General features: G+C 72.8%; 194 protein-coding genes, 1 tRNA gene and 5 pseudogenes (1 of these 200 cut by a window edge). 97 read left to right on the top strand and 103 right to left on the bottom strand.

From position 1 onward, the window contains the following. From JAO84_RS32765 to aroA, 8 genes are all read right to left on the bottom strand, one after another. Positions 1-144: the 5' end (the start) of a GNAT family N-acetyltransferase gene (locus tag JAO84_RS32765; RefSeq protein WP_370416092.1), read on the bottom strand. It extends 984 nt beyond the left edge of the window; 144 of the gene's 1,128 nt are visible here — the first part of the coding sequence; it begins with the start codon at positions 142-144; the stop codon falls past the left edge of the window. A gap of 10 nt (positions 145-154) precedes the next feature. Further along, on the bottom strand, positions 155-1,429 hold the full coding sequence (locus JAO84_RS32760) for an acetyl-CoA carboxylase biotin carboxylase subunit family protein (RefSeq protein ID WP_370416091.1): 1,275 nt from the start codon (positions 1,427-1,429) through the stop codon (positions 155-157). A gap of 60 nt (positions 1,430-1,489) precedes the next feature. Then, positions 1,490-1,840: a carboxymuconolactone decarboxylase family protein gene (locus JAO84_RS32755; protein ID WP_265864256.1), complete on the bottom strand. Its 351-nt coding sequence runs from the start codon at positions 1,838-1,840 to the stop codon at positions 1,490-1,492. A gap of 51 nt (positions 1,841-1,891) precedes the next feature. Next, on the bottom strand, positions 1,892-3,118 hold the full coding sequence (locus JAO84_RS32750) for a M28 family metallopeptidase (RefSeq protein ID WP_265864257.1): 1,227 nt from the start codon (positions 3,116-3,118) through the stop codon (positions 1,892-1,894). Between the two features lie 14 nt (positions 3,119-3,132). Further along, the gene (locus JAO84_RS32745) at positions 3,133-3,312 is read right to left on the bottom strand and encodes a hypothetical protein (RefSeq protein WP_265864258.1); all 180 of its coding nucleotides are present in this window, start codon (positions 3,310-3,312) and stop codon (positions 3,133-3,135) included. Positions 3,313-3,387: 75 nt separating this feature from the next. After that, positions 3,388-4,080, bottom strand: coding sequence for a hypothetical protein (locus JAO84_RS32740; RefSeq protein ID WP_265864259.1), 693 nt, complete (start codon positions 4,078-4,080; stop codon positions 3,388-3,390). Positions 4,081-4,150: 70 nt separating this feature from the next. Then, positions 4,151-5,671: a 2,3-bisphosphoglycerate-independent phosphoglycerate mutase gene (gene gpmI, locus JAO84_RS32735; RefSeq protein ID WP_265864260.1), complete on the bottom strand. Its 1,521-nt coding sequence runs from the start codon at positions 5,669-5,671 to the stop codon at positions 4,151-4,153. Further along, positions 5,668-6,969 (bottom strand): 3-phosphoshikimate 1-carboxyvinyltransferase, encoded by a 1,302-nt coding sequence (aroA, locus tag JAO84_RS32730; protein ID WP_265864453.1) that lies wholly within the window; start codon positions 6,967-6,969, stop codon positions 5,668-5,670. The genes gpmI and aroA overlap by 4 nt, the downstream gene beginning before the upstream one ends. Positions 6,970-7,219: 250 nt before the next feature. On the opposite strand from aroA, the gene JAO84_RS32725 reads away from it, so the two are divergent. Further along, positions 7,220-8,299 (top strand): LuxR family transcriptional regulator, encoded by a 1,080-nt coding sequence (locus JAO84_RS32725; protein ID WP_265864261.1) that lies wholly within the window; start codon positions 7,220-7,222, stop codon positions 8,297-8,299. Between the two features lie 3 nt (positions 8,300-8,302). On the opposite strand, the gene JAO84_RS32720 is transcribed toward JAO84_RS32725, so the two are convergent. Both JAO84_RS32720 and JAO84_RS32715 read right to left on the bottom strand, forming a co-directional pair. Beyond that, positions 8,303-8,677: a helix-turn-helix transcriptional regulator gene (locus JAO84_RS32720; protein WP_265864262.1), complete on the bottom strand. Its 375-nt coding sequence runs from the start codon at positions 8,675-8,677 to the stop codon at positions 8,303-8,305. Between the two features lie 194 nt (positions 8,678-8,871). Continuing rightward, positions 8,872-11,388: a molybdopterin-dependent oxidoreductase gene (locus tag JAO84_RS32715; protein WP_370416090.1), complete on the bottom strand. Its 2,517-nt coding sequence runs from the start codon at positions 11,386-11,388 to the stop codon at positions 8,872-8,874. A 203-nt stretch (positions 11,389-11,591) separates the two neighbouring features. On the opposite strand from JAO84_RS32715, the gene JAO84_RS32710 reads away from it, so the two are divergent. The 3 genes from JAO84_RS32710 (at position 11,592) to JAO84_RS32700 (ending at position 14,758) form a co-directional block, all read left to right on the top strand. After that, positions 11,592-12,236, top strand: coding sequence for a hypothetical protein (locus JAO84_RS32710; protein ID WP_370416089.1), 645 nt, complete (start codon positions 11,592-11,594; stop codon positions 12,234-12,236). Between the two features lie 83 nt (positions 12,237-12,319). After that, positions 12,320-13,063, top strand: a complete 744-nt coding sequence (locus JAO84_RS32705) for a YcnI family protein (RefSeq protein ID WP_370416088.1) — start codon at positions 12,320-12,322, stop codon at positions 13,061-13,063. A 15-nt stretch (positions 13,064-13,078) separates the two neighbouring features. Continuing rightward, complete coding sequence (locus tag JAO84_RS32700; protein WP_370416087.1) at positions 13,079-14,758, top strand: copper resistance CopC/CopD family protein; 1,680 nt, start codon at positions 13,079-13,081, stop codon at positions 14,756-14,758. On the opposite strand, the gene JAO84_RS32695 is transcribed toward JAO84_RS32700, so the two are convergent. Further along, positions 14,727-15,200 carry an arsenate reductase ArsC gene (locus JAO84_RS32695; RefSeq protein WP_370416086.1) on the bottom strand — a complete coding sequence of 158 codons (474 nt, stop codon included), beginning with the start codon at positions 15,198-15,200 and terminating at the stop codon, positions 14,727-14,729. The two genes, JAO84_RS32700 and JAO84_RS32695, sit on opposite strands and share 32 nt — an antisense overlap. Before the next feature lie 124 nt (positions 15,201-15,324). On the opposite strand from JAO84_RS32695, the gene JAO84_RS32690 reads away from it, so the two are divergent. Further along, entirely contained in the window at positions 15,325-15,636 is a 312-nt protein-coding gene (locus JAO84_RS32690; RefSeq protein ID WP_370416085.1) for an ArsR/SmtB family transcription factor, read from the top strand. Positions 15,637-15,777: 141 nt separating this feature from the next. Continuing rightward, positions 15,778-16,854: an ACR3 family arsenite efflux transporter gene (gene arsB / locus JAO84_RS32685; RefSeq protein ID WP_370416084.1), complete on the top strand. Its 1,077-nt coding sequence runs from the start codon at positions 15,778-15,780 to the stop codon at positions 16,852-16,854. An 80-nt stretch (positions 16,855-16,934) separates the two neighbouring features. Here arsB and JAO84_RS32680 read toward each other — a convergent pair whose 3' ends face one another. From JAO84_RS32680 to JAO84_RS32665, 4 genes are all read right to left on the bottom strand, one after another. Beyond that, entirely contained in the window at positions 16,935-17,624 is a 690-nt protein-coding gene (locus JAO84_RS32680; protein ID WP_370416083.1) for an ATP-binding cassette domain-containing protein, read from the bottom strand. Next, positions 17,612-19,423 (bottom strand): phosphate ABC transporter permease subunit PstC, encoded by a 1,812-nt coding sequence (gene pstC, locus JAO84_RS32675; protein ID WP_370416082.1) that lies wholly within the window; start codon positions 19,421-19,423, stop codon positions 17,612-17,614. The genes JAO84_RS32680 and pstC overlap by 13 nt, the downstream gene beginning before the upstream one ends. 3 nt (positions 19,424-19,426) lie before the next feature. Continuing rightward, positions 19,427-20,329: a phosphate ABC transporter substrate-binding protein gene (locus JAO84_RS32670; RefSeq protein ID WP_370416081.1), complete on the bottom strand. Its 903-nt coding sequence runs from the start codon at positions 20,327-20,329 to the stop codon at positions 19,427-19,429. Positions 20,330-20,577: 248 nt separating this feature from the next. Then, positions 20,578-21,045, bottom strand: a complete 468-nt coding sequence (locus JAO84_RS32665) for a MarR family winged helix-turn-helix transcriptional regulator (protein WP_370416080.1) — start codon at positions 21,043-21,045, stop codon at positions 20,578-20,580. A gap of 220 nt (positions 21,046-21,265) precedes the next feature. On the opposite strand from JAO84_RS32665, the gene JAO84_RS32660 reads away from it, so the two are divergent. Together JAO84_RS32660 and JAO84_RS32655 are read left to right on the top strand one after the other, a co-directional pair. After that, entirely contained in the window at positions 21,266-23,242 is a 1,977-nt protein-coding gene (locus JAO84_RS32660) for an aconitate hydratase (protein ID WP_370416079.1), read from the top strand. Positions 23,243-23,247: 5 nt separating this feature from the next. Next, complete coding sequence (locus tag JAO84_RS32655) at positions 23,248-24,378, top strand: site-2 protease family protein (RefSeq protein WP_370416078.1); 1,131 nt, start codon at positions 23,248-23,250, stop codon at positions 24,376-24,378. 4 nt (positions 24,379-24,382) lie between these two features. Here JAO84_RS32655 and JAO84_RS32650 read toward each other — a convergent pair whose 3' ends face one another. The 10 genes from JAO84_RS32650 to JAO84_RS32605 all read right to left on the bottom strand — a co-directional run bounded on the left by JAO84_RS32650 (position 24,383) and on the right by JAO84_RS32605 (position 42,133). Continuing rightward, positions 24,383-25,168 (bottom strand): hypothetical protein, encoded by a 786-nt coding sequence (locus tag JAO84_RS32650; RefSeq protein WP_370416077.1) that lies wholly within the window; start codon positions 25,166-25,168, stop codon positions 24,383-24,385. Then, positions 25,165-29,955, bottom strand: coding sequence for a putative T7SS-secreted protein (locus JAO84_RS32645; RefSeq protein ID WP_370416076.1), 4,791 nt, complete (start codon positions 29,953-29,955; stop codon positions 25,165-25,167). The genes JAO84_RS32650 and JAO84_RS32645 overlap by 4 nt, the downstream gene beginning before the upstream one ends. 50 nt (positions 29,956-30,005) lie before the next feature. Beyond that, complete coding sequence (locus JAO84_RS32640; protein WP_370416075.1) at positions 30,006-30,644, bottom strand: hypothetical protein; 639 nt, start codon at positions 30,642-30,644, stop codon at positions 30,006-30,008. Continuing rightward, entirely contained in the window at positions 30,631-31,059 is a 429-nt protein-coding gene (locus JAO84_RS32635) for an SseB family protein (protein ID WP_370416074.1), read from the bottom strand. Before JAO84_RS32635 ends, JAO84_RS32640 begins: the two co-directional genes overlap by 14 nt. A 145-nt stretch (positions 31,060-31,204) precedes the next feature. After that, positions 31,205-36,061 (bottom strand): NaeI family type II restriction endonuclease, encoded by a 4,857-nt coding sequence (locus tag JAO84_RS32630; protein WP_370416073.1) that lies wholly within the window; start codon positions 36,059-36,061, stop codon positions 31,205-31,207. Beyond that, the gene (locus JAO84_RS32625) at positions 36,054-37,025 is read right to left on the bottom strand and encodes an AAA family ATPase (protein WP_370416072.1); all 972 of its coding nucleotides are present in this window, start codon (positions 37,023-37,025) and stop codon (positions 36,054-36,056) included. Before JAO84_RS32625 ends, JAO84_RS32630 begins: the two co-directional genes overlap by 8 nt. Then, entirely contained in the window at positions 37,022-39,271 is a 2,250-nt protein-coding gene (locus JAO84_RS32620) for a hypothetical protein (protein ID WP_370416071.1), read from the bottom strand. Before JAO84_RS32620 ends, JAO84_RS32625 begins: the two co-directional genes overlap by 4 nt. Then, positions 39,268-40,287: an alpha/beta hydrolase gene (locus JAO84_RS32615; RefSeq protein ID WP_370416070.1), complete on the bottom strand. Its 1,020-nt coding sequence runs from the start codon at positions 40,285-40,287 to the stop codon at positions 39,268-39,270. The genes JAO84_RS32620 and JAO84_RS32615 overlap by 4 nt, the downstream gene beginning before the upstream one ends. Positions 40,288-40,424: 137 nt before the next feature. Beyond that, the gene (locus JAO84_RS32610; RefSeq protein ID WP_370416069.1) at positions 40,425-41,750 is read right to left on the bottom strand and encodes a glycosyltransferase; all 1,326 of its coding nucleotides are present in this window, start codon (positions 41,748-41,750) and stop codon (positions 40,425-40,427) included. A 227-nt stretch (positions 41,751-41,977) separates the two neighbouring features. Continuing rightward, complete coding sequence (locus JAO84_RS32605) at positions 41,978-42,133, bottom strand: hypothetical protein (RefSeq protein ID WP_370416068.1); 156 nt, start codon at positions 42,131-42,133, stop codon at positions 41,978-41,980. Between the two features lie 60 nt (positions 42,134-42,193). On the opposite strand from JAO84_RS32605, the gene JAO84_RS32600 reads away from it, so the two are divergent. Further along, a complete protein-coding gene (locus JAO84_RS32600; RefSeq protein WP_370416067.1) occupies positions 42,194-43,327 on the top strand; it encodes a winged helix DNA-binding domain-containing protein in 1,134 nt (377 codons plus the stop codon). A 174-nt stretch (positions 43,328-43,501) separates the two neighbouring features. On the opposite strand, the gene JAO84_RS32595 is transcribed toward JAO84_RS32600, so the two are convergent. Then, positions 43,502-44,719 carry a cytochrome P450 gene (locus JAO84_RS32595; protein ID WP_370416066.1) on the bottom strand — a complete coding sequence of 406 codons (1,218 nt, stop codon included), beginning with the start codon at positions 44,717-44,719 and terminating at the stop codon, positions 43,502-43,504. A gap of 204 nt (positions 44,720-44,923) precedes the next feature. On the opposite strand from JAO84_RS32595, the gene JAO84_RS32590 reads away from it, so the two are divergent. After that, positions 44,924-46,180 (top strand): cytochrome P450, encoded by a 1,257-nt coding sequence (locus JAO84_RS32590; RefSeq protein WP_370416065.1) that lies wholly within the window; start codon positions 44,924-44,926, stop codon positions 46,178-46,180. After that, complete coding sequence (locus JAO84_RS32585; protein ID WP_370416064.1) at positions 46,177-46,968, top strand: class I SAM-dependent methyltransferase; 792 nt, start codon at positions 46,177-46,179, stop codon at positions 46,966-46,968. Before JAO84_RS32590 ends, JAO84_RS32585 begins: the two co-directional genes overlap by 4 nt. 24 nt (positions 46,969-46,992) lie before the next feature. Here the strand turns inward: JAO84_RS32585 and opcA are convergent, their stop codons facing one another. The 3 genes from opcA to JAO84_RS32570 form a co-directional block, all read right to left on the bottom strand. Next, positions 46,993-47,904 carry a glucose-6-phosphate dehydrogenase assembly protein OpcA gene (gene opcA / locus JAO84_RS32580; protein ID WP_370416063.1) on the bottom strand — a complete coding sequence of 304 codons (912 nt, stop codon included), beginning with the start codon at positions 47,902-47,904 and terminating at the stop codon, positions 46,993-46,995. Between the two features lie 127 nt (positions 47,905-48,031). Beyond that, positions 48,032-48,952 carry an NADP-dependent oxidoreductase gene (locus JAO84_RS32575; protein ID WP_370416062.1) on the bottom strand — a complete coding sequence of 307 codons (921 nt, stop codon included), beginning with the start codon at positions 48,950-48,952 and terminating at the stop codon, positions 48,032-48,034. 3 nt (positions 48,953-48,955) lie between these two features. Next, entirely contained in the window at positions 48,956-49,573 is a 618-nt protein-coding gene (locus JAO84_RS32570) for a DoxX family protein (RefSeq protein ID WP_370416061.1), read from the bottom strand. Positions 49,574-49,782: 209 nt separating this feature from the next. On the opposite strand from JAO84_RS32570, the gene JAO84_RS32565 reads away from it, so the two are divergent. From JAO84_RS32565 to JAO84_RS32555, 3 genes are all read left to right on the top strand, one after another. Then, the gene (locus JAO84_RS32565) at positions 49,783-51,168 is read left to right on the top strand and encodes a dipeptidase (RefSeq protein WP_370416060.1); all 1,386 of its coding nucleotides are present in this window, start codon (positions 49,783-49,785) and stop codon (positions 51,166-51,168) included. Between the two features lie 64 nt (positions 51,169-51,232). Next, positions 51,233-51,850, top strand: coding sequence for an HdeD family acid-resistance protein (locus JAO84_RS32560; RefSeq protein ID WP_370416059.1), 618 nt, complete (start codon positions 51,233-51,235; stop codon positions 51,848-51,850). Positions 51,851-51,994: 144 nt separating this feature from the next. Beyond that, the gene (locus tag JAO84_RS32555; protein ID WP_365758368.1) at positions 51,995-52,417 is read left to right on the top strand and encodes a DUF350 domain-containing protein; all 423 of its coding nucleotides are present in this window, start codon (positions 51,995-51,997) and stop codon (positions 52,415-52,417) included. Between the two features lie 23 nt (positions 52,418-52,440). Here the strand turns inward: JAO84_RS32555 and JAO84_RS32550 are convergent, their stop codons facing one another. After that, positions 52,441-52,914 (bottom strand): hypothetical protein, encoded by a 474-nt coding sequence (locus tag JAO84_RS32550; RefSeq protein WP_370416058.1) that lies wholly within the window; start codon positions 52,912-52,914, stop codon positions 52,441-52,443. Then, positions 52,911-54,347, bottom strand: coding sequence for a WGR domain-containing protein (locus JAO84_RS32545; protein ID WP_370416057.1), 1,437 nt, complete (start codon positions 54,345-54,347; stop codon positions 52,911-52,913). Before JAO84_RS32545 ends, JAO84_RS32550 begins: the two co-directional genes overlap by 4 nt. Positions 54,348-54,456: 109 nt before the next feature. Between JAO84_RS32545 and JAO84_RS32540 the strand changes: the two are divergent. Then, positions 54,457-54,747 (top strand): annotated as a pseudogene (locus JAO84_RS32540) (M23 family metallopeptidase); the annotation flags it as partial. A gap of 18 nt (positions 54,748-54,765) precedes the next feature. On the opposite strand, the gene JAO84_RS32535 reads toward JAO84_RS32540, so the two are convergent. The 9 genes from JAO84_RS32535 to JAO84_RS32495 all read right to left on the bottom strand — a co-directional run bounded on the left by JAO84_RS32535 (position 54,766) and on the right by JAO84_RS32495 (position 66,874). Further along, positions 54,766-55,461, bottom strand: a complete 696-nt coding sequence (locus JAO84_RS32535; RefSeq protein ID WP_370416056.1) for an ABC transporter ATP-binding protein — start codon at positions 55,459-55,461, stop codon at positions 54,766-54,768. A 57-nt stretch (positions 55,462-55,518) separates the two neighbouring features. Beyond that, positions 55,519-57,009 (bottom strand): ABC transporter permease, encoded by a 1,491-nt coding sequence (locus tag JAO84_RS32530; protein ID WP_370416055.1) that lies wholly within the window; start codon positions 57,007-57,009, stop codon positions 55,519-55,521. A gap of 94 nt (positions 57,010-57,103) precedes the next feature. After that, positions 57,104-58,315 carry an ROK family protein gene (locus JAO84_RS32525; RefSeq protein WP_370416054.1) on the bottom strand — a complete coding sequence of 404 codons (1,212 nt, stop codon included), beginning with the start codon at positions 58,313-58,315 and terminating at the stop codon, positions 57,104-57,106. A 192-nt stretch (positions 58,316-58,507) separates the two neighbouring features. Beyond that, complete coding sequence (locus JAO84_RS32520) at positions 58,508-59,302, bottom strand: maleylpyruvate isomerase family mycothiol-dependent enzyme (protein WP_370416053.1); 795 nt, start codon at positions 59,300-59,302, stop codon at positions 58,508-58,510. Positions 59,303-59,398: 96 nt separating this feature from the next. Further along, complete coding sequence (locus JAO84_RS32515; RefSeq protein WP_370416052.1) at positions 59,399-62,446, bottom strand: alpha-mannosidase; 3,048 nt, start codon at positions 62,444-62,446, stop codon at positions 59,399-59,401. A gap of 61 nt (positions 62,447-62,507) precedes the next feature. Then, a complete protein-coding gene (locus JAO84_RS32510; protein ID WP_370416051.1) occupies positions 62,508-63,779 on the bottom strand; it encodes a glycosyl hydrolase in 1,272 nt (423 codons plus the stop codon). Between the two features lie 54 nt (positions 63,780-63,833). Continuing rightward, positions 63,834-64,676, bottom strand: a complete 843-nt coding sequence (locus JAO84_RS32505; RefSeq protein WP_370416050.1) for a carbohydrate ABC transporter permease — start codon at positions 64,674-64,676, stop codon at positions 63,834-63,836. Positions 64,677-64,680: 4 nt separating this feature from the next. Beyond that, the gene (locus JAO84_RS32500) at positions 64,681-65,553 is read right to left on the bottom strand and encodes a carbohydrate ABC transporter permease (protein WP_265862895.1); all 873 of its coding nucleotides are present in this window, start codon (positions 65,551-65,553) and stop codon (positions 64,681-64,683) included. Between the two features lie 13 nt (positions 65,554-65,566). Continuing rightward, positions 65,567-66,874, bottom strand: coding sequence for a sugar ABC transporter substrate-binding protein (locus tag JAO84_RS32495; RefSeq protein WP_370416049.1), 1,308 nt, complete (start codon positions 66,872-66,874; stop codon positions 65,567-65,569). Between the two features lie 234 nt (positions 66,875-67,108). Between JAO84_RS32495 and JAO84_RS32490 the strand changes: the two genes are divergently transcribed. Then, on the top strand, positions 67,109-68,137 hold the full coding sequence (locus JAO84_RS32490; protein WP_370416048.1) for a LacI family DNA-binding transcriptional regulator: 1,029 nt from the start codon (positions 67,109-67,111) through the stop codon (positions 68,135-68,137). Positions 68,138-68,279: 142 nt separating this feature from the next. Continuing rightward, positions 68,280-70,727, top strand: coding sequence for a discoidin domain-containing protein (locus tag JAO84_RS32485; RefSeq protein ID WP_370416047.1), 2,448 nt, complete (start codon positions 68,280-68,282; stop codon positions 70,725-70,727). An 11-nt stretch (positions 70,728-70,738) separates the two neighbouring features. Here JAO84_RS32485 and JAO84_RS32480 read toward each other — a convergent pair whose 3' ends face one another. Next, a complete protein-coding gene (locus tag JAO84_RS32480; RefSeq protein WP_370416046.1) occupies positions 70,739-71,362 on the bottom strand; it encodes a LysE family translocator in 624 nt (207 codons plus the stop codon). An 80-nt stretch (positions 71,363-71,442) separates the two neighbouring features. Here JAO84_RS32480 and JAO84_RS32475 point away from each other — a divergent pair, with 80 nt between their 5' ends. Beyond that, entirely contained in the window at positions 71,443-72,795 is a 1,353-nt protein-coding gene (locus tag JAO84_RS32475) for a hypothetical protein (protein ID WP_370416045.1), read from the top strand. Positions 72,796-72,826: 31 nt separating this feature from the next. On the opposite strand, the gene JAO84_RS32470 is transcribed toward JAO84_RS32475, so the two are convergent. Continuing rightward, complete coding sequence (locus JAO84_RS32470) at positions 72,827-73,333, bottom strand: MarR family winged helix-turn-helix transcriptional regulator (protein WP_370416044.1); 507 nt, start codon at positions 73,331-73,333, stop codon at positions 72,827-72,829. 144 nt (positions 73,334-73,477) lie between these two features. Here JAO84_RS32470 and JAO84_RS32465 point away from each other — a divergent pair, with 144 nt between their 5' ends. The 5 genes from JAO84_RS32465 to JAO84_RS32445 all read left to right on the top strand — a co-directional run bounded on the left by JAO84_RS32465 (position 73,478) and on the right by JAO84_RS32445 (position 77,997). After that, complete coding sequence (locus JAO84_RS32465) at positions 73,478-74,422, top strand: SDR family NAD(P)-dependent oxidoreductase (RefSeq protein WP_370416043.1); 945 nt, start codon at positions 73,478-73,480, stop codon at positions 74,420-74,422. A gap of 26 nt (positions 74,423-74,448) precedes the next feature. Further along, positions 74,449-75,327, top strand: a complete 879-nt coding sequence (locus JAO84_RS32460; RefSeq protein ID WP_370416930.1) for an amidohydrolase family protein — start codon at positions 74,449-74,451, stop codon at positions 75,325-75,327. Between the two features lie 11 nt (positions 75,328-75,338). After that, positions 75,339-76,847 carry a long-chain fatty acid--CoA ligase gene (locus tag JAO84_RS32455; RefSeq protein WP_370416042.1) on the top strand — a complete coding sequence of 503 codons (1,509 nt, stop codon included), beginning with the start codon at positions 75,339-75,341 and terminating at the stop codon, positions 76,845-76,847. Between the two features lie 26 nt (positions 76,848-76,873). After that, positions 76,874-77,332, top strand: a complete 459-nt coding sequence (locus JAO84_RS32450; RefSeq protein ID WP_265862904.1) for a MaoC family dehydratase — start codon at positions 76,874-76,876, stop codon at positions 77,330-77,332. 137 nt (positions 77,333-77,469) lie between these two features. Continuing rightward, positions 77,470-77,997 (top strand): hypothetical protein, encoded by a 528-nt coding sequence (locus JAO84_RS32445; protein WP_370416041.1) that lies wholly within the window; start codon positions 77,470-77,472, stop codon positions 77,995-77,997. A 28-nt stretch (positions 77,998-78,025) separates the two neighbouring features. Here the strand turns inward: JAO84_RS32445 and JAO84_RS32440 are convergent, their stop codons facing one another. After that, on the bottom strand, positions 78,026-79,198 hold the full coding sequence (locus JAO84_RS32440; protein WP_370416040.1) for an aminotransferase class V-fold PLP-dependent enzyme: 1,173 nt from the start codon (positions 79,196-79,198) through the stop codon (positions 78,026-78,028). A gap of 114 nt (positions 79,199-79,312) precedes the next feature. Then, positions 79,313-81,175 carry an ABC transporter ATP-binding protein gene (locus JAO84_RS32435; protein WP_370416039.1) on the bottom strand — a complete coding sequence of 621 codons (1,863 nt, stop codon included), beginning with the start codon at positions 81,173-81,175 and terminating at the stop codon, positions 79,313-79,315. 158 nt (positions 81,176-81,333) lie between these two features. On the opposite strand from JAO84_RS32435, the gene JAO84_RS32430 reads away from it, so the two are divergent. Continuing rightward, complete coding sequence (locus JAO84_RS32430) at positions 81,334-82,062, top strand: DUF2470 domain-containing protein (RefSeq protein ID WP_370416038.1); 729 nt, start codon at positions 81,334-81,336, stop codon at positions 82,060-82,062. A gap of 46 nt (positions 82,063-82,108) precedes the next feature. On the opposite strand, the gene JAO84_RS32425 is transcribed toward JAO84_RS32430, so the two are convergent. Beyond that, complete coding sequence (locus tag JAO84_RS32425) at positions 82,109-82,549, bottom strand: ribonuclease domain-containing protein (protein WP_370416037.1); 441 nt, start codon at positions 82,547-82,549, stop codon at positions 82,109-82,111. A gap of 234 nt (positions 82,550-82,783) precedes the next feature. On the opposite strand from JAO84_RS32425, the gene JAO84_RS32420 reads away from it, so the two are divergent. Further along, positions 82,784-83,599, top strand: coding sequence for a thioesterase family protein (locus JAO84_RS32420; RefSeq protein WP_370416036.1), 816 nt, complete (start codon positions 82,784-82,786; stop codon positions 83,597-83,599). A gap of 22 nt (positions 83,600-83,621) precedes the next feature. Here JAO84_RS32420 and JAO84_RS32415 read toward each other — a convergent pair whose 3' ends face one another. The 3 genes from JAO84_RS32415 to ctaD are packed head-to-tail and all read right to left on the bottom strand — an operon-like array spanning position 83,622 to position 86,824. Further along, complete coding sequence (locus JAO84_RS32415; protein WP_370416035.1) at positions 83,622-84,647, bottom strand: RNA-binding protein; 1,026 nt, start codon at positions 84,645-84,647, stop codon at positions 83,622-83,624. A gap of 54 nt (positions 84,648-84,701) precedes the next feature. Beyond that, positions 84,702-85,136 (bottom strand): hypothetical protein, encoded by a 435-nt coding sequence (locus JAO84_RS32410; protein WP_370416034.1) that lies wholly within the window; start codon positions 85,134-85,136, stop codon positions 84,702-84,704. Further along, entirely contained in the window at positions 85,133-86,824 is a 1,692-nt protein-coding gene (ctaD, locus tag JAO84_RS32405; RefSeq protein ID WP_370416033.1) for a cytochrome c oxidase subunit I, read from the bottom strand. Before ctaD ends, JAO84_RS32410 begins: the two co-directional genes overlap by 4 nt. Positions 86,825-87,236: 412 nt before the next feature. Here ctaD and JAO84_RS32400 point away from each other — a divergent pair, with 412 nt between their 5' ends. Beyond that, positions 87,237-88,871 carry a GAF domain-containing protein gene (locus JAO84_RS32400; RefSeq protein WP_370416929.1) on the top strand — a complete coding sequence of 545 codons (1,635 nt, stop codon included), beginning with the start codon at positions 87,237-87,239 and terminating at the stop codon, positions 88,869-88,871. A 29-nt stretch (positions 88,872-88,900) separates the two neighbouring features. Here JAO84_RS32400 and JAO84_RS32395 read toward each other — a convergent pair whose 3' ends face one another. Continuing rightward, positions 88,901-89,635: a response regulator transcription factor gene (locus JAO84_RS32395; RefSeq protein ID WP_265862914.1), complete on the bottom strand. Its 735-nt coding sequence runs from the start codon at positions 89,633-89,635 to the stop codon at positions 88,901-88,903. 268 nt (positions 89,636-89,903) lie between these two features. Between JAO84_RS32395 and JAO84_RS32390 the strand changes: the two genes are divergently transcribed. From JAO84_RS32390 to JAO84_RS32375, 4 genes are all read left to right on the top strand, one after another. Next, positions 89,904-90,404, top strand: a complete 501-nt coding sequence (locus tag JAO84_RS32390; RefSeq protein WP_370416032.1) for a pyridoxamine 5'-phosphate oxidase family protein — start codon at positions 89,904-89,906, stop codon at positions 90,402-90,404. A 609-nt stretch (positions 90,405-91,013) separates the two neighbouring features. Then, the gene (locus JAO84_RS32385; RefSeq protein WP_370416031.1) at positions 91,014-92,102 is read left to right on the top strand and encodes a PucR family transcriptional regulator; all 1,089 of its coding nucleotides are present in this window, start codon (positions 91,014-91,016) and stop codon (positions 92,100-92,102) included. A gap of 159 nt (positions 92,103-92,261) precedes the next feature. Beyond that, positions 92,262-92,774 carry a hypothetical protein gene (locus JAO84_RS32380; RefSeq protein ID WP_370416030.1) on the top strand — a complete coding sequence of 171 codons (513 nt, stop codon included), beginning with the start codon at positions 92,262-92,264 and terminating at the stop codon, positions 92,772-92,774. A gap of 95 nt (positions 92,775-92,869) precedes the next feature. After that, positions 92,870-94,459, top strand: coding sequence for an SPFH domain-containing protein (locus JAO84_RS32375; protein ID WP_370416029.1), 1,590 nt, complete (start codon positions 92,870-92,872; stop codon positions 94,457-94,459). Between the two features lie 17 nt (positions 94,460-94,476). On the opposite strand, the gene JAO84_RS32370 is transcribed toward JAO84_RS32375, so the two are convergent. Then, positions 94,477-95,712 carry a cation:proton antiporter gene (locus tag JAO84_RS32370; RefSeq protein ID WP_370416028.1) on the bottom strand — a complete coding sequence of 412 codons (1,236 nt, stop codon included), beginning with the start codon at positions 95,710-95,712 and terminating at the stop codon, positions 94,477-94,479. A 253-nt stretch (positions 95,713-95,965) separates the two neighbouring features. Here JAO84_RS32370 and JAO84_RS32365 point away from each other — a divergent pair, with 253 nt between their 5' ends. From JAO84_RS32365 to JAO84_RS32350, 4 genes are all read left to right on the top strand, one after another. Next, positions 95,966-96,511 (top strand): hypothetical protein, encoded by a 546-nt coding sequence (locus tag JAO84_RS32365; protein WP_370416027.1) that lies wholly within the window; start codon positions 95,966-95,968, stop codon positions 96,509-96,511. 96 nt (positions 96,512-96,607) lie between these two features. Further along, positions 96,608-97,444 (top strand): DUF4097 domain-containing protein, encoded by an 837-nt coding sequence (locus tag JAO84_RS32360; protein ID WP_370416026.1) that lies wholly within the window; start codon positions 96,608-96,610, stop codon positions 97,442-97,444. A 210-nt stretch (positions 97,445-97,654) separates the two neighbouring features. Further along, positions 97,655-98,638: an ATP-binding cassette domain-containing protein gene (locus JAO84_RS32355; protein ID WP_370416025.1), complete on the top strand. Its 984-nt coding sequence runs from the start codon at positions 97,655-97,657 to the stop codon at positions 98,636-98,638. After that, positions 98,635-99,426, top strand: coding sequence for an ABC transporter permease (locus JAO84_RS32350; RefSeq protein ID WP_370416024.1), 792 nt, complete (start codon positions 98,635-98,637; stop codon positions 99,424-99,426). The genes JAO84_RS32355 and JAO84_RS32350 overlap by 4 nt, the downstream gene beginning before the upstream one ends. Positions 99,427-99,457: 31 nt before the next feature. Here JAO84_RS32350 and JAO84_RS32345 read toward each other — a convergent pair whose 3' ends face one another. Beyond that, positions 99,458-99,931: a pyridoxamine 5'-phosphate oxidase family protein gene (locus JAO84_RS32345; protein WP_370416023.1), complete on the bottom strand. Its 474-nt coding sequence runs from the start codon at positions 99,929-99,931 to the stop codon at positions 99,458-99,460. Between the two features lie 110 nt (positions 99,932-100,041). Here JAO84_RS32345 and JAO84_RS32340 point away from each other — a divergent pair, with 110 nt between their 5' ends. After that, a complete protein-coding gene (locus tag JAO84_RS32340; protein WP_370416022.1) occupies positions 100,042-102,876 on the top strand; it encodes a LuxR C-terminal-related transcriptional regulator in 2,835 nt (944 codons plus the stop codon). Here the strand turns inward: JAO84_RS32340 and JAO84_RS32335 are convergent. The 3 genes from JAO84_RS32335 to JAO84_RS32325 all read right to left on the bottom strand — a co-directional run bounded on the left by JAO84_RS32335 (position 102,798) and on the right by JAO84_RS32325 (position 106,375). Continuing rightward, complete coding sequence (locus JAO84_RS32335) at positions 102,798-103,274, bottom strand: iron chaperone (RefSeq protein ID WP_370416021.1); 477 nt, start codon at positions 103,272-103,274, stop codon at positions 102,798-102,800. The two genes, JAO84_RS32340 and JAO84_RS32335, sit on opposite strands and share 79 nt — an antisense overlap. 133 nt (positions 103,275-103,407) lie before the next feature. After that, on the bottom strand, positions 103,408-104,826 hold the full coding sequence (pntB, locus tag JAO84_RS32330; protein ID WP_370416020.1) for a Re/Si-specific NAD(P)(+) transhydrogenase subunit beta: 1,419 nt from the start codon (positions 104,824-104,826) through the stop codon (positions 103,408-103,410). Between the two features lies 1 nt (position 104,827). Continuing rightward, positions 104,828-106,375 carry a Re/Si-specific NAD(P)(+) transhydrogenase subunit alpha gene (locus tag JAO84_RS32325; protein WP_370416019.1) on the bottom strand — a complete coding sequence of 516 codons (1,548 nt, stop codon included), beginning with the start codon at positions 106,373-106,375 and terminating at the stop codon, positions 104,828-104,830. Between the two features lie 283 nt (positions 106,376-106,658). Here JAO84_RS32325 and JAO84_RS32320 point away from each other — a divergent pair, with 283 nt between their 5' ends. After that, the gene (locus tag JAO84_RS32320) at positions 106,659-108,077 is read left to right on the top strand and encodes a cytosine permease (RefSeq protein ID WP_370416018.1); all 1,419 of its coding nucleotides are present in this window, start codon (positions 106,659-106,661) and stop codon (positions 108,075-108,077) included. Between the two features lie 53 nt (positions 108,078-108,130). Here the strand turns inward: JAO84_RS32320 and pntB (JAO84_RS32315) are convergent, their stop codons facing one another. The 4 genes and pseudogenes from pntB (JAO84_RS32315) to JAO84_RS32300 all read right to left on the bottom strand — a co-directional run. Continuing rightward, positions 108,131-109,549: a Re/Si-specific NAD(P)(+) transhydrogenase subunit beta gene (gene pntB, locus JAO84_RS32315; RefSeq protein ID WP_370416017.1), complete on the bottom strand. Its 1,419-nt coding sequence runs from the start codon at positions 109,547-109,549 to the stop codon at positions 108,131-108,133. 5 nt (positions 109,550-109,554) lie between these two features. Beyond that, a complete protein-coding gene (locus JAO84_RS32310) occupies positions 109,555-111,081 on the bottom strand; it encodes a Re/Si-specific NAD(P)(+) transhydrogenase subunit alpha (RefSeq protein WP_370416016.1) in 1,527 nt (508 codons plus the stop codon). A gap of 189 nt (positions 111,082-111,270) precedes the next feature. After that, positions 111,271-111,720: pseudogene (locus JAO84_RS32305) on the bottom strand (FAD-dependent oxidoreductase); the annotation flags it as partial. Next, positions 111,718-111,900, bottom strand: a pseudogene (locus tag JAO84_RS32300) (N-acetyltransferase family protein); the annotation flags it as partial. The pseudogenes JAO84_RS32305 and JAO84_RS32300, both read right to left, overlap by 3 nt. A 15-nt stretch (positions 111,901-111,915) precedes the next feature. Between JAO84_RS32300 and JAO84_RS32295 the strand changes: the two are divergent. Next, positions 111,916-112,182: pseudogene (locus JAO84_RS32295) on the top strand (glyoxalase/bleomycin resistance/dioxygenase family protein); the annotation flags it as partial. Positions 112,183-112,264: 82 nt separating this feature from the next. Here JAO84_RS32295 and JAO84_RS32290 read toward each other — a convergent pair. Further along, on the bottom strand, positions 112,265-113,029 hold the full coding sequence (locus JAO84_RS32290) for a FadR/GntR family transcriptional regulator (protein ID WP_265862956.1): 765 nt from the start codon (positions 113,027-113,029) through the stop codon (positions 112,265-112,267). A gap of 150 nt (positions 113,030-113,179) precedes the next feature. Between JAO84_RS32290 and JAO84_RS32285 the strand changes: the two genes are divergently transcribed. Then, positions 113,180-114,421, top strand: coding sequence for an NAD(P)/FAD-dependent oxidoreductase (locus tag JAO84_RS32285; RefSeq protein ID WP_370416015.1), 1,242 nt, complete (start codon positions 113,180-113,182; stop codon positions 114,419-114,421). Positions 114,422-114,491: 70 nt separating this feature from the next. On the opposite strand, the gene JAO84_RS32280 is transcribed toward JAO84_RS32285, so the two are convergent. Genes JAO84_RS32280 through JAO84_RS32265 form a run of 4 tightly spaced genes read right to left on the bottom strand, consistent with a single transcriptional unit; the run spans position 114,492 to position 118,333 of the window. Beyond that, positions 114,492-115,496 (bottom strand): ABC transporter substrate-binding protein, encoded by a 1,005-nt coding sequence (locus JAO84_RS32280; RefSeq protein ID WP_370416014.1) that lies wholly within the window; start codon positions 115,494-115,496, stop codon positions 114,492-114,494. Positions 115,497-115,498: 2 nt separating this feature from the next. Further along, a complete protein-coding gene (locus tag JAO84_RS32275; RefSeq protein WP_370416013.1) occupies positions 115,499-116,524 on the bottom strand; it encodes an amidohydrolase family protein in 1,026 nt (341 codons plus the stop codon). Beyond that, on the bottom strand, positions 116,514-117,221 hold the full coding sequence (locus tag JAO84_RS32270; RefSeq protein ID WP_370416012.1) for a 4-carboxy-4-hydroxy-2-oxoadipate aldolase/oxaloacetate decarboxylase: 708 nt from the start codon (positions 117,219-117,221) through the stop codon (positions 116,514-116,516). The genes JAO84_RS32275 and JAO84_RS32270 overlap by 11 nt, the downstream gene beginning before the upstream one ends. Then, positions 117,218-118,333, bottom strand: a complete 1,116-nt coding sequence (locus JAO84_RS32265) for a zinc-binding dehydrogenase (protein WP_370416011.1) — start codon at positions 118,331-118,333, stop codon at positions 117,218-117,220. Before JAO84_RS32265 ends, JAO84_RS32270 begins: the two co-directional genes overlap by 4 nt. A gap of 75 nt (positions 118,334-118,408) precedes the next feature. Here JAO84_RS32265 and JAO84_RS32260 point away from each other — a divergent pair, with 75 nt between their 5' ends. Continuing rightward, positions 118,409-119,350, top strand: a complete 942-nt coding sequence (locus JAO84_RS32260) for an ABC transporter substrate-binding protein (protein ID WP_370416010.1) — start codon at positions 118,409-118,411, stop codon at positions 119,348-119,350. 3 nt (positions 119,351-119,353) lie between these two features. Then, positions 119,354-119,797, top strand: a complete 444-nt coding sequence (locus JAO84_RS32255) for an RpiB/LacA/LacB family sugar-phosphate isomerase (RefSeq protein ID WP_370416009.1) — start codon at positions 119,354-119,356, stop codon at positions 119,795-119,797. 67 nt (positions 119,798-119,864) lie between these two features. Here JAO84_RS32255 and JAO84_RS32250 read toward each other — a convergent pair whose 3' ends face one another. From JAO84_RS32250 to JAO84_RS32230, 5 genes are all read right to left on the bottom strand, one after another. Next, positions 119,865-120,722, bottom strand: coding sequence for an alpha/beta fold hydrolase (locus JAO84_RS32250; RefSeq protein ID WP_370416008.1), 858 nt, complete (start codon positions 120,720-120,722; stop codon positions 119,865-119,867). 3 nt (positions 120,723-120,725) lie between these two features. Beyond that, positions 120,726-121,658, bottom strand: a complete 933-nt coding sequence (locus JAO84_RS32245; RefSeq protein WP_370416007.1) for a 3-methyl-2-oxobutanoate hydroxymethyltransferase — start codon at positions 121,656-121,658, stop codon at positions 120,726-120,728. A 38-nt stretch (positions 121,659-121,696) separates the two neighbouring features. Then, on the bottom strand, positions 121,697-122,176 hold the full coding sequence (locus JAO84_RS32240) for a 3-methyl-2-oxobutanoate hydroxymethyltransferase (protein ID WP_370416006.1): 480 nt from the start codon (positions 122,174-122,176) through the stop codon (positions 121,697-121,699). A 3-nt stretch (positions 122,177-122,179) separates the two neighbouring features. Then, positions 122,180-123,466, bottom strand: a complete 1,287-nt coding sequence (locus JAO84_RS32235; RefSeq protein WP_370416005.1) for a Rieske 2Fe-2S domain-containing protein — start codon at positions 123,464-123,466, stop codon at positions 122,180-122,182. A gap of 65 nt (positions 123,467-123,531) precedes the next feature. After that, complete coding sequence (locus JAO84_RS32230) at positions 123,532-123,855, bottom strand: 2Fe-2S iron-sulfur cluster-binding protein (RefSeq protein ID WP_370416004.1); 324 nt, start codon at positions 123,853-123,855, stop codon at positions 123,532-123,534. A 134-nt stretch (positions 123,856-123,989) separates the two neighbouring features. Here JAO84_RS32230 and JAO84_RS32225 point away from each other — a divergent pair, with 134 nt between their 5' ends. The 10 genes from JAO84_RS32225 to JAO84_RS32180 all read left to right on the top strand — a co-directional run bounded on the left by JAO84_RS32225 (position 123,990) and on the right by JAO84_RS32180 (position 136,320). Further along, on the top strand, positions 123,990-124,766 hold the full coding sequence (locus tag JAO84_RS32225) for a 2,3-diphosphoglycerate-dependent phosphoglycerate mutase (RefSeq protein ID WP_370416003.1): 777 nt from the start codon (positions 123,990-123,992) through the stop codon (positions 124,764-124,766). A gap of 118 nt (positions 124,767-124,884) precedes the next feature. Next, entirely contained in the window at positions 124,885-126,012 is a 1,128-nt protein-coding gene (locus JAO84_RS32220; protein ID WP_370416002.1) for an ethanolamine ammonia lyase-activating protein, read from the top strand. An 8-nt stretch (positions 126,013-126,020) separates the two neighbouring features. Beyond that, entirely contained in the window at positions 126,021-127,667 is a 1,647-nt protein-coding gene (locus tag JAO84_RS32215; RefSeq protein ID WP_370416001.1) for an ethanolamine ammonia-lyase reactivating factor EutA, read from the top strand. 113 nt (positions 127,668-127,780) lie between these two features. Further along, entirely contained in the window at positions 127,781-128,893 is a 1,113-nt protein-coding gene (locus tag JAO84_RS32210) for an ABC transporter substrate-binding protein (protein ID WP_370416000.1), read from the top strand. Between the two features lie 31 nt (positions 128,894-128,924). After that, positions 128,925-130,040, top strand: a complete 1,116-nt coding sequence (locus tag JAO84_RS32205; protein WP_370415999.1) for an ABC transporter substrate-binding protein — start codon at positions 128,925-128,927, stop codon at positions 130,038-130,040. Positions 130,041-130,050: 10 nt separating this feature from the next. Beyond that, positions 130,051-131,820 (top strand): ABC transporter permease, encoded by a 1,770-nt coding sequence (locus JAO84_RS32200; RefSeq protein WP_370415998.1) that lies wholly within the window; start codon positions 130,051-130,053, stop codon positions 131,818-131,820. A 29-nt stretch (positions 131,821-131,849) separates the two neighbouring features. After that, on the top strand, positions 131,850-132,986 hold the full coding sequence (locus JAO84_RS32195) for an ABC transporter ATP-binding protein (RefSeq protein WP_370415997.1): 1,137 nt from the start codon (positions 131,850-131,852) through the stop codon (positions 132,984-132,986). 40 nt (positions 132,987-133,026) lie between these two features. Next, a complete protein-coding gene (locus JAO84_RS32190) occupies positions 133,027-134,253 on the top strand; it encodes an MFS transporter (RefSeq protein ID WP_370415996.1) in 1,227 nt (408 codons plus the stop codon). A 70-nt stretch (positions 134,254-134,323) separates the two neighbouring features. Next, positions 134,324-135,391 carry a cupin domain-containing protein gene (locus JAO84_RS32185; RefSeq protein WP_370415995.1) on the top strand — a complete coding sequence of 356 codons (1,068 nt, stop codon included), beginning with the start codon at positions 134,324-134,326 and terminating at the stop codon, positions 135,389-135,391. Positions 135,392-135,426: 35 nt separating this feature from the next. Continuing rightward, a complete protein-coding gene (locus JAO84_RS32180) occupies positions 135,427-136,320 on the top strand; it encodes an AAA family ATPase (RefSeq protein ID WP_370415994.1) in 894 nt (297 codons plus the stop codon). Positions 136,321-136,391: 71 nt separating this feature from the next. On the opposite strand, the gene JAO84_RS32175 is transcribed toward JAO84_RS32180, so the two are convergent. Continuing rightward, entirely contained in the window at positions 136,392-137,390 is a 999-nt protein-coding gene (locus tag JAO84_RS32175; RefSeq protein WP_370415993.1) for a cupin domain-containing protein, read from the bottom strand. Between the two features lie 151 nt (positions 137,391-137,541). On the opposite strand from JAO84_RS32175, the gene JAO84_RS32170 reads away from it, so the two are divergent. Genes JAO84_RS32170 through JAO84_RS32160 form a run of 3 tightly spaced genes read left to right on the top strand, consistent with a single transcriptional unit; the run spans position 137,542 to position 140,721 of the window. Further along, positions 137,542-138,279: a class II aldolase/adducin family protein gene (locus JAO84_RS32170; protein ID WP_370415992.1), complete on the top strand. Its 738-nt coding sequence runs from the start codon at positions 137,542-137,544 to the stop codon at positions 138,277-138,279. After that, positions 138,273-139,496 (top strand): MFS transporter, encoded by a 1,224-nt coding sequence (locus JAO84_RS32165; RefSeq protein WP_370415991.1) that lies wholly within the window; start codon positions 138,273-138,275, stop codon positions 139,494-139,496. The genes JAO84_RS32170 and JAO84_RS32165 overlap by 7 nt, the downstream gene beginning before the upstream one ends. Then, complete coding sequence (locus tag JAO84_RS32160) at positions 139,489-140,721, top strand: MFS transporter (protein WP_370415990.1); 1,233 nt, start codon at positions 139,489-139,491, stop codon at positions 140,719-140,721. Before JAO84_RS32165 ends, JAO84_RS32160 begins: the two co-directional genes overlap by 8 nt. 28 nt (positions 140,722-140,749) lie before the next feature. Here JAO84_RS32160 and JAO84_RS32155 read toward each other — a convergent pair whose 3' ends face one another. The 3 genes from JAO84_RS32155 to JAO84_RS32145 form a co-directional block, all read right to left on the bottom strand. Further along, positions 140,750-142,015, bottom strand: a complete 1,266-nt coding sequence (locus JAO84_RS32155; RefSeq protein WP_370415989.1) for an acyltransferase — start codon at positions 142,013-142,015, stop codon at positions 140,750-140,752. A 2-nt stretch (positions 142,016-142,017) separates the two neighbouring features. Beyond that, positions 142,018-144,168, bottom strand: a complete 2,151-nt coding sequence (locus JAO84_RS32150) for a bifunctional polysaccharide deacetylase/glycosyltransferase family 2 protein (protein WP_370415988.1) — start codon at positions 144,166-144,168, stop codon at positions 142,018-142,020. A 158-nt stretch (positions 144,169-144,326) separates the two neighbouring features. Next, the gene (locus tag JAO84_RS32145; protein ID WP_370415987.1) at positions 144,327-144,563 is read right to left on the bottom strand and encodes a hypothetical protein; all 237 of its coding nucleotides are present in this window, start codon (positions 144,561-144,563) and stop codon (positions 144,327-144,329) included. A gap of 361 nt (positions 144,564-144,924) precedes the next feature. On the opposite strand from JAO84_RS32145, the gene JAO84_RS32140 reads away from it, so the two are divergent. Beyond that, complete coding sequence (locus JAO84_RS32140) at positions 144,925-145,878, top strand: glycoside hydrolase family 16 protein (RefSeq protein ID WP_370415986.1); 954 nt, start codon at positions 144,925-144,927, stop codon at positions 145,876-145,878. 115 nt (positions 145,879-145,993) lie between these two features. Here the strand turns inward: JAO84_RS32140 and JAO84_RS32135 are convergent. Beyond that, positions 145,994-146,067 (bottom strand) — tRNA-Pro (locus JAO84_RS32135). A gap of 117 nt (positions 146,068-146,184) precedes the next feature. Here JAO84_RS32135 and JAO84_RS32130 point away from each other — a divergent pair. Then, positions 146,185-146,712 (top strand): DUF309 domain-containing protein, encoded by a 528-nt coding sequence (locus JAO84_RS32130; RefSeq protein WP_370415985.1) that lies wholly within the window; start codon positions 146,185-146,187, stop codon positions 146,710-146,712. 84 nt (positions 146,713-146,796) lie between these two features. On the opposite strand, the gene JAO84_RS32125 is transcribed toward JAO84_RS32130, so the two are convergent. Both JAO84_RS32125 and JAO84_RS32120 read right to left on the bottom strand, forming a co-directional pair. Next, positions 146,797-147,186 (bottom strand): DUF488 domain-containing protein, encoded by a 390-nt coding sequence (locus tag JAO84_RS32125; RefSeq protein WP_370415984.1) that lies wholly within the window; start codon positions 147,184-147,186, stop codon positions 146,797-146,799. 29 nt (positions 147,187-147,215) lie between these two features. Beyond that, a complete protein-coding gene (locus tag JAO84_RS32120; RefSeq protein WP_370415983.1) occupies positions 147,216-147,860 on the bottom strand; it encodes a TetR/AcrR family transcriptional regulator C-terminal ligand-binding domain-containing protein in 645 nt (214 codons plus the stop codon). A 167-nt stretch (positions 147,861-148,027) separates the two neighbouring features. On the opposite strand from JAO84_RS32120, the gene JAO84_RS32115 reads away from it, so the two are divergent. The 7 genes from JAO84_RS32115 (at position 148,028) to JAO84_RS32085 (ending at position 158,509) form a co-directional block, all read left to right on the top strand. Next, positions 148,028-148,864: a phosphatase PAP2 family protein gene (locus tag JAO84_RS32115; protein ID WP_370415982.1), complete on the top strand. Its 837-nt coding sequence runs from the start codon at positions 148,028-148,030 to the stop codon at positions 148,862-148,864. Then, positions 148,861-149,937, top strand: a complete 1,077-nt coding sequence (locus JAO84_RS32110; RefSeq protein ID WP_370415981.1) for a DMT family transporter — start codon at positions 148,861-148,863, stop codon at positions 149,935-149,937. The genes JAO84_RS32115 and JAO84_RS32110 overlap by 4 nt, the downstream gene beginning before the upstream one ends. A gap of 53 nt (positions 149,938-149,990) precedes the next feature. Continuing rightward, positions 149,991-151,028, top strand: a complete 1,038-nt coding sequence (locus tag JAO84_RS32105) for an SPFH domain-containing protein (protein WP_370415980.1) — start codon at positions 149,991-149,993, stop codon at positions 151,026-151,028. Next, positions 151,025-151,927, top strand: a complete 903-nt coding sequence (locus tag JAO84_RS32100; RefSeq protein WP_370415979.1) for a hypothetical protein — start codon at positions 151,025-151,027, stop codon at positions 151,925-151,927. Before JAO84_RS32105 ends, JAO84_RS32100 begins: the two co-directional genes overlap by 4 nt. Before the next feature lie 141 nt (positions 151,928-152,068). Then, positions 152,069-152,917: a GNAT family N-acetyltransferase gene (locus JAO84_RS32095; protein WP_370415978.1), complete on the top strand. Its 849-nt coding sequence runs from the start codon at positions 152,069-152,071 to the stop codon at positions 152,915-152,917. Between the two features lie 568 nt (positions 152,918-153,485). Continuing rightward, positions 153,486-155,183, top strand: a complete 1,698-nt coding sequence (locus JAO84_RS32090; protein WP_370416928.1) for a S8 family serine peptidase — start codon at positions 153,486-153,488, stop codon at positions 155,181-155,183. A gap of 239 nt (positions 155,184-155,422) precedes the next feature. Then, positions 155,423-158,509, top strand: a complete 3,087-nt coding sequence (locus JAO84_RS32085; RefSeq protein WP_370415977.1) for a LuxR C-terminal-related transcriptional regulator — start codon at positions 155,423-155,425, stop codon at positions 158,507-158,509. 14 nt (positions 158,510-158,523) lie between these two features. Here JAO84_RS32085 and JAO84_RS32080 read toward each other — a convergent pair whose 3' ends face one another. Next, positions 158,524-159,333 (bottom strand): caspase domain-containing protein, encoded by an 810-nt coding sequence (locus JAO84_RS32080; protein ID WP_370415976.1) that lies wholly within the window; start codon positions 159,331-159,333, stop codon positions 158,524-158,526. A 106-nt stretch (positions 159,334-159,439) separates the two neighbouring features. On the opposite strand from JAO84_RS32080, the gene JAO84_RS32075 reads away from it, so the two are divergent. The 3 genes from JAO84_RS32075 (at position 159,440) to JAO84_RS32065 (ending at position 166,822) form a co-directional block, all read left to right on the top strand. After that, positions 159,440-160,297, top strand: a complete 858-nt coding sequence (locus JAO84_RS32075; protein WP_370415975.1) for a DNA/RNA non-specific endonuclease — start codon at positions 159,440-159,442, stop codon at positions 160,295-160,297. 127 nt (positions 160,298-160,424) lie between these two features. Beyond that, entirely contained in the window at positions 160,425-165,665 is a 5,241-nt protein-coding gene (locus JAO84_RS32070) for a trypsin-like peptidase domain-containing protein (protein WP_370415974.1), read from the top strand. Positions 165,666-165,718: 53 nt separating this feature from the next. After that, complete coding sequence (locus JAO84_RS32065; RefSeq protein ID WP_370415973.1) at positions 165,719-166,822, top strand: serine protease; 1,104 nt, start codon at positions 165,719-165,721, stop codon at positions 166,820-166,822. A gap of 18 nt (positions 166,823-166,840) precedes the next feature. Here JAO84_RS32065 and JAO84_RS32060 read toward each other — a convergent pair whose 3' ends face one another. Continuing rightward, entirely contained in the window at positions 166,841-167,527 is a 687-nt protein-coding gene (locus JAO84_RS32060; protein ID WP_370416927.1) for an HAD family hydrolase, read from the bottom strand. A 132-nt stretch (positions 167,528-167,659) separates the two neighbouring features. Here JAO84_RS32060 and JAO84_RS32055 point away from each other — a divergent pair, with 132 nt between their 5' ends. Continuing rightward, positions 167,660-168,124, top strand: a complete 465-nt coding sequence (locus JAO84_RS32055) for a GreA/GreB family elongation factor (RefSeq protein WP_370415972.1) — start codon at positions 167,660-167,662, stop codon at positions 168,122-168,124. Between the two features lie 37 nt (positions 168,125-168,161). On the opposite strand, the gene JAO84_RS32050 is transcribed toward JAO84_RS32055, so the two are convergent. Both JAO84_RS32050 and JAO84_RS32045 read right to left on the bottom strand, forming a co-directional pair. After that, positions 168,162-168,986: a family 1 encapsulin nanocompartment shell protein gene (locus JAO84_RS32050; protein ID WP_370415971.1), complete on the bottom strand. Its 825-nt coding sequence runs from the start codon at positions 168,984-168,986 to the stop codon at positions 168,162-168,164. A gap of 5 nt (positions 168,987-168,991) precedes the next feature. Continuing rightward, the gene (locus tag JAO84_RS32045) at positions 168,992-169,996 is read right to left on the bottom strand and encodes a Dyp-type peroxidase (protein WP_370415970.1); all 1,005 of its coding nucleotides are present in this window, start codon (positions 169,994-169,996) and stop codon (positions 168,992-168,994) included. A gap of 262 nt (positions 169,997-170,258) precedes the next feature. On the opposite strand from JAO84_RS32045, the gene JAO84_RS32040 reads away from it, so the two are divergent. From JAO84_RS32040 to JAO84_RS32025, 4 genes are all read left to right on the top strand, one after another. Beyond that, positions 170,259-172,781 carry an ATP-dependent Clp protease ATP-binding subunit gene (locus JAO84_RS32040; RefSeq protein WP_370415969.1) on the top strand — a complete coding sequence of 841 codons (2,523 nt, stop codon included), beginning with the start codon at positions 170,259-170,261 and terminating at the stop codon, positions 172,779-172,781. 64 nt (positions 172,782-172,845) lie between these two features. Further along, positions 172,846-173,481, top strand: coding sequence for a DNA polymerase ligase N-terminal domain-containing protein (locus JAO84_RS32035; RefSeq protein ID WP_370415968.1), 636 nt, complete (start codon positions 172,846-172,848; stop codon positions 173,479-173,481). Next, a complete protein-coding gene (gene ligD, locus JAO84_RS32030; protein ID WP_370415967.1) occupies positions 173,478-174,377 on the top strand; it encodes a non-homologous end-joining DNA ligase in 900 nt (299 codons plus the stop codon). The genes JAO84_RS32035 and ligD overlap by 4 nt, the downstream gene beginning before the upstream one ends. 7 nt (positions 174,378-174,384) lie before the next feature. Continuing rightward, positions 174,385-174,939 carry a hypothetical protein gene (locus JAO84_RS32025; protein ID WP_370415966.1) on the top strand — a complete coding sequence of 185 codons (555 nt, stop codon included), beginning with the start codon at positions 174,385-174,387 and terminating at the stop codon, positions 174,937-174,939. Between the two features lie 27 nt (positions 174,940-174,966). Here JAO84_RS32025 and JAO84_RS32020 read toward each other — a convergent pair whose 3' ends face one another. From JAO84_RS32020 to JAO84_RS32005, 4 genes are all read right to left on the bottom strand, one after another. Then, a complete protein-coding gene (locus JAO84_RS32020) occupies positions 174,967-175,911 on the bottom strand; it encodes a Ku protein (protein ID WP_370415965.1) in 945 nt (314 codons plus the stop codon). A 131-nt stretch (positions 175,912-176,042) separates the two neighbouring features. Further along, positions 176,043-176,921: a geranyl diphosphate 2-C-methyltransferase gene (locus JAO84_RS32015; protein ID WP_370415964.1), complete on the bottom strand. Its 879-nt coding sequence runs from the start codon at positions 176,919-176,921 to the stop codon at positions 176,043-176,045. 40 nt (positions 176,922-176,961) lie between these two features. Further along, entirely contained in the window at positions 176,962-178,284 is a 1,323-nt protein-coding gene (locus JAO84_RS32010; RefSeq protein ID WP_370415963.1) for a family 2 encapsulin nanocompartment cargo protein terpene cyclase, read from the bottom strand. An 84-nt stretch (positions 178,285-178,368) separates the two neighbouring features. Next, on the bottom strand, positions 178,369-179,784 hold the full coding sequence (locus JAO84_RS32005; protein ID WP_370415962.1) for a family 2B encapsulin nanocompartment shell protein: 1,416 nt from the start codon (positions 179,782-179,784) through the stop codon (positions 178,369-178,371). A 525-nt stretch (positions 179,785-180,309) separates the two neighbouring features. Here JAO84_RS32005 and JAO84_RS32000 point away from each other — a divergent pair. The 3 genes from JAO84_RS32000 to JAO84_RS31990 all read left to right on the top strand — a co-directional run bounded on the left by JAO84_RS32000 (position 180,310) and on the right by JAO84_RS31990 (position 185,217). Continuing rightward, positions 180,310-180,945 (top strand): class I SAM-dependent methyltransferase, encoded by a 636-nt coding sequence (locus tag JAO84_RS32000; protein ID WP_370415961.1) that lies wholly within the window; start codon positions 180,310-180,312, stop codon positions 180,943-180,945. A 103-nt stretch (positions 180,946-181,048) separates the two neighbouring features. After that, complete coding sequence (locus JAO84_RS31995; RefSeq protein ID WP_370415960.1) at positions 181,049-184,024, top strand: ABC transporter substrate-binding protein; 2,976 nt, start codon at positions 181,049-181,051, stop codon at positions 184,022-184,024. A 71-nt stretch (positions 184,025-184,095) separates the two neighbouring features. Next, positions 184,096-185,217, top strand: a complete 1,122-nt coding sequence (locus tag JAO84_RS31990; protein WP_370415959.1) for a PP2C family protein-serine/threonine phosphatase — start codon at positions 184,096-184,098, stop codon at positions 185,215-185,217. Positions 185,218-185,387: 170 nt separating this feature from the next. On the opposite strand, the gene JAO84_RS31985 is transcribed toward JAO84_RS31990, so the two are convergent. Together JAO84_RS31985 and JAO84_RS31980 are read right to left on the bottom strand one after the other, a co-directional pair. Then, a complete protein-coding gene (locus JAO84_RS31985) occupies positions 185,388-186,029 on the bottom strand; it encodes a vitamin K epoxide reductase family protein (RefSeq protein WP_370415958.1) in 642 nt (213 codons plus the stop codon). A 281-nt stretch (positions 186,030-186,310) separates the two neighbouring features. Further along, positions 186,311-186,814 (bottom strand): hypothetical protein, encoded by a 504-nt coding sequence (locus tag JAO84_RS31980; protein WP_370415957.1) that lies wholly within the window; start codon positions 186,812-186,814, stop codon positions 186,311-186,313. A 194-nt stretch (positions 186,815-187,008) separates the two neighbouring features. Here JAO84_RS31980 and JAO84_RS31975 point away from each other — a divergent pair, with 194 nt between their 5' ends. The 12 genes from JAO84_RS31975 (at position 187,009) to JAO84_RS31920 (ending at position 198,506) form a co-directional block, all read left to right on the top strand. Continuing rightward, positions 187,009-187,467, top strand: coding sequence for a pyridoxamine 5'-phosphate oxidase family protein (locus JAO84_RS31975; RefSeq protein WP_370415956.1), 459 nt, complete (start codon positions 187,009-187,011; stop codon positions 187,465-187,467). Positions 187,468-187,653: 186 nt separating this feature from the next. Next, positions 187,654-187,995 (top strand): ArsR/SmtB family transcription factor, encoded by a 342-nt coding sequence (locus JAO84_RS31970; RefSeq protein WP_370415955.1) that lies wholly within the window; start codon positions 187,654-187,656, stop codon positions 187,993-187,995. Beyond that, entirely contained in the window at positions 187,992-189,743 is a 1,752-nt protein-coding gene (locus tag JAO84_RS31965; protein WP_370415954.1) for a SulP family inorganic anion transporter, read from the top strand. Before JAO84_RS31970 ends, JAO84_RS31965 begins: the two co-directional genes overlap by 4 nt. After that, complete coding sequence (locus tag JAO84_RS31960; RefSeq protein ID WP_370415953.1) at positions 189,740-190,153, top strand: pyridoxamine 5'-phosphate oxidase family protein; 414 nt, start codon at positions 189,740-189,742, stop codon at positions 190,151-190,153. Before JAO84_RS31965 ends, JAO84_RS31960 begins: the two co-directional genes overlap by 4 nt. Beyond that, entirely contained in the window at positions 190,150-190,590 is a 441-nt protein-coding gene (locus JAO84_RS31955) for an ATP-binding protein (protein ID WP_370415952.1), read from the top strand. Before JAO84_RS31960 ends, JAO84_RS31955 begins: the two co-directional genes overlap by 4 nt. Continuing rightward, positions 190,587-191,003: an STAS domain-containing protein gene (locus JAO84_RS31950; protein WP_370415951.1), complete on the top strand. Its 417-nt coding sequence runs from the start codon at positions 190,587-190,589 to the stop codon at positions 191,001-191,003. The genes JAO84_RS31955 and JAO84_RS31950 overlap by 4 nt, the downstream gene beginning before the upstream one ends. 258 nt (positions 191,004-191,261) lie before the next feature. After that, entirely contained in the window at positions 191,262-191,744 is a 483-nt protein-coding gene (locus JAO84_RS31945) for an NADH-quinone oxidoreductase subunit B family protein (RefSeq protein WP_265863063.1), read from the top strand. Next, complete coding sequence (locus JAO84_RS31940) at positions 191,741-193,762, top strand: proton-conducting transporter membrane subunit (RefSeq protein WP_370415950.1); 2,022 nt, start codon at positions 191,741-191,743, stop codon at positions 193,760-193,762. Before JAO84_RS31945 ends, JAO84_RS31940 begins: the two co-directional genes overlap by 4 nt. Further along, on the top strand, positions 193,759-194,712 hold the full coding sequence (locus tag JAO84_RS31935) for a respiratory chain complex I subunit 1 family protein (RefSeq protein WP_370415949.1): 954 nt from the start codon (positions 193,759-193,761) through the stop codon (positions 194,710-194,712). Before JAO84_RS31940 ends, JAO84_RS31935 begins: the two co-directional genes overlap by 4 nt. 7 nt (positions 194,713-194,719) lie before the next feature. Then, positions 194,720-195,412, top strand: coding sequence for a hypothetical protein (locus JAO84_RS31930; protein WP_370415948.1), 693 nt, complete (start codon positions 194,720-194,722; stop codon positions 195,410-195,412). Beyond that, positions 195,412-197,010, top strand: coding sequence for a proton-conducting transporter membrane subunit (locus JAO84_RS31925; protein ID WP_370415947.1), 1,599 nt, complete (start codon positions 195,412-195,414; stop codon positions 197,008-197,010). The genes JAO84_RS31930 and JAO84_RS31925 overlap by 1 nt, the downstream gene beginning before the upstream one ends. A 2-nt stretch (positions 197,011-197,012) precedes the next feature. Then, the gene (locus JAO84_RS31920) at positions 197,013-198,506 is read left to right on the top strand and encodes an NADH-quinone oxidoreductase subunit C (RefSeq protein WP_370415946.1); all 1,494 of its coding nucleotides are present in this window, start codon (positions 197,013-197,015) and stop codon (positions 198,504-198,506) included. A gap of 7 nt (positions 198,507-198,513) precedes the next feature. Here JAO84_RS31920 and JAO84_RS31915 read toward each other — a convergent pair whose 3' ends face one another. From JAO84_RS31915 to JAO84_RS31895, 5 genes are all read right to left on the bottom strand, one after another. Continuing rightward, entirely contained in the window at positions 198,514-198,633 is a 120-nt protein-coding gene (locus JAO84_RS31915; RefSeq protein ID WP_265863297.1) for a DUF6126 family protein, read from the bottom strand. Between the two features lie 57 nt (positions 198,634-198,690). Continuing rightward, positions 198,691-199,188: an ATP-binding protein gene (locus tag JAO84_RS31910; RefSeq protein ID WP_370415945.1), complete on the bottom strand. Its 498-nt coding sequence runs from the start codon at positions 199,186-199,188 to the stop codon at positions 198,691-198,693. 5 nt (positions 199,189-199,193) lie between these two features. Further along, a complete protein-coding gene (locus JAO84_RS31905; protein WP_370415944.1) occupies positions 199,194-199,556 on the bottom strand; it encodes an ArsR/SmtB family transcription factor in 363 nt (120 codons plus the stop codon). Beyond that, entirely contained in the window at positions 199,553-199,756 is a 204-nt protein-coding gene (locus JAO84_RS31900) for a hypothetical protein (RefSeq protein WP_370415943.1), read from the bottom strand. The genes JAO84_RS31905 and JAO84_RS31900 overlap by 4 nt, the downstream gene beginning before the upstream one ends. A gap of 113 nt (positions 199,757-199,869) precedes the next feature. Then, positions 199,870-200,682, bottom strand: coding sequence for a DUF2182 domain-containing protein (locus JAO84_RS31895; protein WP_370415942.1), 813 nt, complete (start codon positions 200,680-200,682; stop codon positions 199,870-199,872). 140 nt (positions 200,683-200,822) lie between these two features. Between JAO84_RS31895 and JAO84_RS31890 the strand changes: the two genes are divergently transcribed. Further along, a complete protein-coding gene (locus JAO84_RS31890; RefSeq protein ID WP_370415941.1) occupies positions 200,823-201,476 on the top strand; it encodes a DUF1326 domain-containing protein in 654 nt (217 codons plus the stop codon). A gap of 47 nt (positions 201,477-201,523) precedes the next feature. Here JAO84_RS31890 and JAO84_RS31885 read toward each other — a convergent pair whose 3' ends face one another. Both JAO84_RS31885 and JAO84_RS31880 read right to left on the bottom strand, forming a co-directional pair. Continuing rightward, positions 201,524-202,906, bottom strand: a complete 1,383-nt coding sequence (locus JAO84_RS31885; protein WP_370415940.1) for an FAD-binding oxidoreductase — start codon at positions 202,904-202,906, stop codon at positions 201,524-201,526. Positions 202,907-203,103: 197 nt separating this feature from the next. Continuing rightward, a complete protein-coding gene (locus JAO84_RS31880; protein ID WP_370415939.1) occupies positions 203,104-205,641 on the bottom strand; it encodes a discoidin domain-containing protein in 2,538 nt (845 codons plus the stop codon). Positions 205,642-206,419: 778 nt separating this feature from the next. On the opposite strand from JAO84_RS31880, the gene JAO84_RS31875 reads away from it, so the two are divergent. Then, positions 206,420-207,394, top strand: a complete 975-nt coding sequence (locus JAO84_RS31875; protein ID WP_370415938.1) for a hypothetical protein — start codon at positions 206,420-206,422, stop codon at positions 207,392-207,394. On the opposite strand, the gene JAO84_RS31870 is transcribed toward JAO84_RS31875, so the two are convergent. Together JAO84_RS31870 and JAO84_RS31865 are read right to left on the bottom strand one after the other, a co-directional pair. Beyond that, positions 207,389-207,748: a transposase gene (locus JAO84_RS31870; protein WP_370416926.1), complete on the bottom strand. Its 360-nt coding sequence runs from the start codon at positions 207,746-207,748 to the stop codon at positions 207,389-207,391. The genes JAO84_RS31875 and JAO84_RS31870 overlap by 6 nt on opposite strands. Before the next feature lie 143 nt (positions 207,749-207,891). Then, positions 207,892-208,080, bottom strand: coding sequence for a hypothetical protein (locus tag JAO84_RS31865; protein WP_370415937.1), 189 nt, complete (start codon positions 208,078-208,080; stop codon positions 207,892-207,894). Between the two features lie 732 nt (positions 208,081-208,812). Between JAO84_RS31865 and JAO84_RS31860 the strand changes: the two genes are divergently transcribed. The 4 genes from JAO84_RS31860 to JAO84_RS31845 all read left to right on the top strand — a co-directional run bounded on the left by JAO84_RS31860 (position 208,813) and on the right by JAO84_RS31845 (position 211,688). Next, positions 208,813-209,457: a hypothetical protein gene (locus JAO84_RS31860; RefSeq protein WP_370415936.1), complete on the top strand. Its 645-nt coding sequence runs from the start codon at positions 208,813-208,815 to the stop codon at positions 209,455-209,457. Between the two features lie 14 nt (positions 209,458-209,471). Beyond that, complete coding sequence (locus JAO84_RS31855; protein WP_370415935.1) at positions 209,472-210,017, top strand: flavodoxin family protein; 546 nt, start codon at positions 209,472-209,474, stop codon at positions 210,015-210,017. 289 nt (positions 210,018-210,306) lie between these two features. Continuing rightward, entirely contained in the window at positions 210,307-210,933 is a 627-nt protein-coding gene (locus JAO84_RS31850; protein ID WP_370415934.1) for a CBS domain-containing protein, read from the top strand. A gap of 65 nt (positions 210,934-210,998) precedes the next feature. Continuing rightward, positions 210,999-211,688 carry a response regulator gene (locus JAO84_RS31845; protein ID WP_370415933.1) on the top strand — a complete coding sequence of 230 codons (690 nt, stop codon included), beginning with the start codon at positions 210,999-211,001 and terminating at the stop codon, positions 211,686-211,688. 1 nt (position 211,689) lies between these two features. On the opposite strand, the gene JAO84_RS31840 is transcribed toward JAO84_RS31845, so the two are convergent. From JAO84_RS31840 to JAO84_RS31825, 4 genes are read right to left on the bottom strand one after another with little or no spacing between them, the layout of a single operon-like run. After that, on the bottom strand, positions 211,690-213,426 hold the full coding sequence (locus tag JAO84_RS31840) for a GAF domain-containing sensor histidine kinase (protein ID WP_370416925.1): 1,737 nt from the start codon (positions 213,424-213,426) through the stop codon (positions 211,690-211,692). A gap of 51 nt (positions 213,427-213,477) precedes the next feature. Further along, positions 213,478-216,063, bottom strand: coding sequence for a cation-translocating P-type ATPase (locus JAO84_RS31835; RefSeq protein ID WP_370415932.1), 2,586 nt, complete (start codon positions 216,061-216,063; stop codon positions 213,478-213,480). A 43-nt stretch (positions 216,064-216,106) separates the two neighbouring features. Next, positions 216,107-216,967 carry a universal stress protein gene (locus tag JAO84_RS31830; RefSeq protein ID WP_370415931.1) on the bottom strand — a complete coding sequence of 287 codons (861 nt, stop codon included), beginning with the start codon at positions 216,965-216,967 and terminating at the stop codon, positions 216,107-216,109. Continuing rightward, positions 216,964-217,470 (bottom strand): universal stress protein, encoded by a 507-nt coding sequence (locus JAO84_RS31825; protein WP_370415930.1) that lies wholly within the window; start codon positions 217,468-217,470, stop codon positions 216,964-216,966. Before JAO84_RS31825 ends, JAO84_RS31830 begins: the two co-directional genes overlap by 4 nt. A gap of 247 nt (positions 217,471-217,717) precedes the next feature. On the opposite strand from JAO84_RS31825, the gene JAO84_RS31820 reads away from it, so the two are divergent. Continuing rightward, positions 217,718-218,341 carry a CBS domain-containing protein gene (locus JAO84_RS31820; protein ID WP_370415929.1) on the top strand — a complete coding sequence of 208 codons (624 nt, stop codon included), beginning with the start codon at positions 217,718-217,720 and terminating at the stop codon, positions 218,339-218,341. Positions 218,342-218,363: 22 nt separating this feature from the next. Continuing rightward, entirely contained in the window at positions 218,364-218,981 is a 618-nt protein-coding gene (locus JAO84_RS31815; protein ID WP_370415928.1) for a hypothetical protein, read from the top strand. Positions 218,982-219,044: 63 nt separating this feature from the next. Here JAO84_RS31815 and JAO84_RS31810 read toward each other — a convergent pair. Continuing rightward, a pseudogene (locus JAO84_RS31810) lies at positions 219,045-219,879 on the bottom strand (alcohol dehydrogenase catalytic domain-containing protein); the annotation flags it as partial. 135 nt (positions 219,880-220,014) lie between these two features. Between JAO84_RS31810 and JAO84_RS31805 the strand changes: the two are divergent. The 4 genes from JAO84_RS31805 (at position 220,015) to JAO84_RS31790 (ending at position 222,166) form a co-directional block, all read left to right on the top strand. Beyond that, the gene (locus JAO84_RS31805) at positions 220,015-220,485 is read left to right on the top strand and encodes a cyclic nucleotide-binding domain-containing protein (RefSeq protein WP_370415927.1); all 471 of its coding nucleotides are present in this window, start codon (positions 220,015-220,017) and stop codon (positions 220,483-220,485) included. Positions 220,486-220,497: 12 nt separating this feature from the next. Further along, positions 220,498-221,154: a CBS domain-containing protein gene (locus tag JAO84_RS31800; protein WP_370415926.1), complete on the top strand. Its 657-nt coding sequence runs from the start codon at positions 220,498-220,500 to the stop codon at positions 221,152-221,154. Continuing rightward, positions 221,151-221,765: a CBS domain-containing protein gene (locus tag JAO84_RS31795; RefSeq protein WP_370415925.1), complete on the top strand. Its 615-nt coding sequence runs from the start codon at positions 221,151-221,153 to the stop codon at positions 221,763-221,765. The genes JAO84_RS31800 and JAO84_RS31795 overlap by 4 nt, the downstream gene beginning before the upstream one ends. A gap of 110 nt (positions 221,766-221,875) precedes the next feature. Continuing rightward, positions 221,876-222,166 (top strand): DUF4389 domain-containing protein, encoded by a 291-nt coding sequence (locus JAO84_RS31790; RefSeq protein WP_370415924.1) that lies wholly within the window; start codon positions 221,876-221,878, stop codon positions 222,164-222,166. On the opposite strand, the gene JAO84_RS31785 is transcribed toward JAO84_RS31790, so the two are convergent. Genes JAO84_RS31785 through JAO84_RS31770 form a run of 4 tightly spaced genes read right to left on the bottom strand, consistent with a single transcriptional unit; the run spans position 222,136 to position 226,446 of the window. Continuing rightward, a complete protein-coding gene (locus tag JAO84_RS31785; protein ID WP_370415923.1) occupies positions 222,136-224,856 on the bottom strand; it encodes a cation-translocating P-type ATPase in 2,721 nt (906 codons plus the stop codon). The two genes, JAO84_RS31790 and JAO84_RS31785, sit on opposite strands and share 31 nt — an antisense overlap. Further along, positions 224,849-225,442, bottom strand: a complete 594-nt coding sequence (locus tag JAO84_RS31780; protein WP_370415922.1) for a hypothetical protein — start codon at positions 225,440-225,442, stop codon at positions 224,849-224,851. The genes JAO84_RS31785 and JAO84_RS31780 overlap by 8 nt, the downstream gene beginning before the upstream one ends. Positions 225,443-225,490: 48 nt before the next feature. Continuing rightward, entirely contained in the window at positions 225,491-225,994 is a 504-nt protein-coding gene (locus JAO84_RS31775; protein ID WP_370415921.1) for a flavodoxin domain-containing protein, read from the bottom strand. Next, positions 225,991-226,446, bottom strand: a complete 456-nt coding sequence (locus JAO84_RS31770; RefSeq protein ID WP_370415920.1) for an Hsp20/alpha crystallin family protein — start codon at positions 226,444-226,446, stop codon at positions 225,991-225,993. Before JAO84_RS31770 ends, JAO84_RS31775 begins: the two co-directional genes overlap by 4 nt. Positions 226,447-226,470: the final 24 nt, after the last annotated feature.

Raw genomic sequence — 226,470 nt, 5'->3', positions numbered from 1 at the left:
GAGCCACTCCCAGGTGTGGAAGACGGTCCCGCCGGCCCGGGCGACGACGCGGTTCCACTCCTCGGCGTCGACCGCCTGTATGGAGGTCCGCACCTCGATCCGGTGCAACCCCGTGGTCTTCGGGGCGGGTTCGGTGAGGGTCATCCGCGCCACCTCAGCAGCACGACTTGAACTCGCGGCTGTCGGTCTCCGCCGGACCGAGGCCGTCTCCGAACACCACCTGCAGGCTGAGGGCCTTGCGGACCTCCTGCTCCGCCCGGTCGAGCTCCTCGGGCGTCTCGCCGTAGACCACGATGCGGCCGTAGACACCGCCGTTCGGATGCTCCTTGGGCCGGACGGTCTCGCCGGGCTCGACCTCGACCTCGACGATGGGTGCGAACGGGCCGGTCTCCGCGTCGACTTCGTCGTACAGGAGCGTGCCCGCCGTGTCGAAGACGATGCTCACGTAGCGCGCGTACGGCACGGTGGTCTTCGCTTCGGGCTGCGGGAGCCCGAGGGCCTGCCGCGTGACGGCCTCCGTCATGTCGACGCCGCTGACGGCGGTGGTCATCTCGACGAGCCGGCCGCCGGGGCGCCGCGCGTTGACCTCGATGACGCGGAATCCGTCCGGGCCGCGCCGGATCTGGGTGTGGCTGATCCAGTCGTGCACGCCCAGGGCGGCGAGGACGTCCCGCATCAGTCCGTCCAGCTCGTCGCGCTCGTCCGCCGACAGACCGCTCGGGTGCTCGTAGCCCAGCTCGACGAAGACCGGCGGCGGAGTCATGCGCTGCCGGAAGACGCTCAGGACGCTGGTCTTCGAGTCCTGGGTGAGGGTCTGGACGGCGTACTCGGGCCCGTCGACGTACTCCTCGATCAGAGCTCCGGTCAGGGAGCCGGCCGGAGCGGCGAACAGGGCACCGACGGCCGCACGCAGCTCGCGCTCGTCCTGGCAGCACCGCACCCCGAACGCGCCCGCGCCGTCACGGGGTTTGACGACCGCGGGATAGCCGATGTCCTCGGCCGCCGCGATCGCCTCCTCCACGGTGCCGGCGAGCGCGAAGCGGGGCACGGGCAGACCCGCCTCGCTCAGCACGGTCCGGGTGCGCCACTTGTCACGGCAGTTCGTCGCGGCGGTCTCGTCGAGGCCCCGAGGGGCGTCGACGAGGAGCCGGCCGAGGCGGGCCATCAGGGGCAGTCGCGGTTCCGTGTGGGTGAGCACGGCCACAGGGGACTCGTCGCCGAGCTCGGCGCGTATCGCGTCGGCCACCGCGTCCCAGTCGTCGAGGACGACGTCCAGGTGGGTGTCGACCCAGGGCATGCAGTGCCAGGGCACCTGCTCGTCCACGAGCACCACGCGGTACCCGAGATCCCGCACGACGGCGAATTCGCGTTCGCTGCGGCCTCCGAGCACGACGACGGAGCCGGCGCCGCTGTTGGTTGGATCAGTCACGTGCTGCGGTCCTTCGAAGTGAGGTATCGGATGAGAACCCGGCAACGAGCAATGACCGGTTCAGCAGCAGGTGTTGGCCTTCTTGGCCGCGGCGGCGACGGCCTGGACGGCCGGGCGCTGCAGGGCGTCGAGCTTCATCGCCTCGACGATGCCGGCGATCTGGCCTATCTCCTCATTCTTCAGCCCGAGCTTCTTGGCGGCGGCGAGGAAGGACCGCACGGTCTCCTCGCGGTCCTGCAGGAGCGCGGCGCAGAGGGCGACGGCGGCGCGGGTCTTGGGCTCCAGGGCGTCGTGGTCGAAGACGGCGCCGAAGAACTCCTGGTAGCTCTTGGAAAAGGCGGCGTGGTGCTCGCCGACCGTGGGGGCGAGCTGGATGAGCTGGGTGGAGACGGACTGCTGGGCCGCGGCCATGGCGATACTCCTGAATCGGAAGATGACGGTGAAACGGATGGTGAAAGAGATCTAGTTCTGGGTGGCGAGGTGGTGGATCGTCTCCAGGACGAGCCTCCCCGCCTTGCCGAGCGCGTCGGGGTCGATTCGCTCGGGGCTGTCGAGCGGCGAGTGGTAGTGCGCCGCCCCGACGCCGATGCCCGCGGCGGGGAAGCCGGCGGACGCGTAACGCCGGTTGTCGGACGACACCATTCCCGCGTACAGCTGGATGCCGAGGCGTCGGCCGGCGCTGTCGAGTGCGGCGATGACGTGCCGGGGGGCCGGGTCGGCCGGTCCGAGCTCGATCGCGATCTTCCCGTTGAACTTGCCGGCCATGTCGAGGTTGAGCGCGTCGGGTTCGACGCCTGCCTCGCGCAAGGTGCGTGCGTGGTGCCCGGAGCCGAGCGTGCCGATCTCCTCGGCGTCGACCAGGGCGAGGACGACCGGCCGGGGCAGTGGCGCGGACGAGGTCAGCACACGGGCGACCTCGCACATCACCGCGGTTCCACTGGCGTTGTCGCCCGCGCACGGGAAGTGCCGCTCGGGGTCCGATCCGACACCGTCGTAGTGCGCGGTGAGGAGGATGGGCTTCGCCTCCGGGTCGCTGCCCGGCAGGGTGGCGACGATGTTCGTGCCGGTGGCGGGCACGCGGACCAGCGGGACATGGGCGGTGACCACGCTGCCGACCGCGTCGGCGAGCAGATCCGGCCGTACGGCCACGACCGGGAGCCCGACCGGCGCGGGGCCCTGGACCCGCTTGGTGAGGAATCCGGAGGCGTCCGCGTTCTGCGCCGTGAGGATGCCCACCGCGCCGCGCGCCGTCAGGGTGTCGGCGAGCTCCGCGAAGGCGTTCCCCTGAGGGACGGTGGGCAGCGCTGCCCACTCCCCCGGCCCCGCGTCCTCGGAGACCGTTCCGGTGACGGGCCCGGGCATCGGCCCCGAGCGCGGGTGTTCGGCGAACTCGGCACGGTGGACGAGCTCGCGGCCGAGCCGTCCGCCCTCCGCCCGGAGGGTGGGCCGGCCCGCCAGTCGCATGACTTCGCGGATGGCGAAGCTGTCGAGCACGGGCGTGAGGCCGTACGACGTCAGCTCCGCGACAAGAAGCCGCCTGGCCAGGTCGTGCCCTGGCGTGCCGGGTGCACGCCCCTGCATGTCGGGGGTGCACAGGGCCCGGAGCGTCGTCAGGGCACGGTCCGCGTCGAACGCGTCCGCCGCAGAGCGCACCGCGACGCGCTCCTGGCCCTGGGCTGTGTCCTTCATCTGAGGCGTCTTCCTCAGCAGCCGCCGCCGGGCTCACCACAGCAGCCGCCGCCCTGACCACCGGCGACCGAGCCGGTGGCGTCGGCCGGCTCGCCGCAGCAGCCGCCCTGCGAGGCGCCCGCCGTGGCGGTCGGGTCCGTGACGAAGCCGCCGACGGGCTCCTGCTCGGCCGCCTCGGTCGAGTTCGTGGCCATGACCCACTTCCTTCCCGTTCATCTGATTCGAATTCCCTTTACTTAAACAAGTATCGAATCAGAGAGATCGCCGTGTCAATGGTCGCGACGCGCACGCTCGCCGACCGCGTCCAGGAACGCCCTGATGAGCGGGTGGAGTCGGGCCGCCGTCGACGACAGCTCGGGCTGGAACAGGCTGCCGACGAAGAAGGGATGGTCGGGGAGTTCCACCGCACGCGGCGCCTTCTCCGCGTCCCAGCCGCTGATCCGCAGCGCTCCGGCGAGGATCTTGTCCTCGTAGTCCGGGTTGAGGCCGTACTTGCAGTGATACGTCTCCACCGTCTCCTCCAGACCCGGGTAGGCGGAGGCGAGCCGGCTGCCCGGCGCGAAGTAGAGCGGCGCCGTCTCGCCGACGAGCGAGCAGCAGAGCGGGACGATGAGCGGGGTGGAAGCCTCCGCGTCGTACTGCACATCCTCCGCGTCCTGCAGCCCCAGGACGTTGCGCGCGTACTCGATGAGCGCGTGCTGGAAGCCGCCGCAGGTGCCGAGGTAGGGGATGCCGAGGGTGCGGGCGGTACGGATGGCGAGGAGCACGTTCGCCTGGCTCGCGTACGGCGACCCGGGGACCACCCAGATCCCGTCGTAGTCGGCGATGGACTCGGTCACGGTGCTGCTGGGGAGCCAGTCGACGTCGACACCGAAGGCGGGCACGATCTCGTCGAACCGGGCGTGGGCGGGAACACGGTCACTGCGGTCGCCGACAAGGGCGAGACGGGGACGCGAGGTCATCGGGATGTCTCCAGTCCTGCGGAGGTGAAAGGGGACGCGTGGTCGGTCTGGTGCCGGTGCGTTCCGGCGCTCACCACAAGGGCCGCCCGGTCATGCGGGGCTCGGGGGCGAGCCCGAGCAGCGCGAGGACGCTGGGCGCGATGTCGGCGAGGGTGGCCGGGCCGGCAGGCGTTGCCGCCTTCTGCCCGGCAGCCGGAACGAGCACGGCGGGAACCGGGTTGGTGGTGTGCCCGCCGTAGGGCCAGCCGTCGCCGTCCGTGGCGTCGGTGAGCATCTTCTCGGCGTTGCCGTGGTCCCCGACGAGCAACACCCAGCGGCCGGTCGCCTGCGCCGCGCCGCAGATGGCCTCCACGGCACGGTCGGTGTGCTCGGCTGCCTGCCGGGTCGCGTCGAAGTGGCCGGTGTGGCCGACGACGTCGATGTTGGCCAGGTTGGCGACCACCAGGGGAACGTCGTCGCGGCGGGCGGCGGAGATGACGGCTTCGGTGACCCGGTCGATGTTCATCGCGGGTCTCACCGTGTAGTCGGGAGCCCTGTCACCGGTGATCCTGACATGCTCCTCGACGGGGACGACGTTCGAGTCGCGGCCATTGAGGTAGTACGTGACGTGCTCGAACTTCTCGGCTTCGGCGATGCGTACGGAGCGCACGCCCTGCGCACCGAGTACGGTGGCGAGGCCGCCGCCCGCGTCCGACCGGTGCACCAGGGCCGGGATGGACGCCTTGGTGTCGTACTGGGCGAGGCTCAGGAAGGTGACCCGCCGGCCGGCGAGCCAGGTGTGGAGGTCGTCCGCGAGCTGCTGGATGCGGTCGCTGCGGAAGTTGGTGAACAGGATGGCGTCGCCGTCCTGGACGGCCCCGAGCGGCCGGCCGTCGGCGCTCGTCACGACGCAGGGCGGCACCCATTCGTCTCCGCGCTGGGTCAGCTCCAGGGCCTCCTGCGGCTCACTGATCGCTTCGCCCTTGCCGTCGACGATGGCGAGGGAGACCTTTTCGGTCAGTTCGAGGTTGCCGCTCTTGTCGAGTGCGTACCCGCGTCCGACGACCGTCGCCACCTCTCCGATGCCCGCCTCGGCGAAGAACGTGTCGACGAGGCCCAAGTAGGCGGCGGCCGTGTGGTCGGCGACGTCCCGCCCATCCGTGATGGCATGGACGCGGACCCGCGGCACGGCGAACTGCGCGGCGATACGGAGCAGTTCCTGCAGGTGCTGCACGTTGGCATGGATCATGCCGTCGGAGCAGAGCCCGATGAGGTGCAGGGCGCCGCCGCTCGCGGCGAGGCCCTTCAGCACCTCGGTCAGGGCCTCGTTCGAGCGCATGCGTCCGCTGGAGATCTCCTCCTGGACGAGCACGCTGTCGTACGGGATGGGGCGGCCGGCGCCGATGACCATGTGGCCGATCTCCGAGTTGCCCACCGTCCCGGGGAGCAGTCCGACGGCGGTGCCGGAGGCGTCGGCGAGGACGGTCGGGCAGGTGGCGAGCAGTCCGTCGAGGTACGGCGTGGCGGCCGCGGTCAGGGCGTTGGCCTCACCGGCCGCCGCGTGTCCCCAACCGTCGAGGACCAGCAGGATGCCCGGGGTTCCGGCGCTCACAGGGTGCTCGCGATGTCGTCGTCGTGGAGGCTGTCGAGCGTCTTCCAGAAGGTCGGGAAGGACTTCGCGACGCAGCCGGGGTCCTTGATGACGACGCCCTCGGTGCGCAGGCCGGCGATGGCGAAGCACATGGCGATGCGGTGGTCGTCGTAGGTGTCGATGACCGTGCCCTGCGGGGTTCCTCCGGTGATGGTCATGGCGTCGGGGAACTCCTCGACGGTGATGCCCATCTTGCGCAGCTCGGTGGTGACGGCCGCGATGCGGTCGCACTCCTTGATCCGGAGGCTGGCGATGTTGCTGATGTGCGTGGTGCCCTGGGCGAAGGCGGCGACGACCGCGAGGGTCGGGACCACATCGGGCATGGTCTCCATGTCGATGTCGATGCCGTGGAGTTCCCCGCCGGTCAGCGTGATGGAGTCGTCGGTTACCTCGGCGGTGCAGCCCATGCGGACCAGGGCCTCGACGAGTCCGACGTCGCCCTGCTTGGACGACTTGCCGATGCCCGGGATGGTGACCGTGCCGCCGAGCACCGCGGCGGCGGCGAGGAAGTACGACATGCCGGAGGCGTCGGGCTCGACGCTGACCGTGCCGCCGCGCAGCTTCTGGCCGGCGGCGACCTTGAAGCGGGTGTAGCCGTCGCGCTCGACGACGACGCCCATCTCGGCGAGGGCCGCGATCGTCATCTCGACGTAGGGCTTAGAGATCAGGTCGTCGATGACGTGGACCTCGGTGTCCTGCTCGGCGCGCGTGGCGTTGACCAGGAGGCTGGAGGTGAACTGGGAGCTGACCGCGCCGCTGATCCGCGTGGAGCCGCCGCGGAAGCTCGGGCCGGTGACCTTGATCGGCGGGCTGCCGTTGCCGCGGACGGCCTCGGCCGTCACGCCGAGGCCGGGGAGGGCTTCGAGGAGGGAGCCCATGGGGCGCTCCTGCATACGCTTGGTGCCGGTGAGCACGGTCGTCCCCTCGGCGTGGCCGGCCATGGAGATCAGGAACCGGATCGGGGTGCCCGCCGCTCCGACGTACACCTCCTCGGCCGGGGCCGTCATCGGCCGGCCGGTGGGCGTGACCGTGATCCGCTCGGCCGCGGCGTCGATGTCCACGTCGACATGGCCGAAGGCGCGCAGCGCACCCGCGAGGAACTGCGTGTCGTCGCAGACCAGGGCGCCCTCGATCGTGGTGGACTCACCGGACAGGGCGGCGAGCGCCAGGTAGCGGTTGGAGTAGCTCTTGGAGCCGAGGACCTTCACCCGCTTGTCGAAGGTCTGCAGGGGTCGGATCGTGACGCTCTCGGCCTTCATCCGCAGATCTGTCTCGAACGAGCTCAAAGCCTCTCCCGATGGTCGTGGCGCCGTGACGTCACGACGCCGCCGGTGACGTGATCGAGACTGCGGGTGCTCCGGTGTGGCTGAGAAGTTCCTTCCGGGGGCAGCAAGTTGCCGGGCAACATGCTGCCTCCCATGATCGGATCCGCTCACTCGGCACCGATCAGATGATCAAGCACCGTGCTATCTTGAAGAAATTCAATTCAGCAGCAGGCCTGGGGGGCGGATGTTGCAGTCACTGGGATTGGACGAACTGGCGCACACGATCTACCGCTTCGCACTCGACCGGCCGGGGTGCCACCTGGACGACCTTCCGCTCGGCGTCGACGCACCGGAGGCCGCCGTACGCCAGAGCGTGAACCGTCTCGTCGAGCTCTCGTTGCTGCGCCAGATGTCCGGCACCCTCGTACCGACCCGGCCACCACTCGCGCTGCGCACGATGCTGGAGCGGCAGCAGTCCGAACTCCTCCGTCGCCAGCAGGAGTTCGTCCACATCAAGGCGGCCGTGGACCGGCTCTCCGAGGAGTACGACGACGCCCAGGCGCGAGGCACCCACGCGGGCTGGGAGCGCCTCGAGTCCCAGGCCGCGATCCACGCGCGCATGGAGCGCCTGGCCGGCCGGACCACCACCGAGTGCGTCTCCCTGCTCCCCGCCGACGCCAACAGCGCCGAGGCGATGCACGCCCGTCGCCCGGTCGACCAGCACATGCTGGACCGCGGGGTCCTGGTGTGGAACGTCTACCTGGAGAGCGTCTACAACGACCGGGCCGGCCTCGCCTACGCGCGCTGGATCGCCCGCAACGGCGGCAAGGTCGGCACCGCGCCGACCCTCCCCCTCTGGCTCGTCGTCTACGACCGGACCACGGCCCTGCTGCCCGCCGACCCGGCCGACCCGTGCGCCGGGGCGGTGCAGGTGTCGGGTGCCGGGTACATCACCGGGCTGATCGCGTTGTTCGAGCGCCTCTGCGAGAGCATGACGCCGCTGGACGCCCCAGGAACCTGCGAGGGCGACCAGCCGACTCCGCTCGAAAAGGAGATGCTCCGTCTGATGGGTCAGGGACTCACCGACGAGGCGGTGTGCAAGAAGCTCGGCCTGGGCCTGCGCACCGCGCGCCGCACCATCGCCGACATGATGGAGCGGCTGGGCGCCCGCAGCAGGTTCGAGGCCGGGGCCAAGGCGGTCGAGCGTGGCTGGCTGCGGCCCTGCGCGTGCGGCGGCGATCAGCCCGTGCGGGCAAAGGATCCGAAGAGTGCAGCCCTCTCCGCCACGATCTCCGAAGGGCTGGACCTCGGCGTGCTGGTGTGAACGTCAGGCCTCGGCGACCGCCAGCTCCCCCATGCTCGGAACGGCGAGCAGACCGGAGAGCAGGCTCAGATTGTCCCGCCGGAGGCGGTAGTAGACCCAGGTGCCACGGCGCTCGGAGGTGACCAGATTCGCTTCGCGGAGGATCTTGAGGTGATACGAGATCGTCGGCGCCGACAGGTCGAAGGGGCCGGTCAGATCACAGACGCACAGTTCGCCGTCACCCGTTGCGGACGCGATCATCGAGAGCAGGCGGAGCCGGATCGGGTCGCCCAGGGCCTTGAACATCTTGGCCGTGCCCGCGGCCCGCTCCTCGTCGAGGGGCGCGGCTATGACGGGGGTGCAGCATGTTACGGGGTCGATCACCTCAAGCTGTGCCATCTGTCTAGTTTTACAGTTGTCGAATCTTTGCGCAACTGACCTGAGACGTGACGAGAGGCACCCCATTCGCCTCTCTGGCAGGGGAAATGGCCCTGCCTCCGCGCGGTGGGGACGCGCGAGGGAGGCAGGGCCGGGGTGCCCGACAGGGGGTGTCATGCGGAGGAGGTCTGTCGGGCGGACTGCGGGGAATCGGTTCAGGCCGGCGCCTTGGTGACGCGGCAGGCGAAGCACTTGTAGGCCTGCTGGCCGGAGAGGTTGTCGTAGTAGCGGTCGTCGACGAGGGCGTTCGCCGCCTCGTAGTGATCGGCGCCCAGCTCCTCCGCGAGCTTCTGTGCGGGGCCGAACGTGTTGGGCAGGAAGACGGTGTCCTCCCGGATGCCCTCCCAGTACAGGGCCGTGGCCGTGACCTTGCCCCGTGGGCTCTCCACGACCACGTCGTCGCGGTCCTCGATGCCGAGCCTGCGCGCCGTGTCGGGGTGGATCTGAAGAAGCCTGATCCCGTTGAGCCGGGCGCCGGTGGGCGTCCAGTGGGTGACGGAGGCGAAGTGGACCACGCTCGGCCGGCCCGTCATGCCCATGAGCGGGTAGTCGCGGTGGACGGAGCCGTCGCCCCGCACACCGAGCCGCACCGGATGCGTGACGGCCTGCGGGTTGATCGGGCTGGTGATGAAGCGCTTCTCGTAGGTGAGCGTGGGGTGGGCGCCGGTCACCTCGGGGTGGGTGTAGAAGCCGGGCAGTGCCGCGTGTCCGGCCGTGGCGAGTTGCCGGTCCAGCTCCTCGGTGTAGATCTCGATCTTGCCGCTGGGAGTGAGGAAGCGCTGCCCCTTCTTGGCGCCGAGCGACTCGGCGGCCTCGTACCAGGAGGGATGGTCCTGGTAGAGCGCGCTGACGCCCGGATGGTCGGGCGTCGGGCAGGGCCAGCGCAGCGGCTCCGTGCGCTTCTGCATCCGCTCCTGCGTCATTCCGCCCACGCCCGGGGTGTGCTTGACGAACTCGGCCCAGAGGGTCGAGTAGTCCTTCCAGGCCAGGGGGAAGGAATCGGCCCAGTACGCGTGACCCTTCCGGCGGTCCTGGCGGGCGAAGGCGTGGGCGAGGTCGATCCAGATCTCGTAGTCGGTCTTCGACTCACCGCAGCGCGGAACCGCGGCCTCCTGCCAGCGGATCGCCCGGTCGTCGCGCCGCATGTACACGCCTTCGTACTCCAGCGGCGAGCTCACCGGGAGGACGACATCGGCGTAGTACGCCGCCTCCTCCATGAACAGGCCGGTGTAGACGTAGAAGTCGAGCTTGCGGAACGCCTCCTTGACCTTCTCCGTGTTGGCGGAGGAGATCAGCGGGTTGCCCTGGGTGATGATCGCCTTGAGGGGGTACGGCTTGCCGGTGAGGATGGCCTCGGCGAAGTAGTCGGGCCCCACGGGCAGCGCGGTGCCCACGTCGGGCGTACGGACGGTGAGCGCGGGCAGGTGCAGGTCGCCGGGCCAGGTGTTGTGCATGAAGTTGCACCCGGTGCCGAGCCGGCCGATGTTGCCCGTGACCGCGGCGAGGAACGTGAGCACGCGGTACGTGTCGAAGGCGCCGAGCTGGTGCGAGATGCCGGCGTTGCAGAAGATGGCCGCCTTGTCGGCGCGGGCGTACTCGCGCGCGATACGGCGGATGGTGTCGGCCGGGACGCCCGTCACGTCGGCGGCCCACTCCGGGGTGTATCCCGACGCCGCCATATGGGCCTGAAGCTCCTTGAAGCCGAGGACCCAGCGGTCGACGAACTCCCGGTCGTACAGGCGCTTGTCGAGGATGTGCTGCAGCATGCCCAGGGCCAGAGCCAGGTCGGTGTGCGGCTTGGGGGAGATCCACTCGTCGGCGAGCGCACCCGTGGGAGTCTCCCGGGGGTCGACGACCACGAGCTTGGCACCCGTACGGGCCTTCCCGCGGAGCAGGTAGTCGAAGGTGACGGGATGGGTCTCGGCCTGGTTGGTGCCGAGGAAGAGGAAGTAGTCGGCGGAGCCCAGGTCGTCCTGGCCGGTGGCGCCGTCCGTGCCGTACCCGTTGGTGAAGTTGCCGAGGCCGAAGGTGGCCTTGAGGGCGTTGCCGCCGGCGTCGTTGCAGACCGGACCGACGTCGGTGTTGTTGGGGCTGCCGAGGAGCGTGAACAGGCGCGCCACCAGGGACCCGGTGCCCCGGGGGAGACGGCCGGTGGTCCGGTTGGCGATCGCGGCGACCTGACCGCTGTCGCGCAGCGCGAGGAGACGGCGGGCGATCAGATCGAGCGCCTCGTCCCACGTGGCCTCGCGGAATGCGGGTTCCTTGGAGCCCTTCCGGCCGCCGGTACGGATCAGGGGCTTGGTCAGGCGCAGGGGGTTGTGGGTGATCTCGGCCATCATCGGGGCCTTGACGCAGATGTTGCCCTGCTGCACCGGGTCGCCGGACGCGCCCTGGACGCTGATGACACGGTCGGCACGGACGCCGACGGAGATCGCGCAGTTCGAGTTGCAGAACTGGCAGGCGCTCTTGACCGTCCGGTCGGGGTGGAGGGCAGCCGAGCCCTCGGTGAAGTTCAACAGGCCGCCCTCGCCGACGGTGGTGGGTGGTGCGACATTCACGGGGTTGCCTCCGGCCGCGGATGCGGTCGGGACGTTGACCATCAGGGCCGCGCTGGTGAGTACGGCGCCCTGGACGACGTTCCTTCTGGAGACAGGCTTGTTGTTGTGGGACACGTCCGACTCCCCCTGTGGTGTGGCAGGCGTCGTGAGCCTAGGGTGATCACCACCTCCTGTCTAGAGATTCATCGAATCAACGGGTTAGAGTGAGGCGCGCGCCGTCCCGCTGCTCGGACTGGCCTGTCTTCGCGCTGTTTTGACGTTCTGTCAGCTTCCTTTCACACCAGGCATGTCGACGTGTAGCCCGCAGGGGGGTGGGGATGAATCCGGGTGTGCGCTCGCTGCCGGGAGCCGGCCTCGTCCGCGCCCTGCTCCTCACCTGGCTGAGCGTGGTGATGTCCGCCTGCGGCCACAGTGTGGCCACGGGAGCGTCGCCCTCCTGGAGCGCGATCTCGGAGGGCTCAGCGGCCGTCACCCTCGTGGTGGCACCCCTTGCCCGCCGTCGTCTGACCATGCCGATGAGCTCGGGTGTTCTCGCCGTTTCGCAGATCGGGCTGCACGCCTTCTTCTCGGCCACGATGCCGGTGAGCCCGATGCCGCATTCCATGGGGGCGATGGACCAGGGCATGACTCCCCTGCCCTGGACGGCCGTTCTTCCCACGCTCCCGATGCTCTGCGGTCACCTCGTGGCGGCGGCCGGCGTCGCATGGCTGCTCCGCAGCGGCGACGCGGCAGCGGCCCAGGTCCGCGAACTCGCCTGCCTGTACGGCTCCGACGTCGTCGCGTACGTACGGCGCATCCTCAACGTCCTGGTGCGACAGTGGCGTTGGTGTCCGGCTGCACCCGTATCCGGTCTTCCGCGTGCTCTGTCCTGGCGGGCGGCGGCACCCCTCGGCCCTCAGCTCCTCCTCTCACATGAGGTGACTCGACGCGGACCTCCGCGGTGGATGGCCGTCCTCGGCTGACGTCGTCATCCATCCTTCCCGCCCCGGTACGCGTGTGCCCTGCGAGGCACCGCTCGGGGCCCTGCACCAACGGAGTCACACTCATGCGCACTTCCGCACGCCTCGGCATCCTCGCCGCGACCACGGTCGCCGGCCTCGCACTCGCCTCCTCCCCCGCCTTCGCCCATGTGTCCGTCCAGCCGGAGGGCACCGCCGCCAAGGGCGGCTACGCCACCGTGAACGTCAAGGTCCCCAACGAGCGGCCGAACGCCTCGACCACCAAGGTCGAGGTGTCGTTCCCGGCCGATCACCCACTGGCCTCGGTCATGCCGCAGGCGGTGCCCGGGTGGACCATCGAGGTGACCAGGACGAAGCTCGCCAAGCCGCTGACGCTGCACGGCAAGAGCATCACCGAGGCCGTCAGCAAGGTCACCTGGACCGCCACCGACAAGGGCATCCAGCCGGGCTACTTCCAGAAGTTCCCGCTGTCGCTCGGCCAACTGCCCGAGGACGCGGACGAACTCGTCCTCAAGGCGCTGCAGACGTACGACAACAAGGAGGTCGTGCGCTGGATCGAGCCGCCCGTGGCGGGCCAGGAGGAGCCGGAGCACCCGGCCGCCGTACTGAAGCTCTCCGCGGCGACCGACGACCACCACGGCGGGGCACCGGCTTCGAACGCGCCCGCCGCGAAGCCTTCCGGCGGCGATGACCACGGCGCCGACAAGGCGCAGGCGCACGACGACAGCGAGCACGGCACCGAGCGGTGGCTCGGCATCGCCGGGATCGTCCTGGGCGCGGCCGGACTCGGCACAGCCCTGGTCACCAGCCGTCGCCGCAGCAACGCCTGATCCGGAAAGGCTGCCATGACGGTCACCGTCTCCCGCGCGCGCCGCTGGGTCGTCGCCCTGCTGGCCGGTCTGGGCCTGCTCGTCGCCGGAGCCCCTCCGGCCGACGCGCACGCCGTGCTCACCGGCAGTACGCCCGCGCGCGGGGCGGTGGTCGCCGAAGCCCCGTCCCGGGTGATGCTGACCTTCACCGAGGAGATCGCACTCAGCGCCGACGCCGTTCGCGTGCTTGATCCCGCCGGCCGGCGGGTGGACGACGCGCGGCCTGTCGAGGAAGGCGGCGGCTCGTACGCGGTGGGTCTGCGGGGGCAGTTGCCCCAGGGGACGTACACAGTGGCGTACCAGGTGGTGTCCGCCGACAGCCACCCGGTGGCGGGCGCGTTCACGTTCTCCGTGGGCGCCCCGTCGGCGACGGCCGCCGGCACAGTGCCGAGCGTGCGCGATCCGGACGCCGGCCCCGTCGGGTGGGCCTACGCGGCAGCGCGCTTCGGCGCGTACGCCGGGATGCTCCTCCTGACGGGTGCGGTCTGCTTCCTGCTGGTGTGCCGGCCGCAGGGACGGGAGCACCGCCTGACGCGCCGTGCGGTGGTGGTGGGGTGGTCGGTGCTGCTCGCGTGCACGCTCGCCCTGCTCGCACTCCGGGGCGCGTACACCGGCTCCGGGGAGCTCGGGGATGTCGCCGATGTCGCGCGACTCGGCGAGGCCTGGGGAACCAAGGCAGGGGTGCTCTTCGGTGTGCGCCTCGGGCTGCTGGCGGCGGGCGCCGTGGTATGGATCCGGTGGCGGAAGGCACCCGCGGAGGCTTCGAGCCGTGCCGCGGTCGTCACCGCACTGCTCCTGGGAGCCGCGCTCGCCTGTACCTGGGCCGGCGCCGAGCATGCCTCGGCGGGGTTGCAGACCGCTGTCGCCGTACCTGTCGATGTGGTGCATCTGATGGCGGCCGGCACATGGATCGGCGGGTTGTGCGTCCTGACCCTCGCGTTGACACGAGTCGACGCTCTGCCCGCGGAGGTGGTGGCCCGGTTCTCGCGGGTCGCGCTCGTCAGCGTGGGTGTGCTCGTGGTCACCGGGCTCTATCAGTCGTGGCGCCAGGTGGGTACGCTGCCCGGCCTGACCGAGACCCGCTTCGGGCTCCTGCTGCTCGCCAAGGCGGGCGGGGTGGCGCTGCTGCTGTGCCTCGGCTACGTCTCGCGCCGCTGGACCGCCCGTCTGGAGGACGGTCCCACCCCGCGGCGGACTCTCCGGCGCTGGGTGGCGACGGAGGCCGTCCTCGGGGTGGCCGTTCTGGCGATCACCACGGTTCTGACCACCACGGAACCCGCGCGTTCGGAACAATCGGCGACGGAGGCGGGGGCCGTTGCCGTCGTCTCCCTTGAGGCGCCGTTCGACACTGGCAGCCCCCAGGGGAAGGGGAAGGCCGACATCGTCGTGGATCCCGGACGGGCCGGCGCCAACGCGTTCCATGTGACCGTGACCGACCCGGCCGGCGGGCTCCTCGACGTGCCCGAGGTACGGGCCACTCTGACGTCGCCCGAAGGCATCGGTCCCCTACCGGTCCCGGTGCGGCGGGCATCCGAAGGCCACTGGACCGTCTCCGGCTTCCAGGTGCCGACGCCGGGCGCCTGGGAGCTGGCGCTGACCGTACGGACCTCCGACGTCGATCAGATCACGCTGCGTCGTCCGCTCGATGTCCGCTGACGTCCGCGTCGTGCCCGTCGTAGGCGTCGGACGCCGTCCCGTCGATCTCGGCGACGAGGTCCGCGACGCGCTCCTTGATCTCGTCGCGTATCCGGCGCACGACGTCGAGGCCCTGGCCCGCCGGGTCCTGCAGCGCCCAGTCGCGGTACTGCTTGCCCGGGAAGACGGGGCAGGTGTCGCCGCAGCCCATGGTGATCACGTAGTCGCTGCTCTTCACCATCTCCGGGGTCAGCACGCGCGGGGTGAGACCGACCAGGTCGATGTCCACCTCGGCCATGGCGGCGACGGCCTGGGGATTGATCTGGTCGGCGGGCAGGGTGCCGGCGGAGCGGACCTCGACGCGTCCCCGGGACAGGTGCTGGAGCCAGGCGGCGGCCATCTGCGAGCGGCCGGCGTTGTGGACGCAGACGAAAAGGACAGAAGCGCGGGGGACGGTGGCCATGTCGATCCTCGGGTGGTGCGGATGGTGCCTGGTGGGTGAGGAGGGGTGGCATGCCGACCGGAACCCTGCAGGAGAATGGGGAATGCGGTGCCCGCGACACCCCCGGACATGAGAGTATCAGTATATGCTGACATCAGTCGACAGTGACGTATTGAAGGCGCTGGCCGACCCCTTGCGCCTTCAGATCGTGACGCTGCTGGCGCGCGAGTCCCTCTGCACGACCCACCTGGTCGAGGAGACGGGGGCTCGACAGACCAACCTGTCCAACCACCTGAAGGTGCTGCGCGAGGCGGGCCTCGTCGACACCGAGCCCTGCGGGCGGTGGACGTACTACCACCTCAAGCCCGAGGCGTTGTCCGCACTCGCGGGCGAACTGACCCGCCTCGCGGCCGTCGCGCAGGAGACGACCGAGAGCGGCCGCAAGCGGAGCTGCTGACATCAACAGGAAGACATCAACAGGAACTGACATCATCGAAGACTGGTGTCAGTTCTCAGTGATGTGAGAGCATCCCCTCATGCTCACCTCAGTCGAGGCTGATGCGATCACGGACACCGGCTCCTTCCCGAGGCGGCGCCCGTGACGCTCACCGACCCGGACACCACCTCCACGGCAGCGCTCACCCGGCGTCTGTCGACCCTCGACCGCTACCTGGCGGTCTGGATCCTTCTCGCGATGGCCGCCGGTCTCGTCCTGGGACGGCTGATCCCCGGGCTGAGTGGTGCTCTCGCCGCGGTGGAGGTCGGCGGCATCTCGCTGCCCATCGCCGTCGGACTGCTCGTGATGATGTACCCGGTGCTCGCGAAGGTGCGTTACGACCGCCTCGACACCGTCACGGGCGACCGCCGGCTGATGGTCTCCTCGCTGGTCGTCAACTGGATCGTCGGCCCGGCGGTCATGTTCGCCCTCGCCTGGGTCTTCCTGCCCGAACTCCCGGAGTACCGCACCGGGTTGATCGTCGTGGGCCTCGCCCGCTGTATCGCGATGGTGATCATCTGGAACGACCTCGCCTGCGGCGACCGGGAGGCCGCCGCCGTCCTCGTCGTCCTCAACTCCTTCTTCCAGGTGGTGGCGTTCGGCCTTCTGGGCTGGTTCTACCTCGACCTGCTGCCGCGGTGGCTGGGGCTCGGTGACGGCCAGGGCCTGGACGTCTCACCGTGGCAGATCGCGCTCAACGTCCTCGTCTTCCTCGGCGTGCCCCTGCTGGCCGGCTTCCTCACCCGCCGGATCGGCGAGCGGAGACTGGGCACGGACGGGTACGAGCAGAAGTTCCTGCCCCGCGTCGGCCCCTGGGCGCTCTACGGCCTGCTGTTCACGATCGTCGTGCTGTTCGCCCTCCAGGGGAGGACGGTGACGTCGCAGCCGCTCGACGTGGCGCGCATCGCCCTTCCGCTCCTGGTCTACTTCGCGGTGATGTTCTTCGGCTCCTTCGCGCTCGGCAAGGCCGCGGGGCTGCCGTACGACCGCACCGCGACCCTCGCCTTCACCGCGGCAGGCAACAACTTCGAGCTCGCCATCGCCGTCGCGATCGGCACGTTCGGCCTCGCCTCGGGACAGGCGCTGTCCGGAGTCGTCGGCCCGCTGATCGAAGTGCCGGTGCTCATCGGCCTGGTCCATGTCTCGCTCGCCCTGCGGAGGCGCTTCGAGCAGACGTGATCTCCTGCGCGGAAACGACTGGTGGGCGGTCGGCGCAACGCGCCGACCGCCCACCGGGAGAGCTGCCGCCCTCCGAACGATCAGCCCACCGGAGCAGGGCTCGGCACCGCCACGGGCGGGTCCAACTGCACCGTCCTGTCGCAGAGCCGCGCGACCTGCGCGGGGTCGTGCGACACCAGCAGGACGGTCCGGCGACCCCGCAGCGCGGCCACGGACTCCTCGACCGTGTTCCGGCTGCGCTCGTCCAGGGCGCTCGTCGGCTCGTCGAGGAGCAGAGCCGCCGGCTCCAGGGCCAGGGCGCGCGCGAGACACAGTCGCTGGCGCTGACCGACCGACAGGTTCTGGGCCGGCGAGTCGAGCCGGTCGCAGACCTCCTTCCACAAGCCTGCCTCGTTCAGGGCCTCTTCGGCCCGGTCACGCAGGGTCTCGCGAGAGGCCCGCATGACGTGCCGGATCCCGAAGAGGGCGTTGTCGAGGATGCTGCCGCCGAACACCACCGGCGCCTGAGGCACGAGCACAACCTTGGTCCTCAGGTCGGCGTCACCCTTCCGGGGTGCGATCGGGCGTCCGAGGACTTCGAGGTGCCCGTCCCGGGTGAGCCCGGCGGGAAGGAGGTCGACGAGCGCGCGCAGCACCGTCGACTTGCCGGCGCCCGACGGCCCGCAGAGGCCGGTGGTCGACCCCTGCTCCAGGCCGAAGGAGACGGGTCCGACGAGGGTCTTCTCCCGGTCCCGCACCCGGAGTTCTCGTACAGCGATTACGTGGTCCATCGCTCCCCCTCGAAGCGGTTGCGCAGCGCGACCGCCACGCAGAGCAGTACAGCCGTGATGAGTACCAGGACCAGCGCGCTGCCCCACGCCTGCGAGACCGCCAGCGGGTCGCCCGAGTCCTGGGACAGGTTGAAGATGTGCGTGGGCAGGGCCTGCACGGGAGCGTTCACGATCCCGCTGGGCAGCGCCGGCGCGCCGAAGACCACCGTGGCGGTGAACAACAGCGGTGCGGTCTCCCCCGCGGCACGGGCGAGGCCGAGCAGGAGCCCGGTGAGCGTGGCCGGCCAGGCGTACGGAACGACGACGGACCGGATGTACTGAGCGCGCGAAAGGCCGAGCGCGAGCGCGCTCTCGGTCATCTCCGCAGGCATGCCGCTGACCCGTCCTGCCGTGGTGAGCGCGACCACGGGTACGACCACCGGCACGAGCACGATGGCACCCGCCAGCCACGACCGGCCCCAGCCCATGGTGCTGCAGATGATCACGAACCCGGCGAGGCCGAGGAGGATGGTCGGCGTCCCGCCCACCACCACGGTCACCGTCTGCAGGACGCGTGCAGCGCGGGCGGAGGCGTTGACACCGAGCAAGATGCCCGCCCCGAATCCCAGGGGCAGTGACATGAGCCCCGTGGTCACGACGAGAAGGAGTGTGCCGAGGATCTGGTCACTCACCCCGCCGCCGGACGAACCGACCGCGGACGTGAACCAGAACGACGGAGCGAAGGCCGCGCTCCCCCGTGTCACAAGGACGGCGAGCATGGCCACGAGCAGCGCGCCGGGCAGAAGGAGCGCCCCCACGCGCAGCAGCCCCACGGCCTTGTCGAGCTCCCCGCGCATCCGCGACGACTGCCGCTTCCGGCTGCCCCGCATCGCGGAACCGGGGCCCGACGTGCGGCGGATGCCCCACACGGTAGCGGCGGCGACCAGAGCGAGGAGGATCAGGCCCAGCCCGCAGATCGCAGCGAAGTAAGGGCCGGAGGTTCCTGCCAGAACCGGCTCCGGTCCAGCCAGCTTGGTGGTGAGCGTCTGCCCGGGATGGACGAGCGAGTCGAGCAACTCGTCGAACGACGTGGGCAGCCTTCCGTCAGCCCTTCCCACGACCAGGAAGACTGCGATCGCCTCGCCGAGCGCCCGGGCGAGACCCAGGAGCACACCGGCTCTCATCCCCTGGCGGGCCTGTGGCAGGACCGCCGACCGGACGACTTCCCGCCGCGTGAGTCCCAGGGAGTAGGCGGCTTCGCGGTACCGGTCCGGGACGGCGGACAGGGCGTCCACGCTCACGGCCACGATGGTCGGCATGATCATCACGGCCAGGACGATCCCGGCCGCCAGGAGGCTGTCGCCGCCCGGCACATCACCCATCCACGCGATGAAGGGGCGCACCGCCATGATGCCGATGAGTCCGTACACGATGGAGGGGACGGCCGCGAGGAGCTCCACGCTCATGCGCAGGGGCCGGGCGAGCCGGGGCGGAAGGTACTCGGAGAGCGCGATGGCCCCCGCCCAGCCGACCGGCACGGCGAGCACCAGCGAGATGAGGCACACGACGGCCGAGCCGTAGATCATGGCCAGTCCGCCGAAGACGGAGTCGGTCGGACTCCACATCGGTTCCGCCAGGAGGCCGATCCAGTCGACCGTGCCGCTGAGCACGCCGGCGCCGAGGTAGCCGAGGAGCACCAGCATGACGCCGGCGACGGAGACCGTGCCGGCGCCCACCCAGGCCCACACCCACCGGGAGGGGTGCGGGCGAAGTGACGCTTCCGGTGCGGCGGGCTGCCGCACCAGTGTCTTCGCTGTCACCTGCTACTTCCCGATTTGCTTGAGAGTGAGGTAGCCGTGCTTGGTCAGAAGCGGCTGCCCCTTGTCGGAGAGGATGTAGTCGATGAACTTCTTCGCGTCGCCCTTCGGCTGCCCGTTGGTGAGCATGTAGAGCGGGCGGCTCATCGGGTACTTGCCGGTGGCGACATTCTCCGACGACGGGGCGATTCCGTCCAGGGTGACGACGGCGAGCTTGTCGCGCCCCTCGACGAAGCCGGTCGACAGCGGAGCGACAGCGCCCGGCGTCGATTCGAGCTTGTTGCGGGTCTCCAGGTTGCCGCCCACGATCGCGTAGTTGCCGGAGCTCGGCGGCGGCGGGGGCTTCTCCCCGTGGTACAGGTACTTGTCGAGCACCTCGCGGGTACCCCGCCCGGGCTCCTTGTCGTACACGAAGACCGCCAGGTCGGGGCCACCGACCTGCTTCCAGTTCGTGATCTTCCCCTCGAAGAGGCCCTTCACCTGGTCGACGGTCAGGTTCTTGACCCCGGCGTCCGCGACCTGCTTGCTGATGATGACGCCCACGGCGTCGGAGCCGATCTGCGTGGTGACGTAGTCGGTCTTGGGGCTGGCCGCCTTGTCCTCGTCGGACACCGGCTTCGAGCTCAGCGCGATGTCGATCTGCCCGGCCCCGAGCTGTGAGATCCCACCGGCCGAACCGCCCTGCGTGGCAACGGTGATGTTCAGCCCCTGCGCCTTGAGCGCCTCGGCGGCGTCCGCGGCGACGGGCGCCACCGTGGTGGACCCGCTCGCCTGCAACGCCTTCCCCGCGCCGCTGCTGGCGTCGGCGTTCGCACAGGCCGTCGTGAGCGACGCGATCAGGACCGCTCCCGAAGCGAGACAGGCGAACCGCCGCCGGCTGACCAGACCTGCGGACCGAGCCCTCCCCATCGTCAAGTCCTGTGCCTGCGACGGAGATTCCATGGTGCGGGACATGCAGGGTCCTCCCCCAGTCGGTCTCTGATTCGAACGGAATCTAAGCAGCCGGGCGGACGGCTGAAAACCCTCTACCAACTACCAGTTGTACGACTGCCGTTCACATTGCCCCCACTTCTGATACATCTTCCGTTTGCTTGATCGTTCCTTTACGTGGCCCGGGCAAGCCGGACCGAGCGCTCGGGGGACGGCCTGACTGCGGATTACGTAGTCCCCTCCGCCGATCGGTCTACTTGCGGCGGGGCCTCGCCTGTCAGGTGCCGGATCCAGTCCTCCAGCTGCCGGCGCCGGTCCGGGCCGAGGTCGGCGAAGAAGTGGGCGTCGTTGCGGTCGGCGATCTCGGCGAGGCGCGGGGCCAGGTCACGGCCGGTCTCGGTGAGCGCGAGGCGCAGCGTGCGGCGGGAGGCGGGGTCCGGCTCGCGGGTCATCAGGCCCTTGGCGGCCAGCCGGTCGACCAGGCGGGAGACCGCCCCGGCGTCGATGCCCAGGTACCGGGCCACCTCCCGGGTGGTGGTGGCGTCGCCGCGGTGGACGGTGATCAGGACCCCCCACTGGGAGACGGTCACGCCGTGCTCGGCGAGCTCCCGCTCGAACCGGCCGTGGACCTCGTCGGAAAGCCGCCGGAGCCAGTAGCCGAGATGATCGCGCAGACCGCTGGTGGAAGCTGCCACTCCTCAAGCGTTGACGACCAGGCAACTGTTGTCAAGACAACACTGCGCCCGCGGCGGGCCCTCGCCCAGGCGGCGGTGAGTGGGGCCGCGAGGGCGGTACGTACACGCTGACCCCGGAGTGAGCGGTTCGACCGGGCGGCGGCGGGTATCCGCGAGGACGGATGGGTGAGCGCGGGGCCGGTGGCCCTCGGGCGAATGTGCCCATCGGAGGGTGAGGACCATGACCGAGCCGCTCACCGTGTCGCACCAGCTCATCGCGGCGCACCTGGTCGACGGCCGGATGGCGCCGGGAGAGGAGATCGGGCTGCGCGTCGACCAGGCCCTCTGCCAGGACGCCACCGGAACGCTCGTGATGCAGGAACTGGAGGCGCTCGGCCTGGACCGGGTGCGCACCGCGCCGAGCGTGCAGTACGTGGACCACAACATCCTGCAGGCCGACGAGCGCAACGCCGAGGACCACCTCTTCCTGCGCTCCGCCGCCCAGCGCTTCGGCCTCTGGTACTCCAAGCCCGGCAACGGCGTCTCCCACCCCACCCACATGCAGCGTTTCGGCGTCCCCGGCGCCTCCCTGGCCGGCTCCGACTCCCACACCTGCGCCGCCGGCGCGCTCGGCATGCTCGCCGTCGGCACCGGCGGGCTCGACGTGGCCCTGGCGATGGCCGGTGAGCCGCTGTACCTGCGGATGCCGCGCATCTGGGGGATCCGTCTGGAGGGCGAACTGCCCGACTGGGTCAGCGCGAAGGACGTCATCCTCGAACTGCTGCGCCGCCACGGCGTCAAGGGCGGCCTGGGCCGGATCCTCGAGTACCACGGCCCCGGGCTTGCCACGCTGACCGCCATGGACCGGCATGTCATCGCCAACATGGGCGCGGAGCTGGGCGCCACCACGAGCGTGTTCCCCGCCGACGAGGCGGTACGGCGGTTCCTGCGTGCGGAAGGCCGCGAACAGGACTTCCGCCCTCTCACCGCCGAACCCGGTGCCCCGTACGACCTCACGGACGTCGTCGACCTGTCCGCCCTCGAACCGCTGATCGCCGCCCCCACCTCCCCCGGCAACGTCGTCCCGGTCCGGGAGGCGGCCGGCACCCCGATCAGCCAGGTGGTGATCGGGTCCTCCGCCAATCCCGGACTGCGGGACTTCGCCGTCGCCGCCGCCATGGCGAAGGGCCGCCAGACCCACGGCGGGGTCAGCTTCGACGTCAACCCCAGTTCGCGCGAGACCCTCCAGGACCTGACCCTGACCGGCGCCGTCTTCGACCTGATCGCCGCCGGGGCCCGGATCCACCAGGCCGGCTGTCTCGGCTGCATCGGCATGGGCCAGGCCCCCGCCGCCGGCCGCCACTCCCTCCGTACCTTCCCCCGTAACTTCCCCGGCCGTTCCGGGACTTCGGACGACTCCGTATGGCTCTGCTCGCCGGAGACCGCCACCGCCTCGGCCCTCACCGGAGAGATCACCGACCCCCGGGCCTGGGCCCTGCGTGAGGGCGTCCCGCCGCCGCACCTCGACCTGCCCGAACACGCCTCGGTCAACCGCGCGATGCTGGAGCCCCCGCCGCCGGCCGAGACCTCCGCCGCCGTGGAACTCGTGCGCGGCCCGAACATCTCCGCGCTGCCCGACCTCGACCCCCTGCCGGACACACTCGACGGACCGGTGCTGCTCAAGACCGGCGACAACGTCTCCACCGACGAGATCTCACCGGCCGGAGCCAAGGCCCTGCCCTACCGCTCCAACCTCCCCAGGCTCGCCGACTTCACCTTCACCCGCGTCGATCCCGACTACCCCGAGCGCGCCCGGCGCACCGGGGCCCACCTCGTCGTCGCGGGCGACAACTACGGCCAGGGCTCCTCCCGGGAGCACGCGGCGATCACGCCCCGCCTGCTCGGCCTGCGCGCCGTACTCGCCCGCTCGTACGCCCGCATCCACTGGCAGAACCTCGCCAACTACGGCGTCCTCCCCCTCGAATTCACCGACCCGGCGGACTACGACCGGATCAGCCAGGGCGACGAACTGCGCCTCACCGGTCTGCGCAGCCGACTCGGCGACGCCCAGGACGCTCCTCTGCTGGTGCACAACACCACCAAGGACGAGGACTACCGCGTCACCCACCACCTCACCGCACGCCGGCGGACCGCCGTCCTCGCGGGCGGCGTCATCCCGGCCGTGGCGGCGCGCCGGTCGGCACCCACGACCGGCTGACGGCGATGAACGGCTCGGTGCGGATCGGACACGTGCTCGGCGTACCGCTGCGCATCCACTGGTCGGTGCCCCTGCTCGTCGGCCTCTTCGGCTACAGCCTGGGGGCGCAGACGCTGCCCGCCTGGCTGCCGGGCCGGTCCAGCGCCGTGTACACGCTCGCCGGGCTTGTCGGGGCCCTGCTGCTCGTCGGGAGCCTGCTCGCCCATGAGGCCGCGCACGCCGTCCTCGCCCGGCGGAGGGACATCCCCGTCCAGGACGTCACCCTGTGGGCGCTGGGCGGGGTGACCCAGATGGGGAAGCCGCGTACGGCCGGCGCGGCCTTCGTGGTGGCCGCCGGCGGGCCGCTGACGAGTCTGGTCATCGGCGGAGCGGCGCTGGGCGTGGGCATCGGGCTGGACGCGCTGTTCGGCTGGGCGGTGCCCGCGGCGGTCCTGGTGTGGCTGGCGTGGGTGAACTTCCTGCTCGGAGTGTTCAATCTGCTGCCCGCCGCGCCCCTTGACGGCGGGCGTGTGGTGCAGTCCGTGATCTGGTGGCGCACCGGAGACCGGGACCGGGCCGAACGGGCGGCCGCACGCAGCGGCCAGGTGCTGGGCTTCCTGCTGATCGCCGGGGGCTGGGTGCTCGTGCTGCGCGGCGCGCCGGGCGGCCTCTGGTCGATGCTCATCGGTTTCTTCGTCCTTGTCGTCGCCAACATGGAGCGCCGCCAGGCGGGAATGGCGGCGGCCCTGCACGGCGTACGGGCCTCCGAGGCCATGTCGAGCCCCGTGGAGACCTGTCCCGACTGGCTCACCGTGGAGCGCTGTGTCGACGACGTGGCGATGCGGGCCCGCCATTCCGCCCTGCCCCTGCTCGACCTGGAAGGCCGCCCCAGCGGCCTGGTCGACCTGTCGCAGTTCGCCAGGATCCCCGCGGAGCAGCGCGGGACCTCGCGGGTACGGGACGTCGCGACCCCGCTCGCTCAGTGCACCACCTGTGCGCCCGACGCCTTCCTGGACGACGTCCTCGACAAGGCGCGCCCGAGCAGAGGCGGCCTGCGGATCCTCGTCGTCGAGGCCGGACTTCTGGTGGGCATCATCACCGCACGTGACATCACCCGGCTCGTCCAGCGCCACGCACTGCGCGGTCCGGAGACGTGATGCGTCACGGTGACTCGGCGTGCCAGTCGCCGTAGTCCTCCACCGTGTTCGAGATCAGCTCCAGGAGGGCGTCGGCCCGGGCGCGGTCCTCGGTCTGGGCGCGCAGGGCCTCGTCGGCGGCCCGGAGGCGGGCGAGGGCGGCCGGGTCGCCGTCGGTGATGTCGTCGAAGAGGGGCTGGGTGACCAGGTCGACGCAGTCGCTGAAGAGGCGACGGGTGGCGGCGGCGGGCGGGGCCGGGTCGGGGGCGGCGTAGCCGGTGGTCAGGTGGCGGGCGGGGTCGGTCAGGGTCCAGCCGACGACGGTGCCCTGCTGAAGGAGGAGGGTCAGGTCGGGGGCGATGCCGATCCGTGCGTCCAGCGGGGTGTCGAGGACGTCGAGGTCCCGCAGGCAGATCAGCTCGGCGTCTCCGGGGGTACGGCACAGGGCCGTGCACATCTCCAGGTGGCAGTCCTTGGCCTCGTCCGCGCGCAGTCCGCCGGGGCGGATCTCGGGCAGGACGGGGAGCCGCGTGGTGGTCTCCGCGTACGCCGAGGTGTAGGGGAGTTGGAGCTCCACCGCGACCAGGTCCCGGCTCTCCTTGTCGAAGCGGAGGATGTCGGGGGTGTCCCAGAGGAAGTGCATGCTGCCGAACGTGGCCGAGAAGAAGAACCGCTCGCGCTCCTCCCGGTCCGTGTAGGGGCCGACGACCACGGAGCCGGTCCCCAGGCGGGGGGTGGGAGACAGCGGGGTGTCCGTCACCGTCGCGGTCCAGCCGTCGTTCAGGGTCACGTGCATCTGGTGCCTCGTCATTTGATCTGTACCGCCGGGGGCATGTTGCCGTTCTTGCCGGGAATCCTGCCCTCCACGATGTCCTCGTGGGTGATGGGCCGGCCGATGTCGGTGGCCTTGGCGCCGTTGCCGACCGCCGTCGCGCCGGATTCGCCGAGGACGCCGGAGGGTCCGTAGGCCGTGATGGCCTGGCCGGCCTGCGAACCGACGCCCTTGGTGACGACGACGTCCTCGCCCTGCCGGAAGATCAGGTTTCCGGAGCCGCCCGTCGACTGGTACACGGCGTCCGGCTTCTTGAGGATCTCCAGGACCCGTTCGTCGGTGAAGCCGTGCATGGTGTCGCCGTGGTAGTCGGGGTGCTTGCGGAGCTTGCCGTCCTCGGCCCGTTCGATGACACCGTCGGCGGCCTTGATCGCCCGCTTCTTGGCCTTCTCCTCCTTGCAGTCGGGCGCCAGGCCCAGCGGGTCGCAGCCCGCGTACGGGTTGTCGACGTAGCCGACGGGGTTGGGGGCCGGGGCGAGGCCGAGGGGGTCCGGGGAGGCGTAGCGGGCGGTCTCGGGGTCGTAGTGGCGGAAGAGGTTGTAGTGGAGGCCGGTCTCGGGGTCGTAGTACTGGCCGGGGAAGCGCAGCGGGGTGTAGGCGCTGCTGTCGCGGGACCAGGCGGTGGTGCCCCAGAGGGTGCTGCGGGTGTGCCAGGCGACGGTGCCGGTCTCGTCGACGAGTTCGGTGGGGGTGCCCACGAGGTCGGTGGCGATGGCGAAGAAGCGGCGGTCGATCTCGTCCTGCCGCTCGTCGGCGGTGAGGATGCGTTCGGTCTGGGCGAGCGGGACGACGTCGCGGTGGTCCCAGGTCAGCGCGACGGTGTGGGGGCTGTCGGGCCGGTGGGTGGTCTGTTCGCAGAGGGTGAGGCCGTCCCAGGTGAAGCGGACCTCCTCGACGACCGTGTCGGTATCGGTGTCGGTGTCGCCGGCAGCGGCGGCGAGGCGCTGCTTGGCGGTGCGGCGCCCCAGCGGGTCGTAGCGGTAGCGCCAGCGGGTGCCGTCGGGAGTGGTGACGGCGGTGAGGCGGTTCTCGGTGTCCCAGGTGTAGCGCCACGTGTCGGGCTTGCGGGAGAGGCGGGTCTTCTGGCGCAGGGTGATCCGGCCGAGGGCGTCGTGCTCGAAGCGGACGCCGCCGGCGCGGATGACCGAGGTGCCGGAATAGGCGCGCGGGCCGGTCGCCTCGTGGCCGGGGTGGGTTTCCGGCCAGTCGGCGGCCGTCTGGTTGCCTGCCTCGTCGTACGCGTACCGCTCGGTCCAGCCGGCGGCGTGCACGGCGGTGATCCGGCCGAGCGGGTCGAGGTCGAAGCGGCGGTTGCCCGACAGGCCGTCGGTGATGCCCGCCAGGCGTCCGTCGGCGCGGTAGGCGTAGGCCCGGCTGTTGACGGCGCGGGGGCCGGCGGTGATGTGCTGGGCGGCGAGGCGGCCGTGCTCGTCCCAGGCGGAGGCCAGGGTGAGGCTGCCGTCGAAGACCCGGGCCAGTTCCCGTCCGTCGGCGTCGTGGGCGAAGGCGACCGACCGGCCGCCGGTGGTGAGGCGCTGCGGGAGTCCGTCATCGTCGAAGGCGTACGAGGTGATGTGGCCGGTCGGGGTGGTGCGGCGGATCCGGCGGCCCAGGTCGTCGTAGGCGTAGACGATGGGGCGGCCGTCGACGAGTTCGGTCTTGACCCGGCCGGCGCGGTCGTACTGGTAGCGCAGTTCGGTGTCCGGGCCGGCCGCTTCGAGGAGGCGTCCGGCCCGGTCGTACGCGTAGGTGGTCGTCCGGCCGTCGACGTTCTTGCGCACCACCTGGCCGAGCGGGTCGCGGGTGAAGGCGATGGTGCCGCCGAGCGCGTCGACGCGTTCGGCGAGGCGGCCGGCGGCGTCGGTCCGGTAGGTGAGGGTGCGGCCGTCGAAGTCGGTCTCGGACCGCACGTTGCCGACCGCGTCGTAGGCGTAACTCCAGGTCAGCCCCTGGGGGTTGGTGACCCGGGTGAGCCGCATGTCGCGGTCGTGCTCGAAGGTGTGGCGGGTGCCGTCCGGGCGGGTGGTGGCGACCGGGAGGTCCATGGGGCCGTACTCGTAGCGGGTGACGGCGCCCAACGGGTCGGTCTCGGTGAGGCAGTTGCCCTCGCCGTCGTAGGTCCAGGTCCGCGTGGCGCCGCCGGGGTCGGTGCGCCGGGCGAGCTGTCCGTCGGCGGTCCACTCCAGCTCGGTGACACCGCCCGCCGGGTCGGTGACGCGCAACTGGCGTCCGAGGGAGTCCCGTTCGGTGCGGGTGGTCGCGCCGGTCGGTTCGGTCACGGCCACGACCCGGCCGGCCGCGTCGCAGACCACGCGGGTGGTGCGGCCGAGGGCGTCGGTGACGGAGGTGAGCCGCCCGGCCTCGTCGTAGGCGGAGTGGGTGGTGTTGCCGGTGGGGTCGGTGACGGCAGTACGGTTGCCGCGCTCGTCGTACGCGTAGGTCGTCCGGGCCCCGTCGGCGGCGACGACCTCGGTGGGCAGCCCGAACGGGCCGCGTACGAAGCGCAGTTCGGCCCCGTCGGCGCGCACCGCGGAGACGAGCCGGCCCTCGTCGTCGTAGCCGAAGGTGGTGGTGGCGCCCAGCGGATCGGTCCGGGAGAGGACGTTGCCGTCGGGGTCGTGGCGGTAGCGGGTGGTGTGGCCGAGGGCGTCGACGGTGGCGAGGATCTCGCAGCCGGGGCCGACGAGGTGCCGGGTGACGGCGCCGCCGGCGGTGGTCAAGGTGGTGGTGCGGTGGCCGGTGGCGGCGTCGGGCTCGGTGTACGCGAGGGTGAGCTGGACGTGTCCGGCGGCGCCGCCCTCGGCGACGACGCGGTCCCGGTCGTCGTAGGCGTAGTCGTAGCGGTGCCCGTTGGAGTCGGTCCAGGCGATGACCCGTCGGCGTTCGTCGTACTGGAAGGCGGTGGCGGCGCCGGACGGGCGGGTGACGGTGGTCAGTTCGCCGTCCTCGTAGCCGTACGCCATGAGGGGCAGGTCCGTGCCGCCCGGGCCCGCACCGGCGAGCGCGAGCGCGGTGATCCGGCCGTCGTCGGTGGTGAGGGTCAGGCGGTGGCCGGCGGAGTGGGCGAGGGCCAGGGGCAGGCCGTCGTCGGCGCGGTCGACGGTGACGGTGTGGCCGTTGCGCTCGGTGAGGCCTGACAGCCAGGCGGTGCCGTCGCCGCCGGGTTCGGCGCCCGCCGGGGCGGCGAAGCGGCGCACGAGGCCGGTGTCGGGGTCGGCGAGCGTGTAGTCGCCGTCGGCCTCGCGGGCGAGGACGCGGCGGATCCGGCCCCGGCCGGGGTGGGTCGGGACGCCCGGGACGGGGTGCGGATACGAGACGAGGAGGCCGTCGGCGGTGACGTGGAGGACGCCAACAGCGTCGATCTCCAGGCGTTCGTCGACCGTGGACGACCAGGCGGCGCCGAGGAAGCGGCCGGTCGCCGTGCCGGACTCGGTGCGCCGGGAGAACACCAGCGGCAGGATGCCGGGGATCTCCACATCGGTCTGCGGCAGGAACATGCGGCCGGTGGCGAGGTCGACCGGGTCGGTGCCGTCGGTGCAGCGATCGTCGTCGGGGCGCTTGTGGGTGCCGTCGGGGGCGTCGTCGACGAGCCTGCGCAGACGGGCGGCGTCGGCGGCGTCCTCGGCGATCCGGATGCCCTTCACGGCCGCGCCGCCGCCTCCGGTGGCGGCGGTCAGCGCCAGGTCGGGGATCAGCCGGCCGAAGCCCTCGGCCGGGTCCTTCATGAAGTCCTTGACCATCTGCGTGCCGGTGCCGACCGGGTCGTTCGCGGCGACGACGAGACCGGCGGCGAGGCTGTTCAGGGACATCGCGTACTCGGCGGGATGGGTGAGGTTGTACGGGTCCATCGGGTTGACCGAGCGGACGAAGTTCACGATGCCCGCGGTGCCCTTGATGATGCCGCCGCCGACATGGTCGCCCATGATCTGCAGCTCTTCGGCCCCGTCGCGCAGCTGCTCGGAGTACGAGGGCTTCTCCGGCGCCATGTCACGCGCCGCCCGTACCGCCGAACGCGCGGTCTCAGCGGCCGAGTTCCGCTGCTTGCGGGCCTCGGCGAGGATGTCCTGCGCCTCCTTCATCAGCTTCTTGCCCGGGTCGTCGAAGGTCTCGCCGGGCCTGGGCGGGATGGTCGACCGGTCCTGCTTGTCGGCGGGCTGGCTGTTGAACCGCTCGACGGCGTTGTTGTAGTCCTCGACCTTCTTCTTGTGCGCGTCGGCCGCGTCCTCCGACGCCTTGGTGCCCTCCTTCCACTTGTCGATCGCGGTCTGGGCCTGGCCCTGCGCCCAGGTCACGGTGTCCGCGAACGACTCCACCGCGCCGGCGGCCTTCTCGCACGCGTCGGAGGCGGTGAACCACTTCGGCGGCTGGGTGCCGACGGCGGTGCGCAGCGCGTCGGCCGTCGCACCCTTCATCTCCCCCGCGTCCAGGCCCTTCAGGCCGCCGCCGGCGTCGTCGAAGGCCTTCTGGAAGGCCCGCAGCCTGGTCGCCGTCGCGTTGATCTTGTCGGCGCTGCCGTAGATCAGTTTCGTCTTGTCGTCGGTCTGCCCGAGGTCCATCTCGTCGACCTCGGCGCCCAGCCGGTTGGCGACCGAGCGGGACTGCTCGCGCACCCAGTCCGCGCCGGACTCCCAGCCCACGTCCTCGAGCCGGTCGGCGGTCCAGTTGCCCGCGTCCTCGACCCGGTTGCCGACCCACTCGACGCCGTCCTCGACCGCGTCCTCGACCACGTCCGGGGTGATGTCGCTGATGAAGTCCCCGATGCCCACCGTCAATTACCCCCGAAGACGTCCTACCGGTCCCACTTGCCCTACTGCTCCTACTGGTCCTGCTGCTGCGCGCGTTCCTCCGGCGAGGGGCCGAAGGTGTCGTCGAGCGCCTGGTTCCACTCGTTCTCGTCCACGCCGAGCAGCTCGTTGAGGATGCGCGAGCGCTGCCCGCCCTGGCCCTCGGTGAGCACCGTGCGCCCGGTGTCCTTCCAGGTCTGCGCCATCTCGTCGCCGGCCTTCTGGAAGGACTCGGCGCTGTAGTCCGGGTTCAGATAGTCCGGGGTGAAGATGTCGCCCCAGCCCTGCTGGGCGATCTCCTCCTCGCTCGCGTGCGGATTGCCGCCCATGAGCGAGTTGGCGCCCACCTTGAGCGTGCCCGCGATGTACTGGTCGTGCTCCCACTGCGTGCCCGCCGCGAGGCCCAGCCGGTTCGCCAGCTGGCTCGCGTCGCGCACCAGGGCACGCACGCCCCACTCCCAGCGCTCGCAGAAGTCCTCGAAGTCCACGGCCAGGCCGTGGTGACCGGCCTCCATGCCGGTCATCGACAGCTCGGAGAAGCCCTTGCCCATGACCGAGCCGGTCGCGCCGCCCAGGTCGCCGAGCTCGTCGATCGTCGTGCCCACGCCCTTGGTGAACTTGGCGACCGACGCCTTGTCGAGGTGGAGGTCCGCTCCGTCACCGCCGCTCATCGCCGCGCTCCTCCCCTGTCGTCGCACCCGTGTCGACTGCGGCCTCGTCCGGGACGATGCCGGTGACCGGCGGGAAGAACATCGACCCGTCCTCGGTCGCGATGTCCACGGCCAGTCCGGCCGGCTCACCCAGGGACGGCACGATCTCGTCCACGATGCGCGCGCCGAGCAGTGCCGCGTAGTCCATCGGCTCGTCGCCGCGCCCGTGGTGGAGGGCGAACCGGGCGAGCGCCGCCTCGTCGGTGAATCCGCAAATCCACCGCACACCGCCCGCCCGCACCGACCAGAGTCCGCCGTCGGCCACCGGCACGAGCAGCACCGAGCGGCGCATCTCGCCGACCAGCGCGCGGGGGTCGTCGCCGCCCCTTCTGCGCTCCGCGATGCGCTCCGCGAGCGCGGCCCCAGTCCGCTCCACGGTCCCTCCCTGGTCCTCCGATGACCCTGCGATGGCCTGATTGCACCGTAGAGCAGGACGCGCGGCAAGGGCGCGCGGTTCTGGTGAAGATTTGCCCGAGGAACGTTTGCGCAGGTGAGGTGACTCACGCGGGGCGGTGCCGAGGTCAGCGCAGCCGGAGGCCGGGGAAGCCCGGTGGCAGGGAAGCGAGAGTGTCCCCGTCCTGGGCGACGACCCATGACACGCCGTCGACGACGACCGCGGGCCGGCCCTCGTGGGCGGGGAGGCGGCGGGTGAGGGGTGCGCTGAGGTAGCTGCCGGGCGGCGGTAGGGGGAGCTTCAGGGCCTCGGCCATGGCCCGGCCGCGCGGGTTTCCGGCAAGCAGCAGCACGCCCTCGTCGCGCAGCGCCCGCCCGGCCAGGCGCACGACACGCTCCATGGAGCGCTCCCGGTCTCTGTCCCGGTCTCTGTCCCGGTCGCGCTCCTGGTCGGCGACGAGGGGGCGGAGCGCGGTACCGGGGACGGTACGGAGACGGACCCGGCCGAAGAGCTCGGCGACCCGGCCCACGTCGTCGGACGGCCGGAGGATCGCCTCGCGGATCCGCTCGGGCAGGGAGAGCAGCACGTTCTCGGGGAAGGACGCGTCGCGGTGCAGCCAGAGGGTGGTACCCGGGTTCAGCCGCCCGTAGCGGCCCCGGACGAGCCCGGCCGACCAGCGGGCGCGCGCGTCTTCGGCGTACACGAGGAGGTACGGCGTGCCGTCCTCGCTCAGGACCGGCAGCGCCTCGGCGATGCGCGGCGGCGCGTACGCCCGCACCCGCACGCCGAGCCGTACCGTTCCCTGGGGCCGCTCCCACAGCAGCCCGCCCGGCCCGCCGGCCCGGAACGGGAACACCCCCCGGTCGAGAGCCCGCGCCAGTTCTCCCGCCACCCGCTCGCGTTCGGCATCCGTCAGCAGCTCCGGGTCGAAGCGGCCCGTGGTGCGCGGATCGAGCACGGTGTCGAGGGCGTCCCTGACGAGCCCGGCCAGGGTCGAGCCGTCCGGGTCGAGCTCGTTGAACACCCGGGCCAGTTCCATGAGTTGGGCGTCGTACGCCGAGAGGTCGACGCGCGGGATCAGGATCACGCACACCACGTCGCCGGACGAGCTGCGCACCTCGCGCGGGCTATAGGTGCCCGCCAGCGAGCCGTCACCGGCCGCCTCCTCGCCGGACAGCGTCTCGTACGCCTCGGGTGAGACGCACAGCACCACGTCGTCCGGGTAGTTGGCGCGCACCCGTCCGAACTCGGCCGAGCGCAGCATCGTACGGGTGTACTCGACGCCCACGTCGTCCTCCGGGTCGCCCAGCACCGGCCCCTTGTGGACCGCGAGGCGCACGGCGGCGCGGTCGAGCCGGAGCGGCAGGCGCTCCACGAGGGCGAGGAGGAGGCGGGCGAGGGGGGTGGCGCCGTCGACGAGCAGGACGAGGTCGTCGTCGAGGGTGTGGGCCTGGGCGCCGAGCGGACCGAGGAAGGAGAGGTCGGCGAGCAGGGCGCGGACGGTGGGGGCGAGCAGCCGGGTGGGGGCGGCGGCGCGCAGCGCGATCACGATGGGCTCGCGCGGCGGGGCGCCCGCCTCGCGGCGCAGGCGCAGGGCGGCCTCGCGGGTGGCCGCGTCGTCGGGCCCGTCGGCGCCGTCGAGCAGGGCGAGGGCGCGCTCGGCCGCCGCCTCCACTTCGGCCCGCCGCCCGAGGCGCAACTGTGTGCCGGCCATCCGGACGAGTGCCCGTGCCTCCTCGGCGTGGCGTCGCCACGATCGGAGGTGGGCGATCACCTTCTCCTGAACCAGGAGTAGTTGGTCATCCTCGTCGGTGACGGCGGCCAGGGCTTCGAGGCACAGAAGGGCGTCGACGTACTCCGAGGAGGTGCGGTTCAGGCGAGCCACCGCGACTCTGGCCCAGACCGCCGCGTCACGTGCACGGTCCGGTCGGACGGCCACGGCCAGTTGGGCGCGAAGCAACGAGGAATGGCCGTAGGTCGCGCTGTCGGCCTCCAGGACGGTGGAGCTGACATGGTGCAGGGCCTCCCACGCCTCCTCGTGCCGTCCGACCCGGTAGAGGGAGCTCGCGAGGGCGAGCACGGCACGGGCGGCGCCAGGGCCATTGCCGGTGCCGGTGCCGGACGAGGAGATGTGGCGGAGCGCGGCGTAGGCGAAGCGAACACGGTAGAGGGGCGTGGAGCCCACGTCCTGGAGCAGGAGCAGGGTGTCGGCGTCGACCGCCGGGGACGCGAGGGCGTTGGGCACCCAGACCTCGGGGTGGGGTACGGCGAGGGGCACGATGCCGAGAAGTTCCGGGAGGAGGCTGTCGGGGTGGCGGGCGCGGTGGAAGCCGGCGGCGGCGCGGCGGTGGAACTCCGCGATACGGGCCCGGGACAGCTCGCGCCGCTCGTCGTAGCCGGGTCGGCGCGCGATCTCCTCGTACACGACGGTGGGGAAGGCGTGGCGCCCCCGCCACGCGGGTTCGAGCATCCGCTCGTTCACGAGACCTTCGAGGTGCTCGGACACTCGGTCGGGGGCGACGTCCAGGACGGCGGAGGCTTCCGCCGACGTGAACTCTCCGGTCGTGGCCTCCACCAGCCGGACGAGGACGCCGACGAGCCCGAAGACCGAGTGATCGAGTACGTGACGGACGGCGGTCTCGGGCCCGATGACCGCCCCGCTGTCCCTGGCCTCGCCGAGAAGGTGACGCGTTCGCGGCTCGGCGAGGGGGGAGCGCAGCGCGGCACCCAGAATGCGCAGGCTGAGCGGCCACCACTTCCCTCCCCCCACTTTCTGCAGGCCCGCCGCCAGCAGCCGGTTCGCGTCTTCACCTGCCAGAGGCGGGAGCTCCACCACGAACTGGTTGGACCATCCGGCGGTCGGCAGCCCTCGCGAGGTCACGAGGATCGCGCAGCCCTCCGGCAGTTCGGCCGCGAGCATGCCGACGAAGTGGTCGTCGCCGACGTCGTCCAGGAGCAGGAGGACACGACGGCCGCGCAGCAGGTCGAGGACGGCATCCGCACACTCCCTGACGGTCTCGGACGAGCCCTCTCCCGTCTTGCCGCCCATGTCGGCGAGCAGCCCGAGCAGCGCCGCCAGCGGATCCACGGGGCGGCGGCCGGAGGCCCGTAGCGGCACGAAGTGCACACCGTCGGGAAAGTCCGCGGCCACGCGATGGCCCACGGCGAGGGCCAGCGCGGTGCGTCCGGCGCCGGGGACCCCCTCCTGCGCGGTGATCCACACGATCCGGCGGCGGCCGTCGGTGAAGACATCATGGGCCAGCCGCTCCAGGAGCTCGCCGTGCCCCACGTACGGCTCCGGCGCCGGCGGCAGGTCCACGACGGGCCCCGGATCGGCCGCAGGATCAGCACCCGGCTCCGGCTCCGCCAACCCCAGCAGCTCCAGCGTCCGCCGCGACGCCCGGGCGAACGCGGCCCGTTCCGCCGCGAGCGACCGCGCGCCCTCGCCGTCGCCCCGGGCGACGGAGGGCAGCCGGGTGCGGCCGGTCCCGCGGTTGGCGAGGTGCTGGTCGAGGGCCTGGTGGAGGGCCCAGACCTCGTGGGTCGGGAGGTGTTCGCGAAGGACGGCCTGGGCGTCGGGTGGGAGGACGAGTTCGACGAGGTCGCCGCCCTCGTCGACGACGTCGAAGACGCCGCTGGTGACGACCTCGGCCACGTCCGCGAGCGCCGCGTCCGGCACCAGTTGGGCCCGCACGAGGTGCAGCAGGCGCAGGCTGAACCGGTCGAACGCGGAACAGAGAACGGCGAGTCGGGCGGCTCGTGGGGAGGCGGTGCGGAGGAAGCGGCGGGTGCGTTCGGCGGGCGGGAGCGGGGTCGCCGGGGGCCGAGCGGGGCCGAGCGGGGTGGGGCGGCCGGTCGGGGGGACCAGGACGGCGGTGCAGCCGTCCGGGTCGGCGCGCATGAGGGTGTGCGACCAGCGGCCGAGGGAGTGCGGGGTGAGGGAGAGGACGGGGACGGGCAGCCACTCGCCCTCGACCCCGCCCGCGCCCGCGCCCTCGCCGTCGTCGGCGCTGCCGGGCGCGAGGGCGAGGGCCGGGGGTTCGACGGGGACGCGGCTGCGGTGGCTGCCGGGGGCGGCGGGGGTGAAGCGGCTGGTGGGGAGGTTGAGGCCGCCGCGCCGCCAGAGTTTGGTGGGGAGCGGGTTGAGCAGGGCGGTGGGGTGAGCGCCGGCCCAGTCGCGCAGGAGGTGCCAGACCTCGGGGCGGCGCCAGGCCTCGGCCATGCAGTCGGAGACGACCATGACCACGCGCCGCCCGTCGGCGGCGCGCAGCGGGCCGGGGGCGCGGGGCGCGCCGCGCTCGTCGAAGGTGAGGTCGGTGACCTGGAGGGTGCGGAAGGCGCCGAGGCGGTCGAGGACGGCGGTGAACTCGGCGACGGTCTCGGTCCACACCCGCATGCCGGGCGAGCGGTCGACGACGAGGACGAGGTCGAACCAGCGCTCGGGCGCGGCTGTCAGGACCGGGATCAGCTCGCCGCTGCGGGCGTAGCCGTCGACGGTGGCGTCGATGTCGAGGGCGCTGCCGCGGCCTTCGGGCCAGCGCCGCTTCCAGGGGCGCAGGGCGCGGGTGAGTTCCAGGGCGCGGGGCAGGCCGCCGGAGTGGGGTGCGGCGACGGCCTGGCCGTGGACGGCGGTGGCGCTGCCGGGGAGCCGCTCGTGCAGGGGGCGGGCGGTGGTCCCGTCGGGGCGTGCGTCGTCGGGGGCGGTGCGGGACGGCGGGGTGGTGCCGCCGGGGCGGCCGGGGGTGCGGTCGGGGTCGGTGGCGGGCGGTACGGGGCGCTGCCGCCCGGCCCGGCCCGTACTCCTGTCGCCGTCGCCGTCTTCGGCGTCGGTGGAGGGATCGCGTACGGGCCGGGGGCCGGCGCCCGCGTCCTCGGCGGCGGCCCGCTGGGCGGCCAGCCACAGCGCTTCCGCCAGCGCGGTGCCGTCCAGTTCGGGGGCGGCGGTGCGCAGGGCGGCGAGCAGCCGTGGCAGGGGTTCAGGCATGGGAGAGCTCGCGCAGGATGAGGTCCTCGACGGCCTGGCGGCGGGCCTCGTCGGGGGCATCGGTGCCGGCGAGGAGGTGGACGGCGTTGAGGAGCTGGTCGACGGCGAGGCTCTCGCCGGCGCCGAGCCGTTCCAGGAAGGCGCTGACGAGCCGGCCGGCCTCGGCGGTGCCGGCCTGCTCGGTGCCCATGTGGGCCTCGACGATGCGCAGCAGGGTCTCGGGGGTGGGCAGGGGCATGGTGTAGCGGACGCAGCGGCGCAGGAAGGCGGCGGGGAAGTCGCGTTCGCCGTTGCTGGTCATGACGATGAAGGGGAACTCGGTGCACTGGACCCGGCCGCGCCGGACCTCGTGATGGGTGTCGCCCTGCCACTCGCGTACGGCGACGACGTCGGTGCCGTAGCGGGCGAGTTCGGGGATCTCGAACTCGCCGCGTTCCAGGACGTCGAGGAGGTCGCTGGGCAGGTCGAGGTCGCTCTTGTCGATCTCGTCGATGAGGAGGGCGCGGGGGCGTTCAGCGGGGAGCAGGGCGGTGCCGAGGGGGCCCATGCGCAGGAAGGGGGCGATGTCGTCGCCGCCGGGGGCTGCGCCGCCGGTCGCCGTGCCGTCGGGGGCCTGGAGGCGCTGGGCGTGGATGCGGCCGAGGGCGTCGTAGCGGTAGAGGGCGTCGGTGAGGGCGCTGCGGGAGGTGATGTGCCAGCGCAGCACGGTGCCGAGGTCGAGTTCGGCGGCGACCTGTTCGATGACGGTGGACTTGCCGGAGCCGGCGGGTCCGGTGACGAGCAGCGGGCGGCGCAGCGCGAGCGCGGCGTTGACGGCCTCGACGAGGCCGGCCGGCGGCACGAACTGCCGGTGCAGGGAGCGGCGCGGGAACTCGCGCCAGGGCGGGGCGGGCGGCAGGGCGACCCGGTCCTCGGCGCGCGCGGGCGGGGTGCCGTGGCCCGCGTAGAAGGGCTGCCAGGTCATGCGTGTTCCTCCCGGTCCGTCGGGTGCCGCGGCCCCGGCGGGACCGCCGCGGTCCGACCCCAGTCGCGATCGTCGTGCGGGTCACTGCGGTAGGCGTACTGCTCGAACCAGTCGCAGAAGTCGAGCCATTCGGTGCCGTCCCAGACGGTGCGCAGGCCGGCGAGGTGGTGCAGGGCGGCGACGGGGCCGTCGGGTGCGGGCGGCGGGACTTCCGTCCCGTTCGTGCGGGCGCTCCACTTCGCGCGGTAGGCGTGGCTGAAGGCGCCGGGCAGCTGGTGCCAGTGGGCGTCGACGGAGCGGCGTACGGCAGGGGGTGCCGGCGGGGCCTCGGGGTCCTCGTCGGGCCACAGGAGGATCGGCGAGGAGGCCAGCAGGGTCTCCATCAGGCCGCTGAGCTGGGCGGGGCGGTGGGCGAGGGCGACGGCGCGGGTGGGCGGCGCGTCCATGAGGCGGGCGCGCAGGTCGGCGGCGCGGCGGGTGTCGCCCTCGCCGAGCCAGTCGACACGGCGCCCGTCGGGGCTCTCGTCGAGGGTCTTGAGGATGCCGCGGGCGTGGTCGTTGATCCAGAACAGGTGGTCGGGCGGCTGGATCCGGTCGCTCCAGCGCAGGACGACGTCGTAGAGGGTGCCGAGGCGGCGGCCGATCTCGGCCTCCTCGGGGCGCCAGGTGGCGAGCAGCGGGGCGGGGGCGGCGATCTCGACGCGGCGCAGCGGCGCTTCGAGGAGTTTGGCCTGCCGGGTGGCCCAGCGCAGGGCGACGAAGAGGGCGCGTTCGGTGCCGGTGCGGTCCTGGGCGGCGCAGGGGAACTCCTCGCGGTGGCGGACGGTTCCGCCGTCGAGGAGCCAGGTCTCCAGGGTCTCCGGCCATTCGTCGCCGATCGCGGAGTGGAGGCTGACGACGAGCCGGAGGCGCAGTTCGGCGGTGGTGTCGGCGAGCCGGGCGAAGGCGTCGTTGAGGTCGATGACGGCGCCGGTGTCCTTGGCCGAGGCGCGCAGGGCCGGGTCCTGCGGGTCGACGCCGGTGTCGCGGGCGAGCCGGGCGAGGAACGCGGCGAGGGGTGCGGTGCGGCTCCGGCCCGCGCGCGGGGCGCGCAGCAGCAGGTACTCGACGGTGTCGCGGAGGAGTTCGGTGCCGGTGGAGTCCGGCAGGGGCTCGGCGGGCGCGGGCCCGGCGCCGTCGCCGAGGCCGGTCCTGACGGCGGCGAGGGTACGGCGCAGGAGCGCGGTGGTGAGGTCGCTGCCGGGCCAGGCCTCCAGGAGGGCGAGGGTGCGGACGGCGTCCCGCAGGGCGTCGAGGACGCCGGTGGCCCACTGGCGTGCGGGCCCGGGGAGTTCCGGGAGCCGGTCCCGCAGGGCCACGAGGTCGCGCGGGTGGCGCACCGCGTCGACCAGGTCGACGGGAGCGTCGCACCCCTCCCCCGCATCGCCGCCGACGTCCGGCCTCAACGGCCCCAGGGCCCGGGCGAGTTCGGCGCGGGCGAGCGGGCCGAGCAGGGAGCCGCCGTGGCCGGCGTGACGGGCGTGGACGGGATGGCGGGCGTTGCGGGCGAGCCACAGCCGGGTGGTGACGAGCTCCGCGCCGTCGTAGCCGGTCCACTGAGCCCGCTGGCCGAGCGCGCCGCCGTCCTTGCGGACGGCGAGCACGACGTCCTCGGCGGTCAGGATCTCCCCGGCCTCGGCGATCCCCTCCCTCAGCACCTTGACGACGGTGCTGCTGAAGCGCAGCCCGTACGCCTCCTCGTCGGCGCCGGCGGCCATGAGGAGGGAGAGGCGGGTGTCGCCGCGGCGGATGCCGCCGGCGAGGGAGTCCAGGTCGGGCACGGCGTTGCCGGCGTGGCAGGTGTCGACGAGGGCGACGAGTCCGTCGAGTCCGGTGGTGTCGAGGAGGTCGCCGAGCAGCGAGCCGACGTCGACGGCGCTCAGCGGGTCCTCGTCGCGCGAGTCCTCGGCCATGTAGTGGAGCCGGGTGCCGGCGGCCATGCCGTGGCCGAGGAGGGCGAGCACGAGGACGGCGCCCGCGTCGGCGGCGGCGCGGCCCGCCCGCCGTACCTCCTTCTCGACGGTCTCGCGGGTGAGCCCGGGGCCGTACAGCAGGGTCGTCCCGTGCTCCGGGGTCTCGGCGCAGGCGCCCGCCCATGGGCTGACGAGGGTGTCGTGCAGGGAGCGGGCGGCCGTCTCGAGGCCGTCGAGCAGGCCGAGGCCGGGGCACTGGGCCCCGATCACCAGCACATGGCGGGGTCCGGTCATCGCTCCGCGAGCGTCGTGAGCGCTTCGACGAGGGGGCCGGCGACGGCGGGCTGTGCCAGGTACTTGGCGGCGGGGTGCACCCAGGCGCCGTCGGAGTCGACCCGGTGGCTGGTGGGGGCGACGGCGGCGGCGTTCGGCTTGACGAAGTCCTCCAGGCGGGGGCGGGCGGCGACGAGGTCGTCGCGGTCCCAGAAGTTGAGCCAGCGGCCGACGTTGTCGGGGGTGCCGAGGTGCGGGCGGACCCGCGGGCCGACGGCGGTGCGGATACCGAGGGGCGAGCCGAGGGTGAGGAACAGCGGTACGTCCACGGGGTGTTCGGCGCCCGGGGCACCCGCGGTGGCGGCCTGTTCGTGCAGGGTCTCCAGGGCGACGACGGTGCCGAGGGAGTGGGCGACGACGACGTTGGGGCCGTGCGGGTCGAGGCAGTCGGCGACGCGGGCGCGGATCCGCTGGTCGAGGGTGGTGGTGCCGTCGGACTCGGCGCGGTTGAGGTAGCGGGCGACCTGGCCGAGCATGCCCGCGGTGGTGCGAGCGCTGAGCCAGCCGCCGAGGGCGCGCAGCCCGGGGACGGCGAGCAGGCTGGTGACGGCGTTGACGACGCGCCGGGCGGGCGCGCCGGCGCCCTGGGCTCCGGCGGGCGGGGCGAGCCGGGTGCGGGCGGCGCGCAGCGCGGCGGTCTCGGCGGGGGCGAGCGCGGTCGGTTCGGCGAGGCGTTCGTCGACGGCTTCGAGAAGCAGGGCGGCGAGCAGCTCGTCGTCCGGGGAGTCCGCCGGGCCGGCCGCCTTTACGGAGGAGGGTGCCGGGGCACCGCCGCCCTGTGCTCCGGCGGTACGGAACAGGTCGCCGTAGTACGCGAAGCGGGCGTCCGCCGCCCAGCCGCCGGTGAGGCCCGAGACCTGCGCGGAGTGGCCGGCGGCACGGGCGCCCGCGGCGACCGCGCGCAGCCATTCGTCCAGCTCGGCGGCGGCGTCGCGGGGCCCGCCGATGCCGTGGACGAAGACCAGGCGAGGCTTCATTGCTCCCCCGTTCGACATGGTGTTCCGGGTGATCCTGTCCGGTGCGGCGGGCGGGGGCAAGCCGCCTGGGGGCCGACCGTACGATCTCGGCCAACTCCCCCGGGCAGCTTGGCCGGAAGGGTCCGGCCGCGGGGTCCTCAGCTCCGGTCGGGGGCGCTGACCAGCTCGTCGATGAGGGCGAGGGCGTCGTGGGCCGCGTACTCCTTGGCGAGGGCGGTGGCCCGCTCCCGGTAGGTCGGCGTGTCGAGGACGGTGTCGACGGCCTCGCGCAGGACGGGGTCGGAGGGGTCGGCGGTGCGCAGGTTGACGCCGGTGCCGGTCCATTCGACGCGGGCGGCGACCTCCGGCTTGTCCTCGGTGTCGCCGGCGACGACGAGCGGGACGCCGTGGGCGAGGGCGGCCTGGGTGCCGCCGTAGCCGCCGTTGGTGACCAACAGGTCGGCGAGCGGGAGGAGTTCGGCGAAGGGGACGAAGCCGGCGACGATCGCGTTGCCGGGCACGGGTGCGGGCGCGAGGGCGGCGGCGCACTGCTCGGCGGCGTCGGGGCGGCCGGTGGCGGCCACGACGAGGACGTCCGGGCGGTCGGCGAGGGCGCGCACGGTGGGGACGACGAGCCGGTTCAACTCGGTGTTGGCGAGGGTGCCCTGGGTGGTGACGACGATCCGCCTGCCCGCCGCGCGGGCCCGTTCGAGCTCGGGCCACCAGGCGGGCCGGCGCTGCCCGTCGGCGGCGGGGATCGGGATCGCGCCGACGAAGCGGACGCCGGCGGGCTGGTCGCCGCGCGGATACTCGAAGCCGGGCACGGTCAGCTGCAGGAAGACGTCGGCCGAGTCGGTCAGCGTCCGCCCGAGCGGCCCCTCGGGCAGCGGCGCCCCGGCCGCGTCGAAGCAGGCCCGCAGATGGGTGAGGAGCGGGGCGCGCTGCTCGGCCATGCGGGCGGCGATCGCCGCGTACTCGGCCCGCTGGGCGTCGTCGACGGGCGGCAGCAGTCCGAGCACATGGGGCGCGGTGTCCCGGCTCTCCACGCCGAGCGGGGAGATGCCGACGCTGTACGTGGTGGGGCGGCGGTCCGGCGCGTCTGCCAGGGAGAGCGCGACGCCGCCGAAGAAGAGGTTGTCGTAGAGGACGGCGGTGGCCGGGAAGTCGGCCAGGATCTCCCGCAGGGCGCGGTGCTGATGGGGTGTCGGGTCGCCGAAGACGTGCATGACGTCCCACATGGTCTGCGCCGGTCCGGCGGGCACGTGGGCCCGCTCGGGGAACCGGGCGGAGAAGTCCCGGTCGTCGTAGTCGGCTTCCTCCGGCAGGGCGCGGAACTCCGGTCCGGCGGCCCGTACTTCCTCGGCGAAGCGGGCGCCGCCGAGGAAGACGACCTCGTGTCCGGCGGCGGCGAGGTGGCTCGCGATGCGGAGCAGCGGGCCGTGGTGCCCGGAGACGGGCGTGGCGGCGACGAGAACCTTGGTCATGGCGGCGGATCCCCCTGGGTGCGGTGCGCGCGACGGGATGACGCGCGTAGCGAGCGTACGAACTGCGGAAACGTGGTGGCGAAGGGTTGGCGGGACGCGGCGCGTCGGCCGGGTCAGGTGCGGCTACGGGGACAAGTCGGGGACTTCCAGCGCCGGCCCCTGGAAGCGGCGCGTTCCTCGAGCAGCCGGCGGTAGTGCGCGGCGCGTTCTCCGTCGATGCCGAGGCGCTAGAAGACCTCGGCGACGGTTTCGGCGACGGGCGGGCGCCCGGTGAGCCCGATCCGTACGAGCGGCCAGAGCCCTTCGGTGACGGCGGTCCGGACCTGTTCGGTGATCTCCGCCGGGGCGAATTCGGCCGTGGCGACTCTCCACAAGGTATACACGAGCCGTCCCTCGCGAGCGCCGACGGCCGGCCGGGCCCCGCACCGGGGAGAATGGGCGTCGTGAAGATCACCGCGCGGGAACTCAACCGGTCCACCCTGCACCGTCAACTGCTCCTGGAGCGCGCCCCGCTGGATGTCGCCGAAGGGGTGCGGCGGGTGGTGGCGCTGCAGGCGCAGCTGCCGGGGTCGCCGTATGTGGCCTTGTGGAACCGGATCGTGGGGTTCGATCCGGCGGAGCTCGACGCGGCGTTCGCGGAGCGGGCGGTGGTGAAGGCGACCCTGATGCGGATCACGCTGCACGCGGTGCACGCCGAGGACTATCCGGTCTTCCGGGAGGCGCTGCAGCCGACGCTGTACGCCGCCAAGCTGGGCAGCCGGACGGGGCTGCCGCCGGCGGAGGTGCGGGCGCTGGTGCCGGGGCTTGTCGAGTTCGCGAGCGTGCCGCGGGGCAGCGCGGAGATGAAGGCCTGGGTGGAGGAGCGGGTGGGGGCCGCGGCGCGGGACGGGGCGTGGTGGGGGCTGAAGGGGTACGCGCCGCTGCATCACCATCCGACCGGCGGCCCTTGGTCGTTCAGCGACCGGCCGTCGTACGTGGCGGCAGGGAGCGGTCCGCTGCCGGAGGGTCCGGAGGGGGCGCCGGAGGCGCTGCGCCGGCTGGTCGTGCGCTGTCTGGAGGGCTTCGGTCCGGCGTCGGTGGCGGACGTGGCGCAGTTCGGCATGGTCAAGCGGGCGCCGGTGCGGTGGGCGCTCGGCGAGCTGGACGGTGCGGTGGAGCGGCTCGAAGGTCCCGCCGGGGAGGAGTTGTTCGACCTGGTGGGGGCGGTGCGGCCGGACGGGGCGACGCCCGCGCCGGCGCGGCTGCTCGGGATGTGGGACAGCGTACTCCTGGCGTACGCGGACCGAAGCCGGCTGGTGCCGCCGGAGCTGCGGCGGACGGTGATCCGGGTGAACGGCGACGTACTGCCGACGCTGCTGGTCGACGGGCGGGTGGCAGGGGTGTGGCGGCCGGCCGAGGGCGGGATCGAGGCGACGGCCTTCGAGGAGCTGCCCGCGCGGGCGTGGGAGGAGCTGGCCGAGGAGGCGCGCTCGCTGTGCGCGCTGCTCGCCGGGCGCGATCCGGAGCTGTACGGGCGGCGGTACGGCCACTGGTGGGCGAAGCTGCCGGCCGGGCGGGTGCGGCTGCTCCCGGGGTAGCCGCCGCGAGGGCGACGGGCCGCGGCCCCCGCGCCACGGGGGCGTGGGGGCCGTGGGTCATACGGTGCTCAGGTGCGTCAGTGCCAGTACTTCATGTCCGTACCTCCTCCTGCTGCGGTGAAGGGCGTGCGGGCATTCACCAGGGCGTGCGGGGCGCGACTCAGTGCCAGTACTTCATGACCTGACCTCCTCCCCCGTGGCGGGGCGCAGCGTCACCTCGAAGCGGTCGAGTCCGCGCAGGGTGAGGTTGCGCCGGTGGTGTGGTTCCGCGACCGCCCGTGCGCCGGGGTGGTCCGTGGCGAGGGTCCCGAGGACCGATCCGGCGAGCCGGATCGCCATGGACGCGCCCAGGCAGGCATGGGCCCCGCGGCCGAACCCGAGGTGCGGGTTGGGGGCGCGGTCGAGTCGCAGCTCGGTGGGGTGGGCGAAGCGCAGCGGGTCGTGGTTGGCCGCGCCGAGGAGCAGGGTGACCGGGTCGCCGGCCTTGATGGTGACGCCGCCGAGTTCGGTGTCGGCGACGCAGACGCGGGCGTCGGCCTGGACGGGGGCGTCGAAGCGGATCAGTTCGTCGACGGCGGTCCCGGTGCCGCCGGGGCCGGGGCCGGTCGCGCGGAAGGCGGCGAGGGCACCGGGGGTGGTGAGCAGGGCCGCGGCGGCGTTGCCGAGGAGCCGGGAGGCGGATTCGTACCCCGCGTGGAGGACGGCGCGCAGGCTGTTGCGCAGCACGGCCGGGTCGACGCCGCTGGTGTCGGCGTGCGCGGCGACGTACGCGATGAGGCCGTCGGCCGGCGGGTCGGCGAGCCAGCCGCCGGCGTACGCGGCGAGTTCGGCGCGCGCGGCGACGGCGGGTTCGTGCTTCTCGGGCCACAGTCCGGCGTCCATGCCGTCGACGACGGTGCGGGACATCGGCACGAACCAGTCGAGTTCGGGGGCGGGCACGCCGAGGAAGGCGGTGACGAAGCGGAGCCCGAGGGGTTCGGCGAGGTCGCCGACGAGGTCGAAGGAGGGGCGGTCGGCGAGCTCGGCGAGGAGCTCCTTGACCTCGCGGTCGAGTCCTTCGTGGAGGGCGTGCCGGTCCTGGGCGCGGAAGCCGTCGAGCAGGAGGTGCCGGATGGCGGTGTGCTCGGGCGGGTCGAGGGTCTGGACGCTGAGCAGCGGCGCGGGGATGTCCTCGCCGGCGCGGCGCCAGTCGGAGGCGAAGCGGGTGCTGTCGGTGAGGACGGCGAGGCAGTCGGCGTGGCGGGTGAGGACCCAGGAGCCGAGGAGCTCGTGCCAGAGGACAGGGGCGGTTTCGCGCAACTCGGCATATGCCGGGTAGGGGTTCGGGAGCAGGTCCGGGTCGGCCAGCCGAAGGATCGGATCGGCTGCCGCGGTGTTCTCGACCGGTGTCACGAAATGCCTCCCCCTGCGCAGTAGGGCCTGTTCGAGGCCGCAAATGCTGTCGGTCGAGCTGTGCGGAACAAACGTTTCGCCGGTGGGCATCCCGGTTCCGCGGGCAATTCTCCGTGCTGATCGTCGGTGACGCTACCACGCAACTTCCGTGGCTGGTATGACTACTTGCCCCAGATCTTTCTCACGCTTCACGGGGAGTGGCGGATGTCGGATCAGAGCCGGACGATCGTGCACGACGTACCCCTGAACGTCGCCCAACAGCCGGATCCGTACCCACTGTTCGAGCGGATCCGGGAGCACGGGGTGGTACAGCGGGTACGGCTGAATCCCACCCTTGAAGTCTGGATGGTGACGGGCTACGACGAGGCGGTGGCGGCGCTCACCGATCCGCGCCTGAGCAGCAGCCCGGCCGGGGTGAACGGGCTCGCCGAGGAGATGGCCCACCAGGAGCGCACCAACGTCCTGATGGCCAGCATGCTGGTGGCGGACGGCGCCGACCACACGCGGCTGCGCAATCTGGTGTCGCGGGCGTTCACGGCGCGCCGGATCGAGGAGCTGGTGCCGCGCATCCAGGCGCACACCGATGCCTTCCTGGACGTCTTCGCCGGGCGCGGATCGGCCGATCTGGTGGCGGAGTTCGCGCTGCCGCTGCCGATGGCGGTGCTGAGCGAGCTGATCGGCATCCCCGCCGAGGGGCAGCCGGACTTCGCGCGGCTCGCGGTGGGTCTGATCATGCCGCCGAACACTCCGGAGCGGCTGGCCAAGGGGGCCCGGGCCCGGGCCGAACTCACCGAGTTCTACGAGCCGTTGATCGCCGCGCGCCGCAAGGAGCCGCGTGACGACCTGCTGAGCGCGCTGTGCGCGGCGCAGGCAGAGGAGCGGATCAGCGACCGCGAACTGACCGCGATGGCCATCCTGTTGACGCTCGCCGGGCACGAGACGACGGCGAGCCTGATCGCCAACGGGGTGCACGCGCTGCTTCGCCATCCCGGGCAGTTCGCGGCGCTGCGCGACGACCCGGGGCTGCTGCCGGGGGCGATCGAGGAGCTGCTGCGCTACGAGGGGCCGGTGAGCCGTGGGGTCGCGCGGTTCACGGTGGATCCGTACGAGATCGGCGGCGTCACCATCCCCGCCGGCGAGATGATCATCATCGGCCTGGCCGCGGCCAACCGCGACCCGGCGCGCTTCGACCGGCCCGACCTCCTGGACGTGGCGCGCACGGAGATGCCGCAGCAGCTCGCTTTCGGCCACGGCATGCACTTCTGCCTGGGCGCGCCGCTGGCCCGCGCGGAGGCGCGGATCGCGCTGGGCACGCTGCTGCGCCGCTTCCCCGATCTGCGGCTCACCGACCCGGACGAGGACCTGACGCGGCGCGAGGGGATCCTGCGCGGGATGGCGACGCTCCCGGTCAGTTTCACGCCGGTGCCGGTGCCTGCGGCGGCGACGGGTGGGCGGGCGTGAACGGGGCGGCACCGGCCGGGGCTCCGGCCGGGAGCGGGACCGCCGCCTTCGACGCCATCGCGCCGACGTACGACGCCTCGCGGGGCGGGACCGCCCGGGCGGCGGGCTTCGCCGGACAGCTGGCCCCGCTGCTCGACCCGGCCGAGCCGGTGCTCGACATCGGGGTGGGCACGGGGATCGTGGCGGCGGAACTGGCCGCGCGCGGCCACCGGGTGTACGGCGTCGACCTCTCCCCCGGCATGCTGGCGCACGCCCGCGGCCGGCTCGGCGCCCGGGTCGCCGTCGGGGACGCGGGCCGGCTGCCGGTCCGTACGGGATCGGTCGCCCAGGCGGTGTCCACCTGGCTGCTCCACGCGGGCCCCGACCCGCGGGCGGTGTTCGCCGAGGTGGCGCGGGTGCTGCGGCCCGGTGGCCGCTATCTGGTGATCCCGGCGCGCGGCATGCGCCCGACCGACGACATCGGCCGCATCGTGGGCGCCCTGGAGGACCGCCTCGACCCGCACGGCACCCGCCAGGACTCCCCCGGCCTGCTCGCCCCGATCGCCGCCGCGCACGGCCTCCGCTACGAGGGCCCGGCGAGCGAGCGCCCCGCCGTCTTCCACGTCTCCCCCGAGGGCATGGCCCGCGCCATCGCCGACGGCCGCCTCTTCACCGGCGCCTGGCAGATCGACCCCGCCGACCTCCCCCTGGTCACCGACGCCTGCACCCGCCTCCGGGCCCTCCCGGAACCCTGGCGCCCCAGGGTGCGGGAGATGGCCGATTTCGTGATGGTCTTCCGCAAGGTGTGACGCCAAAGGGGCCGGGCCCGGCCGTCACTCGCCGTGGCGGAGGGCAGAGGCGTAGGCCTCGTCGGGGTCCAGGCGGCGGAGTTCTTCGGCGATGAGTTCGGCGGTGGTGCGGACCTTGAGGGCCATGACGCGGTCGGGCTGGCCGGGGATGGCGAGGTGGGCGACCGGGCCGTCGGGGCGGTCGATGACGATCTCGCCGTCGGGGGTGCCCAGGCGGACGGCGGTGACGACGGGGCCGTCGGTGACGACGCGCTCGACCGGGACGTTCAGCCGGTCGCCGAACCAGCGGGCCAGGAGTTCGGCGCTGGGGTTCTCCGCCTCGCTCTCGACGGCGGCCGAGGTCACCGTCGTACGGGCCTGGTCGAGGGCGGCGGCGAGGAGGGAGCGCCAGGGGGTGAGCCGGGTCCAGGCGAGGTCGGTGTCGCCCGGGGCGTAGGAGGCGGCGCGGGCGGCGAGCGCGGCCAGCGGGTCCTCGACGGCGTAGGTGTCGGTGATGCGGCGCTGCGCAAGGATGCCGAGCGGGTCGCGGGAGGGGACCTCGGGGGCGTCGACCGGCCACCAGACGACGACCGGCGCGTCCGGCAGGAGCAGGGGCAGGACGACGGAGTCGGCGCGCCGGGTCACCTCGCCGTGCATCCGGAGGAGCACGGTCTCGCCGGCCCCCGCGTCGGTGCCGACGCGGATCTCGGCGTCGAGCCGGGGCTCGCCCAGGGCTCGCGGGCCGCGGGTGCGCCGCTTGATGACGGCCAGGGTGCGCGAAGGGTGTTCGCGGGAGGCCTCGTTGGCGGCCTTCACGGAGTCGTAGGCGTGTTCCTCGTCGGTGACGATGACGAGGGTGAGGACCACGCCGACGGCCGGGGTGCCGACGGCGCGCCGGGCCTCCAGGATCGCCTTGTTGATGCTGCTGGCGTTGGTGTCCGTGAGATCGATCTTCATGACCGCCACCGGTCCCTTCCGTCACGTGCCCGCATGCGCGGCTCTCCCCCTGCTCTCTCCCCGTAGCACCGGACCGGCTCCGGATCTTCCCGGGAGACGGGCCTCGGAGTCCATGTCCATGGCGTCCTCAGACCGTCAGGACCAGCTTGCCCCGGGTGTGGCCATCGCTGCTGAGCCGCCAGGCCTCCGCGGCCTCGCGCAGCGGCAGTTCCTTCTCCACGAAGACGGTGAGCCGGCCCTCGTCGGCGAGGTCGGCCAGGGTGGCGAGTCCGGCGCCGTCGGGCCGTACCCAGACGTAATGCCCGCCGAGTTCGGCGGCCCGGTGGTCGGTGATGGAGGCGAGCCGGGTGGGGTCGCGCAGGAGCGCGGCGGAGACGTCGACGGACTCGCCGCCGACGAAGTCGAGGGCGGCGTCGACGCCGTCGGGGGCCGCCTCGCGGACCCGCTCGGCGAGTCCGGGGCCGTACGCGACGGGTTCGGCGCCCAGGTCGAGCAGGAAGCGGTGGTTGGCGGGGCTCGCGGTGCCGATGACGCGGGCGCCGCGGGCGGTCAGGATCTGCACGGCCAGCGAGCCCACTCCGCCGGCGGCGGCGTGTACGAGGACGGTGTCACCGGCCGCGCAGCCGACCCGGTCGGCGGCCTGGAGGGCGGTGAGGCCGGCGAGCGGCAGGCCGCCGGCCTGGGCCCAGCTCAGGGCGCGGGGCTTGCGGGCGAGCATGCGGACGGGGACGGCGACCTGTTCGGCGTAGGCGCCGTGCTCGGCGCTGTCCTTGCGGATGTAGCCGACGACCTCGTCGCCGGGGGCGAACTCGGTCGCGTCGAGGCCGTTGCGCGCGACGACTCCGGCGACGTCCCAGCCGGGGATCATCGGGAAGTGGCCGACCATGATCGGGTCGAGGCCGCCGGCGGCGAGTTTCCAGTCGACCGGGTTGACGCCGGCGGCGCGGACCTGGACCAGGACCTCGCCGGGGGCGACCTTGGGGTCGGGCAGTTCCATCAGGGTGAGCGCGTCGGCGCCGCCGTACTCCGGCATGGCCATGGCCTTCATGGGTCAGTTCTCCGTCTCGCGGGCGGTGCCGTGCTCGGGTTCGGGTTCCTCGGCCGCCGGGCCGGCGGCGGCGGCCGGAGCGGCCTCACCGGGCGCGGCCTCGTCCGGCACGGGGGCGGCGAGGGCGTCGGCCCGGCGGTTGACGACGGCCGCGGCGGCGATCGCGGTGCCGAGGAAGGCGGTGGCGACCACCCACGGGCGGTCCAGGACGTGGCCGGTGGCGTGGTCGAGGGAGAGCCGGCCGGCGCCGGTGACGCCGAGGGCGGCCGCGGTGAAGCCGAGGAAGGCGGGGTACTCGTAGCCGCCGCCCATGGCGAAGAAGCCGGCCGGGTAGTGCACGGCGACGGCACCGGCCATGGCGCCCGCCGCGGCGGCGCCGGCCGCCGGGGTGGCGAGGCCGAGAGCGAGCATCAGGCCGCCGCCGGCCTCGCCGAGCCCGGCGGCGACGGCGCTCTCCCGGCCGGGATGGAAGCCCATGGCCTCCATGGCCTTGGTGGTGCCCTCGATCCCGCCGCCGCCGAACCAGCCGAGCAGCTTCTGGGTGCCGTGCGCGGCGAGGACGGCACCGGTGCCGACCCGCAGCACGAGCAGCCCGAGGTCGCGTCGGTTGAAAGCGGTCATGTCGTCTCCCGGTGGGACACGGGTGCGGCGGGTGCGCGCGCCCTGCACTCTCGCCCTCCACTGTGCGCCGATCCGCTCCGTACCGCCGGTGGGCTGGACGCCCGACTCCTCCATACAGGTCATCTTTTGCCGTGTTCGTCCTCCGGTGCTTGAGTGAGAGCGCTGTGACGGCCCGCAGCGGGCCGGCCCGACGAGAGTGGGGACGACGCATGAGCTCCGATGCCGCCGAGACCGAGGCGCTGCGCGCCAGGGTGCGGGCGCTGATGCCGCGGGCGAAGGAGGACCTGACGCGCCTGGTCGCGCTGCGTTCGGTCGCCGACCCCCGGCAGTTCCCGCCCGAGGAGTGCGCCGCGACGGCGGACTACCTGGTGCGGGCGTTCACGGAGGCCGGGCTGCGCGACATGCGCCGGGTGACCACCCCGGACGGCACGGACGCGGTGGTCGGGCACGCGCCCGGCCCGGAGGGCGCGCCGACGGTGCTGCTCTACTGCCACTACGACGTACAGCCGCCGCTCGACGACGCCGCGTGGCGCACCCCGCCGTTCGAGCTCACTGAGCGGGACGGGCGCTGGTACGGGCGGGGCACCGCGGACTGCAAGGGCAACATCGCCATGCATCTGACGGCGCTGCGGGCGCTCAGTGGCGAGGACGGCAAGAACGGCAAGGGCTTCCCGGTCAACCTCAAGTTCGTGGCCGAGGGTTCGGAGGAGCAGGGCACGGGCGGCCTCGAACAGCTGGTGCCGCGACAACCCGAACTCTTCGAAGCGGACTGCCTGCTGGTGTGCGACACGGGCAACTTCGCGCTGGGTCTGCCGACGGCCACGACCTCGCTGCGCGGTCTCGCCAACGTGGTCGTGACGGTCACCACGCTCAAGGGCGAGATGCACTCGGGCATGTTCGGCGGCCCGGCCCCGGACGCGCTGGCCGCGCTCGTACGGATCCTCGACAGCCTGCGCGACGAGGCCGGCAACACCACGATCAAGGGCCTGCCGGCGGACGGGTCCTGGGACGGCGTCGCCTATCCGGCCGACCAGTTCCGGGCCGATGTGGGCGCCCTCGACGGGGTGTCGCTGCTCGGTTCGGGATCGGTGGCCGACGAGCTGTGGGCGCGGCCCGCGGTGACGGTGCTCGGCATCGACTGCCCGCCGGTGGTGGGTTCCTCGGCGGCCGTGCAGGCGAAGGTACGGGCCCGGGTCAGCCTGCGCGTACCGCCGGGCATGGACGCCGAACAGGCGCGGGCGGCGCTCACCGACCATCTGCTTGCCGCGGCGCCGTGGGGGGCGCGGGTGGAGGTGGAGCCGGAGAGCGCCGGGCAGCCGTTCCGGGCGCGCACCGACGGGCCCGCCTACCGGGCGCTGGCCACCGCCTTCCGCGAGGCGTACGGGAAGGAGATGGTCCAGTCGGGGCAGGGCGGTTCGATCCCGCTGTGCAACGTCCTGGCCTCGCAGTTCCCGGCGGCGGAGATCGCCCTGATCGGGGTGGAGGAGCCCGGCTGCCTCATCCACGCGCCCAACGAGAGCGTGGATCCGGGCGAGATCGAGCACATGGCGCTCACGGAGGCGCTGTTCCTGAACTCGTACGCGCGGCCGCGCTGAGCGGGCGCGAGACCAAGCGCGAGGAAGCACGAAGAAGCGGGCGGGAAGGAAAGGGAGTTCCGCCATGACACAGACTCACGAAGAATCGCCGTACGGACGGTCGTCGCCGGAGGACGTGCCGCCCGGGCCGCTCGGTCTGCTGGCCGGCATGGCCTGGCAGGCGCTGCTGGTCTCCGGCCTCATCGCCCTCGTCGTCGGCGTGCTCGTCCTGGTGTGGCCGGGGCAGTCGCTGCGCGTCGCCGGTGTGCTGTTCGGTCTGTATCTGCTGATCAGCGGTGTGCTGCACCTGGTCGCCGCGTTCGGCACCCATCTGCGGACGGCGCTGCGGGTGATGGCCTTCATCAGCGGCGCGCTGTCGATCCTGCTCGGTCTGTTCTGCTTCCGGGGAGCGATGCAGTCGGTGCTGCTGCTCGCCCTGTGGATCGGGATCGGCTGGCTGTTCCACGGCATCACGCAGACCGTGGCGGCGGCCTCCGATCCGACGATGCCGGCCCGCGGCTGGCAGATCTTCCTGGGTGTCATCAGCGCGCTGGCCGGTGTGGTGCTGATCGTCTCGCCGCTGGACTCGGCGGAGGTCCTGATCCTGCTCGCCGGCATCTGGCTGGTCGCGGTCGGCGTGGTCGAGATCGTGACGGCCTTCATGGTGCGGTCGCGGGCCAAGCTCCTTCCGCCGGGCCTCTAGAGACCTTCCGCAGGGGCAGCCGCCGCCCCCGGAATCCGTGAGGGAACAGGCCCACCCGGCCCCCGCCGGGTGGGCCTGCGCTACATTTTGCCGGTCCTTGACCGCGATCGTTCACGATCACTTCCCTCCGGAGCCCGGCTTTCCATGAGCGACATCGTCAACGGCCTCGGCCGGACCACCGCCTACGGCGCCCTCGGCGTCGTGCTGCTGATCCTCGGCATCGTCCTGGTCGACATCCTGACCCCCGGCAAGCTCGGCCGGCAGATCTGGGAGGACCGCAACCGCAACGCGTCGATCCTGCTCAGCTCCGCGCTGCTCGGCATAGGCGGCATCGTCTTCACGGCCATCTGGACCACCTACGACGACTTCGCCAAGGGCCTGGTCTCCACGGCCGTGTTCGGTCTGCTCGGGCTCGTCCTGATGGGCGTCGCCTTCCTCGTCGTCGACCTGGTCACCCCCGGCAAGCTCGGCGCGACCCTGGTCGACCCGGAGCCGCACCCGGCGGTCTGGGTGACGGCGTCCTGCAACCTCGCCGTGGCCGCGATCGTCTCGGCCTCGATCGCCTGACGCGGCACTCGACGCACCACTCCCTACGATCCCGGGCGCCGGTCCGCCGGCTCCACCTCCAGGTGGCGGTGGCGGCGCGGGCCCCGGTAGAGGAGGGCGTCCCAGCCGAGGCGCTCGAGGGCGGCCGCGCAGGCGGTCAGGGCCGCCTCCTCCCCCTGGGCCGCACCGGATCCCGGCGGGCCCAGCCACTCCACGACAGCGGTGCCGGGGCGCTCGCCCGGCGTGACCCGGTAGCCGGTCGCCACGCGGGCGCCCGTCGCGTCGACCGCCGACGGCGGCTGCCTCGCCGCCTCCAGGGCCAGCGCCACCGCCCGTACGGGCTGGTGCAGCTCCCAGGCGGCGGGCCGGGCGGCCGGGTCGCCGCCCCGGCGGTCGGTCATCCGCCGGATCTGCAGCAGCCCTTCGAACGCGGCCCGCACCTCGCGGGAGCGCTGCTCCGCGTCGGACTCCGGCAGCGGCGGCCCGTCCCCCGTGGCGTGGGCGAAGGCGCCGCTCACAGCAGCCGCCGGATGTCGCCGCGCACCCGGTAGAAACCACCGGACGCGGAGTGCAGCGCGTCGACCACGTAGCGGGCGCCGGGCTCGCGGATGGCGCGCGGGAACTGCACGTTCCACCCCCGGTCGTAGCCCTCGGTCAGCACCCGGACCCGGGTCCGGCCGCCCTCCTGGACGCACTCCACGACGATCGAGCCGGCCGGGGCGCTGCTCACCGCGTCGACGGCGGCGACCGTGGTGGCCGGTGCGTAGGTGGGCAGGGCGGCGGCGAGCTTCACGTCCTGGGCGACCGGGACGTCGCCGTCCTGGGCGGCGGCGATGGCCGCCTCGCTCGCGTCCACGCAGAGCAGCGAGCCGTCCGTGGTCACCAGGTACAGCCGCTCGTCGCGGTACTGCATCGAGAGCGCCGAGCCGCCGCCGGTGCCCAGCTTCCACAGCCGGGTGCCGTCCTCCGCGAAGCAGTAGACCGACGAGGCGCTGTCACCGGCGAAGACGAACCGCCCGCCGGGCGACGTGGCGCACGAATACACCACGCTGTCGCAGCTGTAGACCGCCTCCGTCCGGCCGTCCCGCTTCGCCAGGCGGTGCACCTTGCGGCGGCCGGTGCCCGCGTACACCGAGGTGTCCTCCTGCCAGCCGAAGAGGACCCCGCCCTCCAGGGGCGTGTGCCAGAGCTCCCGCCCGCCCTCGGGGGCGTGGGCCGCGACGCCGCGGCTGTCGCCGTAGTAGACCGCGTCACCGTCGGCGCGCACCATCCAGGCGTGCTCGCCGCGCCCGCCCTGCGCCCACTGGTACTCGTCCTCGTGGTCGATGACGGTCAGCCGGCCCGAGCGGTCGGCCACGTTGAGCACGCCCTCGTGGATGTCCAGCCAGAAGATGTCGACGTCGGCGGCGATGTCGTAGGCGGCGAAGGGCAGTTTGGACGACAGGTCGTAGACCCGGCCGTCGTCGCAGCCCGCGTAGATCCAGAAGTCGTCGGCGACCAGGCACTTCACGCCGTCGGGCAGGCTGTAGCGGGCCAGGACCTCGCCGGTGTGGCCGAGGGTGAAGACCTCGCCCGCCTGGTTGCCCACCCACAGGCGCTCGTCGTCGACATGGATGCCGAAGGCCGCGGAGCCGGTGCGGAAGCGCCACAGGACGGGCGCGACCGCGCGGGCCGTGGACGGCGCGGAGGACACGGCGCGGCGGGTCACCGAGCGCGGGGCGCGCTGCCCCTGCACGGCCGGTGCATACCCCTTGCGCACCTTCTCCCCTATCTTCTTCGCCGCGGCGGCCTGCGCCTTCTGGGGCGTGGCGAAGGTCGAGGTCTGCGTCTGGCCGGCCGCGCCGATCCGTCCGTAACGGACCGACACCACGGTGCCGTCGACCGTCACTTCATAGAACTTGTGCGCGCCGCCGCCGTCCTGCGACAGCTCCAGATAGGTCTTCGTCGTCATGCCCAGAACGCTACGGGCTGCCACTGACAACGCCCTGGACGGGCGGGACGACCGGGACGACCGGGACCGTGGGCGCGGGCACGGTGAGAACCTCCGGTCGGTGGGCAGGGCGGTGGGCGCGGTCGGTCCCGGCCGGGTGGTGCGCGCGGGCTACGGCCGGAGCTACGGCTACGAGGTGGTGATCCGGCACGCCGACGGCCGCTACACGCAGTACGCCCATCTCTCCCGTATCGAGGTGTCGGTGGGCGACAGCGTGTCGGCGGGGCGGCGGATCGCCCGCTCCGGCGCCACCGGCCGGGTGACCGGTCCGCACCTCCACTTCGAGGTGCGGACCGGCGCGTCCTTCGGCTCGGACGTCGACCCGCTGACGTATCTCCGCGCCCACGGCGTACGCGTCTGAGACCCATGCGGTCCGGGCTCAGACCGCCTCCGCCGCCCGGTGGTTCTCCTTGAGGGTGATCCGGCCCTTGCGGAGGGTCGCCAGGCGCGGGGCGCGGCGGGCGACGGCGCTGTCGTGGGTGACCATCACGAAGGTCAGCCCGTGTTCCTTCCAGAGCCCTTCGAGCAGGTCGACGATCTCGTCGCGCATCGACTCGTCGAGGTTGCCGGTCGGTTCGTCGGCGAGCAGCACCTTCGGCTGCTTCACCAGGGCCCGGGCGATGGCCACACGCTGCTGCTGGCCGCCGGAGAGTTCGGAGGGCAGGTGCCCGGCGCGCTCGCCGAGGCCGACCGAGTCCAGGGCCTCGGCGGCGCGCCGGCGGCGTTCGGCGGTGCGGACACCGAGCGGGACGAGTGCGGTCTCCACGTTCTCCTGCGCGGTGAGGGTGGGGATCAGGTTGAAGCTCTGGAAGACGAAGCCGATGAGCCGGCTGCGCAGGTCGGTGAGCCGGCGCTCGGAGACCGTCGCCAGGTCGGTGCCGTCGAGCAGGACGCTGCCCGCGGTGGGCCGGTCGAGGCCGCCGAGCATCTGGAGGAGAGTCGACTTGCCGCCGCCGGTGGGGCCCTGGATGACGAGTCGGTCGCCCTCCCGGACGGTCAGATCGACGCCGGCGAGGGCGTCCACTCGCTCCTGGCCGCGCCGATACTGCTTGGTGACGCCGGTGAGTTCGTACATGGTGTTCTCCTGTGCGCGGTGCGCGTGCGATACGGGGATGGGGGCGCGGGGCGCGGTCTACTCGACGCGGCGCAGCGCGTCCGCCGGGCGGAGGCGGGCGGCGCGCCAGGCGCCGAAGCCGCCCGCGACGAGGCCGCCGCCGAGGGCGAGCAGCACGGCGAGGCCGACGGTGGTGAGGCTGACCGGGGCGGTCAGGGCGATGTCGAGGGACCGTCCGGCGCCACCGGCCGCGGCGCCGGGTCCGCCGCCCATGAGCATCCGGCCGCCGCCGGGTCCGCCGAGGCCGCCGCCGCCCGTGCCGCCGCCGAGCTGGGCGGTGAGGGTGGGGCTGACGGTCGTGACGAGCCAGGCGCCGCCGAGGCCGACGGCGATGCCGAGGGCGCCGCCGATGAGGCCGTTGACCAGGGCCTCGCCGACGACCTGCCGGGTGACCCGGCCGCTCTTCCAGCCGAGCGCCTTGAGGGTGCCGAACTCGCGGACCCGGCGGCTGACGGCGGCGGAGGTGAGCAGTCCGGCGACCAGGACGGCGGCGATGAGGACGGCGTACGAGAGCCAGCGGCCGACGGTGGTGGCGAGGCCGGCGGCGGTGTCGAGGGAGCCGGAGACGGTCTGCGCGAGGTCGGCGGAGGTGGTGACGGTGGTGCCGGTGACGTTCTTCTGGATGGCGGTCTTGACCGCGTCGATCTCCTTGGAGTCGGTGGCCTTGACGTAGACGGTGGTGATCTTGCCCTTGGCGTCGGCGAGGGTCTGGGCGCGCTGGAGCGGCAGATAGACCTGGGCGGCGGCCTGGCCGCTGTCGGCGGTGGCGATGCCGATGACGGTGAGCTTCACGCCCTTCACCGTGAGGGTCTTGCCGACGGCGAGGCCCTCCTGCTGGGCGTAGGCGCTGTCGAGGACGGCGACGGCGGCGTCGGTCTCGGTGGTCTTGAAGCCGCGGCCGGAGGTGATGGTGGAGGTGGTGAGGGGGCCGAGGTCGGGGGTGGTGACGTCGGTGCCGTAGAGGGTGAAGGAGTTGACGTCGAAGGCGGCGCCGCCGCCGACCACGGTGTCGCCGGGGCCGGAACCGCCCGCACCGCCGGGGCCGACGCCCTCGGTCTTCTGACCGCCCTGGCCGCCCTGGCCGCGCTGGATGGCGCCGCGCTTGAACTCGCCGTTGATCTTCAGGTTGACCAGGCTGAGGCCGCCGACCGCCTCGGCCACGCCGTCCTGCTTCGCGACGGTGCCGACCGTGGTGTCCGGCAGCGTCTGGAACCCCTGCACCATCAGCCGGTCACTGCTCTGCTCCTCCCCCTCCTCCCGCCCCTGGAACTCGAACCGCGGCCGCTGCGCCTGCCCGCCCGCTTTGGGCTGCTCCTGCGCCTTGGTGACCGTGAGGTCAGTGCCGAGGCCGTAGAGCGATTCCAGGACCTTGCCCTGGGCCTGCTTCATGCCGGAGGACACCGAGTTGACGACGATGACCAGCGCGATGCCCAGCGCGAGCCCGGAGGCGACGACGAGCGCCGCCTTTCTGCGGCGGCGCAGTTCGCGCCGGAGGTAGGTGAAGAACATGGGCGCGAACGTAGGGGCGCCTGGTGATGGCCGGATAAGGCCCGCGTGAGAGCGGGATGAGAGTCTGCGGCGGGACGGCCGAGGGAGGCAGCGGTCAGCCGTCGTACGCCAGGGGATCGGCCAGGATGTCCTGGATGACCAGGGCGGCGGCGCCGCGGGCGGCGTCGGCGGTGGTGGTGGCGGCGCGGAGGCGGCCCTTGGCGGGGGTCCAGAGGCCGGAGACGACGCGCCGGGCGAGTTCGGCCTCGGCGGCGGGGGCCAGCCAGGGCATCAGGCGCGGGTAGATGCCGCCGAGGACGACGGCCTGCGGGTCGAGGAGGTTGACGGCGCCGGAGACGGCGACGCCGAGCATCCGGCCGGCCTCCTCCAGGGCGGCGAGGGCGCGGGGTTCGGCGTCCTCGGCGCGGCGTACCAGGGTGTCGACGCCGCGGACCCCGGCGGCGCGCAGCAGGGCCGCCTGGCCGGCGTACCGCTCCAGGCAGCCGTGCGAGCCGCAGCGGCAGCGCGGGCCGTCGGGCAGCACGGTGAGGTGGCCGATCTCGCCGGCGAAGCCGTGGGCGCCGCGCAGCAGTTCGCCGTCGAGGACGATCGCGCCGCCGACCCCGATCTCGCCGGTGACGTGCAGGAAGGTGCGTACGGCTCCGAGGTCGCCGAACCACAGCTCGGCGAGGGCCGCGACATTGGCCTCGTTGTCGGAGGCGACCGGCAGGGCGGGGGCGCCGGGCGGGCGGGCGGCGACGAGGGCGCGGGCGAACAGGGCGTCCGCGTCGACCCGGTTCCAGCCGAGGTTGGGGGCCTGCTGGACGGTGCCGCCGGAGACCAGGCCGGGCAGGGCGAGCCGGACGCCGGTGGGCCGCAGGTCCCGGGCGGCGGCCTCGGCGAGCACGTCGGCGGCGACGCCGGCGGCCCGGCGCAGCACCTCGACGGGGGCGAGGGCCCGGTTGTCGAGCGGGACGGTGCGGCGGACCCGGCCGGTGCCGCCGAGGTCGGCGACGCAGACGCTGACGTAGTCGACGTTGAGCTCGACGCCGAGCCCGGCGGGCCCGGTGGCGGCCGGTTTGAGGACGGTGCCGGGGCGGCCGGCCTGGCCGCTGAAGGTCTTGCCGGACTCGACGAGCAGGCCGCGCTCCAGGAGCTGTTCGACGAGCGAGGACACCGCGGCGCGGGTGAGGCCGACCCGGGCGGCGACGGCCGCGCGCGTGGTCTCGCCGCTCTCGTGCACGGTGCGCAGCACGAGGCTGAGGTTGTGCCGGCGTACGCCCGCCTTGTCGGCCTTGGGCTCCGGGATGTCCTTGCTCCTGTTCATCGTGCGCAGAGCCTAACCGGCGGGCGGTGGAACGGCCCGGCCCGCGCACGACGGTTCGGTGACCGAACTCTTTGGGCTAGGGTGTGAGCATGACACTTCCGCGTGACTATCGCGGGCAGCCCTCGCTCTACCGGGACCTGGCGCGACGCTGAACCTGCGGGTGCACCAGGCGCGCGTGGAGAAGGCGTCGTCCTAGGGGGCCACGAAGAGGCTCGGGAAGCGGGGGCCTAGCCAGGGCTTGCGGCCCCAGGCGAGGGCGCGGCCGGTGGCCATCACGGGGCGGGGGTCGATGCGGCCGAGGGCCATCAGGAGGAAGGCGACCGGCTCGGTGAGGACCGTGCAGTCGGGGCGGGCGGCGGTGTCGGGGCCGGTGGTCACCCGGCCGTCGGCGACGGTCACGCCGAACCGGGCGCCGCCCCAGAGGCGTACCCGGTAGCGGGCAGTGAGTCCGGCGACGGCGTCGGGGGCGGTGACCCGGGGCATCGCGGCGAGCATGAAGGGGAGGGTCAGCTCGACCCGGGTGCGGTCCACCATGTGCGGGCGGCCGAGGGCGCGGGCCAGGTCGTAGCCGTGGCCGAGCATGTGGGTGAGCAGATAGGAGCCGAGGGTCGGGCGGTCCAGCGGGCCGAGCGGGGTGTCGAGGAGTTCGGCGGGGTCGCCCTGTTCGACGGCGTCGAGGAAGGCGAGCGCCTGGTCGTGGACGAGGTCGGCGAGCGGCCCGGCGGCGCGCTCCGGGAAGGCGGCGAGGGCCGCCTCGTTGGCGGCGGCGAGGCTCTGCGGGGTGCCGTCGCCGTACGGGCGGGGGCGGCCGGCGGCGAGGTCGGCCATCAGCTCGTTGGCCTGGCCGAGGTGGGCGGCGGCCTCGCCGAAGGTCCAGGTGGAGCGGGGCACGGGTGCGGAGGTGTCGGGGGCGGCCCGTATCACCTCGGCGATGTCCCGCGCGGTGTCGCGTATCGCCTCCGCGAGCCCGTCCGGCAGCACGGTCATCTCCCGCCCCCTTGCCTTACTGATGAGTAGGGCAAGAGTAGGGGCGCCCTCGGCCGTTGCCCAGGGCCGGGGGCGCCCCGCTCGGTCACGATCGGCTCACGCCCGGGCGAGCCGGAGGGTGAGCAGCTGGAACGGGCGCAGGCTGATCAGGACGTCGTCGCCGTCGGTCTCCGCCTCGCCCTCCCCGCCGGGCCAGGGGCGTTCGAGCAGGTCGCAGACCCGGGCGCCGGCGAGCGGGAATCCGGTGGTGAGGCGAGTGCGGGCGCGGCCGCCGCGCGACTCGTAGACGCGGACCACGACATCGCCGCTGCCGTCGTCGGCGAGCTTCAGGGCGCTGACGACCACGGCCTCGTCGGCCGCACTCACCAGCGGCGCCACCTCGGCCGCCGCGCCGCCCCGCACCTGCCGCTCGGGCTGGTTGATCCGGTGGCCTTCGCGGACGGCGTCGCCGATCCGCGCCCCGGGCACGAGGGCGTGCCGGAAGCGGTGCACGCCCTGGTCGGTGTGGGGGTCGGGGAAGCGGGGGGCGCGTAGCAGGGAGGCGCGGACGGTGGTGGTCGTGCCGTGGCCCTCGGGGCGGACGGTGCGGGTGACGTCGTGTCCGTAGGTGGAGGCGGTGACGAGGGCGACGCCCCAGCCGGGCTCCTCGAAGTGCACGAAGCGGTGGTTGCAGGCCTCGAACTTGGCCGCCTCCCAGCTGGTGTTGGTGTGGGTGGGCCGGTGCAGGTGCCCGAACTGGGTCTCGGCGGCGTAGCGGTCGGTGTGCACGTCGAGCGGGAAGGCAGCCTTGAGGAACTTCTCCGTCTCGTGCCAGTCGACCTCGGTGTCGAGGTCGAGACGCTTCTCTCCCGCCCGGAGGGTGAGGGTCTGGACGGCGGTGGAGGAGCCGAAGGAGCGGGTGACGCGGACCGCCACGGCGCCCGACGCGTCCTCGGCCAGGGCCAGTTCGTCGACGCCCGTCAGATCGGTGACGGTGTTGCGGTAGAAGCGGTCGACGTCCCAGGCGTCCCACATGTTGGGGAAGTCGGGGTGGAGTTGGAGCAGATTGGCGGCGGCGCCGGGGGCGACGGTCTCGCGTCCGGTGTCGAGGTCGACGAGCGAGACGACGAGACCACGGGCGTCGACGGTGACGCGGAGCAGCCCGTTGTCGAGGACGAAGCCGCCGTCGGCGTGCGGTGCGGCGGTGCAGCGGCCGGGTGCGGCGGACAGGGCGGAGAGGGGCCGGGCGCCGCCCGCCGGGATGCCGCCGCGGGGGTGCGGGGCGGAGTTGAAGACGACCTCCGCGTCCCCCTCCCCCGCCAGGGCGCGCTGGGCGCGGTCGACGATCACGGTGAGCTCCTCGGCGACGGCGGCGTACGTGGCCTCCGCCTCGCGGTGCACCCAGGCGATGGAGGAGCCGGGCAGGATGTCGTGGAACTGGTGGAGCAGCACCGTCTTCCAGATCCGGTCCAACTCCGCGTACGGATACGGGAATCCGGACCGTACGGCGGCGGTGGCGGCCCACAGCTCGGCCTCGCGCAGCAGGTTCTCGCTCGCCCGGTTGCCCTGCTTGGTGCGGGCCTGACTGGTGAGGGTGGCGCGATGCAGTTCGAGGTACAACTCGCCCACCCACACCGGGGGTTCGGGGTACTCGGCCTGGGCCTTGGCGAAGAACTCGGCGGGTCGCTCCCAGCGTACGGTCGCGGAGCCCTCCAGATCGCGCATCCGGGCCGCCTTGGCGATCATCTCGCGGGTCGTGCCGCCGCCTCCGTCGCCCCAGCCGGTGGGGGCGAGGGAGTGCCGGGCGCGGCCCTTGTCCTTGAAGTTGCGGACGGCATGGGCGATCTCCTTGCCCTGCATGGAGCAGTTGTAGGTGTCGATGGGCGGGAAGTGGGTGAAGATCCGGGTGCCGTCGATGCCCTCCCACCAGAAGGTGTGGTGCGGGAAGGAGTTGACCTGGCTCCAGGAGATCTTCTGGGTGAGCAGCCACTTCGAGCCGGCCTGCCGGATGATCTGCGGGAGTCCGCCTGCGAAGCCGAAGGTGTCGGGGAGCCAGGCCTCGTGGTTCTCGACGCCGAACTCGTCGAGGAAGAAGCGTTTGCCGTGCACGAACTGACGGGCCATCGCCTCCGAGGAGGGCATGTTGGTGTCGGACTCGACCCACATGCCGCCGGCCGGGACGAAGCGGCCCTCGGCGACGGCCTTCTTCACCCGGGCGTACACCTCGGGCCGGTGCTCCTTGATCCAGGCGTACTGCTGGGCCTGGGACATGGTGTAGACGAAGTCGGGCTGGTCCTCCAGGAGCGCGGTCATGTTGGCGGTGGTGCGGGCCACCTTCCGGACCGTCTCGCGCAGCGGCCAGAGCCAGGCGGAGTCGATGTGGGCGTGCCCGACGGCGCTGATGCGGTGGGCGGAGGGCTCGGCGGGCGAGGCGAGGACGCCGGCCAGTTCGGCGCGGGCCGCGGCGGCGGTGCCGCCCACGTCCTGGAGGTCGAGGGCGTCGAGGGCGCGCTCGACGGCGCGCAGGATGTCCCAGCGGCGGGCGCCCTCGACGGGCAGCTCGGCCATCAGCTCGCCGAGCACCTCCAGGTCGATGACGAGTTCCCAGACGGTCTCGTCGAAGACGGCGAGATCGAGCCGGGCGAGCCGGTACTGGGGCCGGTCGCCGGCCGTCTCCTTCTCGCCGAGCTCGGTGGGCAGGAAGGGGTGGTAGTCGAGGATCACCGGGTTGGCGGCGGCCTCGACATGCAGCAGCACCTCCTCGCCGCCGGCCGCCGGGGCGGCGATCCGCACCCACTGGTTGCGCGGGTGGAGGCCCTTCACCGGGCTGCCGTCCGGGCGGTAGACCAGGCCCTCGCACTGGAAGCCGGGCATGTTGGCGTCGAAGCCGAGGTCGATCAGCGCCTCCACGGTCCGGCCGGCCCACTCCTCGGGCACGGTGCCGGTGACGGTGAGCCAGCTGGTGGACCAGGGCGCGCCCCACACCTCGCCGGCGGCGATGGGGGTACGGGGCGCGGCAAGGCCCTCGGCGACCGGGACGGGTTCGCCGGGGGCGGTCCAGATGCCCGCGGTGAGGGGCACGGAGACGGGGTGGACGGCGGGGCGGATGCGTTCTTCGAGGACCCGCTTGAGCCGGGACTCGACGAGGCTGCGGTCGTCATGCATGCGGAGCACTCCCAGTGACAGGGGCGAGGGTACGGAGCCGGGTCGGGGTTACGGGGCGGGGTCAGCCGCTCAGGCTCGCGCGGAGGTCTTCGGGCCTGACCAGCTCGGTGATGCCGCGGGCGGCCAGGTGCGCGGGGTCGGCGGCGCGGGCCGCGAGGACGACGGCCGGGCGGGCCCCGTCCGCGGCGAGCCGCATGAACGCCTCGTAGTGCGCGCCGCCGGGGCCGCAGGACGAGCGCGCGGTGACCTCCTCCGGGAGGTCGACGACGAGCGCGGTGCTCCTCGGCGCGGGCCGGACCCATGTCGTACGGGCTGCGGCGACGACGTCCGCGAGGGCCCGGCCGGCCGGCTTGGGCTTCCGGTCGTTGGTCAACAGGCCCAGGCTGTATTCCAGTTCGGGGAAGTCGGCGAGCGCGCGGTCGACGTCGTGGGAGCACCACCACGTGATACCCCACAGATCGGGGCAGTCGAGCGCGGCGGCGACGGTCGTCCGGGTGAATTCGGCCGCCCGGTCGGCGGGGATGTGCGGGGCGGGCGCGCCGACCTCCTGGAGCCAGACCGGGCGGTGCGGGTCGTCGGCCCAGGCCTTGGAGAGTTCGACGAGGTAGGCGGCGTGCCGGCCGACGGCGACGGAGTCGGTGCCGTAGCGCTGGGCGGTGCCGTTGAACACCCAGGAGTGGACGGCGGTGGCCGCGCCGATGCGGGCGGCGTGGCCGGGGGTGAAGGGGTGGTCGTCGAGGTACCAGGCGGCGTCGTAGGCGGCGTGCAGATGGAACCGGCCGGGCGCGCCGTCCTCGCAGGCGGCGAGCATGCGGCGCAGCCAGTGCGCGGCCTGGTCGGGGGTGATCCGGTCGGGGTCGGGGTGGGGGTCGCCGGAGAACTGGTCGATCTCGTTGCCGAGGGTCATGCCGAGGAAGTTCGGCCGATCGTCGAGGGCTGCGGCGAGGGTGCGCAGATAGGCGGCCTGGCCGTCGAGCACGTCCGGGTCGGTGAAGAGGTTGCGCCGGTGCCAGGTCTGGGTCCAGGCGGGCAGGAAGTCGAAGCTGGACAGATGGCCCTGGAGGCCGTCGACGGCGACGTCGAGGCCACGTTCGGCGGCGGCGTCGACGAGCGCGGCGAGCTGCTCGACGGCGCGCGGCCGGATCAGGGTGCGGTTGGGCTGGAAGAGCGGCCACAGCGGGAAGACCCGGACGTGGTCGAGGCCGAGGGCGGCGATCGAGTCCAGGTCGGCGCGTACGGCGTCGAGGTCGAAGTCGAGCCAGTGATGGAACCAGCCCTCGCTGGGCGTGTAGTTGACGCCGAAACGCGGGGCGGCGGAAGGAGAGTGCGTCATGTGCGGTGCGGTGTCCTTCGTGAGACGGGCAGCGGTCAGGTCGGTCAGCCCCGGTCAGCCCTTGAGCGCGCCCTCCTCGACCCCCTTGAAGAAGAAGCGCTGGAGCGCCGCGAACACGGCCACGATCGGCAGGAAGGCGATCATGGTGCCGGCGGCGATCAGCCGGGGGTTGGCGGTGAAGGTGCCGTCGAGGTACTGCAGGCCGACCGTGAGGGTGTAGCGGCCGGGGTCGTTGAGCACGATGAGCGGCCACAGGAAGTCGTCCCAGGCGCCGATGAAGGTGAAGATCACCACGACGCTCAGCATGCCCCGTACGTTCGGCAGACTCACGTGCACCAGGCGCTGCCAGGCGTTGGCGCCGTCCACGAGCGCGGCGGAGTCGAGCTCGGGCGGCACGGACCGGAAGGCCGTGTACATGAGGAGCACGTTGAGCATCGCGATGGCGCCGGGCAGGGCGACGCCGAGGAGGGTGTCGGTGAGGCCGAGGCTGCGCACGGTCACGTACTGGGAGACGATGGTGACCTCGCCGGGCAGCACGAGGGTGGCGAGGAAGAGGCCCAGCGCGAGGCGGGCGCCGCGGAAGCGGAGGCGAGCGAGGGCGTAACCGGCCAGGGTGGCGCCGACGACGTTCCCGAGGACCATGATGGCCGCCACGACCAGGGAGTTGGCGGCGTAGGTCCACACCGGGATGGTGTCGGCGACCTTGGCGTAGTTGGCGAGGGTCGGGGCGTCGGGCAGGAAGCCCGGGGTGCGGGAGTAGACGTCCTCGGCGGGTCCCTTCAGCGAGGTGGACAGCTGCCACAGGAAGGGCCCGATGGTGAGCAGCAGAACGCCGAGCAGGAGCAGATAGCGGACCGCCTTCTCGGCGGTGGACGGGGCGCGGCCCGGGGCTGCCATGCCGTCAGGCCCCCTTCCGGTCGAGCCGGGCGAGCACGAGCATCGGCCCGACGGTGAGGACGAAGAGCAGGATGCTGAGGGCGGAGGCGTAGCCGATGTGGCCGGTGAAGCCCCGGCTGTACATCTGGATGAGCATGACCACGGACATGTCGCGCCCGCCGGGTCCGCCGGTGCCGTGGGAGAGCACGTACAGCTCGGAGAAGATCCGCAGGGCAGAGACCGAGATGAGCACGGAGACGAGGAGCATCGCGGGGCGGACGCCGGGCAGGGTGACGTGCCAGAAGCGGCGGACGGCGGAGGCCCCGTCCACGGCGGCGGCCTCGTGGAGCTCGCGCCCGACGTTCCCGAGCGCGGACAGATAGATGACCATGTAGTAGCCGAGGCCCTTCCACACGGTGAGCGCGATGGCGCTGAACAGCAGCAGCCAGCGGTCGGTGAGGAAGGAGACGGGCCGGTCGGCCAGGCCCAGCTGGTGGAGCATGCCGTTGAGCAGGCCACGGTCGTCGAGCACCCAGCCCCAGATGATGCCGACGACGACGGCGGAGGCGACGACGGGGCTGTAGAAGGCGGTGCGGAAGAAGGTGATGCCGGGCAGCTTCTTCTCGACGAGGAGGGCGAGCAGCAGCGGAAGGAGGGTGAGCAGGGGCAGACACACCAGGAGGTAGACGACGCTGTTCACCAGGGCGTCGGTCAGCTGGGCGTCGTCCAGGGCCCGCCGGTAGTTCGCCAGGCCGGTGAAGTGTCCTCCGCCGAGCGGTTTGGCGTTGGTGAAGGACAGGATCACGGTGTTGACGGCGGGCCACAGGTTGAAGACGGCGAGCCAGAGCAGCGCGGGGCCGGCGAGCAGCCAGGGGGTGAACCAGCGTCGGTGGGTCATGTCGGGCGCCGCCTCAGTCCTTGATGAGCTGGTCGGCGCGGGCGACCGCCGTGTCGAGGGCTTCCTTCGATCCGGCCTGGCCGCTGATGGCGAGCGCGATCTGCTGGTTGATCAGGGTCTTGACGGCGTCGTTGGCCTGGACGGGTTCGAGGACCTTGGCGGCGGCGAGGGAACGGAAGGCGGTGACCTTGGCGTCGCCGGCGTTGCTGCCGTCGCTCTTGGCGAAGTACGGGTCGGCGGCCGAGGCGGTGGTGGAGGGGAAGATGCTGGTCTCGTGGGCGAAGGCGGCCTGGTTCTCGGCGTTGGTCACCCAGCGGGCGAGGGCGAGGGCGGCGGCCGGGTTCTTGGTGTTCTTCGGGATGGACACGCCCTGCACGTAGAGCGGCGGGGTGCCCATGGCCGGCGAGGAGACGACCTTGGGGGCGAGGGTCGGGTTGTCGGTGGCGAGGCTGGTGATGTAGTTGGCGCCGGCGGTGGTCCAGGCGGCGGTGCCGGAGGCGAAGAGCTTGGTGTTGCCCGCGTAGGTCTCGGTGAGCACGTCCTTCGGCAGCAGGCCCTCCTGGTAGGCGGCCCGGTAGGTGTCGAGGACCGCGGCGGCCTCGGGGGTGTTGAAGGTGAAGCGGGTGCCCTCGGCGTTCATGATCGGCACACCGGCGTTGGCGAGGTCGATGAGGTTGGGCTTGCGGCTCATCAGATAGGTCTGGCCGCCGGACTTCTCCTTGACCGTACGGGCGGCCTTGACGAGCTCGTCGAGCGAGGCCGGCGGCTTCTTCGGGTCGAGGCCGTACTTCGTGAACAACTCGCCGTTCCAGTAGTTGACGTCGGTGTTGAGGTACCAGGGGTAGCCGTAGGTGCCGTCGTGGCCGGGGAAGCGGTAGGCGTCGAGGCCGCCCTTGACGTAGTCCTTCGCGGAGGCGGCGTCGGCCTTGCCGATGTCGAGCAGCAGGTTCTGCCTGACGAGGGGGAGGGCGAAGTCCGGGGGGAGGTTGACGACGTCGGGCAGGGTGCCGCCGGCGGACTGGCTGAGCACCTTCTCCGAGTAGCCCTCGCCGGGCTGGTCGAGCCACTCGACCGTGGTGCCCGGGTACTTCTTCTCGAAGCCGTCGATCACCTTCTCCATGTAGGCGGTGAACTTCGGCTTGAGGGCCCAGGTCTGGAGGGAGATCTTGCCCTTGACCTCGCCGCCGGTGCCGACCGGGCCGGGGGCCCCGGAATCCTCGGTGCCGCCGAGGCCGCAGCCGGCGAGGGTCACGGCCGCGAGGGCGGCGGCGGTGGCCGTGGCGGTCCAGCGGGCCAGGGGGCTTCTCCGGATGTGTCGCACGAGGGTGTCTCCTTGCTCGGACGTCGCGGGGGTGTGCGCGGACCTTGCTCGGTGCTTCTGACGCTCGGCTTGCTCGGTCTGTTCGGCTTGCTCGGTGCTCAGCTGCTCGACGAGATCTACTAAACCGGTCTAGCGATGCGGGACTATGCTCGCGGCTAGACTCCGGTGTCAAGGGACCGTGCAGGGACCGAGCGGAATCGGCCGTATCCGCAACGGCCGGGAAGGGGGCGTCCGTTGGCCAGACCGACCATCGCCGACATCGCCAGGGAGGCCGGTGTCTCCAAGGGCGCCGTCTCCTTCGCGCTCAACGGGCGCCCGGGCGTCAGCGAGGCCACCCGGGACCGCATCCTGCGGGTCGCCGAGCGGATGAACTGGCGCCCGCACAGCGCCGCCCGCGCGCTCGGCGGGGCGCGCGCCGGGGCGGTCGGCCTGGTGCTGGCCCGGCCCGCCCGCACCATCGGGCTCGAGCCGTTCTTCGGCCAGCTGCTCTCCGGTCTCCAGGCCGCGCTCTCCATCCGCGGCACCGCACTCCAGCTGCTCGTCGTCGAGGACACCGCCGCCGAGATCGAGGTCTACCGGCGCTGGACCTCCGAGCACCGGGTGGACGGCTTCGTGCTCGTCGACCTCCAGGTGCGCGACCCTCGCATCCCCGTCCTGGAGGAGCTCGGGGTGCCGACCGTGGTGCTCGGCGGGCCGGGCCGGCACGGCGGGCTGCCCGCCGTCTGGGCCGACGACCGCGAGGCGATGACCTCGATCGTCGAGTACCTGGCGGCGCTCGGCCACCGCCGGATCGCGCATCTCGCCGGGCTGCCCGCCTTCCAGCACACCCGGCGCCGGATCCGGGCGGTACGGGACGCGGCGCGCCGCCTCGGACTCGCCGACGCCGTCTCCGTACCGACGGACTTCAGCGACGCCGAGGGCGCCGCCGCCACCCGCGCGCTGCTCGCCCGGCCGGCCGGGCAGCGGCCGACGGCGATCGTGTACGACAGCGACGTGATGGCGGTCGCCGGGCTCGGGGTCGCCGCCGAGATGGGCGTACGGGTGCCGGGCGAACTGTCCCTGGTGTCCTTCGACGACTCCGCGCTCGCCCGGATCGTGCACCCCTCGCTGACCGCGCTGTCCCGCGACACCTTCGCGCTCGGCGAGCAGGTCGCGACCGCCCTGCTCGCCGTGGTCGACGACCCGGCGGCGGGCCGCGACGTCAGGAACCCGACACCGCGGCTCACGGTCCGCGAGAGCACGGCGGCACCGGCCGCCGGATGACGACCGGCCCTCTTGACCCCTCTGCTAAAGGGGTTTAGCCTCCCGGACCGGGCGACGGAGTGCCGCCCCGTTCGCTCTCCGCACCATCGCGCCACCGGCACCACCAGCCTTCCTTCCCCCCTCCTGCTGGACCGGAGCATCGATGAGACGACTTCCCCGCCTGCTGGCCGCCGCCCTGTCGGCGGCCCTTCTCGGCCTCGCCGTCACACCCGCCGCCTCGGCGTCGGGGTCCGCGGCGGCACCGGCGCCCGACAACGTTGTCGCCGCTGCCGCCGGCGACCAGCCCTACGCCTCCTACTGGTACCCGAATTCGATCCTGAACTGGGACCCGGCCACCGACCCCGACGCCCGCTTCAACCGCTCGCGCGTGCCGCTCACGCCACGGGTCTCCGACCCCGCCCTGAAGGCGAACGCCAACGCCCGGGCGGGTGAGGGCAAGGTCGTGTCCCTGGTGTCCTTCGCCCCGACCTCGAACAATCCCTCCCAGGGCTCGCTCGATCCGCGCTACTACGCCTTCGGGCACTGGCAGTACGTCGACAAGCTGGTCTTCTGGGGCGGTTCGGCGGGCGAGGGGCTGATCCTCGCGCCGAACCCCACCGTGATCGACGCCGCCCACCGCAACGGCGTGAAGGTCTACGGCACGGTCTTCTTCCCGCCCACCGCCTACGGCGGGCAGATCCAGTGGGTGCGGGACTTCGTTCAGAAGTCCGGCAGCCGCTACCCGGTCGCCGACAAACTCGCCCAGGCCGCCCAGTACTACGGCTTCGACGGCTGGTTCATCAACCAGGAGACGGCCGGCGGCGACAGCACCCTCGCCACCGAGATGCGCAACACCCTGCGCTACGCGCGCTCGCTCGGCCCGGTCGAGTTCATGTGGTACGACGCGATGACCGAGTCCGGCGCGGTCAGCTGGCAAGACGCGCTCACCAGCGCCAACGACGCCTTCCTGCAGGAGGGTTCGCAGCGCACCAGCGACTCGATGTTCCTCGACTTCGGCTGGGGCGCTTCCGCCCTCGACTCCTCCCGCACCCTCGCCCGTTCCCTCGGGCGCAGTGAGTACGAGCTGTTCGCGGGCGTCGACACCGAGGCCAACGGCTACAACTCGAGCGCGCCGTGGAGCGCCGTCTTCCCGGACGGCAGGCCGCACACCACCTCGCTCGGCCTCTACCGCCCCGAGTGGACCCACAACTCCTCGACGGACCGGGCCGATTCGTACGCGCGCGAGGCCCGCTACTGGGACGGCGCCAACGGCGACCCGTCCAACACCAGCACGACATCGAGCTGGAAGGGCCTGGCGCACTACATCGCCGAGTCGTCGCCGGTCACCGCCAAGCCCTTCGTGACCTCCTTCGACGCCGGCCAGGGCGACTTCTACCACTCCGGCGGCGCCCGGGTCTCGGCCGCCGGCTGGAACAACCTCTCCCTCCAGGACGTGCCGCCCACCTACCGCTGGCTGGTGCAGTCCACGGGGACGAAGCTCAAGGCCTCCTACGACTTCACCGACGCCTACGAGGGCGGCTCCGCGCTGCGCCTGACCGGCCCGCTGGACGCCGTGAACACCGTACGGCTCTACCAGACCCGCCTCCCGGTCGCCGCCGACACCAGGCTGTCGGTGGTCCTGAAGACCCCGGCGGCCGGACCGACGCGCCTGAAGGCCGCCGTCTCCTTCACCGACTCCCCCACCACCTTCACCACCCTCGACCTCGGCTCCACCACGACGGCCGGCTGGGAGCGCAGGACGCTCGACCTCTCCCCGTACGCCGGACGCACCATCGCCCAGCTCGGCCTCCAGACGACCGGGACGGCCGCCTCGTACGACGTCAAGGTCGGCCAACTCGGCGTGTACGACGGGCAGGTGGACGCGACGGCGGCGCCCGGCGCGCCGACCGTGCTCGGCAGCACCGACACCGGCACGGGCAGCAAGTCGCTGCGGCTCGCGTGGACCGCGCCGGCCGGCGGGCAGGTGCACCACTACGAGGTGTACCGGCGCGACGCGGGCGGCGGCCGCACCTTCCTCGGGGCCACGCCGAACGACAGCTACTTCGTGCCGAGGCTCGACCGGGCCGGTACGGAGACCGCGACGACGCTCGACGTCGAGGCGGTGTCGACGGAGTGGGGCCGCTCCCCCGCCGCGAGCGCCACGGTCGGCTGGTCGGCGGCGACCGAGGCGAACGTCGCAGTGAATCGTCCGGCGACCGGCTCCGGCCAGTGCAACTCCTCGGAGACCCCGGCGAAGGCCGTCAACGGCAGCGTGTCCGGCGGCACCACCGACAAGTGGTGCACCCTGACGACCGACAAGTGGCTTGAGGTGGACCTCGGTTCACCGCGCGAGCTGAACCGCTTCGTGGTGAAGCACGCGGCGGCGGGCGGCGAGAGCGCCACCTGGAACACCCGGGACTTCCGGATCGAGGTCCGCGACAGCGCCTCCGCCGCCTGGACCACGGCGGTGACGGTCACCGGCAACACGGCGGCGACCACGACCCATCCGGTGACCGTGACCGCCCGCTATGTGCGTCTGGTGGTCACCCGGCCGACGCAGACGACGGATCCGGCGGCCCGGATCTACGAGTTCGAGGCCTGGGGCTCGTAACTCCTGGACGGTCAAGCCTGAGCCGTGGCGACCTTGACTCCGAAGCCGATCAGGACGACACCGGTGATCCGCTCCATGCCACGGCGCACGGAGGCCCGGGCGAAGAACGCCCGGGCCTTCGCGAGCAGCAGCACATAGCCGCCCAGCCAGAGCACGGTAAGGGCCGCGTGGACGAGCACCAGGAGCGCCATTCCGGTGTGCGGGGACAGTCCGTGCGGCGCGAGGGTGGGCAGCAGACCCGTGTAGAAGACGGCGATCTTCGGGTTGAGCACATTGCTCACCAGGCCGGTGCGCCACGGGTTCCCGGACGGCGCCGGCAGGGACGCGGGGGCCGCGTCCGCGTGCCCGCCGCGGCGGGCGGCGCGCAGGGCCTGGACGCCGAGGACGACCAGATAGGCGGCGCCGGCCAGTTTCACGACGGTGTACGCGGTGGCGGACGCGGCCAGGACGGCGGCGAGCCCGGCGACCGAGAGCACACCCCAGACGAGGAGACCGGTGGTGATCCCGGCGACGGTCAGCAGTCCGTCGCGCCAGCCCGCGGCGACCGCACGCCGGGTCACGACCGCCATGTCGGGTCCGGGCACCATCGTGAGGAGGGCGAGCACACCCGCCGCGGCGAGGAATTCGTACACCATGGGGCGAGTGTGCCATCCCCGCCGACCTGGCCGGTACGGGCCTCTGTTCCGTCGGCGCCGGGCGTGTTCGACTGGGCCGCATGACGCTGCTGAGCCGCACGTACGCCGACCTCTGCCGACAGGGGAACGAGGAGCTGCAACACGAGGAGCTGCGGGACGCGGTGGCGCGCGCCGCGCTACCGCCGGCCTTCGACACCGCGTGGCGGCGCCATCTGCTGCCGCAGCCCTGGTTCGTACAGGAAGTGGAGGTGCGCTCCTTCGCGCAGGACCTGGACGGGCTGTTCGACCTCCTGGTCTCCCTCCCCGAGCGGCTCTTCGACGGCGACGCCGAGCGGTACGCGAAGGAGCTCGGGCTCGACCCCCGGCACGCCGCGCTGCTGCGGCGCTCGGCCGAGGGCCGCCCGGCGCGGCTCGGGCGGGCCGACGCGTACCACGACGGCACCGGCTACCGGCTCCTGGAGTTCAACCTCGGCAGCGAGGTCGGGGGCATGGACATGGCCGTGTGCAACACGGCGCTCCTGGGCGTGGCCGCCTTCGCGGACTTCGCCGCCGCGCACTCCCTGGCGTACGAGGACACGGCGGCGCTGCTCGCCGCCGATCTGCGGGAGCGGGCGCGGCCCGCGCTCGCGGGCGGTGCGGCGGAGCCGGTGATCGGCCTGATCGAGGGCAACGGCGGGATCGGCCCGTACGGGACGCTGATGCGGGCCTTCCAGGAGGCGATGGCGGCGCAGGGTCTGGAGCTGCGGATCGGCGAGGTGGGGCAGCTGCGCACCCGGCCGGACGGGAAGCTGTCCCTGGACGGGGCCGCGCTCGATCTGGTGCTGCGGAACTTCGGGGCGAGTCAGCTGCTCGACGACCCGGCGGGGATGGCGGCGGCCGAGCAGCTGTTCCGGGCGCACGACGCGGGCCGGACGGTGCTGTTCACCTCGCTGGAGAGCGGTCTGTACGCGCACAAGAACGCGCTGGGTCTGCTGTCCGACCCGCGGTGGGCGGGTGCCTTCACCGCGGCCGAGCGGGCGCTCGTGGCCCGGGTGCTTCCGTGGAGCCGGCCGCTGGGCGGCGGGGCTCCGGCGGCGCTGCTCGACGCCTGCCGGGAGCGGCGGGAGCGGCTGATCCTCAAGCCGGGCGCCGGGCACGGCGGTCTGGACACCTTCGTGGGCTGGGAGTGCACGGACGCCGAGTGGCGGGCGGCGCTCGCGGTGGCGGGCGAGCGCGGCTATCTGGCGCAGGAGCGGGTGGTGCCGCGCCCCGAACCGGTGCTCGATCCGGCGACCGGCCGCGCGGAGGAGTGGATCGCGGCGCTCGGCTTCTTCCTCACCTCGCGGGGTTACGCGGGCGCGCACGCCCGGGCGAACCGGGCGGACGGCGGGGCGATCGTCGGCATGAGCAGCAACCCGGACACCCGGATGGCGTGCGTGTTCACCCACCCGTGAGGCCCCGCGCGCTCCACGCGGGCCGCGCGGCTCAGTCGGTGGCGGGCTCGACCGCCGGCTCGGCGACCCGGCGCAACAGGGCGTGCAGCACGGCGCGTTCCTCCTCGGACAGCGGGGCGAGCAGGCCGTCGGTGACGCGGCGGCTGCTGCGGTCGGTGTCCTTGAGGTAGCCGCGGCCGGCGGCGGTGAGGACGACGATGCGGCTGCGCCGGTCGCCGGGGGCCGGGCGGCGTTCCACCAGGGCGAGGCGTTCGAGGTCGTCCACGAGACCGACGATGGCGCTGGGGTCGTAGCCGAGGCGGGTGCTCAACTCGCGCTGGAGGGCGCCCTCGACGGTGGCGAGGTAGCGGAGCACCGCGTAGTGGCGCAGCCGCAGTCCGGATTCCTGGAGGGCGGCGTTGAAGAGCTGACCGGAGCGCTGGCCGAGCCGGTAGAGCAGATATCCGGTGTCGGAGTGCAGGCCGAGCATCCAGGGGTCGTCCGCGCGGTCCTCGGTGTCTCCGGCGCCTCTGGTGTCTCTGGCGTCTCTGTCGTTCATGGCACCAGCATGCCGCAGAACCAATGTCGATCACAACCATTGACGTCAACAACTATTGGTCCTAGCTTCCTTCCCAGCGGATCGAAGCCGATCGAGCCTCGCTCTCCCGTCCGCCCCTCCCCCATGCCTGAAGGGACTCTTCTCATGCCACTCGCACCCACACCCGGCCCCGCTCCCACCGTCGATCTCACCGGCAAGGTCGCGATCGTCACCGGCTCCGGCCGGGGTCTCGGCCTCGCCTACGCCACCGCGCTGGCCGCCGCCGGAGCCGCCGTGGTCGTCAACGACCTGGACGCCGAGGTCGCCGAGAAGGCCGCGGCCGGCATCGTCGCGGCGGGCGGCCGGGCCGTCGCCGAAGCCGTCGCCGTCGGCACCGCCGAGGCGGCGGACCGGCTGGTCGAGCGGGCCGTGAGCGCCTTCGGGCGGCTCGACGTCCTGGTCACCAACGCGGGCATCCTGCGCGACCGCGTGCTGTGGAAGATGACCGACGAGGACTTCGACGCCGTCGTCGACACCCACCTCCGGGGCACCTTCACCTGCGCCCGCGCCGCCGCCGTACGGATGCGCGAGCAAGGCGATGGCGGCCGGCTGATCCTGGTCGGCTCCCCCGCCGGGCAGCGCGGCAACTTCGGCCAGACCAACTACGCCGCCGCCAAGGCCGGTGTCGCCGCCATGGCCCGTACCTGGTCGATGGAGCTGGCGAAGGCCGGGATCACCGTCAACACGGTGGTGCCGGTGGCCGCGACCGCCATGACCGAGACGATCCCGGCCTTCGCCCCGTACGTGGCGGCGATGCGGGACGGCGCGCCGCTCCCGGACTTCCTGCGCAAGGGCGAGGGCTTCGGCACGGTCGAGGACTGCGCGGCGCTCGTGCCCTTCCTCGCCTCCGACGCCGCCGCCGACGTCACCGGCCAGTGCGTGGGCATCGGCGGCGACCGGCTCGCCCTGTGGTCGCACCCCGAGGAGATCGCCACCGCCTACGCGGACGGCGGCTGGACTCCGGAGACCCTCGCCGCCGCCTGGCACACCTCGGTCGGCCGCGTCCCGCAGACGGTCGGCATCCCCGCGCCGCGCCTCCCGGAGGCGTGATGAGCGGGATGAGCGCAACACGAGGAATGGCCGTGGACGAGCTGGTCGCCATCGACGTCCACACCCACTGCGAGGTGTCCGCGAGCGGCCGTTCCTCGCTCTCCGACGAGCTGCACTCCGCCTCCGGCGCGTACTTCAAGGTCGCGGGCGACCGGAAGCCGACGCTTGAGGAGATGGCCGCGTACTACCGGGAGCGGCGGATGGCCGCCGTGGTCTTCACGGTGGACGCCGAGCACGCCACCGGCACCGAGCCGATCCCCAACGCGGAGATCGCCGAGACCGCCGCCGCGCATCCCGACGTGCTCATCCCCTTCGCCTCGATCGACCCCTTCCGGGGCCGGGCCGGGGTGCGGGCGGCCCGCCGCCTCGTCGAGGAGTACGGGGTCAGGGGCTTCAAGTTCCACCCCAGCATCCAGGGCTTCTTCCCCGACGACCGGCTCGCCTACGGCCTGTACGAGGTCATCGAGGAGACCGGCACCGTCGCGCTCTTCCACAGCGGGCAGACCGGAATCGGCGCCGGCGTGCCCGGCGGGGGCGGCATCCGCCTGAAGTACTCCGACCCGATGCGGGTGGACGACGTCGCCGCCGACTTCCCGCACATGAAGATCGTCCTCGCGCATCCGTCCTTCCCCTGGCAGGACGAGGCGCTGGCCGTGGCCACCCACAAGCCGGGGGTGCACATCGACCTGTCGGGCTGGTCGCCGAAGTACTTCCCGCCGCAGCTGGTGCGCTACGCCAACACCCTGCTCAAGGACAAGGTCCTCTTCGGCTCCGACTACCCGGTGCTGAGCCCGGACCGCTGGCTGGCCGACTTCGCCGAGCTGCCGATCAAGGACGAGGTCCGCCCCGCGATCCTCAAGCACAACGCCGCCCGGCTGCTCGGCCTCACCGAATCCCCCGCCTGAAAGGGCCGTCGATGCGCAACGAGGGACTGGGGTCATGGCCCGCCCGCCGGGCCCGCAAGACCCCGCACCGCACCGCCCTGATCCACCAGGCGGACGCCTTCACCTACGCCGAACTGCACGAGCGCACCACCCGCCTGGCCCACGCGCTGCGCGCCGCGGGCGTCCGGCGCGGCGACCGCGTCGCGTACCTCGGCCGGAACCATCCGGCGTTCCTGGAGACGCTGTTCGCCGCCGGACTGCTCGGCGCGGTGTTCGTGCCGCTCAACACCCGGCTCACGGCGCCCGAGATCGCCTACCAGCTCACCGACTCGGGCAGTCGCGCGCTGCTCCACTCCCCCGAACTCGCCGCCGTCGCCGCCGTGGCAGCGGAGTCGGGCGGGGCGCGGACCGTCGTCGAGGTGGGCGGGGCGGCGTACGAGGAGCTGCTCGCCGGCGCCGCCACCGCGCCGATCGACGAGCCGGTCTCGCCCGACGACCTCTGCATCATCATGTACACCTCGGGGACGACGGGCCGCCCCAAGGGCGCCATGCTCACCCACGGCAACATCGTCTGGAACGCCGTCAACGTGCTCGTCGACCACGACCTGGTCGCGGACGAGACCGCGCTGGTGTCCGCCCCGCTGTTCCACACCGGCGCGCTGAACATGCTGACCCTGCCGGTGCTGCTCAAGGGCGGCGCGTGCGTGCTCGTCGAGTCCTTCGACCCCGGCGGCACGCTCGACCTGATCGAACGGCACGGCGTCACCTTCATGTTCGGGGTGCCGACGATGTTCGACCAGGTGGCCCGGCACCCGCGCTGGGCGACGGCCGACCTGTCGAGCCTGCGCCTGCTCAACTGCGGCGGCGCGCCCGTACCGACCCCGCTGATCGCCACGTACCAGGAACGCGGTCTGACCTTCCTCCAGGGGTACGGGATGACGGAGGCGTCGCCCGGGGCGCTGTTCCTGGACGCGGAGCACGCGGTCGCGAAGGCCGGCTCGGCCGGGGTGCCGCACTTCTTCACCGACGTACGGGTGGTGCGGCCCGATCTGGCGCAGGCGGAGGTCGGCGAGACCGGCGAGGTGCTGGTCCGCGGCCCGCATGTGATGAGCGGCTACTGGGGGCTGCCGGCGGAGAGCGAAGCGGCCTTCGTGGACGGCTGGTTCCGCACCGGCGACGCGGCCCGGGTCGACGCGGACGGCTATGTCACCATCGTCGACCGCTTCAAGGACATGATCATCTCGGGCGGCGAGAACGTCTATCCGGCCGAGGTCGAGGACGCGCTGCTCGCGCACCCCGATGTCGCCGAGTGCGCGGTGATCGGCGTGCCGGACGCGAGGTGGGGCGAGACGGCCCGCGCGATCGTCGTCGCGCGGGCGGGGAGCACGCCCGATCCCGCCTCGATCCTGGCGTCCCTGGACGGGCGGCTGGCCCGCTACAAGATCCCGAAATCCCTGGTCCTGGCCGAGGCGCTGCCGCGCACGGCCACCGGAAAGCTCCTCAAGCACGAACTCCGCTCCCGCTACGGGACGGGCCAATAGACATGCACAACGTGAAGGGAACCCCCATGAGCATCACCGTCGACGGCATCGCCGAGCTGAAGGGCCTGGCCGGCTCCGAACTGGGCACCAGCGACTGGATCGACGTCACCCAGACCCGGATCAACGGCTTCGCGGACGCGACCGGCGACCACCAGTGGATCCACGTGGACGTGGAGCGGGCGAAGGAGGGGCCGTTCGGCGCGCCCATCGCGCACGGCTATCTGACGCTCGCCCTGTTCATCCCGCTGTTCACCGAGCTCCTCGACGTCCGCGGGGTGACGACGAAGGTCAACTACGGCCTGGACAAGGTCCGTTTCCCGGCCCCGGTCCCGGCGGGCTCCCGGCTCCGGCTCTCCGCCCGCCTCGCCGAGGTCACGGACGTGCCGGGCGGCGGTGTGCAGATCGCGGTCGACGGCACGATCGAGATCGAGAACGCGCCGAAGCCGGCCTGCGTGCTGCGCAGCCTCTCCCGCTTCTACGCCTGACGCCACCTGACGCCACCTCACGTGTTTCCAGGCGTGGACCTGGGAACTTTCCCCGGGGGTCGCACGTTGCGCGGGCGACCTGATCGATCGATGTGTGACACGACGGCTCCGCCGTCGTCGGGGAGATGTGAGCGACCATGGCCATGGTGGGCCTGTTCTGGATCACCGAGGGTGACGTGTACGTGGGGGCGAAGCCGACGGGGCACGGGCCCGGGGTGCGGCTGACGCCCGAGGGCGTGGTGGGTCTCGGTGACGGGCAGTCCCAGCTGTATCCGTGGGAGGACGTCAGTGCCCTGACGGTGACGGACATCCCCGAGAAGACGTTGATGCGTCAGGTCGGGGTGGTCGGGGACGCGGCCCTGAACGTGGTGGGCGAGCTGGTGCTTCCGGTGTTCGGGCCGAGGGCGGGCGATGCGCCGCCGCGGCTGACGGTGGAGCTGGAGACGTCGAGCGGCACCCGCTCGCTCTCGGCGTACGTCGCCGCGGCGGCCGGCTATCCGCAGAGCGAGGTCGACCTCTCGCTCTCGCTGCTGTCCCGCCTGACCGAGGGTGCGGCGACGATGGCGATGACGCTGGCCGCGATGGCGGAGTGGGGCCGCGGCCGGGAGGGCGGCACGCCCCGTCGCGCGGAGCGCGAGGAGCTGCTGCGAGAGTGGATCGACTGAACTCCCGGGCGGGTGGCGGGCCCCGGGCTCAGCGGCCGTCGAGCAGGGGCTTCAGGCCCGCCGCGAGGCGCTCGTACTCCTCCGCCCGGTTGTAGATCTGGGCGCTGAGCCGGATGCCGCCGCCCGTGGGCCAGGCCCAGACGAGCACCCGGCAGCCGAGGCGGGCCGCGATCTCCTCGCGGAGGGCGACGGCCTCGGCCTGGGTGCGGGCCAGCCGGCGCGGCAGCCGCAGCGAGCGCATGGCCAGCTCGGGGCCGTACGGGAGGGGCGTGATGCCCGGGAGGGCGGACAGGAGCTCCGTACCGTACGCGACGAGTTCGGCGTTGTGGCGGCGGACCGCCGGCGCGCCGAGCGAGGCGAGCAGGTCGAGGCCCTCGGGTGCGGCGAGGAGGCCGGTGTAGTCGGCGGTGGCGCGGTATTCGACGGCGCGCGGGAAGCCCTGGGCGTGTTCCCAGGAGGGTACGGGCGCGGGGACCCCGGCTCGGTAGGGCGCGGCGACCGCGAGGACGGCGCTGCCGGCCGGCGCGTAGGCCCATTTGTGCAGGTTGCCGAACCAGAGGTCGGGCTCTCCGGCGAGCGGCCGGGCGAGCATGCCGGGCGCGTGCGCGCCGTCGACGACCGTGCGCACCCCGCGCTCGCGGAGTGCGGCGACCAGTCCCGGTCCGGCGACGCTCCGGGCGGTGGGCGAGCTGATCTGGTCGAGGACGGCCACCGTGGTACGGGGCGTGAGCGCGCCGAGCACCGCCTCGGCGACCGCTTCCTCGTCCGGGAGTTCCGGGTCGAGGGCGACGGTGGTGACCCGGGCCCGGCGGGCGGCGGCGTCGGTGACGGTGCCGTAGCCGTGGTCGGTGACCAGGACCTCGTCCTCGGGGCGGAGGCCGAGCGCGTCGAGGGCGAGGTTGGCGGCCTCGGTGGCGTTGTGGACGAGCGCGATGCCCTCGGGGTCGGCGTCCAGGTGCGCGGCGATCCGGCGCCGGGCGGCGGCGAGCCGTTCGGGTACGGAGAGGAAGAAGGCGTCGGGGTCGGCGTCCGCCTCCTCGATCAGGCCCCGGCGGGCCGCGGAGACGGGGAGCGGGACGGCGCCGAAGGAGCCGTGGTTGAGGTGCGCCACATCGGGCCCGAGCCGGAACAGCGCGGCGCCGCCGGGGAACGCGGCGGGCCCGTCCGTACCCCTGCCGTCGGCCGTCCGGTGTGTCGTCATGGCCCCGCTCCCCCTGTTCCCCGGTGGTCTTGGTCTCGCAGTATGCCCGAGGGTGACGGGGCCGGGGCCGGGACCCCGGATCGGGTCCCGGCCGCGGCACGGCCACGGCACGGCTCAGCCGGACACGTCGGCCCCGGCGACCGGCGCGTCGTCGAGGAAGCCGCCCGACTGGTGCTGCCAGAGCTTGGCGTACGGGCCCTCGGCGTCGAGGAGTTGCTGATGCGTGCCCTGTTCGACGACCCGGCCCCGGTCGAGCACGACCAGCCGGTCCATGCCGGCGACCGTACTGAGCCGGTGGGCGACGACCAGGGCGGTGCGGCCCTCCATCAGCCGCCACAGGGCGTCCTGGACGAGGATCTCGCTCTCCGAGTCGAGGGCGCTGGTGGCCTCGTCGAGGAGCAGGATCGGCGCGTCGCGGAGGATGGCCCGGGCGAGGGCGACCCGCTGGCGCTGGCCGCCGGAGAGCTTCACGCCGCGCTCGCCGACCATGGTGTCGAAGCCGTCGGGCAGCGCGTCGGCGAACTCGGTGACGTGCGCCGCCTCCGCCGCACGGCGAATCTCGGCCTCGGTGGCCTCCGGACGGGCGAAGGCGATGTTCTCGCGCAACGTGCGGTGGAACATGGCGGGTTCCTGCGGCACGTACGCGATGAGGCCGCGGAGGTCGGACTGGCTCATCCGGCTGATGTCCTGGCCGGCGACGAGGATCCGGCCCGCGTCGACGTCCGTCATGCGGAGCAGCAGCCTGGTGAGGGTGGTCTTGCCGCCGCCGGAGCGCCCGACCAGACCGATCTTCGTGCCCGCGGGCACGTCGAGGTCGAGGTCCTCGAAGAGCGGTTTGGCGTCGCCGCGGCCGCCGCCGTGGGTGAAGGTGACCCGCTCGAACCGTACGTCGCCACTGCGGGAGCGCAGCGGCTCGGGGCGCTCCGGGTCCACGACGGTCGGCGGGGCGAGCAGCAGTTCGGTGAACTGCGCCGCCTCGGTCATGGAGCTTTCGAGCCGCCGGTAGATCTGGTTGAACTCGAACATGATGCGGGTCGCGTTGGAGTAGTACGTGAAGGCGACGATGACCGCCTCGACGCCGTGCTGCCCGGCGCCGAGCAGCAGCGCCACGACGAGCCCGAGGACGTTGGTGAGCACCGACATGGGTGCGACCACGGTGTCGATGCGGAGGTTGCCGTAGTCCCAGGAGCGGAGCGTGAGGCGGCGCGACTCGGCGACGCGGGTGCGGTGTTCGGCCGCCTCGCGGTCCTCGGCGGCGAAGGCCCGTACGGTGTCCATGTTCGTCAGGCTGTCGGCGACATGGCCGGAGACCCGGGCGATGGCCTCCTCGCGCTGGGCGACGAGCTTCTGCCGGCGCCGGACGAGCGGCACCACGCAGCAGGCGGTGAGCGCGATCATCAGGAGCAGTCCGGCCACGAGCAGCGGCTCGTACTGCCACAGCACGACGGACGCGAACAGCAGCGGCACGAAGCTGCCCATGACGTTGAAGGTGAGGGTGTCGACGAACTCCTCGAAGCGGGAGGCGAAGCTCAGCACCCGCTTGGTGAGGGATCCGGCGAAGTTGTCGTGGAAGAACGCCGCGTCCTTGGCGAAGAGTTCGTCCATGCCGATGACGTAGAGGCGCTCGATGCCGAGGGCGTCGAGCCGGTTGAGGCAGTGCAGTCCGAGCCGCCAGAGCCCCTCCGAGAGGAGGAGGACGGCGCCGAAGCCGATGACGTACGGCAGCATGCCGTCGAGGTGGGTGATGTTGTCGCCCTCGCCGTGTCCGTCTCCGTTTCCGTTTCCGGCGATCCGGCCGACGAGCTTGGCGACGATGAGCGGCGCGAGGTAGGCGATGCCGATGTTTCCCAGTGCCGGGAGCAGCATCGCGGGGACGGTGACCCGGCGGAGCCGGGCGAGCTCCTTTCCGTAGTAGCGGAGTGCGAGGAGCACCGGGCCTCGGCCCGGCGAACCTTTGTGTGATTCAGGCGAATCCATACCAACCCTGCTTTGTCGGACCCCCATGGAGTTGGCAGTGTCCCGTGCACGGGTCGGCGTCGTCCAAGCGTTTTTCGGCACCTTGGGCGCCCCGGGTTCCGTCGGCGGCACTTCGAAGGGTAGGTTAGGTTAGGCAAACCTAAGTTGGGAGATCACGCATGCAGCCCCACACCGCCTCCGAGCCCACCCCCGCCGAGCGGCTGCGGTCGATCATCGCGGCCGCGCACTCCATGACCGTGGTGACCGACGGCCGACCCGAGGAGGTCCACGGCCTCGACGGCGACGACCCGTTGGGCCGCATCCACCTGCACGATCCGGCCGAGCCCGACGCCCACGCCGCCCACGCCGCCCACGTCGCCCAGGGAGACTGGCACACCCCGCGGATCCCGATCCGCCTGGAGCTCACGGACGTCTCCCCCGCGCCGGTACGGGAGCGGGTGCGCGCCCGGGTCACGCTCTCGGGCCTGGTGGCCGCCCCGTACCGCGCGGACGCCGGCGAGAGCATGTGCATGGAACTGGGGCAGGCGGTGCTCCAGGACGCGCGCGGGCGCACGTATGTGACACCGGCGCAGCTCCAGGAGGCGGCGGCCGACCCGCTGGCGACGTGCGAGGCCCCCATGCTGCACCACCTGGTCGCCGACCATCCCGAGCTCGTCCCGCTGCTGCTGCGGCTCGTCGCGCCGGAGGCCAAGCGGGGTCTGGTGCGGGCGCTGCCGCTCGCCATGGACCGCTACGGGCTCACCCTGCGGCTGGAACGGCGCATTGGGCACGAGGACGTCCGGCTGCCCTTCCCGACCCCGATGACCGAGGTCGACCAGGCCGGGCTGCAGATCCACGCCCTGCTGACCGCGGCGCGACGCTGCTCGCACCACCGGCTGCCGGCCTGAGCGGCCGGCAGCCGGTTGCGACGTCGCGTTTTTCGGCGGTCCCGCGTCAGCAGGCGTAGTCGATCAGGTCGAACGTGGCGTAGTGGTCGGCGGTGTAGTAGTCCTCCTGCGAGGCCTGGCCGGTCACGATGCGGCGGGCACCACGGGTGGGGACGCCCGGCGTCTTGACCGTGTACTCGTGGTAGTAGCCGGCGGAGTGGGCCGGCAGGACACCCTCGCGGTTCTGGAAGACGACACCGTCCTGCGCGTACGGGAAGGGGCCGCCCGCGTCGATCAGGCGCAGGGTCGTGTAGGCCTGGGACGGGAGGGCGGAGTAGCAGATGTCGCCGACGCTCGCGGCGGATGCGACCGACGCGACCGACGTGACCGACGCGGTGGAGGTCGCGACGGGGGCGGGCGCGGCGGAGGCGGGGGCGCCGAGGAGGAGGGAGGAGACCAGGGCTGCGGTGATTCCGGCGGTGAGGCCGATTCGTGGGGGGATGCGCATGGCGGTGATGCTGACGCGCGTAGACCCGGGCTGGGAAGCCCAACTGGCTTCAATTCCCCGGACGTTCACCACAGGTCCACGCCGGCCACGGAACGTCCGCGCATGCCACCCGGACGTCACCTGACGCGGATGTGCGGTGGATCACTCGGGGCGGGCCGTTGTCCGCGCCTACGATGCCTGGGGGATACACGTATCGCGTGTCCCGTGCCCCGCCGCACCCGAGGAGACGGATCCGTGAGCACCGCCCATGTCGCGCACGAGAGCGACCGCGAGAGTTACTTCGAGCGGACCGGCGAGCACCGCTACAAACCGACGGCGCACGCGGGCGGCGCGTGGAGCGCCGACGAGATGCACTTCAGCCCGCTGGCCGGGCTCGTGGTCCACGCGCTCGACGGACATCTCGCGGGGCGGCCGGGCGGCGCGGCGCTCGCGCGGATCAGTTACGACATCCTGGGCCGGATCGCGCTCGACGAGTGCGAGGTCACGGTGGAGACCGTACGGCCCGGGCGCACGATCGAACTCCTGGAGGCGACCGTGGTGATCGGCGGGCGCCCGGTGGTGCGGGCCCGCGCGTGGCTGCTCGCCTCGCAGGACACCTCGGCCGTGGCCGACAGCCCGTACGAGCCGCTGCCCGGCCCCGAGGAGCTGGACCCGTGGCGGATGGCGGAGGCCTGGAACGGCGGCTACATCGCGTCGATCGACGTCCGCCGCACCCCCGCCGTGCGCAAGGGCCGCTCCTCGGCCTGGATCTCCTCCCGCGTCGACCTGGTCGCGGGCGAACCGAGCAGCGCCCTCGCCTCGTACATCGCCCTCGTGGACACGGCGAACGGCATCGCCGTCCAGCAGGACCCGGCCGAGTGGATGTTCCCCAACCTCGACCTGACGATCCATCTCCACCGCCAACCGCACGGCCCCTGGACCGGCCTCGACACCACGGCCACCTTCGGCCCCACCGGCCAGGGCCTCACCAGCACCGTCCTCCACGACCTCACCGGCCCGGTCGGCCACGCCACCCAGATCCTCACGGTCCGCCCGCAGGCCGGGGCCTGAGCCCGGGGGCCTCGGGCCTCTGTCACGCCGGTCGGGGCTCCCGGGCGGCGTCGTCGACGGAGCGCGGGGCCTGCCAGCGGGCGCGGAGGACTCCGTCGGCGTCGGGCATGACGGCGGAGAACAACGGGACGCGCTCGTCGGCGTACAGGGAGAGGGCCGTCGCGGCCTCGGCGCCGGCCATCAGGCCGGGCAGCTCCGAGAAGTCCTCCTCGTCGGCGACGGCGCTGTGGATCCGGCCCCGCCCGTCCTGCCAGACGACCTCGACGAGGCCCTCGGCGGGGAGGGCGGCAAGCACGGCGCCGACGTCGGAGGACAGGTCCGGCCACACGGCCAGGCGCGCGCGGGGCGCGAGGCCGGCCCTGACCGCGTCGAGGGTGTCGCGGGCGGCGAGGGTGTCGTGGCCGGAGCCGGTGAGGCGATGAAAGTGCGAGGCCCCGTCGACATACATCTCCTCAAGGAGCCCGGCGCGACCGCCCACGACCGCCCTGTGCAGGCCGGCCCAGAAGGAGTCGTCCGCGGGGCGCAGGACGCCGTCCTCCTCGGGTTCGAAAGCATAGGGGGAGGCGTCCAGGCGTTCCGGGAACAGCCCTAGCTCACGGGTGCGGGCCAGAGCCGCGGGGCAGGGCCGACTGCTGCCGATGTAGAGGTACTGGTCCCAGCCGACGTGCACCGCGAAGGCCCCCTCCACCTCCAGCCGGCACCAGGCTCCGGCGTCCCGCAGCATCAGCCGCACCAGCTCCAGGCCGATGTCCAGCGGCACTTCCGCGCCGTCGTGGAAATCGGCGAGGCCGTTCGGCAGGAGCCCGTCCAGGCCGAAGCCCTCCAGGGGCGGTTCGAGGCCGAAGTGGACGAGCGACACGACCCCCGGCTCCCGGACGGACAGGCGCTCGACGCCGGTGTCCGCGGCGAACGCCTTGATCGCCCGGAGGTAGGCCGCCTCGACCGGGCCGTGGTCGCTGGCGGTGTCCTCGGCGCCGGTGTAGGTGCCGTGTTCGTCGCGGTCGGCGGGGTCGTACTTGGTGACGCGATGGACGTATGGGAGCTGCACGGCGCCATCCTCCGGCAGAGCCACGGGCCTCGGCCACGCGATTTCGGGGCGAGGTCAGCCCGTACGGACGGAGACCAGGGCCGCCGTCAGGGCCAGGCACGTGGCCAGGCCGGTTGCCAGGGTGGTGGTGAAGACGGTGCGGAGGTGGGCGGGGCCGGAGGGGGGTGGGGTTGAGGTGAGGGCGGGCCAGTAGGTGGCGGCCTCGCGTTGTTCGGCGCGGTGGTGGAGGGCTGCCCGGAGGCGGAGGGTGAGGGCCGTGGCGGCGCCGGCCGTCGTGAGGGCGGCCAGCGGGTGGGCGGGGAGGCCGCCGAGCAGGAGGAGGGCGGCGGCCGCCGCGGTGGCCCAGGCGGTGACGCAGGCAGCCGCGGCGAGGCGCCGGGAGACCGGCCGGTCGGCGCCCGCCCGCAGGTCGGCGAGGGCGGGCACGTACCAGACACAGCCGGAGGCGGTCACGGCCCCGATGCCGAGGGCGAGGACGGCGCCGCTCATGCGCCGCTGCCCGCGGTCTCGTGCGGACGGTTCCGCAGCCTGTCGAGTTCGGCGATCTCGGGGTGGTGCAGGTCGAAGGCCGGGGACTCGGAGCGGATGCGGGGCAGGACGAGGAAGTTGTGCCGGGGCGGCGGGCAGGAGGTGGCCCACTCCAGCGAACGCCCGTACCCCCAGGGGTCGTCGGTGTCGACCTTGACGCCCTCGCGGCCGGTCTTCCAGACGTTGTAGAAGAACGGCAGGAAGGAGAGGCCGAGGAGGAAGGACCCGATGGTGGAGATGGTGTTGAGGGCCGTGAAGCCGTCGGCGTCCAGATAGTCGGCGTAACGCCGCGGCATGCCTTCCGCGCCCAGCCAGTGCTGGACCAGGAAGGTGGAGTGGAAGCCCACCGTCAGGGTCCAGAAGGTGATCTTGCCGAGGCGTTCGTCCAGCATCCTGCCGGTGAACTTCGGCCACCAGAAGTGGAAGCCGGCGAACATCGCGTACACCACCGTGCCGAACAGCGTGTAGTGGAAGTGGGCCACGACGAAGTACGAGTCGGAGACGTGGAAGTCCATCGGCGGCGAGGCCAGGATGACGCCGGTCAGTCCGCCGAAGGTGAAGGTCATGAGGAAGCCGGTGGCCCAGAGCATCGGTGTCTCGAAGGAGAGCGAGCCCTTCCACATGGTGCCGATCCAGTTGAAGAACTTGACCCCGGTGGGTACGGCGATGAGGAAGGTCATGAAGGAGAAGAAGGGCAGCAGCACACCGCCGGTGACGTACATGTGGTGGGCCCACACGGTCACCGACAGACCGGCGATCGCGATGGTCGCCGCCACCAGCCCTATGTAGCCGAACATCGGCTTGCGGCTGAAGACCGGGATGACCTCGGAGATGATGCCGAAGAACGGCAGGGCCAGGATGTACACCTCCGGATGCCCGAAGAACCAGAACAGGTGCTGCCACAGCAGCGCCCCGCCGTTGGCCGCGTCGAAGACGTGCGAGCCGAACTTGCGGTCGCACTCCAGGGCCAGCAGCGCGGCGGCGAGCACCGGGAACACCAGGAGCACGAGCAGCGAGGTGAGCAGCACGTTCCAGGTGAAGATCGGCATCCGGAACATCGTCATACCGGGCGCGCGCATGCAGATGATGGTGGTGATGAAGTTGACCGCGCCGGCGATCGACCCGAAGCCCGACAGGGCGACGCCCATGATCCACAGGTCGGCGCCGAGGCCCGGCGAGTGGACGGCGTCGGAGAGCGGCGCATAGAGGAACCAGCCGAAGTCCGCTGCCCCGCCCGGGGTGAGGAAGCCACCGGCGGCGATCAGCGAGCCGAAGAGATAGAGCCAGTACGCCAGCATGTTGAGCCGCGGGAAGGCGACGTCCGGCGCGCCGATCTGCAGCGGCATGATCCAGTTGGCGAAGCCGGTGAACAGCGGCATGGCGAACAGCAGCAGCATGATCGAGCCGTGCATCGTGAACGCCTGGTTGAACTGCTCGTTCGACATGATCTGGGTGCCCGGGCGGGCCAGTTCGGCCCGCATCACCAGGGCCATGACACCCCCGATGACGAAGAAGAAGAGCGCCGAGCAGAGATAGAGCGTCCCGATCTGCTTGTGATCGGTGGTGGTGAGCCAGGAGACCCACGAGGGGCGACGCCGGGGCGCCTCCTCGCCGGTGGCCGGGTGGTGGCCCGGGAGCGGCGGCTCCACGGTCCTCACCTGAATGCTGCGTGCCTCGTCCACTGGACGGCGACCTTCCTTCCGTGCTGCTGGGGGCGGCCGGAGGGTGGGCCCCACACGGGGGATGGGCGCGGCCCTCCTCCGGCCGCCCCACATGCTCGTCCGCGCGTCGCGGCCGGTGCAGGGCCGAACAGTCCCCGCCGCGCCCGCGCAAGGAGGGCCGAACGGCCCCTGCCGGCAGGCCCGGTCCACTCACGTACGCTGCCGAATCGGAACGACGCCACCGAGGCCGCCCACCCCGCCCGGCACGAGGACGAGAGCCAGCAGCACCATGACCGACACCGCCCCCGCACCCGAACCCTCCCCTGCCCCCGCCCCCGCGCCCGCGCCCGTCCCGGCCGCCGAGCGCCCGCCGTGGCCGCGGCTCGATGTCCCCGAGCGCATGCACGAGCTGCTCGCCGCCGTCATGGACCTCGGCCGCGACCTCGAACTCCCCCAGGTGCTGCGGAGCATCGTCGAGGAGGCGGTGAGCCTCACCGACGCCGAGTACGGCGCCCTCGGGGTGATCGGCCACGGTGACCTCGGCGACCGGCTGTCCAGCTTCCTGCCGGTGGGCCTGGCCGACGACCTTGTGGCGCGGATCGGCCCGGCGCCGTGCGGGCACGGCATCCTCGGCGAACTCATCAGCAACCCCGCCCCGCTGCGGCTCGACGACCTCAGCCGCCACCCGAGCAGCTTCGGCTTCCCCGAGCACCACCCGCCGATGCGGACCTTCCTGGGCGCGCCGATCCGGGTACGGGGCGAGGTGTTCGGCAACATCTACCTCACCGAGAAGCGCGGCGGCGGCTCGTTCGACGCCGACGACGAGGCGGTGCTCACCGCCCTGGCGATGGCGGCCGGCATCGCCATCGACAACGCGCGGCTCTACCACGACAGTCAGCGCCGCGAGCACCGGCTCGAAGCCCTCGGCGAGATCACCCGGGCGCTGCTCGCGGGCACCGGCGCGGACGACGTGCTGCGGCTCATCGCGCGGCGGGCCATGGAGGTGGCCGACGCCGACCAGGCGGCCGTGCTGCTGCCGACCGGCACGGACGGCGATCTGGCCGTACGGGTCGCGCACGGCGATCGCGCGCGGGCGGTCCTCGGGGCGGTGCTCCCGGCCGCGGGCTCGCTGTCCGGACTCGCGGCGCACGCCCGCCGGCCCGCCGTCACCACTGATGTACGCACCGACCCGCGGGCCCTGCCCCTGGGCGACGACCAGGGGGAGCACGGCCCGGTGGTGGCCGTACCGCTGCCGGTGGACGCGACGGTGTGCGGGGCGCTGCGGCTGAGCCGGCGGGCCGGGCGGCCGGGCTTCGACGGCGACGAGACCCGGCTCATCAACGACTTCGCCGACCAGGCGGCCATCGCCCTCGAACTCGCCCACCGCCGGGCCGAGTCCGAGGAGCTCGCGGTGCTCCACGACCGGGACCGGATCGCCCGCGACCTCCACGACGTGGCCATCCAGAGGCTGTTCGCGACCGGCATGACCTTGCAGGGCGCGACGCGGAAGATCGCGGACGAGCAGGCGGCGGAGCGGGTGGGGCGGGCGGTCGACGACCTCGACGCCACCATCCAGATCATCCGCTCGACCATCCTGCAGCTGCGCACGGCCGACGACGACCGGCGCGGCCCGGCGCTGCGGCGCCGGCTCGCCGAGACGGTCCAACTGGCGGGCCAGCACCTGGGTTTCCGCCCCTCGCTGCGGATCTCGGGCCCGGTCGACAGCACCGTCTCGCCGCCGCTGGCCGAGCACGTCCTCGCGGTCACCGCGGAGGCCCTGAGCAATGTCGCCCGGCACGCGCGCGCGACCCGCGCCGACGTCGAACTCGCCGTCCCCGACACCGCCGACCGCCTGGTCCTCACGGTCACCGACGACGGCCGCGGCCTCGGCCCGGCCCGCCCCACCGGCGGTCTCCTCAACATGGGCTCACGCGCGGAACAGTGCCGGGGCGCCCTGACCCTGGACGCGCCGTCGACACACGGCACGCGGATCGTGTGGAGCGTGCCGCTGGTGGTGGCGGACGACACCGTCTGAGGGCCAGGGGCCCGGGGGGGCCCGGCCGGTCACGCCCCGCCGGTGCGCCCCTGGGTCTCCCGCAGCCGGCCGGCAATCACCGCGGCCTGGACGCGGCGGCCGACGCCGAGCTTGCCGAGGATCGCGGAGACGCGGTTCTTCACGGTCTTCTCCGCGAGGAAGAGGCGGTCGGCGATCTGGCGGTTGGTCAGGCCGAGGCCGATGAGATCGAGGATCTCCAGCTCGCGCGGCGACAGGCGGTCGAGGTCACCGGGCGCGGCGGGCGCCGGGTCGGGTTCGGGCTCGCGGATGCGGGCCATGACGCGGCTGGTCATGCGCGGGTCGAGCAGGGACCGGCCGGTGGCGACCGTGCGGACCGCGGTGATCAGATCGGAGCCGCCGATCTGCTTGAGGACGTAGCCGGCGGCGCCCGCCATGATCGCGTCGAAGAGGGCCTCGTCGTCGTCGAACGAGGTCAGCATCAGGCACGCCAGGTCCGGCAGCTCGGCCCGCAGCTCGCGGCACACCTCCACGCCCTCGTGGTCGCCGCCGGTCGCGTTGCCGAGGCGCACGTCGAGGACGGCCACGTCGGGGCGTACGGCGGGGACCCGGGCGAGGGCCTCGCGGGCGTTGGCCGCCTCGCCGACCACGACGATGTCGGGCTCGGCCTCCAGGAGGTCGCGCACGCCCCGGCGGACCACCTCGTGGTCGTCGAGCAGGAAGACCCGTACGGGCGCGCCGGGATCGCCGGGGCGGCCGGCCGGAACAGGGGGGCGGGGGTTCACGAGGACTCCTGAACAGGGTGGGCAGGCAGGGCCGGCCGGGCCGTTCGGCCGGGCCGCTCGCGGGACGGGCGCCAGTATGGCAACCGGCCCACCGGGCCCTTCGGCCCCGGTCCCCCAGGGCCGAACGGCCCTGTCCGGACCTTCCGGACCCGTGGTCGACTCTCGTTCGCGACCAGGGGTGCCCGCTCCGCCGTGACCCGACCGTCCCTCGGGGCCGGGGCCGGCACCCCCGGGACGCACCAGACTCCGCGAGCCCGAGGCAGGCACCGTGCACGACGAAGCAGTCCGCGACCGCAGCGCTGCGAAGGCCGGGACGACCTGTGCCGCGCCGGCCGCGCCGAGGGTCCCCGGGCGGCGGCGCGCGGTCGACCTGGACGGCGACGAGGCGCTCCGCCTGCTCGCGACGGTGCCGCTCGGGCGGATCGTCTTCACCCGCCGCGCCCTGCCCGCCATCCGACCGGTCAACCACCTGGTGGACGCCGGCGACGTGGTGCTGCGCACCCACGAGGGCGCGGCCCTCACGGCGTACGCGCGCGAGGCGGGCACGGAGGGCGTCGTCGTGGCGTACGAGGCGGACGACATCGACCTCGCGACGCGGCTCGGCTGGAGCGTCGTCGTCACCGGCTACTGCCGCCCGGTCACCGACCCCGCCGACACCGCCCGCTACAAGACGCTCCTCCGCCCATGGACGGACCGCCGCAACGACGAGGTCCTGCGCATCCGTCCCGACCTGGTCACCGGCATCCGCCTGGTGCCCGCCGACGGCTGACCCGCGCGGCTGCCGCTGCCGCTGCCCGTCGCCTTCGGATCCGGGCCAGTGCTCGGGGTCCCTCCCCAGGCCCGCCAGGGCCGAGGGGAAGCGGCGTGGGGGTATGCCCGGGCCCGCAGGCCAAGGGGGCGCACGACGCCGGGACCACGCGCGCAGGCTCCGCCAGGAGTGCCAGGGGGCGTTCCCCCCATTCGGCGTGGGCCTCCACCCGGGCCCGCAGGACCCAAGGGCCGTACGGCGCCGCCACGCGCCCAGCCTTCGCCCGGGATGCCGGGAAGGCGTGCCCCCCGTTCGGCCTGCGGGTCCACCCGGACCCGCAGAGCCCGCCGGCGTACCGCGCCGCCACGCGCCCACGCTCCGCCGGGCACCAGGGGGGCGTGCTCCCATTCGGCATGCGGGCCCGCAAGGCCCAGGGGCCGTACGGCGCCGCCACGCGCCCACGCTCCGCCGGGCCCCCACCCAGCCGCAGCTCTGGCGGAGTCGCGGACACACCCAGGACCCGGAAGACCCCGCCCGGCTTCCTCACCCGGCTCCGACCTGCGTCGACGGGCGTGGCACCCTGGTCAGCGCGCGTCAAGGACGCGTCAGGGGCGGGCCCGGGAGGGGTGGATGACGGAGCGGGCGACGGGTGGGGAAGTCGAGGCGTACGAGTGCTACGACGCCTATCTGGAGGGGTACGCGGAGGTCCTGGCCGGGATCTGCGCCACCGGGCGGCGGGCGAGCCGGGAGGAGCTGGCCGCGTTGCGGGCTCGTGGGGAGCGAGCGGCGGAGGCGGGGCTCGGGCTGCGTTCGCTCGTGCGGGCGCATCTCGGCGCGGCGCGCACGGTGTTGGCCGGGCTGCCGAGGGGCGAGCACGACCGGCTGCTCGCGGCGGTCGAGCAGGCGGTGGACGCGTTCGCGGAGGGCCACGAGCGGGCCCAGCGGCTGGCGATGCGTCAGGAGGAGGCGGCCCGGCGGGAGTTCATCGACGACCTGCTGTACGGGCGGAGCGATCTGGGCCGGCTCGCCCAGCGGGCCGAGCGGTTCGGGCTGCTCCTGTCGCACGCACACACGGTGGCCGTAGCACAGGGCCCGGAGCCGTACGCCGACGGCTACGCGGTGTCCCGGGCCGTCGAGTCCTCGCTGCTCGCCCGGTTCGGCTCCCGCCGGATCCTGCTCACCACCAAGGACGGGCGGCTGATCTGCGTCGCGCCCGGCGACCAGCCGGACGTCCTCACCTTCTTCGCCAAGCAGGCGTACGCGGCGACCGACGGCGGCCGGGTGGCGATCGGCCGCCCGCACTCCGGCGCGGGCGGCGTCGTCCACTCGTACGAGGAAGCCCTGAACGCCCTCGACATCGCCGACCGGATGGGACTGGACGGCCCGGTCCTGTACGCGGCGGACCTGCTGGTCTATCCCGTGCTCGCGCGCGACCAGCAGGCCATGGTCGATCTCGTGCGCACCGTGCTCGGGCCGCTGCGGCAGGCCCGTGGCGGGGCCGGGCCGCTCCTGGAGACGCTGACCGTGTACTTCGACTCGGGGTGCGTGACCACGGAGGCGGCGCGGCGGCTCTCGCTGAGCGTGCGGGCGGTGACGTACCGGCTCGACCGGATCCACCGGCTGACGGGAGCGGATCCGGCCGAGCCGACCCAGCGCTACACCCTGCAGACCGCCGTGATCGGGGCTCGGCTGTTCGGCTGGCCGGACCGGGACCTCTGACCGCGCCCCGCACCCCGCACCCCGCACCCCGCGCCCGGGACGGAACACGGCATCAAGAAAGCGTAAACACTGCCGGACTCCGGCAGTGAACCGAACCGCCGGTCGATGCCAGGATGCCGGTAACGGCAGACAGCGCATGATGGCCGAAGGGACGGGGACATGACGTGGTTTCTTGGTCTCGGCATCGTCGGACTCGCGCTGCTCGTCCTGAGCCTGGTCTTCGACGGGGTGTTGGAGGGGGTCCTCGACGGACTCGGCGGGGGGCTTGACGGGTTTCTGTCGTTGCCGGTGATCGCCGGTTTCGTGTCCGCGCTCGGTTTCACGGGCGCGCTCACGACGGGCGTCACCGGAGCGGGGGCGGGGGCCGCCACCGGTGCGGGCGTGGTCGCGGGGGCCGGCGTGGGGTGGGTGACCTGGCGGTTCAGCCGGGCGCTCATGCGCGACGGCGACGCGCCCGCACCGCGGGGCGAGGACCTGACAGGCAGTTCGGGGCGGGTCGTCACCGCGATTCCGGGGGCCGGGGCCGGATACGGCGAGGTGCTGCTCACTCTGGGCGGCCAGCCGGTGAAGTACGCGGCGCAGGCGGACCGTCCGCTGCCGCTCGGCTCCGAGGTGTGGGTCGAGTCGGTGCTCTCGCCGACGTCGGTCGCCGTCCGCCCGGTCGAGCACTGACCGTACGCCGCCGCTCCCTTCCGCCGCGCTCCTCTCTTCCGCCGTTCCTCGCGTCTTCCTTCTTCACGTTTCGTTTCTGATCGAAAGGGGTTCCGATGAGCCCTGTCCTGATGTCCGTCGTGGGCATCGTCGTCCTCGTCGTGCTGCTGGCCCTCGCGGTCGTCACCCGCTACAAGGTGGCGGGCCCCAGCGAGGCGTTCATCATCACCGGCCGACGAGGGAAGAAGACCACCGACCCGGAAACCGGTCGCGTCTTCACGGACAACAGCGGGCAGAAGGTCGTGGTCGGCGGCGGAGTCTTCGTCGTGCCGTTCGTGCAGCAGAAGTTCAGCCTCGACCTGTCCAGCCGGCACATCCCCGTCGCGGTCCGGGGCGCCGTCACCCTGCGCGGCGTGAAGGCCAACCTCGAAGGCGTCGCGATCGTCAAGGTCGGCGGCACCGAGGACTCCATCCGGGCCGCCGCCCAGCGCTTCCTGATGCAGCAGAACGGCATCGTCGGCTTCACCCAGGAAGTGCTGTCCGGAGCTCTCCGCTCCATCGTGGGCCGGATGTCCGTGGAGGACATCATCCGCGACCGGGCGGCGTTCGCCGGCCAGGTCGCCGAGGAGGCGGAGGCGAGCCTGTCCGGGCAGGGCCTGGTCCTCGACGCCTTCCAGATCCAGGACATCACCACCGAGGGCTCCTACCTGGAGGACCTCGGCCGGCCCGAGGCCGCCCGGGCCAAGCAGGAGGCCGACATCGCGGAGGCGGAGGCCCGGCGGGCCGCCGAGCAGGCCCGGCTGAAGGCGGAGGAGGAGATCGCCGTCGCGCAGCGGACCCTCTACCTGAAGCAGGCCGAGATCAAGGCGCAGACGGACGAGGCGGCCGCCCAGGCCAACGCGGCCGGACCGCTCGCCGAGGCGGCGCGGCAGCAGGACATCCTGACCGAGCAGGAGAAGGTCGCCACCCGGCAGGCCGCGCTGACCGACCGTCAGCTCGACACCGAGGTCCGCAAGCCGGCCGACGCCGCCCGCTACCAGGCCGAGCAGGAGGCCGAGGCGAAGCGGATCGGCCGGGTGAAGCAGGCCGAGGCCGAGCGGCTCGCCGCCATCGCGGCCGCCCAGGCGGAGGCCGAGCGGGCCCGGCTGACGGGTGAGGGCGAGAAGCAGCGCCGGCAGGCGCTCGCGGAGGCGGAGGCCATCGAGGGCGCCAAGCGCGGTGAGGCCGAGCGGGCCCGCCGGGCCGCGATCGCCGAGGCAGTCCGCCTGGAGGGTGACGCGGAGGCCGCCGCGATCGCCTCGACGGGTGCCGCCGAGGCGGAGGCGATGCGGAAGAAGGCCGACGCCTTCGAGGCGTACGGCGACGCGGCCGTGCTGCAGATGCTGGTCGAGGTGCTGCCGCAGGTGGTCGCCAAGGCCGCCGAACCGCTGGCCGCCGTCGACAAGATGACCGTCATCTCCACCGACGGCGCCGGCCGGCTGCCACGCGCGGTCGCCGACAACGTCGCCCAGGGCATGGAACTGCTCAGCTCCACCACGGGCGTCGACCTGGCGTCGCTGCTCCGGGGCGTGACGGGCGGGGCCGCCGAGGCCGGTGCCGGTACCGGTTCCGCCTCCGGCCGCAAGGCTGCGGCGCCCAACGGGCAGAACGGGCAGAACGGGCAGAACGGGCAGTCCGTGAACGGAACCATCGAGATCACCGACTAGGCCACGCCCGGGCCGGACTAGGCCACGCCTTTCGGGGCCGGTTCCTCCGGGGCCGGCCCTTCGGGCTGCGGGTGTCTGGCGAACCAGCGGGCCAGGGGTTCCGCCGTCACACCGTGCACGAGCACGCTGAGCAGCACGGTCGCGGCGGTGACGTTGAGGATGAAGTCCGCCTCTTCGCCGGGGAGTTGTACGTAGGCGAGGACGGCGAAGACGATCGACGTGACGCCGCGCGGGCCGAGCCAGCCGATCGCGGCGCGCTCGGGGCGGGTGAAGTCGGAGCCGGCGAGCGAGGCGACCACCGGCACGAAGCGGGCCACGATGAGCACGAGGACGGCGTACGCGAGGAGCTGGGGGACGTGCCCGCCGTTGAAGGCCGCGGTGGTGAGGGCGCCGAACGCGTACCAGGCGGACAGGGCGAGCAGATGGCTGACGTCCTCCACCAGGACGAGCGACTCGCCGCCGACGACCAGCACGGTGTTCGCGTACCACAGGCCCGCGACGAAGGCGGCGACGAAGCCGTTGCCGTCGATCAGGACGGAGGCCGAGTAGGCGAGGAACGGCAGGGCGAGCGCGGCGAAGCGGAAGTTGGCGGGCTTGGCCCAGCGGTGCTCGAAGGACCAGCGGACGGCCACCGAGGCCAGATAGCCGATGGCACTGCCGACGCCCGTCGCGAAGACCACTCCCTTGAGAGCGTTGAGGACCAGGTCGGTGAAGGTGTCGCCCTCGGCGGAGACGATGTTGGCGACGCAGAAGACGAAGAGCGGCGAGATCAGGCCGTCGTTGAAGCCGCCCTCGATGTTGAGCGCGGCCCGCACCCGCAGCGGGATGCGCTCGTCGCGCAGGAACATCAGGACCGGGGCGAGGTCCATCGGCATGACGACCAGCGCGGCGACGGCGAGCAGCCACCAGCTCGTGCCGGGGAAGACCAGGGCCCCGGTGAGGGCGGCGAGGACCAGGGAGACGGGCAGCGCGATCCCGAGCAGCCGCCCCATGCCGACCGAGCCGCGCAGCCGCGGCGCGTAGTCGCGGGCCTCGGTGGCGTCCGTGAACAGCATGACCGCGAGGACGAGTTCGAGGCCCCGCTGGAAGGTGTGGGTGTCCATGTCGATCGCGACGACCGGATCGTCGCCGCCGCTGAGCAGGATGCCGGCGGCGGCGAAGGCGATCGGCGCGGTGATGCTCCAGCGCGCCAACCGGTCGGACACCAGGACCCACAGGAACAGCAGGGACAACAGGACGAGCAGAGCAATCACGGCGACTCGCAGGCAGGGGCGGGGAGCGGATGCGACATGTAGGGACAGATAGGTATGGGTACGGGCAGATGCTGACAGGTGCCACATCCTCGCAGGCGGATCGGAGCGCAGGGATGGGGACACCCGGGTGGCGCCATCCAGCGCGCCCTCTGGCACCTCCCGACACCGCCTGACACCACCCTTGGTGCCAGATGGCACCACATGGCGCCACAGGCACTTGCCATGGCGCCACTTTGGCGCCATGATGGTTCCCATGGATCTGACCCCCTACGTCGAACACCTCCGGCACGAGCTCGCGGTCGCCGCCGAGGCGGGCGGGGAGGACGCGCGCGCCCTGGCGGAGCGGCTGACCGCCCCACTGGAGTCCGCCGCGCGGCTCACCCTCCTGAACGCGCTGTCCACGGCCTCGGAGGAGATCACCCGCGAACTGGCGCCCGGTTCGGTGGACGTCCGGCTGCGGGGGCTCGACCCGGAGTTCGTGGTGTCGGCGCCACCGATGGCACCACCCGTGGCACCATCGATTTCCGCCCCGGCGCCCGCACCGGCCTCGACCCCGGCCTCGGCCCTGGCGGACGCGGACGACGGGGGCACGGCCCGGATCAACTTCCGGCTCCCCGCCCACCTCAAGGCCCGCGTCGAGGACGCGGCCGGCCAGGAGGGCCTCTCCGTCAACGCCTGGCTCGTACGGGCGGTCGCCACCGCCCTGGATCCGGGCGCCGCACCCCGGCCGGCGGCGCCGCTGTCGGCCGCGCCGCGCGCGCCGCGCCAGGGCCAGACCTACCAGGGCTGGGCCCGCTAGGACCTGCCCGGCCCACTGCCCCCGCGCTCCCCTCCCCCTCCCCCTCCCCCTCCCACCTGCGCATTCATCCTTCACAGTCACGAGGACGGCACAGCCATGCCCACGTACGAGACTCCCGAGCCCATCACCGCGATCCTCGAGTTCGACATCAGCCACGTCCGACTGGCGGCGAGCAAGCGCACCGACACGGTCGTCGAGGTCGTGCCGAGCAACCCGTCCGACGACAACGACAACCGTGCGGCGCAGCAGACGAAGGTCACGTACGCCAACGGCACGCTGACCCTCAAGGGGCCCCGGAAGCGTTCGGTGTTCGGCAAGGTCGGCTCGGTCGACGTCACCATCGAGCTGCCGGCGGGTTCGCAGCTCCAGGCCCACACCTCCATGGGCGACGTCAGCGGCCAGGGGCCGCTCGGCGAGAGCCGGGTCAGGTCCGGCCTCGGCGACATCCGGCTCGACGAGACCGGCCCGGCGGTGCTGCGCACCGACCACGGCGACGTCCGCGTGGACCGGGTCGTCGGCGACGCCGACATCAACGGCCAGGGCCGGATCGACCTCGGCGAGGTGACGGGCGAGGTGACGCTCAAGAACGGCATCGGCGACACCACGATCGGCACGGTGGCCGGCGAGCTGCGGGCGAAGGTGTCCATGGGCCGGGTGACGGTCGGCGTCGCCGAGTCCTCGGTCGACATCCGCACCTCGCAGGGATCCATCCAGGTCAACGAGGTGGCCCGGGGCCGGGCCGAGCTCCGCACCTCGCTCGGCAGTGTGGAGATCGGCATCCGCGAATCCTCCGCGGCCTGGCTGGACGTCACCGCCAAGGTCGGCGTCGTCCGCAACTTCCTCGACGCCGCCGAGGGGCCCGGCGACGCCGCCGAGACCGTCGAGGTGCACGCCGGCACCAACGCCGGCGACATCGTGATCCGCCGCGCCTGACGAGCGCCTTCAGGCCGGGCCCGAGCGTCACCGGACCCCCGGCCCCCACCACACCGGGCCCGCACCTCCCCGGGCCCGACCACGCACCCGTAACGCACCACCCGTAACGCACCACCCGCCTCGCGCACCCCGCCAGGCGCATCTTCGGCATGCCGCCGAAACCTCCAGTGCCATGTCACATCACACATCCCAGGCCTCCCAGGAGCCCTCATGACCACCACACACGACACCGCCGTCGCGCCCGCGATCGCCGCCCAGGGGCTGCGCAAGTCCTACGGCGGCAAGGTCGTGCTCGACGGCGTCGACCTGACCATCCCCGAGGGCTCGGTCTTCGCCCTCCTCGGCCCCAACGGCGCCGGCAAGACCACGACCGTCGAGATCCTGTCCACCCTGATCGCGCCGGACGGCGGCCGGGCCCGGATCGCCGGGCACGACCTGGTCGAGCGGCCCGAAGGGGTGCGGGGCGCGATCGGCGTCACCGGGCAGTTCGCCGCCGTCGACGGACTCCTGACGGCCGAGGAGAACCTCCTCCTGATGGCGGCGCTGCGGCATCTCCCCCGCCCCGAGGGCCGGCGCCGGACCGCCGAACTCCTTGACCGTCTGGAGCTGACGGAGGCCGCCCGCAAGCCGGTGTCCACCCTCTCCGGCGGCATGCGGCGCAAGCTCGACCTGGCGATGACGCTGGTCGGGAAGCCGCGGATCATCTTCCTCGACGAGCCGACCACCGGCCTCGATCCGCGCAGCCGCCGCACCCTGTGGGAGATCATCCGCGGCCTCGTCGACGGCGAGGGCGTGACGATCTTCCTCACCACGCAGTACCTGGAGGAGGCGGACCACCTCGCCGACCGGATCGCCGTCCTCGACCGCGGCCGGATCGTCGCCGAGGGCACCGCCGACGAGCTGAAGCGGATCGTCCCCGGCGGACACATCCGGCTGCGGTTCGCCGACCCGGCCGCCCTCGACCTGGCCGCCCGCCGCTTCGGTGCCGCCGCGCGGGACACCGAGGAACTCACCCTGCGCATCCCCAGCGACGGCGGCATCCCGACGCTGCGGGCCGTGCTCGACGTCCTCGACGGGGCCGCCCTCCAGCCCGAGTCGCTGACCCTGCACACCCCCGACCTGGACGACGTCTTCCTGACCCTGACCGGCACCGGGGCCGGCGCCCCGAACACCACTGTGGAGATGGCCCGATGAGCACCCTCGGCTATGCCGTCAGCGACTCGCTGACCATGCTGCAGCGCAACCTCAAACACGCCCTGCGCTATCCGGCGATGACCGTCTCCGTGGTCCTCATGCCGGTGATGATGCTGCTGCTCTTCAACTACGCGTTCGGCGGCGCCATCGGCGCGGGCATCGAGGGCGCGCCGACCGGCGGCGGGAAGTACATCGACTACGTCGCCCCCGGCATCATCCTGATGACGGCGACGGCCGGCGCGGTCGCCACGGCGGTCGGCGTGTGCGTCGACATGACGGAGGGCATCGTCAACCGCTTCCGTACGATGTCGATCTCGCGGGCCGCGTTCCTGACCGGGCATGTGGTCGGCAGCGTGCTGCAGACCCTGGTCGCCATCGCGCTCGTCGTCGGCGTCGCGCTGGCCATCGGCTTCCGGCCGCACGCGACGCTCGTCGAATGGCTCGCCGCGGCCGGCCTCCTGACCCTTCTCACGCTCGCGCTGACCTGGCTGTCGGCCGGCATCGGCCTGGTGTCCAGGACACCGGAGTCGGCGAGCAACACGCCGCTGCCGCTGACCTTCCTGCCCTTCCTCGGCAGCGCCATCGTGCCGACCGACTCCATGCCGACCGGCCTGCGCTGGTTCGCCGAGTACCAGCCCTTCACGCCGGCGATCGAGACCCTGCGCGGGCTGCTGATGGGCACCCCGATCGGCGGCAGCGGCTGGATCGCCCTCGCCTGGTGCGCCGGCCTGAGCCTGGTCGGCTATCTGTGGGCGCGCTCGGCCTTCGGCCGTACCGCCAAGCGCTGACCCGGGCCAGGCAGCGAGGGCACCGCACTCCTCAGTCGATCCACCTTCCGTCGCGCATCAGCTCCCTCCCTCGCAACTCGTCCGCCTCGCGCCAGGCCTGCACCCGGCGCGGGGTGACGCGGTACCAGCGGTAGCGGGCGCCGAGCGCGTACGGGTCGAAGCCGGTGCGCGTCTCGAAGCGCTCGCGCCGCTCCGGCGGCAGCGCGTCGATGGCAAGGGTCTCGACGTCGCCGTCGATCATGACGACGTCGCGGGTGTGGCCGAGCGCGAGCCGGGCGGTCCCGCCGGCCGCCAGGTTCCGGCCGGTCGGACCGTCGGCGAGGGTGGCGAGGAGCAGGGTCCGGCCGTCCCAGTCGAAGGACAGCGGTACGAGGAAGGGCGCGCCGTCCGGCGAGGCGCTGGCCACCCAGAGGTCGACGTCGTGCGCGAGCCGGTGCTCGGTGTCGCGCCGCCGCTCGGCGCGGGTGCGGGGTGCTGAGGTGGAGCCGGGCGCCTCGGTCGTCATGGTCGCTCCTGTCGGTCGGCGCGGGGTGTGTGGCGTGGGCACAGCCTCTCCCGGGCCGGGCAGGTACCGCCTCCGTGCCGGCCACGGAGAGCGCCACGGATAATGACCGGGTGTCAACTCCACTGATATCGGCGCGAGAAGCCGAAGTGCTCGCCCTCCTCGGCGAGCACCTCAGCAACGCGGAGATCGCCGAGCGGCTCTTCATCTCGGTACGGACGGTCGAGTCCCATGTCTCGTCGCTGCTGCGGAAGTGGGAACTGCCGGACCGGCGGGCGCTGTCCCGCCGCGCGGCGCGGACGACGGTCCCCGGGCGGGCGCCCGCGCTGCCGGCACCGCTGACCTCGTTCGTCGGACGGGCCCGGGAGCGGGCGGAGTTGGCGGCGGCGGTACGGGCCCACCGCCAGGTCACGGCGGTCGGCCCGGGCGGCGTCGGCAAGACCCGGCTCGCGCTCGCCGTGGCGGAGGCCGAGGCGGCAGGCGGCGGGTTCGCCGACGGCGTGTGGTTCGTGGATCTGGTGCCGGTGACGGATCCGGCGCGGATCCCGGCGGCGGTCGCGGCGGCCCTGGGGGTCGGCGAGCAGCCCGGTCGCGGCATCGAGGACACCCTGCTCGCCGCCCTCGCGGACCGCACGGCGCTGCTGGTCCTCGACAACTGCGAGCATGTCCGTGACGGCGTCGCGCCGTTCCTGGAGCGTCTGTTGGGTGCCTGCCCGGGAGTCCGGGTGCTGGCCACGAGCCGGGCCCGGCTGATGGTCCCCTTCGAGTCGGTGACCTCGGTCCCGCCGCTCTCCCGGGAGGGCGGCGCCGGTTCGGACGCGGTGGCCCTGTTCATGGCGCGGGCGACGGCCGCCGGCCACGGTCCCGATCCGGCGCTCCGGCAGGAGGTCACCGCGCTGTGCGAGCGGCTCGACGGCATGGCCCTGGCGATCGAACTGGCCGCGGCCCGGCTGCCCACCCTCGGTCTGGACGGCCTCTCGGCCGGTCTCGCCGCCCCGCTGCGCATCCTCGCGGGCGGGCCGCGCGTCGGCGAGCGGCACCGCTCGGTGCGGGCGGTCCTCGACTGGAGCCACGAGCTGCTCAGCCCCGCGGACCGGACGCTGCTGCGGAGGGTCTCGGTGTTCGTCCTGCCGTTCACGGCGGAGGCGGCGGCCGAGGTCGCCGCGTCCGACGTGGCCGACGTGGCCAACGTGGCCGACGTGGCCGACGTGGCCGACGGTCTCGCCCGGCTCGCGGAGCAGAGCCTGCTCACCGTGACCCACTCGGGGTCCGGCACGCGCTACCAGGCCCTGGAGACCATCCGCCAGTACGGGGCGGAGCACCTCGCCGCAGCGGGCGAAGAGGAGGTCGTCCGTGCGCGGCACGTGCGCTGGGCGCCGGCGCAGCAGGCGGCTGAGGAGGCCCGTGTCGCGCTCGACTGGGCCGCCGGGCGGCCGGAGCTGCGCACGGAGGCCCATCGACTCGCGCTCGTACTCGGCGAGTTGACGTTCAACCGGCAGCTGCTCAGCGAGTCGCAGGAGCGGTACGAGCAGGCGGCCGGGCTCGGCGGGGACGCCGACGCGGTCCTGGCGCTGCGCGAGGCCGCCGAGGTGGCCGGGTGCCGGCGGAGCGGCGAGGACATGTTCCGGCTGTACCGGGCCGCCGCGCGGGCCGCGTTGCGTGCGGGCGACGAGGTCGGCGCCGGGCGCGCGCTGGCGGCCGCGGCGACCGTCGCGTACCGCTACTCCAGCACCTTCGCCCGGCTCCCCGAGGCGGCAGAGGTGACGGGTCTGCTCATGGAGGCGCGCAGGCTGGCCGGGGCGGGCGATCCGGGCGGGGACGCGGCCGTCGCGCTCGCGGAGGCGGCGGTGACGGCGGACGCGTACGGCGCGGTGCAGGGCGACGCGGAGAACTCGGCGGTGGAGACGGTCGCGTACGCGGAGCGGGCCGTGGCGCTTGCCCGCGCGGCGGGCGATCCGGTGGCGGAGTCGGCGGCGCTCGACGCCCTGTCCGGGGCGTGGAGTTGGGCCGGTGACCCGTTCGGCGCGGCGGCCGCCGCCCGCCGCCGGATCGAACTCCTCGCGCCGCTGCCGCCCTCCCCCGCTCCCACTCACGAGCGGCTCGACGCCCTGGCGATGGCCGCCGGCAACGCGCTCGGCGTCGGCGACCTCGTACGGGCCCGCAGGTGGAGCGCGCAGCTCGCCGCCCATCCCCTCCTTTCGGAGGCCGGCCACCACGCCACGTCCTGGCTCCTCGTCACGGAGGCCCTGGCCGGCCGCGCGGACGCCGTGCTGCAGGGCGCCGACCGGTTCCGTACCGCATGGGAACGCAGCGGCCGGCAGCGCTCGTTCGTGCTCGGCCCGGCCGCGGCGGCCGTCGCCATGGTCCACGGTCTGCGCGGTGACGACGCGGCCCGGGCGGCCTGGCTCGGCATCGCGGACCAGGCGGGCCCCGTCCTCGACCACCGCCACGGCTTCGGCGCGGTCTTCGACGCCACGGTCCTGCTGCACGACGGCGACCCGGAGGCAGCCCTGGACCGGCTCGCGCCGGAGCCGGAGGAGGTCTGGAAGTGGGTCTGCTGGGTGTGGCTGCACGGGTATGTGGCGCTGCGCGCCGAGGCCTCGGTCCTCGCCGGCCGTCCGGAGGCGCCCGCCCGTATCGCGGCGGCCCGCCGCCTGGTCGCGGGCAATCCGCTGGCCACCGCCCAAGTCGACCGTGCCGAGGCCCTGTTGACCGGCGACCGGGACCGACTCCTCGCCACGGCGGGCGCGTTCGAGGCGGCGCACTGCCCGTACCAGGCGGCGCGCAGCCTGCTGCTCGCGGGCGGGGGCCGTGCGCCGGAGGGCACGGCGGCCCTCGCGGCACTCGGCATCGTGCCCGCGGCCCGTGGTCAGGCCGTGCCGACGGCGCGGGTCACCAGGGCGGCGATCCGCTCCTCGACCTCCGGAGTGACCTCGGTGAGGGCGTAGCCGGCGGCCCACATCGGGCCGTCGTCCAGGCGGGCCTGGTCGCTGAAGCCGAGGGTGGCGTAGCGGGCCTTGAACTTCTCGGCGCTCTGGAAGAAGCAGACGATCTTGCCGGCCTCGTCGGCGTAGGCGGGCATGCCGTACCAGAGCTTCGGAGTGAGGCCGGGGGCCGTGGCGGTGACGACGGCGTGGATCCGTTCGGCCATGGCCCGGTCCGTGTCGCTCATCTCGGCGATCTTCGCGAGCACGTCGGCCACCGCCTGTGCGGCCTTCTCCGCCTTGGAGCCGCGCCGTGCGGCCGCCGCCTTGGTCTCGCGGGCGTGGTCCTTCATCGCCGCCCGCTCCTCGGCGGTGAAGCCCTCGTACGCGGTGGTCGTGGTGCTGTTCGTGGTGCTTGTCATGGTGTCTCCCCCTGTCGGTGGTGGTGGCGTGATCGCCGTGACCCCAGTCTTCCGAGCGGGGCCACGGACCACATCCGTGCTCACCACGGAGACGCCCACGGAGAGCACCGCGGAAAGCACCACGGACTCCGCGTCAGAGTTCGGTGACGATGTCCTCCACCCGCTGTTTCGCGTCGCCGAAGAGCATCGCCGTGTTCTCGCGGAAGAACAGCGGGTTCTGGACCCCGGCGTAGCCGGATGCCATCGACCGCTTGAAGACGATGACCTTGTCCGCCTCCCAGACGGTGAGCACGGGCATGCCGGCGAGCGGGCTGCTCGGGTCCTCCGTCCCGGCCGGGTTGACGGTGTCGTTGGCGCCGATGACGAGGACGACGTCCGTGTCGGCGAAGTCCTCGTTGATCTCGTCCATGGCGAAGACGATGTCGTACGGCACCTTCGCCTCGGCGAGCAGCACGTTCATGTGCCCGGGCAGCCGCCCCGCCACCGGGTGGATGCCGAAGCGGACCTCGATCCCCTTCGCGCGCAGCTTCTCGGTGAGTTCCGCGACCGGGTACTGCGCCTGGGCGACGGCCATCCCGTACCCGGGGGTGATGATGACCGAGCGTGCCGCCTCCAGGAGTTCGGCGACGCCTTCGGCGGTGATCTCCTGGTGCTCGCCGTATTCCACGTCCGGGCCCGACGGCGCCTCGATGCCGAAGCCGCCGGCGATGACGGACAGGAAGGAGCGGTTCATCGCCTGGCACATCAGATAGGACAGATACGCACCGGAGGAGCCGACCAGGGCGCCCGTGACGATCAGCAGGTCGTTGCCGAGCAGGAAGCCGGAAGCTGCGGCCGCCCAGCCGGAATAACTGTTGAGCATGGACACCACGACCGGCATGTCACCGCCGCCGATGGAGGCGACCAGGTGCCAGCCGAGCGCGAGGGCGAGCACCGTCACCGCGATGAGCAGCCACAGGGCGGGCGCGGCCACGAACCACACGGTGAGGGCGACGAACAGCCCCAGGGCGCCCAGATTCAGGGCGTTCTTGCCGGGCAGCATCAGCGGCCGGGAGGCGATCCGGGCCGACAGCTTCAGGTTGGCGACGATCGAGCCGGTGAAGGTGACCGCGCCGATGAACACACCGATGAAGACCTCGGCGTGGTGGATGCCGAGGGTCCCGAGCGCGTCGAGGTCGGCGGCCTCGGCGCCGCCGGGCCGGTGCTCGACGGTGAGGTAGCCGTTCCAGCTCACGAGGACGGCGGCGAGGCCGACGAACGAGTGGAGCAGCGCGATGAGTTCGGGCATGCCGGTCATCTCGACGCCACGGGCGCGCCAGAGGCCGACGAGCGCGCCGACCAGCATGGCGAGGCCCATCAGCGCGGCGCCCGCCCCGGTGATGTCGCCGTCGGCGGCGAGGACCACGGTGGCGACGAGGGCGACGCCCATGCCGAGGATGCCGAAGGCGTTGCCGAGCCGGGCCGACTCGTGCTTGGAGAGCCCGGCGAGGGCCAGGATGAACAGCAACGCGGCGACGAGGTAGGCCGCTTGAGCGGCGAGGGTCGCGGTCATCTCAGCTCCTGTGGAACATCGCGAGCATGCGTCGCGTCACCGCGAAGCCACCGAAGACATTGATGCTGGCGAGCAGGATCGCCACGCAGGACAGCACGGTGACCGCCGTGTCGCCGTGTCCGATCTGGAGCAGCGCGCCGACCACGATGATTCCGGAGATCGCGTTGGTCACCGACATCAGCGGGGTGTGCAGGGCGTGGTGCACATGGCCGATGACGTAGTAGCCGATGACGATCGCGAGCACGAAGACCGTGACATGGGGCAGCAGCGCGGCGGGCGCGAAGCCGGCGAGGAGGAACAGCGCGAGGGCGGCGAGCGCGACCACGCCGAAGCGCCGGGCCGGGGTGACGGGCCGCTTGACGGGCGAGACCGGCACGACGGCCCCGGCCGCGCCCGCGGTCCCGGTGGCCGCAGCCGTCTTCGGTGCGGCGGAGACCTGGACGGGTGGCGGTGGCCAGGCCGTCTCGCCGTCCCGTACGACGGTGATCGAGCGCTGCACCGGGTCGTCCCAGTCCAGGACCGGGCAGCCGTCCTTGCCCGGGGTGAGCAGCCTGAGCAGGTTGACCAGGTTGGTGCCGTAGAGCTGGGAGGCCTGGGCCGGCAGCCGCCCGGCGAGATCGGTGTAGCCGATGATGGTCACGCCGTTGTCGGTGACGGTCTTCTCGCCCTGCACCGTGCCGATCACGTTCCCGCCGTTGGCGGCCGCCATGTCCACGATGACCGAGCCGGGGCGCATCCCGGCGACCATCTCCGCGGTGATCAGCGTCGGCGCGGGCCGCCCCGGGATCAGCGCGGTCGTGATGACGATGTCCGCCTCGCGGGTCTGTGCCGTGTACAGCTCGACCTCGCGCGCCTTGTACGCGTCGCTCATCTCCTTCGCGTAACCGGTGGCCGAGACCTCGACCTCCGGCGACTCGATCGACAGGTACTCGCCGCCCAGCGAGCGCACCTGCTCGGCGACCTCGGGACGCGGGTCCGTCGCCCGTACGATCGCGCCGAGCGCTCCGGCCGTACCGATCGCGGAGAGTCCCGCGACTCCGGCGCCCGCGACGAGCACCTTCGCGGGCGGCACCTTGCCGGCGGCCGTCATCTGTCCGGTGAAGAAGCGCCCGAACTCGTGGGCCGCCTCCACCACCGCCCGGTAGCCGGCGATGTTCGCCATCGAGGACAGCACGTCCATCGACTGCGCCCGGCTGATCCGCGGCACGGCGTCCATCGAGAGCGCCGTCACGGGGCGCCGGCCGAGTTCCTCGACCATCGCCCGGTCGAAGGCCGGCGCGAACAGGGCGATGACCGTGGCGCCCTCCCTGAGCCGGTCGAGCTGCGCCGTGCTCGGGGCGTTGACGCCGAGGACCACGTCGGCGGCCGCGGCCTCGCCGATGCGGGCGCCGGCGGCCACATAGGCGCTGTCGGTGAAGCCCGCGGCGGCGCCGGCGCCCGGGTCGACGACGATCTCGTACCCCAGTTTGCGGAGGGGCTCGACCGTGGCCGGCGTGGCCGACACGCGTTTCTCGCCCGCCCGCGCTTCCTTGAGGACTCCGACAATCACGAATGCTCTCCGTTCGCTTCTCTTGCCGTCATCGGCCTGCTCCCACTCGACCAGAAGTGCGCCCGCCACGATCAGGGCCACGCCGATGCCGCACCACCGGCGTGACGGCGCGGCCGCCCGCGCACGGAGAGGCTTCCACACGTCCCACGGGCCGTGGCAAGACCGCGAAGCGGCCACGCCGGGCGGCGACCCCTCGATGAAATTGTTCATTCAAGGCCTTGAACACTGTTGACCTCTATGCGAGATTCGGCGCACCGAAGACGCAGTGGGGAGAGGGAGAGGCATGGAGCGGCGCACCATCGAGGTCATTCCCGACGCCGAGCGGCACGGCACGCCACGCAGCCAGTTCACGCTGTGGTTCGGCGCCAACATGCAGATCACCGCGATCGTCGACGGCGCGCTGTCCGTCGTCTTCGGCGCCGACGCGCTCTGGGCGATACCCGCGCTGCTGATCGGCAATGTGCTCGGCGGCATCGTGATGGCACTGCACTCCGCGCAGGGCCCGCGGCTCGGCGTGCCGCAGATGATCTCCAGCCGGGCGCAGTTCGGCGTCCACGGGGCGGTGCTGCCGCTGCTCCTGGTGATCCTGATGTACCTCGGATTCGCCGCGACCGGCAGCGTGCTGGCCGGTCAGGCGCTGTCCGAGATGCTGCACATCGACGACACACGGGCCGGGATCCTGGTCTTCGGCGTGCTGACCGCCGTGGTCGCCGTCACCGGCTACCGGCTCATCCACGCCGCCGGTCGGGTCGCCACCGTCGTCGGCGTGCTCGGCCTCGGCTATCTGCTGGTACGGGTGTTCACCCAGTACGACGTGGGCGCGCACATCGGGGTCAAGGGCTTCGACGCGGCGACCTTCCTGCTCGCCGTGGGGCTCGGCGCGGGATGGCAGCTGACCTTCGGCCCGTACGTCGCCGACTACTCGCGCTATCTGCCCCGGGACACCAGCACGCGGGCGACGTTCTGGTCGACGTTCGCCGGCTCGGTCATCGGCTCCCAGTGGGCCATGACGCTCGGGGCGCTCACCGCCGCCGTCGCGGGCGACGCCTTCCTCACCGACCAGGTGGGCTTCCTCGGCGACCTGGCCGGGCCCGCGGTCCTCGCCGTGCTGATCTACCTGGTGATCGTGGTCGGCAAGCTGACCGTCAACTGCCTGAACGCGTACGGCGGTTTCATGTCGATCCTGACCACCGTCACCGCCTTCGACGGCCGCTCACGGATCTCGACGGCCGCCCGCGCCGCGTACATCATCGGCTTCACCGCGGTGTCGATCGGCATCGCGCTCGCCGCCAGCGCCGACTTCCTGAACAACTTCAAGAACTTCGTGCTGCTGATCCTGATGGTGTTCACCCCGTGGAGCGCGATCAATCTGGTCGACTACTACCTGGTCTCGCGCGAGCGGGTCGACATCCCCGCCCTGTACGACCCGGAGGGCCGGTACGGGCGCTGGAACGTCACCGCGCTCGTCTGTTACGTCCTCGGGGTCGCCGTACAGATCCCGTTCCTGGCCACCAAGCTGTACACCGGCGCGATCACCGAGCGGCTCGGCGGCGCCGACATCTCGTGGCTCGTCGGGCTCGCGTTCACCGCGGTCGTGTACGGGCTCTGGGTGCGGCGCACCGCCGATCCGCCCGCCGCGACCGTGCACCCGGCCACCGTCGACGCGGCTGACGGCCTCGGCGAGGCGGTCGGCGCCTCCTGACTCCGGCGTGGACGGGGGGGCGTCCGCGCCGGGTCAGGAGGCGTCCGTACGGCTCAGAGCGCGCCGACGATGTCCTCGACCCGGGCCTTCGCGTCGCCGAAGAGCATCGACGTGTTGTCCTTGAAGAACAGCGGGTTCTGGACGCCGGCGTAGCCGGAGGCCATCGAGCGCTTGAAGACGATGACCTTGCCGGCCTCCCAGACGGTGAGGACCGGCATGCCGGCGAGCGGGCTCGACGGGTCCTCGGCTCCGGCCGGGTTGACGGTGTCGTTGGCGCCGATGACGAGGACGACGTCGGTGTCGGAGAAGTCCTCGTTGATCTCGTCCATTTCGAGCACGATGTCGTACGGCACCTTGGCCTCGGCCAGGAGGACGTTCATGTGGCCGGGCAGCCGGCCCGCCACCGGGTGGATGCCGAAGCGGACCTCGACGCCCTTCGCGCGCAGCTTGGAGGTGAGCTCGGCGACCGGGTACTGGGCCTGGGCGACGGCCATGCCGTAGCCGGGGGTGATGACCACGGACCGGGCCGAGGACAGCATCTCGGCGGCGCTCTCGGCGGTGATCTCCTGGTGCTCGCCGTAGTCGACGTCGGAGCCGGAGGGCGCCTCGATGCCGAAGCCGCCGGCGATCACCGAGAAGAACGAGCGGTTCATCGCCTTGCACATGATGTAGCTCAGGTACGCACCGGAGGAGCCGACCAGCGCGCCGGTGACGATGAGGAGGTCGTTGCCGAGCAGGAAGCCGGAGGCCGCGGCGGCCCAGCCGGAGTAGCTGTTGAGCATCGAGACGACGACCGGCATGTCTCCGCCGCCGATGGAGGCGACCAGGTGCCAGCCGAGCGCGAGGGCGAGCACCGTCACGGTGATCAGCAGCCACAGCTCCGGCGTGATCACGAACCACACGGTCAGGGCGACGAACAGGCCGAGCGAGCCGAGGTTCAGGGCGTTCTTGCCCGGGAGCACCAGGGGCTTGGAGCTGATCTTCGCGGAGAGCTTCAGATAGGCCACGATGGAGCCGGTGAAGGTCACGGCGCCGATGAACAGGCCGATGAAGACCTCGGCGTGGTGGATGCCGAGCGTCCCGAGCGCATCGAGGGCCTTGGCCTCGTGGCCCGCGGGGTCGTGCTCGACGTTGAGGAAGCCGTTCCAGCTGACCAGGACGGCGGCGAGGCCGACGAAGGAGTGGAGCAGCGCGATGAGTTCGGGCATGCCGGTCATCTCGACGCCACGGGCGCGCTGCAGCCCGATCAGCGCGCCGATCAGCATCGCCACGCCCATCAGGCCGAGGCCGGCGGTGCTGATGTCGCCGTCGATGGCGAGCACGATCGTCGCGACGAGCGCGACGCCCATGCCGAGCATGCCGAACGCGTTGCCCAGCCGGGCCGACTCGTGCTTGGAGAGTCCCGCGAGGGCGAGGATGAAGAGGAGTGCGGCAACGAGGTAGGCCGCCTGGGCGGCGATGGTCGCAGTCATGTCAGTCAGCTCCGGTTGAACATGGCGAGCATGCGACGCGTCACCGCGAAGCCGCCGAAGACATTGATACTGGCCAGCAGGATCGCCACGGCCGAAAGCACCGTGACCGTCGGGCTCGCGTGCCCGATCTGCAGCAGGGCACCGACGACGATGATCCCGGAGATCGCGTTGGTCACCGACATCAACGGGGTGTGCAGGGCGTGGTGCACATGGCCGATGACGTAGTAGCCGATGACGATCGCGAGCACGAAGACCGTGACGTGCGGGAGGAGCGCCGCCGGGGCGAAGGCGGCGAGGAGGAACAGGGCCAGGGCGCCGAGGGCCACCCCGCCGAACCGCTGCTTCGCCGTCATCGGCGCCTTCTTCGGCGCCGGCTCCGTCACGGGCGCCGCGGCCGCCGGAGCCGGGGCGGCGGAGACCTGGACCGGCGGGGGCGGCCAGGCCGTCTCGCCCTCCCGGACGACGGTGATCGAGCGCTGCACCGGGTCGTCCCAGTCCAGGACCGGACGGCCGTCCTTCTCCGGGGTGAGCAGCTTCAGCAGGTTGACCAGGTTGGTGCCGTAGAGCTGGGACGCCTGGGCCGGCAGCCGTCCCGCCAGGTCGGTGTAGCCGATGATCGTCACGCCGTTGTCGGTGACGGTCTTCTCGCCCTTCACGGTGCCCTCGACGTTGCCGCCGTTGGCGGCCGCCATGTCGACGATCACCGAGCCCGGCTTCATGCTCGCCACCATCTCCTTGGTGACGAGCGTGGGCGCGGGCCGCCCCGGGATCAGCGCGGTGGTGATGACGATGTCGACGTCACGGCACTGCGCGGCGTACAGCTCCGCCTCGCGCGCCTTGTAGTCGTCGCCCATCTCCTTGGCGTAGCCCGTCTTCGAGACCTCCACCTCAGGGGACTCGATCGACAGGTACTCTCCGCCCAACGACCGTACCTGGTCGGCCACTTCAGGACGCGGGTCGGTGGCGCGCACGATCGCGCCGAGCGAGCCGGACGCGCCGATGGCCGCGAGGCCCGCGACGCCGGCGCCCGCGACGAGGACCTTGGCCGGCGGCACCTTGCCGGCCGCCGTCACCTGGCCGGTGAAGAAGCGCCCGAACTCGTGCGCGGCCTCGACGACGGCCCGGTAGCCGGCGATGTTCGCCATCGAGGAGAGCACGTCCATCGACTGGGCCCGGCTGATCCGCGGCACGGCGTCCATCGACAGGGCGGTGAACGGGCGGCGGCCGAGCTCGTCGACCATCGCCGGGTCGAAGGCCGGCGCGAACAGGGCGATCACGGTCGCCTCCGGCCGTATCCGGTCCAACTGGGCCGGGGCCGGGGCGTTCACGCCGAGGACCACGTCCGCGGCGGCCGCGTCGCCGATGGTCGCACCGGCGGCCTCGTAGGCGCTGCCGGTGAAGCCGGCCGCGATGCCCGCGTCCGGGTCGACGACGACCTCGTACCCCAGTTTGCGGAGCTGTTCGATCGTGGCCGGTGTGGCCGAGACGCGACTCTCACCTGCCCGCGCTTCCTTGAGGACTCCGACAATCACGGGTGTTCTCCGTTTCGCTGCGAATCAGAAACGAGAAATCAGAAGTGTGCCCGCGATGATCCGGAGCACGCCGCTCAGCTTGACCGCCGAGAGCTCTCCTTGAACAGCACCCGCAAGTGAGGTGTACGCAACATGGGCCCCGGTGCCCTGCCTCACGTAGTGTCGTCGGCCCGGCACGACCGGACCTGGTCAGGCGACGTGATCCACGGTGACGGAGTTGTGGAAGCGTGCGCTCCTGGTCGTGAGGCGGAGGAGCGCGCGGCTCGGGCCGGCGGGCAGGGCGGAGATCAGGCGCGCGCCCTGGGCAAGGCCTCGTACGCCGAGGCGGGACGTCGGCACGAGGGTCTTCGCCGCGCTCAGCGCGACCTCGCGGCTGCCCCGTACGTGCTCCGCCATCGCCCGCTCGTACGCGGGGAACGCGCGCTCGTGGTCGCCGCCCGCCCGCGCCAGCTCGCCGGCCAGGACGTACGCGCCGACGACGGCCAGGCTGGTGCTGCCGCCGACGGCCGGGCCGGGGCAGTAGCCCGCGTCGCCGACGAGCGTCACCCTCCCCCGTGACCAGGTGTCCATGCGGAGCTGGGCGATCGAGTCGAAGTAGAACCCCGTGGTGCGGTCGAGCTCGTCCAGCCAGGCGTCCATGCCGGACTGGACGGTCCAGATGCCGGCCGACTCGGTGGAGGCCAGGAGGGCGGTCAGCAGAGCCAGGCCCACCCGGCGGCCCCGGGCGTCGGGGTGCACGTACACGGAGTGCTCGACGACACCGGCGTACGCGCACCGGTCGGAGACCCGCGAGACGGCCGCCCATCCGAGCACGCGGCCGGCACCGGCACCGGCGTCTCCGTCGAGGGCGAGGCGGGCGAGGACACCCGGATCGACCATCTCGGCGTCGAGGTCGCCACCACGGCGGACGTCACCGCCGCCACCGGCCGCCTCGCGGACGCCGGCCTGGCCACCTCGGAGGAGAAGGACACCACCTGCTGCTACGCCCTGCAGGACAAGGTCTGGGTCGCCGGTCCCGGCAGGGAGCGCTGGGAGGTGTACGTGGTCAAGGCCGACGCAGGAACCGACGCCGACGCCGACGCCGCCTGCGCGTGCTGCTGATGGCGCGTCGGACGCGCACAGCCGAGCGCCCCGGACCGTGACGGTCCGGGGCGCTCGGGACGGGCAGGGGGCCGGCGGCGGGTCAGTCCTTGACGCGGGAGGCGGTGCGCTCCAGGTGGGTGCGCATCAGCTTGGTCGCGGCCTCGGTGTCGCGGGCGGCGATCGCCTCCACGAGTTCGCGGTGCTCCTTGGTGCCGCGCCGGCCCATCGTGGCCGGCTCGTTGGCCTGGGCCTCGCGGAGGCTCATGAGCATCGGGCCGCGGAAGGACTCCACGAGCATCTCGATCGCCGGGTTGTGGGTGCAGGCCGCGAGGCGGATGTGGAAGGCGGTGGAGAGTTCCATCGTGTACTCGCCCTGCCGCATCGCCTTCGCATGGGCCTCGCACATGGCGCGCAGGTCGGCGATGTCCTCGTCGGTGGCGCGCTCCACCGCCAGCGGGACCACGCCCAGTTCGAAGATCAGCCGGGCCTCGGTGACCTGGGAGGCGGTGAGCGGGGAGAAGGTGAGCAGATCGGCGAGGCCCTCGCTCACCCGGCTCGACGTCGGCGCCGTCACGAAGGCACCGCCGCGCGCGCCGACTCTGATCTCGACCAGGCCGTTGGCCTCCAGGATGCGCAGCGCCTCGCGGATGGTGACCCGGCTGCACCCGAACTGCACGCACAGTTCGCGCTCGCTGGGCAGCCGGTCGCCGGGCTGCAGCCGCTCCTCCTTCAGCAGGTGCCGGATCTGCTCGACGATCACCTGGGAGACGCGGCTCGAGGAGACGGCCTTGAACAGCTCCTGCGGCACGGCCGGCCGCCTGGAGGTTGCCTCGTTCTCCGGGGTCTGACTCGCTCGGGGGGACATGCGCCCATTCTTCCACGACCGAGCCGCTCCGAGACCCTGTTCCATCCGACGGATTGACGTCAAACCACAATGCCATTCCACCCCACGGCACAGATTGGTAGAATGGTCTGACGTTAAGCCAAAGCCACCGAGGCGGGAGAAGGTCGCACCATGGGGAGCGGGACAGTCGTCGTCGGAGCCGGCCAGGCGGGGCTGCACCTGGCCGTGTCATTGCGACAGGGAGGGGACGAGGAGCCGATCGTGCTCGTGGGCGAGGAGCCCCATGCCCCCTATCAACGCCCCCCGCTCTCCAAGGACTTCCTCGCCGGACGGGCGGACCAGGACTCCCTGGCCTTCCGGGACCCCGGCTACTACGAACAGGCCGGCATCCGGCTGCTCACCGGCGAGCGGATCACGGGGGCCGAGCCCGGCCTGCTGCACACCGCCTCCGGGCGCACCCTGCCGTACGAGCGGCTCGCCCTGACCCTGGGCGCCGAGCCCGTACGGCTTCCCGTGCCGGGCGCCGGACTCCGCGGGGTCTGCACCCTGCGCGGCCTTGAGGACGCGCGCGCCCTGCGGGAACGCCTGGCCCGTGCCGAGCGGGTCGTCGTGGTCGGCGGCGGGTTCATCGGTCTGGAGACGGCCGCCGTGGCCCGCTCGCTCGGCGTGCGCGTCACCGTGGTGGAGGCCGGGGAGCGGCTGATGGCCCGCGCCGTGGCGCCGGTGGTCTCCGAGTTCTACCGGCAGGCCCACACCCGGCAGGGCACCGAGGTGCTGCTGTCCGCGGCCGTCGCCGGGTTCGAGGGCGACGCCGCCGGGCGGGTCCGGGCCGCGGTGCTCGCCGACGGCACCCGGCTGCCCGCGGACCTGGTGCTGCTCGGTGTGGGCGTACGGCCGCGGACCGGCCCCGCCCGCGCCCTCGGGGTCGAGGTGGACGGCGGCATCGTGGTGGACGCCCGCTCGCGCACCAACGTGCCGGGCGTGGTGGCGGCCGGGGACTGCACCGTGCGGCCCCACCCGCTCACCGGCGAGGGCCGGCTGCGCCTGGAGTCGGTGCCCAGCGCGGTCGCCCAGGCCCAGGCAGCGGCGGCGAGCCTGCTCGGCCGCGACGAGCCGGACACCTCCGTGCCCTGGTTCTGGTCGAACCAGGGCGAGCTGCGCCTGCAGATCGCGGGCCTGTCCGCCGGCCACGACGCCACCGTCGTGCGCGGCGAGCCGGCGAGCGGGCAGTTCTCCGTCCTCTACTTCCGCCGGGGCGCGCTGCTCGCCGTCGACGCCGTCAACCGGCCCGCCGACTACATGGCCGTGCGCCGGGCCCTCACCCGGGGCGAGCACCTCTCCGCGGACCGGGCCGGCGACGCCGCCGTACCGCTCAAGCAGCTGCTGACGGAGGGCACGGCGCAGGTGCGCTGAACCGAACACGAAGGAGCCGGACCCGACGTGGGTCCGGCTCCTTTCGCATGACGCTGTCGGCGGGGTCCGGTCAGATCACCGCCGCCTCCAGCGCCTCCGGGGCGAACAGTTCCTCCGGCCGGTACCGGCGCGGGGACAGGCCCTGCTCGTGGTGGTAGCGCAGGAAGGTCTCCAGCGTCTCCCGGTTGCCGCCTCCCAGTCCGTACGACCAGTAGTCACGGCCGAACAGCGCGCGGGCCTCCTCCAGTTGGGGCGTGAGCCAGGGCAGCATGAAGCGCAGCGCGGAGGTGTCGTACAGGCTGTCCAGGGCCTCGTTCTTCGCCGCGAGCAGCGCCTTGTAGAGGGACTGGGCGACCCAGGGGTGCGCCTCGTACACGTCCCGGCGGATCACCACCACGTGCATGATCGGGAAGATGCCGGTGGCCGTGTAGTACTCCCGCTCGGCCGCCACCACATCGGGGAAGACCCGGCGCACCCGGGGGTCACCGGCTTGGAAGGGGCTCGGCACCCGCGGGGTGCACAGGGCGTCGATCTCCCCCTCGGCCAGCATCCGGGCGAGCGTGGCGTCCTCGGCGATCCGGCTGATGCGCACCGAGTCCGGCAGGTCGACCCCCGCCTTCTCGATGCGGCCCGGGGTCTCCTGACCCCCGGTCACATAGCGGACCGAGTCGAAGGGGACGCCGTGCCGGTCGCCGAGGATGCCGCGCATCCACACGCAGGCCGTCAGCTGGTACTCGGGGGTGCCGATCACCTTGCCGCGCAGCTCCTCCGGCTTCGTGATGCCGGCGTCGGCGTGGCAGTACAGCGCGCTGTGCCGGAACATGCGCGAGGTGTAGACGGGCAGCGCCACGAACGGCGAGGCGTCCGGGCCGCCGGAGCCCAGCGAGAGGACGTACGAGGAGAGCGACATCTCCGCCACCTCGAACTCGCGGTGCCGCATCATGCGGAAGAAGGTCTCCTCCACCGGCAGTCTGAGGTAGTTGATCTCGATGCCGTCGGGGCGGACGGTGCCCTCGGCGAGGGCGCGGGTGCGGTCGTAGTCGCCGCAGGCGAAGGTCAGTCGGAGAGGAGCCATCGTCATCGTCCCTGTGAGCGGAGCCTGGCGTCCAGGCGCGGATAGACCCGTCGGGCGTTCGCCTCGTATATGTGGTGGAGCTGGTCCGGGGCGAGACCGGCGGCGTCCACATACGTCTTGGTGTCGTCCCAGGCGATGCCGGTCTCGGGGGCGACGCCCCGGACGGCGCCCAGCATCTCCGAGGCGAAGAGGACGTGTTCGGTGCCGATCACCCGGGTCAGCAGGTCGATGCCCGGCTGGTGGTAGACGCAGGTGTCGAAGACGACGTTGCCGAGGAGCGAGGCCGGGTCCGGCAGGCCCATGCGGACCGCGAGGCCCCGGTATCGGCCCCAGTGGTAGGGCACCGCTCCCCCGCCGTGCGGGATCACGAAGCGCAGACCGGGGAATCGGGCGAACAACTCGGCGCCGCCCTGAAGGAGTTGCATGAACGCGGTGGTGTCCGCGTTCAGATAGTGCGCGCCCAGGGTGTGGAAGACCGGGTTGCACGCGCTGGAGACATGCACCATGGCCGGTACGTCGAGCTCGCACAACGCCTCGTACAGCGGGTACCAGGAGGTGTCCGTCAGCGGCGGGGCCGTCCAGTGGCCGCCGGAGGGGTCCGGGTTGAGGTTGCAGCCGACGAAGCCCGACCCGGTGACGCAGCGGTGCAGTTCGGCGACCGCGTCGGCGACTCCGCCCCCGGGGGTCTGCGGGAGCTGGCAGACCGGGGCGAAGTGCTGCGGGTACAGCTCGGTGACGCGGTGCACCAGGTCGTTGGAGGCCCGCGCCCAGTCCCGGGCGGTGGCCGGGTCCGTGATGTGGTGCTCCATGCCCGAGGCCTTCGGGGAGAAGAGCATCAGATCGCCGCCGCGTTCGCGCAGGATCTTCAGCTGGTTGTGCTCCACGCTCTCGCGCAGGGCGTCGTCGCTGATCCGCTCCGGCCGCGGGACGGGCCGCGAGGGGTCGGCGAGCCGGGCCAACTGGGCGTCCCGGAAGCCCTGGTGGGGTGCGGGGGCCGTGGTGTAGTGGCCGTGGATGTCAATGATCACCGTCGGTCTCCGATTCCCCCTGGGCCTCCACATAGGTGAGGCCCTTGGCGGCGAGCCGCTCGCGCATGTGGTGGACGTCCAGGCCGAGTTCGCCGTCCCGGTAGCGCTTGCGCGAGAGCTCTTCCTTCTCCTCGCGGGCCCGGGCGGCCGCCACGACGTCGGCGGCGTTCGCGCGCGGCACGACCACCACGCCGTCGTCGTCGGCGACGATCACGTCCCCGGGACGGACGATCTGGCCGGCGCAGGCCAGCGGCAGGTTGACGTCGCCCAGGGTCTCCTTGACGGTGCCGAAGGCGCTGATGTGCCGGGCCCACACGGGGAAGCCCATCCTCTGCAGATCGGCCACGTCGCGGCAGCCCGCGTCGATGACCAGGCCCCGTACCCCGCGCGCGGCCACCGAGGTGGCGAGCAGGTCGCCGAAGTAGCCCGCCTCGGACGGGGTGGTCGGGGAGACGACCAGGATGTCGCCCTCGCGGCACTGTTCGACCGCCACATGGATCATCCAGTTGTCGCCGGGCGGCACGCTGACGGTGACCGCGGTACCCGCCACGTGCGCGCCCGGCCACACCGGGCGCAGGGCGGGCGCGAGCAGTCCGGTGCGGCCCTGTGCCTCGTGCACGGTGGCGACGCCGTACCGGCTCAGGGCGTCGACCACGGCCGGGTCGGTGCGGGGGATGTGGGTGACGACGGTGCTCATGCGGCCACCCAGGGCAGCAGGGAGACATGCACGGCGTCCTCGCCGGTCTCGCCGGCGACGGTGCGGATGGCCCGGTCGGCCTCGTGCAGCGGGAAGGTGTGGGTGGCCAGCCTCTCCAGCGGGAAGCGGCCGGACGCGAGCTGTTCCAGGGCGAGTTCGCAGGAGCGGTAGCTGTGACCGCGGGCGCTCTTGAGCGCGATGGACTTCTCGGTGAGCTTCTTCAGCGGGAAGTCGGGGAAGGCGGCGAGCTCGCCCTGCGAGACCATGACGCCCTCGCGCCGCTTGAGCGCGTCGATGCCGAGGAGTACGGGTGAGGTGCCCGCGCCCGCCGTGCAGTCGAGGACCACGTCGACGCCCCGGCCGCCGGTGAGTTCGTGGACCCGCTTCAGGGCGTCCTCCGCCAGGACGTCGATGACGTGGTCGGCGCCGAGGTCCTTCGCGAGCGCGAGCCGGGCGGCGTCCCGGGTGGTGCCGGTGACGATGATCTGCGAGGCGCCGGCCTGCTTGCAGGCCACCACCTGGGAGAGGCCCTGCTGGCCGGGCCCCTGGATGAGCACGGTGCTCGCATAGCCCACGCCCGCGGTCACCAGGGCCCACTCGATGCCGTTGGACAACGGGGTGACCAGGCCCGCGAGTTCGGCGGAGACCCCGTCGGGCACCTTGTGGGTGACCGCGTTCCACGGCAGGTAGAGGTACTCGGAGAAGCCGCCCCACAGAGTGCCGGGCTTCTCGCAGGACGTGTAGCCGTAGCGCCGGGCGTCCGGGTTGGTGCGCCAGTCGGTCGCCTCGCAGTGCCGGTACTCGCCGGCGTGACACCAGGCGCAGCGGAAACAGCCCACATAGTGCTCGACGAAGACCCGGTCGCCCTCGGCCAGGCCCTTGCGGGCGGTGAACTCCTTGCCCGCCTTGGCGATGACGCCCACGTTCTCGTGTCCCATGATCACCGGGTCGCCGAACGGGGGCTTGCCGTACATCTTCGCGTCGGTGCCACAGATCCCGGCGACCTCGACCTTCAGCAGTGCGCCGTCCGCCGGGACGTCCGGCATGGGCAGCTCGCGTATCTCGGTGACACCCGGCGCCGTCCGGACCGCAGCCCGCACCGTTTCTGCCATGAACCCTCCTCGGGTGGAAGCCGTCGTGCGCACACAGTCTATGGACTGATGGTCTGACCATGCTACCTTTTGGCCATGACGGATGATCAGCTACGGACAGTCACCCGGACCCAGGGCAACAACGAAGCACTCAAGACCGGGGCCGTCAGGCCGCACGGCTTCTCCTTCGACTTCGAGGAAGTCCCGGTCCTCGTGCACGCCTTCCGCCGCATGGTCCGCGAACACGCCTACGACATCAGCGAGATGGCGCTCACCACCTATCTGGTGGCCAAGGAGCACGGCGCCCGTTTCACGGCCGTGCCGGCCTTCCTGGTGCGCGGCTTCCACCACGGCGCCCTCCACCACCACACCGCCGCCCCCGTCACCGACCCCAAGGACCTCGAAGGCCGCCGGGTCGGCGTCAGCCGCGGCTACACCGTCACCACCGGGGTGTGGGCCCGCTCCGTGCTCCAGGAGGAGCACGGGGTCGACCTGTCCAAGGTCACCTGGGTGCTCTCCGGCGACGAGCACGTGGCCGACTACACGCCGCCCGGCAACGTGGAGTCCCTCGAACCGGGCCGCACCCTCGAAGAGGCCCTCACGGAGGGCGACTTGGCGGCCGTGATCGGCGTCCAGCCGCGGTCGGAGCAGGTCGTCCCACTGCTTCCGGACGCCGAGAAGGCGGGCTATCGGGCCCTCACCGAGCGCGGTCTGTTCCCCGTCAACCACCTGGTCGTGGTCCGCGACGAGCTCCTGGAGAAGGACCCCGAGCTGGCCGCCCACGTCTTCGACGCCTTCGCCCGCTCCAAGCAGGCGTACGTGGAGCGGCTGCGGGCCGGCGAGGGCGACACCGCCACCGACGCCCTGCACCGCAGGGTCATGCGGCTGACCGGCGCCGACCCGCTGCCGTACGGGATCGAGCCCAACCGGCACGTCCTGGAGACGCTGCTGCGGCACGCGGTGGACCAGGGGATCCTGCGCCGCCCGCGCCCGCTGGAGGAGCTGTTCGCCCCGGCGACCCTGGACCTGGTGGGCTGAGCCATGCGTATCGCCATCGCCGGTGACCACAACGGCTTCCGGCTCAAGGGCCGGCTCGTCGCCCGGCTCACCGCGGCCGGCCACACGGTGGCGGACCTGGGCAGCCACACGCCCGACGAGGTCGACTACCCGGAGCTGTGCGTACGGGTCTGTGCCCGGGTGACCGGGGGCACGGCCGACCGGGGCATCGTGCTCGGGGGCAGCGGCCTGGGCGAGACCATCGCCTGCAACAAGCTGCCGGGCATCCGCGCCGGGCTCTGCCCCGATCTGTGGTTCACCCGGATCTCGCGCGGCAACAACGACTCCAACGTACTGGTCCTGCCCGCCAAGGTCCTTGAGGCCGAGGAGGCCGAGCAGATCGTGGAGACCTGGCTGACGACGCCGTTCAAGGGCGGCGTCCACCGGCGCCGGGTGGACCAGATCGCCGCCCTGGAGCAGCAGGGCTGAGGCACGTGAAACGGCCGCCGGCCCCGGGGGGTGACCCGGGGCCGGCGGCCGTTCGCAGCTCGCAGGGTCACGCCCCGGAGGCCCCCGCGAGGAAGGACAGGATCCGCTCCGGGGCGGTCGTGTCCGTCTGCTCGGCGACCGGCGCGTCCCAGTACTCGTTGACCGGCAGGCACTCCTGCAGATAGCGCGCCGCCGAGGGCGCGTGGGAGGTGTCCTCGCCCGGCACGATCAGGGCCGGCACGCGCAGGGTGAGCAGGTCCTCCGGCTCCGCGCCCGGCACGGTGTCCCGGTCGAAGAGCAGCCGGGCGCTGCCGGTCACCAGGGTGCGGTACCGCTCCGGATCGCAGGCGGCGTACTCCTTCGCGAACCTCTCGTCGTGGCGCAGCACATGGGCCCAGGGCCCGACCCGCGGGTCCTTGGAGAAGCCGTCCCCGGTGGACCGCGCGAGCTCCACCACGCCCCGCAGCCCGTGCTCGGCCGCGTGGGCGAGGTGGGCGTCGAAGCGCTGGTGCTGCTTGCGCCGGTAGTGCACACCGCCGGCCGGCGAGTAGAGGACCATGCCCGCGACCCGTTCGGGCCGGGCGACGGCGAGCGCGGCGGCGGTGGAGCAGCCGACGCAGCCGCCGATCAGGTAGGTCCGGTCGATGCCCAGGTGGTCGAGCAGGCCGAGGCCCTGGCGTACGTACCCCTCCCAGGACAGGCGTTCCAGCCGGCCGCCGGAGCGGCCGGACTCGCGCCGGTCGAAGGTGATGCAGGTGTAGTGCTCCGCCAGGCGGGCGAGCAGGCCGAGCCGGCGGTAGACGCCGGTGGTGTGCCAGGCCTCCAGGCTGGAGTCGAAGCCGCCGGGCGAGAACATCAGGAGCGGCGGCCCGTCCCCGGTGGTCTCGTAGCGGGTGGTGATCCCGTCGATGAGGGCGGTGGGCACGGCTCAGCCCTCCTGGTCCGCGGGCGAGACGGGCTCGGCGGTCTCGGCGGGGTCTGCGGGGTCTGCGGGCCCGGCGGGGGGCACCGGAATGCCGCCGGGGATCTGCCGGGCCGCGCGCACGTCCTCGGCGTACGCGGTGAGCGCGTCGAGGGCGGTACGGGCGACCTGGGCGTACGTCTCCGGCGGGTCGTCCAGGGCCTTGGCGGAGTAGCCGATCGCGGCGTTCGCCATGCGCATCCGGCCGTCCAGCCAGGGGCCGCCGCCGAAGCCGCCCACCACCGGCACGGAGACGGCGGCGGCCACGGCGGCGCCCACCACGGGCCCGGAGTTGGTGAAGTTCAGGAGGACGGCACCGGCCTCCTCCAGACGCTTGGCCTCGGCGACCATCGCCTCCAGCATCTCCTCCGGCACCTGCTCGGCGGCCGAGGGGACCCCGCGGTACTCCACTCCGTAGCGCAGGGCGGTCTGCGGGGTGATGCCGAACTGGGCGAACACCGGGACGCCGGCCCGGGTGACGGCCTCGACCGCCTCCGGGAAGTCGGCGGCGCCGTCCAGTTTGACCAGGTCGACGCCGGCCTCCTTGGCGAAGCGGATCGCCGCCCGTACGGCGGCCGCCCCGCCCTCCTGGAGCGGCCCGTAGGGGAAGTCGGCGCTCAGCAGGGCGCGCCGGGTGCCGCGCCGTACCGCCTTGGTGACCACCAGCATCTCGTCCAGGGTGATCTCCAGGGGGTTGGTGTGCCCCCACAGGTTCACCCCGACGGTGTCGCCGACCGAGATCAGGTCGGCCCCGGCCCGGTCGGCGATGCGGGCCATCGGGTAGTCCCAGGCCACCACTCCGACGATCTTGCGCTTCTCGTCCTTCATGCGGCGCAGCGCGTTCAGCGTCACCTTGTCCGTCGGCTTGTCCGTCGGCTTGTCCGTCGCCTTGTCCGTCACAGGTTCCGCGCTCCTCTCTCAATAGTCGGTGTCAGGGTCTAGACCCGGAGCGCGGTGAGCAGTTCGACGACATCGCCCTCGTCCGCGGAGCGCAGTAGCACCCGGGCGTACGGCCGCAGCGCGGCGACCGCGTCACCGGCCTCGTATCCCTCGCCGAGCACCACGCCGGCCGTGGTGATGCCGCGCCGCCGGCAGATGCCGCCGATGGCGGCGGCCACCCGGTGGCCGCGGTCCTCGGTGGCGAGGACGACCACCACATCGGTGCGGGCGATCACCCCGTCCAGCGGGACGGGCGTGCCGTCGAGCCGGTGCAGGGTCTCGGTGCTGACGGCGGTGTAGAAGCGGGCGCCGGCCCAGGTGCGGGCGGCGAGCCGCCTGGCCACCGCGGCCGCGCGGGCGTCGAGGGCGACGATCCGGGCGGTCCGGGCGGGGTTGATGGGTGCGTCGATGCGGAAGCGGGACTCGTGGGCCGAGGCGGCCCGGGCGCTCTCGCTCAGGTGCGGGGTGGCCGGGGTCATGGCTCAGACCGTGGTCTGCGGGGCGCCCGGCACGACCTTGACCGCGTCCCGGCAGGAGTCCAGGAAGGACTCCGCCTGCGGCAGGACGACCGCGGCCGAGCGGACCTTGTGGTGCTCGGGGTCGACGCCGGGCGGGACGACGCCCTCGTCGCGCAGGGCGAGGGCGGCCTTCCGCAGCTTCTGGCGGGCCTTGATGATGCCGCTGTCGGCGGGCACCAGGCGTTCCTTGGTACGGTCGACGATCGGTCCCATCGACTCCTGCAGCGAGGCGTCCTGCATGGCGATGCCGGCGACGCCGGAGTAGGTCTCGCCGCGCCGCTGCGCCTCGCGGTCGATCAGATAGTCGTTGTCCATGTTGGCGACCGGCCGGTAGGTGCCGGGGACGGTCCTGCTGTGGACGCCGTGGCCGTCGATCATCGCCTGCCGCTCGGTCTCGGTGAGCGCGCGGACCGGGTGGTAGTCGAAGGAGTAGGTCCAGCAGTTCTCGTCGTCGATCGGCACCCACCAGTGGCCGTGCACGGGGTGGTCGCCGCGCGGCGGCACCATGGTGAAGGACGGCATCACCCAGGGGGTGATGCGCCAGTAGTAGCTGCCCTCCTCGGCGTTGCGCCGGGCGCCCACGAAGAGGCCGCCCTCGGAGTCGGCGACCTCGAAGAAGGGCTTGGTGTCGTTCATGTTGTACTCGTTGCCCTTCGCGCCCTTGAACAGCGGGTCGCTCTTGAGGCCGCCGGAGTGCAGGAAGGTCACGTGGCTGGAGTCGATGCCGCCCTCGAAGGCCTGCAGCCAGTTGCACTGCTGCCAGCGCTTGGAGGTGTAGGTCTGCTCGGCCGGCACGTGGACCCACTCGAACTCGGGCGGTTCGGGCCGGGTGGCCCGGTCGCCCATGTGGGTCCACAGCACGTCGCCGATCTTGACCAGCGGGTACGAGGTGAGCTTGACGTTCGCGCAGAAGCTGGAGTTGTCGGCCTCGGAGGGCACTTCGGTGCACTGGCCGGTCACGTCGTACTTCCAGCCGTGGTACGGGCAGCGCAGGCCGCCCTCCTCGTTGCGGCCGAACCACAGCGAGGCTCCGCGGTGGGCGCAGAACTCGTCGATCAGTCCGTACCGGCCCTCGCTGTCGCGGAAGGCGATCATGCGCTCGGAGAGCAGCTTGACGCGGACCGGCGGGCAGTCGTTCTCCGACAGCTCCTCGGCCAGCAGGGCCGGGATCCAGTACTGCCGGAACAGCTCGCCCATCGGTGTGCCGGGGCCGGTCTGGGTGAGCAGTTCGTTGATCTCTTTGCGGAGCACGGAGTTTCCCTTCGGATGCTGGGGCCCCGGGGCGGGGCGACTGCTGCAGCGGGGTGTGCGGGGGCTCAGGACTCGTGCGGCGGGACGTCCACGATCAGTCCCGACAGCTCCTGGGTGAGCGTGATCTGGCAGGCCAGGCGGCTGGTCGCGCGCCGCTCCGACACCGCCAGGTCGAGCAGGTCGTCCTCCATGTCGCCGGGCGGTCCGACGCGTTCGGCGAACTCCTCGCGGACCCACACGTGGCAGGTGGCGCAGGACTGGTTGCCGCCGCACTCGGCGACGATGCCCGGGACGCCGTTGCGGACGGCGGCGGACATCAGGGAGTCGCCCGGCTGGGCGTCGACGATGTGCTGGGGCCCGTCGGAGGTGGCGAAGATGACCTTCGGCAAGGTCCCTCCCTCTTCTCGAAGTTGACCGTTCCCGTACCGGCAGGGCACGGGCCGACACGCACTGCCCTGCCTTATGGTCTGTCCATTAGACCAGATGCTTGAACGCGGAAACAAGAGACGGAAGAGGACCCGCCATGCCCCGCCCCCGGACCCGGACCCGAACCCTCCCCCTGACCCTGGTGCTGCTGCGCCACGGCGAGAGCCACGGAAACGCCCGCGGCACCTTCACCGGCTGGATCGACACGCCCCTCACCGCGCGCGGCGAGCAACAGGCCCGCGAGGCCGGTCACTTGCTGCTCGGCCACGGGATCCGCCCCACCCGGGCGCACAGCTCGAACCTCGTCCGCGCCGTTCACACCTGCACCCTCGCCCTGGCCGCCGCGCACTGCCCGGACGTCACACCCGGCCACACCTGGCGCCTCAACGAGCGCCACTACGGGGCTCTTCAGGGCCTGGAGCGCAGCGCCGTGCGCGCCCGGTACGGAGCGGAGGCCTACCGGCGCTGGCGCCGCTCCATGGACGCCGCACCGCCCCCGCTGTCCGCTCACGAGGCGGCCGGCTACGCGGGAGACCCGCGCTACGGCGACCTCGACGCCGCGCGGCTGCCGCGCAGCGAGTCGCTCGCGGACGTGCGCGCCCGGCTGCTGCCGTACCTGGACGGGGTGGTGGCGCCGGAGCTGCGGGCCGGCCACACCGTGCTCGTCACCGCGCACAGCAACTCGCTGCGCGCCCTGGTCTCCCACCTGGACGGACTGACCCCGGAGGAGACGGCGGAACGTAATATTCCGACCGGCATGCCGCTCTGCTACGAACTGGACGCGCAGCTGCGGCCGCTGCTGCGCGGCGGCCGCTACCTGGACCCGGAGGCCGCCCGCTCGGCCGCCAAATCCGTGGCCGAGCAGGGCTTTTAACGCCGTATATCCGGAGCCCGCAGATCCGTTGACGGGTCAGCTTGATGGACTTATGGTTCTACCAATCCCAGCCTTCGTACGCCCCGGTCAGTGGCGGCACCAATCAGGAAGGGTCCCGATGTCCAAGGACGCCATCGTCGACGACACGTTCGCAGCGAAGTTCGCAACCGAGAAGGACTCCCCGTACACCCGCTGGGTCGCAGACGAAGGTCTCGACATCATCGCCGCGCACTACATCCCGGATCTGCGCACCGTGGAGCTCAAGCCCTGGGAGCGCCGCGGCGGGCGCGGGGTCTTCATCAACCACGAGGCCACCCGCACCTCCAACGACTGCTACGTGTGCGAGATCCCGGCCGGCGGCGCGCTGGCCCCGCAGCGCCAGCTGTTCGAGGAGCAGATCCTGGTCCTCGACGGCCAGGGCTCGACCCGGGTGTGGAACGACAAGGGCGACGCGGTCACCTTCGAGTGGCAGACCGGCTCGATCTTCGCCATCCCGCTCAACGCGCACCACCAGCACTTCAACGGCTCCGGCCGGAAGGCCGCGCGCTTCGTGTCCTCCACGAACATGCCGCCGGTCATCAACCTCTACGGCGACCCGGAGTTCGTCTTCGACACCCCGCGCGACTTCCCGGAGCGCTTCGACGGCGAGCCCGACTACTTCTCCCCCAAGGGCGAGCAGCGCGGCCTGCTCCTCGACACCAACTTCGTGGCGGACTCGGTGAGCCTGCCGCTGGTGGAGGCCAAGGAGCGAGGCGCCGGCGGCGGCCACATCCGCTTCACCATGGCCAAGGGCTCGATGAACAGCCACATCTCGCAGTTCCCCACGGCCACGTACAAGAAGGGGCACCGGCACGGCCCGGGCGCCCACGTCATCATCCTGTCCGGCGAGGGCTACAGCCTGATGTGGCCGGAGGGCGAGGAGCCGCGCCGCTACGAGTGGGGCCCCGGCTCGCTCATCGTGCCGCCGAACATGTGGTTCCACCAGCACTTCAACACCAGCACCGAGCCGAGCCGCTATCTCGCCTTCAAGCACGAGGTCGTCTCCGTGCGCAACGCCCAGGGCGTGCCGAAGGCGTGGATCAGCCGGCGCATCGGCGGCGACCAGATCGACTACGCCGACGAGTCCCCCTTCGTGCGCGACACCTTCCGCGAGGCCCTCGCCAAGCACGCCATGACCCCGCGGATGGACGCCATCTACGCGTCGGAGCTGGAGACCCTGCCGCCGCTGCCCGGCGCCGAAGGCTGAGCACGGACGTGGTGCACACCCACACCCACGCCCACGCCCACGCCGACCCTCCCCCGCGCACCGTCCACGCCGCGCACGTGCCCGCGCACACCCACGACCACGACGACGAGCCGCTCGGCCCGATCGAGGACAACCCGATCTGGCAGCAGGACAACGTCACCCTGCACAGCGTGGGCATCGACATCGGCTCCTCCGGCACCCAGGTGCTGTTCTCCCGGCTCCGGCTGCGGCGCATCGGCGAGGAGCTGACCAGCCGCTATCACGTCGTCTCCCGGGAGACGCGCTATCTGTCGCCGGTCGCCCTGACCCCGTACACGAGCGGCGAGCACATCGACGCCGTCCGGCTCGGCGAGATCGTCGACGAGGCGTACGGGAAGGCAGGGGTCACCCCGGACGCGATCGACACCGGGGTCGTCATCCTCACCGGTGAGGCGCTGCGGCGGCACAACGCGGAGGCGATCGCCGGCGTCCTGGCCGAGCGCGGCGGCCGGCTCGTGACCGCCACCGCGGGCCACCACATGGAGGCCCAGCTGGCGGCCTACGGCTCCGGCGCCGCCCGCCGCTCCTACGAGCGGCGGCAACGGCTCCTGGTCGTGGACATCGGCGGCGGCACCACCAAGCTCGCCGTGGTCGAGGGCGGACGGGTGCTCTCGACCGCGGCGGTCCACATCGGCGGCCGGCTCCAGGTGACGGACGAGGACGGGCGGATCGTCCGTCTGGAGCCGGCCGGGCGGCACCACGCGGCACGGGCCGGTCTCGACTGGCGGCTCGGCGACCCGGCCCGCCCCGCGGAGCTCGACCGGGTCGCCGAGGCGATGGCGGGGGCCCTGGTCGACGTACTGCGCGGTGCGCCCGGTTGCGAGGACGGTCTGTATCTCACGCGGCGGCTCGGGGATCCCGGCCCGCTGGACGGGGTGCTGTTCTCCGGCGGCGTGGCCGAGTACGTCTACGGGCGCGAGCAGCGCGACTTCGGCGACCTGGGCCGGCGGCTCGGGCACGCGGTGCGCCGGCGGCTCGACGCCGGGGAGCTCCCCTGGCCGCTGCTGCCGGCGGGTGAGTGCATCCGGGCCACCGCGCTCGGCGCCTCCGAGTACAGCGTCCAGCTGAGCGGCAACACCGGCTGTGTCAGCGACCCGGACGCGCTGCTGCCGCGGCGCGATCTGCCGGTGGTGCGTCCGCACTGTCCGCTGGGCGACACGGTCGACGCCCGGGCCGTGGCCGACGCGGTCCGGCAGGCCCTCGACGAACGCGGGGCCGAGGGTGATGTCGCCCTGGCCGTGGAGTGGAGCGGGCTGCCCGAGTACGGCAGGCTGCTCGCCCTCGCCACCGGCATCCGCGACGGTCTGGCCGCGCGGATCGCGGCCGGCCGGCCGGTGTACGTCGTCCTCGACGGCGATGTGGCCATGACGCTCGGCCGGCTGCTGCGCGAGGAGCTGGGCGTCACGTCCGAGGTGCTCGTCGTGGACGGGCTGAGCCTGCACGACTTCGACCACATCGACCTCGGGCGGGTGCGGCACCCCTCGCGCACCGTGCCGGTGACCATCAAGTCCCTGGTGTTCGGCACGGACGGCGCCGCCGACACCGCCGACACCGCCGACACCGCCGGCACCGCCGGCACCGATAAAGGTCCGGTAACACTTCCCACTTATGGTTAGACCATAAGGCCAATTCTCCGGTTTCATACGCAGTCGACGGCCCCGGCGACGGGGCCGGCGTTCCCTCGCAGTGCACGACGATCCATTGGCAATGACGCCCCAAGGAGCGTGCGATGCATCACCGAACCCTCCCGGCCGCACTCCTGGCCTCCGGCCTCCTGCTGGCCGCCTGCGGCACCCCCGTCACCTCCGGCACCGCCGCGGACTCCGCCTCGTCCGAGGAGTCCGCCGCCTACGCCCCGTACGACGGCCTCACCGGCTCGGACCGGACCGGGAAACTCCTCGCCGCGGCCAAGAAGGAGGGTGGGGTCCTCGACCTCTACACCTCCAACACCGACATCCAGGAACTGGTCGACGGCTTCGAGAAGGCCTACCCGGGCATCAAGGTCCGCGCCTTCCGCGCCAACTCCGAGACCGTCCTGCAGCGCATCCTGCAGGAGCACGGCGCCCGCCGGACGAACAACGACGTCGTCGACACCAACGACATCGAGCTGCGCGCCCTCCAGGACCAGCACGTCCTGTACGAGTACCGGGGCCCCGCCCTCCAGGGCCTCAAGCCCGAGGCGACCAAGCCCGACGGCTGGACCGCCGAGCGTTTCAACGCCTTCGTCGTCGGCTGGAACACCGAAGTGGTCCCGGCCGGCCAGGAGCCGAAGGCCTTCGCCGACCTCGCCGACCCCAAGTGGAAGGGCAAGGTGTCGGTCGAGATCGGCGACTGGGACTGGTACATGGCCATGTCCACGTACCTCACCGACAAGAAGGGCTGGTCCCAGCAGAAGGTCGACGACGTCTTCCGCGGGATCGCCGGGAACGCCCGGCTCACCAAGGGCCACACCGTCCAGGGCGAGATGCTGAGCGCCGGCCAGTTCGGCATCGCCGCCTCCGTCTACAGCCACACCCTGGACAAGGCGGTGGCGAAGGGAGCCCCGGTCGCCTGGCGGCCCTCGGTCGAACCGGTGATCCTGCGGCCCAACGGCCTGGCCCTGATGAAGGAGCCGAAGCACCCCGCCACCGCCCTGCTGTGGACGGACTGGGTGCTCACCGCGGGCCAGCGGATCATCGCCGACTCCCAACGGATCCCCGCGGCCAAGGACGTCCCCGGCTACCAGGATCCGATCCCGCCCGGCACCGAGGTCTACAGCCTCGACAAGTCCGAGGCCTCCGACAACCAGAAGTGGAACTCCGCCTACGACGCCCTGCTCCGCGGCGTCCCCACGTCCGACTGAAGCGCAGAGCCTCACACCCCGGGAGCCCCCGATGAAGAGCCGTTCAGCAGTAACCGCCGCGTGCACCGTCCTGGCGGCCTCGACCCTGCTCACCGCCTGCGGAGGTGTCACCCCCCAGGCGGCCGGCAGTGCGGCGTCCACCGAGACGTACGACAGGATCGCCTCGGCCGCCCCCGACCGGCAGCGCGCCGAGGCCGAGAAGGCGGCGAAGTCCGAGGGCGGCACCCTGTCCCTCTACACCTCGATGACGGCCGACATCGTCGGCCCCATCACCAAGGCGTTCCAGAAGGACACCGGCGTCAAGGTCGAGGTCTTCCGCGGCAACTCCGAGACGGTCCTGCAGCGCATCTCCCAGGAGTCGCAGGCCCGCCGGGCCGGCGCCGACGTCGTGGAGACCAACTTCGCCGAGATGGACGCCCTGTCCAAGGAGGGCATCCTCGCGAAGTTCGACGGCGCCTCGCGCGACAGGCTGAACGAGACCGGCCGGTTCCCGGACTGGAGCGCCACCCGGCTCAACATCTTCCACCCCGCGTGGAACACCGATCTGATCAAGCCCGGCCAGGAGCCGAAGAGTTGGGAGGACCTGGCCAAGCCCGAGTACAAGGGCAAGATCACCCTGGAGATCAGCGACTCCGACTGGTACGCCAACGTCACCACGTACTGGCTCCAACACGGCAAGTCGCAGGCCGAGGTCGACGAGCTGTGGAAGAAGATCGCGGCCAACTCCAAGGCCGCCAAGGGCCACACCACGATGATGCAGTTCCTCACCGCCGGGCAGACCGCCATGGAGGCGATGAACTACACGTACATCACCGAGCGCGCCAAGGAACAGGGCGCCCCCGTCGCCTACCGCGACGCGAGCGGCAGGTCCACCGTTCCGGCCTTCCCGCGGCCCAACGGCGTCGGCCTGATCAAGGGCGCCGCGCACCCCGGCGCCGCCTGGCTGTTCTACGACTGGATGCTCAACGAGGGCCAGCAGGTGATCGTCGACCTGCATCTGTCCCCCTCCACCAAGGTCCCCGGCGACAAGAGCCTGGACGGCCTCACCCTGGCCCCCTTCGCCATCGACGCGCTCACCGACAAGAAGGCCGACTGGGACGCGAAGTACGACGCGCTGCTGCGCGGCGCCGACAACATGGAGAAGTAGCACTGTGGCTGTGACCTCTGCCCCCACCGAACGCGCCGCCCCGCCGCCGGGCGCACCCGCCCCGGGCCGGCGCCCCTCCCGGATCCCCGCGCTGCTGCGCGGCAGGCTGTCCCCGCAGACCCTGATGGTCGGCGCGGCGATCGTCATCGTCGGATACATCGCCGTCGTGCCGCTCGGCTATCTGCTGCACGACACCTTCATCGACTCCGACGGGGTCGGCATCTCCTTCGACGCCTTCGCCCGCGCCTACGGCGGCAACGCGCAGGCCGGCACCATGCTGGGCAACTCCCTGGTGTTCGCCTTCGGTTCGGCCCTGCTCTCGCTGGTCGTCGGAACCGCCCTCGCGTACGTCCTGGTGCGCACCGACACCCCGTTCAAGGGACTGTTCTTCGCCGCCTCGATGGTGCCGCTGATCGTGCCCGGCATCCTCTACGCGACGTCGTGGATCTTCCTCGGCGACCCGGACAGCGGGCTGATCAACTCCCTTTTCTTCAAGCCGCTGTTCGGCTCCTCGCCCATCGACGTGTACAGCGTCCCGGGCATGATCTGGGTCCAGGGACTGCACCACGCCCCGGTCGCCTTCCTGCTCATGGTCTCCGCGTTCCGCGCCATGGACCCCTCCCTGGAGGAGTCGGCGGCCATGTCCGGAGCGGGCACCTGGACCGTGCTGCGCCGCATCACCGTGCCGCTGCTCCGCCCGGCGACCATCTCCGTGGCCCTGCTGATGTTCGTGCAGTCCCTGGAGAGCTTCGAGGTGCCGGCCCTGCTCGGGCTGCAGAACGGCACCTACGTCTTCACCAGCCGCATCTACTTCGTGCTGCGCGCCTACCCCATCGACTACGGCGCCGCCGGCGCGTACGCCACCGGGCTGCTGCTGATCGCCGCCGTCGGCGTGCTGTTCACCCAGTGGCTGCAGCGCTCCTCGCGCAACTACCAGACGGTCACCGGCAAGGCCTTCCGGCCGCGCCCGGTCGACCTGGGCCGGGCCAAGCCGTGGGTCGGCGCCGGCGTGCTGCTGTACTTCGGCATCACGGTCGTGCTGCCGGTGGCCGTGCTGTTCTACGCCTCGCTCCTGAAGTTCTACACGGCGCCCAGCAGCAAGACGTGGTCGAGCATGTCCTTCGACAACTACGCCCGGGTGTTCGAGATGCCACAGGCCCTCAACGCCCTGAAGAACTCGGTGATCGTGGGCGTGGGCGCGGCCACCGCCGTCATGCTCCTCACCTCGGTGGTCTCCTGGGTCGTGCTGCGCACCAAGGCCAGGGGACGCCAGATCCTCGACGTGCTCGCCTTCACCCCGATCGTCATCCCCGGCCTGGTGCTCGGCCTCGCACTGTCCTTCGTCTATCTGCGGATGCCGCTGCCCATCTACGGCACGCTGCTGATCCTGCTCATCTCCTACTGCACCCGCTATCTGCCGTACGGAATGCGCTACAGCACCTCGGCGATGTCCCAGATGTCGCCCGAACTGGAGGAGTCGGCCCATGTGTCGGGGGCGTCCTGGTTCCAGACCTTCCGGCGGGTGCTGCTGCCCCTGATGAGCAGCGGTGTCCTCGCCGGCTGGGTCTACATCCTGGTCGTGTCCTTCCGCGAGCTGTCCTCCACGATCCTGCTCTACAGCCCCGGGACCGAGGTCATGTCGGTGCTCATGTGGGAGCAGTTCGAGAACGGTCAGTTCACCACCCTCGCCGCGCTCGGCGTGCTGATGGTGCTGCTGCTCTGCGTCCTCGTCGCCGGCGCCTACCGCGTCGGAGCCCGCTTCGGCCTGCAGGACGACTGACCCCGCCCCGGATCCAGAGGAAGAACCCCATGCTGACCGTATCGTCCCTCAAGAAGAGCTACGAGTCGCCCGCCAAGCGCAAGAAGCGCACGGGCGGCGACGACACCCGCGCCTACGCCGTGGGCGGTATCGACTTCGAGATCCAGGAAGGCGAGCTGTTCACCCTGCTCGGCCCCTCGGGCTGCGGCAAGACCACCACGCTGCGCTCCATCGCGGGTCTGGAGAAGCCGACCACCGGATCCATCACCCTCGGCGAGCGGGTGCTGTTCGACGACAAGAAGGGCATCAACCTGCGCGCCAACATGCGCGGGTTCGGCATGGTCTTCCAGTCGTACGCCATCTGGCCGCACATGACCGTGTTCAAGAACGTCTCCTTCCCGCTGGAGGTCCTTCCCCGGGCTCAGCGGCCCGACCGCGCGGAGATAGAGCGGCGGGTGGCGGAGGTGCTCGACGTCATCGAGCTGGGCGCCTACTCCTCCCGGCCGGCCACCAAGCTCTCCGGCGGCCAGCAGCAGCGGCTCGCCCTGGGGCGCGCGCTCGTCACCCGTCCCGAGCTGATGCTGCTCGACGAGCCGCTGTCCAACCTGGACGCCAAGCTGCGCGAGTCCATGCGCTTCGAACTCAAGCGGCTGCAGCGCGAGTTGAACCTGACGGCGATCTATGTGACGCACGATCAGGCCGAGGCCCTGGTGATGTCCAACCGGATTGCGGTGATGAACCAGGGCCGTATCGAGCAGATCGGCAAGCCCCGGGAGATCTACACCAAGCCGGCCACCCGCTTCGTCGCCGAGTTCATCGGCACCTCCAACTTCCTCGATGCCAAGGTCGTCGCGGTGCGCGGCGACGAGGTGGAGGTCGAGACCGCCCAGGGCCGGCTGACCGCCCGCGGGGTGGAGCGGGTGCCCGCGGTGGGCTCGGCGGTGCTGCTGTCCATCCGCCCCGAGTCCGTGGACCTGACCCGCGAGCCGCGCGGCGGTGTGCCCAACGAGTGGAGCGGCACCGTGGCCACCCGGGCGTTCCTCGGCGACACGGTGGACCACATCATCGACGTCGGCGGCGGCGTGGAGATCCGCAACCGCTCCAACCCGAACCTCTCCGTCCCGCCGGGCGAGAGCGTCCACTTCACCGTCGCCCCCGACAAGGTCATCGTCGTCCCCGCCGACTGAGCCGCCCCGCACCCGACTCCACGACAAGGAAGGGAGGCACGTGCGCATACCCGAGGTGCTGCGCAACCGGGACTTCGATCTCTACTGGGGCGGAGTCGTCCTCTCCCAGATCGGGACCCGGGGCGCCACGGCCGCCAGCCTCTACCAGGTGTACGAGCTCACGGGGTCCACCGTTCAGGTGGGCCTGGTGGGCCTCGCCCAGGCCGTGGCACTCGTCGTCCTGTCCCCGCTGGGCGGCGTGTACGCGGACCGGCTCGACCGGCGGCGGCTGCTCCAGGCCTCGCAGGCACTGGCGCTGCTCGTGTCGGCCGCCCTCGCGGCCGTCACCCTGACCGGGCGGGCCACGGTCTGGGCGGTGGTGCTGTCCTCGCTGCTCACCACCGCGGCGGCCACCTTCGACCAGCCGGCCCGCCAGGCGCTCATCCCCGCGATGGTGCCGCGCGCGCAGCTGGTCGACGCGTTCGCCCTGCTCAACCCCTCGCGCGAGCTGGCCGTGCTGCTCGGCCCGGCGCTCGCGGGGCTGCTCATCGCGATCGGCGGCCCGGGCCTCGTGTACGCCTTCGACACGGTGACGTACGCCGCGCTGGTCCTGGTGCTTGCCCTGCTGCGCACCCCCGGGCCCAAGCCGGACGGGCCGCGGGCGCCGGTGTGGCAGAGCATGCGCGAGGGCATGGCGTACGTGGCCCGGCGCCCCGTGATCCGGCAGCTGATCGGTCTCGACCTGGCCGCCACCGTGTTCGGCGCCTACCGGGTGCTGCTGCCCGCGCTCGCCGCCGACGTCTGGCACACCGGGGCCACCGGGTACGGACTGATGTCGGCGGCCCCCTCGGCCGGCGCCCTGATCGGCTCGGCCTGGGTGTTCCGCCTGGTCCGCACCGCCCGCTCGGGCCATGTCGTGCTGTACGGCACGGTCGCGTACGGCCTGGCCGTGGTGGGCCTGGCCCTGGCGCCCTCCCTCTGGCCCGCCCTGGTGATGGCCGTGGCGCTCGGGGCCGCCGACGCCGTCGCCACCACGGTGCGGCACGCGGCCGTCCAGCTGGAGACCCCCGACGAACTCCGCGGCCGGGTCTCCGCCACGTACCAGATCGCCTCGCGGGGCGGGCCCGCCGTCGGCGACTCCCTGATGGGTGTGGCCGCGGGGGCGCTCGGACCGGTCGCCGCGCTCGCCGCGGGCGGCCTGGTGCCCGCGCTCGCCGCCGGGGCGAGCGCCCTGCGCAGCCGCACGATCCGCGAGTACCGCGTTCCGCGGCCGAGCTCCGCCGCGTAACCCCTCGTCTCTCTCACCCGCCGTCTCTCTCACCCGCCGTCTTCCCGAACGCACCCCTGCCGGAGGATCGATGAGTACGCACACCACCACCGAAACCACCCACTACCACGTCCAGAAGCGCCGCCGCGCGCAGTTCCTGGAGAACTGGCGGGACAACCACCGCACCGTGGTCGGACTCGCCGACGCGACGATGCACGAGACCGCCCGCGGCAGCAGGGTCGGCGTCTACGTCGGCGCCGACGGCGACCGGCCCACCCGCACCATGGACGCCCTCGCCCATGAGATCGACCCCGGAGTGACCACCACGGTGCACCGCCACTCCTGGGACGCCATGGTCTTCGTCGTGGCCGGCCACGGCTGGACCGAGATCGACGGCGAGCGCGTCGACTTCGGCCCCGGAGACTCCCTCCACCTGCCGTCCTGGGCCTGGCACCGCAGCGGCAACGACGGTGACACCACCGTGCGTTGTCTGACCTTCTCCAGCCAGCCGATGCTGGAGACCCTGGGCATGGCGGTGCTCGAGGACGCCGGACACACCCCGTTCGCGGAGCTCGCGCCCCGGCCGCCGTACTCCCCCGGCATCGACGGCGCCGACCCGTACGCCAACCGGCTGCGCCGCCTGGCCAGGGAGCAGGAGCGGCGGCGCTCCGGCCGGCTGCACACCGACTGGGACGAGCTGGAGCTGCGCAACACCCCGCGCGGCACCCGCACCACCTTCCTGCTCGACCGGGCGATCGGCTACCAGGCCTCCGGCATCACCATGGCGATGTTCGAGATCGGCCCGGGCCGGCAGCAGTCGATGCACCGCCACCCCGGCGAGGCCTGGCTGTACGTGGTCGAGGGCTCCGGCGAGAGCTATCTGGGCACCGAGCCGGAGGGCGGCAAGCGCTATCCGTGGAAGAAGGGCGACCTCATCGTCGTCGACCACTTCCTGTGGCACCAGCACATCAACACCGACCCGGAGCGCACGGCGAAGGTGGTGCGGATCCATATGTTCGACAGCCTCCTGGAGACCATGCGGGTGCTGTGCGACCCACTGGTCCTGTTCGAGGAGCCGCCGACCCACATCCGCGACGCCCAGGCCGGCGACCCCTCCACCATCGAGTGGCCGGAGAACGACCGGCCGACCTGGCCGTGAGGCCATAGGGAACACCGGAAGGAGAGAGGCTCCGCATGAGCTCCCTGCCGCACGGCGTCGCCGGAGTGCACGCCCTGCCCAGCGACCACCACGACGGTCCGTGGGACGCGGTGATCGTCGACCCTCGGGTCAAGGAGCGGCTGCTCGCGACCGCCGTCCTCGTGCTCCGGCACGGGCGGCGGCTCGCCGGCTCCGCCGTCGCCCCGCACGGCCTGATCGTGCTCGCCGGGCCGCCGGGCACCGGGAAGACGACCCTTGCCCAGGGCCTGGCCCAGGCGGCCGCCCGGGCCCTGGCCCCGCACGGGGCCACGACGCTCGTCGAGGTCGATCCGCACGCGTTTCCCAGCGAGCTGCTCGGCGAGAGCCAGCGTGCGGTGAGCCGGCTGTTCCGCGAGGACCTGCCGGAACTGGCCGCCCGCAGGCCGCACACCGTGGTCCTGGTCGACGAGGTGGAGGCGCTGGCCGTCCGGCGGCAGAGCGCGTCCTTCGACACCAATCCGGTCGATGTGCACCGGGCCACCGACGCGGTGCTCAGCGGTCTCGACGCGCTGCGCGCCCAGCGGCCCGGCACCTTGCTGGTGGTGACGACGAACTTCGCCGACGCCGTCGACGAGGCCTTTCTGTCCCGCGCCGACCTGGTGATCCGCACCGAGCTGCCCTCGGCCGAGGTCACGCCGCTGATCGTGGCCGACTCGCTGCGCGAACTGGCCGCCCAGTGGTCGGAGTTGACCCCGCTCGCCGAGAACGTCGCCGTGCACGAGAAGGTCGGCCGGCTGCTCGACGGCGTGGACGGCCGGCGCATCCGCAAGACCGTGCACGGGGCGCTCGCGCTCCGTCTCGCCACCGCCGCCGACCCGGCCCTCCTGACGGCCGAGGACCTGGTGGAGGCCGCCGAGGAGACGGCCGCCGAAGCCGTTCGCCGCGCCTGAGCCCGTACCGCCCGTGCGAAGGGCCCCGCATCCCTCACGATGCGGGGCCCTTCGCGTTGCCGTGCTCCTGATCAGCCCTGGTACTCGGGGGCGTTCTCGACGTAGTGCACGGTGTCGTAACCCAGGTGCTTGAAGACCCGGTTCTGGGCGGAGAACACCCTGAGCGGGGTGCCGTCCGCCGCGAACAGCTGGCAGATGTGGTTCTGCGGCACGTAGAGCGTGTCGCCCTCGGTGATCTCGAAGCGCTTGGGCTCCTTGGCGACGCGCGCGTAGTACTTCTCCGCGATCTCCGCCTCGACCTCCCACTGCAGCGCGTAGCCGCCGCCCTCGAGGACGTAGAAGACCTCGTCGGCCATCTTCCAGTACTTGCCCGAGCGGCTGCCGGCGGCGATGTCCAGCTCGTACGCGTCGACGGAGAAGATGCGCCCGTCGGTCATCTCGGGCGAGGCCATCACCCGGGTACGACCCAGCGGGGTCACCTCCCAGGCGGTGTCCTTCGGGCTGATGACCTTCTTGCGGTCGAGCACGCCCGGCGTCCAGATCCGCGACCAGTCCTCGCGCTCGCCGAACTCCTCGGGGCGGTCGATCGGACCCGAACGGCCCTGCTGGATCAGGCCCATGAACATCCAGGTGCTCTTGGCCTTCACCACGAGCGCCTTGGCCTTCTCGTCGTACGGGTTGAAGTGCCGGTGCACCGAGTCCGTGTGGACGAAGACGAGGTCGTCCTTGGCCCAGTCGTAGCGCCGGTCGTCGTGGATCTCGTAGCCGCGGCCCTCGAGGATGTAGAAAGCGGCCTCGTTCTGGTGTCCGTGGCCGTGGTTGCTCGACTGGCCGGGCAGCTCCACGAAGTGGACCTGGATGGTCTGGGTGAGGAACTCCTCGTCGCCCGGACCCACCCGCCACCAGGTGCGCGACTTCGCGCTGTCCCCGGAGTGCGCGACCTTCGCGTCGTCGACGACGACGGAGTCGTCCCGGACCCGCTCCACAGCCAGTTGCTGCTCACGGAAGTGGTTGAGGCCGTACGTCTCCGAGGTCAGACCGCGAACGAAGACGCGTCCCTTCTTTGCCATGGATCCTCCTGTAGGACAGTCATCCATCGGACTAACCATAAGACCCATAGCCCGTCACGCCAATCCCCCGCGCAATTCCCCGGGGCGATGTTGACCACCCCGGACCGAAGACCTAACGTCAGACCATTGATCCTTCAGGGGAGGGGAGCTCATGCGGTATGCGCGGGAGCGTCAACTGGTCTCGGACGCCTGCCGCGTGCTGGCCGCCCGGGGCCTGGCCGACGGCATCCTCGGCCACATCAGCCTGCGGATGGACGACACCACGCTGCTCGTACGGTGCCGGGGCCCGCGGGAGCGCGGGCTGCACCGCACCACGCCCGCCGACATCCGCCTGGTCGACCTGGACGGGCGGGCGGCGGCCCCCGGCGAGCTCGACGACTGGTCAGTGCCGAACGAACTCCCCCTGCACACCGAGGTGTTGCGGGCCCGCCCGGACGTACGGGCCGTGGTGCACGCCCATCCGCCGGCGGTGGTCGCCGCCGACCTGGCCGGGCTCGCCCTGCGCCCGATCGTCGGGGCCTTCGACATCCCCGGCGCCCGGCTCGCCGCCGGCGGCGTGCCGGTCCACCCGCGCGGAGTGCTGATACGGGACCGGCGCCTCGCCCGGGAGATGGTGGGCGCCCTGGGCGAGCGCCCCGCCGTGCTGCTGCGCGGGCACGGGCTCACCAGCACCGGCGGCTCCGTCCCCGAGGCCGTCCTGCGCGCCGTCTCCCTGGACACGCTCGCCCGGCTCTCCCTGGACATCGCCCAGGCCGGCGGCACCCTGCGGGAGCTGCCCGAGGAGGATCTGGCCGAACTCCCTGACCTGGGCGGCGCGTTCCACCACGACACCGCCTGGCGCCACGAGCTCAGCCGGCTCGGCCGCACCGCCGGGGAGGGCGCGTGCTGACCGAGCGGCGGCCAGTGCGGCGCCGCCTCCGACTCCCCCGGCTCCCCCGACGCCCTCGGCTTCCCCGGCGCGACACCGTCGCCTCCGCCGGGGGCGCCGTCGTCTTCTCGTGCGCGCTCGGCCTGTCCTCCGTCGCGCTGCCCCTGCTCGCCCTCGACGCCGGCTACGGCAGCGTCGGGGTCGGTGTCCTGACCGCCGTCTCGGCGGTGTCGCAGATGGCCACCCGGCTCGGGCTCGGCGTCGTGATGCGGGTGCTGCCCGACTGGACCCTGGTGGCCATGGCGGGCGCCGTGCTCGCCGTGTCGAACCTCGTCGTGGCGGTCTCGGCGGCGCTCGTGCCGTTCGTGGCGGCGCAACTGCTCCAGGGAGTGGCGCGGGCCTGCTTCTGGACGGGCAGTCAGACGCATGTCGTGCGCGGCGCCGGCTCGTCCGTCCGCGCCCTGGCGACGGTCAACTTCACGTCCGGCGCCGGTCTGCTGGTCGGGCCGGTGCTCGCGGGTCTGCTGTCGGAGCGCAGTCCGTCGTACGCGCTGGCCGTCTGCACCGCGATCGCCGCCGGCGCCGTCGTACCGGCCCTGTTCCTGGACCGGCTGCCGCCGTTCCGGCGGCCGGACGGCCGGGCCCCGGGCCGGATGTGGCGCCGGCCCGGGGTGTCCGCCGGGTGCTGGGCGGGGGTGAGCGCGGGCGCGTGGCGCGGACTGCTCGGCTCCTACATCCCGGTGATGCTGGTGCGGGCCGGGAACGGCGCGGCCGTCGTCGGCGCCCTGGTCGCGGTCGCCAACGCCTCCTCGCTCGCCGGGTCGGCGGTCATCGGCCGGACCGGCCGCGCGGCCCTCGCGCGGGCCTTCGCCCTCGGCACGCTCGCCACCGGGGGCGCGCTCGCGCTGCTCGGCCCGCTCGGCGGATCTCCGGTGGCCGCCGCCCTCGCGCTCGGCGTCTCGGGCGTCGGAGCCGGAGCCCTGCAGACCCTCGGCCCGGCCATCGCGAGCGACGCGGTCCACCCCGAGGAGCGGGGCGAGGCGATCGCCACGGCCGGCACCTTCCGTGCCGCCGCGCTGTTCACGGCGCCGTTCGGCGCCGCCGGGCTCGTCGCCGTCCTGCCGGTCTCGGCGGCGCTGGTGATCGCCGGAGCGGCGATCGCGGTGCCCGCGCTCGCCGCCGGCCGGCTGCGCGCGCATCTGAACGCACCGCCGGCGGAGGGAGCCGGCCGTGCGTGACGGGGCGGCCCGCGCGCTGCGCGCGCTGTCCCACCGCGACTACCGCCTCTTCCTCACCGGCCACTCGGTGAGCGTGATCGGCACCTGGATGCAGCGGGTGGCCCAGGACTGGCTGGTGCTCGACCTCACCGACGACGCGTTCACGGTCGGGCTCGCCGCGGCCCTGCAGTTCCTGCCGATGCTCCTGTTCGGGCTGTGGGGCGGCGTGCTCGTCGACCGGTGGGACCGCCGCCGGGTGCTGCTCGCCACCCAGGCGGCGAGCGGGGTGCTCGCCGCGGCGCTGGCCGTCGTGGTGCTCGCCGGGGCCGCCGAGCTCTGGACGGTGTACGCGCTGGCGCTCGCGCTCGGTTTCGTCACCGTCCTCGACAACCCGGCCCGCCAGGCCTTCGTCGCCGAACTCACGGCCCCGGCGGACTACGTCAACGCGCAGGCGCTCGCCTCCACCGTGCACAACCTCGGCCGGCTCGTCGGTCCCGCGGTCGCCGGCGGTCTCATCGCGGCCGTCGGACCCGGCTACGCGTTCGCGCTCAACGCCGTCTCCTTCGTACCGGTGCTGTGGGGACTGCTCCTCATCGACCCGCGGGCGACCCGGCGCCGGCTCGACGCCGCACCGGCCGGCGGCGGCGGGGTCCGCGAGGGCCTGCGCTATGTGTTCGGCCACCCCGAACTGCGCGCCTGCCTGCTGCTCATCGGCGTGGTCGCGCTGCTCGGGCAGAACTTCCGCGCGGTGCTCCCGGTCCTGGCCAGGGACACCTTCGACGGCGGCGCGGCGACCTACGGCTGGCTCACCTCCGCCCTCGGAGTCGGCGCCGTCGCGGGAGCCCTCGGCACGGCGGCGGCCCGCCGCGTCACCATCCGGGCCCTGCTCCTCGCCGCGCTCGGCTTCGGCGCCGCGAACGCGCTGGTGGCCGCGTCCCCCTGGCTGTCGCTCGCCCTCGCCGGGATGGTCGCGGTCGGCGTCGCGAACCTCGCCTTCAACACCCTGGGCAAGAGCCTGCTCCAGCTCGGCACGGACCCGGGCATGCACGGCAGGGTGATGTCCCTGCACGGCCTGGTCGTCCTCGGCAGCACCCCTCTCGGCATGCCGCTCCTCGGCCTCGTCTGCGACCTCTGGGGCGCCCGCGCCGGAATGGCCGTCGCCTCGTCGAGCGCCCTGGCCGCCGCGGCGCTCGTCCTCCCCCGCCTGCGGCACCCGGCCGCCGGACGCCGGGACGACAGGGTGTGAACCGGCCCCCGTCAAGCCCCGGCCCGCGTCAGGCGCCCGCCCGGCGCCTGCCCCGTACGCGGCGCGGGTACGGGAAGAGCCGCGGGGAGCGCTTCGCGGCCACGTCCTCGACCCAGCCGAAGGTCAGCACCAACAGTCCGGTCAGCGGAATCGCCACAAGCAGCGGGAACCACTGGCTGGTCAGCAGCCACTGGCAGTGCTCGTAGAAGAAGCCGACGGACCAGAGGGGGTCGATCAGCGGGATGGCGGCCACCAACGCGGTCTCGTGCCAGAGGTAGACGCTGACGGCGCGTGAGTTGAGCAGGCTGATCAGACCGTTCCAGCGTTCCAGCGGCCGGGGCCACTGGTCCCAGGAGGGACTGGCGTGGAGCAGGATGGCGACGAAGCCGAGGGACCACAGGGCCTGGGCTATCGGCCAGCTCTCGATGTCCGTGGGCACGGTCGGATCGACCGGTCGGGTCTGCAGGTACCACCAGCCGGCCACCATGACCAGCGGCGCCACGGACGGTACGACGTACTGCGGGATCTTCTTGAGCAGGCCCTCCTGGTGGGCCATGCCGAGGATCCAGCAGGAGCCGAACATGGCGAAGTCGCTGGCGGTCTCCCAGACCCGGCTGTAGATGAACTCCTGGTCCGCGAAGAACGTGTGCATGACGATCGTCACCGCGAGCGGCGCGGACAGCGTCACCACCGGCGCCCGGCGCAGCGCCCACAGCATCAGCGGTGAAAGCAGGACGTACCAGAGGTAGGCGCGGAGGTACCAGAGCGGGACGATGACCTGCACCGCCCAGCCGTGCCCCACGAGATGGTCGAAGCCGTTCAGCGACTCGGCGTACGGCGGAGTGCTCAGCGGCACGAGCCAGAACAGCAGCTTGCCCCACCACCAGTCCGGGTGCCCCTCGGCATCGGGCCCCCAGCCGTCGGCGAGCTCGAGGGTGAGCATGACCGCGCCGAACAGCCACATCGGCGGCAGCAGTCGGCGCAGCCGGCCCCGGATGACGCCGAGGGCGGGCCGGCTGAGCGAGCGCGCCATCAGCGACCCGGCCAGCGCGAACATCACGCCCATCGACGGAAAGACGATGGGCAGCCAGAACCAGCCGAAGTTGTGGTAGAACACCACGCGCACCAGCGCCAGCGCGCGCAGCATGTCGAGATAGCGGTCCCGGCCGCCCTTGCGCGCGGACGGTGCCGTGGGATCCGACCTCGGCTCCGGCTCCGGCTCCGGTCGCAGCACGGCGGGGATGCGCAGCTGCACGGTGTCCTGGGTGCCCCGGTACCCGAAGGATGTGTTCATGGTCAGGCCTCCACGGGTGCGGCGACCTCGCCGGTGCGCCGGAGCTTCTGCCAGCGCAGCCGGCCACCGGTCAGCGCCGTGATCGCGGACTGCAACAGGACGATGTACATCAGCTGCCGGTAGACCAGCTGCTGGATCGGCAGGCTGATCAGGTGCAGGGGCTTCTCGCCGTCGAGCCGGAAGGCGTACCAGGACAGCGCGCCCTGGAGCAGGATGAAGCCGCCCCAGCTGGCGAGGGTGATCGGGGCGTCCGCGAACAGGATGCCGTACAGCAGGAACATGTCGACCAGCGGTGCGAGCAGCGGGGCGACCACGCCGAACATCACGACGAGCGGCAGCCCGATCCGGCCGAAGCGCCCGGCCGGGCCCCGGGATGTCACGGCGCGGCGGTGCTTCCACATGGCCTGCATGGAGCCGTAGCTCCAGCGGTACCGCTGGGACCAGAGCTGCTGGAGGCTGGCGGGGGCCTCGGTCCAGGCGCGGGCGCGCTCGGCGTAGACGATCCGCCAGCCGTCGCAGAGCACCGCCATGGTGATGTCGGTGTCCTCGGCGAGGGTGTCGTCGCTCATCCCGCCGGCCTGCCGCAGGGCCTCCTTGCGGAAGGCGCCGACCGCGCCGGGGATGGTCGGGATGACGTTGAGCATGTCGTACATCCGGCGGTCCAGGTTGTGGCCGAGGACGTACTCGATGTGCTGCCAGGCGCCGATCAGGCTCTCCCGGTTGCCGACCTTGGCGTTGCCCGCGACCGCGCCGATCCGCGGGTCGCCGAAGGGCTGGACCAGTTCGCGCACGGTGGACGGCTCGAAGACGGTGTCGCCGTCCATCATCACGACGATGTCGTGCGACGCGGCCGCGATGCCGGTGTTGAGCGCGCTGGACTTGCCGCCGTTGACCTTGCGGATCAGCCGGACGAACGGCAGGTCCATCTCCTCGACGATGTCCGCGGTGCCGTCCGTGGAGCCGTCGTCGATGACGATCACCTCGATCGGATGGTCGCTGGCGATCAGGGAGTTGAGGGTGTTCGCGATGCACTCGCGCTCGTTGTAGGCCGGGACGAGGACGGTGACCGGCTCGTACACGGGTGGTCCCCACGCGTCCCGCCGCCGGGAGCGCCGGGCGTGCAGCGGCGCCAGGACCAGCATCAGCGCGAACCGGCCGAAGTTGAGGAAGCCGACGACGGCGAGGAGCGCGACGAGCACCGGCAGGGTGAGCACGGCGGCCTTGCTGGCCCAGATGAAGCACTTGCCCGCCCACAGCTGGTAGCCGTGCACCGGCACGGTGGCGTTGGTGGCGCCGAGCGCCTCGGAGACCGTGGCGAAGCGGTACCCCTCGCCCTGCAGCTTCACGATGATCTGCTCGAGCGCGGCGAGGGTCTCGGCACGGTCGCCGCCCGCGTCGTGCAGCAGGATCAGTTCGCCCGCGCCGGGCTTGCGCGGCATCGCCGCCCTGACGATCTCGTCGACGCCGGGACGCTTCCAGTCGTCGGTGTCGCGGTCGATGAACGCGGTGAGGTAGCCGTGGGAGCCCACGTACTTGATCACCGGGTAGTTCCAGTCGTCGAGCGCCGTGGCGTCGGAGGAGTACGGCGGGCGGAACAGCGCGCTGTGGACGCCCGCGACGCCGGCCAGCGCCAGTTGTGTCTGCGCCAGCTCCCAGCTGATCCGGGCGTGGGACTGGTACGCCAGATCGGGGTGGGTGAAGGTGTGCACGCCGATCTCGTGGCCGCCCGCGACGATCTGCCGGATCAGCTCCGGGTGGCGTGTGGTCATCGCGCCGGTCACGAAGAAGTCCGCGCGGACGTCGTGGGCCGCGAGCACGTCCAGGATCTTCGGGGTCCACTCGGGCGAGGGGCCGTCGTCGAAGCTCAGGACCACGGTGTGGTCGGGGATCCGATAGCTCACCGGGCGCTCGTTCTTGGCGCCGCGCGCGTCGATGACCGGGCCGCCCTTGAGCAGGTTCTGCGGCACGGTCGTCTTGTCGACCGAGGTCGCGATCCGGGTGTCGTGGAACGCCTCGTTGGTGGCGAGGCCGCGCAGGACGAGGAGCGCGAGCAGGCAGGCCAGCAGGGACAGCGGCATGAAGAAGCGCAGCGGCGGGGCAGCCAGTCGGCGCGGCCTCAGCAGGGACTGCCGACGACGCTGGTGGCGGGACAAGGGCGCTCCTGGAGAGGGGTGGTGCGGACGATCAGGCACGCTCGGGCGGCCCACAGGCGTTGCTTCCGGCGACACGAGGGTCGCGGCAGACCGGGGAAGGTCTCGATGTCCGGCGGGACGGCCGGACTTGTCGGGTGGGGTGTCGCAGTCCGCGTCCGCTAGGGCAGGGCGGGCGACAGGGGGCCCCTGGGGGGCAGGTACGAGGGCTTCGGCGGTATCTCCATCGCCGGGGCGGCCGACTGCATGCCGATGAGGCTGCTGCCCATGGCGGCCGCCAGGATCGCGCCGACCACGGAGACCGGCCAGCCGAGGCGCCGGAAGCGACGGCTGCGCAGACCCGACTGGTCGACGAACACCGGTGCCGGGGCTGGCTCCTCCTGATGCGTTTCAGCCACGCCGGGCTGTGCCGAGTGGATCGATCCGCGCCCGGAGTATGTGGCGACTTGGCGCATCATGTGTGGCCTTTTTGTGCAGGGTGTGGAGACCGGTGAAGCGTAGAGCGGACCGTAGCGCATGACCCGAGTCGATTAGGGCGTGATGTACCTATTTGACATGTTCCAATCGAGCGTTGTAACCGGATCGGTATGTCGACGGCCGTGTCCTGACACCCGGTTGGCCGAGTCGCGAACACACGGCGGGGTGGCCTGAAAGCTTCGCTAGGATGACCGCTCGATTCATGCGATCAGCGATTGATCCCCATGTAACAGGCGTGTCCAGACACCGCCGCTACGCCCCGAAACGCCCCAAGGAGCCCGTGTGAGCCAGCCCCGCCGCCGCACCTCTCGCCGCCGAGCGAGGACCGCGCTCGCGCTGCCCGCCCTCCTGTGCGCACTCGCCGCGTGTTCCGCCGACCCCGCGGCCGGCGGGGGCACCGACGCCGCCGCGCCCGCGCGGGAGGCCTCGCCGACGCCCACCGGACCGCCGGGAACCCTGTTCGACGACTTCGACTACACCGGCGCCGACGACCCTTCGCTCGCCGAGCACGGCTGGGAGATCCGTACCGGCGGGGGCGGCCCGGGGATCAAGGACACCTGGAGCGCCGACGGCGCGGCCTTCCCCGCCGACCCGACGGCCGAGGGCGGCAAGGTCCTGCGGCTGCGCTCCGCCACCGACGGCACCGCGCAGGGCACCACGCAGGTCGAGGTGCAGACCACGAGCCGGAACTTCTTCGAGGGAACCTTCGCCGCCCGGATCCACCTCAGCGACAAGCCCGTGACCGGACGCGACGGCGACCACGTCGTCCAGACCTTCTTCCCGATCTCGCCCTCGGACTCCTCGGAGAACTACAGCGAACTCGACTTCGAGTACCTGCCGAACGGCGGCTGGGGTTCGGTGGGTCCGCAGCTCGACAACGTCAGCTGGTACAAGGCCGACCCGCCGGACCGGGTCCACCACACCCTCAAGCGGAGCCTCAAGGGCTGGCACACCATGATGATCACCGCCATGGACGGCAAGGTCGTCTACTCCCTGGACGGCCAGAAGCTCTACACCAGCTCCGGCAAGTACGTCCCGCGCGAGCAGATGGACATCCACTTCAGCAACTGGCTCATCGACCTCCCCTTCACCGGCGGCCCGCGCACCTGGGACATGAAGGTCGACTGGGTCTACTACAAGGCCGACGAGGCCGTCTCCCAGAAGGACCTCCAGAAGACGGTGGACGGCTTCCACGGCGCCGGCACCGCCTACATCAACACCGTCCCGAAGCCCTGACCCCACCCGCCGCACGCTCGACCCCGTCGGCGTGCGGCTCACCGAATCCGGAGAAAGCAATCAGGGGCCGTTTCAGATCTCTCTGAAACGGCCCCTGATCTACGACTCTTTCGAGTCGGGACGACAGGATTTGAACCTGCGACCCCTTGACCCCCAGTCAAGTGCGCTACCAAGCTGCGCCACGTCCCGGTGCTCGTCCGTCCCGGGTTCGGACCCGGTGTCGGCGTGCAAGAGAACATTACCTCACTTCACGGGGTGGATCAGCACACGGGGGGTCACCGGCGCGCGGCGGCGGACAATGGGGGGATGGACACGGATCGGGGCAGCGATCGGGGCAGGGACCGGGACGCGGAGGGGCGGGCGCGGAGCGGGCGGCCGCGGGACGGGCTCGGGCGGCCGTTGGCGTACGGGGCGGAGGGGGTCGCGCGGCAGCCGGAGGGGGTGGTGCGGACGCCCGGGGAGGCGGTGCGGGAGGCGCAGCGGTTGCTGGACGCCGGGATGCCGTTCCATGCGCACGAGGTGTTCGAGGACGCCTGGAAGGCGCGGCCGGAGGGCGAGCGGGAGCTGTGGCAGGGGCTCGCGCAGCTGGCCGTGGGGCTGACGCACGCGGCGCGCGGGAACGCGACGGGCGGGGCGCGGTTGTTGCTGCGCGGGGCCGGCCGGATCGAGGGGTACGTACGGGACGGGTACGGGGACGGGGAGACGTACGGGGTGGATGTCGCCGGACTCGTCGCGTGGGCGCGGGAGCTGGCCGCCCGGGTCGGAGCGGCGGGCGGCGCCGGGGCGGTGGATGCGGTGGCGGAGGCGCCCCGGCTGCGCGGGCTCGGCGGGTGAACGCGGCGAGCGTGGCGCGGAGTTGGCGCCGGTCCGGCTGGGAGCCGGGGCAGCTGTGCGGACGTCGCCCCGCCCGTGCGCCGCTCACTGGGCGCCCAGGGCCTCCATGAGGACGGCGGTGTGGCTGACCGAGGGGTCCTTGGCGGCGGTGAGCAGGGTGACCGGCCCCTCGGCGGCGCGGGCGCGCAGCTGCGAGAGGGCCTCGGCGGCGTCCGGGGCGGCGAGCTCCTGCTCGTAACGGTGCCGGAACTCCTCGAACTCGCCGTCGGGGCCGTGGTACCAGCGCCGGAGTTCGTTCGAGGGGGTGAGGGACTTGGGCCACTCGTCGAGGTGCGCGTCGGCCTTCGCCAGGCCGCGCGGCCAGAGGCGGTCGACGAGCACCCGCAGTCCGTCGTCGGGCTCGGGCGGCTCGTAGACGCGGCGGACGCGGACCCGGACCGGCGGCCGGGAGGAGTCTGGTGCGGCGTGGGGCATGACCTCAGGGTGCCGGACGGCGGGAGAGCTCACACCTCGGCGGGCTCGTCCGGCTCAGGGCCCGGCTCCGGCCTCGGCGTCACGCCGAGCGCCGGCAGCAGCACCGCGTCCACGAAGACGCGCATGGTCGCGGCGTCGGCGAAGCGGTCCTCGAAGATGCGCTCGATGCGGAGCATGCCCAGGAAGCAGGGGGCGACGAAGCCGATGGCGGGGTTGTCGGCGGCGAGCTCGCCGCGCTCGACGCCCCGGCCGAGCATCGCGTCGAGGGCGGCGACCTCGGGCGCGATCACGGTCTCGCGGAGCGCGGCCCGCAGGTCGGGGTGCTGGATGTACGCCTGGCTGACGGCCTCCATCAGTTCGGCGTCGCGCTCGCGGCGGGAGGCGGCGACCCGGGCCGCCTCGCGCAGGTCGCCGACGAGGGAGCCCGTGTCGATGTCGGTGAAGACGGCGCAGCGGGCCTTGTCCAGGGCGGCGGTGACGAGCCGGGGCTTGGTGCCCCACTGGCGGTAGAGCGTGGCCTTGCCGCATTTGGTGCGGGCGGCGACGCCCTCCATGGTCACGGAGTCGTAGCCGCCCTCGCGCAGCAGGCAGATGACCGCCTCGTACAGCTCGGCCTCCCGCTCGGCGGTGAGCTTGCCCCGTCGGGCGGCGGCGGTCGCGGCGTGCGTGGACATCGGTTTCCTCCCGGAGACCCCGTACCCCAGCGGATGGGTTTCCGCACATCCGAGAGTAGGGGGTGCACAATCGAGACGCAAACGTATCGATACGCTTGCGTCTCGATGAAATCGGATCTACAGTCTCTCCGTTTGCTGTCCGAATTGACGGAAAAAGGGGCCGCGCCATGGCTACCGGGATACGCGGGATACGAAAGACACGTCCTGCAGGACCGGGGCCGACGGCTACCCCCGGACGGCCGCCGCTGGTGCGCGAGCTGTTGCTGGTCACGGCGCTGTTCCTGGTCTACAAGTTCGGCCGGCTCTTCGCGAACGGGCACGAGACCCGGGCCTTCCACAACGCCGACCGCGTGTGGGACCTGGAGCGGGCCGTGCACCTGCCCGGCGAGGGCGCGGTCCAGCAGTTGCTGCTGCACGGCGAAGGGCTGATCCGGGCCGCGAACACCTACTACGCGGCCGTGCACTTCCCGGCCACCCTGGCCTTCCTCGCCTGGCTGTACTGGCGCCGGCCCGCCCACTACCTCTGGTCCCGCCGGGTCCTCGCCCTCCTCACCGCCGCCGCGCTCGCGCTGCACCTGCTGCTGCCGCTCGCGCCGCCCCGGATGCTCGCGGCGAGCGGGCTCGTCGACACCGCGCGGGTGTACGGCCCCTCCGTCTACGGCGCGACGCCCGAGGCCGACTCGATGGCGAACCAGTTCGCGGCGATGCCCTCGCTGCACTTCGGCTGGGCCCTGATGGTCGCGATCGGCATCATCGCCGCGACGCGCACCCGGGCCCGCTGGCTCTGGCTGCTGCACCCGCTGCTCACCCTGCTGGTCATCGTCGGCACCGCCAACCACTACTGGTTCGACGCGCTGGTCGCCGCCGCGCTGCTCGGGCTCGCCCTGCTCGCCGTACCCGCACCGGTACGACGTCACCGCCCGCCGTACGACGACCTGGAGGCGAGGCCCCCGGTGCCGCGCACTCCCGTCACCGCCGCCGCTGCCGCCGGAGCGCTCCGATGAGCGCCGCGATGAGCGCCGGGGGCGGGGCGGCCGGCACGGTCGTCGCGGTCCTCCTCTCCCTCGTATCGGCCGCCGGTTACGCCCTCGCCGCCGTCGCCCAGTCGCGCCTCGCCTCGGCCTCCGCCGGCGGGCGCGGCGCGCTGCGCCGGCTGCTCGGCCGCCCGCAGTGGTGGTCGGCGGTGGGCCTGAACGCCGCCGGCGCGCTGGCGCACGTCGCCGCCCTCCACTACGGACCACTCACCCTCGTCCAGCCGCTCGGCGCGCTGACCCTGGTGGCGGCGCTGCCGATCGGGGCGTACGGGGCGCACCGGCGGGTCTCGCGGGTCGAGTGGCGCGGTGCGCTGTGGACCCTCGCGGGCCTGGTCGGGCTCGTGGCCGTGACCGGGCCGGTCGCGCCGGAGGAGGCGCTCGACCTGCGCGAGACCCTGCTCGTCACCGGCGTGACCCTGCTGCTCATCGGGCTGCTCGCCGCGCGCGGCCGGACCGGGGGCGGCGGGGCGGGCGGGCGGGAGCGGGGCCGGGGGCTCGGGCACGCGACGGCATCCGGGGTGGCCTCGGCGGTCGGCTCCGCGCTGACCCAGACCCTGACCGTCGCCCTCGCCCGCGACCTGCCCGGCGGCCCGACCGCCTGGTGGCAGACGGCGCTGCTCGCGGTCCTGATCGCGGCCTTCGCCGCCGGCGGTCTGCTGCTCTCCCAGGCCGCCTACCGCGGCGGCCTCGCCGCGCCGCTCGCCGTCGTCAACCTCTCCAACCCGGCCGCCGCAGCGGTCATCGGCGTGGCCCTGCTCGGCGAGACCTTCCGCGCGGGCGTCTGGGGCTGGGCGGTCGCCGCGGCGGCGGCGCTGGTGGCGGCGCGCGGCGTGGTCCTGCTGACGACGGGCGTCGGGGCGGGGGCCGGGGGCGCGGGGGCCGACGATACGGCGGCCGAGGGTGCGGACGCGGGCGCAGGCAGCGGCACCGTGCCGGTGCAGCGCCCGACGGGGCCGCGCGACGAACCCGTACTGCTCGACGGGCCGCCGCTGCTCGTCGTACCGGACACGCTCCCCGCCCCTGAACCCATCTCGTCAGGTTGACGAAAAGAGCCGCCCACCCCTATCGTCCATGCGACGACAAGGGGAGGTTCACCATGGCCGACATCACCCGCCGGGCCGGCTGGCGCCATCTGCGGTCCGCGCCCACCGCGCACGTCCGCCACCACCGGGGCGGCAAGCTGGTCCACGAGGGGACGGGGCTGAGCTTCTGGTTCCGCTCGCTGTCCGCCGCGCTGTCCGAGGTGCCGGTCGACGACCGCGAGCTGGCCATGGCGTTCCACGCCCGTACCGCCGACTTCCAGGACGTGAGCGTGCAGTCGACCGTCACGTACCGGATCGGGGACCCGGCGGCCGCCGCCACCCGGCTCGACTTCTCGCTCGACCCGGACACCGGCGCGTGGCGCGGCACCCCGCTGGAGCAGATCGGCACGCTGCTCACCGAGACCGCGCAGCAGCACGCGCTCGCCGTGCTGGCCCGGATACCGCTCGCCGAGGCGCTCGTCGACGGCGTCGGCGCGGTGCGCGAGCGGATGGCCGCCGGGCTCGCGGCCGAGCCGCGGCTGCCGGAGACCGGCATCGAGGTGGTGGCGGTACGGGTCGTGGCGCTGCGCCCCGAACCCGAGGTCGAGCGCGCGCTGCGCACCCCGGCGCGCGAGCAGATCCAGCAGGAGGCCGACCGGGCGACGTACGAGCGGCGGGCCGTCGCCGTCGAGCGCGAGCGCGCCATCGCCGAGAACGAGCTGGCCAGCAAGATCGAGCTGGCCCGGCAGGAGGAGCGGCTGGTCGACCAGCGCGGTATCAACGCCCGCCGCGAGGCGGAGGAGGGCGCGGCCGCCGACGCGGTACGGGCCGAGGCCGAGGCCGCGCGCACGGTCCGGCTCGCTCAGGCCGAGGCGGAGGCGGCCCGGGAGGTCGGCGCGGCGCGCGCCGAGGCGCAGTCCGCGTGGCTGCGGGCGCACGCCGAGGTCGCCCCGGCGACCCTGCACGCGCTCGCCGCGACCCGGGCGGCCGAGCAGCTGCCCAGGATCCAGAACCTCACGCTGTCGCCGGACGTCGTGACCGGGCTGCTCGCCAAGCTCGGCGGCGGCGGTGACGGCAGCGGTGAGAGCCGGGCCGGGGGCGCGCGGTCATGAGCCTGGCGCCGCGGGCGGTGCTCGTCCACCGCACCACGGAGTACGAGGAGTTGCTCGCCCGGCACGGCACGCACGGACAGGCCGCATTCCAACTGGCCGCGCGGGGCCGCTCGGTGGACGAGGTCCGGGAGCGGCACGAGCGCAACGGGCGGGCGCTCGCCGAGGTCGCGGCGGCCGTGCCGCTGCGCTGGCGGCAGGCCCGGGTGGAGCGGGCGGACCTGGACCGGTTCCTGTTCGGTCCGGAGGACGTGGTCGTGGTGGTCGGGCAGGACGGTCTGGTGGCGAATGTCGCCAAGTATCTGACCGGGCAGCCGGTGGTCGGGATCGACGCCGATCCGGGGCGCAATCCGGGCGTCCTGGTCCGGCACCGGCCGCGCGACGCGCGCCGGCTGCTTCCGTCGGCCGCGGGCGCCGCGGCGGCGCGGACGGGCGCGGATCTGCTCACCATGGCGGAGGCCGTCACGGACGACGCGCAGCGGCTCCTCGCGCTCAACGAGATCTACATCGGCCCGCCGGGCCACCAGACCGCCCGCTACACGCTGCGCGCCCCGTCGGCCGCGCCCGAGGCGCAGGCCTCGTCGGGCGTGCTGATCGGCACGGGTACGGGCGCCACCGGCTGGCTGCGCTCGCTCTGGCAGCAGCGTTCCAGCGCCCTGCCGCTGCCCGCCGCGACGGACGCGCGGCTCGCCTGGACGGTACGGGAGGCCTGGCCGTCGCCGGTCACCGGCACCGCGCGGGTGGAGGGGCTGCTCGGCGCGGGCGAACGGCTCGGCCTGGTCGTGGAGTCGGACCGGCTCGTGGCCTTCGGGGACGGAATGGAGGCGGACGCGCTGGAGTTGACGTGGGGTCAGTCGGTGCGGGTGGGGGTGGCGGAGACGGCGCTGCGGCTCGTGGGGTGAGCCGGGCGGGTACGCGGGTACGCGGGCGCGGTGGCGCGGCCGGAAAGCGACGGCGGGGTAACGGGCGGGGCCGCCGCCGGCATTATGCTCGGCTGCCCCGCGCCTCCCCACTTGCCGTCGCATGTCGTCGAAGGGACCCCCATGACCCTCCACGTCTCCCGCGCCTCCCTCCAGGACTGGGCCCTGGTGCGCGAGTGGTGCGCCGAGGAGGGCTGGAACCCGGGTGCGGCGGACGCCGGGGCGTTCTTCGCGCAGGACCCGGAGGGCTTCTTCGTCGGGCGGATCGACGGGGAGCCGGTGTCCGCGATCTCGGTCGTCAACTACAGCGACGCGTATTCCTTCCTGGGGTTCTATCTGGTACGGCCGGAGCTGCGCGGTCTCGGCCACGGTCTGGCGACCTGGCGGACCGCGCTCGCGCACGCGGGCGACCGGACGGTGGGGCTCGACGGGGTGCCCGCGCAGCAGGACAACTACCGCCGCTCGGGCTTCGCCCCGGCCTACCGCACGGCCCGCTACGTGGGCGAAGTCCCGCCGCCCGAGCGGCCCGTGGCGGACGTGGTGGCGGCGGAGCGGGTGGATCCGGCCGAGCTCGCCGCGTACGACAGCGCGTGCCATCCGGCCGACCGCCCGCGCTTCCTGGCGCCCTGGCTGAGCACCCCGGGACACCGGGCCCTGGTCCGGCGCACGGACGGCCGGATCAGCGGCTACGGCGTGGTCCGCCCCGCGGAGTCGGAGGCCCGGATCGGCCCGCTCTTCGCGGACACCCCGGCCGACGCGTCCGCCCTCCTCGACGCCCTCGCCACGGAGGCCCGCGCCTTCGGCTCCCCGCACGTCGCCGTCGACATGCCCGAGTCCAACCCCGCCGCCGCCCCCCTCGCCCTCTCCCGCGGCCTCACCCCCACCTTCGAAACGGCCCGCATGTACACGGGCCCGATCCGCCGGATCGCCCAGGAGCGGGTGTTCGGCGTGACAACCCTCGAACTGGGCTGAACCGCCCACGGCCGGGCGGAGCACCTCCGTCCGGCCGCGCCGGACGCCGACCGGGGACCGGTTCGCCCTCGTGGGGGGCGTTCTCCCTGGTCCAGGGCCTGTTGCCCGGGGCAATCGTCAGGTTTCCTTCCCCGCACCCTCCCCCACCCTCCCCCTGAACCCGACAAGGGTTTTCCCCGTATCGAGTTCACCTCGGCGTTCCCTACTGTCTGCCGCACCGGCAGCTCTTTCCCCACCTCCACCTGTCAGGTGCATGAGGACGGGTGACGGGTGTACGCCGGGGACGGCCTTGACCCGGGTCGTCGCGCCGGTGGCGGCGCACGGGCCCCCACGCCCAGGGAGCGAAGGACCGCGACCCCACTTCGCGCCGACGTTCCCGCGCCGCCGCCACTGCTCCCTCACGTCGTAATTCCGAAAGGGCCACACCTTGAACGGTTCCAGGCGGAGAGTCATATCCGTGCTGGTCGCGAGCGCCGCGATCCTCGGCGCCGCTGCCACCACCTCCGGGGCGTTCGCCGCCGTCCCGGCCGCTCCTTCCCCGAAGCCGGCCGCGCCGGCCTCGCAGGCGATGACCGGGCTGCCCAGCGCGCCCGTCGAGAAGGTCATCGTCACCTACAAGCCCTCGGCCGCCGAGGCCGGTTCGAACTCCGCCGCCAAGAGCGACGCCGCCGACAAGGGCGCCCGCACCGGCGAGAAGCTGTCCTTCGAGCGCCGCCTCGCCGGCGGCGCCGCGCTCGTCGACCTCGGCGGGGCCGCGGACAAGCAGGACGTCGCCGACGTCATGGCCGCCTTCAAGGCCGACCCGCAGGTCGCCTCGGTGGAGCCGGACATCCGCGCGTACCCGATGGCGGTCACGCCCAACGACACCGACTACGCCAAGCAGTGGGACCTCTTCGAGCCCACCGGCGGCATGAACGTCCCCACCGCCTGGGACAAGACGACCGGTTCCGGCGTCACCGTCGCCGTGATCGACACCGGCTACGCCGCCCACTCGGACCTGGCGACCAACATCGTCTCCGGTTACGACTTCATCTCCACCGCCTCCGACGCCCGCGACGGCAACGGCCGCGACGCGGACTCGAAGGACGAGGGCGACTGGAACGCCACCGACGGCGAGTGCGGCACCGGCTCCACCGCCTCGAACTCCTCCTGGCACGGCACCCACGTGGCCGGCACCATCGCCGCGGTCACCAACAACACCAAGGGCATCGCGGGCATCGCGTACAACGCGAAGATCCAGCCCGTGCGCGTGCTCGGCAAGTGCGGCGGCTCGTCCTCCGACATCGCCGACGCGATCACCTGGGCCTCCGGCGGCTCCGTGCCGGGCGTCCCGGCCAACCCGACGCCGGCCAAGGTCATCAACATGAGCCTCGGCGGCGCGAGCTCCACCTGCCCGAGCGTCTACCAGACCGCGATCAACGGCGCCGTCTCGCGCGGCACCACCGTCGTCGTCGCCGCGGGCAACAGCAACGCCAACGCCTCCGGCTTCACCCCCGCGAACTGCTCCGGCGTCATCACCGTGGCGTCGACCAACCGCGCGGGCGCCCGGTCGTACTACTCCAACTACGGCTCCATCGTGGACGTGGCCGCGCCCGGCGGCGAGACCCGCAACGCGACCGACACGCCCGGCACCGTCACCACCCCCGAGAACGCGATCTACTCGACGCTGAACTCGGGCCTGACGACCCAGTCGACCGAGACCTACAAGCCCTACCAGGGCACCTCCATGGCGGCGCCGCACATCGCCGGTCTCGCCGCGCTCCTGAAGTCGGCCAAGTCGACCCTGACCCCGGCCGACATCGAGTCGGCGATCAAGAGCAACGCCCGCCCGCTCCCCGGCACCTGCACCGGCGGCTGCGGAACCGGCATCGCCGACGCCGCCAAGACGGTGGACGCGGTCACCGGCGCGACCCCGCCGGCCGGCACCGTCTTCACGAACACGAACAACGTCACGATCTCGGACAACACCACCGTGTCGTCCTCGATCGCCGTCACCGGTCTGACCGGCAACGCGCCCGCCGCCCTCAAGGTCGCCGTGGACATCAAGCACACCTACCGCGGCGACCTGGTCATCGACCTGATCGCCCCGGACGGCACCGTGCGCAACCTGAAGCAGTCCTCGTCGTCCGACGGCGCCGACAACGTCCTCACCACCTACACCGTGGACGCGTCGAGCGAGGTCGCGAACGGCACCTGGAAGCTGCAGGTCCGGGATGTGTACTCGGGTGACACCGGCTACATCGACTCCTGGGGCCTGACCTTCTGATCCACCCGATCCGCTCGTCGGATCGCTGCGGAACCACCCCCCACACACCAGCATCGTCGCTGGTCAGCGAAGCGCCCGTGGTCTACACCACGGGCGCTTCCGGCAGTTGGGCGGGAACGGCTCACCGGAGCCGGTTGTCCGTATGCCGGACAAGGGGCCTGGACTCAGCCGCCTCGCTCCGTATTCTCTGCGCAACGGGCTCATGGGGCAGGGCCCGAGCTCCGGAGGGTGGTGGACACATGACGACAGCGCCGCTCCGGCCTGCGCCGGTGGGCCGGGAGGAACTCCTCGGCCGCCTTGAACGCGTCCTTCAGGCCCGCGGGCGCGCGCTGCTCACCGGTCCCGCCGGGGTCGGCAAGACCGAGGTCGCCGTGGCCGCCGCCGCCCGCGCCGAGGCGCGCGGCGAGACCGTGCTGTGGCTGGCCACCCTCCCCGCCGACCGGGACATACCGGGCGCGGCCGCCGCCGCGCTCGTCGCCTCCGTCGCCGCCACCGTCACCTGGCCGGGCCCGGCCCACCCCGGGGCCGCCGCAGGCGCCGGAGAGCCGCCCTCCGCCCCGTACGACGCGGGACACCCCGTACACGGCGCCCACGGGGGTACGGAGCCGGGCGCGGCGCCCGGCGACGGCGAGCCCCGCACGGCCGAGCTCCCGGCCCCGCGCCGCCCCGGCGACCACACCGACGGCCCGGGCACCGGCGAGCGCCGCTCCTGCGGGCACGCGCCGGTCGGCGGGATCGGCGTGCTCGCCTCCGGGGTCTTCGACGGGCTGCCCGGGCCGCAGCGGGCCGCCGTGGCCATGCTGTGCCGCGAGGCGCCGCCGGAGGACGGCGGCTGGGACCCGATCGCGCTGCGCCTCGGCATCGCCGGGATCCTGCGCGCGCTCACCGCGCGCGGCCCCGCCCTGCTGGTGGTCGACGGTGTGCAGCACATCGACGCGGACAGCGCCGACCTGCTCCGCTTCGCGCTGCACCTGGCGCCGCCCGCGCTGCGGGTGATCGGCGTGGAGACGCCCGAGGCCTACGCGGCGTACGACCCCGGCCCCGGCCCGGACGCCGCCGCGGGCGGCGGCGCCGGGACCGATCCGCACGGCACCCGGCTCTGGGTGCCCTCGGAGGCGGACGTGCTGCTCGTGCCGCCGCTGCAGGCCGACGAGATCGCCGAACTGCTGATCCACCACCGGCTGCCGTCCCGGATGGCCGGCCGCATCCACAAGGCGAGCGGCGGCAATCCGCGGCTCGCGCTCGCCGTGGGCCGCTCGCTGGCCGACGCCCGCACCCCGGTGCACCACGCCGAGGCCCTGACGCTCTCCGGCCGGGCCCGCGACCTGGCCCGGCAGCTGCTCGGCGCAGCGCCGTCCGAGGTGCGCGCGACGCTGCTGCTCGCCGCGCTCGCGCTGCGCCCGCACGCCGCCCTGGTGCGCCGGGCCGGGCGGCCGAACGCGGAGGCCGACCTCGCGGCGGCCGAGCGGGCCGGACTGGTGTCGCTGTCCGAGGACGGCACGGTCGCCTTCACCGCCGGGCTGCTGCCCTCCACCCTGGTGCACGACGCGAGCTGGGCCGAGCGCAGCGCGGGCCATGCCGCCCTGGCCGGGGTCGTGGACGACCCGGTGGAGGCGGTCCGGCACCGGGCGCTCGCCACCGACGCGCCCGACGAGGAGCTGGCCGCCGAGGTCGCCGAGGCGGCGGACCTCGCCCGGCGGCGCGGCAACAGCGCGCTGGCCGCCGAACTCGCCCTGCTCGCCGCCGAGTCCACGCCGGGCCGGCTCGGGCAGCAGCGGATCACCCGCCTGGTGGACGCCGCCGAGGAGGCCGCGCGGGCGGCCCGCGCCGATCTCGCGATGCGCGCCGCCACCGACCTGCTGGCCCGGGACGCGGCGCCCACCGACCGGGTGCGGGCCCGGCTCGCCGTCCTCGACACCGCGGGCCAGGGCCTCACCGGCCTCGACGAGATGTACGTGCACGCCATGGAGGACTCCGAGGACGACACCGCGCTGCGCGCCGCCGTCCAGCTCCGGCTCTCCATCAAGTACGTGCTCGCGGACGGCGATCCGCTGCGTTCCCGGGCGGCCGCCATGGAGTCGGCGGCGCTCGCCGCGTCGATGGGCGACCCCCGTACGGCCGCCCAGGCCCTGACCGTACAGGCGCGGATGGAGCGGGCGCTCGGCGCGCCGGACGCGGAGGCCGTGCTCGCCCAGGCGCGGGCCCTGGAGACGGCCGAGCGGCCGGCCGGGATCCGTAACGCCGCCCAGATCCTGACGATCCGTCACGCCCTGTTCGACGGGCGGCTGTCGGACGCGCGGGCGCAGCTGGGCGCGCTGCTGCCGCTGGTGCAGCGGCGGGGTTCGGTGGAGGACGCGATCGAACTCCTCAGCACGCTCGCGGAGATCGAGTCGCGGATCGGTCCGTGCGCCTCGGCGCTCGCGCACGCCGGGCAGTCGCTGGCGCTGACCCTGGAGGCGGGCCTGTCGCCGGGCCCGGCCTGGTACGCGCTCGCGCTCGCCGAGACCGCGGGCGGTAGCTTCGCCCGGGCGGCCAGCTACGCGCGGCGCAGTGTGCAGGCCTCGGAGGAGGAGGGCGACCGGGTGTTCCTTTCCCGGAGCCTGTACGCCCTCGGCCGGGTGCAGCTGGTCAACGGGGACGTGAGCGCGGCCCTGGAGACGCTGCGCCGGGTGGAGACGAACGAGCGGGCGCAGTCGACGGTGGATCCGTCGATGCTGCGCTGGCACGAGGAGCTGGCGGAGGCGCTGCTCGCGCACGACGCGGTGGACGAGGCGACGGCGCTGCTCGCGGAGGTGCGGCCGGTGGCCGAGCGGCTCGGCCGGTCGACGGTGCTGCTCGGCTTCGACCGGGCGTACGCGCTGTGCCTGGCGGCGGAGGGGCGCACCGACTCGGCGGCGGAGCTCCTCGCGGGGACGGCGGCCCGGTTCGGCGAGGCGGATCTGCCGGTCGAGCGGGGCCGGGCGCTGATCGCGCTCGCCCGGGTGGAGCGCCGGCGGCGGCGCCGCTCGGCCGCGCAGGCGGCGCTGCAGTCGGCGGCCGCGGTGTTCGAGCGAGTGGGCGCGGCGCCGTGGCTGGCGCTTGCCGGCGAGGCGCCGGCCGGTCCGGGGGGCGAGGGCCCGGTGGGCGAGGACGCGCTGCCGGGGCTCGCCTCGCTGACCGAGGCGGAGCTGCGGCTGGCCCGTCTGGTGGGCTCTGGGGCCAGCAACCAGGAGGCGGCGGCCAAGCTGTATCTGAGCGTGAAGACGGTCGAGGCGCGGCTGACCCGGATCTACCAGAAGCTGGACGTGCGCTCGCGCGCCCAGCTGGCCACCGCGCTCCGACCGTGAGCCTGTGATCCTTTTCAGACCGTGAACGGGCGCTGGCCCAGGAAGGCCGGCGCGGGGGCTCCCGTCGTGTAGAGGTTGGGGCTCTGGGTGGGCGGCAGCCTGCGCTGGATCGCCCGGTGGAAGGTGCGGTAGTCGCCGCGGAAGACGCCGTCCTCCCAGACCTCCAGGAGCGCCTCGGTGAAGGCGCCGTTGACCGGGCCGTCGGCGGCGGTCTGGTTGTCCTGGCAGGCGGAGATCAGGATCACCGGCGGGCCCTGGCCGTCGCCGGTGACCGCGGCGGCCTTGGCGACGGAGCGCTGCAGGTCGTCGTAGAAGACGCGGTCGCGCTCGTACAGGGCGATCTGCTGCGGCTCGGGCAGATAGCGGGCGGTGGTCGCCTCGCCGCCAGGGAGCTCGACGCTGCTGCCGCTGTGGCAGCAGTCGAAGAGGGTGACGATCCGTACGCCGTCGTCGAAGCGGCGGAACTCCTGGTGGACCTCGTCATCGAGGAACTGACGGTCGTAGAAGACCAGGGTCTCGTCGCGCCGGTCGGGCTCGTCGTCGGGGCCGGTGACGTCGGGCACCTGGCCGCCGTGGCCCGAGTAGGTGAAGAGCAGGATGTCGCCGGCGGAGAGCCGTTCGGCCGCCGCGCGCAGGGCGGTGGTGACGCCCTCGACGGTGCCCTCGCGGGTGAGTAGGACGGTCTCCGTGAAGCCCGCGGCGCGGGCCAGGCGGGCCATGTCGTGGGCGTCGTTCTCGCAGGCCACGAGGGTGCCGTCCCAGCCGTCGTAGCGTTCGGGGTCGACCCGGTTGAGGCCGACGTGCAGGGAGAGTCCGGTGGGCATGGGAGGCCTCCTCACGGCGTGGGGAGGGGGCACCGGGGGCGTCTGTTCGAGTGGCCTGCGGGTCCGGTGCCGTGGGCGACCCTCGTCCGCGCGGTACTTACATCGTATGAACCCCAGCGACTCCCGGCATGATCTCGCCGACCGCACCGGCTACGACGAGACCTTCCTCGGCCCGGCGGTGCCGCTCGCGCTGCCGGCCCGCGCGTCGGTGGAGACGGTGATCCTGCCGTACACCCACTTCACCGTGGTGTTCCGGCCCGACCGGCGGCTCGCCGCGTCGACCGCCGTCTGCATCGAGGGCGGCGAGCTGCTCGACGACGTGGAGCGCGACGACGTCTGGCTGTACGACCCGCGGCTTCCGCGCGAGCAGCAGGCGGGCGAGGAGGTGTACGAGAACAACAGCCTGGACCGGGGCCATCTGGTGCGCCGGCTCGACCCGGTGTGGGGCGCGGCGGCGGTGGCGGGGCGGGCGAACACGGACACCTTCCACTTCACCAACGCGGCGCCGCAGGCGGATGTGTTCAACCAGGGCAAGCAGCTGTGGCAGGGCCTGGAGAACTATCTCCTCGACCACGCGGCGGCGTTCGACCGCAGGCTGGTGGTGCTGACCGGGCCGGTGCTCCAGGACTCCGACCCGCCGTACCGGGGCATCCAGGTGCCGCTGCGCTTCTGGAAGGTGGCGGCCTTCATGCAGGACGGGGCGCTCGCGGCGACCGGGTACGTGCTGGACCAGAGCCCGGATCTGAGCCGGGACGCGGACCGGGCGTTCGCCGGGGCGGTCCCGGGCGCGCCGCCGCCGCTCGGCCCGTTCCGCACCTACCAGGTGCCGGTGTCGGACGTCGCGGAGATCGCCGAACTGGAGCTGGGGCCGCTGCCGGACGTGGATCTGATGCCGCCCTCGCGGGGCCCTGAGGACCGCTGGCGGCGCCTGGAGTCGTACGAGGACATCGCGATGGCGGACTGAGCCGGGGTACGCGGCGGGGCCGGCCGTCGCGGTCCGGCAGCGATTGCGGGGGTCCGCGCGCGGCGGGACGATGACAGCAGCGAGCAGGGCTTCCCCAACGGCGCAGGGACGCCCGGGCAGGTGCGTCATGCCGCTCACCGAGACGGAGTGGGGCCTCGTCACCAGCTGGGTGCGGGACCATCTCCTGGACGATCCGGATCCCCGGACCAGGCTCCTCGGCACCTCGCTGACCACGGACTTCGTCACGAGTCTGCCGCTCACCCCGGACCGCGACGCCAACGCGCGGCTGATCGTCGGCGCCGCCCGCCGGGACGTGGCCCAGCAGCGGCGGCTGCTCGACGCGCTGGCCCGCCTGGACGCCCTGGACCGGCTCGACGCCGCCGACGCGGTGGGGCGGGGCATGGAGGTACGGGCGCTGCTCGGGCGGCTGCGGGAGGACGAGGAGGCCGCCCGGGACGCGGCGGCCGACCCCTTCGAGGCGGTGGTCCTGCGGCACGGCACCGAGGTCTTCCTGGGGCGCGCGGAGCTGCGCGAGACGCTGCGCCGCTTCGTGGCGGACCCGGAGCAGACGGTCCTGGTGGTGGACGGCGAGCCGGACAGCGGGCGCTCGTACACCTACCGGCTGATCCGGCACCTGGGGCAGCACCGCGGGTTCCGTCCGGTACGGGTCACCCTGGCGCGGACCTCGACGGCGGAGCGGCTGGTGGCGCGGCTCTGGGAGTTCGTGGCGGGCCCGGAGGCGGACGGATTCCCGTTGAATCCGACACGGTTGAACGATCCACTGCCGTCGATCGACGACGCCGTGCACCGGATCGTGAGCCGGGCGACGGCCGCCGAGGACCGCTTCTGGCTGGTGCTCGACGAGTGCGACGCGCTCGACCCGAACTCCGACGTCTACGACTGCATCGGCAAGCTCGCGCTGGCGATCTACGAGCACACGCCGGTGCGGAAGGAGACGGTGCCGCGGCTCGTGCTGCTCGGCTACGAGACGACGCTGCACCAACTCCCGTACGACATCAGGAACAACGAGTGCCGGGACACGGCGGTCCCGGCCGGCCCGGACGAACTCCGGGACTTCTTCGGGAAGTTCCTCCGCGAGGCCGGGGGCCCGCCGTCTCCCGGGCTCGTGACCGACGCCGCCGACGAGGTGCTGCGGGCGGCCGAGGCGGCCGGTCCCGGGACCGGCCCCGGGGACAGCCCGATGCGGCGACTGTGCACGGCGACCGAGGAGGCGGTACGGATCCGGCTCGCCCTCGCCCCTGGCGAGGACTACCTCGCTCAGCTGCGCACCGGCCTCCGCTCCCCCGCCGCCCCGGTGGTCACCGCACTGCCCGAACTCCGGCGCGCCTACCGCGAGGCGGCCTGCCTCCTGGAGTCCTTCGACCCGGCGGAGCTCCGGCTCCCGGGCGAACGCGAGGCGGGCGGCCGCGCGGCGCTCGAACTCGTCGACGACTGCACGGCCTCGGCGGCCCCCCAGCGCTCCGTCCGCTGGACCCTGACCCCCGAGGTGCGTACGGAGGCCCTCCGCGGCCTCGCCGGCCCGGAAGCCGCCCGGCGGGCCCTCGCGGCGAACGCGCCCGGCCCCGATGCGGAACCGGGGGTCGCCCGGGCGGCCCTCGCCCTGCTGTCCGGCGCGCCCGCTGCCGTACCCCCCGACGCGGACGTGGAGCAGTTGTCCGACCTGCTCCAGGCGGTGCTGTGGCTGGGGCAGGTGCCGGGGACCGGCGGTCTGCTGCCCTCCGTCGAGGAGGTGCAGCGGCGCCTTGAGCGGGCCCGGCTGCTGCAGCCGCTGCGGCTGCTCGTACGGGACACGTTCCACGGCCGGACCCGTGAACTCGACGCGCTGCGGGCCTACTTGGCGCTGCCGACCGAGCCGGCCGAGCCGCCCGTGCTGCTGCACGGCATCGGCGGGATCGGGAAGAGCACGCTGCTCGCCCGCTTCCTCCTGGACGCCCTGAAGGAGGCCGCGCCGGACGGATTCCCGTTCGCCTGCATCGACTTCGAGCGGCCCACCCTCTCGATCCACGAACCGGCCACGGTCATCGCCGAGTCGGCGCGGCAGCTGGGCATCCAGTACCCGGAGCACCGGGAGGCCTTCGACTCGCTCACCGAGCGCTGCGGGCGGACCGCGGGTGTGCAGCGCGGCGAGCGCAGCCGGCTCGACGAGCTGTCGCAGCTCTCGGCGACCCGCGCCACCTACGGGCGCGACTACTCGGCCGGCTTCCACGCCCGGGCCAGCGCCCGTGAGCAGGATCTGGCGCGCGAGCTGGCGAGCCTGGTCGCGAAGGCGGTCGCGGTGCCGCCGGGCGCGATGGAGCCGCCGCTGCTCATCGCGGTCGACTCGTTCGAGGAGGCGCAGTACCGGGGCTCGCCGCTCATCTCAAGGATGTGGGCGGTGTGGACGGCGCTGCGAGCGGCGTATCCGCGGCTGCGGTTCGTGGTCGCGGGGCGGGCGCCGATCGACCACCCGGCGCGGGTCGTCGTACCGCGTGACATGGAGCTGACGGAGCTGGACGAGCAGGCGTCGGTCGATCTGCTGATGTCCGCGGGGATCGACGACGAGTCGGTGGCGCGCGGTCTGTACGCGCGGGTCGGCGGGCATCCGCTGAGCCTGCGGCTCGCGGCGCGCACCGCGCTGTCGCTCGGCGCGGACACGGAGTCCCTCGGCGAGCTGCTCAGTGGTCTGACGGCGCGCCGCAGGCTGCACACCAGCGTGGACCAGATGCTGATCCAGGGCACGCTGTACGACCGGCTGCTCAAGCACATCGCCGATCCGGACGTACGGGCCCTGGTGCAGGCGGGCCTTGCGCTGCGGGTGATCACGCCGGACCTGGTGCGGGAGGTGCTCGCGGGGCCCGCCGGGGTGGCGGTGCCGTCGACGGCGGAGGCGGGCCGGTTCTTCGGTCTCCTCACCTCGCGGCTCGACCTGATGGAGTCGGCGGGGCCGCTGACCATCCGGCACCGGCCGGACCTGCGGTCCATCATGTTGCGGCTCTCCGACGGCGCCCGGACGGATCTGATGCGGGCCGTGGACACCCGGGCGGTGGCGTACTACGCGGCCCGCGACACGGTCCGCGACCGGGCCGAGGAGATCTACCACCGGCTGCGGCTCGGCGAGAACCCCCGTACGGTGGAGGCGCGTTGGCGCTCCGGTGTGGAGGCACACCTGGTGGGCGCGGACCGGGACATGGCGCCGCGCTCGGCGGCCTTCCTGCTCGGCCGGATCGGCGGGCACGTGCCCGACCAGGTGATGGCCGGGGCCGAGCAGGAGGACTGGGAGCGGATCGCGGCGCGCGAGGTCGAGGACCTGCTGACCCAGGGGTACGTGGAGGCCGCGGCCCGCCGGCTCGCCGAGCGGCAGCCGTGGACGCCGTGCAGCCGGCTGCACGCGCTCCTGGTGGAGACCCTGGCCCGGTCGGGGCGGACGGCGGACGCCCGGGAGACGGCGGAGCGGGCGGTGGACCGGGCGGCGGAGGCGGGCTGCGCGGAGACCCGGCTCGAACTGCTGCAGCTGTCGGCGCGGCTCGCGCAGGACGCGGGCGACTTCGCGGACGCGGACCGCGATCTGCAGGAGGCGGAGGGCGTGGCGGCCGGCCTCGGGCTTCCGTACGAGTCGATCGGCGTCCTGGTGGCCCGCTCGCGGCTCGCGGCGGCCGCCGACGCGGACTCCGGCGACACCGACGCGCGGCTCGCCCGGCGGCTGCGCGGGCTGCCCGACGAGGATCTGGCCCGGCAGCCGGCACTGGCCCGGGCGGCGGCCGTGTCGGCCTGCCGGGTGGACCCGCCGGCCCTGGCCCGCACGCTGCGGCTCGTGGGCCTGCCGGAGGACGACGAGGCGGTGGTGGCGGCCCTTGCCCGCCGGTTCGAGACGGCGATGGCGGACGAGCCGCAGCTGCGCGAGCCGCTGGCCAGGATCCTGGACTCGGCCGCGGCGGGCGCCCGTTCGGCCTCGGCGGAGCCGCTCGCCGGTGGTCAGGGCGGTGCGCCGATGCCGCCGGACCAGGTCGAGGAGGCGCTGCGCGAGGCCCGCCGGCACGGCACCCTGGACAGCCTGGCCTGGCGGGCGCTGACGCTGAGCGACCGCAGCGGGGATCTGCTGCTCGGGGTGGCGGAGGCCGTGGACGCGGGCTCGGCGCTCGCGGGCCCGGGCTACGGGCCGGTGCCGGGCGGCACGGAGCTCGTGGGGCTCACCCCGCCGCCGGACCAGGCGGAGGCGGCCTGGCGCAAGGAGCCGTACCTCGACTCGGACGCGCTGCTCGGCGTGGAGAACGCGGCGATGGAGGCGGGGCTCGCCGACCGGGCGATGCGCGGGCGGCTGTTCGCGGGGATCAAGGACCACTTCTGGATGGCGCTGCTGCCGCAGCCCACCCCCTTCAAGCAGATCCAGTCCGACCTGCGGACGATGAACCGGGTGGAGCGGCTGATGGAGGGCGAGGTGCCGCTGGAGCTGTGGCTGCGCAACGCGATCCGGCTCGCCGCCGACCCGGCGGCGGTCGCCGTGTTCCAGGCGGCCCTGGACCATGTGGTGCGGGACGCGGCGGGCGAGCCCGAGCTCCCGGCGGAGTTCCTGTCGGTCGACTCCCTGGAGGAGATCGTCGTCCGCGACGACATGGTGCCCTTCGAGTTCCTGCACGAGGGCTTCCTCGCGGGCGGCGCGGTCGCCCGGGTCACGGTGCCGCCGTACGAGGCGGGCCGGCCGCTGCACCCCGCGTACCCGCACGTCGGCACGGGCTGGCTGATCGCGCCCGGGCTCCTGGTCACCAACCACCATGTGGTGAACGCCCGCAACGGCATCGGCGGCGGCCGCGCGCAGGCCGCCGAGGACGACCTCCAGCTCCAGGTGCGCAACTCCCGCTCGCGCTTCGACTACGGCGCGGACCAGGCCGAGACGGAGGAGGCGACGGCCGCCGCCCTGGTCGCCTGGGACGCCGAACTGGACTACGCCGTCCTGCGTCTGACGGAGGCTCAGCCGGAGCGGCAGGTGCTGCGGGTGGCGACCGAGCCGTACGAGAGTCGGGCCGGCGACACCCAGGCGGTCAACATCATCCAGCACCCCAAGGGCATGCCGAAGCGGGTCGCGCTGCGCAACAACCTGGTCTACCAGGTGAACGAGGACAGCCTGGCCTACTTCACCGACACCCAGGGCGGCTCCTCCGGCTCGCCGGTGTTCACCGACCGCTGGACGGTCGTCGCGCTGCACCGCGGGGCCCGCCGGGTCAGCGGCGTCGAGTACCAGGGCCGCAGCACGACGGTGGTGAACGTCGGCACCCAGCTGAGCCGGATCCTGGCCCATCTGCGGGACAACCGGCGGGAGTTGTACGAGGAGATCATGGCGGCGCAGGCGGCGCTGCCGCCGGAGGAGGACTGAGCCGCCGGGAGACGACGGAGCCGCCCGCGGGCGGCGGGCGGAGGTGACGGGAGATGGGTTACGGATCACGCAGCGGCTCGCACACCGGGTCACCGGTGGCGACCGGCCCCGAGCAGGTCTTCGGCGATCTCGGCGCGGTGGCGGCTCGGGTACGGAGCCGGCTCGAGGCCGAGCTGGAGATCCAGGAGTCCGCGCAGGAGCTGCCGCCGGGCGTCGCCCCGGCCGCCGAGATCGGGCGCTTCGCCCAGGAGGAGCGGGCCCGGGTCCTGGAGGCCGGCGTCACCGGTCTGGAGAAGCTGGCCGCGGACCGGGCGGACGAGATCGACGAGGACGAGTACTTCGGGGTGGAGGCGATCGTCCTCCTGGAGGGCCGGCCCGCGATCCTGGTGCAGGGGCAGGACTTCCCGCCGCAGCCGGGCGACTGGTCGGTGCTCGACGCGTCCCGGACCGCGATCCGTGAGTCGATCGCCCGGGTGGGGCGGGTGGAGGTCACCGGGCATCCGAACCTGGACTGGATCGGCACGGCCTTCCTCGTCGGTCCGGAGGCGGTGATGACCAATCGGCACGTGGCCGCCGAGTTCAGCCGGGCCGAGGGCGCGGGCTGGAGCTTCCAGCAGGGCATGACGGCGCGGGTCGACCCGGGCGAGGAGCTGCCCGCGCACCAGGCGCCCGGGCCGGTGCCGGCCGCCGGCCCGCTGCCGTACGAGATCACCGGGGTGATCGGCATCCACCCGGACGTGGACCTGGCCCTGCTGCGGATCGCCCCGCCGGACGGCGAGCCGCTGCCGACCCCGCTGGCGGTCGCGGCGGACGCGCCGGCGAGCGTGCCGGGCCGGCCGGTGTACGTGATCGGCTATCCGGCCTGGGACGGGCGGCGCAACGAGCCGGAGTCGATGCGGCGGATCTTCATGGACGTCTACAACGTGAAGCGGCTGCAGCCGGGCATGGCGACCGAGTTCACGCCCGGCGGTCTGGTGATGGGGCACGACTGCTCCACCCTGGGCGGCAACAGCGGTTCCCCGGTCTTCGACCTCACCGACCACCGGGTCCTGGGTCTGCACTACGGCGGGCGGTACCGGACCGGGAACGTGGCGGTGCCGCTGTGGGAGCTGGAGGACGATCCGCTGCTCGCGAAGGCCGAGGTCAACTGGGTGTGAGCGGGCGTCTGAGCCGCCTCAGGCGGTGTCGCTGAGCAGGCCGAAGACCGGGAGCAGCCCGTGCGGGCGCTGGTCGACCGGGAGGTGGTCGACGAAGTGCACCCGGGCGCCGAGCGCCTCGGCGCCGCCGTCGGCGCGCCGGTCGTCGCCGACCATCAGGGTCTCGGCGGGGGCGAGGCCGAGCCGTTCGCAGGCGAAGCGGAAGATCCCGGGGTCCGGCTTCTGGACGCCGACCTCGAAGGAGAGGGCGTAGACGTCGACCCACCGGTCGAGCCCGTGGGCGCGGAACACCGGCCGCAAGTCCCAGCCGATGTTGCTGACCACGGCGACGGACACGCCGCCGCGGCTGAGCTCGCCGAGAGTGCGGGCGGTGTCGGGGTAGGGGTGCCAGGCCTCGGGCGTCATGTGCCGTGCGTAGAGGGCGTCGACGAGGACCGGGTCGGTGACGCCGGCCTCGCGGATGAGCGCGGTGTACGCGGCGTGGTGCCGTTCGGCGTCGAGGTCCCGCTCCGCCCAGAGCCGCTCCAGCCGGGCCGGCACCCGCTGCGGGTTCGGCCCGCCGGGCATGGCGCCGTGGTAGGTGAGCCGCTCCACGGTGTGGGCGAACTCGTCGCCGGACAGTCCGACCTCGGTCTCGGCGAGGACGGCGTCCAGCCAGTGGGCGATGGACTCGACGCACAGCAGGGTGCCGGAGAAGTCGAACATGACGCCTTTGATCACCCCTCGATCGTAGAACGCCGCCGCCGGGGGCGGGGGCGCGTCCGGATTGCCGGGTGTGGCGGGCGGTGCGGTAATGGAGACGACCTCACCTCCCCCACCCCTTCGACGGGAGCAGCCATGACCGACGGTCCCCAGCCGATCAGCGCCGACGCCCTCCGGGCGCTCCGGCGGGAACTGGCCGAGCTGCGCACCGAGCGTGCCGCGGTGGCCGTCACCCTGAGGGGCGAGGACGACGCGGTCGGCGACCGGGCCGACGAGGCGGACGAGCTGCAGCGCGCCGACGAGGTCGCCCGGCTCGACGAGCGCATCGCCCGGATCGAGGAGCGGGTGCGCGGCGCCGCCGGCGCCGGAGCGCCGTCCACGGATGCGGTCGGGGTGGGCTCCACCGTCACCGTGCGTTTCGAGGACGGCGGCGAGTCGACGGTGCACGTCGGTGAGCTGGCGGACGCCGACGACCCGGCCCTGGTGACCTCGGACAGCCCGCTCGGCTCCGCGCTGCTCGGCCGGCGGGCCGGCGACACCGTCACGTACCGCACGCCCGGCGGCCCGATGAACGCGGTCGTCGTCTCCGTGGACGCCTGAGCCCGGCCCGGCCCCGTCCGGCGCCCCGCGCTCCGCCTCAGTGTTCGAGGACGACGACGGCCTCGTCGGTGTACGCGAGGAACGCGAAGGTCTCCTGGAAGTACAGCTCGACGCTGTCGGCGTCGTGGGCGGTGTAGCCGATGGCCAGGTCCTGGCCGAGGCGCAGTTCGAAGTCGCCGCCGCGCAGGGACAGGACGAAGGCGCCGGTGACGGCGGGGGCCCAGATCGGCGGGGCGTCCAGCATCCGGGCGAGGTGGGCGGCGATCGGGTAGCCGTGGTCGGAGGTCTCGCTGACGGCCCGGTAGTCGTCGGCGCCGAGCAGCAGCGCGTAGGGGCCGTCGACGCCGGCGAGCCGGAGCGCGGTGAGGGCCCGGCTGACGGCGTCGGGGTAGTCGCGGGGTTCGGTGGGCAGCCCGAGGACCGGGTTGGAGCTGCGTTCGCGCAGTCCGTCGATGCCGGCGGCCGGGTAGCCGTCGAAGACGGCCCGGTCCTCGGCGAAGGCCATGGCCCGGGCGGCGTCCTTCACGGGCTGCCAGTCGGAGTCGTTCGCGCCGCGCTCCACGTCGTCGACGGCCTCGCGGCTGACGGTGAACGGCACGCGCAGTTCGACCAGCGGCTTGGCCTCGCGCAGCCGGGCGGTGACGCCGGGGGCGGGCGCGTCGATGCCGGCGAGGTGGCCGGTGCCGACGGCGGCGAGCCCGGGCCCGGCCGGGTCGGGCACGTCGACGACGCGGCGGCCGGCGACATGGCGGCGGAAGGTGCGCCGGGCCTCCTCCTCGATCTGTTCCCAGGCGGCGGCGGTGACCGGGGCGAGTTCGCGGTGCAGGTTGTTGAGGGCTGCGGGGTCGCCGGGAGGCGTCATGACGGTCAGGCTCCTTTCAGGCTGCCGATGCCGAGCGAACCGGCGGGTACGACCGGCGGGCCGGCCGTGGCGGCGGCGAGGTGCGGCGGGTCGGGCAGGTCGTCGAGGAAGTCGGCGCTCGGGACGAAGAAGAGGCAGCCGGTGACGGCCGTGGAGAAGTCGAGGATGCGGTCGGTGGCGCCGGGCGGCTCGCCGAGGAACATCCGGTCGAGCATCCGCTCGGTCACCTCGGGGGTGCGGGAGTAGCCGATGAAGTAGGTGCCGAACTCGCCGCTCCCGATGCTGCCGAAGGGCATGTTGTCGCGCAGGATCTGCTGCTCGGTGCCGTCGGCGTCGACGATCGTGTTGACCGCCACGTGCGAGTCGGCGGGCTTGACGTCGTCGGCGAGTTCGACGTTGGCGTCCTTGGTGCGGCCGATGATCCGTTCCTGCTCCTCGACGGGGAGGGCGTCCCAGGCCGTCATGTCGTGCACGTACTTCTGGACGGTGACATAGGCGCCGCCCTCGTACCCGGGGTCCTCGTCGCCCACGTGGACGGCCTCGGCCGCCGCCCGGCCCTGCGGGTTCTCGCTGCCGTCGACGAAGCCGAGCAGGTCGCGCTCGTCGAAGTAGCGGAAGCCGTGCACCTCGTCGACGACGGTGACGGCGTCGCCGAGGCTCGCCGCGACGAGGCGGGTCAGCTCGAAGCAGAGGTCCATGCGCACCGCGCGTACGTGAAGCAGCAGGTCGCCGGGGGTGCTGGGGGCGTGGTGGCGGGGGCCGCGCAGCTCCCGGAAGGGGTGCAGGCCGGCCGGCGGCGGCGCGTCGAAGAGCCGGGGCCAGACGGTGGCGCCGATGCCGACGATGCCGGTGAGCCCGTCCTCGGGGGCGCGGAAGGAGACGGAGCGGACGAGTCCGGCCAGCCCGTCGAGGGCCTCGCGCACCGCGGCCTCGCCGCCGGGGTTCACGGTGGCCACCAGGAAGACGGCGGCTTTCGCGGGAGGGGCGAGGACGGGCTGCGGGGTGCTCACACGACTCCCTGGAGAGACTCGTCAGGATCTGCCGGACCGGAGGATCCGCCGGACCGGGCAATCCCGGATCTTTCGGGCGACCGGATCGCGGCCAGCGTATCCACGCCCCCACCGCCCCGCACCCGGGGTTCGGGCGTGCGGGTCATCCGGCCGCCGGTCCGGCCGCCGGGGCGTGCCGACCCCGCTTGCGGGGTCCCGATGACCGGGTTTGAGTGGGAACGCCCCCACCCCCTCAGGAGCAGCAGATCCTCAGGAGCAGCAGATGTCGATGGCGTTCGGTTCCCCCTTCGGCCCGTCCGATCCCTTCGGTTCGTCCGAGGCCTTCAGCGACCTGCTGAACCGCTTCTTCGGGATGTCGCCGGCCTCCTCTCCCCCGGCGGTCCAGCGCGTGCCGATCGGACGGCTGCTCACCGAGTCCTCGCGCGAGCTGGTCAGCCGGGCGGCGCGGCGGGCGCTGGAGGACGGCACGGACGACCTCGACACCGAGCACCTGCTGTGGGCGGCGACGCAGGTGGAGACCTCCCGCCGGATCCTGTCCGAGGCCGGGGTGAACCCGGACAAGCTCGCCGAGCAGATCTCCGCGGTGCTGCCGCGCGAGTCCGGCGAGCCGTCCGCGGAGCCGGGGCTCACCCCGGCGGCCAAGCGGACCCTGGCCGCCGCGCACGCGTACGCGCAGGCCGCGGGCGTCTCGTACATCGGTCCCGAGCACGTCCTCGGCGCGCTGCTGCGCGACCCGGACTCCGGCGCGACGCGCTTCCTGCGGGCCGAGGACCTGGACGTGCAGAAGCTGCGCGGTCTGGCGGAGCAGGCGTCCCGGCCGGAGAGCGCGCCGGTGGCGGCGCCGAAGCAGCCGGCGACCACCCTGGACGAGTTCGGCCGGGACCTCACCGAGGAGGCGCGGGCCGGGCGGCTGGACCCGGTGGTCGGGCGGGCCGACGAGATCGAGCAGACGGTGGAGATCCTGTCCCGCCGCTCCAAGAACAACCCGGTGCTCATCGGCGAGCCGGGCGTCGGCAAGACCGCGATCGTGGAGGGCCTGGCCCAGCGGATCGTGGCGGGCGAGGTGCCGGACACCCTCAAGGACAAGCGGGTGGTCTCGCTCGACCTGTCGGGGATGGTGGCGGGCGCGCAGTACCGCGGCCAGTTCGAGGAGCGCCTGAAGAAGGTCATCGAGGACGTGCAGCAGGCGGAGGGGGAGATCATCCTCTTCATCGACGAACTGCACACCGTGGTCGGCGCGGGCGCGACCGGCGAGGGCTCGATGGACGCGGGCAACATGCTCAAGCCGGCCCTGGCCCGCGGCGAGCTGCACGTGGTGGGCGCGACCACCATCGACGAGTACCGCAAGCACGTCGAGAAGGACGCGGCCCTGGAGCGCCGCTTCCAGCCGGTCCTGATCCCCGAGCCGACGGTCGAGGAGACCGTGCAGATCCTCGAAGGGCTGCGCGACGCGTACGAGGCCCACCACCAGGTCCGGTTCGCCGACGGCGCCCTCGCGGCGGCGGCCGAGCTGTCCGACCGCTACATCAGCGACCGCTTCCTGCCCGACAAGGCGATCGACCTGATGGACCAGGCGGGCGCCCGGGTCCGGCTGCGCAGCGCGGGCCGCTCCACCGAGGTGATCAGCCGCGAGGACCGGCTGGCGAAGCTGCGTCGGGAGAAGGACCAGGCGGTGGCGGGTGAGGAGTTCGAGCGGGCCGCCGAGCTGAAGCAGGAGATCGCCGAGGTGGAGGGCGAGCTCGCGGGGATCGAGGAGCGGCGCGAGGGCGTCGTGTCGGTGACCGCCTCCGACATCGCCGACATCGTGTCCCGCCGCACCGGCATCCCGGTCTCCCAGCTCACCACCAGCGAGAAGGAACGCCTGCTCAAGCTGGAGGAGGAGATGCACGCCCGGATCGTCGGCCAGGACGAGGCCGTCACGGCCGTCTCCGAGGCGGTGCGCCGCAACCGCGCGGGCATGGGCGACCCGAACCGCCCGGTCGGCTCCTTCCTCTTCCTCGGCCCCACCGGCGTCGGCAAGACCGAACTCGCCAAGACCCTCGCGGAGTTGCTGTTCGGCGACGAGAACCGCATGATCCGTTTCGACATGAGCGAGTTCCAGGAGAAGCACACCGTCGCCCGCCTTGTCGGCGCGCCGCCCGGATACGTGGGGTACGAGGAGGCCGGCCAGCTCACCGAGAAGGTGCGCCGCCAGCCGTACAGCGTGGTGCTGTTCGACGAGGTGGAGAAGGCGCACCCCGACGTCTTCAACACCCTCCTGCAGATCCTGGACGACGGGCGCCTGACGGATGGTCAGGGCCGCACGGTCGACTTCCGGCACTGTGTCGTCATCATGACGTCCAACATCGGCGCACACCGCATCCTCGCGCACCAGGGCGACGCGGCGGAGCTGAAGGACGAGCTGATGGAGGACCTGCGGGGCCGCTTCCTGCCCGAGTTCCTCAACCGCATCGACGACATCATCGTCTTCCACAGCCTCACCGAGCAGGACCTCACCCAGATCGTCGAACACCTCCTGGACCGCAGCGAACACCGGGTCCACGCCCAGGGGTTGAGGCTCGAGGTCACCGAGGCGGCGAAGCGGCTCCTGGTCGCCCACGGCTACCAGCCCGAGTTCGGCGCCCGCCCGCTGCGCCGCACCATCCAGACCGAGCTCGACAACCGCCTCGCCACCCTGCTGCTCTCCGGCGAGGCCGACCCGGGCGACACGATCGTCGCAGACGTCCTCGACGACTCACTGCACTGCACGATCCGCCGGGCGGCCGACGACCAGGCCGTGGTCTAGGTCGCGGCATCCCGGGTACCCGCCGGGTGACGGGGGGCCGATGCCACGCCGTGAGGAGGCGGCCGTGAGTCCCAAGCACAGGCCGAGCGCACACGCGCTGAAGGAGTACCACCGCCGGCGGGACTTCTCCCGGACCGAGGAGCCGCGGGGCGAGAGCGAGGACGCCGCGGCCGCCGCTCCGGGCGAGCCTCCCTCGTTCGTGGTCCAGATCCACGACGCGACGGCGCTGCACTTCGACTTCCGCCTGGAGGTGGACGGGGTGCTGCGGTCCTGGGCCGTGCCCAAGGGCCCGTCGGCCGACCCGCAGGACAGACGGCTCGCGATGCCGACCGAGGACCATCCGCTGGAGTACCGCGCCTTCGAGGGCGTGATCGCGCCCGGCGAGTACGGAGCCGGCACGGTCATCGTCTGGGACGAGGGCACCTACCGGAACCTGTCGGAGGACCGGCACGGCGAGGAGGTCCCGTTCGCCGAGGCGCTCGACGCCGGGCACGCGTCCTTCTGGCTGGACGGGCGCAAACTCCACGGCGGCTTCGCGCTGACCCGGATCCGCGGCGACGGCTCCGGCCGGGAGGCGTGGCTGCTGGTCAAGCGCGCCGACCGGCGGGCCCGGGCGGACGACGGCGGCACCGATCCGCACCGCGCCCGGTCGGCCCGTACCGGCCGCACCCTGCGGCAGGTCGCCGGGAGCACGTCATGACCGTCCGGGCCGGCCGGCGCAGGGTCGAGGTGCCCCGGCCGGAGAAGGTGCTGTTCCCGGACGACGGGCTGACCAAGGCCGATCTGGCCGCCTACTACCGGCGGATCGCCCGGCGCATGGTGCCGCAGCTGCGCGGCCGCCCGCTGATGCTGGAGCGGCATCCCGACGGCATCGACGACTCCGGCTTCATGCAGAAGGACCTCCCCGAGCACTTCCCCGACTGGATCGCCCACGCCGAGCTGCCCAAGGCGGACGGCACCGTCACCTACGTCCTCTGCGAGGACGCCGCCACCCTCGTCTATCTGGCCGGCCAGGCCTGCGTCACCCCGCACCGCTGGCTGTCCCGCGCCGACCGCCCCGACCACCCGGACCGGCTGGTCTTCGACCTCGACCCGCCGGGCGACGACTTCGAGGCGGTGCGCCGCACCGCCCGCCGTATGCACACGCTGCTCGACGAGCTCGAGCTGCCCTCCCTGCTGATGACCACCGGCTCGCGCGGTCTGCACGTGGTGGTGCCGCTGCTGCGCCGGAACACCTTCGACGAGGTACGGGCCTTCGCCGGCGAGGTCGCCGATCTGCTCGCCGCCCGGCACCCGGACGAACTCACCACCGCGGCCCGCAAGAAGGACCGCGGCGAGCGCCTCTACCTGGACGTCCAGCGCAACGGCTACGGCCAGACCGCCGTCGCCCCCTATGCCGTACGGGCCCGGTCCGGCGCGCCGGTCGCGGCGCCGCTGGACTGGGCGGAGCTTGACGACCCCGGCCTGACCGCGCGCCGCTGGACGCTGCGGGACGCCGACGAGCTGCTCGACCGCACGGCATGGCGGAACCCGCCACGGGGACACTCCGCGGCGGCGGCCCGGCGGCGGCTCGCCGCCCTGGACGAAGGCGGGTGAGCAGGCCGTGACGCGTGTGACGGTGGAAGGAACGGAGATCGTGGTCCGCCTCGGACCGCGCGAGGCCCTGGCCGCACGGCGGCGCACGATCCGCGTGCCCGTCGCCGCGCTGCGCGCCCTCGGCGTCGACCCCAGCTGGTGGCGGGTGCTGCGCGGCACGGCGGGCCGGGGCCTGTGGCTGCCGGGCCGCTGCGTGGGCCGCCGCCACGGCCCGGCCGGTACGGACTTCGTCGCCGTACGCGCCGAGGCACCGGCCCTCTGGATGGACCTGGCCCCGGAGGCGCCCTTCGCCCGGATCGCCGTCACGGTGCCGGACCCGGAACAGACCGAGCGCGCCCTGCGGGTGTTCATGCCGGAGGAGCCCCTGATCCCGGACGAGTCCGGCCACCCGGGCATGCTCCCCGAGCCGGGTCGGCGCGAGGGCCGGGAGGAGCCGGGGAAGCCGCCGGATCCGGAGGAACGGAGGATGCCCGGGGTGCCCGGGGACGCCGGACCGGGGCACGGACCGGGGCACGGACCGGGGCACCGGGAGAAGCTCTGGGAGAAGCCCTGGGAGTCGTGAGGGCCACGTCACCAGACGACCCCCTCACTACGCGGCCCTCTCGCCGGCCTGCTCCAGGGCCTCGATCAGCTCGTCGCGCTTCATGCCGGAACGCCCGGGAATCCCGGCCGCCGCGGCCCGCTCGTACAGCTCGGCCTTGGTCAGGTCCGTGAGCCCGGACTCCTTCGGCCCCGTGCCTCCCTTGCCCCTCTTGCCGCGGGCGCGCTCGACGCTCGCGCGCAGGGCCTCGGTCAGGTCGATCACATTGGTGGCCTCGGCCGCGGGCTCGGCCTTCTCGACGGTCTCGCCCGCCTTCTTCGCCTTGATCAGGTCGGCGACCTTGTCCCGGTAGGTGTCGTGGAACTCCTCGGGCTCCCAGTCCATGGCGAGCGCGTCGATGAGCTGCTCGGCCATCCGCATCTCCTTGGCGCCGGCCTTCGTCCGTCCCGTCGGCAGGTCGGGGATCTCCTCGCGCGGATCCCGGATCTCGTCGGCCCAGTGCAGCGTGTGGAGGGTGAGGATGCCGTCCTCGGACTTGAGCGCCACCAGGTACTCCCGGCCGCGCATCACGAAGGTCGCCACCCCCGCCCGGCCCGCCTTCGCGAGCGCCCGCTCCAGGAGGCCGTAGACCTTGGCGTACTCCCCGGTCTTCGGTCCGAGGTAGTAGGTCCGGTCGAAGTAGATCGGGTCGATCGCCTCCAGGTCCACGAATCCGCTGATCTCCAGCGCCTTCGAGCGGCCGGGCGCGATCTCGTCGAGCTCGTCGGGTTCGACGAGGACGTACGCGTCCCCCGCGTCGAAGCCCTTCACGATGTCGCCGAGCTCGACCTCCTCGCCGGTCCGCTCGTTCACCCGCCGGTTGCGGATCCGGTCGGAGGTGCCGCGCTGCAGCTGGTGGAAGCGCAGGGTGTGCGCGGAGGTGGCGGTGTAGAGCCCGACGGGCACGCTCACCAGGCCGAAGCTCAGCACCCCGGTCCACACGGGTCGGGCCATCTCGCTCACCACCGCCCCGGCCGTACGACGACCCCCTTCAGCCCGGCGGCTGCCCGCCCCGGCCCGCGCGAAAACGGCCGGGCCCGTCCGCTGGACGGGCCCGGCCTCTCTTCCGCCGGTGGGGCGGCGGATCAGACGCGGTCGGCGGCGATCAGGAGGTACTGGAAGGAGCCGTCCTTGTACGACTCGATGAAGGCCTCCTCGATGCCGGTGACCAGCGAGGACGTGGCGCGCAGCTCCCAGTACGGGAGGGTCGCGGCGGTCAGGTCGACGACCGCGTTCGGGACCAGCCGGTTGTCGGCCATGGCGCGCAGGTATTCGCGGCGGGAGTGGATGTTGCACTCGAAGTGGGCGTTGATCTGGGAGACCCACTTGGAGGGCTGGCCGTACTTGGGGTTCCAGCAGCCGGTGATGGTGACGTAGCGGCCGCCGACCCGCAGGAAGCGGGAGTGCTCGGCCATCAGGTCGTCGAGGTCGACGTACATGCTGGACTCGTTGTTCCAGGAGGCGGCGATGCTGCCCTTCTCGAACGGGGTGTCGAGCATGTTGCAGACCTGGGCGTGCACATGGCTGTCGATGCCCAGCTCGCGGGCGCGCTTGTTGCCGAACTCGGCCTGGGTGGAGGAGAGGGTGACACCCTCGACCTTGCAGCCGAAGCGCTGGTGGGCCATCACGCTCGAACCGCCGCGGCCGCAGCCGGCGTCGACGAGGGTGTCCTCGGCGGTGATCGGGCCGAGGTGGTCGAGGAGGACCTCGGCCTGGGCCGACTCCAGGCGGTGCAGCTCGGTGATGAGCTTCTTCTCGTACTCGCTGTCCTCGGGGGTGCCGAGGGAGGCATGGTCGATCTCGCCGATGCCGTAGTGGTGGTGGTAGAGGCCGTCCACGTCACCGAGGCGCAGGTTCACGGGCCGGGCCTCGGCGTTCCAGTAGCGGGCGATGTCGCCCTGGTACGGGTTCGCGGGGCCGGGGATGATCGTGGAGGCGTCGGTGGGGGTCAGCTCGGTGGTCACAGAGAAATCCATTTCTTGCCGGACGTCGGGTCGCGGGTGCTTACCAGAAGTCGGGCAGGCTGTAGCGGTAGGTGTTGGTCTGGTGCCAGTAGTGGTTGCCGTCGACCCACACGGCCACGCCGCGCAGGAAGCGCAGCAGGGTGGGCACGGGGTTGGCGGCGGCCAGTGCGGCGGCCTCGGCCTCGAAGGCGTGCATGAGGTCGTTGTGGACCTCGACGGCCTTCAGATAGCCCTCCTTGGCGGAGACGCCCTCGCGTTCGGCGATCACCACGGGCAGGTTGAGGTGCGTGCCCGGGCTGGCCAGCTCCTTGGTGTAGGAGTACAGGTCGTTGACGATGGTGGTCGCGTTCCCGGCGAGCGCGATGACCCGCTGCATGGCGGGGGTGGCGTGCAGGTCCGCCGGCAGTTCGTAGCCGCCGACGGTGTCGGTGATGGTGGGGCAGGGGCGGAAGTTGTTGAACTGGCGCATCGCCAGGTACTCCCACACCTCGGGCACGTGGTCGGTCTCGGCCCAGGCCGCCTCGGCGAGGTAGCCCATGTGCAGCCGCGCCATGTCGTGCCGGAAGCGGTCCGACTGGGACGGCGTGGCCAGCTGGTTGAAGTACTCCATCGCCGAGCGGTAGGCCCGCCGCGGCGCGTCCGACTCCAGCGACTCGCGCCAGGCCGGTGCGTACTCGGCCGTGGTGTGCAGCGGGTCGAGGGCGGTGTGCGCGAGCAGCAGCCGGCTGCCGAGGCCGATCGGCGAGCCGCCGTGGTCCTCGCAGTAGCAGTCGTCGACCGCGTTCTCGGCGACCATCAGACGGGTGGCGGCCATGAGGTGGTCGACGGTCGGCGCGTCCGGGTGGCAGGCGACCATGTAGCGCCCGACGGAGAAGCCGTCGAACTGGTCCTCCCACTCCGGGGGGTACGCCTGGACCTCGTCCACCGCCCATTCCTTGATCCGGCGGCTGACCTCCGCCACCCGGGCCGGGTCCGGCTCGGCGATGGGGTGGAAGTACAGGCCGGGGATGGGCGTGCCCTGGTCGGCCGTGGTCCCGGACGCGGACAGCACCTCGGCCACGGCCTCGGCCACCGCCTCCGGTGCCACCTCGGGTACGGCTCCGGGCACGGCGTCCGGTACGGCTCCGGCCGCGGGCGGCGCCTCCGGCGGTGCCGGACGCCGGGCCAGGGAGAGCGCCGTGGTGCCCAGACCGCTGGGCCCGCGCAGGATGCGCTCGATGGCGGACTCGGGCGGTACGGGCGCCTCGGCCGGCGCCAGGGCGACGGTCACGTCGACCGGCGCCGCGGCCTCGGCCGGGGCCGAGGCGGACCGGAAGGGGGCGGAGGGCGGGCCGGGCAGCGGGGAAAGCCCGGGGTCGGGCATCCGTGGCTCCTTGCTGGGATGAGGGGGCCGCCCCGGCCCGGGTGGGCCCGGCCGGGCGCGGCCCTCGGACGAGCGGGTATCCGCCTAGTCGCGCCTGCGGGCGATCTGCACGTTCTCCAGCACGCCGAGCGCGTCGGGCACGAGGATCGCGGCGGAGTAGTAGGTGGTGACCAGGTACGAGATGATCGCCTGCTCGTTGATGCCCATGAAGCGCACCGACAGACCGGGCTCGTACTCCTCCGGCAGACCGGTCTGGCGCAGGCCGACGACGCCCTGGTTGTCCTCGCCGGTACGCATGGCGATGATCGAGCTGGTCTGCTCGTTGCTGATCGGGATCTTGTTGCAGGGCAGGATCGGGACCCCGCGCCAGGCCGGGACGGACTGGCCGCCGACGTCGACGTGGTCCGGGTAGAGCCCGCGGCTGTTGAACTCGCGCCCGATCGCCGCGATGGTCTTCGGGTGGGCGAAGAGGAACTTGGTGCCGCGGCGGCGGCAGAGCAGTTCGTCGAGGTCGTCCGGGGTGGGCGGGCCCGAGTGGGTCTGGATCCGCTGCTTGAAGTCGGCGTTGTGGAGCAGACCGAACTCGCGGTTGTTGATCAGCTCGTGCTCCTGGCGCTCGCGGAGCGCCTCGATCGTGAGCCGGAGCTGTTCCTCGGTCTGGTTCATCGGGCCGTTGTAGAGGTCGGCGACCCGGGTGTGGACCTTGAGGACCGTCTGGGCGACGGAGAGCTCGTACTCGCGCGGCTTGAGCTCGTAGTCCACGAAGGCGCCGGGGAGTTCGGCCTCGCCGACGTGGCCGGCGGACATGGCGATCTCGGCCTCGCCGTGCTTGTTCTGCCGCTGCCCGGGCAGCGCGCTGAACTCGCTGATGTGCTCCGCGAGCGCGGGCGCCTGCGCCTGCACGGCGGCGAAGTCGGAGCGGGAGAGGGTGAGCAGGGTGCCGGGGGTCTCGGCGGTGGCGGTGTAGTCCCACGTGGCGTCGGCGTCCAGGAGGGCGTTCTCGCCGAACCGGTCGCCGTCGGCGAGGACCGCGACGGCGACCTCGTCGCCGTACTTGCCGACCGAGGTCTGGCTGATCCGGCCGTGGGCGATGAGGTGGATGTGCTCCGCGGCGGCGCCGCGCTCGACGAGGACCTCGCCGGCGCGGAAGTCGCGCTGGACGCAGCGGTCGGCGAGCGCCCGCAGCACGTCCTCGTCCTCGAAGCCGTGCAGCAGGGCGAGTTCGCCGAGTTCCCGGGGGATGACCCGGACGGAGGCGCCGTCCTGCACGAACTCGATGACGCCGTCGCCGACGGTGTAGCTGAGTCGGCGGTTCACCCGGTAGGCGCCGCCCTTCGTCTCCACCCAGGGGAGCATGCGCAGCAGCCACCGGGAGGTGATCTCCTGCATCTGCGGGGCGGACTTGGTCGTGGTGGCGAGGTTCCGGGCTGCCGCGGTGCTGAGGCTGGACTGCGGCCGCGACGGCTCCAGCTCCATCTCCGGGCCGGTCTCAACGGTCATGGGACGAGCGCTCCTTGAAAAGAGGAAAAACCGACACAATCTCTGGGATTCCGTCCAGATCCGGGGGAACACTAACCGTCGCGAGAGGGGGCCTGCCCAGCCAGTCCGGCGGCGTTACCTCGAAGCAGTGATCTTGCTTCTGCCGGGGTTTATCCGGGCGACGACGACTTTCGAGCCATCCGGGAGAGTGCGGCGGGGCGCGCGCGGCCCGCCGTACGCCCCTCACGCAACTCACCCTCCGACAGGCGCTCTTGAAAACGAGTCAGGTCACGGCCCGTCGCAGGCGGGGACGGGGGCGCGCGTGAGCCTCCGCCGAACGAGCGGTACGGAACAGCGGGGCCGCGCGGTTTCGGCCACCCACCGGCGGCGGTCCGCCCACGCAACCGGCGGGAGCGCGCGGAGGGCGCCGGACGCCCGCCGAACGGGGAGCCCACGGAGCTTCCGCACCCGCCCGCCGACATGCGCCGAGCCTCCCCTGGGTAGGCGGTCCGCGATCGGGCCGCCGGCCCGCGGGAGGGGAACACCATGAGCGAAGAGCGGGCGCTGACGGCCGAGGAGCTGTTCGACGAGGTCGGGCTCGGCTACGAGAAGGCCTTCGGGCACCTTCCCGAGCAGCTGGCCGCCGTCGACTGGCTGCTCGACCGGCTCCCCCGGGGCGCCCGGGTCCTGGACGTCGGCAGCGGCACCGGCCGCCCGGTGGCCGAGCTCCTCGACCGCGCCGGGCACGCGGTCACCGGCATCGACGTGTCCGGCACCATGGTGGACCTGGCCCGCCGGCAGGTGCCCGGCGCCCGGTTCGAGCGGTGCGACGTACGGGAGTTCACCGGCCCGGAGGGCGGCTTCGACGCGGTGTGCGCCTTCTTCCCGCTCCTGATGATGGACCGCGCCGGGGCGGCCGACGCGCTGCGCCGGATGACCTCCTGGCTGAAGCCGGGCGGCCTCCTGGTCAGCGCGACCGTCCCGGCCGACGTGGAAGACGTGGAGATCGTCTGGATGGGCCACCGGGCCCGGGTCTCCAGCTTCTCCGCCGAGGAGTTCGTCCGCCTGCTGCGCGAGGAGTGCGGCCTGGACGTCCTGCACCAGGCCGTCTCGGAGTTCCGCCCCGACGGGCCCTCGGCCGTGCCGGAGGAGCAGCTGTTCTGCTACGCCCGGCGGCCGTAGGGGGCAGCGGGGTCTGATGTAATCGTCCTCGGACGGCCCCCGACGGTGGGGTCACCGACCGGGGGGAACGTTGGAAGCGCTGGGCGCGGCAGATCCGCGGCAGGTGGGGCGGTACCGGATCCTCGCGCGGCTCGGCGCGGGCGGCATGGGCCGCGTGTACCTGGGCCGCTCGACCAGTGGCCGGATGGTCGCGGTGAAGGTGGTGCGCGCCGAACTCGCCGAGGACCCCGACTTCCTGCGGCGGTTCGCCCGGGAGGTCGAGGCGGCCCGCCGGGTGACCGGCTTCTTCACCGCGGCCGTCGTCGACGCCGACCCCGAGGGCTCGCCCGCCTGGCTCGCCACCGCCTACGTGCCGGGCCTGCCGCTCGACGCGGCGATCCAGGCCCACGGGGCCTGGCCCCGGCGCTCGCTGCACTATCTGGGTGCCGGGCTCGTCGAGGCCCTGGAGGCCATCCACGGCACGGGGCTGATCCACCGCGACCTCAAGCCGTCGAACGTGCTGCTCGCCACCGACGGCCCGCGCGTCATCGACTTCGGCATCTCCCTGGCCACCGAGTCCAGCGTCCTCACCCAGACCGGCATGGTCATCGGCACCCCCGGTTTCATGTCGCCCGAGCAGGTGACCGGTCATCGGATCGGCCCGGCGAGCGATGTGTTCTCGCTCGGCGCGGTCCTCGCCTTCGCCGGCACGGGCACCGCGCCGTTCGGCGTCGGCCCGGCGCACTCGGTCAACTTCCGTGCGGTGTACGAGACTCCGGACCTGCGGGGGCTGCCCGACGGCACGGACTTCGTGGCCCGCTGTCTGGAGAAGGACCCGGCACGGCGCCCCACCGTGCCCGAACTCCTCGCGGAGTTCGCCCGGTTGCTCGGCGAGACCGGCACGCACACCTACGGCGGCGGGCTGCCGCAGGAGACGGACTGGCTGCCGGACACGGTGGCCGCGGCGCTCACCCGCCCGGCGGGGGCGGAGGCGGCGGGGGCGGCCGGAGGGGCCGCGGTGAAGACGCCGCCGCCCGGGACGCCCGACCCCCGGGACGCCCTGGCCAAGCGGCCCGCGCCGGCGCCCGCGCCTGTGCCGGCGCAGCCCGTACCCGAGACTCCGGCTGCGGAGGCGCCCGTACCGACGACGCCCGTGGTGGAGACTCCCCCGCCGGCGCCGCCGATGCCGCGGACCGTGCCGCCGATGCCGTCGCAGGCCCCGGGCCTGGTGTCCACCACGTGGCCCGGGCCGGCCGGCCCGGCGGCCCCGACCGCTCCGGGCCGGCCCGCGCGCAACCGGCAGCGGATCGTGGCGATCGCCGTCGCGGCGGCGCTGGTGGCGGGCGGCGGCGTCACCACCGCCGTCCTGCTGAACCAGGGCGCGAAGAAGGACGACAAGTCCGCGTCCAAGAACGACGATTCCAAGAACGACGTCACCCCTTCCGGCGCCACCGGCTTCGACGCGGCCGTCACGAACGTGGTCAACCCGTCCACCGCCAAGGGCGGCACGCTGCGGCTGCGCACCGCCTACGACGCCGACTCCTGGGACCCGGGCCGCGCGTACTACGGCTGGGTCTGGAACGTCCAGCGCCTCTACGCCCGGACGCTGCTCGCGTACGACGCCAAGCCGGGCCGGGCCGGCACCTCGCTCGTACCGGATCTGGCCGAGGCGCAGCCGGAGGTGTCGCCGGACGGGAAGACGTACACCGTGCGGCTGCGGTCCGGTGTCACCTTCGAGGACGGCACGCCGATCGCGAGCAAGGACGTCAAGTACGCGATCGAGCGGGTCTTCGACCAGTCGGTCGTCAGCGGCGGCCCCACCTACTTCGCCGAGGCGCTCGACCCGCAGGGGAAGTACCCCGGCCCGGCGAAGGACACGACGCCCGAGAAGAACGGCCTGTCGGCGATCGAGACGCCCGACGACCGCACCCTGGTGTTCCGCCTGGCGAAGCCGGACTCGATGTTCCCCCATCTGCTGGCCATGGGCGCGACCGCCCCGGTGCCGCGCGACCGGGACACGGGCGCGCGCTACGGGCAGCGGCCGGTGGCCTCGGGGCCGTACAAGTTCGCCTCGTACACCCCGGAGAAGTCGCTCGTCCTGGTGCGCAACACCAACTGGAAGCAGTCCACCGACCCGCTGCGCCGCGCGCTGCCGGACCGGATCGAGCTGACGGTCACCCAGGATCCCGAGGCGCTGACCGCGGAGCTCCTCAACGGCTCGGCCGACCTGGACGCCCAGCAGGGCGGTCTGGCGCAGGCCGCCCGGGCGCGGGTGCTCGGCGACGCGAAGCTGAAGGCCTCGGCGGACGCGCCGGCCACGGGCGCTGTGTCGATGGTGGCGCTGGTGTCGAAGACGGCGCCGTTCGACAACGAGCACTGCCGCAAGGCCGTGTTCTACGCGGCCGACCCCCGGGCCCTGCAGACCGCGCGCGGCGGCCCGACGGCCGGCGCCCCGCTCGGCAGTCTGCTGCCCCCGACGATCCCCGGCTCGGACGCCTACGACCCCTACGGCCTGACGGCCGGCAAGGCGCAGCCCGAGAAGGCCCGCGAGGAGCTGCGCGCCTGCGGCCGCCCGCAGGGCTTCGCCGCCAAGCTCGCGGTGCGCGACACCCATTCCCAGAACGTCGCCACCGCCGAGGTGCTGAAGAACAGCCTCAAGGCGGTCGGCATCACGCTCGAGATCGAGAAGCTGGACCTCTCGAAGTTCTACTCCGGCGTGGGCTCCCCGAGCACGGTCAAGAAGCAGGGCTACGGCCTGATCGTCACCGGCTGGGTCGGCGACCACCCGCAGGGCGCGAGCTTCCTCCGGCCGCTGGCCGACGGCCGGTCGATCACCCCCTCGGGCAACACCGACTACGCCCAGGTGAACGACCCGGCGATCAACACCCTCTTCGACCGGGCCGCCGCCGAGACCGACCCCACGAAGGCCGCCGAGCTCCACCGCGACATCAACCACAAGATCACCGACGGCGCCTACTACCTGCCGGTCGTCGCCACCAAGGCACTGAACTACCGCAACCCGCGCCTGACGAACGTCTACGTCAACCAGGCCTACGGGATGGTCGACATCCAGGCACTGGGGGTGGGCGGGGGCGCGTAGGGACTTCGGTCGGCGGTTTCGGGACTTTGGGCCGGTCGACCGTCCCCCCGGCCGTAAGGTCTAGTTAAAACGTGAACCTTTCGCTGGAGCACCGCCGCCTCACGACCGTGACCGCTGCCTGCGCGCGCCACGGCCGCGCGCTGGTCCTCCTCCCCGGCACACTGATGGCCCTCGTCCTCGCGTGCTACGGGGCCGGCCACCTCAACAGCGGGCAGTGCCTCGCGTGGCTGCTCCTCGTCCCCGGCCTCGCGGCGCTGCTGTGCGGCCTGCGCGTCACCGCGTTCTACGCGGCGCTCACCCTGGCGGTGTACGTGACCCTCCGCAGCACCGCCCCGGGGCTCAGCCTGATCCTGGTCAGCAGCCTGGGCGCGCTCGTCGTGTGTCGTGCCCGGCTGCGCGCCGGACGCCGGGCCGCCCGGGTCCGCGAGGTCGCCGACACCACCTGGCGTACGGTGCTCCGCCCGCTGCCGTCGCGGTGGGGCGACCTGGAGCACGCCGCCACGTACACGGCGGCGGACGTCGCCGCCCGGGTCGGCGGGGACTTCTACGACATCCAGCCCTCGCCGCACGGCACCCGGCTCGTCCTGGGCGACGTGCAGGGCAAGGGGCTCGACGCGGTGGCCTGCGCGGCGGCGCTGGTCGGCAGCTTCCGTGAGGCCGCCGCCCATGAGGGCGACCTCGCCGAGGTCGCCGTGCGCATGGACGCGCGGCTCCGCCGCCACCAGGAGTACGTGCGGGCCCTCGGCAGCGACGAGACGGAACGCTTCGCCACCGCCGCGCTCCTCCACTTCCCGCCCGCCGGGCCGGACACCACCGGCACCGCCGTCGACCTGGTCAACTGCGGCCACCTCACGCCGCTCGCCGTGAGCACCGCCGGGGTCCGCCCGCTGGCCGGCGAGTCCGCGCTGCCCCTCGGCATGCTGTCGCTGACCGACGAGCGCCCCTCCGCCACAACGGTCACCCTCGCCCCCGGCGAGACCCTGCTGCTCTTCTCCGACGGCGTGACCGAGGCCCGTGACGCCGACGGCGAGTTCTACCCGCTGTACGAGGACCTCGCCCGCTCGCTGCGCACCGACCCCACCCTCACCGACCCGGGCGTCCTCGTCTCCCGCATCCGCGCGGCGGCCACGGCGCACGCGGCGACGGGCCTGACGGACGACACGACCGTGCTCGCGGTCCGCCGCGCGGCCTGACCCCTGCGAAGATCCCCCGCGCGATGCGCGTCCGCTCGTCGTCGCGGTTCTCGAACCGTACGAGCGCGGGCGGCAGTTGATGCGGGACTTCGGGCTTCTCCGCCGCGCCGCCGCCGTACACGTGCTGGTGCAGCTCGCACGCCTGTGCCGCAAACCTGCGTCACACGTCGTCAGAGCAGTGTCCGCCAGTAGTCCCACCAGCGGGTGGCGATCAGCAGCACGACGACCAGGTACCAGGTGACCGGCACCGCCCAGTGGAACTCCAGTGCCCCCGCGACGAGTCCGCGCGGGGCTCGGACGAAGCCGTGGCGCAGGTTGTGGACGGTGGTGTACCAGAACATCGCGATGGTGGCGGCCCAGGCGAGGCAGCACCACAGGCACAGGGCGCCGATCTCGTACAGGGCCTGGCCCATGAGCCACATGCAGAAGACCGCGCCGAGCGCCGTGCCCAGATTCAGACCGAGCCAGAACCAGCGGCGGAAGGCGGCGCCCGCGAGCAGCGCGACGCCGATGGCGGCGACGACGGGGTACGCGGCGAGGCCGAGCAGCGGGTTCGGGAAGCCGAGGACGGAGGCCTGGTCGCTCGCCATCACGTTGGTGCAGGAGACGACCGGGCTGAGGTTGCAGGACGGGCTGAAGCCCGGGTTCGCGAGAAGTTCGAACTTGTCGACGGTGATGACGAACGAGGCGAGGGTGCCCAGGGCGCCGGTCACGATCAGCAGCCAGGCCAGCGCCCGCGAGGCGCCGAGGGCGGCCGGCTCGCGGGTGGCGGCCCGCGTGCGGTGCCGGGTGGGCGTGGGGGTGTCGGCCATCGGGTTCATCGGAGTGCGTACCGCCTCACTGGCGTCGGGAATGGGCCTCGGATGCGCCGCAGTGAAGCCGAGCCGCGCCCCCGCCCCCAAGGGCCGAACGGCCCGCCCACGAGTGTTCGACGCCGCGCTCGTCCCGGCGCCCCGACCGCGCAGGCGCCAGGCCCTGCCGGCGCCCCGACCGCGCTGACGCCGCGACCTCGCACGCAGCACGCACCACGCCCTGCGGGCGCCCGACCGCACGCGCCCCCGACCGCGCAGGCCCCGCCACCGCGTCGCCGCCGCTACCCCGTCGGGGCCGTCGACTCGCGCCGGGCGTGGTCCGGCCAGACGACGTCCACCGGGATGCCCCAGGCGAGAGCGTAGGCGACCAGGTGGGCCGTGGCGTCCCGGCCGTTGGAGGGCGAGCCGTCCCATACGGCGAGGAGGTGCCGGCAGCCCTTGACCAGGTGCTCGTCGGCGCAGACGCAGGCGTCGCGGTCGGCGGGGTCGTAGGCGAGCAGCCGTACCTCGTCGGCGAGCGCGAGCAGGTCCCCGGCGGGCAGGCGGTCGACCGGCGGCAGCGTCTCGGGGGCCGGGCCCGCCCCGGACTCCGGGGCGGGGAAGGTGACGACCAGGCGGCGGCCGGCGGCCTTCGCCGCGCGGGCGAACAGGGCGGGGACGCCCCGGCCGGCCCGTACGAGACCGGCCCGCCCGGCGGGCAGCCGGCTCAGCCGTGCGCTCAGCTCCGCCTCCACCGCGGTCCTCGCCTCCCGGCTCAGATCGATGTGTCCCACCGCGACGATCACCGTTCGCTCACCCCTCGCGCCTCCTGCGTGACATCCTCGTCTCCCGCAGTGAAGCGAGCCGCCGCGGGCGGCGGCAAGGGGCCGAACGGCCCTTCCGCCCCGCCCCCGCCCGGCCGTCTACTGAAATGAGCCACCCGCAGAGCAACCACAGGGCACCCCGCCCCTCCCGCCCTCGCCGACTCAGGACGCCACCCATGAACGACGCTCCGACCCGCTCCTCCGCCCCGGCCGCCACCGGTCCGCGCCGCACGGTCGAGCTCGACGCCGACGAGGCCCTGCGCCTGCTGGCCGGCGTGCCGCTGGGCCGGATCGTGTTCACGCGGCAGGCGCTGCCCGCGATCCGCCCGGTCAACCACATCGTCGACGACGGGCAGATCGTCATCCGCACCCACGAGAGCGGCGCGCTGCTCCTGAGCACGCGGGAGGCCGGTTCGCGCGGAGTCGTCGTCGCCTACGAGGCGGACGACATCGACATGACGACCCGGCTCGGCTGGAGCACCGTGGTGACGGGCTACTGCCATCTGGTGACCGACCCCGACGACCTGGCCCGTTACGAGCGTCTGCTCACGCCCTGGTCGGACCGGACCATGGACCAGGTGGTCCGCATCCGGCCCGACCTGGTCACCGGCATCCGCCTGGTCGAGGCCCGCTGAACCGGCCGAACCCCCTACCAGCCCCACCCCCTGGGCCCCGGCCCCTGCACCTCTCCCCAATGCATGAATTGCATAATTCGGCAATTCGATACATGATGGTTTCGCTGTGCCCGCAGGTAGCCGCGGGCACAGCACCGAGCCAGGACCCCGCCGCCGCCGCGCGGGGCGTGAGGAGAGGCCGCGATCGTGCCGGTTCCGCTGTACCAGGCCAAGGCCGAGTTCTTCCGGATGCTGGGCCACCCGGTCCGCATCCGCGTCCTCGAGCTGCTCCAGAACGGACCGTTGGCGGTACGCGACCTGCTCGCCGAGATCGAGGTCGAGCCCCCGGCGCTCTCCCAGCAGCTCGCGGTGCTCCGCCGGTCCGGGATCGTGACCTCCACCCGCGAGGGCTCCACCGTGGTCTACACGCTCGCCGGCGGCGACGTCGCCGACCTCATGCAGGCCGCCCGGCGGATCCTCACCGAGATGCTGGCGGGGCAGAACGAGCTCCTCGCGGAGCTGCGGGAAGCCGAGGTCGCCGCGCGATGAGCACCGCCCTCGCCCCGGCCCTGCGCCGGATCCGTGCCCTCCTGCCCGCCCGCGCCGACTACGCCGCCATGCGCCGCGACCCGCGTCGCGACCTGCTCGCCGGTCTCACCGTCGCCATCGTCGCGCTGCCGCTCGCGCTCGGCTTCGGCGTCTCCTCCGGCCTCGGCGCCGAGGCCGGCCTGGCCACCGCCGTGGTCGCCGGCGCGCTCGCCGCGCTGTTCGGCGGCTCGAACCTCCAGGTGTCCGGCCCGACCGGCGCCATGACCGTGGTGCTCGTGCCGATCGTGGCGGAGTACGGCCCCGGCGGTGTGCTGACCGTCGGTCTGATGGCCGGCGTGCTGCTGATCGGCCTGGCGGTGGCCCGGGCCGGCCGGTACATGCGCTACATCCCCGCCCCCGTCGTCGAGGGCTTCACCCTGGGCATCGCCCTGGTCATCGGCCTGCAGCAGATCCCGAACGCGCTCGGCGTCCCCAAGCCCGAGGGCGACCGGGTCCTGGTGGTGACCTGGCACGCGGTCCAGGAGTTCGTGAAGACGCCGAACTGGACCGCCGTCGGCCTCGCGGCCGGCGTGGCGCTGATCATGCTGCTCGGTGCGCGCTGGCGCCCCACCATCCCCTTCTCGATCGTGGCGGTCGTCGCCGCGACCGTGGCGGCCCAGCTCTTCCACCTCGACGCCGCCGCCCCCATCGGCGACCTGCCGGCCGGACTGCCCGCGCCCTCCCTCGCCTTCCTCGACGTCTCGGCGCTCGGCTCGCTGCTCGCGCCCGCCGTCGCGGTCGCCGCGCTCGCCGCCCTGGAGTCGCTGCTCTCGGCGACCGTCGCCGACGGCATGACGGTCGGCCAGAAGCACGACCCGGACCGGGAGCTGTTCGGGCAGGGCCTGGCGAACCTGGCCGCCCCGCTGTTCGGCGGCGTCCCGGCGACGGCCGCCATCGCCCGTACCGCCGTCAACGTGCGCACCGGAGCGTCGTCGCGGCTCGCGGCCCTCACCCACGCCGCCGTCCTCGCCGTGATCGTCTTCGCCGCCGCCCCGCTGGTGTCGCGGATCCCGCTCGCCGCGCTGGCCGGCGTCCTGATCGCCACCGCGATCCGCATGATCGAGGTCGGCTCGCTGCGCGCCATGGCGAAGGCCACCCGCTCCGACGCCGTCGTGCTCGTCCTCACGGCCGTCGCGACCCTCGCGCTCGACCTGGTGTACGCGGTGATCATCGGCTTCGTCGTCGCCGGCGCCCTCGCGCTGCGCGCCGTGGCCCGGCAGGCCCGGCTCGCCGAGGTCGACTTCACGGCCGACCTGCCCGGCGAGCACACCGCGGAGGAGCACGCCCTGCTCGCCGAGCACATCGTCGCCTACCGGATCGACGGCCCGCTGTTCTTCGCCGCCGCCCACCGCTTCCTACTCGAACTCGCCGAGGTCGCCGACGTCCGCGTGGTCATCCTGCGGATGTCCCGGGTGACCACGATCGACGCCACCGGCGCGCTCGTCCTCAAGGACGCCGTGGAGAAGCTCAACCGGCGCGGCATCGTGGTCATGACCTCGGGGATACGGCCGGGGCAGCGCAAGGCCCTGGACTCGGTCGGCGCGCTCGACCTGCTGCGGCTCGACGGCCGCGAGTACGCCACGACCCCCGAGGCCATCGCGGGCGCCCGCGCCCATCTGCACGGCGCCGGCCTCCTTCCGGTGGTCCCCGGACAGCCCGGCCCCTCCGGGCAGGGCTCGGGACGGGTGCCCGAGGAGGCGGCCCGATGAGCGTGCCGACCACCCGCCGGATCGTCGAGACCTCCGGGGCCGAGGCCCTCTGGCTGCTCGAAGGCGCCGCCCACGGACGCCTCGTCTTCACCCAGCGCGAGCAGGCGGTCGTACGGCCCGCCGTGCACGTCCTCGAATACGGCCGGCTCATCGTCCGCGCCCCGGTGCAGGCGGATCTGCTGCACGCCCGCCCGACGCTGACGTACCAGGTCGACGAGATCCGGATGCCGGCGGGCAGCGGCTGGAGCGTCACCGTCACCGGGCCCGGCGAACCGGTCGCCGAGCCGGTCGAGGCCGCGCACTACCGGCGTACCCTGCCCGGCTGGGCGTACGGGCCGCACGACACCCTGCTGCGGATCACCCCGCAGACCGTGACGGGATACCGCCTGGGCACGGTGGAGACACGATGAGCTCCGCGACGGCAGCGCTGCCCCACCGTCATGTGCTGACGGTGCCGACGCTGCCCGCGGCGGTCCGGGTGGTGCGCGAGACGGCGGAGATGACCTTCGCCGAATGGGGCATCGCCGCCGACCACCCCGCGCTCGGGCCCGCGCTGCTGATCCTCAGCGAGCTGGTCACCAACAGCGTCCGGCACGCCGCCGACACCTCGCCCAGCCTCACCGTCACCTTCGCGGCGGGCGACGACACGCTCGCGTTCGCCGTGCACGACCGGCACCCGCACCATCCCGGGGTCCTCGCCGCCGCCACCGCCGGCGGCGGGCTCGCCGTGATCGCCGAGGTGATGACCGCCGCCGGCGGCACCTGTGTGGTCCGCCGGGACGCCGACGGCGGCGGAAAGAGCGTCTGGATCACCCTCCCCCTGCAACCCGCGAAGGCAACACCATGACCATCGAATGGCGCTACACCACCCGCCCCGGCCTGAGCGTGCTCTCGCTCGCCGGCTATCTCGGGGCCGACGCGGTCAGCCGGTTCGGCGGTGCGGTGGGCTGGGTCGTGGCCCGTGGCGAAGGTCCCGTGATCCTCGACCTCACCGGTCTGCGCGGCTGGTCCGCGGGCGGCCAGCTCGCGGTGGCCGACGCCGCCCGCCGGCTGCGGGACGGCGGCCGGCCGCTCGAACTCGCCGCGATCCCCGCCGACGGCTCCCTCGTGCCCAGCGGCGACTGCCCGGAGATGACCGTCCACGCCGACCTGGCCACCGCGCTCGCCGCCCACCGGGGCGACGGCGGGGAGCTGCGCGAGTGGTGCAGCGACGAATGGCCCGGCTCCCGCACCGCCCCGCAGCCCCGGAAGAGGGGGTGACATGCCGTCACCCCGGTTCTGACGGCTCCGCCGAGACCGGCGGCCGCCCTCGCCGCACATGGACAGCATCCGCGTGCGGGGGCGGTCGCCTCCCTCGGCCGAGCCACAAAACGGAGCGGCCGCCATGCTGCGGAATCGCTCGTACAAAATCTCAACAAAGCACGCAAAGCGCAAGGAAAGTTCCGTAACTCCGGCTACGGACAACCCCGTTAGCCGCCACGGAGGAGTGTCCTCACCACCCTTTCGGGAGGGGCGTTCATGGGCTTGTTGCGCAAGATCCGTACGACCGGGCGGGTCGCCGAACCCGCGCCGCCCGCGCCCGCCGACGGCCCTCTCCCGCAGGCCCGGCGGCTCGGGGGCTCGGCGCAGGTCCGCTGTGTGGACGCCGGTTCGTGCAACGGCTGCGAGATCGAGATCGCCGCCGCGTTCAACCCGGTGCACGACGCCGAGCGTTACGGCGCCCGCCTGGTGGCCTCGCCCCGGCACGCGGACGTGGCCCTGGTGACGGGGCCGGTCACCCGGAACATGGCCGAGCCGCTGCGGCGCACGGTCCAGGCGATGCCCGAGCCGCCCATCGTCGTCGCGGTCGGCGACTGCGCCATCGACTGCGGGGAGTTCGCCGGGGGTTACGGGATCGAGGGCGCCGTCTCCGACGTCGTGGCCGTGGACCTGGCCGTGCCGGGCTGTCCGCCCGAACCCGAAGCCATCGTGGCGGCGCTGCGCCGGGTGACCGGCCGGTGATCGCGGCGGGCCTGGGCGCCGCCGGGGCGCTGGCCGCCGCGGGCGCCGCGGCCGGGTCCGTCCTGCCGGGCCGGGCACGCCTGATTGCCTCGGGCGTGTGCACGGCCGGCGTCGGCGCGGCGGGCTGCGCGGCCGGGGCGGGCGCCCTGGGCGGGGAGCAGTGGACGGGCCGGCTGCCGGAGCTGCTGCCGCTCGCGGGCACGGTGTGGCAAGTGGACGCGCTCTCGGGCCTGTTCATGGCGGTGGCGGGCGCGGTGGTGGCCGCGGTGGGCGTGTACGGCATCGGTTACGCGTCCGGGCACGGCACGCTCGGACTGGCGTCCCGCACGGCGCAGGCGGTGCTGCCGCTGTTCGCGCTGACCCTGATCCTCGTCCCGGCGGCCGCCTCCGTCTCCACGTTCCTCTTCGTGTGGGAGGTGATGGCGCTCTCCTCGCTGCTGCTTGTCCTGGTGGAGCACCGGGCGCGGGCGGAGGTGCGCACGGCGGGTCTCTGGTACGCGGTGATGACGCACCTGGGTCTGGTGCTGCTCCTCGCGGGCTTCGCGCTGTTCGCCGCACGGGCCGGCGGGGAGGGTTTCGCGGAACTACGGGCGGGTGCGGCAGAGTTGTCGCCGACGGTGCGGGGCACCGTGTTCGTGCTGACGGCGGCGGCGTTCGCCTCGAAGGCGGGTGCGGTGCCGCTGCACGCCTGGCTCCCGCGGGCGCATCCGGAGGCGCCGGGGCCGGTGTCGGCGCTGATGAGCGCGGCCATGGTCAATCTGGGGGCGTACGGGATCGTGCGCACCGGGTTCGATCTGCTCGGCGGGGGTCCCGCCTGGTGGTGGCTGGGGCTGATGGGGGTCGGCGGGGTCTCGGCGGTGTACGGGATCCTGCAGGCGGCGATCTCGTCGGACGTGAAGCGGCTGCTCGCGTACTCGACGGCGGAGAACCTGGGGCTCGTCCTGGTGGCCACGGGTGCGGCGGGGCTCTTCGCCGCGTCGGGCGACCAGGGGCTCGCGGCGCTCGCGCTGGCCGCCGGTCTGCTGCATGTGGTCAACCACGCCGCTTTCAAGGCCCTGTTGTTCGGGGCGGCGGGTGCGGTGGTGCGGGCCACCGGGGTGCGGGACCTGGACCGGCTTGGCGGGCTTCGACCCCGGATGCCGGTGACGGCCGGGCTTTTCGCGGTGGGTGCGCTCGGCGCGGTGGCGCTGCCGCCGGGGAACGGGTTCGTCAGCGAGTGGCTGCTGCTGCAGTCGCTGATCCACGGGCTTGAGATGCCGGGGGTGGCGGTGGCGATAGCGCTGCCGCTGGCGGTGGGGCTCGTGGCGCTCTCGGCGGGGGTGGCGGCGGCGGTGTTCGTGAAGGCCCTCGGGGTCGGCTTCTTCGCCCGCCCGCGGAGCCGGGAGGCCGAACGGGCCCGCGAGGCACCGCCGTTGATGCTCGCCGGCCTGGGGCTGCTCGCCCTGGGGTGCGCGGGGCTCGCCCTGGTGCCGGGGCTGCTCGGCCCGGGGCTCGACCGGGCGGTGGCCGACGCGGGCCTGCCGGGGACCGGTTCGGTGGCGGGCGGGGCCCTGACGGTCCGGCTGCACGACATCGCGACCTCGCTGTCGCCGCTGTGGGTGGCCCTGGCGCTCACCCTGGCGGTCCTGCTCGCCACGGCCGTGCCGAGGGTGCTCGGCGGGCGTCGGCGCAGGGCCCGGCTGTGGGACTGCGGCGGCGGGGCTCCGACCCCGCGCATGGCGTACACGGCGACCTCGTTCGCGGAGCCGCTGCAGCGGGTCTTCGACGACGTCCTTGCTCCCGAGCAGGACGTCGACGTCACGCATGTGCGCGAGTCGGCCTATCTGGTGGAGCGCGTACGGTTCCGGGGCCGGGTGCCGGACCGGGTGGAGCACCGGCTCTACCGGCCGGTGCTCGACGGCCTCGCCCGCACCGGGCGGGCCGCGCGGCGGCTGGCGGGCGGCAGCGTGCACGTCTATCTGGGGTACGGCTTCGTCGGGCTCCTCTCCCTCTTCGTCGTCCTGGTGGTGGGCTGGTGAGCGCGCTGGGGTACGCGGCGGTCGCCGCGCAGACGGGTGCCGTGGTCGCCGGGGCGCCGCTGCTCACGGGTCTGATGCGGCAGGTGCGGGCCCGCCTGGAGGGCCGGGCCGGGGCCGGGGTGCTGCAACCGCTGCGGGACACCCGGAAGTTGCTGCGCCGGGAGCCGATCGCCCCGGCCGGCACGGGTCCGGCGTTCCGTACCGCGCCGGCGCTGCTCGTGGCGACCACGCTGGTGGTGGCGACGCTGGTCCCGCTGCTCTCGACGGACACGCCGGTCGCGGGGCGGGCGGATCTGATCCTGGTGGTGGCGCTGCTCGCGCTCGGCACGGTGACGCTGGCGCTCGCGGGCCTCGACACGGGCACCGCGTTCGGCGGCATGGGGGCCTCGCGGGAGATGACGATCGCGGCGCTTGTCGAACCGACGCTGCTGATGGCGGTGTTCGCCCTGTCGATACCGGCCGGGACCACCAATCTGCCGGCGATCGTCGACGGCGCGGTGCGCGAGCCAGACCGGCTCGCGTCCCCGGCCGGGCTGCTCGCCGCCGCGGCCCTCGTGGTCGCGGTGCTCGCGGAGACGGGACGCATTCCGGTCGACAATCCGTCCACGCACCTGGAGTTGACGATGGTGCACGAGGCGATGGTCCTGGAGTACGCGGGCCGGGACCTGGCCCTGGTCGAGCTGGGCGCGCAGATGCGGCTCACGGTGCTGCTCGGACTGCTCGCCTCGCTGTTCGTGCCGTGGGGCATCGCCACCTCGGCGTCGGTGGGCGCGCTGCTGCTCGCCCTGGTGGCGTTCGCGGTCAAGGTGGCGCTGCTCGGCGCGGCGCTGGCGGCGGCGGAGGTGTTCTGGGCGAAGGTGCGGCTCTTCAGGGTGCCGGAACTCCTCGCCGGCTCCTTCCTGTTGGCGCTGCTCGCCGTGACCGCCTCCTACTTCCTGAGCGGAGCGTGAGCCGGACATGAGCGACAGCGCGTACGTACAGCTGCTCGACCTGGCCTGCGGGGCCTTCCTGCTGGCCGCCGTGGTGATCCTGTGGCGGCGTGAACTCGCCGCGATCGTCCGGACCTTCGCTCTGCAGGGGGTGGCCCTGGCCGCGATCGCGCTGCTGCTCGGTCTGCACGAGGGGCGGGCGGACCTGGTCGCGGTGGCGGCCGGCATCGGTGTGCTGCGGGCCGGGGTGCTGCCGTATCTGATGCGCCGGGCGCTGACCGCGGCGACCGCCGACCGGCGCCCGTACGACACCGGGGGCGCGGAGGGCCGGGAGACCCGGCCGGTGGTGAACGTCGCCGCCTCGCTGCTCGCGGCGGCGGCCCTGACGCTGCTCGCCTACGCGGTGGCGCGCCCGCTGGTCGAGCTCGACCCGAGCCCGGCGACGCGGGCGCTGCCGGTGGGTCTCGCGGTGGTGCTCATCGGGTTCTTCGTCCTGGTCACCCGACGGCGGGCGCTCGCCCAGGTCGTGGGGTTCCTGCTGCTCGACAACGGCATCACGGCGACCGCGTTCCTCGCCGCCTCCGGTGTGCCGCTCATCGTCGAACTCGGCGTCTCCTTCGACGTCCTGCTCGCGATGCTGGTCCTCCAGCTGCTCACCGCGCGGATGCGGGCCGCGTTCGGCACCACCGATCTCGACGATCTGAGGGAGCTGCACGACTGATGCAGGCCACCATGACCGCTGCCGTCCTCGCCGCGCCCGTCGCCGTGCCCGGTGCCGTGGCGGGCGCCCATGCCCTCGTCCTCGCCCGGCTGCGGCGCCGGATCCCGCGCGTGCTGCCGCGGCCGGCCGCGGTCCTGGTCGGAGCGGCGGGCCCGGAGCCCGATCAGGCCGCGGAACCCGCCCCGACCCCGGAGCCGCCGCCCGCCCCGGGCGCCCCTTGGTGGGGTCTGGCCTCCCCGGCCGTCGTGCTCGGATGCGGGGCGCTGCTGGCGGCGGCGCTGCCGCGCGGCGGGGCGCTCGACGCCTTCGGCGGTCTGCTGCGGGCGGACGCGCCGACCGTGTGGATGCTGTTCGTGGTGGGCGCCGTCGCGCTCGTCGCCTGCGCGAGCCTGCCGTCGTACGGCGCCGGTGAACGTCTGTCGGCGCGCGCCACGGCCATGCTGCACACGCTGGTCCAGGCGTTCCTGGCCGCTATGTGCCTGGCCGTGGTGACGGCCAATCTCGGTGTGCTGTGGGTGGCGGTGGAGGCGACGACGATCGTCACCGCGTTCCTGGTCGGGCACCGGCGCACCCGCCGGTCGGTCGAGGCCGCCTGGAAGTACGTGGTGATCTGCTCGGCCGGGATCGCGCTCGCCTTCCTCGGCACGGTCCTCGTCTACTACGCGGCCCGGCAGGCCGGCATCGACGAGGCGGACGCCCTGGACTGGCCGACGCTGGTCGCCCGCGCGGGCGCGCTCGACCCGTCGGTCACCCGGCTCGGGGTGTCCCTGGTGATCCTCGGCTTCGGCGCCAAGGCGGGCCTGGTGCCGCTGCACGCCTGGCTGCCGGACGCCCACAGCCAGGCACCGGCCCCGGTCTCCGCGCTGATGTCGGGGGTGCTGCTCTCGGTCGCCTTCCTCGCGGTCCTGCGCTACGACACGATCGCGGACGCGGCGCTCGGGCACGGCTGGACCCGGCTGCTGCTCACCGGGATCGCGCTGCTCACGCTGGCGCTCGCCACCGGGCTGCTGCTCGCCCAGCGGGACTACAAACGGATGCTGGCGTACTCCAGCATGGAGCACATGAGCCTGATCGCCCTCGGTACGGCGATCGGCACGCCCCTGGCGCTCGCTGCCGTGCTGCTGCACATCGCCGGGCACGGGCTCGCGAAGTCGGTCGCCTTCTGCGCCTCGGGCCATGTGCTGCACCTGACCGGGACGACTCTGATCGGGCGGGTGCGGGGGCTGCTCGCCCGGCTGCCGTGGCTGGGCGGGGTCCTCGGGCTCGCCGTGCTCGCGCTCTTGGGCTTCCCGCCGTTCAGCCTTTTCGCCTCCGAACTGGGCATCGTCCGGGCCGGGTTCGCCGCCGGTGCCGGGATGGGCTGGGCGACGGCCGGGGCGCTGCTGCTCGTCCTGGCCGCGTTCGCGGCGCTCGCCGCGCGGACCGCCCGGATGGTCCTCGGGCCCTCCCCCGTACCGGCCCCGGCGACGGTTCAGGGCGGGGCGGGGGCCGTGTGGCCGCTCGTCCTCGGGCTTGTCGCGTGCGCCGCGCTCGGTCTCGCGACCGGGCCGCTGACCGATCTCCTGCACGACGCCGCCGCCGCGATCGGAGGCCACTGACCATGCGTACCGCCCATGAGATCCACGTCGAAGAACTCCCCGCTCGCACGGCCGAGTTGCTCGACGCCGGCCACCGCCTCGCGCTGGTCGCCGCGCACCACGACGACGGCGTCGCGATCCGCGTCGTGTATCTCTTCACCGCCGGGCCGCCGGACGTGCGCACCGAGCTCCATGTGCTGCTCGACCCGGACAAGCCCGAGGTGCCGACCCTGGCTCCGCTGTCCTTCCCGGCCGGCCGGTTCGAACGGGAGATGCGGGACCTGCACGGCGTGGTGCCGCTCGAGCACCCGCTCCCCCGCCGGCTGGTGCGGCACTTCCACTGGCCGAAGGGCTGGTACCCGATGCGGCCGGACGCGGGGCCCCCGCCGCCGTTCGCCGAGCAGGAAGGCCCGTACCCCTTCCTGGAGGTCGAGGGCGACGGCGTGTACGAGATCCCCGTCGGCCCGGTGCACGCCGGGCTCATCGAGCCGGGGCACTTCCGCTTCTCCGTCGTCGGCGAGACGATCCTCAAGCTGAAGGCCCGGCTGTGGTTCGTGCACCGCGGGGTCGAGAGGCTCTTCCAGGGCCGGACGATCGCCGGCGGGCTGCCGCTCGCCGAGCGGATCAGCGGGGACACCGCCGTCGGGCACGCCCTCGCGTACTGCCTCGCCGTCGAGGAGGCCACCGGCACCGAGATCCCGCCCGCCGCCGCCCGCGCCCGTGCGCTGCTGCTCGAACTGGAGCGGCTGCACAATCACGTCGCCGACCTCGGCATGCTCTGCAACGACGTCGGCCACGGCGTCCTGAACGCGCACGCGCAGCGGGTGCGCGAACAACTCCTCCGGCTCAACGCCGAGGTCACGGGCCACCGTCTGCTGCGTGGCGGGGTGGTCCCGGGCGGCGCCGTCCTGCGGACCCTGCCCGCCCCGGCCCGGCTCGCGGCCCTCGGCCGGGACATCCGGGAGATCGCCGGGCTCGCCCTCGCGCACTCGACCGTCCGCGACCGCTTCACCGGCACCGCGGTCCTCGACGCCGGGGCGGCCCGGGACCTCGGCTGCCTCGGCTATGTGGCGCGGGCGAGCGGCCTGACGGGCACCGACGCGCGGGTCGGCCACCCCTTCCTGTCGTACGACACGGAGCTCGCCGTCCCGGTGCGCGACACCGGCGACGTCCTCGCCCGCTTCCTGGTCCGCGCCGAGGAGATCGACGTGTCCCTCGCGCTGATCGACCATCTCGCCGAGGAGCTCGCGCCGGGCGCGTCCGTGGTGCCGGTGACACCCGGCACGGGCCCGGGTTCGGGTTCGGGATCCGGTGTGGGCATCGTGGAGGGCTGGCGCGGCACGCTCACGACGCGCGTCGAGACGGCGGCCGACGGGCGGCTGGCCCGGGTGAAGCCGGTGGACCCGTCCTTCTTCAACTGGCCGGCGCTGTCGCTCGCGCTCGCGGACACGATCGTCCCGGACTTCCCGCTGACCAACAAGAGCTTCAACCTGTCGTACGCGGGCAACGACCTGTGAGCCGTGCCTACTTGGGCGCGTGCTGGCCCACGTAGAAGAGGAGCCAGACGAAGCCGGCGAAGGCGTGGGTGGCGAAGATGTAGACGAAGACCCGCAGCATCACACCGCGTTCCTTCCACTTCTCCATGTCCCAGCCGGCGCCGCCGTCGCCGTCGCCGGCCGCTCGCTTCCGTGCCATCTCAGCTCACTCCTCACTCGTGGTCGTCGTCGTAGCAGTGCCGGGTACGCGGCAGAAGCTCACCATGACGATCTTGCCGTGGTGGTTCACCGCGGGCTCGGCGCTCAGCTCGCCGTCGTACAGGGCGGCGACCTCGATCACCGACCGCAGCCCGTCGCCGGTCCGCGCCGGGGCCAGTTCCGGCAGGCGCGGATCGCCGTCGGCGACGGACAGCACGAGCCGGCCGGGGGCGGCGGTGACGCCGATGTCCATCACCGTGGTCTGCCGCGCGTGCCGCAGCACATTGGCGACCAGCTCGCCGAGGACCAGGAGTACCGCGTCGGCCAGCGCGCTGCGCGGGTCGACGCCGACTCCGGCCAGGCTGTCCCGTACGGCCCGCGTGGCCTCCCGTACCGCGCCGGGGCCGACCCGGGTGCTGGTCACATGCCGTTCGACCCGCGGCAGGGCGTGCTCGACCGCCGCGGCCGGCGGCCGGTGGCGGCGCCAGGGCCCGGCACCCTCCATGCCCTTCACCGTGGCTCCCGCTCGGCCCGCTCGGTCGCCTCGGTCAGCGAGGCCAGCAGGTCCTGCCGGCCGCTGAGCAGCACGGAAAGCACCCGGCGCGCCGAGAGCAGCAGCTCGGCGACATCGCCGCCGGCCAGCTCGTACACCACGGTCGAACCGCCCCGGGTCGCGGTGACGATCCCGGAGCGGCGGAGCACCGCGAGCTGCTGGGAGAGGCTGGACGGCTCGATCTCGATCGCCGCGAGCAGATCGCGTACGGGCAGCGGACCGTCCTGGAGGAGTTCGAGCACGCGGATGCGGGCCGGGTGGCCGAGCATCCGGAAGAACTCCGCCTTGGCCTGGTAGAGCGGAATCTGCGTCCTGTTCACGCCCCGCCCGCCCCTTCGTCGCCGACGGCGTCGGCGTCGGTGCCGACCTCGATGCTGTGCTTGCGCGCCAGGCGCAGGGCGTCGTCCAGCTCCTCCTCGGCGAGGGCCGCGCCGAAGGCGTCCTCGGCGGCGAGCGCCGTCTCCAGACGCACTCGCGCCGCCCGGACCCGCTCGAGCACCGCCTCGGTGAACGTGCTCACGCCACTCTCCCGCCCGCTAGGACTTAGCTGAATACTGAACTGCCGAATTGAAGAATTTCGCAAATCCTACCCGCCCCGGCGCCCGCCGCCGAGCCGTCCGGCGGCCCGCCGCGTCACATCGGCGTCATCGAGTCCTGCAGGCCCGGCAGCGGCCAGTCCTGGAAGAGCGCGAGCACGGCAAGCACCAGGAAGGCGACTCCGGCGACCCGGGCCAGCTGCGGCCCCCGGTACGAGAGCTTCTCCAGGAAGATCAGCGCCGCCACGCCCGCCATCGCGGCGATGTTCATGACCCCGAGCGGGATCAGTACGACCATCAGCGCCCAGCAGCAGCCGACGCAGTACGCGCCGTGGTGCAGCCCCACCCGCAGGTCGCGCAGCCGCGGCCGGTACGCGGCGTACCGCATCAGCTGGGCCATCGGGCTGCGGCAGTGGCGCAGGCAGATGTCCTTGAGCGGGCCCAGCTGGTACAGCCCGGCCAGCGCGAAGGCGGCGGCCCCGATCCACCGCGCGGCCTCCGGGTCGCGGTCGACGAGGGCGCCGGTGAGGGCGAGGCCGCCGTACGCGAGCAGGCCGAACGCGGTCCAGGCGAGCAGATAGCCGCAGAGGAACTCGGTGGTGCGCAGCGCCCGGGTGGCGCCACTGGACTGCCGGGCGATCCCCCTGACCCAGGTGAGGGCGACGGGCGCGACGGAGGGCAGCATCATCGCCGCCATCATCGCCAGCCACAGCAGCAGGAACAGCGGCAGCGCCATGCCCATCGTGCCGGGCTCGACCCCCATGTCCCTGGCCTGGTCCACGGTGAGCAGCCAGGCCAGGGCGGCGATCACGACGAGGAGCGACCAGGCGACGGCGAGTTCCCGGGCCGGCAGCAGCGCTCCCGTGCGCAAGGGACGGCTGTTGGTGATCCGTCGCCGCGTGGTCCGCATGACGCACTCCCGTCCGTCCCCTCCAGCACAGCACGGATCGCGGCGGCCGCAAACCGCTCGCCGGTGGCTGCCGCGGCGGCCCGGGCGGACGATGGAAGGAGAGGAAGAGCGACAGGGGTGAGAACGGCAGGGTGAGAACGATGACGCAGGCGGCACAGGCTGCGCCTGCCTGGCATGTGGCGGGCGACTGGTTCGACGTGTGCAAGTGCGATATTCCGTGTCCGTGCTCCTTCGCCCAGCCGCCGTCGACCGGCGACTGCGAAGGCGTCCTGGTGTGGCACATCCGCGAGGGCAACTTCGGTGACGTCCGGCTCGACGGCCTGAACATGGTGATGCTGGGTTCCTTCGTCGGCAATGTCTGGGCGGATCACTCGGACGCGTACGCGGCCTTCATCTTCGACGAGCGGGCCGACGAGGGGCAGCGCCAGGCGCTGCAGACGATCTTCAGCGGGCAGGCCGGCAGCTGGCCCGCGGAGCTGGTGAGCATGGCGGCCTTCGAGGTGCGGGGCATGGACTTCGCGCCCATCGAGGTGGAGTTCGACGAGGACCTGGCCGGCTGGCGGGCCACCGTCCCCGGGCGGGTCGAGGCCCGCGCCGAGGCGCTGACCGGTCCGACCACCCCGGAGGGTGCCCGCGTCCAGTCGACCAACCTGCCCGGCTGCGAGACCGGCCCGGGCCAGCTGGCCACCTGGGGCCGCGCGACCACCGACCGGGCCGACGCGTTCGGCTTCTCGTGGGACCGCTCGGGCAAGTCGAGCAAGTCCATCACCTTCGACTGGTCCGGTCCCGACTGATCCCGGCCGAGCTGAACCCGCCGACCTGAACCCGGCCCGGCCGATGGCTATCCGCTCGGCGGGATGTTCTGGTTGAGGGCGAAGACGTTCCCGGGGTCGTAGCGGTCCTTCAGCGCCACCAGGCGGGCGTACTTCTCCGGGCCGAACGAGGCCCGGAGCCGGGCGCCTTCGTCCGGGCAGATGAAGTTGGGCACCGAGGTCCCGGTCGTCCACGGCCGCATCGCCGTGTGGAAGCCGCGCGCCCAGTCGATGTGCCGCCCGCGCCCCTCGTCGCCCCACCAGACGGTCAGACAGAAGTACACCCACTTCACGGGCGGGGTGGCGAGGGCCATGGCACCGGCGTCCAGGCGGTCCATCTCGCCGCCGAGCGGGCAGAAGATGACCTGGGTCATGGGCGCGGTGACCGACTCGACCTGTGCGATCGCCGTGTCGAGGGCCTCGTCCAGCAGCTCCGGCAGATAGTCGATCTTGAAGTACTCGCTGACGCCGGTCGGGGTGCCGTCGTCCAGCATCCGCTGCACGGCGGTGTACGGCATCTGCTGCACCATCCTGACCAGCGGCTCGCCCCACTCGACGAGCGGCTTCAGGACGTCCTCGCCCCGCGCCGGGTCGCCGATGTACGCGACGATCACGCCGACGGCCGGCTTCCCGCGGGCCTCCTCGGGGACGAAGTCCTCGGGCGGCGCGGTGATCAGGGCGATGCCCCCGGTGACCTCGTCAGGTGCCTGCTCCAGGAAGTCCCGGTAGAAGCGGGTGAGCGGCCCGGCGGCCGAGCGTGGGTGCAGCAGCATCCCGGCGTACAGGAGCGGTCCGACCGGATGCAGCCGGAAGCCGAACTCGGTCACCACGCCGAAGTTCCCGCCGCCGCCCCGCAGGCCCCAGAAGAGGTCGGCGTTCTCCGTCTCGTCGGCGTGCAGGATCCGTCCGTCGGCGGTCATCACCTCGGCGGACAGCATGTTCCAGGCCGACGGCCCGTACATCCGCTCCAGCCAGCCCGAGCCGCTGCCCAGGGTCAGCCCCGCGACCCCGGTGTCGGACACCCGGCCGCCGGTCACGGCGAGGCCGGACTCCTGTGTGGCGGCGTCCAGTTCACCCCAGGTGAGTCCGGCCCCGAAGCGCCCGGTGCGGGCCTCGGTGTCGATCTCCACCCGCTTCATCGGGCTGGTGTCGACGACGATCCCGCCCTCGCAGGAGGCGAAGCCGGCGGTGGCGTGCCCGCCCCCGCGCACCGAGACCCCGAGGCTGTTCTCGCGGGCGTGCCGCAGCGCCGCGCGCACGTCCTGGGGGCTCGTGCAGCGGGCGACCAGGGCCGGATGCTGGTCGTGGTCCCGGTTGAAGCACCGGCGGAAGGTCTCGTACGCGGCGTCGGCGGGCCCGATCAGCTCGCCCTGGAAGTCCGGAATCCGCGGAGCGGGTCGTGTGGTGGTCATGGCGCTGGTCCCTGCTGAGCCGTCGAGGACGGCCGTACGGCCACGACCGCCTGCGCTACGCCGCCAGTATGCGACCGGACCCACGGGTAGGCGATTCGGCGCCGGGGCCCGGGCACGGCGCCCGGTAGCGGCGTCCGGCGCCGGCCGGTGCTCCCGGCCGATGCTTCCGGCCGGTGCCGGACACCGCTGACGTACCGTCAGGAGACGGTGAGGAACCGGGCGGTGCTCGGCACCCCTTGGGCGTCCAGGGCGAAGAGCATGTAGGTGCCCGGCAGGACCACGCCCCGGTCGGCCGGGATGGAGACCGTGTACGTACCGGTGCCCGTGGCCGTGGAGGTCAGCGGGACCCGTCGCTGGTCGTTGTCCGTGGAGTGGGTCGCGGCCGCGGCCCGCATCAGGACGAAGGAGGCCACCGGCCCCCCGGTGGTGACGGTGAGCGAGCTGCCCGCGGCGGCCCTGGGCGGTACGCCGCCGGTGATGGCCGGCCGCGGCTTGGGCGTGCCGTCCGGGTTGAGCAGGTACGGCGGTGTGAACACGGCCCCGTCGGCGTGGTTGGTGGCGCAGTCGCCGCACAGGCCGCCGCCGCCGGAGAAGATCCGCCCGTCGGGCAGCAGGTTCGCCACGCTGTGGTAGTTGCGCGGGATGGCCATGGTGGCGAGCGGGGTGAAGCGTCCGGTCGCCGGGTCCCACAGCTCGGGGGTAAGCACGGAGGTGGCGTCGCTGAACGGCACGGGGTACGCCTGCCCGCCGAACACGGCGACCTTGCCGTCGGGCAGGACGACGCTGTTGCCGAAGGAGCGGGCGTAGCCCATGTCGCCCGTACGTGCTGTCCGGACGCCGCCGCCGTCGACGTTCACCGTGTACGCGCGCCGGGTGGCGGGGGTCTTCTCGTAGGCGGGCGAGCCGCCCAGGGTGAGCAGTTTGCCGATGTCGTACGCGACGGCGTTGCCGTTCATGGCGTCCTCGCTGTCCGCCCGGGTGCCGGCGGAGGTGATGCTTCCGTTGCCGGCGGTCGTGATCCAGTTCATCCGCTTGCTCGGGCCCAGCTGGAGCACCTTGCCGCCCGAGGTGGCGTACAGCCACATGTGGTTGTCGGCGCGGTAGGCGCCGGCCGGGTCGGCCGTGAGGGCCGGGGCGGCGGGGACGCCGGGGAGCTTGCGCCAGGTGCGGGTGTCCGGGGACCAGACCTCGCCGGCCTTGTCGCCCGTGGCGCCGCTCCAGGATCCGCCGAGGACGAAGGCCTCGCCGGTGGAGAGCAGGGTCATGGCCTGGTAGCCGCGGGCGATGTTCATGCTGGTGGTCGCGGACCAGGCGTCGGTGGCCGGGTCGTAGATGCTCGCCTTCTCCGCGTTGCTGCCGCCGGTGACCAGGACCCGGCCGTCGGCGAGCATCGCTATGCCCGGGCAGAACATGTCGTGGCCGGTGTTGTCGATGCGGCGCTGGGTGACCTTGCCCGTCTTCAGGTCCAGGATCGCGGTCTGGGTGTAGCCGTTGCTGCCGCCGAAGCGGTCGACCGCGTACGCCGACCAGGCCAGCAGCTTGTCGCCCGGCAGGACGGCGGTGGCGACCGGCACCAGGGGGAAGCCGGTGATCCGGCTCCACGTGCCGTGGACGGCGGGGTCGGCCGGTCCGCTCAGGCGGATCTCGGCGGCGGAGGTCCAGGGTCCGCGGTTGCCGGCCTCGGTGCTCACGGTCAGGCGTATGTACCGGGCGTTGGCGGCTCGGATGAAGGTGGCGGTCTTGACGGTGTCGTCGTCGCGCCAGGTGCCGGAGGAGACCGGGGCGCCGAAGGTGGTGCCGTCGGTGCTGGTGGTGACGGTGTACGCGCCCGCGCGCCCGTTGGCCTTGTCCTTGCGCGGTTGGTAGACGAGGGCGGAGACGGCGGTCGTACGGTGCATGTCGATGGTGATGCTGTGCGGCAGCGGGGCCGGCGTCCCCGACCACCTGCTGTGCCAGATCGTGGTGGCGTCGCCGTCGAGGACGTTGACCGCGCGGCCGTTCTCCTTGAGGGTCTCCTCGTCGCTCGCCGCGGCCGTCCATCCGGTCCGGGGCAGATCGACGGTGGCCGCCGGGGTTCCGGGGTCGCCGAGCAGGTCGATCTCCGCGGCGGAGCTCCACGGGCCGCGGTTGCCGGCCTCGGTGAGGGCGGTGAGCCGGACGAACCGCGCGCCCTGCGGGGCGAATCCGAGGGTCTTGGCGCCGGCGTCGTCCGCGAGGGTGCCGGTGGCGACCGGACTCCCCCAGCTCCGGCCGTCGACGCTCACGCTGATGCTGTACTCACCGACGCGCCCGTTGGCCTTGTCGGTGCGGGGCTGGTAGACGAGCGCCGAGACCACCGTCGTACGGTGCATGTCGATGGTGATGCTGTGCGGCAGCGGGGCCGGGGTCCCCGACCACCTGCTGTGCCAGATCGTGGTGACGCTGCCGTCGAGGACGTTGGCGGCGCGGCCGTTCTCCTTGAGGGTCTCCTCGTCGCTCGCCGCGGCCGTCCACCCGGTCCGGGCGAGCACGGGAGCCGTCGGCTCCATCGCGTTCGCCGGGGCGATGCCGTGGTGCGGCGACTGCTGCGCGGTCTGCTGGTCGAAGGGCACGGGCGCCGGTGGCGGGGTCGGGCCGTGACCGCCGGGCCCCGGGCTCGCCATGCCCAGCCAGGGGGTGAGCCCGACGAGCAGCGAGCCGAGGGCGAAGGCTATGAGCAGAGGGGAGCGCCGGAGCGCTCCGGATATGGCGCGCATACGTCTGGACTGCAATCGGACCTCCTGGGGCCAACCGTGCACCGCTACGGGCCCCTAGAAGATAGGTCAAACCGCCCCAACTCGACTGCAGAACGGCGGAGTTGACTCGAACTTGCACCCAGCCGCAGACGCCACCGCCCACGCCGCACCCCCCGCCCCCGGTCCCGGCCCCGAAAACGGTCGAGGGGCCGTTTCAGATCTCTCTGAAACGGCCCCTCGACCAACGACTCCTTCGAGTCGGGACGACAGGATTTGAACCTGCGACCCCTTGACCCCCAGGAGTGAGGGTCAAGGGTACTTTCTGGATATAACAGACTTAACCCGGGCGCAAGTTGTGCGTGGAAGCATGCATCGTGCACCGCCGCGCGTAGCGTGTGGTCCCCAACTGGTCCCCAGAATCACCGCCCTGGCGGCGAGGCACGCTCTGGCATCTCTGGTCCCTGCAGGGTGGAGAGGGCGGATCGACCGGCGGACTGGCAGTGCCTGCGCATAGCCTGCCGACATGTCCTCGACTCGCGACGAGCTTCGCCACGTCATGCTCGGTTCCCTCTTCACACCTGAGGTTCCCCTGGGACCAACCCGGGACATACTCCTTGCCTGCCACGTCTCGGCAACAGGCAAGGGCAAGCTCCACGGAAGCCCCGAGTGCCGCACGCTGCGGTCAGCGGCCTCTGTGAATCAGATCGACGTCCCATTCGGCGAAGCCGTGGAGCGGCTCTGCGCAAACTGCCGGTGGCCTCTGCCCACAGACAGCCCCGTCCTCCCGCTTGGCGCCGCTGTGAGCGAGGTGGATTCGCTCGCCATCTGGCTCGATCGGGAGGCCGAGGCCGAGGACGAGGAGGACCTCGAGGCCGAGCGTGACGCCGCCATCGCTCTCGCCGCCGGCGAGTATCCGCCCCGCGCCAGCGACTCCAGCGACGAGGAGGAGGAAGACGACGAGGCCGGGCGCGACGAGGAATGGGAGCGGTACGACCGAGCCCGCAACTTCCGCTCCCGACGTCACGAGCACTGGCGTCGGCTGCACTCCTACCTGGCACGGAGCAACGAGGCCGTGGCCGAGTACCCCTTCCTCGCCCCTTGGGCCGATGGGCTGCAAAGCCGCCTCGCCACGGTCCTCGACGAGGAGCGTCGGGCCTTCGCGGCCCTCGTGCAGCCGGTCCGCCTGCTGGAGGCGGCTGCCGTACGTGTCCTGCCCACGCCGAAGTTCTCCGACGATCCCGGCTTCGCCGGGTTGGGAGCGGACGCGGAGAAGACCTTCCGGCGAGCGCGGTACGAGTGGAGTCGGCGAGCCATCTGGTCCTGGCGCCGGCTGGAAGACCAGGACTTCGCCGTCTACACCGTCGTCAGCGACGCCTTCGGACGTCGCCGCAAGGGCAGGCCCGAGGCCCACGCCGCCTTCCGCCGGCTCACCGCAGGCTGGATCCGCCAGGCACGCGAAGAAGCCGGCCGCCCCGCCAGTACGCCATGGCAGCTGGTGGCGGTAAAGGCGCCCGCTATCCCCCGGACCCACCACAGCGAGCCGGAACGCGACCCCCTCACCTTGTGGGAAGCAGCGGTCATCGCCACCTACCAAGTGGCCTTCAATCGGCAGACCGGCACCACAGCCCTACTCGTTCCCCACCTTGTCGCCGAGCAACTGCTCGCATGCGCATCCGACGACATGCCGGTCCAGCGCCTGGCACCCGACGGCAGCGCACTACCCGCAGAGGTGCTGCTCGAGCAGTGGGACCACGAGGGGCTCGCCCTCTCATGACCGCCTTTCCCGTACTCGGTGGAGCCGAGCAGACGGCCGTGCGGGCCGGCCCGCACGGCTGCGACCACCACGCCCCGGGACGCGCGAAAGGCCGCCCTCCCACGGATGAGAGAACGGCCTCCGACCTGCGAAAAGCATGGTCGGGATGACAGGATTTGAACCTGCGCCGCCCCCTGGACCTCCAGCGGGCCCTCTCGGCCCTGCCGAGGCCGCGGTGACCATCACCGTCAACAGCAGCCCCAAAGCGTCCACCAAGATGTGCCGTTTGCGGCCGTTGACCTTCTTTGCGCCGTCGAAGCCCCTGCTCGCGGCGGGCACTGATGCGGCGGCCTTGACCGACTGCGCTTCGATCATCCCGGCGGTCGGCCGATCCCGGCCGGCGGCCTGGCGGACTCGGTCCCGCAGTCGGTCGTGGGACTCGGCGACCAGACCGGTGTCGCGCCACCGTCGGAAGAAGGCGTAGACACGATCCCACTCGGGGAAGTCCGACAAGATCCTCACGCGCGAGTCGGCGGTCGCTGCCGCCGCGCGGCGAGCAGGTCCGCCTGGACCGTCCGGACTCGGTCGAGGCCCGCCGGGTACGGAAGCGATTCTGCCCTGTCTCGCGCGTCGGCGAGGAGCGACTCGGCCTGCTCCCACGTACCGGAGAGTCCAAGAGCCAGCGCGAGCGCCGTGGTCGTCTCCACGACGAGGAGGTGTCGGCCCGTCCGCTCGGCGCGCTCCGTCTCCTGCTCCAGTACTGGAAGAGCACTTGGATGCTCTGGCCGGACGGCGCGCGCATTCGGCAGGATCCACGCCGGAGTGCAGCCAGAACGAGATCCCGGCGTGCGGGAGGTCATAGGGCCTCTTGGCGACGAACGTCGACTGCCCATTGGGGGCCAGGGCCTTCTTGCGGGCCCGCTCCCATGTCCTGCCGTAGGCTGCTGCGTCCACGTAGCCACCTGCCGGATTGCGAAGCACTCGGCCATCGGGCGCCACGCCGAAGCGATCGACGTGATTTCGCGGTGCGTGCACGAACGACGGCCGAGAAGTGGTACGGGCAGTTGGAATGGGGCATGGTTCCGCGCCTCCCGCATGACGCGGTCGAGAAGCTGGTCGAGGCTGTACCTGGGGCCGGACGAGCGTCAGACGCTTCTGGCCCGCCGGGGCTCACTGTCCCCCGCCCCTTGACCGGCTCCCGCCCCGAGGCCCTCCACCAACGCCGTAACCCAGGGTCAGTGCGACCTACCCTCGGCTATCCAAAGGATCAAGCTTCGTGCGCCAGAAGCAGACCACCGATTGCCAGCGGCGTCGCGCCGCGACCCTCACGATGCCGACCTTCCCGTATCACCTCGGCAGCGGTGCTCGTCAAACCGTTCGCCCCGGCGCGAGCCTGTCCTGTGGGCGAGACTGATGGTGTCGGATCCGGGGAGGTCTCCATGGATACCCAGCCGAGTGTCACCGCGCCGGCCGAGCCTCTCCTGCTCGACGCGGCTCTGCCCGAGTTCCGGTTCTCCCGCCTGGAGTGCGCCGTGATCGCCGCCGCGCCGGACGTCGTGTACCGCGCGGCCCGTGATCTGGACATGCTGTCCATTCACTCGCCGCTGTTCGACGCGGTCATGTGGGCGCGTGGAGTGCCGGACCGAGTGCGCCGTCGGCCCGTGGCCACGTCACCTTCGATGCGGGTGTCCGACCTGTTCGACACCGCCGCAACCGGTGATCAGGGGGACCTGGAGGTCCAACCCTGGGTTGCCCTCGGGGAGCGCGCGGGGCGCGAGATCGTCTTCGGCGCGGTGGGGAAGGTGTGGAAGCCCACCATCGAGTGGCGCCGTGTCGAACCTGGTGACTACGCGGGCTTCGAGGAGCCCGGCTGGGCGAAGATGGCCGCCGCCTTCGTCGTCCATCCCTACGGGGCACGCCGGTCCCTCCTGACCTATGAAGCGCGTACCGCTTGCACCGACCCGGCTTCCACCGCGCGGTTCGGCCGTTACTGGACGCTGGTTTCCCCGGGCGTCGGCATCGTGCTGCGCGGAGCGCTGCGGGCGATCGAAGCGGCAGCGGAGAGCAGAGAAGGACGCACGTGAGGAGATGAGTCGTGATGCGTGCTGTGATCGTGTACGAGAGTCTGTTCGGCAACACGCGCGAGATCGCTGACGCCATCCGAGAGGGCGTGAAGGAAGCACACCCGGACGCCGAGGTCGAGTGCGTGGCAGTGGTCGACGCCGTCCCGGAGCGCATCGGCCCCACCGACCTGCTGGTCGTCGGCGGGCCGACCCATATACGGGGCATGACCACCGGGATGAGCCGGAAAATGGGGCTGAAGGCCGAGAAGCAAGAGGCCGAGAAGGGGCAGCGTCCCTTCACTCCCGAGGAGGGTGCCGAGGGCCCTGGCGTCCGCGACTGGTTCCACGACACGCTCCCGAAGGCCCACACCGGCACCCATGCGGCTGCGGCCTTCGACACCCGGGCGGACATGCGTCTGGCCGGGGCCGCCGCCAGCGGCATCGCACGTCGGCTGCGCGGCCATGGCTACGAACTCGTCGCGGAACCGGAGGGATTCATCATCGAGGACACCGAAGGGCCGCTCCGCGCAGGCGAGCGGGATCGCGCAAGGGCGTGGGGTGCGACCCTCCAGGTCGCTTGACTGATCCACCTGGAACGCCCCGGCAAACGTGGGCGCCCAAGGCCCACCGCAGGCGACTGCGGCCAGTGGGCGAGGCTCAGGTCCACGCACATCCTGGTTCGACGCTCGTCGGCACCGCGGGAGACGAGGCGGGCTCGTCTCGCCTCGCATGGGCCGAAGAGGGACCCGAGGGGGCCATCCGGCCCTCCTGTCCTTTCACGGAACGCGGCCAGACTGGAGTAGACACCGGTGCGGAGGCCCCGGTGAGCGGCAAGCGGCCCGTAGATCTTCACCTCTCTGGGAGAACGTGATGCCCGCCTCGCGCTACACCGTCAGCGACGTCATGACCCACACCGCGATCGCCATCGGGCGTGACGCGCCGTACAAGGAGATCGTCGCGCTCATGGACCAGTGGAAGGTGAGCGCCTTGCCCGTTCTGGAGGGGGAGGGACGGGTGATCGGGGTCGTATCGGAAGCCGATCTGCTACCGAAGGAGGAGTTCCGCACGGACGAACCCCGACCGGACGAGCTCGCCGCGGCATACAAGGCGGGAGCCGTACGGGCCGGGGAACTCATGTCCAGCCCGGCCGTCACCGTCCGTCCCGACGCGACGCTCGCCGAAGCGGCACGGATCATGGCGACGCGAAGGGTGAAGCGCCTGCCCGTGATCAACGGCGTCGGCATGCTGGAGGGCGTGGTCAGCCGGAGCGATCTGCTGAAGGTGTTCCTGCGTACGGACGCCGAGATCGAGGAGGACATCCGCCAGTCCGTCCTCAGCGAGCCAACCGCCACCGTGGGACTGCATGTGACGGTCGCGGACGGTGTCGCCACGATCCGTGGGTCGCTCTCCGACCGGTCGATGGTGCCGCTGGTCGCCCGCGCCGTGCTGGCCGTGGAGGGCGTTGTCGACGTCCGGATGGATCTCGGTGCCCCATGAGACGCTCCAAGACGGACAATCCTTGTGGGGGGGCGGGACCCACCCGACCGACCACAGGGGTCGCCATGACCGATCTGCCGGCAGCCACCGCACCCACGCGGGTCTTCCTCGTCGACGATCACGAGGTCGTCCGCCGGGGCCTCCATGACCTGATCGACGACGAGCCCGATATGGAGGTGGTCGGCGAGGCGGCAACGGCGGAGCAGGCGCTGGCCAGGGGTCCGGCCCTACGGCCGGACGTGGCGGTTCTCGATGTCCGCCTGCCGGACGGCAACGGCATCTCGGTGTGCCGGGAGCTACGGTCCCGGATGCCCGAGCTGGCGTGCCTGATGCTGACGTCGTTCGACGACGAGGACGCCCTCCTGGACGCGATCATGGCCGGTGCGGCCGGATACGTCCTCAAGCAGATCAAGGGGTCAGACCTCGTATCGGCGGTGCGGACCGTGGCCACCGGGCAGTCGATGCTGGACCCGGCCACGACCGCTCGGCTGATGCACTCGCTCCGGGACCCGGAGGCAGCCAAGCCGCCGGAGGACGAGCGGCTCGCGGTGTTGTCCGAGCGAGAGCGGTCCGTGCTCGAACTGATCGGCGAGGGGCTGACCAACCGGCAGATCGCCAAGCAGCTCTATCTGTCGGAGAAGACCGTCAAGAACCACATCTCCCGGCTGCTCGGCAAGCTCGGCGTGGAACGCCGCGTACAGGCTGCCGTCATCGCCGCGCAGGCCCACGAGCACGACGCCACCGAGGAGACGTAGCTCATTCCCGCTCGGCCGGCAGCGGGATCCGCCACTCGAGCACCGTGCCACTGCCCGGCTCCGCCCGTGCGCGGACCGACAGGGTGCCGCCCAGCCGTTCGGCCCGTTCGGCCAGATTCCGCAGCCCACTGCGCCTGCCGCCCTGCGGTATGCCCACGCCGTTGTCGCTCACCGTCACCGCCAACACGCCCTCATCGGCGACGACCGTCACCTCGGCCCGGCGAGCCCGCGCGTGCCGGGCCACGTTGGTGAGGGCTTCGCCGATGACCGCGATCACCTCCTCGGCCGCCTCAGGGGGCACGTCCGTGTCCAGGAGGCCCTCCATGCGCAGGGCGGGGGCGAATCCGAGCGTCGCCGCGGCCTCGTCCACCACCTTGGCCACCCGGCTCCTCAGCTTCGGGGCGGCACCCGGGGCGTCGTGCTCGCGGAGCCCGAAGATGGTCGACCGGATGATCTTGATGGTGGCGTCCAGGTCGTCGATCGCCCGTCCCAGCCGGTCCACGGCTTCCGGGTGCTCGACGAACCGCCGGGCGCTCTGCAGCGTCATCCCCGTGGCGAACAGGCGCTGAATCGCCAGATCGTGCAGGTCACGGGCGATCCGGTCGCGGTCCTCCAGGAGGCTCACCTGCTCGGCGTCACGGCGGCGGTCGGCCAACTCGAGCGCGAGTGCCGCCTGCCCCGCGAATCCAGGGAGAGCGGTGATCTCCGCCCCTGTGAACGGAGATCGCCCATGGCGCCGCGTAAGGATCAGCACTCCGCTGAGTCGCTCCTTGGTGCCGACCGTGACGGCTACCGCCGGTCCGAACCCCTTCCACCGTTCGGGCTGGACAGTGATGCGCGGCTCGTTCTCGACGTCCGCCACCGTGACCAGGCCGTCCTCCTGTGTGAGGGCGACGGCGGCCAGCGTTCCCTCGCTGCTCGGCAGGACGACACCAGCGTGCACGTGGGCTCCCTCACCGCGCGCCAGTGAGCCCCGCAGCTCGCCGTCGCCCCCCACCAGATAGAAGGCCCCCATGTCGGCCCCCGCGATGTCGACCGCCTGCTCCAGCATCCCGCCGAGGACCTCGGTCTGCTCCGCACCGGACAGAAGGGCGCTGGTGAGGTCGGAGCTCGCGGCAAGCCACCGCTGCCTGAGGCGGCCTTCCTCGTACAGCCGGGCGTTCTCGATGGCGATGCCGGCCGCGACGGCCAGCGTGGTCACGACGGCCTCGTCCTCGGCGTCGAAGTCGGCCCCTCCTCGCTTCTCGGTGAGGTAGAGGTTGCCGAAGACCTCCTCGCGGACCCGGATGGGCACCCCGAGGAAGGTATGCATCGGCGGATGGTGGGGCGGGAACCCGTACGAGGCGGGATGCTCGGACACCTCGGGAAGCCGCAGCGGTTCGGGGTTGCGGATGAGCTCACCCAGCAGTCCGTGCCCGGAGGGCAGGTCGCCGATCTGCGCCCGCAGGTCGTCCCCGATACCGACGGGGAGGAACTCCGAGAGCTTCCTGTCGTCCCCGATGACGCCCAGAGCGCCGTATTCGGCGTCCACGAGGGTGACGGCCGCCTCCACGATGCCCCTGAGCACCTGGGGCAGGTCGAGTTCCCTGCCTACCGACATGACAGCTTCGAGCAGCCCGTTGAGACGGTCCCTGGTGCCCCTCACCTCGTCGATGCGCGCCTGGAGCTCATCGAGCAGCTCGTCGAGTCGCAGCCGCGGAAGTTTGCTGTCCGCCGGCACCGGCCCCTCGTGCTCCATCACCACCTCCCGCCACGTCAAGCGCATGGTCCTCGCCTGACGGGCACTTCTTCACGGTAGTTCCCGTGTCCCCGACGCTCCAGCCGGGTGCGTCCCACGGAAGGCGGTGCGGACGAGTCGCGCGGCAAGAAAACCCGCGGGGGCACCAGCCACGGCGATCCCGACGCCCGCCCAGCCGAGCGGTTCGGTCTCCAGGACCGAGCTCAGGAATGGTACGTAGAGCGCTGCCACGGCAAGCAGGGCGGAGGCGACGACGGACAGGGGAAGGAACGGGTTCTTGCGGGTGAACAGCCGGGCGCGGAGTCCCAGGACAACGCCTAGCTGCGCGGCCAGGAGGGCGAGGAAGAGAACGCTCTGCCAAGCCAGGTCCAGTGCCTGAGCACCGAGCCCCGCGCCGAGGGAGGCTGCTGTGACGACGGCGGCGAGGACGAGCAGGCGCTGCCAGGCACCTCCGCCGAGGATGTGTTGGTCCGGCGGGCGTGGCGGTCGCCGCATCGCTCCCGGGGAGGCCGGTTCCGCGCCCATGGCGACTCCGGTGAGGCCGTGCGTCAGGAGGTTGATCCACAGGATCTGACCCGCTCGCAGGGGCAGAGGCAGCCCGAGCAGGGGGCCGGTCAACATGACGAGGATCTCTGCCGCGCCGCCGGCCATCCCGTAGACGAGGAAGCGGCGGATGTTGTCGTAGACACGACGTCCCTCGTCGACGGCCGCCACGACCGTCGAGAGCTCGTCGTCGGTGAGGACGAGGTCGGCCGCCTGCCGCGCGACCTCAGTGCCGCGTGCGCCCATGGCGACGCCGATGTCGGCCCGGTGCAGGGCGGGGCCGTCGTTGACACCGTCGCCGGTCATCGCGGTCACCGCTCCCCTGGCGCGCCACGCCTCCACGATGTCCAGCTTCTGTTGGGGGTCCGTGCGCGCGAAGACCCGCACCGAGGTGAGGTCGGCAACGCGGCCGGCCGCCACGTCCGCCCCCGTGACGACGTGGCCTTCCGTCTCCCCGCCGTCGCCCAGAAGGGCGACGTGGGACGCCACCGACCGAGCCGTCGCCGGATGGTCCCCGGTGATGAGGACGGGGGTGATGCCGGCGGCGCGGCAGGAGGCGAGGGTCGCTGCGGCATGCGGCTTGGGCGGGTCGCTGAGCGCGACGAGGCCGAGGAGAGCGAGCCCCGACTCCGCCGCGGTGACCGGGTGCGGGATGTCGTTACGCACGCCTGATGCCACGGCGAGCACCCGATACCCCTGGGCGGCCAGGCTTGCGGCCTCCTGGCGGGCCGCCGTGAGCGCCTCCGCAGGGTCCAGCAGAACAGCCGGGTCGAGGACAGCCTCGGGGGCGCCCTTCAGACAGACCAGCACCCGGCCCTCCCCGGTCGCGTGCAGCGTGGTCATGCGTCGGCGGAGGCTGTCGAAGGGTGCTTCGCCGAGCCGGGGACGGCTCATCGCCAGTTCTGTGGAATCCGGGCAGCCCGCCTTGGCCGCGGCCGTGAGCAGGGCGGCTTCCATAGGGTCGCCCAGGGCCGTCCAGCGGCCATCGGCGGCCCCGTCGTCCGGCGGGCGCAGTGTGGCGTCGTTGCACAGGGCGGTCACGGTCAGGAGGTCCGTCAGGGGTTCGAGCTCGTCCGCTTCCGCGGGCCGCCCGGCTACCAGGAGATCGCCCACGGGTTCGTACCCCACGCCCGAGAGTTCGGCGCTCACCCGCGGTGTCCACACGTGCTGGACCACCATGCGGCCCTCGGTCAGGGTGCCGGTCTTGTCGGTGGCGAGGACGGATACGGAGCCGAGCGTCTCCACGGCGGGCAGCCGCCGCACCAGGGCGTGCCGGGCGACCATGCGCCGGGCCCCGAGTGCGAGTGCCAGGGTGACGACAGCGGGAAGGGACTCGGGGACCGCCGCCACGGCCAGGCTGATGGAGGTGACCGCCATCGTGCCGAGTGGGAGTCCCCGCACCAGGCCGAGGGTGAACACCAGGACGCACAAGGCGAGCGTCACGGCCGCGAGGATGCGCCCGAGGGCGGCGAGGCGGCGCTGCAGCGGGGTCGGCTCGCGACGTTCGTCGAGAAGAGCCGCAATGCGACCGAGGGCACTGCCGGCACCGGTCGCCGTGGCCACGGCCACGCCCCGGCCCCGCACGACCACCGTGCCCGCGCTCAGCGTCGCACCGGCGTCCTTGTCCACGGGCACGGACTCCCCCGTGAGCATGGACTCGTCCACCAGGACGGCGGACACCTCGGCGAGTTCGGCGTCGGCGGCGACGATGTCTCCCTCACCGACCAGGAGGACGTCGCCAGGGACGACCGCCGCCGCCGGGAGGTCGCGGACTGCGCCGCCGCGCCGCACGCGCGCGTGCGGCGCGGTGAGGGCAGAGAGTGCGGCGACGGCGTTGTCGGCACGGATCTCCTGCGCCACCCCGACGGTCGTGTTCACGAGGACGACCATCCCGATGACGATCGCGTCAGGATGGTCGCCGATCGCGAGGGTCAGCACGACGGCCCCGAGGAGCACCATGATCAGCGGGTCCGTCAGTTGGGCCAGAACCCGCTTGTGGAGCCGTACGGGCTTTCTCGCGGCCACCTCGTTGGGGCCTGTGTCGGCGAGCCGTCGGGCGGCTTCCTCCTGGGTGAGTCCCGTTGTCTCCCGCACCGGCGCAGGGGCCCGGTGGGGAGCCGACGCCGTCATGGCGCGCTCACCTGGCAGGGACGGTGATCACCGGACAGTGCGCCCGGTGCAGCAGCCCGTGGACGACGGAGCCGACGCGCATCCCGGTGTATCCGCCGCGGCCTCGACGCCCGACGACCACGGCCAGGGCGTGCTCGGCTGCGTCCGCGAGCGTCTCCACGGGGGAGCCGATGGGAACCTCGTGGGTGAGCCGGACGTCGGGATACTTCTCCGCCCAGCCCGCAGTGGTTTCCGAGAGCAGCCGCCGCTCGGCGTGGAACAGTGAGTCGGAGCTGTGCAGGGAGAAGACGGGGGGCTGCCAGACGGCGATGGCACGCAGTGCGCAGCGCCGGAGGTCGGCTTCCTCAAAGGCCCAGGCCAGGGCTGCCCGTGAGGACTCACTGCCGTCAAGGCCGACCACGAGGTAGGGCGTCTCCTGCGTGACGTGTTCCGCGTCGCCCACGACGACCACCGGGCAGCGCGCCTTCGCGGTGACCGGGACGACCAGGGAACCGGCGCTCAGGTACTCCTCGGTGCGGCTGAGGTGCCGGGATCCCAGCACGATCATGCCGGCGTCGTGTGACAGCCCGGCCAGGACCCCTACCGGGAACCCGTCGAGAAGGGAGGAGGCGGCCTCGACACCCGGCTGCCGGGTTTTCGCCCAGGCGAGCGCGGTATGCAGAGCTTCCGTTCCCACCTGCCGCCGTGCCAGGTGACGGGGGGTGTCGTCGACATGCCGGGTGTCGTGCTGCGGTGGTACCGCGACCACCAGGCGCAGTCCCCGTTCTCGCAGGTGAGCCTCGTCCGCGGCCCAGGCAAGGGCCATGTGCCAGTTCTTGAGCGGGTCGATACCGACGACGATGTTGCCGCGATCCGTGGTGCTGGTCATGACGTGCTCCCATGTCGGGGTCCTTGCCGAGGGATGAGCTCCACGGGGCAGTGAGCGTGCTGCAGCAGGGTCAGCGTGATCCGGCGGAGCGTCGGTCCGAGGTAGCCGGGCGATCGTCGACCGCCGAAGACCAGAAGGCCGGCGTGGTGCGACGCGTCGGCGAAAGCACCGGGAACGTTGTGGCTGCTCCGGCCGTCGGCCTGCACGGTCAGATTCGGGAACTCCTCTTCGCCGGCCGCCGCACGGGCACAGCCCACGTCGGCCTCGTTCCGGACCGCCGCAAGAACCGCACAGGCCTCATCACGCCTTGCTTGCCGGCTCCTGACGATCTCCGCCTCGGTCAGGAAGGGGACCGGTGTGTCCGTGTCCGCCGCGTGAACAAGACGGATGCCCCGCAGCGCCGACTCCGCCGCCGCCCATATCACCGCCGCGTCTGCGGACGGTGAGCCGTCCACACCGACGACGACCCTGCCGAGGCCGGAACGGGCAGTGGTTCCGTTCATGCCTTCTCCTCCCAAGGGCCGAGAGACCTCCTTCCACTCTGGCAACTGGACTCGGGAGGATGGAGGGCCGCTGGGGGCAATGACGGGACCAATGGTCCCCGCCCTCGGCCGGGCGGGGCGCGACCCCTGCATGACGAGCCCGTTCGGTCCTGAGGGTGGACCGTTCGGCCCTCGCAGGCCCCGCGTGCGCGTCGGAGGGTGGTGACGTAGGAAGCACCGTCCGGACCCTCGAGCGGGAGGCGCGGTAATGAAGCAGATGAAGGTCGGCGGTCTGATGACCGACAACGTGCTCTCCGCCGTCCCTGCGACGTCGTTCAGGGAAGTGGCCAAGATGCTCGCCGAGCACGACATCAGCGGGGTCCCCGTCGTGGACGACGACGACCATGTCGTCGGAGTCGTCTCCGAAAGCGACCTCCTGGCCCGCCACGAACTGACTGCGCGGGACCTGATGACCACGCCGGCCGTCACCGTTCACGCCGAGGAGACGGTTGCGGACGCGGCACGGCTGATGGTGCGCCGGGGAGTCGAGCGCCTTCCCGTCGTCGACGAGGAAGAACGACTGGTGGGCATCGTGACCCGCCGCGATCTGCTCTGTGTCTACCTCCGCCCGGATGCGGAGATACGGCGCCGCATCTGTGAGGACGTCCTCTCCGATGTCATGGAGCTGCCCGCGGACGCGGTGGACGTGCACGTCCTCGACGGCGTGGTGACGCTGGGCGGCCGCCTCCGGCGGCGGAGTCAGGCCCTGATGCTCGTCGGACTCGCCGAGCGCGTGGACGGCGTCGTCGCCGTCGTGGACCGGCTCTCCTTCCACGAAGACGACACACGTCTCGCCTACCCCACCCGGACTCCCCACGACATCTCTTGGTGAGTCACCGCCGACAGGACGAACCATGTCCGGCATCGCCCTGACCCGGCCACTCGTGACCGTCGCTGATCGAAGACGCGGTCACGGTTCCCTCGATGCACAACGCACAGCTCTGGAAGCTCGTCCACAAGACGGGCACCGGAGTCTCCACCTCGGCTGCGGCGCCGCCGCGCACCGTGGCCTGCGTCCCGTGGTCCGGCTGCTGCCCTCTCCCGATGACCCGTGGCATCTCCCCGACGTGCGCCTTGACGGTCCCGACGACGCCGACAGCGAACTCGGCGTCCTGCATGCCGCGGCTCTGCTGGAGGGCTGTCGGCTGGTCGTCCCCGGGACCTGGCACACCGACACCGTCATGGATCTCGGCCACGTCTCCGAGCTGATCGAGGCGGCGGACGAGGCAGTGCGCGCGGAGATCGCCGCCTGGACACGCACGGGTGCGGCTGGGGAAGGACCCGGCACCGAAGGCATCCCGGCGTACGCCTTCGGCCCGAGGCAGCCGCTGGAGTGGCCGGAGCTCCGTTCCGGCGCACGCGATCCCGGCTCGACGATCGACTTCGTCCATGTGGTGTTCCGCCTGGGCTACGGGCCCCACGGTCGGGCCACGCCACGCCGTCCGGTCTCCGAGGTGCTCGCCTTCGACTGAACCGTGTCTCACGGACAGAGCCACTGCTCACAGACGGAGCCAACGCTCCGGTCCGGGTGCGACAGTGACCCTCCGGTCGCCGGGGAGGACGCCTCCGAGCAGGCCCTCGGGCGAGGCGTGTGCCTGGATGGTCAGCCGGCCGGGAAATATCGTGACGTCCTCGATCCACAGTCTTCGAGGTGGAGGGCCGCCGGCTTGCCGTGCACACCGATGTCGGCGACCCGGCCACCGGGCCGGACCATCCGCGTGCGCATCTCGAACGCCTCCGGAACACCGACGGCCTCCATGACGACATCGGCACCCAGTCGCTCGGTCAGATCCGAGACCAGCTGTACCGGGTCCTCGCGCGCCTTCGCGGTGGCGTGGTCGACGGCGACGATCCGGCCCGGACTGTAGAAGCCGACGGTGGCGATCGCGGCGAGACCGATGGGGCCGGCTCCGACGACGACCACCGTGTCGGAGGGGTGCACGGCACCGTTAAGTACCCCGACCTCGTGGGACGTGGGGAAGATATCGGCGAAGGGCACCCGGACATATTCGGCCTGTGTCCCGTCGATGGTGTGGCCGAGGGCCCAGCCGCCTCCGCCGCGGCACTGTCCGTAGCGGCTCTCACGACAGAAGCGGCACCGGCCGCAGGCGGAGATGCAGGAGATCAAGACGCGCTCACCGGGCCGTACCGTGCGGACGTCACCTCCGGCCTCGACCACGGTGCCCACCGCCTCGTGACCGACGCCCGGTCTGGCGTCACCTCCGGGACGTCCCCCTTGAGGATGTGCAGGTCCGTGCCGCAGATGGTGACGACGTCGACCCGGACGATGGCATCGGCAGGGTCCTCGATGCCTGGATCGGGTGCGTCCTGCCAGGCGATCCGGCCCCGGTCCCACGCACTGCGGTGGATGGCCGTCGTTCCCCTCTCGGGTCAGGCCGTCCTGGTCCGCTGGCGGGGGCCCTTCGGCCCCCGGGTGGGACCTGCGCGGCCCTCCCGGGCGGCACCCGACCCGGGCGAGTCTGTGGGAAAGGGCTGGAGGACCTCATGACCACCACGAGGACGCTGCTGAACGAACTCGCTCCCGACGCGCGTGACCGGCTGCTGGAGCACGCTCGCCCGGTGCAATTCCCCGCCGGGACGCGCATCTTCCGCGAGCGGCAGCACGCAGACCGCTTCTGGATCATCGAGACCGGCCGGGTCGAGCTCGACATGCACGTCCCTGGGCGCCGCAACGCCGTCGTGGACACCCTCGCGTCCGGCGCGCTCCTCGGCTGCTCCTGGATCATGCCCCCACACATCTGGCACCTCGGCGCCACGGCGACAGCCGAGGTCCACGCCCTCGAGTTCGACGCCCAGGCCGTCAGGCAGCTGTGCACGGAGGACGCAGCCGTCGGCGAGGCGGTCTTCGCGTGCGTCGCCGCGGCGATGGCGCGTCGGCTCCTGTCCGCCCGCGACCGCCTGCTGGACGACCTCATGCCGCGTATCGGCGCGGAACCCCTGGCCTACGCCCGATGAGGAGACAGAGTCATGGCCACCCAGCCGTTCACCGTCGCCGACGTGATGACCAAGAAGGTCGTCGCCGTCCAGCCCGGCGCGGAGTTCAAGGAGATCGTCGCCGCCATGGAGCGGTGGAAGGTGACCGCCGTACCGGTTGTCGAGGGCGAGGGCCGCGTCGTCGGCGTGGTCTCCGAGGCCGACCTGCTCCTCAAGGAGGAGCTCCACGATCACCGCCTCGGTCTCGTGGAACAGATGCGGCGTCTCGACGCCACGGCCAAGGCGGGCTCTCACAGGGCCGAGGACCTGATGACCTCGCCCGCCGTCACCGTCGCTCTCGGTGCGTCCCTGCCCCAGGCCGCACGCCTCATGGCCGCCCATCGCGTGAAGCGGCTGCCGGTCGTCGACGCGAGCGGCGTCATCCAGGGAATCGTGAGCCGGTCCGACCTCCTCAAGGTCTTCCTCCGCCCGGACGAGGATCTCGCCGCCGAAGTGCGCCGCGACGTCGTCGAGCACCTGTTCCCCCTCTCTCATCGTCGGATCGACGTCCGGGTCGGCGTCGGAGTCGTGACGCTGTCGGGCGAGGTCCGCGACAGCGCGCTCATCCCGCTCGCCACCCGCCTTGCCCGCGCTGTCGAAGGCGTCGTGGACGTACGATGCGAACTCACAGCCGAGGGTGACAGGCGATGAGGCACCGCAGCGTCGCGGATCTGATGACGCCCACGGCGGTCAGCGTCGTACCGGGCACGACGTTCAAGGAGATCGCACGGCTCCTGGACGAGTTCGACATCACCGCGGTGTGCGTCGTGGACGAGTCGAACCGGCCTCTCGGCGTTGTCTCGGAGGCGGACCTGGTATGCCGCCGTGCCGCAGGGGCCCGGCTCGACACCGCGGGCGCGCTCATGTCGAGCCCCGCCATCGTCGCCCGACCCGAGTGGAGCGTGGTGCGGGCCGCCCGCGTGATGGACCGGGCCGGAGTCAAGCGCCTGCCCGTGGTCGACGACGAAGGGCAGCTCGTGGGCGTCCTCAGCCGGAGCGACCTCGTCCAGCTGTTCCTTCGCCGGGACCGTGCGATCCAGGAGGAGATCGTCGAGGACGTGGTCACCCACACCTTGGGGCTGAGCCCGTCCGCCCTGTCGGTCGAGGTGGTGGACGGCCGGGTCACGCTCAGCGGCACGGTACGGCGCCGGAGCCTCGTGCCGGTGATTCTCAGGCTCTGCAACAGCGTCGACGGTGTCGTGGGGGTCGTCGACCGGCTCACGTACGAAGACGACGACCTGCCGAAGGAGGGGCGAGCATGAACACCCCGAGCACCCCGCATGCTCCCGTGATGGTGACGGCCGAACTCGACAGCCGGCTGCCCCGCTGACTGTGGCTGGTCAAGTGGATCCTGGTGATCCCCCACTGGATCGTGCTGTTCTTCCTCTGGATCGCCTTCCTCGTCGTGACGGTGATCGCGTTCTTCACCGGCGGGATGGAGGTGCACTGGTGGAGCGGCGGCCTGATCACGCTGCTCACGCTCATCGCGGGCTTCGCCGTGGCCTTCACCGACCGGTATCCGCGCGGTCTGTTCGCCCTGATCGTCGGGCTGAACCAATCGGTCCTGCGCGTCGCCGCTTATGCGAGCCTCATGACGGACGCCTATCCGCCGTTCCGTCTCGACCAGGGTGGTCACGAGCCGGTCGTGGGTGCCGCGCGCTGACGGCGCCGCCTGGCACGCCGCAGCTCGTCCGTGCCCCATACCAGGACCGGGAACGTCGCGATGAGCAGGACGACGTCCAGGGGGAGGGCGGCCGTGCCGAAGAGGTGTTGGAGCGGGGGCGCGTAGACGAGGGCCGCGGTGAACGCGAGTTCGAAGGCGATACCGGCGAGCAGCAGCGGATTCGAGAACACCCCGATGTCGCGGAGTGCCGCGTGGTCGGTGCGGGCCGCGAAGGCCGTACCGACCTGGCAGGTGACGATACCGGCGAAGGTGGCCGTCGTGGCCGTCACGTAAGCGTGGTGCAGGGGGCTGCCCGTACCCGTGGGATCACCCGGCTGCCAGCCCGCGCGCCAGAGCACGTAGAAGAAGCCGACCATGACGAGGGCGGCCGACACCAGGCCCAGATAGCCCCAGCTGCGGACGAGCATGTCGCGGGAGATCACACCCTGGTGCCGTGGCCGAGGCGGCCGCCGCATGATGCCGGGCTCGGAGCGTTCCCTGCCGAGGGCGAGGGCGGGCAGCGTCTCGGTTCCCAGGTCGATGGCGAGGATCTGCAGCACGGTGAGCGGCAGCGGTACCGCCCCGGCGGAGAGCGCGAAGACGAGGAAGGGCACGATCTCCGGGGTGGCGTGGGCGAAGATGTAGACGATGAACTTGCGGACGTTGTCGTAGACGCGGCGCCCGGATTCGACGGCGGTCACGATGGTGGCGAAGTCGTCGTCGGTGAGCACCATGGTGGCGGCCTCGCGGGCCACGTCGGTGCCGGAGCGGCCCATGGCCACCCCGATGTGCGCACGGTGCAGCGCGGGGGCGTCGTTGACCCCGTCACCCGTCATCGCGACGATCCGGCCGTGGGCCCGCAGCGTGTCCGCCACCTTGAGCTTCGTCTCGGGTGAGGAGCGGGCGAAGACGATCTCGGCGTCGCCCTCCACCAGGAGCCGGTCCAGCTCGTCGTCGCCCAGCGACTCGGAGGCCGCGACCACCTGCAGCCTTGGCACTCCGATGCCGACCTCCCGGGCGACCGCGGCGGCGGTGGCTCCGCTGTCCCCCGTCACGATGTGCACGCGGACTCCGGCCTCGTGGCAGCGGCGGACGGCCTCCGCCACCTCGGGGCGCGGCGGGTCGTACAGTCCGACCAGACCGAGCAGTGTCAGCCCCGATTCGGCGTCCTGACGGCGCGACGGCGGCTCCGTCCCCGACGGCAGGTCGCGCGCGGCGACCGCGAGGACCCGCATGCCGCCCTGGGCCAGCTCCTCCGCCGCGGAACGAGCCGCGTCCATGGCGGAGCCGGGAAGAACGCGGGCCAGGACCGCTTCGGGCGCTCCCTTGGCAACGATCCGCAGGTGCCCCGTCCCCTCGTCGTCCTGCACGACCGACATCAGCCGCAGTCGCGGATCGAAGCGGAACAGCCTGCGCCGTTCCGCGTCGCGCCGGGCGAGATCCACAGGGGCCCCGTGGTCGGCGGCCCCGGTGACGAGGGCGGCCTCGGTCGGATCGCCGTGCAGCTTGCCCTCCTCCTCCTCCTCCTCCTCCTCCTCCTCGCGGGTGACGGTGGTGCACAGCGCGCTCGCCCGCACCAGTTCCTGCGCCCAGGGTCCAGGTTCCGTTCCGTGCTCCGCGGTCCAAAGAGCTCTCAGACGCATGCGGTTGCGGGTCAGGGTGCCGGTCTTGTCCGTGCAGATGACGTTCGTGGAGCCGAGCGTCTCCACGGCGCTGAGTCGTTTCACCAGGGCGCCTTCGCGGGCCAGCGCGCGGACGCCGACGGCGAGGGCCAGCGTGATGGTCGGGAGCAGTCCCTCGGGGACGTTGGCGACGAGGAGTCCGATGGCGAACATGAGGGAGTCGGTCACCGGCAGTCCGACCGCCACTCCGGCGACGAGGAACAGGGCCCCCATGCCGGTGGCGACGCCGGCGATGAGCCAGGCGACCTTCTTGACCTGCCGTTCCAACGGGCTCGCCTCGCGCCGGGTGCGCTGGCTGAGTGCGGCGATCCGGCCGAGCTCGGTGTGGTTGCCGGTGGCGAACACGATGGCCCGGGCCTGCCCCTCGACACAGGTCGTCCCGCTGAAGACGAGGTTCGGCTCCTCCAGCAACGGGGCGCCGAGGAGACCGGCCGCGGCCATGCGTTCCGCGGGAACGGACTCCCCCGTGAGCATCGACAGATCGACTTCCACTCCGCCTTCGGTGACGCGCGCGTCGGCCGGCACCTTGTCGCCCTCTTCCAGGAGGATCACGTCACCCGGCACCAGGTCGCGGGCCTCCACGGTGAGGGGCCGGCCGTCGCGCACGGCGAGGGCGTGCTCGGGCAGATACCGCGCGAGGGTCTCCACCGCCCGCTCGGCCTGCCGTTCCTGCAGGAGGGCGAAGGCCGCGTTGACGGCGATGACCGCCAGGATCGCCCAGCCGAGCACCCCGAGATCCGCGACGAAGGCCAGCGCGGCGGCCGCCCACAGCAGCAGGGCGAGGGGGTGGACCAGCTGGCCGACAAGCTCCCGCGCGAAAGAGGAGCGGGCCTTGCGTCGTACCTCGTTGGGCCCGTGAACGGCGAGCCGGCGGGCGGCCTCGCGGGCGGACAGCCCATCCGGCCCGGTGGCGAGTTCCCGGCGCAGCCTGGGCAGGGGCTCGCTGGGGTCGAAGGGCAGCGCCTCGCTGGGCGTGGCCGCCCGGCCCGTGGCGGCGCGGTCAGTCATCGTCGGTCCCCGGCGCCTTCCCCCGGCGGAGCCGACCGGACCACACGGGTTCGACCTGTTCCCACTCCTGTTGCAGGGCCCCGAGCCGACGGGCTTCGGTCCGCCGTCGTACGAGGACGAGAACGCCTGCTCCGATCACTCCGACGGAGGCCGTGGCGACGCTCCCGCCCGAAAGTGAGGTCAGCGCGCGGTCAGCGGCGCTGCCCGGGGGGCGTGCGGGGGTGCCGGTGTCGTCCACCCAGATCGTCACCGTGCGGCCCTGGGGTGTCCGGGGAGGGACGTGGATGGTGCCGGATCGACGGACGTTCTCGGGCTGTTCCCAGACCGCAGGTGCGAGCGCCCACGGTGTCGAACCGTACCGGGTGGCGACGGGCGGGTCCTTGGCCGGCCCGGTGGTGGTCGCCTGCACCTGGTGGCGGTGGGCGGCGAGTTCACGATCGGCCTTGGCGCCGGCGCTCCACAGGCTCGCGGCGGCCACGGCGCCGCAGATCAGGGAGATCGTCAGGACGAGGATCAGTGCGGCGCGCCCGCCACGTCCTCGCCCGGACGGCGTGGGTCGCGGTTCCGACCGCTTGCGGTGGTCCATGTCGCACCTCTGGGTAAAGTGGCCTCCAGTACGGGCCGACGAGACCGTTCAGCGCGTGGTGCCGAGTTCGGTCCCGATGTGGTGGGCCCAGTCCTGGATCCGTTCCGGGTTGCGGAAGTCTCCGCCCTTGCCGTGGCGGACCATGGACCGGCTGATGCGGCCCGGCGTCTCGGCGGTCACGGCGCCCCCGAAGGTCATGTGCTCCCGGGCGCCGAGTCTCTTCATCCGGCGGGCGACACCGGGTACCGGCGGGATGTCGTGCTGCTCGGCGGAGCTGTCGATGGGCCCGCTGCTGAAGAGCCAGACGGGCCGATGGCGGAGCTGCTCAGCGTTGCGCCGGGCGCACCGTCGCGCCTTGCCGTTCCAGTGCCCGGCGTAGAGGGCCCCACCGAGGACGACCCCGTCGTAGCCGCCGACGTCTGAGACGACGTCGGCCGGCAGGACGACGGCCTCGAAGCCGTCGGCCTGGAGCGTCCGGCCGATCTCGTCGGCGATCCCCCTGGTCGCGCCGTGCTTGCTGCCGTAGGCGACCAGGACTCGCTTGGGGTTCACGACGTGGCTCCTCCGGGCGGGGTACCGCCTCGCTTCACCGGGATGGTGCGTGCGGCGCCGGTCTTCTCCTCGGGCATCGGAACGCGGATGGTGAGGATGCCGTCCTCGTACGACGCCTCGACGTCGTCGACCGGGATCGTGGCCGGGAGACGCACGGTCCTGCGGAACGATCCGTAGCGGAACTCCGAGTGCTCCTTGTCCTCCTCGCTCTCGCTGTGCTCCGCGCTCACCGTGATCAGGTTGTCATCGACGGTGATGGTGACGTCGTCGGGGTCCATTCCGGGCAGTTCGGCCCGCAGCACGTACCCGCCGGCGCCGCTGGACACTTCTACCGGGATGGAGTGCGCAGCCGTCGCGGGGCGCCATCCGGGCAGCCCCGGAAACTCCCGGTTGAACCAGGTGTCGAAGTCGGGAAAGAGGCTGTGCCTGCGTTCCACCTTGCCTCCGGCCATTGTTCTGCTCCTCGTTTCAGGGCC

The organism is Streptomyces fradiae (genome assembly GCF_041270065.1).
In the GTDB taxonomy this organism is placed as follows: Bacteria; Actinomycetota; Actinomycetes; order Streptomycetales; family Streptomycetaceae; genus Streptomyces.
The sequence above is the reverse complement of the archived record's forward strand: the minus strand, read 5'-3'. Positions and strand labels throughout refer to the sequence as shown.

Bases quoted from the DNA above. Each gene is read 5' to 3' on its own strand.
- JAO84_RS31845 (WP_370415933.1), top strand. From the start codon at position 210,999: ATGACCGATCTGCCGGCAGCCACCGCACCCACGCGGGTCTTCCTCGTC.
- JAO84_RS32055 (WP_370415972.1), top strand. From the start codon at position 167,660: ATGACCGACGGTCCCCAGCCGATCAGCGCCGACGCCCTCCGGGCGCTC.
- JAO84_RS32670 (WP_370416081.1), bottom strand. From the start codon at position 20,329: ATGGGGAGGGCTCGGTCCGCAGGTCTGGTCAGCCGGCGGCGGTTCGCC.
- JAO84_RS32240 (WP_370416006.1), bottom strand. From the start codon at position 122,176: ATGACCCCGGCCACCCCGCACCTGAGCGAGAGCGCCCGGGCCGCCTCG.
- JAO84_RS32320 (WP_370416018.1), top strand. From the start codon at position 106,659: ATGGAGCGGCGCACCATCGAGGTCATTCCCGACGCCGAGCGGCACGGC.
- JAO84_RS32220 (WP_370416002.1), top strand. From the start codon at position 124,885: ATGTCCAAGGACGCCATCGTCGACGACACGTTCGCAGCGAAGTTCGCA.
- JAO84_RS32130 (WP_370415985.1), top strand. From the start codon at position 146,185: ATGGACACGGATCGGGGCAGCGATCGGGGCAGGGACCGGGACGCGGAG.
- JAO84_RS32745 (WP_265864258.1), bottom strand. From the start codon at position 3,312: ATGGCCACGAACTCGACCGAGGCGGCCGAGCAGGAGCCCGTCGGCGGC.
- JAO84_RS31825 (WP_370415930.1), bottom strand. From the start codon at position 217,470: ATGAACGGAACCACTGCCCGTTCCGGCCTCGGCAGGGTCGTCGTCGGT.
- JAO84_RS32350 (WP_370416024.1), top strand. From the start codon at position 98,635: ATGAGCACCCTCGGCTATGCCGTCAGCGACTCGCTGACCATGCTGCAG.
- JAO84_RS32445 (WP_370416041.1), top strand. From the start codon at position 77,470: ATGGCCATGGTGGGCCTGTTCTGGATCACCGAGGGTGACGTGTACGTG.
- JAO84_RS32400 (WP_370416929.1), top strand. From the start codon at position 87,237: ATGCACGAGCTGCTCGCCGCCGTCATGGACCTCGGCCGCGACCTCGAA.
- opcA (WP_370416063.1), bottom strand. From the start codon at position 47,904: ATGAAGATCGATCTCACGGACACCAACGCCAGCAGCATCAACAAGGCG.
- JAO84_RS32475 (WP_370416045.1), top strand. From the start codon at position 71,443: ATGACGCTGCTGAGCCGCACGTACGCCGACCTCTGCCGACAGGGGAAC.
- JAO84_RS32425 (WP_370416037.1), bottom strand. From the start codon at position 82,549: ATGCGCATCCCCCCACGAATCGGCCTCACCGCCGGAATCACCGCAGCC.
- JAO84_RS31930 (WP_370415948.1), top strand. From the start codon at position 194,720: ATGAGCGACAGCGCGTACGTACAGCTGCTCGACCTGGCCTGCGGGGCC.
- JAO84_RS31880 (WP_370415939.1), bottom strand. From the start codon at position 205,641: ATGCGCGCCATATCCGGAGCGCTCCGGCGCTCCCCTCTGCTCATAGCC.
- pntB (WP_370416020.1), bottom strand. From the start codon at position 104,826: ATGACCGCGACCCTCGCCGCTCAAGCGGCCTACCTCGTCGCCGCGTTG.
- JAO84_RS32075 (WP_370415975.1), top strand. From the start codon at position 159,440: ATGAACCCCAGCGACTCCCGGCATGATCTCGCCGACCGCACCGGCTAC.
- JAO84_RS32380 (WP_370416030.1), top strand. From the start codon at position 92,262: ATGACGTGGTTTCTTGGTCTCGGCATCGTCGGACTCGCGCTGCTCGTC.
- JAO84_RS32010 (WP_370415963.1), bottom strand. From the start codon at position 178,284: ATGCCCGACCCCGGGCTTTCCCCGCTGCCCGGCCCGCCCTCCGCCCCC.
- JAO84_RS31840 (WP_370416925.1), bottom strand. From the start codon at position 213,426: ATGGAGCACGAGGGGCCGGTGCCGGCGGACAGCAAACTTCCGCGGCTG.
- JAO84_RS32210 (WP_370416000.1), top strand. From the start codon at position 127,781: ATGCATCACCGAACCCTCCCGGCCGCACTCCTGGCCTCCGGCCTCCTG.
- JAO84_RS32110 (WP_370415981.1), top strand. From the start codon at position 148,861: ATGAGCGCCGCGATGAGCGCCGGGGGCGGGGCGGCCGGCACGGTCGTC.
- JAO84_RS32180 (WP_370415994.1), top strand. From the start codon at position 135,427: ATGAGCTCCCTGCCGCACGGCGTCGCCGGAGTGCACGCCCTGCCCAGC.
- JAO84_RS32470 (WP_370416044.1), bottom strand. From the start codon at position 73,333: ATGAACGACAGAGACGCCAGAGACACCAGAGGCGCCGGAGACACCGAG.
- JAO84_RS32195 (WP_370415997.1), top strand. From the start codon at position 131,850: ATGCTGACCGTATCGTCCCTCAAGAAGAGCTACGAGTCGCCCGCCAAG.
- JAO84_RS32680 (WP_370416083.1), bottom strand. From the start codon at position 17,624: ATGGACCACGTAATCGCTGTACGAGAACTCCGGGTGCGGGACCGGGAG.
- JAO84_RS31795 (WP_370415925.1), top strand. From the start codon at position 221,151: ATGAGGCACCGCAGCGTCGCGGATCTGATGACGCCCACGGCGGTCAGC.
- JAO84_RS31855 (WP_370415935.1), top strand. From the start codon at position 209,472: ATGCGTGCTGTGATCGTGTACGAGAGTCTGTTCGGCAACACGCGCGAG.
- JAO84_RS31965 (WP_370415954.1), top strand. From the start codon at position 187,992: ATGAGCACCGCCCTCGCCCCGGCCCTGCGCCGGATCCGTGCCCTCCTG.
- JAO84_RS32360 (WP_370416026.1), top strand. From the start codon at position 96,608: ATGCCCACGTACGAGACTCCCGAGCCCATCACCGCGATCCTCGAGTTC.
- JAO84_RS32590 (WP_370416065.1), top strand. From the start codon at position 44,924: ATGTCGGATCAGAGCCGGACGATCGTGCACGACGTACCCCTGAACGTC.
- JAO84_RS32435 (WP_370416039.1), bottom strand. From the start codon at position 81,175: ATGGATTCGCCTGAATCACACAAAGGTTCGCCGGGCCGAGGCCCGGTG.
- JAO84_RS32050 (WP_370415971.1), bottom strand. From the start codon at position 168,986: ATGACGCCTCCCGGCGACCCCGCAGCCCTCAACAACCTGCACCGCGAA.
- JAO84_RS31955 (WP_370415952.1), top strand. From the start codon at position 190,150: ATGAGCTCCGCGACGGCAGCGCTGCCCCACCGTCATGTGCTGACGGTG.
- JAO84_RS32225 (WP_370416003.1), top strand. From the start codon at position 123,990: ATGCCCCGCCCCCGGACCCGGACCCGAACCCTCCCCCTGACCCTGGTG.
- JAO84_RS32545 (WP_370416057.1), bottom strand. From the start codon at position 54,347: ATGACGACGAAGACCTATCTGGAGCTGTCGCAGGACGGCGGCGGCGCG.
- JAO84_RS32260 (WP_370416010.1), top strand. From the start codon at position 118,409: ATGACGGATGATCAGCTACGGACAGTCACCCGGACCCAGGGCAACAAC.
- JAO84_RS32280 (WP_370416014.1), bottom strand. From the start codon at position 115,496: ATGGCTCCTCTCCGACTGACCTTCGCCTGCGGCGACTACGACCGCACC.
- JAO84_RS32555 (WP_365758368.1), top strand. From the start codon at position 51,995: ATGAGCGACATCGTCAACGGCCTCGGCCGGACCACCGCCTACGGCGCC.
- JAO84_RS31820 (WP_370415929.1), top strand. From the start codon at position 217,718: ATGAAGCAGATGAAGGTCGGCGGTCTGATGACCGACAACGTGCTCTCC.
- JAO84_RS32060 (WP_370416927.1), bottom strand. From the start codon at position 167,527: ATGTTCGACTTCTCCGGCACCCTGCTGTGCGTCGAGTCCATCGCCCAC.
- JAO84_RS31805 (WP_370415927.1), top strand. From the start codon at position 220,015: ATGACCACCACGAGGACGCTGCTGAACGAACTCGCTCCCGACGCGCGT.
- JAO84_RS31890 (WP_370415941.1), top strand. From the start codon at position 200,823: ATGACGCAGGCGGCACAGGCTGCGCCTGCCTGGCATGTGGCGGGCGAC.
- JAO84_RS32700 (WP_370416087.1), top strand. From the start codon at position 13,079: ATGACGGTCACCGTCTCCCGCGCGCGCCGCTGGGTCGTCGCCCTGCTG.
- JAO84_RS31885 (WP_370415940.1), bottom strand. From the start codon at position 202,906: ATGACCACCACACGACCCGCTCCGCGGATTCCGGACTTCCAGGGCGAG.
- JAO84_RS32270 (WP_370416012.1), bottom strand. From the start codon at position 117,221: ATGAGCACCGTCGTCACCCACATCCCCCGCACCGACCCGGCCGTGGTC.
- JAO84_RS32650 (WP_370416077.1), bottom strand. From the start codon at position 25,168: ATGACGAGGCACCAGATGCACGTGACCCTGAACGACGGCTGGACCGCG.
- JAO84_RS32085 (WP_370415977.1), top strand. From the start codon at position 155,423: ATGACGACAGCGCCGCTCCGGCCTGCGCCGGTGGGCCGGGAGGAACTC.
- JAO84_RS31960 (WP_370415953.1), top strand. From the start codon at position 189,740: ATGAGCGTGCCGACCACCCGCCGGATCGTCGAGACCTCCGGGGCCGAG.
- aroA (WP_265864453.1), bottom strand. From the start codon at position 6,969: ATGAAGGCCGAGAGCGTCACGATCCGACCCCTGCAGACCTTCGACAAG.
- JAO84_RS32205 (WP_370415999.1), top strand. From the start codon at position 128,925: ATGAAGAGCCGTTCAGCAGTAACCGCCGCGTGCACCGTCCTGGCGGCC.
- JAO84_RS32505 (WP_370416050.1), bottom strand. From the start codon at position 64,676: ATGGCAGCCCCGGGCCGCGCCCCGTCCACCGCCGAGAAGGCGGTCCGC.
- JAO84_RS32440 (WP_370416040.1), bottom strand. From the start codon at position 79,198: ATGACGACACACCGGACGGCCGACGGCAGGGGTACGGACGGGCCCGCC.
- JAO84_RS32155 (WP_370415989.1), bottom strand. From the start codon at position 142,015: ATGAACACATCCTTCGGGTACCGGGGCACCCAGGACACCGTGCAGCTG.
- JAO84_RS32500 (WP_265862895.1), bottom strand. From the start codon at position 65,553: ATGACCCACCGACGCTGGTTCACCCCCTGGCTGCTCGCCGGCCCCGCG.
- JAO84_RS32525 (WP_370416054.1), bottom strand. From the start codon at position 58,315: ATGAACAGGAGCAAGGACATCCCGGAGCCCAAGGCCGACAAGGCGGGC.
- JAO84_RS32710 (WP_370416089.1), top strand. From the start codon at position 11,592: ATGAATCCGGGTGTGCGCTCGCTGCCGGGAGCCGGCCTCGTCCGCGCC.
- JAO84_RS32090 (WP_370416928.1), top strand. From the start codon at position 153,486: ATGACCGGGCTGCCCAGCGCGCCCGTCGAGAAGGTCATCGTCACCTAC.
- JAO84_RS32285 (WP_370416015.1), top strand. From the start codon at position 113,180: ATGGGGAGCGGGACAGTCGTCGTCGGAGCCGGCCAGGCGGGGCTGCAC.
- JAO84_RS32365 (WP_370416027.1), top strand. From the start codon at position 95,966: ATGGATCTGACCCCCTACGTCGAACACCTCCGGCACGAGCTCGCGGTC.
- JAO84_RS32115 (WP_370415982.1), top strand. From the start codon at position 148,028: ATGGCTACCGGGATACGCGGGATACGAAAGACACGTCCTGCAGGACCG.
- JAO84_RS32690 (WP_370416085.1), top strand. From the start codon at position 15,325: ATGCTGACATCAGTCGACAGTGACGTATTGAAGGCGCTGGCCGACCCC.
- JAO84_RS32430 (WP_370416038.1), top strand. From the start codon at position 81,334: ATGCAGCCCCACACCGCCTCCGAGCCCACCCCCGCCGAGCGGCTGCGG.
- JAO84_RS31815 (WP_370415928.1), top strand. From the start codon at position 218,364: ATGTCCGGCATCGCCCTGACCCGGCCACTCGTGACCGTCGCTGATCGA.
- JAO84_RS32460 (WP_370416930.1), top strand. From the start codon at position 74,449: ATGGCCGTGGACGAGCTGGTCGCCATCGACGTCCACACCCACTGCGAG.
- JAO84_RS32655 (WP_370416078.1), top strand. From the start codon at position 23,248: ATGAACGGCTCGGTGCGGATCGGACACGTGCTCGGCGTACCGCTGCGC.
- JAO84_RS32410 (WP_370416034.1), bottom strand. From the start codon at position 85,136: ATGAGCGGCGCCGTCCTCGCCCTCGGCATCGGGGCCGTGACCGCCTCC.
- JAO84_RS31910 (WP_370415945.1), bottom strand. From the start codon at position 199,188: ATGGAGGGTGCCGGGCCCTGGCGCCGCCACCGGCCGCCGGCCGCGGCG.
- JAO84_RS32455 (WP_370416042.1), top strand. From the start codon at position 75,339: ATGCGCAACGAGGGACTGGGGTCATGGCCCGCCCGCCGGGCCCGCAAG.
- JAO84_RS32535 (WP_370416056.1), bottom strand. From the start codon at position 55,461: ATGTACGAACTCACCGGCGTCACCAAGCAGTATCGGCGCGGCCAGGAG.
- JAO84_RS32005 (WP_370415962.1), bottom strand. From the start codon at position 179,784: ATGACCGTTGAGACCGGCCCGGAGATGGAGCTGGAGCCGTCGCGGCCG.
- JAO84_RS32620 (WP_370416071.1), bottom strand. From the start codon at position 39,271: ATGACCGGACCCCGCCATGTGCTGGTGATCGGGGCCCAGTGCCCCGGC.
- JAO84_RS32695 (WP_370416086.1), bottom strand. From the start codon at position 15,200: ATGGCCACCGTCCCCCGCGCTTCTGTCCTTTTCGTCTGCGTCCACAAC.
- JAO84_RS31925 (WP_370415947.1), top strand. From the start codon at position 195,412: ATGCAGGCCACCATGACCGCTGCCGTCCTCGCCGCGCCCGTCGCCGTG.
- JAO84_RS32615 (WP_370416070.1), bottom strand. From the start codon at position 40,287: ATGAAGCCTCGCCTGGTCTTCGTCCACGGCATCGGCGGGCCCCGCGAC.
- JAO84_RS31915 (WP_265863297.1), bottom strand. From the start codon at position 198,633: ATGGAGAAGTGGAAGGAACGCGGTGTGATGCTGCGGGTCTTCGTCTAC.
- JAO84_RS32480 (WP_370416046.1), bottom strand. From the start codon at position 71,362: ATGGTGTACGAATTCCTCGCCGCGGCGGGTGTGCTCGCCCTCCTCACG.
- JAO84_RS32565 (WP_370416060.1), top strand. From the start codon at position 49,783: ATGAGCTCCGATGCCGCCGAGACCGAGGCGCTGCGCGCCAGGGTGCGG.
- JAO84_RS31830 (WP_370415931.1), bottom strand. From the start codon at position 216,967: ATGACCAGCACCACGGATCGCGGCAACATCGTCGTCGGTATCGACCCG.
- JAO84_RS32520 (WP_370416053.1), bottom strand. From the start codon at position 59,302: ATGACCGTGCTGCCGGACGGGCTCGCGGAGGCGATACGCGACACCGCG.
- JAO84_RS31975 (WP_370415956.1), top strand. From the start codon at position 187,009: ATGAACGACGCTCCGACCCGCTCCTCCGCCCCGGCCGCCACCGGTCCG.
- JAO84_RS32125 (WP_370415984.1), bottom strand. From the start codon at position 147,186: ATGCCCCACGCCGCACCAGACTCCTCCCGGCCGCCGGTCCGGGTCCGC.
- JAO84_RS31945 (WP_265863063.1), top strand. From the start codon at position 191,262: ATGGGCTTGTTGCGCAAGATCCGTACGACCGGGCGGGTCGCCGAACCC.
- JAO84_RS32020 (WP_370415965.1), bottom strand. From the start codon at position 175,911: ATGGCCCGACCCGTGTGGACCGGGGTGCTGAGCTTCGGCCTGGTGAGC.
- JAO84_RS32095 (WP_370415978.1), top strand. From the start codon at position 152,069: ATGACCCTCCACGTCTCCCGCGCCTCCCTCCAGGACTGGGCCCTGGTG.
- JAO84_RS31860 (WP_370415936.1), top strand. From the start codon at position 208,813: ATGGATACCCAGCCGAGTGTCACCGCGCCGGCCGAGCCTCTCCTGCTC.
- JAO84_RS32705 (WP_370416088.1), top strand. From the start codon at position 12,320: ATGCGCACTTCCGCACGCCTCGGCATCCTCGCCGCGACCACGGTCGCC.
- JAO84_RS32625 (WP_370416072.1), bottom strand. From the start codon at position 37,025: ATGACCTGGCAGCCCTTCTACGCGGGCCACGGCACCCCGCCCGCGCGC.
- ligD (WP_370415967.1), top strand. From the start codon at position 173,478: ATGACCGTCCGGGCCGGCCGGCGCAGGGTCGAGGTGCCCCGGCCGGAG.
- JAO84_RS32485 (WP_370416047.1), top strand. From the start codon at position 68,280: ATGAGACGACTTCCCCGCCTGCTGGCCGCCGCCCTGTCGGCGGCCCTT.
- JAO84_RS32575 (WP_370416062.1), bottom strand. From the start codon at position 48,952: ATGAAGGCCATGGCCATGCCGGAGTACGGCGGCGCCGACGCGCTCACC.
- JAO84_RS31870 (WP_370416926.1), bottom strand. From the start codon at position 207,748: ATGATCGAAGCGCAGTCGGTCAAGGCCGCCGCATCAGTGCCCGCCGCG.
- JAO84_RS32120 (WP_370415983.1), bottom strand. From the start codon at position 147,860: ATGTCCACGCACGCCGCGACCGCCGCCGCCCGACGGGGCAAGCTCACC.
- JAO84_RS32450 (WP_265862904.1), top strand. From the start codon at position 76,874: ATGAGCATCACCGTCGACGGCATCGCCGAGCTGAAGGGCCTGGCCGGC.
- JAO84_RS32515 (WP_370416052.1), bottom strand. From the start codon at position 62,446: ATGCATGACGACCGCAGCCTCGTCGAGTCCCGGCTCAAGCGGGTCCTC.
- JAO84_RS32750 (WP_265864257.1), bottom strand. From the start codon at position 3,118: ATGAAGGACACAGCCCAGGGCCAGGAGCGCGTCGCGGTGCGCTCTGCG.
- JAO84_RS31895 (WP_370415942.1), bottom strand. From the start codon at position 200,682: ATGCGGACCACGCGGCGACGGATCACCAACAGCCGTCCCTTGCGCACG.
- JAO84_RS32610 (WP_370416069.1), bottom strand. From the start codon at position 41,750: ATGACCAAGGTTCTCGTCGCCGCCACGCCCGTCTCCGGGCACCACGGC.
- JAO84_RS31780 (WP_370415922.1), bottom strand. From the start codon at position 225,442: ATGGACCACCGCAAGCGGTCGGAACCGCGACCCACGCCGTCCGGGCGA.
- JAO84_RS31950 (WP_370415951.1), top strand. From the start codon at position 190,587: ATGACCATCGAATGGCGCTACACCACCCGCCCCGGCCTGAGCGTGCTC.
- JAO84_RS32345 (WP_370416023.1), bottom strand. From the start codon at position 99,931: ATGACGACCGAGGCGCCCGGCTCCACCTCAGCACCCCGCACCCGCGCC.
- JAO84_RS32290 (WP_265862956.1), bottom strand. From the start codon at position 113,029: ATGTCCCCCCGAGCGAGTCAGACCCCGGAGAACGAGGCAACCTCCAGG.
- JAO84_RS32265 (WP_370416011.1), bottom strand. From the start codon at position 118,333: ATGGCAGAAACGGTGCGGGCTGCGGTCCGGACGGCGCCGGGTGTCACC.
- JAO84_RS31920 (WP_370415946.1), top strand. From the start codon at position 197,013: ATGCGTACCGCCCATGAGATCCACGTCGAAGAACTCCCCGCTCGCACG.
- JAO84_RS32510 (WP_370416051.1), bottom strand. From the start codon at position 63,779: ATGACGCACTCTCCTTCCGCCGCCCCGCGTTTCGGCGTCAACTACACG.
- JAO84_RS32335 (WP_370416021.1), bottom strand. From the start codon at position 103,274: ATGACAAGCACCACGAACAGCACCACGACCACCGCGTACGAGGGCTTC.
- JAO84_RS32185 (WP_370415995.1), top strand. From the start codon at position 134,324: ATGAGTACGCACACCACCACCGAAACCACCCACTACCACGTCCAGAAG.
- JAO84_RS32465 (WP_370416043.1), top strand. From the start codon at position 73,478: ATGCCACTCGCACCCACACCCGGCCCCGCTCCCACCGTCGATCTCACC.
- JAO84_RS32725 (WP_265864261.1), top strand. From the start codon at position 7,220: ATGTTGCAGTCACTGGGATTGGACGAACTGGCGCACACGATCTACCGC.
- JAO84_RS31770 (WP_370415920.1), bottom strand. From the start codon at position 226,446: ATGGCCGGAGGCAAGGTGGAACGCAGGCACAGCCTCTTTCCCGACTTC.
- pntB (WP_370416017.1), bottom strand. From the start codon at position 109,549: ATGACTGCGACCATCGCCGCCCAGGCGGCCTACCTCGTTGCCGCACTC.
- JAO84_RS32630 (WP_370416073.1), bottom strand. From the start codon at position 36,061: ATGCCTGAACCCCTGCCACGGCTGCTCGCCGCCCTGCGCACCGCCGCC.
- JAO84_RS31985 (WP_370415958.1), bottom strand. From the start codon at position 186,029: ATGGCCGACACCCCCACGCCCACCCGGCACCGCACGCGGGCCGCCACC.
- JAO84_RS32385 (WP_370416031.1), top strand. From the start codon at position 91,014: ATGACGGAGCGGGCGACGGGTGGGGAAGTCGAGGCGTACGAGTGCTAC.
- JAO84_RS32080 (WP_370415976.1), bottom strand. From the start codon at position 159,333: ATGCCCACCGGACTCTCCCTGCACGTCGGCCTCAACCGGGTCGACCCC.
- JAO84_RS32560 (WP_370416059.1), top strand. From the start codon at position 51,233: ATGACACAGACTCACGAAGAATCGCCGTACGGACGGTCGTCGCCGGAG.
- JAO84_RS32355 (WP_370416025.1), top strand. From the start codon at position 97,655: ATGACCACCACACACGACACCGCCGTCGCGCCCGCGATCGCCGCCCAG.
- JAO84_RS32065 (WP_370415973.1), top strand. From the start codon at position 165,719: ATGGGTTACGGATCACGCAGCGGCTCGCACACCGGGTCACCGGTGGCG.
- JAO84_RS32105 (WP_370415980.1), top strand. From the start codon at position 149,991: ATGGCCGACATCACCCGCCGGGCCGGCTGGCGCCATCTGCGGTCCGCG.
- JAO84_RS31800 (WP_370415926.1), top strand. From the start codon at position 220,498: ATGGCCACCCAGCCGTTCACCGTCGCCGACGTGATGACCAAGAAGGTC.
- JAO84_RS32100 (WP_370415979.1), top strand. From the start codon at position 151,025: ATGAGCCTGGCGCCGCGGGCGGTGCTCGTCCACCGCACCACGGAGTAC.
- JAO84_RS32755 (WP_265864256.1), bottom strand. From the start codon at position 1,840: ATGGCCGCGGCCCAGCAGTCCGTCTCCACCCAGCTCATCCAGCTCGCC.
- JAO84_RS31850 (WP_370415934.1), top strand. From the start codon at position 210,307: ATGCCCGCCTCGCGCTACACCGTCAGCGACGTCATGACCCACACCGCG.
- JAO84_RS31785 (WP_370415923.1), bottom strand. From the start codon at position 224,856: ATGACTGACCGCGCCGCCACGGGCCGGGCGGCCACGCCCAGCGAGGCG.
- JAO84_RS32000 (WP_370415961.1), top strand. From the start codon at position 180,310: ATGAGCGAAGAGCGGGCGCTGACGGCCGAGGAGCTGTTCGACGAGGTC.
- JAO84_RS32660 (WP_370416079.1), top strand. From the start codon at position 21,266: ATGACCGAGCCGCTCACCGTGTCGCACCAGCTCATCGCGGCGCACCTG.
- JAO84_RS32255 (WP_370416009.1), top strand. From the start codon at position 119,354: ATGCGTATCGCCATCGCCGGTGACCACAACGGCTTCCGGCTCAAGGGC.
- JAO84_RS32070 (WP_370415974.1), top strand. From the start codon at position 160,425: ATGCCGCTCACCGAGACGGAGTGGGGCCTCGTCACCAGCTGGGTGCGG.
- JAO84_RS32570 (WP_370416061.1), bottom strand. From the start codon at position 49,573: ATGACCGCTTTCAACCGACGCGACCTCGGGCTGCTCGTGCTGCGGGTC.
- JAO84_RS32040 (WP_370415969.1), top strand. From the start codon at position 170,259: ATGTCGATGGCGTTCGGTTCCCCCTTCGGCCCGTCCGATCCCTTCGGT.
- JAO84_RS32175 (WP_370415993.1), bottom strand. From the start codon at position 137,390: ATGGCAAAGAAGGGACGCGTCTTCGTTCGCGGTCTGACCTCGGAGACG.
- JAO84_RS32530 (WP_370416055.1), bottom strand. From the start codon at position 57,009: ATGTTCTTCACCTACCTCCGGCGCGAACTGCGCCGCCGCAGAAAGGCG.
- JAO84_RS32720 (WP_265864262.1), bottom strand. From the start codon at position 8,677: ATGGCACAGCTTGAGGTGATCGACCCCGTAACATGCTGCACCCCCGTC.
- JAO84_RS32640 (WP_370416075.1), bottom strand. From the start codon at position 30,644: ATGAGCGGCGGTGACGGAGCGGACCTCCACCTCGACAAGGCGTCGGTC.
- JAO84_RS32375 (WP_370416029.1), top strand. From the start codon at position 92,870: ATGAGCCCTGTCCTGATGTCCGTCGTGGGCATCGTCGTCCTCGTCGTG.
- JAO84_RS32170 (WP_370415992.1), top strand. From the start codon at position 137,542: ATGCGGTATGCGCGGGAGCGTCAACTGGTCTCGGACGCCTGCCGCGTG.
- JAO84_RS32740 (WP_265864259.1), bottom strand. From the start codon at position 4,080: ATGACCTCGCGTCCCCGTCTCGCCCTTGTCGGCGACCGCAGTGACCGT.